The organism is Endozoicomonas sp. ALB032 (assembly GCF_049310125.1).
GTDB lineage: Bacteria > Pseudomonadota > Gammaproteobacteria > Pseudomonadales > Endozoicomonadaceae > Endozoicomonas_A.
In genome coordinates this window covers 2020001-2250686 of sequence record NZ_JBLYNW010000001.1, presented here as the reverse complement: position 1 = coordinate 2250686, position 230686 = coordinate 2020001, and the positions used below count along the sequence as shown (strand labels likewise).

Here is a 230686-nt window from a genome sequence, read left to right as displayed (position 1 = left end):
ACGGCAATGGAGGATTCTGTGCTAATGGTCATACGCAGTTGTTTGCCGATGTTTAAATTAATTGTTATTGGGCGGTTGTGTTCCGTGAAAAATAGTTTTCGTTGCCCGCGTTCATATTCGAAGATGACACAACATAGTTTTCTTCGCTTGTGCCTTTTAATACGTTCATGGTTGCTTATCGGATGTTTTGCACTGAGCTGGAGCGCATCCGCTGCCACTGAGAAAACACTGCTGGTTTATGGCGACAGTCTCAGTGCGGCTTACGGTATTGAAATTAATCAAGGCTGGGTTTATTTATTACAGCAAAAAATGCAACAAACCAACCCCGACTGGAAAGTGGTCAATGTCAGTATCAGTGGTGAGACAACAGCAGGAGGCTTGAGTCGGATAAAAACGACACTGGATAAATATAAGCCTGACCTCGTGCTATTGGAATTAGGGGCAAACGACGGACTGCGGGGTACTTCTCTAAAGAGTACGAAACAGAATCTTGAAAAAATGATTAAAATGGCTCAGGCCAAGAAAGTCAGAACCGTCCTTTTTGAGATGCAGATCCCTCCCAATTATGGTCCGCTCTATACCCGTAAATTTACAAATATTTTTCAGGAACTGGGCAAAACCTATAACCTGACTGTTGTGCCTTTCTTTCTGGCAGGAGTAGCGGGTAATAGTGACTTGAATCAGCCCGATGGAATTCACCCAACTGCCGAAGCACAGCCAAAACTGCTCGAAAATGTCTGGACTAGTCTCCAGCCACTCCTGGAGTAAAATTAAATCGCCCGATCTTCTGCCAGCAGGCCTGGGAAAAAGCTGACGCCGGCAAACTCCGATCCTGGACGAGCTCTTCATATCACCGGGTTGGGCGGGACTTAACTTTATTTGAACAAATTTACGGGCTGACAGTTCAAATTTTTAGTCTATGCTCACATTCGTTTTTTTATTAAAGACGGATTCAGACGTGTGTCGTTATTTTATTCATCAATCGAGATGGCTTCTTTCATTGGTTTTGTTATTTAGCCTGCAAGTGCTGGCTGCACCCTGTAAAAATTGCGGCAAAGAGAGCGAGCCCGGTAAGGAAGGGCAAATGTTGTGCCAAACCTGTGACTCCGGAAAACTTACTGCTCCTCCTCCCAGTCCGTCATCCCCCGCTAATGAAGCTTTGCAGGGCTCGGCTGCTATAAAGAACGCCATTGAGCCAACGACCGATGAGATACCTGCGCCCCCGTCATCACCCTTCAGGATTTTGTTGGTGAATGATGAAAATGAAGATGTGTTGAATGCCCGGATTCAACTCAGCGACGAGACTTTCGATGCTTTTGATCACAAAGATGACAATGCATATACAACACTTTCCAAATTGCTTGCTCGGTATATGACAAAGATTGCCGGGAAAATGAATCTGAATGAACTGGAAATGACTTTCCAGGAAGAGCATCACAATCGTAAGAAAAAGGAGGGGCTGGATTATCAACACCGGCATGATTGTCTGGTATTTTTCATCCGTCAATTTCATAAGCAAATAAGGGGGCGGTTTAAGGAAGAGCAAACGGGGATGATGCAAAAACTGCATCAGGCAGCGCTTGGTGCAGGAGCTGCAGAAACAGAAAAGAGGCCAATCCATGAAAAGGCAAGAGCTTTGACTCGTGAGAGCGCCACGAAAATAGAACCACCTGAATGGCCTGACCTGTCAGGTATGGGAATGACTCTCCTGCTCAGTACTGAATTTCAGAACGAGCAACTGATGATGGATCTTACTTCTGTTTTTCAGGCTATTCAGGAAGGAAATATGATACAGCTGATTATTACTCTAATGGTGGCAGCAGATGGGGGTAATCAGGCTGCCGCAGGCATACCTACCTGGTTGATGCTTGGTGCTATTATTCCCGACCCTGCTATGAACGGTGATACAGAGTCTGCGGACATGCACCTGTTAATCGGAACCCAGCAGCCACTGCATGTTAATCAACAAAATTTAATGAACGTACTCATAGCTACAATAGAGATAGTGGGTCAAAACGAGCAAAATGCTGATTTATCTTTACACTTTTTTCAGAGCCTTCAAATGAATATTCAAGATAACGAAGATCCTCTATCATCAATCCCCAATATCGAGAATTCGATTAATCCTAATCTTCCCGTTAGCGGATTTGCCACCAAGCAAGGCCTTTAGAAGAGTCCCTCACATCATCGGGTCGGACGGGACTCAACTTTATTTGAACAAATTTTCGGGCTGGCAGTTCAAAATTTTAGTCTATGCTCACATTCGTTTCTTTATTAAGGAAGGGTTTAGATGTGCATCATTATTTTATTCATCAATTGAGATGGCTTCTTTCATTTATTTTGTTATTTAGCATACAAGTGTCGGCTAACCCCTGTAAAAATTGTGGCGAAGAGAGCGAGCCCGGTAAGGATGGGCAAATGTTTTGCCAAACCTGTGATTCCGGAAAACTTACTTATCCAGCCCTCAGTCGGTCATCCCACACTAATAAACGTTTGAAACGCTCCGCAGCTAAAAAGAGCGCCACCATGACAACGAACGATGAGATACCTGCCCCCTCATGTTTAGATCCGTTACCCTTCAGGATCTTGTTAGCGAAAGATGAAAATGAAGACGTGTTGGTGGCTCGAGTTCAAGTCACTGATAAGACTATGGACGCTTTTGAGCGGAAAGATGGCAAAGCATATACTAAGGCTCTTGCCAAGTTGCTCGCTATGATTATGGACAAGATTGCCAGAAACATGAAGGTGGATCAACTGGACATGAGTTTCGAGGATGAGCATCACGGTCATAAGAGAAAGGAGCAGTGGGATCATCGACACTGGCATAAGTCCCTGGCATATTTTATCTATCAATGTGAAAAGCAAATGAAGCGTCGGGGTGAGGAAGAGCAAACAGGGATGATGCAAAAGCTGCATCAGGCAGCGCTTGGTGCAGGAGCTGCAGAGACAGAAAAGAGACCAATCCATGAAAAGGCAAGAGCTTTGACTCGTGAGAGCGTCATGAAAATAGAACCACCTCAATGGCCTGACCTGTCAGCTATGGGAATGACTCTCTTGCTTAGTACTGAGTTTCAGAACGACCAACTGATGATGGATCTCAGTTCTGTTTTTCAGGCTATTCAGGAAGGAAATATGATACAGCTGATTATTACTCAAAACGTGGCAGCAGATGAGGGCAATCAGGCTGCCGCAGTCATACCTACCTGGTTGATGCTTGGCGCTATTATTCCCGACCCTGCTATGAACGTTGATACAGAGTCTGCGGATATGCACCTGTTAATCGGAACCCAGCAGCCACTGCTTGTTAATCAACAAAATTTAATGAACGTACTCGTAGCCACAATAGAGATAGCGGGTCAAAACGAGCAAAATGCTGATTTATCTTTACACTTTTTTCAGAGCCCTCAAATCAATATTCAGGTTAACGAAGATCCTCTATCATCAATCCCCAACATCGAGAATTCGATTAATCCTAATCTTCCCGTTAGCGGATTTACCACCAAGTAAAGCCTTTTGACGTCGGAATAAGACAATAACGGCAATCATCAGACACTTAGGAGTCAGAAGACGTTTGTTCTGCTGACTCTTCTCTACGCTGACAGCGATTAAACCGTCTGCCAGACTGACGCGCAACCTCTGGTCAGTTACAGAGTCTTCAAAGCAATTTTTTTTTCGCCGTTCGCCGGTAATGGTTTCTGCGGAAGTTTCCTGCTTTTTCAAATTGGAAATCGGGTTCACCTCCAAGCTCATTTCATATTGGAGGAGACTTTTTGGCTGGCAGTGCAAAATTTTAATCTAAGCTCAAGTTCGGTCTTTCATTAAGAGCGAATTGAGATATGCATTATTATTTTATTCATCAATCGAGATGGCTTTCTTTATTCGTTTTGTTATCCAGCCTGCAAGTGCTGGCTACACCCTGTAAAAATTGCGGCAAAGAAATTGAGCACGGGAAGGACGAACAAATGTTCTGTCGAACCTGTGATTCCGGCAAGTCTGCTTCTCCGCCTCTTGATCCGTCATCCTCCGCTGATCAAAGTTTGAAAAGCTCTGCAGCTAAAAACGCCACCGGAGCAACGAACTCCGAGAAACCTTTTCCCGAGTTTTTACCTTTCAGGATCTTGTCGTTTGACGCGGATGAAAATGATGATGTGCTTGTTGTTGAAGCTCAATTGAGTGGCTTGGCTATCGATGCTTTTGAGCGAGGAAATGGCGATGCATTGGCTGAGTATATTGCTCAAAGTCAGATAAATCTTGCTGGTCATATGAAGGTGGATCATCTGAAAATCAAGTTTGTGGAGGGGACTCGACTGCAACAAATATCGAAGATGGTGGAGCAAAAGCAAAAGCAGTTGGAGCTCGCGCAAAAAATTCACCAGGCAGTGCTCAGTGCAGGAGCTGCTGAAGGAACAAAAATAGTAAAGATGCCAATCCATGAAAGGGTAGAAAATCTGACTAGTGAAAGAGCCGCGAAAATAGACCCATCTCAATGGCCGGACCTGTCAGATATGGGAATGGTCCACCTGCTCACTGCTGAGTTTCAGAATTCCCCACTGATGATGGATCTTACTTCTGTTTTTCAAGCTATTCAGCAAGGAAACATGATACAGCTGATCATTACTCGAATGGCGGTAGCAGATGAGGGCAATAAGACTGCCGAAGGCACAGTTACGCCTCTGATATTCGCCGCTATTATTCCAAACCCTTTTATGGCAGGTCAAACAAAGTCTGCAGATATGCATCTGTTATTGGGAAGCCCGCCACTGCATGTTAATCAAGATAATTTAATGAACGCACTCACAGCCGTTATGAATGTAGTCAGTGAACACGAGCACAATGCTGATTTATCTTTACACTTTTTTCTTAGCCCTCAAATCAACATTCAGGATAACGGAGATCCACTGTCATCAATCCCCAATATTGAGAATTCTATTAATCCTAATTTTCCTGTTAGCGGATTTGCCACTAAGTAAGGCCTTTTGACGTCGGAATAAGACAATAACTGCCATCATCACACATTTAGGAGTCAGAAGACGTTTGTTCTGATGACTCTGTTCTATACTGACGGGATGGTTGGGCGGGACTGGCCTTTCTTTAAGCGATTTTCTGGCTGGAAAGGCGAAATTTTAGTCTATGCTCACATTCGTTTCTTATTAAGGACTGATTGGGATATGCATCCTTATTTTATTCATCAATCGAGATGGCTCTTTTTATCTGTTTTATTATTTAGCCTGCAAGTGCTGGCTACCCCCTGCAGGAATTGCGGCAAAGAAAGTGAGCCCGGTAAGGATGGGCAAATGTTCTGCCAAACCTGTGATTCCTGGAAGTCTGCTTTTCCACCACCTGATCCGTCATCCTCCGCTGATGAAGGTCTGAAAAGCTCTGCAGCTCAAAATACCAGCGGAGCAACGAACTCTGAGATACCTGCTCCCGAGTTATATCCGGTAAACTATAATTTCCTGTTCTTAGAGAAGGACGACAATGATGAGTTAATTGCCCGAGTTCAAATCGGTAGCATGCTTGTTTATGCCGCTGAGCGGGAAGATAGCGATTTGCATGCCACATTAGCTGAGCTAATTGCTCTGGATCTCATAAATCTTTACGATCTCATTAAGTTGGATATTCTGAAATTTGAGCGGGAAGATGACGATTACGATGTGTATGCCACATTGGCAGATCTAATTGCTCTGAATCTCATAGATCTTTACGATCTCATTAAGTTGGATGTTCTGAAAGTTGAGCGGGAAGAGGGAGGCTCCCCAACGTTATTGGATAAGCGGGAGGATAGGGACCGTCTGCAAAACCTGTTGGGAATAGTGGAGCAAGCACAAAAGCTATTGGAGGTAGCGGGGCAAGGGCAAAAGCAATTGGGGAGGTTAAAGCTGAGGCAAACGCAGTTGAAGTTCTTGTTAAAACTGCATCAGGCGTTGCTTAGTGAAGATACTGTTTCAGTGAGACTAATAAAGACACCAATCCATGAAAAGGCAGAATCTCTGAGTCGTAAAATAGCTGCGGAAATAGACCCATCTCAATGGCCGGACTTGTCAGATATGGGAATGGCTCACCTGCTCAGTGCTGAGTTTCAGAATTCACCACTGACGATCGATCTTACTTCTGTTTTTAACGCTATTCAGCAAGGAAATATGGTACAGCTGATCGTTACTCAAACGACGGTAGCAGATGAAGGCAATCAGGCTGAAGCAGGCACAGTGATGCCCGTGATGCCCGTGATGCCCGTGATGCATGGCGCTATTATTCCAAACCCTTTTATGAACGCTCAAACAGTGCCTATAAATATGCATCTGTTATTGGGAACCCTGCCACTGCATGTTAATCAAGATAATTTAATAAACACACTTACAGCCATTATGAAGATACTCGCTGAAAACGAGCACAATTTATCCTTACACTTTTTTCTGCCCCCCCAAGCGTATATTCAGGATAACGAAGATCTTCTATTATCAATCCCCGATATCGAACATTCGATTAATCGTAATCTTCCCGATAGCGCATTGTCGCCGAAGCTGTAACAAGACTATCAGTGCAATCATCACAGACTCAGGAGTCAGAAGACGTTTGTTCTGATGACTCTGTTCTATGCTGACGGGATGGTTGGGCGGGACTGGCCTTTCTGCAAGTTGCAACGTAGTCAGAGTGCCTGAACAATAATTCAGAAAATATGATTTCGTATGGTTGAATACTTAGTCTATGCTCACATTCGTTTCTTATTAAGGGCTGATTGAGATATGCATCCTTATTTTATTCATCAATCGAGATGGCTCTTTTTATCTGTTTTATTATTTAGCCTGCAAGTGCTGGCTACCCCCTGCAGGAATTGCGGCAAAGAGAGTGAACCCGGTAAGGATGGGCAAATGTTCTGCCGAACCTGTGATTCCGGGAAACTTACTTCTCCACCTCCCAGTCCGTTATCCACTATTGATAAAGGTTTGAAAAGATCCGCAGCCAGAATGAATGCCACTGAGGCGACGAACGATGAGTTATCTGCTCACTCAGAGTCAGATTCGTCACCCTTCGGGATCTGGGTAATGAGTGATGAAAATGAAGATCTGTTGAATGTTCAAGTTGAAGTCAGTGACAGGACTGTAGATGCTTTTGAGCGAAAAGATGGCAATGCATATGCCAAGTCACTTGCTAAAGTACTTGCTCAGAATATGGCAAAGATTGCCAGAAACCTGAAGGTGAATCAGCTGGACATCAGTTTCAAGGAGGAGCATCACTGTCATCAGAAAAAGGAGAGGCGAGATCATCAACATCTGCATAAGTCCCTGGCATTTTTTATACGTCACTTTCAAAAGCAGTTAGAGGTGCAGGATAATCAAGAACTGCATAACTCCCTGGCATTTTTTATACGTGACTTCAAGCAGATGGAGGTGCGGGATCAGCTGCAAGAGCAGCAGGAGATGATGCAAAAACTGCATCAGGCAGCGCTTGGTTCAGGCGCTATAGAGAAAGAAAAGATGCCAATCCATGAAAAGGCAATAGCTTTGACTCGCGAAAGAGCCACGAAAATAGACCCATCTCAATGGCCAGACCTGTCAGATGCGGGAATGACTCTCCTGCTCAGTATTAAGTATCAGAATGACCTGCTGATGATGGATCTTACTTCTGTTTTTCGGGCTATCCAGGAAGGAAATATGATACAGCTTATCGTTACTCAAAGGGTGGCAGCAGATGAGGGTAATCAGGCTGCCGCAGGCACAACCAGGCTGTTCATGCTTGGCGCAATTATGCCAGCTCCTGCTACAGACGATGATACAGTGTCTATGGATATGCACGTGTTAATCGGGACCCAGCAGCCACTGCATGTTAATCAACAAAATTTAATGAACATACTCATAGCCGCTAAGGAGGTGGCTGGTGAATACGAGCACGGTGCCGATTTATCTTTATACTTTTTTCTAAGCCCTCAAATCAATATTCAGATTAACGAAGATCCTCTATCATCAATCCCCGATATCGAACATTCGATTAATCGTAATCTTCCTGATAGCGCATTGTCACCGAAGCTGTGAGAGGACAATAAGTGCAATCATCACAGACTCAGGAATCAGAAGACGTTTGTTCTGATGACGTGATTTGACCACATCATGAATTAACCTTCGCTCCCGGAAGAGCCCCTCAAATCATCGGGCCGGACGGGACGAGCCTTTCTTTAAGAAATTTTCCGGCTGTGAAGGAAAATTTTTAGTCTAAGCTCAGATTCGTTTTTCTATTAAAGGCGGATTGAGATATGCATCATGATTTTATTCATCAATCGCGATGGCTCTTTTTATCTGTTTTGTTATTTAGCCTGCAAGTGTCGGCTACCCACTGTAAGCTTTGCAGCAAAGAGAGCGAGCCCGGTAAAGATGGGCAAATGTTCTGCCAAACCTGTGATTCCGGAAAGTCTGCTTCTCCACCCCATGATCCGCCATCCTTCTCTGATGAAGGTTTGAAAAGCTCTGCCGCCGAAAAGAAGGCCACCGAAGCAACAAACGATGAGATACCTGCTCAGGACAAGACGAACATTTTAGAGTTCAGGGAGCTGTGGAAAGAGTTGATGGACTCGTGGGCTCCGCTGCAAGCACAGCCGGAGATGATGCAAAGGCTGCATCAGGCAGAACTTAGTGCAGGAGCTACAGAGACAGAAAGGATGCCAATCCATGAAAAGGTAAGAGCTTTGATCCGTAAGAGACACTCGAAAGAAAACCGATTTAAATCGTCGAACATGTCATATATGAAAAAGGTTTATCTGCTCAGTGTCGGGTTTCAGAATTCACAACTGGCGATGGATCCTGCTTCTGTTTTTCAGGTTATTCAGAGAGGAGATATGATACAACTGAGCATTTCTGCTCAAATGGTGGCAGCAGATGCGGGCAATCAGGTTGCCGCAGCCGCCACAACCAGGCTGCTGGAGATTCATGGAGCTATTATTCCAGACCCTGCTACGGAGGGTGATGCAGAGTCTACAGATATGCACCTGTTCATCGGAACCCAGCAGCCGCTGCGTGTAAATCAACAAAACCTAATGAGCGTACTCACAGCCACCATGGAGGTAGTTGCTGAAAACTCGCACAATAATGATGCATCTCTACACTTTCATTTGATCCCACAAACGTCTATTCCACCCGACGAAGATCCTCTACTGCCATCCTCCAATATCGAAGATTGGATCAATCGTAATCTTCCCGATAGCGGATCTGCCACTGATCAGTTGTGACGCTGGAATAAGACAATAACTGCAACCATCACAGACTCAGGAGTCAGAAGATGTTTGTTCTGATGACGCGATTTGACCACATCATAAATTGACCTCAGATCCCGGAAGCGCCCTCATATCATCGGGTTAGGCAGGACTAGCCTTTCTTTAAGAAGCTTTCTGACTGGAAAGGAAAAACTTTAGTCTAAGCTCAGATTCGTTTTTCTATTAAAGGCAGATTGAGATATGCATCATAATTTTATTCATCTATCGCAATGGCTCTTTTTATCTGTTTTGTTGTTTAGCCTGCAAGTGTCGGCTACCCCCTGTAAGAATTGCGGCAAAGAGAGCGAGCCCGGTGAAGATGGGCAAATGTTCTGTCAAAACTGTGATTCCGGAAAGTCTGCGTCTGCGCCTTCTGGTCCGTCATCCTCCGCTGATGAAGATTTAAAAAGCTCTGCAGCCGGAAAGAACGCCACCGGAGCAACGAACGATGAGATACCTGATTCCCCTGATTTGAATACGTCGAGGTATAGCGTCTTGTTATTGAAGGAAGGAAATGTGTTGATGAGTCAAGTTAAAATCAGTGAAGCGGCTGTGGCTGCTGCCGAGGGGGAAGGAGGCAATGCATTTGCCAGGGAATTTGCCAAGACAATTGCTGAGAATCTGTTAACCATTGCTCGCAGCACCAATACCGATCATATGATAGTTGATACCGTGGAGATGCGTGATCAAATGCAAGAGCGAATGGTGTTGCGGGATCAGCAGAAAAATAAGATGACGATTTTTCCAAGACTACATCAGGCACAGCTTTGTGCAGGAGCTGAAGAGACAAAAAGGATACCAATCCATGAGAGGGCAGAGGCTTTGACTCATCAGAGAGCGGGGAAAATAGCGCTATCTCAATGGCCAATCCCGTCAGATACGGGAATGATTCACCTGCTCAGTGCAGGGTTTCAGAATTCCCGACTGATGATGGATCTTACTTCTGTTTTTAAGGCTATTCAGGAATGAGATATGGTACAGCTGATCATTACTCGAACAGTGACAGATGAGAGCAACCAGGCTGCCGCAGGCACAGCCAGACCTACGATGCTTGGATCTATTATTCCAGCCCCCACTATGAACGATCATACAGAGTCTTCGGATATGCACCTGTTAATGGGGCCCCGGCCAGTGCGTGTTAGTCAACATAATTTAATGAACGTACTCATAGCTATTATGAAAGTGCTTGATGAAAACGAGCACAATGCTCATTTATCCTTGCACTTTTTTCTGATCCCTCAAACGTATATTCAGGATAACGAAGATCCTCTGACATCAATCTCCGATATCGAAAGTTCGATTAATCCTAATCTTCCTGTTGCCGGATTTGCCAATGATAAGCCACTGTGACGCTGGAATAAGACAATCAGTGTCAACATCACAGACTCAGAAGTCAGAAGACGTTTGTTCTGCTGATTCTGACAGTGCGGTTTGACCGCATCATAAACTGATCTCTGATCCCGGGCGAGCTGTCATATTATCGGTTTGGGCTGAGCTTGCCTTTCTTTAAGACATTCCCTGGCTTGCAGTGCAAAATTTTAGTCTATGCTCAAATTCGTTTTTTTATTAAAGGCGAATTAGTGTATGCATCATTATTTTATTCATCAATCGAGATGGCTTTCTTTATTTGTTTTGTTACTTAGCGCGCAGGTGCTGGCTGCACCTTTTACCTGTGAGAGGTGCGGCAAAGAGTTTTTCTGCCGAACCTGTGATTCCGGGAACTCTACTTCTACACCTTCTGGTCCGTCATCCTGTGCTTATAAAGATATGAAAAGCTCTGCAGCTAAAAACACCAGCGGAGCAACGAACTCTGAGAGACCTGATCTCGAAGAGTTTTATCTGCCAGCCTACAGATTCTCGTCGGTAGAGAAAGGTGAAAATGGTGATTCGTTGATTGTTCAAGTTAAAGTCCGAGAGAGTGTTATTGATGCTATCGAGCGGGCAGCAGTAGAGAAAGAAGGCGATGCATGTACCAAGTCATTGGCTGAGCTAATTGCTTCTAAGCTTGTAGCTATTGGCAATCACAGCAAGATAGATCATGTGAATTTTAAGTTGGATGAGGGGGATCAGGAACGTCTGCCAAAGCTATTTGAGATGGTGGGGCAAAAGCAAAAGCAGATCGAGTTCTCGAAAAAAATGTTTATGGCAGCGCATGGTTCAGAAGTCGAACGGACAATAATGCGAAGGAGTACAATCCATAAAAGATTAGAGGCTCTGACTCGTGAAAGAGCCGCGAATATAGACCCATCTCAATGGCCAAACCTGTCGTATATGGGAATGACTCACCTGCTCACTGCTGAGTTTCAGAACGCCTCACTGATGTTCGATCTTACTGCTGTTTTTCAAGCTATTCAGGAAGGAAATATGATACAGCTGATCATTACTCAAACGCTTGCAGCAGATGAGGGCAATCAGGCTGCCGCTGGCACAGTCACGCCGGTGATGCTTGCAGCTCTTATTGAAGGCCCCACTCAGCGCCGTGATCAAGCAGAGTCTCCGAATGTTCATCTGGTATGGGGAACCCCGCCAATGATTTATAATGATATGAACTTGCCCCCGCCACTGCGTTTTAATCAACATGATTTAATGGATGCACTCACAGCCATTATGAGTGTGGTCAGTGAATACGAGCAAAATGCTGATTTATCTTTACACTTTTTTACGACGCCTCAAACGTATATTCAGAATAACGAAGATCCTCTATTATCAATCCCCAATATCGAACATTCGATTAATCGTAATCTTCCCGATAGCGCATTTTCAGCGAAGATGTAATAAGACTAAGTACCTGGCCAGTTGGTTTCGCATATTCTGGCGAGTGGATTTTTTCATCCTTCAAGGCGCAACGACGGGCGCGTAGCCGTAGCTACGCAACCAGAGTTGGAACGCAGAAGGATGGAAAAAGCCGCCGTCCAGAATATGTGAAACCAACTGGTTAGGTACTTACTAAATGCAATCCTCACAGACTCAGGAGTCAGGAGACGTTTGTTCTGCTGAGTCTGACAGTGCGGTTTGACCGCATACTAACCTCTGATCCTGGGCGAGCTGTCGTATTATCGGTTCGGGCTGAGCTTGCCTTTCTTTATGAAATGCCCTGGCTTGCAGTGCAAAATTTTAGTCTATGCTCATATTCGTTTTTTTATTAAGGGCGCATTGGTATATGCATCTTTATTTTATTCATCAATCGAGATGGCTTTCTTTATTTGTTTTGTTACTTAGCGTGCAAGTGCTGGCTTCCCCCTGTACCTGTGAGAGGTGCGGCAAAGAGCTTTTCTGCCGAACCTGTGATTCCGGGAACTCTACTTCACCTTCTGGTCCGTCATCCTCTGCTGATGAAGATATGAAAAGCTCTGCAGCTAAAAACACCACCGGAGCAACGAACTCTGAGATACCTGATCCCGAGGCGTTTGATCCGATACCCTATAGATTCTCGGCGGTAGAGAAGGGTGAAAATGGTGATTCGTTGATTGTCCAGGTTAAAGTCCAAAGTAGGGTTATTGATGCTATCCAGCGTGCAGAAACACAAGAAGATGGCGATGCATCTTCCAAGGGATTGGCTGAGCTAATTGCTTCTAATCTTGTAGATATGAGCAATATCAGAGGGATAGATCATGTCAATTTTAAGTTAGATGAGGGGGATCAGGAACGTCTGCCAAAGCTATTTGAGATGGTGGAGCAAAAGCAAAAGCAGATGGAGTTCCTGGAAAAAATGTATCTGGCAGCGTGCAGTGCGGGAGCCGGACAGACACTAATGTTAAAGACGCCAATCCATTTTAGGGTAGAGGCTCTGTCTCGTGAAAGAGCGGCGAAAATAGACCCATCTCAATGGCCAGACCTGTCATATATGGGAATGACTCACCTGCTCACTGCTGAGTTTCAGAACGCCTCACTGATGATCGATCTTACTGCTGTTTTTCAAGCTATTCAGGAAGGAAATATGATACAGCTGATCATTACTCAAACGGTTGCAGCAGATGAGGGCAATCAGGCTGCCGCTGGCACAGTCACGCCGGTGATGCTTGCAGCTATTATTCCAGAAGCCTTCAATCGTTACAGCAGCTGTTCAGAGTCCACGAATATTCATCTGGTATGGGGAACCCCAGCAATGCTTTTTAATGATATACACCTGCCTCTGCCACTGCATTTTAATAATCAACATAGTAATTTAATGAATGCACTCACAGCCATTATGAATGTGGTCAGTGAATACGAGCAAAATGCTGATTTATCTTTACACTTTTTTGTGGCTCCTCAAACGTATATTCAGAATAACGAAGATCCTCTATTATCAATCCTCAATATCGAACATTCGATTAATCGTAATCTTCCCGATAGTGCATTTTCAGCGAAGATGTAACAAGACTATAAATGCAATCATCACAGACTCAGGCGTCAGAAGACGTTTGTTCTGCTGATTCTGACAGTGCGGTTTGACCGCATCATAAACTGACCTCTGATCCTGGGCGAGCTGTCATATTATCGGTTTGGTCTGAGCTTGCCTTTCTTTAAGAAATTCCCTGGCTTGCAGTGCAAAATTTTAGTCTATGCTCATATTCGTTTTTTTATTAAGGGCGAATTGAGATATGCATCATTATTTTATTCATCAATCGAGATGGCTTTCTTTATTTGTTTTGTTACTTAGCGTGCAAGTGCTGGCTGCACCCGGTACCTGTAAGAGGTGCGGCAAAGAGGTGTTCTGCCGAACCTGTGATTCCGGGAACTCTACTTCTCCACCTTCTGGTCCGTCATCCTCTGCTGATGAGGACATGAAAAGCTCTGCAGCTAAAACCACCGGAGCAACGAACTCTGAGACACCTAATTCCGTGGAGTTATATCTGAAACCCTATAGATTCTTGTCGGTAAAGAGGGAAAATGATGACACGTTGATAGTTCAATTTAAAATCAGAGACTGGGCTATTGATGATATCGAAAGGGCGGAAACAGAAGAAGATGGCGATGCATGTGCCATGGCATTTGCTGAGCAAATGGCTTCTAATCTTGTAGATATGCGCAATATCATCAAAGGGATAAATCATGTCAATTTTGAGTTGGAGGAGGGGGATCAGGAACGTCTGCCAAAGCTATTTAAGATGGTGGAGCAAAAGCAAAAGCAGATCGAGTTCTTGCAAAAAATGTATCTGGCAGCGCTTGGTGCAGAAGACGAACGAGCAATAACGTTTAGAAGGTGGACAATCCATGAAAGAGTAGATGCTCTGACTCGTGAAAGAGCCGCGAATATAGACCCATCTCAATGGCCGGACCTGTCGTATATGGGAATGACTCACCTGCTCACTGCTGAGTTTCAGAACGCCTCACTGATGTTCGACCTTACTGCTGTTTTTCAGGCTATTCAGGAGGGAAATATGATACAGCTGATCATTACCCGAATGGCGGCTGCAGATGAGGGCAATCAGGCTGCCGCTGGCACAGTCACGCCCGTGATGCTTGCAGCTCTTATTGAAGACCCCACTCAGCGCCGTGATCAAGCAGAGTCTCCGAATGTTCATCTGGTATGGGGAGCCCTGCCAATGATTTATCATGATGAGAACCTGCCCCCGCCACTGCGTTTTAATCAACATGATTTAATGGATGCACTCACAGCGATTATGAATGTGGCCAGTGAATACGAGCAAAATGCTGATTTATCTTTACACTTTTTTGTGGCTCCTCAAACGTATATTCAGAATAACGAAGATCCTCTATCATCAATCCCCGATATCGAACATTCGATTAATCGTAATCTTCCCGATAGTGCATTTTCAGCGAAGATGTAACAAGACTAAGTACCTGGCCAGTTGGTTTCGCATATTCTTGCGAGTGGATTTTTTCATCCTTCAAGGCGCAACGGCGGGCGCGTAGCCATAGCTACGCAACCAGAGTTGGAACGCAGAAGGATGGAAAAAGCCGCCGTCCAGAATATGTGAAACCAACTGGTTAGGTACTTATAAATGCAATCATCACAGACTCAGGCGTCAGAAGACGTTTGTTCTGCTGATTCTGACAGTGCGGTTTGACCGCATCATAAACTGACCTCTGATCCTGGGCGAGCTGTCATATTATCGGTTTGGTCTGAGCTTGCCTTTCTTTAAGAAATGCCCTGGCTTGCAGTGCAAAATTTTAGTCTATGCTCATATTCGTTTTTTTATTAAGGGCGAATTGGGATATGCATCATTATTTTATTCATCAATCGAGATGGCTTTCTTTATTTGTTTTGTTACTTAGCGCGCAAGTGCTGGCTTCCCCCTGTACCTGTAAGAGGTGCGGCAAAGAGCTTTTCTGCCGAACCTGTGATTCCGGGAACTCTACTTCTCCTCCTTCCGGTCCGTCATCCTCTGCTGATGAAGATATAAAAAGCTCTGCAGCTAAAAACACCACCGGAGCAACGAACTCTGAGATACCTGATCCCGAGGCGTTTGATCCGATACCCTATAGATTCTCGTCAGTAGAGAAGGGTGAAAATGGTGATTCGTTGATTGTCAAGGTTAAAGTCCGAGGCAGGGTTATTGATGCTATCCAGCGTGCAGAAACAGAAGAAGATGGCGATGCATCTACCAAGGGATTGGCTGAGCTAATTGCTTCTAATCTTGTAGATATGAGCAATCTCAGAGAGATAGATCATGTCAATTTTACGTTGGATGAGGGGGATCAGGAACGTCTGCCAAAGCTATTTGAAATGGTGGAGCAGAAGCAAAAGCAGATGAAGTTCCTGGAAAAAATGTATCTGGCAGCGCGTAGTGCGGGAGCCGGACAGACAGTAATGTTAAAGACGCCAATCCATGTCAGGGTAGAAGCATTGTCTCGTGAAAGAGCGGCGAAAATAGACCCATCTCAATGGCCGGACCTGTCATATATGGGAATGACTCACCTACTCACTGCTGAGTTTCAGAACGCCTCACTGATGTTCGATCTTACTGCTGTTTTTCAAGCTATTCAGGAAGGAAATATGATACAGCTGATCGTTACTCGAATGGCGGTGGCCGATGCGGGTAATCAGGCTGCCGCTGGCACAGTCACGCCGGTGATGCTTGCAGCTATTATTCCAGAAGCCTTCAATCCTTGCAGCAGCTGTTCAGAGTCTACCAATGTTCATCTGGTATGGGGAACCCCAGCAATGCTTTTTAATGATCTACACCTGCCTCTGCCACTGCATTTTAATAATCAACACAGTAATTTAACGAATGCACTCACAGCCATTATGAATGTAGTCAGTGAAAACGAGCACAATGCAGATTTATCTTTACACTTTTTTATGAGCCCTCAATCGTATATTCAGAATGACGGAGATCGCCCTGTATCGTGTGAAATCTATCACAACCCTTCGCTTTATCTTGGTCTTCCCGTCAGTGAAGTTGCCGTTGATAGTGGAATAAAACAATAAGCGCAATCATCACAGGTTCGGGAGCCAGAAGACGTTTGTTCTGCTGATTCCTTTGAATGGTAAACTATGACTTTCGGTGCCATTCTGACCTCTCTTCTTAAAGAGGTTTGACTTTCTGTCGAATCTTTCCTGTTTCGATAGCTTCCAGAAAAGCGTCTCCCAATCTGTCACTTTCTTTAATGACTTTTTGCCAGTACTTAACCCTTTCATCAAAAGAAAAGGTTTTAAAATCGGTTCTGTCCGGAATTTTGCCATAGGGAAGTTTGCTGACAAAGGATTCAGAAGGGTACACCAAAACCAGCTTGTCACAGTGTTCAATGGCCGGTTTTCGCCACCTCAGGCTTTTATCAAACCAGCCAGGCACGATTCGTTGATAGAAGTGAGGGTAAAGAATCAGGCCCTCTCCCTTCGGAAATGCCATGTCAAAATGGTAGTCTGTGATGCCGCCATCCCGATACACACCTTTCGGGGCACCGGCAATATTCCGCACCCCTTCCATCGCCAGAGGAATTGATCCGGAAGCCATAATGACATCCAGCATATTCTCTTCGGATAAAGAAACCCTCTCTGTTGGCAGGTTGTCCATTTTGTAGAACGGAGCATTGGCATCAGGATGATGGAAAAGCGTTCTGGTAAAAAAAGCCCCCAGTGTTTTGCGGCTGAATGTATTGCCGATTGCTGCAAGGCTGAGTCCCGAGAGCTGTTTCAGGTTCACATCGCTTTTGATAAGCCCCCGGCTCTTGGCTGCAATCAGGTTAAATCTTATGACCCCATTGGCAAGAATCTCGTTTGCTCCATTCTCACCCAACATGTCCCGGGCCAGAACCCGGCACTTTCGGCTGACCTCCGCAGCATCTGGCTCTATTGAATACTCTGTCAGCAAGTAACCCTGTTCAAGCCGGTGGTGAGCTTCGAGGGCATTTTCCTGAGCATAACAACTGAGGCGCCACGCTCCCGCAGACGTGCCTAAGAGGTTCAGGGGCTGCTGTCTGTCTTTAAAATATTCACCGATCAGACACTTGTCCAGACCTGTTAACACGAACCATTTGGGGCCGCCTGAAGCCCCCAGCATGATATCAATACCGGACTGGGGAAGACCTTCATCTCGTATTTTTTCCAGAGCTGTGGAACCGGCCCTGATTTCAAAGACATCAGTCATTACTGAACGTGCTCTAACAACGCTTGCCGGATATCTTCAGGAATGGAAGTCGCTTTTCCGGCTGCAAAATCATAATGAATCACCACCGCCTTGCCACGTGCCGCCAGAACGTTGTTCTGCCAGGCTTCATGATGGATATGCATGGATGAATTACCCACCTTTTCAAGACAGGTTCTGATCTCGACGTCAGCCCCGTACTTTAGCTCTGCAGTATAATCCACTTCAATTCTGGCAATAATCAGTCGCCAGCTTTCTGTATCGAGACCGGGAGTAAACAGACGACAAATCGGCTCTCTGGCCTGTTCAAACCAGACGGGCAGAACCGTGTTATTGATATGCCCGAGGGCATCTGTCTCACAAAACCGGGGAGCAAGGGTATGCAGGTACATCAGTGTTCTTCTTTATAATTGGAAACCTGGCTATGAATAGACTGCAATGGCTTCCTGCTGTCAGTATTATTGTTTAAACAGTTTTCTATGATGCCTGCATGAGAAAAAGATGCAAATAATCGTTCTGGAGCTATTCAGGGTAGACGATGGCAGGAGCCCATTTCAGCCATTCAGCTTGCGGTTCATCCGCCAGCTCGAACGAAGTTTCAGGAGCAACCCTGTGTCCCTGCTCCGGCGTCGCAAAGGCAACGCCACCCGCCAGAACCGCTTCGAGGGATTCCGTTCGAAGCCTGGCACCACTGAACAAACCAAAATTGAAATCCACGCCACTGGCATTCCAGAATCGGCTTTTATGGGTTACCAGCGGCGCGTAGCGATCTTCGATGTTGAGAAAAATAATGACTTTGTTGGCAGGGTTACCCAACTTGAATCCGGTAACCACGCCTACCGGAATCTCCCGGTAATAAACGGGATTACCCGGTTTAATGGAACCCAGCTGAGCACTGACCAAGCGAATACGCAGACCACCAGAACGAGGCTGATCATCAGGCGCTCTTGGGTCTGCAACAAAAACATCACGCTTGGCAGCAGCCTGGGAGCGTGCTGGCGACACGTCGATATAAAGACCTGTCAACAAGGTTTCCAGGTGAGCTGTGTTGGTGAGACCCAGTTTAGGTTTAACCAGCCAGAACCTGGAACCTTTGCGAGCCAGCCAATCAGCGCCTCCATTGAGTAAGACGCTGGCTTTTATGGCTTTTTTGGCATCATCCAGATTAAGTTCTGTCACCTTTCCCATCTCCAGACCCTTGTACTTCAGTCGTGTACCTACCTGAAGGCCATCCGCCGATTCAAATTGAATATGTATCACCTTGCCGGTTTCACTTGCCCGGTTAATATCGTCATACAAAACAAACCTGGTTTTATTGGCAACTTTGGCTGCATCAGGGTTTGGGGTTTTAAATGCAATGCCTCCTGAAATCATAGAGTTGAGTGTTCCTGTCCTGACTTTGAATCCCTGCAACCCACCTTCCAGAGTTACACCGCTGATATTCCAGAAAAGCGTGCTTTTATTCACGAGATGTTGATATTTGGGCTTGATCAATATTTTGATCACCACTTCCTGTTTTCCCAGCGTGTAGGACTCCACTTCACCAACAGGCATTTTTCTGTAGAGGACAGGGCTACCCTGATTCAGACCTTCAAGTGAGTCAGCCCTGAGCTCAAGGTGTAAGCCCGGAGAAGATGGTGAAGCCGGAGGCTTGGTGGCCAGACCCATAAAATCTGTTTCCGGTTCGGCATTTTTCATATCAACCTGACTGACATCCATAGCGATATAGCGGCCAGCCAATAAGGTCTCCAGGCCGGTGATGCCTTTGAGGTTTATTTGTGGTGCCACCATCCAGAAACGGGCACCTTTTACCAGAATGTTCCTGGCTTCAGGACGAATAACGGCCTCTGCAATAATGGCTGAGTAATCCTCATTAAACGACGTATTCTTGATAACGCCCACTTCCATACCATGAAACAGTATTTTTGATTTTTCCTGGCCAAGAGCGACATCCAGAGGGAACTTAATAGAAATACGAATTCCCGCTTCCGCTGCGTCATAATCGTCGTACAAAGGAAAGCGGGTGCCATCGGATGCTTTCGGTTCTTTTTCCTCCCATTCCGGAGTGTAAAGAGCGACCCCGCCCTGGATAATGGAAATCAACGACTGGGTTCTGACCTTCAGGTGCGTCAGACCTCCGGAAATATCCACCCCTCCCGCATTCCAGAAACGGGTATTTTTTCTTACCAGATGAGTGAACATCGGTTTGATGTAAACATGGACATCGACTCTTTCGTTATCCGGGGAGAGAGCGTAACGAGTCACTTCGCCAACCTTCAGACGGCGATAATAGACCGGACTTCCCTCCTGCACAGAGGACAACTCCTCAGCCTGAAGTACCAGGCTCAGCCCACCTTCTTCTATGCCCGGCGTGGGTGGTGAATTCAGCGCCAGGAAGGATAGCTGCCTTTCCCCCTTCTCGGAGGGCTTAAAAGCGATGTAGTTGCCAGAGACCAGAGTATCCAGACCGGACACGCCCGCTACAGAAAGTTGGGGCTGAACCAGCCAGAACTGACTGTTATCTCTGAGATATTTCTGCATCTGCCGATCCATTTCCAGCTCGACATCGACACCTTCAAGGTCTTTCGTCATGGTCATTCGAGCAACTTTACCTACCGCCAAACCGTTGTACCTGACTTCTGTTTTGCCTACTTGCATGCCTTTGGCACTGTCAAAATGAACGTGAACTTCCAGACCGTGTTGATAAAGTGTTCTCCAGATCAGAAAGGCAACTATCATCAGAGCAATCAGGGGCAGCAGCCAGATAGCCGGAACACGACGACGCTCTTTCAGATCAGCGTTCACAGCGATCTTTTCATCGCTCATTGTTGATCTCCTTTCAGACTGAACGGCCTTGACCGGTCCCAAAGCAATCTGGGGTCAAAACTCATTGCCGCGCACATGGTCAACACCACCACTGCAGCAAACGCAAAAGCCGCAGGACCCGCCGTGACAGTGCCCAGGTGCCCGAACTGCACCAGTGCGACGAGAAGGGAAATAATAAAAATATCCAGCATGGACCAGCGGCCAATCCAGATAATCAATCGATACAAGGCAGTCTGACGACCCGGGTTGATCCTTCTTGTATGCACACAAACCAGCAGCCATACCATGCCCAAAAGTTTCATCAAAGGGACCAGGATACTCGCTGTAAAAACCAGCAGCGCAATGGGTGCCATACCATGATGTATCAGTTCCATAACCCCCGACATGATCGTATCCGGCCTGCTGCGCCCAAAACGACTTACGATCATTATCGGCAGCATGTTTGCAGGTATGTAGAGCAGCGCGGCGGTGAGGGTTAGAGCCCAACAACGGGACAGGCTGTCTTTTTTTCTGGATCGCACTTTACTGCCACAACGGGGACACCGGACATCTTCTGCCTGACAAACCCTGTGGCAATCCAGACAGAGTTTTATCCCACAATCAGCACCGCTGGACATCGGGCCAGGTTGCTCCGAATCCGATGCAGTCATTCATCCTCTCCCAGCATTGTCCAGATCTCATGCTCGTTCAGGTTCTGGGCAATAATCAGTTCGCAGAGCATCAGTCCGGCAAAGCAATATAACCCTGTACCTATCTGCACGCTGGCCATATCTGCCAGTTTGATGACCGCGACCAGCGCACCCAGAAAATAGATTTCCGTCATGCCCCACTCTTGCAGGCGGGTATAAAGTCTCAGCAAACTTCTGGATATTCTGCGCCCCCGGCTAGTGATGGCAGATACAATGATTTTAAGCAGAATCAAAAGGCGAAACAGAGGAATCAGTATGGCAGACAGGAGCACCAGCAAAGCTATAGCACCATAATCCCCTTGATAGAGAGCAGCAACACCTCCGCAAATCGTGCTTTGCTGCTCATTTCCCAGAATATCCATGGATAGAACAGGGTAATAATTGGCCGGTATAAACAGAATTAAGCCAGTCACAACCAGAGCCAGACAACTCTGGATACCTGCAGGGCGGTGAGACTCCAGCACACAGCCGCATCGGGGGCATACAGCCTGCTGCCGACAGGCCGGGTCATGATTGAAGACCGGGGTATTTATCATCAGATCACAGTCAGGACAAAGCCTGATGCCTGAATCAAAACTCGTCTCTTTTTTAACCATATAGGTATATCTGGGGAAGAAACTGAACAAATTCTGCCATATAATCTGCCAGTGAATTTTAGCTGTTCTGATTGCCTTGTCTCTATATCGGCAGCACGAACCAGTACTACGCCCCAGAGCTCCCTGAGAGGCGTTAATAACAGATACACAATGATTCAAGAGGTCCAGGTATGCTTCCCGTTGAGCGTCGAGAGCACATTTTGTCTTATGTTGAAGAGAAAGGCTGTGCCAACATCGAAGAGATGGCGGAGAAATTCGATGTTTCCCAGATGACTATTCGTCGCGACATACGAACCCTGGAGCAGGAAGACAAATTGCGCGTCACCTATGGCGGTGCGGTATCTAAAAGCTTCCTTATGGAGGATATCCCCTACGAAAAGAAGAACGCCGTCAACATTGAAGAGAAAAAGTCCATTGCTCACGAGGCCCTCAATCTGGTTAAGGAAGGACAGATCATTCTGCTGGATGCTGGCACAAGTACCATGGCCCTGGCCAAGCTGTTGATGCGCATGAAGGTCACCATTATTACGCCCGACCTGAAAATTGCTCTGCAATTGTCAGACTCTTCAACCGCCAAGGTCTACACGACGGGGGGACTGGTCAGTGCCATTACCAAGGCTCACTGTGACACAACGGCCCTGTCCTTCCTGGACAGCATTAATGCTGACGTTGCCTTTCTGGCAACCAACAGCTGGAGTCTGCAACACGGTATGACTACTGCGTCTACCGACCATTACTTTATTCGTCGCAAGATGCTGGAACGTGCAGCCCGCAGTGTACTGCTGGCAGACTCCAGCAAGTTTGGCGCTTCCAGCATGAAAACCATCTGTCAGCTGAATGAGCTGGATACCATTATCACAGACAGCCGTTTCGATGATGAGAGCCTGGCGGCCATCAGCGAGGCAGGTGGTAATATCATCCGCTCCTGACTGCACGACAATGCAATTATACTTTGAATAGGATGGCATGTTCTTCCTGATTGCATGGACTAAACTCACAGCTATCAATCAGACTGAGTCCAGCCAGACGTTGCTGTGAGTGATGAAACCCCTTATCTGTATTCCAATGGGTGACCCGGCCGGAATTGGCCCGGAAATCCTGATAAAGGCACTTTTAACCAATGACTTCTCCAATACCTGTCGATTGCTGGTCGTCGGCTACGTGGAGATTCTTCAGCAAGCCATTTCGATCAGCGCTTCGCCTCTTACTATCAACTCTGTTGAGGCCTGTTCGGATATTGATCCACGGACAGGTATTCTCAATGTCCTTGAGCCACCTGCCCCTCCTCAAAGTGTCGAGCCGGGCAGAGTTTCCCCAGCCGCAGGAAAGATGGCCTACGACTGTATTCAACTGGCAACACAACTGGCTCTGGAGAGGCAGGCCCAGGCTCTGGTAACGCCCCCTGTTAATAAGATGTCCCTGGACGCGGCTAATATCAGACAGGCAGGACACACCGAGATTCTTGCCGAGCTGACAAACAGCAAGAACCCACTCACTTTATTTGAGGTTGCGGGCTTGAAAGTCTTTTTTCTTTCACGACATCTGTCTCTCAAGCTGGCCTGTGACTACGTCACCCGACATCACCTGATTCAATGTGCTCAAAAAGCGGTTGATGCCATGAAATCTCTGGGTATTGAGACCCCCCATCTGGCTATAGCCGGGTTAAATCCTCATTGTGGAGATAACGGACTGTTTGGACATGAAGAGCAGGAAGAAATCAGGCCTGCTGTTCTTGAACTACAGCAGCTTGGGTTGAACGTGTCCGGTCCCCTGCCTGCTGACTCGGTGTTTTATCAGGCTCTGAATGGAAAGTTTGATGCTGTCATCTCGCTCTATCATGATCAGGGACACATTGCGACCAAAATGGTGGACTTCCATAAAACCATTTCAATCACCTGCGGCTTACCCTTCCTGAGAACTTCAGTAGATCATGGCACTGCCTACGACATTGCCGGGAAAGGCGTTGCTTCTGCCATCAGTATGGCCGAGGCCATCGCAGTGGCAATCCGTTATCTGACAAAGGTTTCACCAGTGGGAACAACCTGAATAGCGGTCGAACTACCAAAATCAACCTGCCCGGTGACCACAACAGGGGCGCTTGTCTCTGCATTTTCAGGTAAAGAAATAATCAAACGTCCATTGCCTGATTGCTGAATATCCACATCCAGCGTCTGTGCAGTGGTGGCATCATTAACAATCTTCAACGGCCCTTCTATGAACAAATCGGGACGCTCGATACTGGAGCCTTGCAGGATATTGCCTTTCAGAACAGGTGCATCATCCACGTCTCTGCCATGATCATAAACAATGATCTGCTCTACTCCCGAGATATCACTGACTGTGCATTGCCATCGGTATCCGGATTCAAAACCAGTCCCTCAATCAGAAGCACGCTTTTGCCAGAAGGATTGCGAATTTCAATAGCGGTTTCATCTTCAGGCAAGGCCTGAATGATCTGGTTAGGCTCAATGGTTTCGCTGCTGGTCACAATCTGTCTGGAATAGGCTATTTCACAGGTCAGAGCCATCACCGCCGATATGGCCGTTGCCAGGCGTTTTTTGCAGACACTTAGCCCCGAAAATACCTCACCCTTCCTGTCTTGATTCATCCGGTCTGATTCCATTCATGGGTAAAGGACCAGAGAAATATCGACCTCCTGACCTGTCAATTGACCAAAGTCCGGTTTTTTTCTCTTCAGCCCTGAAGTATTCCCAGCCGTCTGCCGATAGTGGATTCAGCCGGATTTCAAATTTGAAAAAATCGCAGTCATCTACTGCAAGGAAGAAAGGATGAACAAGAGCCTGTTCAGGAAGAAGACTCTCGCTGCAGTGATTGCTGCAACAATTCCATTTGCCGCCACCCAGTCCAGCGCAGTGACAGAAATCACCAGTGATGGAGATAGTTATGCCGCCAGCGGGCTATTCGGTGCAGTGACACGCAATGTTAATGCTGAAGCAACCGACACCTATGCATTCATTCTGGATGCTGACAACGGTACTTTCTACGTCCAGGGCTCGTTACTTCAGCCAGTCAATATCAATCTCGATAACCCGAATGGCGAAGCCATTCTGCTCTATCGCCAGGCTAATACCAGCTACGCCGTGAATATGCCTTCGCTCAGCGGCCTGTATGGTAAAGGTACAGCCCACGGTATCCTGTTGAGTAACGGCGAAGCCAGCGTCATTCAAATCAATGTTGGAGAAACCAATCTGGGCGGCACTATTCAGGTAGAAGACGGAGATGCTTTCAGAATTGAAGAAGAGCTGTCGGGCATCGTCACCATAACCGGGACACTGCAAGGTAACACAGCCATCACAGCAGCCGAAGGTGGGAAGCTCGGAACAAATGCTACGATCTTAGTTAATGGCGGTGTACTGAAAACAAACGGAGATACTTCTATTGACTTCAGCGATGCCGGTGGAGCCCTTGTCATGGGGGTCGTTGACGGTACGGTAGAGGGCAAAGTGCTGGGTTATACCGGCTCCGGTGATATTCTGACGATAGGTGGTAACTCGACATTTGGTGGCGATATTGAGGATATTGAATCCATCTTGGTCGTAAGGTCAGATTCACACGTCGTCAGTTTCCGAGGTGATATCAAGAAGAATTCCGGCGCAACACACGTCAAAATCTCTGGTATTGCCAGCTTTGACAAACCCGGAGCACAGACCATTGATGGTGATCTGACTGTTTATTCAACAGGGGTCATTACAACAGAGCTGGGTACCGGCTCCGACGCCAATGCAGCTCTGATTGTCACCGGTACTGCCAATATTAACCCAGGTTCAACGCTGAAAATTGTTCCTACCCTGGAAGTCGTAGAAGCTGGTAACACCGTAGAAGATGCAAAAATTATTGAAGCCAACACCAGCCTGAATGCTTCCGATCTGACGATTGAGCACTCTGTGTTGATTGATACTACCGAGGTCACACAGAACGGCAATGCTCTGACCACAGATCTGACACCAAGAACCCTCGAAGCACTGAAGAATCTGATTGCACAGGAAGGTGCCGGAGCCACCACTGAAGAAGCTCTGGCGGCTACGATGACAGTGATTACCCGGGACTCCACCAACTCCACGAGTTTCAATAACTTTTACCAGACCGTTTCCAATATTACTGATGTAAAAAAACTGGCTGAGTTCGCCAGAGAGAGTAAATTCAACAACTCTGACGCCGTCCAGATGACCAACGTAACGGCAGAAACCAAGGTTAAGACCAACGTTCTGGCCCACGTCAGGGCGGTTCAGGAAGATGACCTGTCTGACAGCGGACTGTCATACGGTGGCAGTTACACCAATCAGGGTTTCTGGTTGCAGGTTCTTGGCTCGGACGTCACTCAGGATGATCGCAGAAACGATGGTGGAGACAGACTTTTCGGTTTCGATGCCGATCTGAGTGGTCTGACACTGGGCGCAGAAACCACCATCAACGATGACTACCTGGTAGGAGCTGCATTCACTGTAGCCAATGCCGAAATAGACAAACACGATTCTAATGACAACTCTACCATCAAGAACTACCAGGTCAGCCTCTACGGCTCCTGGGAGCAAGATAACTGGTTCCTGGATGGCGTCATTAACATCGGTCGCAGTAACAACGAGCGTAGCCGTTATATCGATGGCTTTGTCGATGCGCCGATTACTTCGGACTATATCAGTCATCAGTACGGCCTGACCACCATGCTGGGCATGAACCAGAGCTTTGGTGAGATGAAGATAGTGCCAATGGTCGGTTTCAACTACACCATGGTCAAAAGTAAAGCCTTTAAGGAAGATGACAAGTATGCGACCGGTTTTGCCCTGAATGTGGACAGCCAGAAATATCAAAAGGTCGAGCTGGGTGCTGGCGTTGAAATCAGTCAGGCTTTCAAAGTCGACCAGGGTGAACTCGAACCTTCTCTGAAAATGATGGCCTGGCATGACTTTAAGGGTGATGTCGTAGAAACCACCACACGTTACGTGCTCGGTGGACCCGAGTTCACCTCAAAAGGGGCCGACGCTGTCAAGAACAGCTATCAGGCTTCAGCCAGTGTGACCTACCGTCGCAACGATAACATGAGCTTCGTTGTGGGTTATGAACTGAACCAGAGTTCAGATTACAAAGCTCAGAACTACTACCTGAGAATGAAGTACGACTTCTAACTTTGACGCTTTCGAGAGGACTCTGTTTCAGGGTGTTGTACTCTCGTTTTCCCTCTCTCCCTCCCTCCCGGTATTAAAGCCTTCAACCCACTCATTTATCTGGTACTATTCGCCCGGAAAAGCAGGTACTCTCGTTTTACATACCCTGCAAGATCCCACATTGACCAACACTATTTACCGGAATCGCACCGATATGGCTTCTCTCAGACACCTCCTGGTAACGGCTTTTATCCTTTTCTTGTCACTTTCTGCCCATGCTGCTTCCAGCACTGAACTCAATGCTACCGTCCATGAAGCGTTGAAAAATCTTTATGCACAGAGCAGTGCTGCAAAATCTCTGGGCAGCAGAGCGAAAGGAATCCTGGTCTTCCCCAAGGTACTGAAAGGCGGGCTGGTTGTGGGTGGTGAATACGGTGAAGGCGCACTTTTAAAGAATGGAGCAATACAGGACTATTACAATACCGTATCGGCCTCTATCGGTTTCCAGCTGGGCGCACAGGCTCGCTCCCAGATTGTCATGTTCATGACCAGCGAGGCTCTGAACAACTTCGTGAACAGCGAAGGTTGGGAAGCGGGTATCGATGGAAGTATTGCTATTGCTGAGTTTGGTGCCGGAGAAGGTATAGACACTAAAACCGCTAGAGCTCCCATCATTGGCTTTATCAGCAATAACAAGGGATTGATGTATAACCTGACTCTGGAAGGTTCCAAAATCACAAAAATTGAAAAGTAAAACCCTCGTCAGGTACTTCGGTGATTTCAACTCTACCCCGCTGATATTCGGTGATGTAAAGTCTTTTGCTACCTTTGCCACCGAAAACAACATCGGTGGGGCATGAGCCTCTGGTCACAATGGTTCGATGAATCTCGCCATCGGGAGTGACAGTGGCCACATGCCCCTGACCAAACATGGCCACATAAAGGTTACCCTCTTTGTCAAAAGAGATTCCATCGGGCCCCACAACCCGGCATGGGCCGGCAGTATCGGTGACCGACACAAACTGTTCACGGCTGCTAACCTCCAGTCTGTCTGTAAACGGATAACGATAGATATTCCCTGTTGCCGACTCACTGAGATAGAGCTTCCCATCAGGAGCAAAGGCAATACCATTGGCGAAACGAAACCCGTCATCAAGGCAATCCACCTGTTTACTGACGGGATCAATGCGAAACAATTTTCCCTGCATTGGCCCCTCCCAGACTTCCGGATCAGGCCCTTCCCGAGTGATCAGGTCAGCGACGCGGATACCAGAATCTGTCAGGTAAATGGCCCCTTCAGGCCCCAGAGTCATATCATTGGGCCAAAGAAAGGGGTTCTCACCGTCTCCGTAAAGTCTCTCCGCCAGTGAGCCATCGGGGTTGAGCCTGAGCAGAGATGGCTCACGGGTCTCGGCAACCCAGATACTGCCATCATGGTTGTCCTGTAAAATACCATTGGGCCTGTCGACCTGCGCAAAAACATGGCGGTGCTTTCCTGAGGCTGAAACCCGGGTCAGACGACCTCTCTCCTCACCGACTTCTGAAACAACTAAACTTCCGTCGTTTAATATCAAAGCGGACACTGGATACTCCAGCCCATCAACAAAAATCATACTGCCCCTCTTGAGTGTGACCGAAAAAACGCTACCTCTGACGGTCTAATGAAAAAATAGCTGCCATCGCAGGTGAATGTTCATTTGGAGAGACAGTTTAGATACAGATGACGACCAACTGTTTAGAACAATAAGAAACAAAATATAGGGAGAATTAGCTATAAAGGGTATTATTTAGTCACTAATATAATTAATAAAAACACTTAAAGAGCAATAACTTATTAACTGATAGCATCCAGATAACTTTGAAAATGCAGCGCTATCAGACTCTGCTGCCATTTTCAGACTTCAGCCTGAGCTGTATTTTCGGCTCATGGCTGTTTGATTTGACTCGGGGGAAATGCGACTACTATGAGTCGTCCGGCCAGGGCCGTCATTCATCTTGACGCTCTAAAGCATAACTATCGATTGGCTAAATCACTGGCGGGCGGGGGCAATGTTCTGGCCGTTGTAAAAGCCGACGCTTATGGCCATGGTGCTATCAGATGTGCCCACTCCCTGTCAGAGGAAGCCGACGGGTTTGCAGTGGCCTGTATTGAAGAAGCCCTGGAGCTCAGGGCAGCCGGTATCAGAAACCGTCTGCTTATTCTCGAAGGATTCTTTGAACATTCCGAACTCACCAATATTGCCTCAGAAAATATTGACATTGTCGTACAAAGTCCGGAACAGGTAAAACAGCTTGAACAAACCCCACTGGAGAAGCCTGTCAGGGTCTGGCTGAAAATGGACTCCGGCATGCACAGAGTGGGTATTCTTCCCGGCGATTATCGCGATGCCTGGGCAAGGCTTGAGCAACTGCCCTGGATCGACGAGATTCTCATGATGACTCACCTTGCCTGTGCCGACGAAACTGACAATGGCTACACCCTGCAGCAGCTTGAAGTCTTTGAGCAACATACCCTTGGATTGCCGGGTAAAAGAAGCATTGCCAATTCGGCCGGTCTCATTCATTGTGCCGCTGCCAGGGCAGACTGGAGCCGCCCCGGTCTTATGCTTTACGGAGCCTCTCCTTTTGATCAGGCTCATAACATTGAATCCAGGCTCAAGCCTGTCATGGAGCTCCACTCAGCCATTATCAATATCAAGGAAATCCCTGCTGGCAGCCCGGTAGGCTATTCCGGTACCGCAGTGACCAACAAGACGACGCGTTTAGGCGTCATCGCCATGGGTTATGCCGATGGCTATCCCCTGGCTCCCAATGGTACGCCGGTACTCGTCAATGGTCAGCCAGTACCACTGACAGGTCGGGTCTCCATGGATATGTTAACGGTTGATTTGTCAGAAATAGGTGATGTGAACGTGGGAGATCCTGCTTTACTCTGGGGTAAAGACTTGTCGGTGAATGAAGTAGCACGACATGCGGGCACAATTCCCTATCAGCTGTTGTGTAATATAAACCGGTTTCCCATTTCGTACTCTCAGCAAGTTACCTGCAAAGAGAGAGTATGAATCCACCTGAAAAATTGTCCGATTGCCGGGAACGCTTTAATAACCAGCGCATCTGTCAAATCCTTTACATTGCAGAACCGTTTCAGCACTTGTATATTCTCTGCACGTGCCATACTCTTCTCAGTCCGTGACTGAAGCCTTCTTATGACGGTCAGGAGCCACGGGGAAAAAGGCGTCCCGGTGTACATCGACACCTGGAGCAATGCGGTAATTTATACCATGCCCAAAACTACCTGAATCAGACGATTGCTGAAATGAGAAGTCGAAAAGAAGTCGTCCGGCAACTGGACAGGATCGATCGTAATATTCTTCGCACACTCCAGGAAAACGGTCGAATTTCCTATGTGGATCTGGCAGATCGGGTGGGCTTGAGTACCACACCCTGCATGGAAAGGGTCAAACGCCTTGAGCGGGAAGGCATCATTCAGGGCTATAGTGCCCGGTTAAAACCCCAGTACCTTCAAGCAGGCTTGCTGGTGTATGTTGAAATCAGCCTCTATACCAAATCGGCCGATATCTTTGACGAGTTTCGACGGGCAGTTGTCGCTCTTCCAAACGTGCTGGAATGCCACCTGGTTTCCGGTAACTTTGACTACCTGATCAAGGCCCGTATTTCAGAAATGGCTTCTTACCGGGAGTTGCTGGGCGACATATTACTGAAGCTTCCGGGAGTGAGGGAATCCAAAAGCTACATTGTCATGGAAGAACTGAAAGAAACACTGAATCTCCCAATTCCTGACTAATCAGTAATCCCTGATAAAATAATTCAGGGCGACTGCATCCTGCTCTTCAATATCATGAAGCTGGAATCCAGCGGCAAAGTCCCTGCTGTGATCGCCCTGTTTATTACCAGACTGACACCAGACGCATTTGGCCACCAGTGTTACGTGGTGCGCTGTGTCATTAAGACCAGGCAGTACCATGGTAATATTCCTGACGTCTTCCAACCGAATGGGTTGATCCGTAGTAATACTGAACCCTCCTCTGGATACATCTTCCAGAACCCCCAGCAGTTGACCACTGTCATTGTCCACGACCTGGGCGGGCTCAGCCAGAACCTTGCGTGGATAGCGCCGCTTCTCAAGTACAGTATCCGTCATAACAACTCCTCTCTTTCATAAAGCGAAATTTCAAGATACCGACTTTTTAGCAAGATGACAAAATTCTGCTGCATTTGGCAACCCAATTCTGTTATAAGTTACCTTAAGTACTCTGCCATACGAAATCGAATATGTCTGGCTTATTGGGCAGGTGCTCTGCAAGGCGAAACGACGGGAACATAGCAAGCTATTTGACCAGAGTTGCAACGCAGTCAGAGTGCCTGAACAATAAGTCAGAAAATACGATTTCGTATGGTTGAGTACTTATATCCATCTGCCGGGACGCTGTGTATCAGACCGACTCAGATGGACCAGTAGAGTCAATCTATCAATTTTAATAAGCTCCAGATGGGGAATATTGCTGACATCTTATTACCCAGGGAGCCCTATATGGTCCGCCCCGTTTTACAAGAGCCTGTTTCGTTAATTTGCAAACAAAGATAACTGCAATTTTACAAGGCTCGCAGAATTCGGGAATTTGAAAGTTTAAATACGGCTTGATATGTTGCTATCCAATACGCCTGCTCTGACTTTGACCTTAGCGATTGTATTAGAGGTCTTTGCAACGTCCTGGTTGCCCAGAACCCATCAATTTACCGCCCCCATACCGACAACAGCGGTATTGATAGCCTATGGCCTGGCATTTTACCTGTTGTCGATTACGGTTCAAACCATGTCACTGGGTGTGGTTTATGCGATCTGGTGTGGTGCAGGTATTGTCTTGGTCGCAGCTTTGTCATGGCTGATATATGGGCAAAAGCTGGATATTTATGCATTGATTGGTATTGGCTTTATTCTAACCGGAACCGTTATCATTAATCTCTTCTCATCTTCTTTGAGTCATTAATCTTTCATCTGGGTGTCAAAATCTTGTAACCTGCCTGAAGTAGCTTGAATAAGCGCCTAACCAGGTACTTATTTATTTCAGTCAGGTGAATTCATGCTACCCCCACTAAGAGCCCTGGTGGCCTTTGAAGCAGTGGCCAGGCTTGGCTCTATTGGTGCCGCAGCGCGGGAATTGTGTGTAACACAAGCCGCAGTGAGCCAACAGCTCAAGAGTCTGGAAGCATTTCTTGATACCACATTGTTTGAACGAACCAGGAGAGGCGTCAAGCTCACCTCTTCGGCACTGCAATATCAACCCATAGTCTCTGGCTCTCTGGCTCATTTAAAGTTGCAGACTCAGCTTCTTTTTGGTGAGCCAAAAGCGGATGTGTTGAGGCTGAGAGCCAATCAAACATTTTGCCACAACTGGTTACTCCCCCGATTAGACAGCTTTTATCAGAAATACCCTTTCATTCGCCTCGATATCCAACTCGTGGACTGGCCTTCCACAACTCCTTGTCAAAATGTTGATATAGAGCTTACTAACGGCAAAGTAGATAGCGAAGAAACGCATGCAGAAAAACTGTTTCAGGAACACTGGCAGTTGGTATGCAGTCCGCAATTCAAACGAGATTATCAACAATCATTAAAAGATGAAGACTTCTCTCAATTACCTGCGGTACAGGTTAAGGGCTATCAGGAGAACTGGCTGCAGTGGCTGAGCCACAATCAAATTGAGACCACCTTACCCAGAGTGCAATTGGAAATCAGCAACTCACTCCATGCTCTGGAAGCAGTAAAGCACGGCGTTGGGGTTATGTTAGTTCGCTCACTGGCAGCATCCGAGTTACTAAACAAAAACGAAATTGTGCTGGCACATCAAGCGTCAATGCCTGCGGAGTCTGGCCACTATATGATTACTAACAATAATCGCAACGCAAAGGTGAATTTCTTCTGTGACTGGCTGCACCATCAGATTAAAAGGGATGGCCTTATCTAAAGATTTTCTTATGAGCACCCATAAAAAAAATGAGGTGCTTTTCAACATAATTGTCATATATCCCGTTTAAATTATCGACAATTATTAAAAGTGCCAGGGTTAAGCCATGCGTACCTTCTCTCAACATTTTTCGAACCGGTTAAAGGTGCTGTTTTTTACTGCACCTTTACTGATACCGCTCGTAACGTTCTGGTTGGTGCCATTTGGTTACTCCGTCTATATCAGCTTTACCGATTGGGACTACATTTCGCCAGAATACAATTTCGTTGGTCTGGAGAATTACCAGTATATCGTAGAGGACTTTGAGTTCACTCAAGCTTTACTCAATACCTTTTGGTTCTCGCTCGCTGTGGTCATTCCTACCGTTGTGCTTGGTCTTGTGTTTGCTTTGCTGTTACACCGCAATTTTGTCGGCAGTCAGTTTTATCGAGCGGTGATCTTTTCTCCGTGGATTACCCCGACGGTTGCTGTCTCCATCGTCTGGTCCTGGGTCTTTGAGTCTAAATCGGGTCTTGCGAATCAACTGTTAATGTCTATGGGCTTTGACAAAATCCCGTGGCTGGAACAAGGAGATACCGCTATGGTGGCCGTGGTCATCGTGACTATCTGGCAAGCTATTGGCTGGACAATGCTGTTTTACATCAGCGCCTTAAATAAGATTCCCGAATCTTTATATGAAGCCTCTTTAATTGACGGATGCAGTCGTCTGACCCGTTTTCTGAGGATAACACTACCACTGGTTTCACCGACCACATTTTTTCTGGTGGTGGTCAATATCATCACGGCTGTGCAGGCATTCGATCAGTTTCAGATTCTGACTCAGGGTGGCCCCGGCGGGGAAACACGGACCTTGTTGTATCTTTTCTATCAACAGGCATTTGAGCGGTATGAAATGGGCCCGGCAGCAGCAACCTCGCTGGTCATTTTAGCGATCACAGGTTTGCTTGCCCTGATCAATACCTGCATCGGTAAGCGCTGGGTTTACTACTAAGGACAGGGTTATGACGACACAAGCTATTGATAGTTCAATCACGTTAGGTCAGATAAAAGCCGTTAGCCGTAAGAGAATTGCCATTAAAGAACGTTTAGTGGCAAGACAGGCTTTTCTTGCGCTGGCTAAGCATATTTTTCTGATGGCCTGCGGAACCATGATGATGTTTCCATTCTTATGGATGATATCGGGCTCTTTGAAGTCGAATGATGAAATTTTTTCCAGCCCACTTAATTTAATCCCGGAGACATTCCGTTGGGAAACATTTGTTGAAACATTCCACAGTGCGCCATTTGGTTTGTACATCTTTAACAGTTTTAGTGTGGCGTTATTGACAACTCTGCTGGTGATCATCAACTCAGCCATGTTTGCCTATGCACTGACTCAACTGAGATTCCGCTCCAAAACTGTGCTCTACTTCGTTGTGATGGGTTGCTACATGTTGCCCGGTGCGGTGACCTATATTCCCTCCTACATCACGCTGGCCAGACTGGGTTTGCTCGACTCTCACACTGGATTGGTTATCTCTAATGCGGCCTCTGTTTTTGGTGTTTTCTACCTTCGTCAGGTGTTTATAAAAATACACCCTTCACTGATCGAAGCGGCACGCATTGACGGAGCTGGAGAATTCAGGATTTTGTGGGCCATTATGCTTCCCCAGTGTCGGGCTGCGGTTGCCACATTGTTCCTTATTACGTTCATCACTAACTACAACAGTTACATGTGGCCAAGCCTGGTGATTACTTCACAAGAGTTGAACCTGATCGCAACGGGTATTCGCCAATATTTTATCGCTGAAGGTAACTACGGCTTGAATTGGTCGCAGATTATGGCTGCGAGCACAATTGCTGTGTTGCCTTTATTGATTCTATTCGTCGTGTGTCAAAAGACGATTCTTTCAGGCATCGCCGATAACGGCGTAAAAGAGTAAACGGACATGAAACTGAACAGTCTCGCACTTATGCTTACCGGCGCAGTGAGTGCGTCTTTATTCTCAGGCAGTGTACTGGCAAAAACCGAAGTGGACTTCTGGTATTCAGGCGGTACAAAGCCTCAGAAAATGATGACTGAACTTATTACAGAGTTCAACGCGAGTCAGGATGAATATGTGATTAAACCTGCTCTGCAGGGAAATTACACCGAGACTTACCAGAAACTTCAGGCAGGTTTAGCGTCAAAAACTGCGCCAGAGTTAGTACTTTTGGACCCGGTTTACGCTGATGCCATGCGACAGCGTGGTTTAAGCCGTGACTTGAATACTTACATGGATGCACAATTCAACTTTGATGACTTTGTCACTGCCTTTAGAGACCAGGTAACGGCAGAAGATGGGCAAGTATTTGGTTTACCCGCTTACGGCACCACACAGGTTTTCTATTACAACAAACAAGTGTTGGCAGAGAATGGCTTTAAAGAAGAGGATTTAAACACCTGGCAAGGTGTTGCAAAAGTTGCAGAAAAAGTGACTAAGCGTGACGAGAAAGGCAACACAGTGTTTTACGGCTGGGAACCAATGTGGGGCGCTGATAATTTGATCGATGCCGCTTTTTCTAACGGCGCCCGTGTGATCAGTAATGATGGCAAGAAGGTGCTGATCGATTCACAGGAGTGGGTTGAGGTTTGGGATAGTTTCCGCACGTGGATTCATGATGATGAAATCATGCGTATTCACTACGGTGGTCAGGGCTGGGAATACTGGTATAAGACCATTGACGACGTGATGAAAGACCAAGCGCTGGGCTATACCGGTTCTTCAGGTGATCAGGGTGATCTGGATTTCACTAAATTGGCAGCGACCACTCAGCCTGGTTGGGGGTCGCATCCTCCGGCTCCTCAGGCAGGAGCACTTATTTACGTGATGCCTGAAGGAACCGATGAAAAAGCGGCTCAAGGGGCGTTTGAATTTATGCAGTTTTACACAAGTGCCGAAAAAACCGCCGCCTGGTCAATGTTCACAGGCTACATCCCGGTTCGCATGAGTGCAGCGGATGTCGCTGAGTACAAGTTGTTTACAGAGAAGAATCCACAAGCTCTGATTCCGTTGAAGCAAGCCAGCTCAGCAAGCCCTGACTTTCTTGATCCAACCAACGGCAAGATTATGGATGCGCTGAGAGTGGCTGCTGACCAAATTCAAATCCAAAACGTTCCTGCTGAGAAAGCACTTAAACAGGCAGCAAAAAAAGCGCAGCGGGCGTTAGATAGAGTGAACCGCTCTTAATGCCTTTCGAGCCCGTTTCAAACGGGCTCTCATTTCTAAAGAAACGGATTAATCACCGGACGCTATGACTGAATTTCAGGGTGAGCTGACCTTTGGCCGAACTCGTCTGCCATTTAAGGTACCGAACGGAACCTTATCGGTAAATATCACCGGTTCAACGGTTACTAAAAGGTTTTTGTATGCCGCTGTCTACGATGCAAAGGACCAATATCGTGGCAAAATACTGTTTGAAAAACCTGACAAGTCATTGTGTGTCAAACCTGAACACTCCGGGTTTGGTGCGATTGATGGCGATGTTATGGAAGGGGAATGGTATCTCGATCTGTACAATCTGGATGCTGAGTTTAAACCCAAGCGTGCCATAGAATATCGTATCCGGGTTGACTTCAATCAGGAGCAAAAACATGAAGACCTTCTCACCGAAGATGTTGTCGGGACTGACCACAATATCCACTTTGATTACAGCAGACTGATTAAATCTGAATCACGCTGGTATCGTGGTGATCTTCATGCTCACACCAGACTTTCTGATGGTCATAACAGTCTCTCTGCGGCAAAGCAGATTGTGGAGTCTCAAGAGCTCGATTTCTTTTTCTTTACCGAACACAACATTTGCCAGCCAAGACTGCCTGTCTCAGACTCATGTCTTTTCTTGCCCGGCATCGAGGTGACCACTGACCTGGGACACTTTAATGTTCACGGGCCGCAATCCATATTGGATCTCAGAAGTGTCGAGCTTAGCAACCAAAAGGTTATCGAAACAGGTCTGCAACTCGCCCGCGAGGGCCAGAGCTCAATCAGCATTAATCACCCGATGATGAAACCATGGCATTGGCAATATTCGCCGCTTTTACTTGTGAAGATCTCAACCTTTGAAGTCTGTTGCGATCCCACCTGGCCAACATCGCCGCAAGCCACAGAGTCTGCACTGCGGGTGCTCAATGAAATGTGGAATTGCGGTCATCGGGTGGCTGCCATAGGTGGAAGTGACTCACATCTCGAGCCACATGAGCGCAACCCCAAAGCGACGGAGCCGTCGATATATGGCGACCCTTCTACCTTTGTCTTCAGCCAGGGTTTGAGTGGTGAGGGCATCTTGTCCGGTTTGCGCAACGGTCAGGTCTACATAGAGCGACGATGCGGCCTTTCGTTTGATATCAACAACCATCAACTCTTGCCGGGGGCTGACAGCTCGGGCGAGCCTCTGAGCTACCGAATAGCTGTACAAGATACTCAGTTGAGTTATCTCGCTGAGTGCATTGTCGATGGCGAATTGGTTGCCAACGTCATGCTGGGTACAGAGCCGAAAACGATTAAGGTCGATTCCGATTATCACTGGTGTCGAGTTGATATTCGCAGAGCCCGGACCCGGGAATTCGAAGGCTGTATCAACGCTGTTTATAACGGTACCAAACCTACTTTTAAAACCCCGAAAGTGCATAGTTGGGGAGAGCTGATAGAGCGATTAAATAGTGATGAAGTATAGAGCACTATTGTTTGATAAAGATGGCACACTATTGGAATTCCACAATATGTGGCTAAAGGTTTCATGCAGCGCCTGTCATCGAGTAAAAAAATATAGCGACGAGAGACAAGGTCATCAAAATGTCACTGAGACCGGGTTACTCTCGGCGATTGGCGTTGAGGGAGACAAAGTCGACAATCATGGCCTGCTCGCTTCTAACCCTGTTGAAGACACCGCTGCTGCATGGTTTGAAATGCTCAACCCTCAGGTAACACTGACAGAATTCACCAGAGTGACGAAAAGCGCTTTTAATCAGGAGGTTGCAGAAAATCCTGAATGGATCGAAGCCTTACCCGGAGTGGCAGACAGGCTCACTTCTCTCAGGCAACAAGGGATGATTTTAGGCATTGCAACAGCGGACACCAAAGATTCGACACTCTATACGCTGGAACAATCAGGCCTGAAGGAGTTGTTTGATTATATTGGCTACAGTGACGGGGATATAGAACCCAAACCAGGTCCCGCGCTTCTCCATGCGTTTTGTCAGCAATGTGGAGTTGAACCCCACGAGGTCATCATGTTCGGAGATACGGTGTCGGATATGGAATTCGCTACCAATGCCGGGGCAAAGAAAATTGGTGTCCTGACAGGGACTGCTTCAGCGAGCGAGTTGGAACCTGTGGCGGATCTTGTTATTCCATCGGTGGCTCAGTTTGACCCATACGCACTTAATGAATTGACTTGAGGATGAGAAATGGCTGAAGTCACACTGAAAGGGGTAGAAAAAACCTATCCGAATGGTTTTAAAGCGGTACATGGTGTCGACCTCAACATTCGTGAAGGTGAGTTCATGGTGTTTGTGGGCCCCTCTGGCTGCGCAAAATCAACCACGCTGAGAATGATTGCGGGCCTGGAAGATATCTCTGAGGGCGATGTGTACATTGGTGATAGGCGAGTGAATGATTTGCCTCCAAAAGATCGCGGTATCTCGATGGTTTTCCAAAACTACGCTCTTTATCCTCACATGACCGTGTATGAAAATATGGCCTTTGGGTTGAAGCAGCAAAAGCTGGCAAAAGCCGAAATAGAAAAGCGTATTGCAGAAGCGGCAAAGACACTCGAAATTGAGCATCTACTGCAAAATAAACCCGGTGAAATGTCCGGTGGACAGAGACAGCGCGTTGCACTGGGCCGTGCCATGGTCCGCAAGCCGGTTGTTTTTCTCTTCGATGAACCGCTTTCAAATCTGGATGCCAAACTCAGAGTCTCAACCCGGGTCAGTATTGCTCGGCTGCATAATAATCTTAAAGCGGAAGGGCAAAATGCAACCATGATTTATGTTACCCATGATCAGGTGGAAGCCATGACACTGGGCGACAGAATCTGTGTACTTAACCAGGGCCAGATCATGCAGGTCGATACGCCAATGAACCTCTATCAATACCCTGCTAATAAGTTTGTTGCCGGCTTTATTGGTTCTCCGGCGATGAATATCATTAAGGTGCTTATTGATGAAGTCGATGACGTAATGAGTGTGGTTACAGAGAGTGGGCATCGCTGGGAGTTGCCGCAACATAAGCAGAACCTGGCCAGACAGAGAGCAGGTAAGTGGGTCTGGTTTGGTATTCGCCCTGAGCATATTCAGTTAGCCAACGATGCTACAAACACCTCAGACGTCAACACCCAACGCCACAAAATTGATGTAGTGGAGTCAATGGGTAATGAGCTTTACCTCTATTTTCAGTTGGGAGGTGACAAGATGATATCAAGGATACCCTTCGACGCAGACAAAGTGTTAGCCAATGGTGACTCTGCGTTGTTGAAATTCACAGTCTCTCAATGCCACTTGTTCGATTCGGATACTGAAGAAGCTTTAGGCTAGGGATATCTCATAAATATGAGCAGGTTCCGCCCAATCACCTTACATGATTGAGTCGACCAAAAATAAGCTTCGGAAGAAGCAAACCGGAACCTGCCATGGCAAAACATACACAAGAAACTCTTCGTTTTCACTCTGTTAATGGTAAAACTGTCAGAGTTGATTTTAACGGAGGGGAGTTGTCTTCTGATTTTGGCACACTGCTGCTTCGTGAAATAGCCATCCGTAGTGAGCTAATCCCCAGGCTCGTCAAGGCAATCCAGGAAAAACGACATCAATCCTATATTGACCATTCCATACAGGATCTTCTGACACAAAGAGTGCTGCAAATGGCCTGCGGTTATCAGGATGCCAACAACAGCAACCATTTGCGTAAAGACCCCATGTTCAAGTTGGCTGTCGGTCGTAGCCCTCTGAATACCGCGACCGAGCCCCTCATTTATCGCCGCATACCCCCCTGCATGAGCAGGCATCCATATCTTATTTCTGGCGTTATCCCTTGCGATCTTTTGTCCGATCACTGCATCGAAATTTGCAGGGCTGGCGCAAGCACTCTCACCAGTAAAGTAACCGTGAAACCATTTTTCAACGTCATACAGCAAACTGTCAGACACGAACCTTCAAAAACATGGAACTGCGTTTTTGCGATAGCGGAGTCAATCAATTCAGGAGTCAGGCGAGGTCCATTTCGGGTCTTAATCAAGAACTCTCATGCACGCCGATATAAAGGCTCGATTTTATAAACACTACTCGATGCTTATGTACGACATTACTCTAATAATAATCGGTATCATCACCTATTCAAGAGGTCTGCAGCGTCTGATATCCGAACGATTGCTCGTATTGACACACAACCTGTTTCTGTAGCATATAAACGACGATTGCAACCATTTTACAATTACATAAGGAAATGAAAGTGAATACTCTACAGGCCCTGCTAGACGAATTTACCGAAGCAACCCGCAACAACCGCGATAAGGGCACGCAGTTTGAAAAGCTGATTGCGAACTATCTGATGACTGACCCGCAATACGCTGACCGGCTTTCGGATGTCTGGTTATGGGGAGAGTGGCCGTATCGCTGGGGAAGTGATGACGGTATTGATCTGGTCGCCCGTGAGCGTGGTACGGGGGAATACTGGGCGATTCAGTGCAAATTCTTCGATCCGGCAAACACGCTTGACAAGGGCGGCATTGACACATTCCTGGCCGCATCAGGAAAGCAATTCAGCACCACGGATGGCGCATTCAGTTTTACAACACGACTGATCGTATCCACCACCGAGAAGTGGTCATCCAAGGCAAATAAAACCCTCGAAGCGCAAACCGTCCCTGTAAGCCGCCTGTTCTTCAAAGACCTGGCCGACAGCCCAATCGACTGGAGTCAGTTCAGCCTCAGCAATATCAAGGACATCAAGCTCAAGAAAAAGCACGAACCCCGTGAGCACCAGCGTGAAGCCATCGACGCAGTAAAGAAAGGCTTTGAACAGCACAGCCGGGGTAAAATGATCATGGCGTGCGGTACGGGTAAAACCTTCACCGCCCTGCGCCTGATGGAAGAAGTTACGCCAGAGAAAGGCCGAATACTCTTTCTGGCTCCGTCCATCTCGCTGGTAGCGCAGTCATTGCGGGAATGGACCGCCCAGGGTGTCAGCCCAATCAATGCCTTCGTCGTCTGTTCTGACTCAAAGGTGGGTAAAGATGAAGAAGACATCAGCCTGCATGACCTGGCCTACCCCGCCACCACCGATGCAAAGAAACTGGCCGCCGCAGCAAAAGTGGTCAGTAAAGACCGGCGCACCATTGTTTTCTCCACCTATCAGTCTATTCAGGTGGTCAGCGAAGCCCAAAACAGGGTCTTGGCGACTTTGACCTGATTATCTGCGATGAGGCGCATCGTACTACCGGCCTTACCCTGAAAGGTCAAGACTACTCCGAGTTCGTCAAAGTTCACCAGAATCATATCGTCAAGGCGGACAAGCGGGTTTATATGACCGCTACGCCTCGAATATACGCCGACAAATCGAAAAGCAAGGCCAACGAAGCTGATGCCGTGCTGTTCTCAATGGATGATGAAGACCTCTACGGCCCGGAACTTTATCGCCTCGGGTTCGGCAAAGCCGTTGAGAAAGACCTGCTGACCGAATACAAGGTGCTGATCGTCGCCGTTGAAGAAGAGAAGATGGCGAATCTGGTCAACAACTACAACGCCTTCAAAGTCGCCGACGACAAAGCCATTGATATGAAGTTGGCCACCAAAATCATCGGCAGCTGGAAAGGTCTCTCGAAGCAGGGGTTGGTGATGGTGGACGAAGCAGGTGAGCAGGAAGACCTGACGGAAGACACTGCTCCCATGCGTCGGGCAGTGGCGTTCTCCCGCTCGATCAAAGATTCAAAGCAGACCACCGACATCTTCGCAAAGCTGGTCGAGACTTACCAGAACTCCTACCGCAACGTCGACAACTCAATGGTCAATTGCGAACTCGACCATGTGGATGGCAGCATGAACGCCCATGTGCGGCAGGAAAAACTCGGCTGGCTGAAAGATGACATATCAGAAAGTAACTGTCGTATTCTTTCCAACGCCCGATGCCTGTCCGAAGGTATTGATGTACCTTCGCTCGACTCAGTTATCTTTTTCGATACCCGTGAATCTATCGTCGATATTGTGCAATCCGTTGGTCGAGTCATGCGGAAAGACCCTGCTAGCAAAAAGAAGTATGGCTACATCATTCTGCCGGTCTGTATGCCGTCTGAGCGGGTCAAGGATTACAACAGCTTCATCGACAGCGACCCGCAGTTCAAGGGCATCTGGAAGGTTATCAAGGCACTGCGTGCCCATGATGAATCGCTGGTGGACGAAGCTGAGTTTCGTAAGAAAATACAGGTCATTGTTGGTGAGCCGGGTAGCGGCTCTGATGGCGACGACGGGAGTGATGGCACCCTTGACCTGCCGCTGGACATTCCGAACCTGCCCTTCGACGAAGTCAACGAAGCCGTTTATGCCGCCATTCCGAAAAAGCTGGGCGACCGGGAATACTGGAGCGAGTGGGCGAAAGACATCGGCAAAACCGCAGAGAGTCTGATTGCCCGTATTAAGGCGCTGATCAAAACCGACAAATCACTGGCAAGTGAGTTCGACACCTTCCTGCAAGGTTTGAAAGACACCCTGAACCCTGCCGTTACCGCTGATGAAGCCATTGAGATGCTGGCGCAGCACGTTCTGACGCTGCCAGTCTTCCAGGCACTGTTTACGGATAACGAATTCCCCGAACAGAATGTGGTCGCTCATGCATTACAAAAAGTGGTCGATCGACTCGACGAATCTGCCGTTGCCAGCGAAACCGAAGATCTTAAAAAGTTCTACGACAATGTTCGTGAGCGGATCAGCCTGGCCAAGAGTGACAAGTCCAAGCAGGACATTATTCGCAACCTGTACGACACCTTCTTCCATAATGCGTTTCCGCGCATGGCGGAGCGGCTCGGGATTGTCTACACGCCCATTGAGGTGGTGGACTTTATTCTGAACAGCGTTCAGGCAGCGCTGGGCAAGCATTTTGGCAGCAAACTGGGCGATAAAGGTATTCATATCCTCGACCCGTTCAGTGGCACCGGCACCTTTATTGTGCGGCTGATTCAGTCCGGGCTGATCAGTAACGATGACCTGCCCCACAAGTTTAGTAGGGAGCTGCACGCTAACGAAATAGTGCTGTTGGCTTACTATATTGCCACGGTGAATATTGAAACTGCTTTCCACGGGCAGACCGGGAATTATCTTCCGTTTAATGGCATGGTGCTGACTGACACTTTCCAGATGACTGAAGATGATGACCTGGTGGATCAGATAGTGTTGCCTGAAAATAATGCACGGGCCACGAATCAGTTGGCACATCCGATTCGGGTGATTGTGGGGAATCCACCGTATTCGGCAGGTCAGAACAGCGCAAATGACAATAACCAGAACCTCAAGTACCCAACCTTGGATGCAAAGATTCGCACCACCTATGCGGAAAGGTCTACAGCGACCAACAAAAATAGTCTATATGACTCTTACATTCGTGCGATTCGTTGGGCGTCCGATCGACTGGGTGAAAATGGCATTGTTGCATTTGTGACGAACGGTTCATTTATCGACGGTAACGCCGCTGATGGTATTCGTAAGTGCCTGACGGACGAGTTCAGTCATCTTTATATTTTTAACCTGCGTGGCAATCAGCGTACGTCTGGTGAAGAATCCCGCCGAGAAGGTGGCAAAATTTTTGGTTCTGGGTCACACACGCCTGTAACTATCTCGATTATGGTGAAAGACCCAAGGCGTAATGGTGCCTGCGAACTCAATTATCACGATATTGGTGACTACCTGAGCCGTGAAGAAAAGCTCTCTGTGATTGAACAATTTGCCAGCATCAAAAATATGGAATGGCAGAACATCAAGCCAAATGATGCTGGTGATTGGGTTAATCAGCGTGATGAGGTATTCGATGGTTTTACTAAACTTGGTGACAAGTCTAGCGATGGTGAACAGGGTATTTTCGACACATACTCCAGAGGTGTTGCTACTGCCCGCGACGCCTGGGCTTATAACATGTGTAGGGATGCTCTCGAATCAAATATGCGGCGCATGATTGATGCTTTCAACGAGGATAGTGCTGGATATGCAGAGATGTGTCAGGGCAAAACAAAAAATAACCTGCCTGATATTGATAAATTCATTGATCTTGACCCCAAAAAGATTAGCTGGAACAGATCATTAAAAAATGACGCTAAACGAGGAAAACAATACAAGTTTAATGCTGTGTCGATAACTAAAGGTATGTATCGGCCTTTCGAAAAACAGTGGCTATATTTCAATCGTCAGTTCAATGATATGGTCTATCTGCAGCCAAGGTTTTTCCCGACGCCGTCTCATAAAAATATTGTTATATCTGCTACGGGAACAGGAGCAAATAAACCATTCTCGGCGATAGCATCAAACCTTATTCCATGCTTGGACTGCATTGAAAAAGGGCAAGCATTCCCCCTGTACTGGTACGAAAAAGCGGACCAGGATAATAATAGTGCTCCTCAGAGCGATATGCTTTCTGATGGCCAATCAACTAGCGTCGATGAACACGGCTACATCCGCCACGATGCCATCAGCGACTGGGCGCTCGATAGCTTCCGTGACCACTATGGCGATGACACCATCACCAAAGAAGACATCTTCTGGTACGTCTACGGCATCCTGCACTCTGCCGAATACAAGCAACGCTTCGCCGCCGACCTGAAAAAAATGCTGCCACGTATACCCTTTGCAGCAGATTTCCGGGCATTCAGCAATGCAGGACGCAAGCTGGGTGAATGGCATCTTAACTACGAAACAGTGGAGCCGTTTCCACTAGATGAACATGGCGGCAAAGCCCAAAACCTGCTGATGGAAGACGACGATTACCGGGTATCAAAAATGGTGTTCGGGAAAAAGGGCAAAGAGAAAGACAAGTCCGTCATCGTCTATAACGCCAACATCATTCTCGAAGGTATCCCGCTGGAAGCCTACGAATACGTGGTCAACGGTAAACCGGCGATTGAATGGGCAATGGAGCGGTACCAGGTTACCGTCGATAAGAAAAGCCATATCCAGAATGACCCGAACCAGTGGTCTGAAGACCCTCGCTACATCGTCGATCTGGTAAAACGGATTGTCCGTGTCAGCGTCGAGACCGTGAGAATCGTCAAGGCTCTGCCACCACTGAACGAGTCCACGGCATAGCCTCAAACGCTTTCGTCATGCACTCTCAGGTCGGCATAGCCGCGATGGGTCAACTCATTGAGCAGATGCTGGTACTCCTCCACAGTTGCCGGTGTCAGCTCATCCATCAATGCCGGGCTGGCTGCCCCATGCTCCCCCTGCTGCTGATAACTGGAGATACGCCCCCGGTTATCGGCCACGTCATCAGGAAACAGGGCAATCACATCACCCTCCGGGAATTTTCTGAATACTACTTTAGTCATGATTTGAACCGGCATTGTTAATGATCAGGAATCCTGCCAAACAATGTAGACCAGTTTCAGCCATTGGGGGTGGGGGTGTTGCCATGCAGTTTTAGAGGCCACCCACAATGTGGATGGTGCATCCTGCGAGTCAAGAGTGTGCCACTACACACTCAACCCGATAATATCGGACACTTTGGCATGGTGTCCGTGCTACCATGTAATCCATGATCGCTTCTTTTAAAGACAAGGCTACAGCAGATATTTTTAACGGTAAGGCTTCCCGCCTGGCTCGCAAAGTCTGTCCCCAGTCGCTTTGGCGAATCGCTGCAAGAAAGCTCGATCAGCTGGATTCTGTGCTAATCCTGGATGAACTCAAGGTTCCACCGGGTAACTGTCTTGAGGCCTTGACCCGAGACCGGAAAGGGCAACACAGTATCAGGATTAATGACCAGTATCGAATCTGCTTCCGGTGGGGCAACAATGGTCCGGAAAATGTTGAAGTCACCGATTACCACTAGGAGCAACGGATGACCAGAGTGCCTGAAAGCCGACCACCTACCCATCCCGGCGAAATGTTGCTGGAAGAGTTCCTGATGCCTATGAATATTTCACAAAGGGAGTTAGCGGACGCCATTCACGTGCCTTATCAGCGAGTGAATGAATTGGTCAATAAAAAGCGTGGGATCACACCCAGTACAGCGTTGAGGCTAGCCCGTTTTTTCGGAATGTCACCAGACTTCTGGTTGAGTCTGCAGGTTCGCTGGGATTTATATAACGTTCAAACTGCAGAAAAAAGCGACCTTGAAAAAATACAGGTATTCCAGCAGAAAACGGCCTGACTCGATTTTCTGAAGTCAACTCCCTCAGCCAAAACAAGCAGAATTTTGCTCTCATGGAATCTCAATGACACCAATCACTGGTGGCAGCGCAAAAGCCTGAAGAATAGCTAAGGATATTGACTATGTGCTGGTTCAGGCTCACCCCCTCCTGCTTTGCACCTTCTGCAAGGTTGCGATGAAGGTTTTTTGCCAGTCGCAGTGTTACTCTGCCACTGAAGTCGTCTGTAAGCTCATCAAGGAGAAAGCATTACCTTACTCTTTTCGGCAAAGATCTCTGCGGTAATTTCTATAGTGTCAATCGCCAGGGCGTAGGCCTCTTCGGCAGTATCAGCCTACTCAGCAACATCTGGTAGCTCTTTGACCCGAGCTTCAAAAAATACCTCACCATCGAAATTAGCCCGACGGACGGTAATGTTATAGCTGTGAGGATTCATATCCTGTCTCCGTTAAAGTACGTTCAAGCTATTGTTGTTTTAAGGTTGACAATACACCTGCTGACGTATTGTAATCGTTGAAGGGCTAAAAGCCCTGATCATCGCTGTTTTGGGCAGTCATCCTGACCCTTGGCTACAAAAAAAATAACTATAAGCAAAACAGAGCATTATCGGCTCTGACACATACGGAGATCCCGTTATGTTCAGACAGATAAAAGAGGCCCGGCTTAATGACATTCATCTGAAATACGATGAAGCCTCAGGTCTCAGAGCAATCATTGCAATCCATAACACCCGAAGAGGACCAGCCCTCGGCGGTTGTCGTATAATTCCCTACACCTCAACTGAAGATGCAGTTACCGATGCTATCCGTCTTGCCAAAGGTATGAGCTATAAGGCGGCGCTTGCCGGACTGGATCTCGGTGGCGGCAAATCCGTCATCATGGAGCCGACAGCCCCCTACAATCGGGAACAACTGTTCAGAGCTTTTGGCCAGTTTATTGAAGAACTGGGAGGCCGCTATATTACTGCAATGGATAGCGGCTCAAGAGTATCTGATATGGATGCCATCGCCTCTCAAACTCAACACGTTTCTTGTACCTCTTCGAGTGGTAATCCCGCACCTTCCACCGCCCTCGGTGTTTACAAGGGCATTCTGGCTACCCTGAAAGCTCATCCGGAATTTGGTTCTTCACTAAAAGGTATCAGAGTCGCTGTTCAGGGACTTGGTAATGTCGGCTTTGCCCTTTGCCAGTTACTGCATCAGGGTGGCGCCAAACTGATTGTCACTGATATCAATGAACAGAAACTTCAGCAGTGCATTGATGAGTTGGGGGCAACCGCCGTCAGTACTGAAGAAATCTATTCGGTTCCCTGTGACATTTTCAGTCCTTGCGGTCTGGGAGGCATTCTCAATAAAGACACCATCAGTCAATTGCAATGCACTGCTGTAGCAGGCTCTGCAAACAATCAACTGCTGACTCCCGAATGTGGCCAGTTGCTGTTTGACAGAGGCATTCTCTATGCGCCGGACTACCTGATCAATGCCGGTGGACTGATCTTCGTAGCAATGACACACCAGGGTAAACCACAGAGCGAAATAAATGATCGCATCAACGCCATAGAAGAGACTTTGTTGCAGGTCTTTCGCTATGAACAGCAGCGGAAGACTCCCAGCAGTGTGATTGCCGATCATATGGCAGAAGCTCTGCTATTCAAATAGCAATCCTGACAACTAATTGCCTGACTGACTTCTCACAGTCATTACTTGTCACAACTATGGGTATGCGCATTTCTTTTTATCCCGGTGGTCAAACAGAGTCCCGTAGTAAAAAACACAGGAGCGCACCTTATGAAAACCAACGATGCCTGTCAGATTCCGTTCTATCAGTACCTCAGTGAGGAGGGAGAAGTCCTCCAACCTTTGCCAGAATGGACTGAAGATAAAGACACCCTGATTCAATATTACCGCACCATGGTCATAGCCAGAGCAGGTGATGCCAAAGCCGTTGCCCTGCAGAGAACCGGTCAGATGGGGACCTACCCATCCTGTCTGGGACAGGAGGCTATCAGCACTGTTTTTGGTTCACTGATGGAGAAAAAAGACGTCCTGATTCCTTACTATCGAGACCTTCCCGGATTGATGTTACGAGGGGTTCCCCTCTCCGATATCATGCTCTATTGGGGTGGAGATGAGCGCGGCAGTTCCGGTCCGGCCTGGGGTCATGACTTTCCGAACTGCGTTCCTATTGCTACCCAGGCAGATCATGCTGCCGGGGTGGCCACCGCGATCAAAATTCGACACGAACCTCAGGTGGCGGTGGTGTCACTGGGCGATGGCGCTACTTCCAAAGGTGACTTTACTGAAGCCCTGAACCTTGCCGGGGTCTGGCAGTTGCCCCTGGTATTTATCATCAATAACAACCAGTGGGCTATTTCTGTTCCTCGTAACATTCAGTCCGGAGCCCCGACACTGGCTCAAAAAGGCGTTGCTGCCGGGCTGCCTTGCGCACAAGTTGATGGTAACGATGTTGTGGCGCTGCACGAAGTCATCAATGAAGCCATGATGCGCGCCAGAGGCGGCAAAGGCGCTACAGTGATTGAAGCCATCAGCTATCGCCTGAGCGATCACACTACGGCAGACGACGCCAGTCGCTATCGTAACAGTGAAGAGCTGCAGGATGCCTGGAACAAAGAGCCGGTAAAACGACTCAGAAACTTCCTGCATCACCGTGGCCTGTGGAATGAGCAGAAAGAGCAGGCGCTGAAACAGGAAGCTGCCGCCCTGGTTGAGAAAGAAGTCAAAACCTATCTGGAAACGCCACTTCCTTCTATCAGCGACCTCTTCGATCACACCTATGCAAATATGCCCCCGCAACTGGAACAGCAAAAACAAGCCGCTATGTTTAAAGCCGACGGAGGAACTCATTGATGAATAGTTCAGTATCTGAAAACCTGATCCGATCGACTGTCGACAGCAGCACAAATAAAATCACCATGGTGGAAGCCATCAATCTGGCTTTGGACCACGCCATGAAACAAGACCCTGAGGTGGTACTGCTGGGTGAAGACATCGGTGTTAATGGCGGTGTTTTCCGCGCGACTCAGGGTCTGAGAGAAAAGTATGGCCTGAAAAGGGTCATGGATACGCCCCTGGCTGAAGCCCTGATCGCCGGTATCAGTGTTGGTATGGCCACTCAGGGTCTGAAGCCTGTTGCGGAAATCCAGTTCATGGGGTTCATCTTCCCGGCCATGGAACAGTTGATATGTCATGCTGCCCGAATGCGAAACCGTACCCGTGGACGCCTCAGCTGCCCAATGGTTGTCAGAGCGCCTTTCGGGGGTGGTATCCGCGCTCCCGAGCATCATTCTGAAAGTACAGAAGCTCTTTTTGCCCATATTCCCGGCATCAGAGTGGTCATTCCATCATCGCCCGTCAGAGCCTACGGACTGCTGCGCTCTGCGATTAATGATCCTGATCCGGTCCTGTTTCTGGAGCCCAAACGCATCTATCGCGCGGTCAAGCAGGACGTTTCTGAAGAGACTCCACTGCTCCCACTCGACAAGTGCTTTACGCTCAAGCAAGGCTCCGACCTGACTCTGATCAGCTGGGGAGCTTCCATCACTGAAACCCTTCAGGCCGCCAAAACTCTGGAACAACACGGCGTTTCCGTGGAAGTGATTGATGTCGCCACAATTAAGCCCCTTGATATGGAGACGATCCTGACTTCGGTTCGCAAAACAGGCCGTTGTGTGATTATTCACGAAGCCTGCCGAAGCTTTGGCGTAGGTGCTGAAATAGCTGCCGGGCTGGCCTCGGAAGCGCTCATGGATCTGAAAGCACCGATCGAACGGGTGACAGGATATGACACGACCATGCCCTATTATCGGATGGAAAATCATTACCTTCCCCAACCTGATGACATCATCAAGGCATCCCTGAAAACACTGGTGTATCAATGATATCCGCAGAGCCTTCAGCAAAAGGGCTTTCAGTAACAAGGACAAGAATATGAAATTTTTCAACCTGCCCGACCTGGGTGAAGGCATTCCCGAAGCCGATATTATTGAATGGCATATCAAGGAAGGTGAGTCCGTCGCAGAAGACCAGATCATTGTCTCAGTCGAAACCGCCAAGGCTATTGTCGACGTTCCTTCACCCATCAGCGGTGTTGTCGCAAAACTCTGTGGCAAACCCGGCGACACCATTATGACCGGAGCGCCTTTGCTGGAGTTTGTCAGTGATCAGGAAGATGCCGGCACGGTGGTCGGCGAGTTAGCAACAGACTCTCATGATGACAGCACCGATGACCATTTTTTTATCGGTACACCACCTGACTCCGGAAAAGCCCCTGCCGCTGCAAACAAAGCTGACATCAGTGAGCTGGCCGCCAAACTGGGTGTCTCCATCGATCAGCAAAGCGTTGGCAGAAACTCCATTCGTCAAAGCTATCCCCTGGAAAACCCTGAGCCTCTCAAAGGCGTCAGAAAACACATGGCTCGAACCATGACGCAGTCTCATGCCGAAGTAGTACCTGTCACTCTGTTTGATGATGTGGATATTGAACACTGGCCAAAAGGTACAGACATTAGCGTTCGGCTGATTCAGGCCGTTACCTCAGCCTGCAAGGAAGAACCGGCACTCAATGCCTGGTTTGATGAAACGCTGATGAGTCGTGAAGTCTTTACTTCCGTTCACCTGGGACTGGCTGTTGACAGTGAAGAAGGTCTGTTTGTGCCTGTTATCAGAGACGCAGAAAAACTGGATGCCACTGCGTTGAGAGACAGCATTAACAATTTTAGAAAAGCGGTTGAGGAACGCAGCCTTCCGCCATCAGAAATGCAGGGTGCCACCATAACTCTCAGCAACTTTGGTGTTTTTGCGGGTCAGTTCGCTACCCCTGTTGTTGTGCCGCCCATGGTGTGCATCATTGGTGTTGGCCGACTGAGAGCCCGGGTGGTCAGCGAAGACGGCCAGATCCAGAATCACCGGATTCTTCCTGTCTCTCTGACCTTTGATCATCGCGCAGTTACTGGTGGAGAAGCCACTCGCTTCTTGCATTGTATCCTTCAGAAGTTGTCCGAATAATTTTATATCGGCTTTTACCAATGGGTAGAAGCCGATTATCATGAAAGTTGGATCTGTCAGTTAAACAGAGTCGAGAGATAATCCAGGGGCGCATAGAACTTTTTCCACTGAGTCCAGCCGGTCTCTGAAAGGCCTTGTTCCAGTGGATAACCATAAACAGCGTAGTTTGAAAGACTATTGATAACAGCGAAAGTCAACGCAGGCACCAAAGTGACACCGGCTTTGATAAACGGATTGTTTGAGGTTATCTTCGAACTGCCAAACATAAGCAAGGCTCCCGCTCCGCCCAGGACTGTGGCTCCAGCTATGGCTCCGGCTCCGACTCCGGTTCCCACTCCGACTCCGACTGTGGCTCCAACTCCGGCTCCGGCTCCAACCAAGGCTCCGGCTATGATTCCGACACCGGCTCCGGCTAAGACTCCGGATCTGGCTCCGGCTTCCAATCTGACTGAGGCTAAACCTGAGGCTACGACTCCGGCTCCGACTCCGGCTACAACTCCGACTCCGGCTCCGGGTCCGGCTCCAGCCTGTGCCTGTAAATCAATTGTTAGCAGTGAAATAATTCCCGAGAGGGTGCCGACAATCGCTGCGCTGACAACAGAAGCAAGAGTCGCTTTTGCTGGACTCAAGCCCTTATGAATCATGGATTCATAGACGACAGCCCCTGCCATAATTCCGTTAGTCATGGACAATATTGTGTATTCCCCTGTCGCATACCATTCGGTTGCAATATCCCTTAAGCTCATTTTTCTAAGAATTAACGCCGTAATAGCGCTGGCTCCAGTTCTTGATACCGCTTCGGACGCAAGGTAGGTCAAAACTGCTACAGATATGAGCTCCTTTGTTTTCGTATTGGCGATATAAGCTGCCATTCCTGCACCGGCAAAATACAGGGGTTTCCACCAGCGCTGTTCCAGGGGCCAGGGAGACGCTTGCCCGACCAGCGCGACTTCGGCGGTAGTCACCACGGGCGCCAGTTGCAAACAGAAATCCGTTTTCAACTTCTCCAGCTCCTTTGTATCCAATGCAGCCAGATCATATTCGCCTGAAGTCCCGGAGACTATTTCCGCTGTTTTACAGACACCCCACCATATACCCAGGTTGAGCAGGGTAGACAAAGAGACTCCGGCAATGCTTTGCGTTAACTCGAGTCCATTTTCAACCAATGCGGTGTCATTAAAAGGCTTAAGAAAATCAAAATCATTTTGTGAGGGAGGGCTGGCCTTTGCCATCGAATAAAGCAAACACAAAAGTAACGGAAGCAGGTTGAATGACTTTTTCATGATGATTTTCCAGATACAGTGACTGAACTGGAAATATAGATTCTAAACGGAGCTATGAATGACAATATCCTTAACTACAAGGTGCAGTGCAAATAAAGCAGCTATCTAATGCTTCCAATAGGCTGCGCCTTCGGCACAGCAAATGAAGCAGGTGTTAGCTGCCAGAGTTTACCGCTGATTCAGTGGCTGACAGTTGAGTCTGTCAGTTAAACAGAGTCGAGAGATAATCCAGAGGCGCATAAAACTTTTTCCACAGATTCCGGTCGGTCTCTGTAAGGCCTTGTTCCAGTGGATAACCATAAACAGCGTAGTTTGAAAGACTATTGATAACAGCGAAAGTCAACGCAGGCACCAGAGTGACACCGGCTATGATAAACGGGTTGTTTGAGGTTATCTTCGAACTGCCGAACATAAGCAAGGTTCCGACTCCGCCCAGGGCTGAGGCTCCGACTCCAGCTCCGATTCCGGCTCCAGCCCCGACTCCGACTACGGCTCCAACTACAGCTCCTGCCAGGGTTCCGGATAAAGCTCCGGTTGCAGCTCCTACGACTAAGGGTTCAGCTACGGCGAGGACTCCGAGTTCGGCTACGGCTATGGCTCCGAGTACGGCTAAGGCTGTGGATCTGGTTTCGGCTGCAACTCTTTTTTCGGCTTCGGCTCTGGTTTCGGCTGCGGCTCTGGTTTCGGCTTCGGCTGCGGCCTTTGCCAGTCCGTCCACATTCATTACAAACTCTGAAATAACTACAATCCCTATGCTGACAAGAGAAGCAAGTAGCGCTGTTTTTGGACTGAAGCCTTTATGAATCATGGCTTCACAAACGGCATACCCTGCCATAACCCCATTAATCAGAGACAATACTGCGTATTCCCCAGCCGCATACCGTTCAGCTGTAATATTCCTTACGCTCATTTTTCTTAGAATTAACACCGACACAGCGCTGGCTCCGGTTCTTGATGCCGCTTCTGATGCAAGGTAGGTCAAGACTGCGAAAGGTACGAGTTCCCTCGCTTTCGTCATGGAGGCATAAGCCGTCACTCCTGCACCGGCAAAATACTGGGGTTTCCACCAGCGCTGCTCCAGCGGCCAGGGAGACACATGCCCGGCCAGCGCCACTTCGGCAGTCGTCACCACGGGCGCCAGTTGCAAACAAAAATCCGTTTTCAACTTCTCCAGCTCCTCTGTATCCAATGCAGCCAGATCATATTTGCCTGAAGGCCCGGAAACTATTTGCGCTGTTTTACAGACACCCCACCATATACCCAGGTTGAGTAGGGTAGACAAAGAGATTCCGGTAATGCTTTGCTTTAACTCGAGCCCGTTTTCAACCAGTGCGGTGCCATTAAAATGCTTAAGAAAATCAAAATCATTTTTTGCGGGGAGGCTGGCGGCCTTTGCCATCGAATAAAGCAAACACAAAAGTAACGGAAACAGGTTGAATGACTTTTTCATGACGATTTCCAGATACAGTGACTGAACTGGAAATATAGATTCTAAACGGAGCTATGAATGACAATATCCTCAACTACAAGGAGCGGAGCAAATCAAGCAGCTATCAAATGCTTCCAATAAGCTGCGCCTTCGGCACAGCCACTGAAACCTGGCTGCCAGAGTTCACCGCTGATTCAGTTACTGACAGTTGGGTCTTCATTTAAACAGAGTCGAGAGATAATCCAGAGGCGCATAGAACTTTTTCCACTGAGTCCAGGCGGTCTCTGAAAGGCTTTGTTCCAGTGGATAGCCATAAACAGCGTAGTTTGAAAGGCTATTGATAACAGCGAAAGTCAACGCAGGTACCAAAGTGACACCGGCTTTGATACACAGGTTGTCTGTCTTCAAACTGGCCAACGAAACCAAGGTTCCTGCTCCGATGAATGCGGCTGTGGATCCGACTACCACTTTGAAGATTCCGACTACGTCTCCGAGTCCGGCTGAGGCTCCGGCCAAGGCTCCGGATAATCCGACAAGAACTCCCAATCCTGCTCCTGATTGGGCTGATCCGACTCCTAATCGGACTATGACTGCGGCTTTGACTCCGGCTATAAATCCGGTCTTTGTCGGTTCGTCCACATCCGCTGTTAACCCTGAACTAATTCCCGAGAGGGCTCCCACAATCGCTGCGCTGACAACAGCAGCAAGATTCGCTTTTGCTGGCCTGATGCCTTTATGGATCAAGGCTTCATAAGTGACAGTACCAACCATAACCCCATTAATCGCAGACAATATTGCGTATTCAGCAGTCACATACCTTTTAGTTGTAATCTCTCTTACGAACCTCGTTTTTCTTAGAATTGACACCGAAATAGCGCTGGCTCCGGTTCTTAATAGCGCTTCTGAAGCAAGGTAAGTCAAGATTTCGGCAGGTATGTGCTGCCTCGTTTCCGTCATAGAGACATAAATGTCCATTCCTGCACCGGCCAAATAAAGGAGTTTCCACCAGTGTAGTTCCAGGGGCCAGGAAGACACATGCCCGGCCAGTGCCACTTCGGCGGTCGTTATCACGGGTGCCAGTTGCCAACAGAAATCCGTTTTCAACTCTTCCAGCTCCTTTGTATCCGATGCCGCCAGATCATAGGTGTCTGAAAGACCGGTGACTATTCCCGCTGTTTTACAGACAGCCCACCATATGCCCAGGTTGAGCAGGGTAGACACAGAGACTCCGGCAATGCTTTCCGTTAACTCAAGCCCATTTGCCACCAGTGCGGTGTCATTAAGAGGCTTAAGAAAATCAAAATCATTTTGTGAAGGAGGGCTGGCCTGTGTCGTCGAATAAAACAAACACAAAAGTAACGGAAACAGGTTGAATGACTTTTTCATGATAATTTCCAGATACAGTGACTGAACTGGAAATATAGATTCTAAACGGAGCTATGAATGACAAAATCCTCAACTACAGGGAGCGGTGCAAATAAAGCAGCTATCAAATGCTTCCAATAAGCTGCGCCTTCGGCAAAGCCACTGAAACAGCTGGCTGCCAGAGTTCACTGCTGATTCAGTGGCTGACAGTCAGGTCTGTCATTTAAACAGAGTCGAGAGATAATCCAGGGGCGCATAGAACTTTTTCCACTGAGTCCATTCGGTCTCTGAAAAGCCTTGTTCCAATGGATAGCCATAAACAGCGTAGTTTGAAAGACTATTGATAACAGCGAAAGCCAACGCAGGCAGCAAAGTGACACCGGCTTTGATAAAGGGGTTGTTTGAGGTTGTCTTCGAACTGCCCAACATAAACCAGACTCCGGATCCGCCCAGCATTGTGGCTACGGCTCCGACTAGCACTACGCCTTCGGATTCGGGTTTGGCTTCACATAGGAATCGGATTCCGGCTGTGGATCCGACTAAAGCTCCGGCAAAAGCCAGGGCTTCGGATAGAGATCGAGCTCCGGATTGAGCTCCGGATTGAGCTCCGGATTGAGCTTCGATTATGATTGCTGGTATGGCTCCGGCAAAGACTGCGGCTGTGACTACGGCTAAGTATGCGAATTGCTTTCTGTTTCGGGCTTGGCCTCGGGCTGCGGCTGTGTAAATGGCTTCGTCTGCGGCTCCGACTCCGGTCTTTGTCTGTCCGTCCACATCAATTATTGAACCTGAAACAATTCGCGAGAGGGTACTTACAATCGCTGCGCTGACAATAGAAGCAAGTATCCCTTTTGTTGGACTGAAGCCTTTATGGATCATAGCTTCGAAGGAGACACTGCCCACAACAACCATACTAAGCGCATATAATACTGCGTATTCCCAAGCCACATACCATTCAATTGTAATATCCCTTACGCTCGTTTTTCTTAGCATTAGCACCGACATAGTGCTGACTATAGTTCTTGTTAACGCTTCTGACGCAAGGTAGGACAAGACTGCGACAGATACGAACTCCCTTGGGTGGGCAATAGCAACACAAGCTGCCATTCCTGCACCGGCAAAATACAGAGGTTTCCACCAGCGCTCCATGGGCCAGGAAGACACATGCCCGGCCAGCGCCACTTCGGCGGTCGTTATCATGGGAGCCAGTTGCCAACAGAAATCCGTTTTCAACTCTTCCAGCTCCTTTGTATCCGATGCCGCCAGATCATATGTACTTGAAAGCCCGGAGACTATTCCAGCTGTTTTACAGACACCCCACCATATACCCAGGTTCAGCAAGGTAGACAAAGAGAGCCCGGCAATGCTTTCCGTTAACTCAAGCCCATTTGCCACCAGTGCGGTGTCATTAAGAGGCTCAAGAAAATCAAAATCATTTTGTGAAGGAGGGCTGGCCTGTGTCGTCGAATAAAACAAACACAAAAGTAACGGAAACAGGTTGAATGACTTTTTCATGATAATTTCCAGATACAGTGACTGAACTGGAAATATAGATTCTAAACGGAGCTATGAATGAAAAAATCCTTAACTACAAGGTGCGGTGCAAATAAGGCAGCTATCAAATGCTTCCAATAAGCTGCGCCTTCGGCAAAGCCACTGAAGCAGGCTTTAGCTGCCAGAGTTCACCGCTGATTCAGTGGCTGACAGTTGGGTCTGTCATTTAAACAGAGTCGAAAGATAATCCAGGGGCGCATAGAACTTTTTCCACTGAGTCCAGCCGGTCTCTGAAAAGCCTTGTTCCAGTGGATCGCCATAAACAGCGTAGTTTGAAAGACTATTGATAACAGCAAAAGCCAACGCAGGCACCAAAGTGGCACCGGCTTTGATAAAGGGGTTGTTTGAGGTTGTCATCAAACTGTCCAACATAAACAAGACTCCGGATCCGCCCAGCATTGTCGCTACGGCTCCTAATAGCACTGCGCCTTCGGATTCGGCTTTGGCTTCACCTCCGACCCCGATTACGGCTGTGGATCCGACTAAAGCTCCGGCAAAAGCCAGGGGTCGGGATAGAGATCGAGCTCCGGATTGAGCTCTGGATTGAGCTTCGATTATGATTACTGGTATGGCTCCGGCTAAGACTGCTGCTGTGACTACGTCTAAGTATGCGAATTGCTTTCTGACTCGGGCTCGGCCTCGGGCTGAGGCTGTGTAAATGGCTTCGTCTGCGGCTCCGACTCCGGTCTTTGTCTGTCCGTCCACATCAATTATTGGACCTGAAACAATTCGCGAGAGGGTACCTACAATCGCTGCGCTGACAATAGAAGCAAGTATCCCTTTTGTTGGACTGAAGCCTTTATGGATCATAGCTTCGAAGGCGACACTGCCCACAACAACCATACTAAGCGCATATAATACTGCGTATTCCCAAGCCACATACCATTCAGTTGTAATATCCCTTACGCTCGTTTTTCTTAGCATTAACACCCACATAGTGCTGGCTATAGTTCTTGTTAACGCTTCTGACGCAAGGTAGGACAAGACTGCGACAGATACGAACTCCCTTGGGTGGGCAATAGCAACACAAGCTGCCATTCCTGCACCGGCAAAATACAGAGGTTTCCACCAGCGCTCCATGGGCCAGGGAGTCACATGTCCGGCCAGCGCCACTTCGGCGGTTGTCATCACGGGAGCCAGTTGCAAACAGAAATCCGTTTGCAACTTCTCCAGTTCATTTGTATCCGATGCCGCCAGATCATATGTACTTGAAAGCCCGGAGACTATTCCAGCTGTTTTACAGACACCCCACCATATACCCAGGTTCAGCAAGGTAGACAAAGAGAGCCCTGCAATGCTTTCCGTTAACTCAAACCCATTTGCCACCAGTGCGGTGTCATTAAGAGGCTCAAGAAAATCAAAATCATTTTTTGAGTAGGGGCTGGCCTGTGCCGTCGAACAAAACAAACACAAAAGTAAAGGAAACAGGTTGAATAACATTTTCATGATGATTTCCAGATACAGTGACTGAACTGGAAATATAGATTCTAAACGGAGCTATGAATGAAAAAATCCTTAACTACAAGGTGCGGTGCAAATAAGGCAGCTATCAAATGCTTCCAATAAGCTGCGCCTTCAGCAAAGCCACTGAAGCAGGCTTTAGCTGCCAGAGTTCACCGCTGATTCAGTGGCTGACAGTTGGGTCTGTCATTTAAACAGAGTCGAAAGATAATCCAGGGGCGCATAGAACTTTTTCCACTGAGTCCAGCCGGTCTCTGAAAAGCCTTGTTCCAGTGGATCGCCATAAACAGCGTAGTTTGAAAGACTATTGATAACAGCAAAAGCCAGCGCAGGCGCCAAAGTGACACTGGCTTTGATAAAGGGGTTGTTTGAGGTTATCTTTGAACTGCCCAACATAAGCAAGGCTACCGCTCCGCTCAGGGCTGAGGCTCCAGTTATGGCTCCGGCTCCGACTCCGGCTCCCACTTTGATTCTGGGTCCGGCTCCGGCCCCAACTAAGGCTCCGGCTCCGGCTCCGGCCCCGGTTCCAACTAAGGCTCCAGCTATTACTCCGACACTGGTTCCGGCGTTTCCGACTAAGGCTACGGCTCCGGCTTCCGCTCCAACTGAGGCTAAGCCTAATTCTACGACTCCGGCTCCGGCTCCGACTACGACTCCCATTACGACTCCCATTATGACTTTGGCTACGACTCCAGCCTGTGTCGGTTCACCCAAATCAATTGTTAGCATTGAAATAATTCCCGAGAGGGTACCCGTAATCGCTGCGCTGACAACAGAAGCAAAAGTCGCTTTTGCTGGACTCAAGCCTTTATGAATCATCGATTCATAGACGACAGCCCCTACAATAATCCCGTTAATCAAAGACAACATTGCGTACTCCCCAGTCGCATACCGTTCAGCTGCAATATCCCTTACGCTCATTTTTCTTAGAATTAACGCCGAAATAGCACTGGCTCCAGTTCTTGATACCGCTTCGGACGCCAGGTAGGTCAAAACTGCGACAGGTATCAGCTCCCTCGTTTTCTTATTGGCGGCATAAGCTGCCATTACTGCACCGGCAAAATACAGGGGTTTCCACCAGCACTGCTCCAGGGGCCAGGGAGACACATGCCCGGCCAGCGCCACTTCGGTGATAGTTATCGCAGGAGCCAGTTGCAGACAGAAATCCGTTTGCAACTTCTCCAGCTCCTTTGTATCCGTTTCAGCCAGATTATGTGTGCTTGAAAGCCCGGAGACTATTCCCACTGTTTTACAGACACCCCACCAGATACCCATGTTGAGCAGGGTAGACAAAGACAGTCCAGCAATGCTTTCTCTTAACTCAAACCCGTTTGCCACCAGTGCGGTGTCATTAAAAGGCTCAAGAAAATCAAAATCATTTTTTGTGGGGGGGCTGGCTTTTGCCGTCGAATAAAGCAAACACAAAAGTAATGGAAACAGGTTGAATGACTTTTTCACGATAATTTCCCAGATACAGTGACTGAACTGGAAATATAGATTCTAAACGGAGCTATGAATGACAATATCCTTAACTACGAGTTGCGGTGCAAATGAAGCAGCTATCAAATGCTTCCAACAAGCTGCGCCTTCGTCACAGCCACTGAAGCAGCCACTCGCTGCCAAAGCTCACCGCTGATTCAGTGGCTGTCAGTTGAGTCTGTCAGTTAAACAGAGTCGAGAGATAATCCAGGGGTGCATTGAACTTTTTCCACTGAGTCCAGATGGTCTCTGAAAGGCTTTGTTCCAGTGGATAGCCATAAACAGCGTAGTTTGAAAGACTATTGATAACAGCCAAAGTCAACGCAGGTGCCAAAGTGATACCGGTTATGATACATACGTTGTCTGAGGTTGTCTTCGAACTGGCCAACATAAGCAAGGTTCCGACTCCGAACAGGGCTGCGGCTGTGGATCCTACTCCCAATGTGATTCCGAATCCGTCTACGATTCCATTTCCGATTCCGATTCCGATTCCGATTCCAGCTCCGGCTAAGGCTCCGGACAGGGCTACGACAAAAGCTCCAAATCCTGCTCCAAATCCTGCTTCTGATCCGACTCCTGATCCGACTCTTGGTCCGATTTCTGCTGCGGTCAGGGCTCCGGTTACGCCTCCAAGCCCGACTCCGACTGCGGCTACAACTCCGGCTCCAACTACGGATCCGGATACAACTCCGGCTAAGATTCCAGACAGAGTTCCGGGTCCGGCTCCGGCTCCGATTCCGGTTCCGAATCCGGCTCCAGATACAGATCCGGCTGTGGCTCCTGCCAGGCTTCCAGCCAGGGCTCCGGCTACGACCCCAATTCCAACTCCAGCTCCGACTCCGGCCTTTGTCTGTTCTTCCACATCTGCTATTAACTCTGAACCAATTCCCGAGAGGACTCCCACAATCGCTGCGCTGACAACAGCAGCAAGACTTGCTCTTGCTGGCCTGAAGCCTTTATGGATCAGGGCTTCATAAGTGACAGCACCAACCATAACCCCATTAATTGAAGACAATATCGCGTATTCCCCAGCCACATACCTTTTAGTTGTAATATCTCTTACGAACCTCATGTGTCTTAGAATTTGCACCGAAATAGCGCTGGCTACGGTTCTTGATAACGCTTCTGAAGCAAGGTAAGTCAAGACTCTGACAGGTATGTGCCGCCTCGTTTTCGTCATAGAGGCATAAATGTCCATTCCTGCACCGGCAAAATAAAGGAGTTTCCACCAATGCTGTTCCAGGGGCCAGGAAGACACATGCCCGGCCAGCGCCACTTCGGCGGTAGTTATCACAGGAGCCAGTTGCAAACAGAAATCCGTTTTCAACTCTTCCAGCTCCTTTGTATCCGATGCAGCCAGATTATAGGTGTCTGAAAGCCCGGTGACTATTCCCGCTGTTTCACAGACACCCCACCATATACCCAGGTTGAGCAGGGTAGACAAAGAGAGCCCGGCAACGCTTCCCGCTAACTCAAGCCCGTTTGCCACCAGTGTGGTGTCATTTAAAGGCTCAAGAAAATCAAAATCATTTTTTGAGGGGGGACTGGCCTCTGTCGTCGAATAAAACAAACACAAAAGTAACGGAAACAGGTTAAATAACTTTTTCATGGTGACTTCCGATATACGGTAACCGAACGGGAAATATAGACCCTGAACGGAGCTCTGGATGACAATTCCCTTAACGAAAAGCAGCGGTACAAATAAGGCAGCTATTAAATGCTTCCAATAGGCAGTGCCTTGGGCACAGCGACTGAAAAAGCCGTTAGCTGCCAGAGTTCACCGCTGATTCAGTGGCTGTCAGTTAAACAGAGTCGAGAGATAATCCGGGGGCGCATAGAACTTTTTCCACTGAGTCCAGCCAGTCTCTGAAAGGCTTTGTTCCAGCGGATAGCCATAAATAGCGTAGTTTGAAAGACTATTGATAACAGCGAAAGCCAGCGCAGGCACCAGAGTGACACCGGCTTTGATAAACGGGCTGTTTGAGGTTATCTTCGAACTGCCCAAAACAAGCAAGACTACGACTCCGCCCAGGGCTGCGCCTGCAACTTCGACTCCGGCTCCGGCTCCGATGCTCGCTCCGACTCCGATGTTGGCTCCGACTTCGACTCCGACTCCGACTCCAGCCAAGGCTCCAGCCAAGGCTCCGGCTATAACTCCGACTGCGGCTCCGGCTATGACTCCGTCTCCGACTCCGAGGGTCACGGCTGCTGCTTTCGTTGCGACCGAGGCCAAGCCTGAGACAATGAATCCGGCTCCGGCTCCGGCTACGGCTCCGGCTGCGGCTGCGGCTGCGGCTCCAGCTTCAGCTTGTGTCTCTCCATCCAAATCAATTGTTAGCACTGAAATAATTCCCGAAAGGGTACCCACAATCGCTGCGCAGACAACAGAAGCAAGAGTCGCTTTTGCTGGATTCAAGCCTTTATGAATCATGGATTCATAGACGACAGCCCCTGACATAATCCCGTTAACCATAGACAATATTGTGTATTCCCCAGCCGCATACGATTCAGTTTCTATATCCCTTACGCTCATTTTTCTAAGAATTAACGCCGACATAGCACTGGCTCCAGTTCTTGATACCGCCTCGGACGCCAGGTAGGTCAAGACTGCGACAGGTATAAGCTCCCTTGTTTTCGTATTGGCGGTGTATGCTGTCATTCCTGCACCGGCAAAATACAGGGGTCTCCACCAGCGCTGCTCCAGGGGCCAGGGAGATACATGCCCGGCCAGCGCCACTTCGGTGATAGTTATCGCAGGAGCCAGTTGCAGACAGAAATCCGTTTGCAATTTCTCCCGCTCCTTTGTATTCGTTGCAGCCAGATTATGTGTGCCTGAAAGCCCGGAGACTATTCCCACTGTTTTACAGACACCCCACCATATACCCATGTTGAGCAGGGTAGACAAAGAGAGTCCAGTAATGCTTTCCCTTAACTCAAGCCCGTTTGCCACCAGTGCGCTGTCATTAAAAGGCTCAAGAAAATCAAAATCATTTTTTGAGGAGGGGGTGGCCTTTGCCATCGAATAAAGCAAACACAAAAGTAACGGAAACAGGTTGAATGACTTTTTCATAGTGATTTCCAGATACAGTGACTGAACTGGAAATATAGATTCTAAACGGAGCTATAAATGGCAATATCCTCAACTACAAGTTGCACTGCAAATAAAGCAGGTATCAAATGCTTCCAATAGGCAGTGCCTCGGGCACAGCGACTGAAACAGCCGTTAACTGCCAGAGTTCACTGCTGATTCAGTGGCTGACATTCAGGTCTGTCATTTAGACAGAGTCGAGAAATAATCCAGTGGCGCATAGAACTTTTTCCACTGAGTCCAGCTGTTCTCTGAAAAGCCTTGTTCCAGTGGATAGCCATAAACGGCGTAGTTTGAAAAACTGTTGATAACAGCAAAAGCCAACGCAGGCGACAAAGTGACACCGGCTTTGATGAAGGGGTTGTTTGAGGTTAATTTCGAACTACCCGACATAAGTAAGGCTCCGAATCCGCCCAGGGCTGAGGCTCCCAGTCCAACTGCAACACCGACTCCGATTCCGGCTGCGCCTCCAGCTACATCTTTGGCTCCAACTATGGCTCCGGATACAGCTCCGGCCAAGGCTCCGGCCAAGGCTCCGGATACGACTCCGATTGAAGCTCCGGGCACAAGTCCGTATAAAACTCCGATTTCGATTATGGTTACGGTTAATGCTGCGGCTCCGATTCCTGCTCCGGCTCCGACTCCGGCCTTTTTTTTGTCCGCATAAATTACTAACTTTGAAATAATTCCCGAAAGGGCACCCGCATTCGCAGCGCTGAAAACAGCAGCAATAGTTGCTTGTGGATGCCTGAAGCCTTTGCGGATCTTGCTCTCATAAATGCCCCCCCCTAGCATAACCCCGTTAATCATAGACAATGCTGAGTATTCGGCGACCACATACCATTCAGTTGTAATATCCTTTACGTTCATTGTTCTAAGAATTAACGCCGACATAGCACTGGCTCCAGTTCTTGATACCGCTTCGGACGCCAGATAGGTCAAGACTGCGACAGGTATAAGCCCCCTTGTTTTCGTATTGGCGATGTATGCTGTCATTCCTGCACCGGCAAAATACAGGGGTCTCCACCAGAGCTGCTCCAGGGGCCAGGGAGATACATGCCCGGCCAGCGCCACTTCGGCGGTAGTTATCACAGGAGCCAGTTGCAAACAGAAATCCGCTTTCAACTCCTCCAGCTCCTTTGTATCCGATGCAGCCAGATCATATTTGCCTGAAAGCCCGGAGACTATTCCCGCTGTTTTGCAGACACCCCACCATATACCCAGGTTGAGCAGCGTAGACAAAGAGACTCCGGCAATGCTTTCTGCTAACTCAAGCCCATTCGCCACCAGTGCGCTGTCATTAAAAGGCTCAAGAAAATCAAAATCATTTTTTGAGGGGGGGCCGGCCTGTGCCGTCGAATAAAACAAACACAAAAGTAACGGAAACAGGTTGAATAACTTTTTCATGGTGACTTCCCAGATACAGTAACTGAACGGGAAATATAGACCCTGAACGGAGCTATGGATGACAATTCCCTTAACGACAAGGTGCGCTACAAATAATGCAGCTATTAAATGCTACCAATAGGCTACGCCTTGGGCACAGCGACTGAAACAGCCGTTAGCTGCCAGAGTTCACCGCTGATTCAGTGGCTGACAGTCAGGTCTGTCATTTAAACAGAGTCGAGAAATAATCCAGGGGCGCATAGAACTTTTTCCACTGAGTCCAGCTGGTCTCTGAAATGCCTTGTTCCAGTGGATAGCCATAAACGGCGTAGTTTGAAAGACTGTTGATAACAGCGAAAGCCAACGCAGGCACCAAAGTGACACCGGCCTGGATAACCGGGTTGTTTGAGATTATCTGCGAGCGTACCAACGTAAGCAAGGTTCCGACTCCACCCAGGGCTGTGGCTACAACTCCGACTTCCATTCCGGGTTGGGATTCGGCTTTGACTTCGGCTCCGACTCCAACTCCGGCTAAGGATCCGACTAAAGCTCCGACTAAAGCTGCGGATCCGGATAGAGATGGAGCTCCGGTTTCATCTTCAATTATGTTAACGGCTGTGGCTCCGGCTGACACCACGGCTGTGACTGCGGCTAAGTATATGGTTTCGACTGCGACTCGGGCCAGGGCTCTGGTATTTGTCTGTCCGTCCACATCAATTATTGCCCCTGAAATAATTCTCGAGAGGGTACCTAAAATCGCTGCGCTGACAGCAGTAGCAAGAATCCGTTTTGTTGCATTGAAGCCTTTATGGACCAAAGCTTCGTAGGCGACACTGCCTGCAATAACCAAACTAAGCGCAGATAATACGTATTCCCTGGCCACATACCATTCAGTTGTAATATCCCTTACGCTCATTTTTCTTAGAATTAACACCGCCATAGTGCTGGCTATAGTTCTTGATACCGCTTCTGACGCAAGGTAGGTCAAGACTGAGACAGGCACTAACTCCCTTGTTTGGGCAATAGCGTCATAAGCTGCCAATCCTGCACCGGCATAATATAGAGGTTTCCACCGGCGCTTCGTGGGCCAGGGAGACACATGCCCGGCCAGCGCCACTTCGGCGATAGTCATCACGGACGCCAGCTGCAGACAGAAATCCGTTTGCGAACTCTCCAGCTCCTTTGTATCCGTTTCAGTCAGATTATGTGTCCTTGTAAGCCCTGTGACCATTCCCGCTGTTTTACAGACACCCCACCAGATACCCAGGTTCATCAGGGTAGACAAAGAGAGCCCGGCAATGCTTTTCGTTAACTCAAGCCCGCTTGCAAACAGTGCGTTGTCATTAAAAGGCTCAAGAAAATCAAAATCATTTTTTGAGGGGAGGCTGGCCTGTGCCGCCGAATAAAACAAACACAAAAGTAACGGAAAAGGGTTGAATAACTTTTTCATGATAATTTCCCGGAAAAACTGACTGAACAGGAAATATAGCCCCTCGGCGAAGCTATGAATGAAATTTCCTTAGCTACAAAGTGCGGTGCAAATAAGGCAGCTATCAGCCCCTGATTCAGAAGTATTTGGCTGCAAATCTTTTACATTAACTTAGTCGTATAATTTTAATTTATGCAAAGATGGCAAAACTGTCACAAACCCCAAAAGCTCAGTGCATTTTTTTTGAGTGCAGAAAAAAAATCGCTATTTTCTGCACTAAACCCGACGACAGCTATTGCAGATTGATTAAAAACTCCACATTATAAAATCTAATGGGTTGGACTTTTCCTGCCATTGTGTTTGAGTCAACGAACAGGAGACTGACCGGGAATAAAAAAATTCTTGATCAGGCTTCCAGGTTTTAGTTGAGCTTTCCATGATGTCAGCCAATGGACGGCTGCCAGCCCGGGCCACTTTCTATACTGACTCTCTTCAATCATAAGAGTGGCCAATGTACTGATCTTGAGACAGTCGTGAATAAAGGGGGCGCCCCCCCGATACGGCTGTCGAATCCGAACATCAGACAGGGCAGGGCACAATATGGATATATTTAACCACTACCAGGAGCGATTCCAGTCCACGCAGCAGGAAGAGCTTACCATTCAGGAATATCTCGACCTCTGTAAAGATGATCCCGGGGTCTATGCCAATGCAGCAGAAAGAATGCTGATGGCCATTGGCGAACCGGAGATGACAGACACCTCCCGGGATTCTCGCCTGAGTCGTATTTTTTCCAACAAACTGATCAAACGTTACCCCGCCTTTGAAGAGTTCTATGGTATGGAAGAAGCCATTGAACAGATTGTTTCTTACTTCAAGCACGCTGCCCAGGGACTGGAAGAAAAGAAACAGATCCTTTATTTGCTGGGTCCGGTGGGTGGCGGTAAATCTTCTCTAGCGGAAAAACTGAAAGCCCTGATGCAAAAGCAACCTTTCTACGCCATTAAGGGGTCGCCGGTTTTTGAATCACCACTGAATCTGTTCAATGCCGATGAAGATGGTGACATTCTGACTCAGGAATACGGCATTCCCAGACGTTATCTGGGCGGCATCATGTCACCCTGGGCAGTGAAGCGTCTTAACGAGTTTGGTGGTGACATCACCAAGTTCAAGATTGTAAAACTCTGCCCCAGCATTCTTAACCAGGTGGCCATCGCCAAGACCGAACCCGGTGATGAAAACAACCAGGACATTTCCAGTCTGGTGGGTAAAGTGGATATCCGTCAGCTGGAAGAATACTCTCAGGATGATCCGGATGCTTACAGCTTCTCCGGAGCACTCTGCCGCGCCAACCAGGGTCTGATGGAATTTGTGGAGATGTTCAAGGCTCCTATCAAAGTTCTCCACCCATTGTTGACTGCCACTCAAGAGGGTAATTACAACAGTACCGAAGGGATGGGCGCGATTCCTTTCAATGGTGTGATCCTGGCTCACTCCAACGAATCAGAATGGCAAACCTTCAAGAACAATAAAACCAACGAAGCCTTTATTGACCGGGTTAATATTGTCAAAGTGCCCTACTGCACAAGGGTGAAAGAAGAGATTCTGATTTATGAGAAACTGCTCTCCAGCAGCTCTCTGAGAGAAGCGCCCTGCGCACCCGATACCCTGAAGATGCTGGCCCAGTTCTCGGTTCTGTCTCGAGTTAAAGAACCTGAAAACTCCAACGTTTACTCGAAGATGCGAGTCTACGACGGTGAAAACCTGAAAGACACCGACCCTAATGCCAAGCCGCTGCAGGAGTACAAAGATGCTGCAGGAGTGGATGAAGGTATGGAAGGGCTTTCAACCCGTTTTGCTTTCAAGATTCTTTCCAAGGTCTTCAACTTCGATCCCACCGAAGTGGCGGCAAACCCGGTTCATATGCTGTACGTATTGGAGCAGCAAATAGAACAGCAGCAATTCCCGAAAGAAATCCATGAACGCTACCTGCGTTATGTGAAGGAATTTCTGGCGCCGAAGTACATTGAGTTTCTGGGCAAGGAAATCCAGACTGCTTACCTCGAATCATACTCTGAGTACGGACAGAATATCTTCGACCGTTACATCACCTACGCTGACTTCTGGATTCAGGATCAGGAATACCGTGATCCGGAAACCGGAGACATACTCGACCGGGCTTCAATCAATGAAGAGCTGGAGAAGATTGAGAAGGCCGCCAGTATCGCCAATCCGAAAGACTTCCGTAATGAAGTGGTGAACTTTGTACTCAGAGCCAGGGCCAACAATCAGGGTAAAAACCCAAGCTGGTCCAGCTACGAGAAAATGCGCACCGTGATTGAGAAGAAAATGTTCTCCAATACTGAAGACCTTCTGCCGGTCATTTCATTCAATGCCAAAAGCAGCAATGAAGACCAGCGCAAACACAACGAGTTTGTGAAGCGCATGGTCGAGAGAGGCTATACCGAGAAACAGGTGAGACTGCTGGCTGAATGGTACATCAGGGTCAGAAAGTCACAGTAAGAGCTGAGGCCTGCGACAGCGTCGCAGGCCCTTTTTAAGTACCTAACCGGGTACTTAATGGAATTATTCTTTGATCATTTACAGGTCCGACCAACGACCATGGGCAGGTGAAAAAAGTGATCAAAAAATAATTTCGAGACCGCTTCGAAAGTGACTGACGAACGTCAGAAAATAGCTTTCGGAGCCAAAATACACAAAAACGGTGGAAAGATGTCACCCTATTCCGATAACTACTAAAACCATGAGCAAAAAAAGCGGTAAGCGAAAAAAATCATGGCAAGCAGGGATTGGAATAACAAGGTTTTGAACAGGCAGTTCAAAACTGGCGACATGGAAATCATGAAATGTTCTGTGTCATAACAGACAGGGAGCGTGCTGATGAGCATTATTATTGATCGACGTCTGAACGGGAAAAACAAGAGTACTGTCAATCGACAGCGTTTTCTGGACAGATACCGAAAGCACATTAAAAAAGCGGTTTCTGAAGCGGTTAACAAACGCTCCATTACGGATGTGGAATCTGGGAGTCAGGTTACCATTCCTACTAAAGATCTCTCTGAACCCCACTTTCAGCATGGTCAGGGTGGCCGCTACAAACAGGTTCATCCCGGTAATAAAGAGTTTGTTTCCGGCGACAGAATCAAACGACCATCCGGTGGTTCCGGGCAGGGTTCAGGCCGGGGCAAAGCCGGTAACTCCGGCGAAGGCATGGACGAGTTCAGTTTCCAGATCAACCATGAAGAATTTCTGAATCACATGTTTGATGATCTTGAGCTGCCAAACCTGGTTCGAAAGCAGCTTCAGGATGCCACTGAATTCAAAATGAAGCACGCCGGTTACACCAGCGAAGGCTCTCCTGATCGATTGAACATTGTTCGCTCCCTGAGATCAGCACACGCTCGAAGAATTGCCCTCGGTGGCGGTGCCCGAAAGGAAGTAAGGGCATTAAGACGGCAGCTTCGTGAGCTGGAAGTCAGTCCGGAGGAAACCGATTCTCAACTTGTAGAAGAACTTCGCGAGAAGATTAAAGAGCTCAATGGCAAGTTGAAAAAGCTGCCCTTTATTGATGACTTTGATCTCAAGTACAACAACCTGATTAAAGTTCCCAGCCCCAGTAACAAGGCCGTAATGTTCTGTGTCATGGATGTCTCCGGTTCCATGACACAGGAAATCAAAGACATGGCCAAGCGCTTTTTCATCCTGCTTTATTTGTTCCTGCAACGTAATTACAAACAGATCGAAGTGGTCTTCATTCGGCACCACACTGCCGCAAAAGAAGTTGATGAGGATGATTTCTTTTATTCCAGAGAAACCGGCGGAACCATTGTCTCCAGTGCTCTGGAAATGACCAGTGACATCATCAACAAACGTTACAGCCCGGTGGACTGGAACATTTACGTCGCCCAGGCTTCCGATGGTGATAACTGGGAAGGAGATTCCAGCGTCTGTTCGAAAATTCTGACCGAGCAGATCATGTCGAAGGTTCAATACTTTTCCTACGTCGAAATCACCGACCGGGCTCACCAGAACCTGTGGCGTGAATACGAAAGCATAGCTGAACAGTTCGCCGATCAGTTTGCCATGCAACAGATCAAAACACCGAATGACATTTATCCGGTGTTCCGTCGTCTGTTTGAGAAAAAAGAAACCGTATAAGTGAGGCATCCGCCATGAGTGAGGTTACAGATATTAAAGAGAGAGAACCCATCTCCACGGGTTCAGAATGGACCTTTGATCTCATTCAGGAATACGACCGTGAGTTGGCGCGGCTGGCAGACAAGTTCCGGCTCGACACTTACCCGAACCAGATTGAGGTCATCAGTGCCGAACAGATGATGGATGCCTACTCTTCTACAGGCATGCCATTAATGTACAGTCACTGGAGCTTTGGCAAACAGTTTCTCCATACCCAACAGAATTATCAGCGCGGCCGCATGGGGCTGGCTTATGAAATTGTGATCAACTCCAACCCCTGCATTGCTTATCTCATGGAAGAAAACACCATGACCATGCAGGCTCTGGTACTGGCCCATGCCAGTTATGGTCATAACTCATTCTTCAAAGGTAACTATCTGTTCCAGACCTGGACCGATGCCGAATCCATTATTGACTACCTGATGTTTGCCAAGCGTTATGTTGCTGAGTGCGAAGAAAAATATGGCGTTGAAGCGGTTGAAGATGTTCTGGACGCTGCCCATGCCCTGATGAACCAGGGTGTTAATCGCTACAAGCGCCCGAGACCACTTTCAGCAGAACAGGAAAAAGAGCGCCAGCAGGAAAGAGCAGAGTATATTCAGAGAACCCTGAACGACATCTGGAGCACTATTCCAAAGACGGAAGACAAAGAAGAGAAAAAAGTTGAACGCTTTCCTAAAGACCCGGAAGAGAACATTCTCTACTTTCTGGAAAAAAATGCGCCACTGCTGGAAACCTGGCAGCGTGAACTGCTGCGAATAGTCAGGAAAGTATCCCAATACTATTACCCTCAACGTCAAACCCAGGTGATGAACGAAGGCTGGGCCTGCTTCTGGCACTACCATCTTCTCCATGAGCTTTATGATGAAGGAAAAGTCACCGATGGCTTTATGCTGGAATTTCTGCACTCTCACTCAAGTGTCGTATACCAGCCTCCCTTTGACAGCCCGCACTACAGCGGCATCAACCCCTACACACTGGGCTTCAGCATGTTTCAGGATATTCGCAGAATCTGTGAAAATCCTACCGATGAAGACAGACACTGGTTCCCGGACATTGCCGACAGTGACTGGCTGGAAACCGTGCATTTTGCGATGAAAAACTTCAAGGATGAAAGCTTTATTCTGCAATTCCTGTCTCCCAAGGTGATGAGAGAACTCAGACTCTTCTCGGTTCTGGATGACGAAAGCAAGTCCTACCTGGAAGTCGATGCGATTCATAACAGCACCGGATACAAAGAAGTAAGGGAGTCGCTGGCTGCTCAATACAATCTTGGCAACCGGGAGCCCAATATCCAGGTCTTTGATGTGGATGTGCGTGGCGATCGAACCCTGACTCTCAGACATTACCAGCACCAGGGACGTCCACTGGATAAAAGTACAGAGGAATTACTCAGGCACGTACACCGGCTCTGGCAATTTGATGTCAAACTGGAGTCGGTGACCATTGATAACAAGGTAAGCAAAAGCTATCAGTGCCCGGATAAAAAAGATTCCGGGAAGTCTCACTAAAAAGATCTGATTGAAAGACGAGGGTCTTTTTATATTGAAAACTAATAAGAATTAAAAAGCCATCCGAGAGTCTCCCGGACTTAAGCCTCCGTCCGGGTCACCCCGCAGCAAGGGTTGCTATTGCAACCTCACGACTGCATGGATGCAGGAGCAGTAGCTGCTTGGGACGGCCTTAAGTCCGGCAGGCTTCTGGCCCCACATATCCTATCCACTTAAAACCGAATCCCCGCTGCCACGACAGAAAGAACCAGCCCTTCCGTTCAATGCAAAAAATACTGACTACGGTGATAACCAGAAGCTTGATGCCTATTAACGATATTTTCAAAGAGTCAGATGCACGGCTGAATGGCTGTTTTTTAAAAACAAGCAATACCCACTCAAAGCAATTCAATTCATTTGCATGTCTTGATGACTCATAACCGTTTATGTATTGCACAAAATTATTCCTACCATCACATAAAGCGTTATTAAATCTATTTAAATAGTCCATAAAAGCACATTAAATGCTTCCATCAATTTAAAGCTTCCTGTATAAATAGTTACCTCCGTCATTGATAACCATTAATACCCGGTCGAATTAGTCTGAATTGGGAGTTCCTGAATGAACGTTTTTGAAGAAATTCATCACCGCCTGAGCAGTAAAACTCGTATCCGCTCTTTGTTTAAAGATGTTCATGTCGAAGATCTTGAGCGTATCATCTCCAGAATGCAGGACGTAATGCAGGAGAAAGTTGAAGCCCGCAATAAGATTGACGAAGAGCGTCAAGCCAAACTCGAAAACATTGAAGCCGTTAAGCAGATCATGGCCGAACGCGGCATTTCAATGGAAGACTTGGACCATCTGGAAATAGCGACTCAAAAACGTCGTCGTAATGTACAAAGGTTTACTTTTGAGTACCAGACAGAAGCCGGCGACACTGTCCAATGGGATGGCTCTACCACAGGGCGCTTGCCGCGTGACTTCCAAAGCTACCTGGACCGCACCGGCAAAAAACGTCTGGAATGCGTCGTTGGCGAAGAGTAAGTCTACCTTCGTCAGTATTTCGGGTTCATGCCCGGTCTGCAACTTCTTGAATAGAGACACCAATGGATCAAAGTATCATTCTTTGAAAAACCTCCCCCTCTGACTCGAAGTAATCAGTTGGGGATCCCATTACAGAGTGCTCAGGTGGGACCACTCTCATCAACACTCTGACCAACAGCCCGCAGTGCACCCCACAGCAGGTGTTCAAGAGACAGATACAAACTAGTAAAGAAAATACAAATACGCAAGCCCGGTCTTTGCAGGATGGTTAAAATCCACCACCCTGCCAGCTCCCGGGGATTAGCGTTTCAGAGTAAAGATAGTCAGGATCAGTCTGTAGTACAACAGACTGTTCGCGAATGATGAAACCATGAAAAGATTATTCATTTTTTGATGGTAGTCCTAAAAGCAGAAAAGGTGCCACCGGCCCTTTTCTGCTTTCATGAGTGTTCCAACTCAAGGCATTTTTCCGGAAAGTGGCAAATAAAGCGGCTGCCTTTTCCTGGGTGACTGCTGATCGTGAGTTTGCCTCCGTGTCTCAGCATGACGTGCTTGACGATAGCCAGGCCAAGCCCCGTTCCCCCGGTATTCTGGCTACGACTTTTATCAATCCGGTAAAAGCGCTCAGTCAACCTCGGAATATGCATTGGATCAATACCGACACCATTGTCTTCTACCATCATATGTCCGCCTTCCCCGTCCTGCCACCAGCGCACAAGTATTTTGCCACCCTCGGGTGTATAGCGCACGGCATTAAAGACCAGATTCGAGAAGGCACTGCGCAACTCATTACTGCTGCCTGCCAAAAAGACATCTTCAGGACAATCCAGAGAAATCTGATGCTGGCTTTCACCACTGAGCGCACATCCGTCTTCAACGATACTGCTGAGCAGGGTTTTAACATGAACCCCATTCTCGTCTGCCTGAGCTTCAGCCGACTCCAGTTTGGACAGCAACAGCAGGTCTGCCACCAGATTCTGCATTCTCAGCGACTGCTCCTGCATCCTGTTCAGTGCTTTTTCCCAAACAGGGGGCAGACCTGAATCCGGGCCCAGACTGTCCAGCATGGTTTCGATGTATCCAGACACAACCGTCAGTGGTGTTCTCAGTTCATGGGAGACATTGGCAACAAAGTCTTTTCTCATGACTTCCAGCTGATTCAAGCGCGTGACATCTCTAACGGTCATGAGACGATTGCCTTTGCCATAAACCGTTATATTAAATTGCAGTTGATGATCAGGGTTGATTGGCGAGGGGATCTCAAGAGCTTTTTGATAACCACCCTGCTCAAAGTAGTCGACAAACCTTGGATCACGTAGCAGATTGGTAATCAACTGCCCCTGATCGTCAGGCGTCTTAAGCCCTATCAAAGTTCCAGCGGCGGGATTCCACCATTCCAGGTTGCTCTGATTATCTATCATTACAACACCGTCGTTCAGCGCAGCAGTTGATTCCTGAACACGTTCAATCACTCCGGCCAGCTTTTGCCGGGAACGACTGTGCTGTTTTTGCAATCGATAGATACCATCAAAAATTTGCCCCCAGAACCCTTTACTCTCAGGAGGCTCTTTGCTCCTGGCCTTGGGGTCATTCAGCCAGTCCAGCAGCTTGAAAAGCTGACGGAAGCTCCAGACAAAATAACCTCCCATGACCACACAGAGTCCTAAAAAAGGCTCTCCAAACAACCAGCCCAGGGAAAACCCGACAATCACGTAGGCGATCATGCGGCTCAGCAAATGGGTTTTTGAAATTGTTGTCATATTACTCCCGGCCAGATAACTGCTGAGCACTGAGCATAAAAGGTTTACACCCTCGTTGAGAAACGATATCCAGTACCACGAACCGTTTGCACAAAGGCTTCGTAGTTATCACCTAAGGCCTTACGCAAGCGTCGAATGTGTACATCAACGGTTCGCTCTTCCACATAAACGTTGCCACCCCAGACCTGATCCAGTAACTGCCCACGGGTATAGGCACGCTCCTGGTGCGTCAGGAAAAACTGCAGCAAACGGTACTCGGTAGGTCCTATTTCAGCAGGTGAGCCATCAATAGAGACTCTGTGGCTGACAGGGTCCAGCTCCAATCCCTTGATGACAATGGGAGACTGGTTATCAAATCCGCCTGTACGACGGAGAACCGCTTTTAAACGAGCAGCCAGCTCGCGGGGAGAAAAAGGCTTGGTGATGTAGTCATCGGCACCGGTTTCAAGTCCCTGGATTTTGTGGTCTTCTTCACCTTTGGCCGTCAACATAACAATGGGTATTTCAGAGGTCAGCTCATTGCGCTTCAGACGACGGGCCAGTTCAATTCCAGAGACATCTGGTAACATCCAGTCCAGCAAGATCAGATCGGGTTTGTTATCCACAATCAGAGAGTGCGCTTCTCTGGCATCTGCTGCCTCAAGACAGTCATACCCTGCCATTTCCAGAGCAACGGTCACCATTTCGCGAATCGGTGCTTCGTCATCTACGATCAGAATGGTCTTTCCTGGCATTAATCTCTACCTGTTATCTGTCGATTCGATTTCGGCGGTGACGTTCTGGCATCTATCAGCTGAAGCTCATTAGGGCTATATCAGGATGGTAGTGTCTCAGGACAGCACCTTTCCTATCGCTCAGGCTGCTTCTCACTACTTTGATCAACCGCACTATACACCGGACATTACACCTTTGAAATGTTACAGGCAGATGACACACTAAAGGCTGATATTGCAGCTTAAAAATAAAAAGATCCCTCAGGGTTTACAGGGTAAGGCTTTTCGCCATTTATCCCCACAGCCACCATAAGTAGCAATACTTACCGGGCTCTAAGCCGGATTGAAGATCAAAGATAACTCAACACGAAACCTGCAAATACAATGGCTCCGGCCCAGTGGTTACTAAGAAACGCCCTGAAGCAGGCTTCACGCTCACGACGACGGGTTAACCATTGCTGGTAAACGAAAAGGGCTGCGACAGCCAACAATGAGAGATAATAGAGAGCACCTAACTCCAGTTGATGGCCTGCCATGGCCAGTGTCATCAGGGTAAGTACCTGCAGGCAACCAACAATCAGGTTATCCATCTCGCCAAATAGAATGGCTGTGGACTTGATACCTACTTTCAGATCATCGTCACGATCCACCATGGCGTATTGAGTATCGTAAGCCACTGTCCAGAAGAGATTGGCCAGAAACATCAGCCAGACGATGTTTCCCAACGAGCCACTCTGAGCCGCAAAAGCCATGGGTATCGACCAGCCAAAAGCAGCCCCCAAAACCACCTGAGGCAGATGAGTGTGTCTTTTGGCAAAAGGGTAAGCCGAGGCCAGCAATAATCCGGCAAAAGAGAGCTGGACGGTAAGAGTATTGGTAAAGAGTACAAGAATGAAAGACAAAAGTACCATACCGGAGAAATAGATCAGCGCTTCTTTTTCCTGAATTTTACCCGTTACCAGCGGTCGATGCTGTGTTCTCTTAACATGGCCGTCCACTTTCCTGTCAGCAAAGTCATTAATAACGCAGCCTGCACTGCGCATCAAAACCACGCCGACCGAAAAAATCACCAGATTCTTCAGACTCGGTACACCTTCTGCCGCCACCCAGAGTGCCCACATAGTAGGCCAGAACAACAGATAAATACCAATAGGCCGGTCCAGCCGGGCCAGCCGTAAGAAATCTTTTAAACGGGGAAATCGTTGCAGAACTACTTCAGTGCCTGCCAATACCGCCATTGGTTTTCTGAATTGCATCATAATATTTAGCTGCTTATCTGCATCTTTATTATCATCGCTGAGATTCTTATTGCTCATCGCCCTGAATCATGACCCGCATCGCCAGTTTATCAGGTCAGGCCAGGTTCTCAATCAGGCCATGACCAGACCGACTGCGGAAATCTCTATATTTCACGAGGTAAGTGCTTCGACAAACAATCATTCTTGTAGAGCTTCAGGGTTCAGGATGCTTCGACATGACTCTGGAGTGCTTCTCTGTCTGTTCAGACAGGTCCGGCAAAAAGATTTCACAAACAGATATAGACTTTTCGTGCAAATAAAATAACGACCGCCTTCCCCAGGCTGTTTCATCAGAGTATTTTTCAACCAGATGAGGATTAAACTGACGAGCCGGCAGTTCCGCTACCTCAAATGGTCCCCGACGCATACCGGGATGATTAAATAAAAACTCCCCCAGGGGCTTAGTGCCCAGTTGCAGCAGCTCTCTGTTCGTGCCAATAAGACTGCTGTGAGGCAATACACTTCGTGCAAACACTCTGGGTCGGCCACCACAGATCAGCAGAACCTCCCTGATAGAAGCCATTTTGCTGCAATGTCTGTTTTCGAATGATCCTGCCAACTCACCAGACGTGGACGTAGCCTTTGACTGTTCATAGTTATTGAGAAACTTTAGCTCCGAACAGGTCGGCATAAAGGTCCCGTGACGAATAACCTGAACCCTGAAGTCGCCGTCAAACTCATGTTTCAAACGCTGAGTCAGGGAACCTCTGTCCAGCAGCCAGTCTCTCCAGGGCTCTGGAATCTGCTGTTTCAAATAATGTCTCGGCTTCCAGGATAAGCCTGAAAAATCAATAAAAGGCACCATCACTCCTGCTGCACAAATCCAATTTTCCAGAACTGCCCCGGGAGGAAACAAGGCAGCTCACCTTGACACTCCCCGCCTTGTCAGGCGAGGCTTCTGACTTCATAAGCTACAGCCAGCCTATAACGACCGGACTTACGCAGAAGCCTCCATCAGCAGCAACCGGGTGCCCCTCGGTTATTTATTGGTCTTTTGTTTGATTTGCCGCTGCCTTAACGGGTCACTCAGGTATGGGTTCATCTGGTTCTTCAAGGGCGGTTGGGCAGTTGGCTCTGCCTTAATTTTTTGTTAACAGTGCTTGGTTTTCATCATCGTGAGTTTCTGCATAGAGACAGACCGACAGTGAATTTAGCCAACTATGCACAAACACGCAAGCATAAGGCTCTTCACCAGCGCGGCCCGACCTACGCGGCCCGACCTACGCGGCCCGACCTTCCCGACTTATATCTCCCTCCGCCCGATTGAGGGTGTCGCAAAACTCCAACAACTCGTTCCCACGCTGGAACCCACAGGGCCTAAAAGCATGGCAACCAGAGTTTTTGCGACACCCTCCAAGGCGGGGAGTGTCACGGTTTCCTCAATTTCTTTCTGCCTGACTTTAATGGACACGACCGAATTCTTTTCTATGCTTCCTGCCAATGGTATAAATCATCCCCAAGGGATGATCGAAAACTATAAATCAGGATCCGCGCATGGCTGTCGTAAAACGTACGCCCCAAAAGACCGGTCGTATAAGAACCGAGAGAGTTCGGCTGATTTTGAAAGCTGCCGAACAGGAGTTTGCCCGGCATGGATTCGGGGGAGCCACAATCCAGCGTATAGCTGACCTGGCCGATTTACCAAAACCGACTGTCTTGTATTACTTCAGTAACAAGCAGGAAATTTATGACGAAGTTCTTAACAATATTTTGTATCTCTGGAATGACAAACTGAACAGCTTTCATCCGAAAGATGACCCTGCAGAGTCACTTGAACGGTATATCCGCTCAAAAATAGAAGTCTCCAGAAGATACCCCACAGCCAGCCGAATTTTTGCCAGTGAAATCATTCATGGCTGCCAGCAGCTGTCTCCGTCCATGAAGGACTCTACCCAGCAGTGGTTTAAAAACAAAACAGAGATTTTTCAGCACTGGATGGATGAGGGTAAAATGGCCCGGGTAGAGCCCATGCACCTGATTTTTATGATCTGGGGATCGACTCAGCATTACGCTGATTATGAAAAACAGATCTGCCTTATCATGAACAAAAAGAAACTGCCTGCCTCAACCTACGATCAAGCCGCTGACACTATCTGCGACATTGTTCTTCGTGGTTGCGGTCTGAAGGTTTGAGAAACGATAAAAATCTTGTAGAGTCACAAGGTAAAAATGAACCGGGCAGATTAACACGCAAGTCACTGCCATAAACTGCTGTATTGGCGGTCTATGGTATACGGCAGCTTGTTGCACTATCCAGACCGTCCTGCTCATAACAAGAGGCAGATGATGAGAGTCTGGATAAAACATCCCCTGGCTATTTTCACCGCAAACAGTCAGGACGCCGGTAACGGCGTGGTGATTGATGAAAGCTCCGGCAAGATCACAGAGCTGGTTCCCTCGGGACAGTCTCCGAAAGTCTCCTGTGATCAAAGCTATGACGCTTCCGGACAGGTTCTCCTTCCCGGTCTGATCAATACTCATCACCATCTTTATCAGACCCTGACCCGCGCCTTCCCTCCGGCACTGAATAAAAAACTCTTTCCCTGGCTGCAAACGCTTTATCCTGTCTGGGCCAGACTGAAGCCAGAGATGCTGTTTAACGCCACTCAGCTGGGACTGACAGAACTGCAGCAGTCCGGTTGTACAACAGTGGCAGATCATCACTACCTATTCCCGGAAGCACTCACAGAAGCCATTGATATTCAGGTGAAGGCCGCTGACAGTATTGGCAGCAGGGTTATACTGACTCGGGGTTCCATGAGCCTTGGAGAGAAGGATGGAGGCCTTCCTCCCCAGTCTACCGTGCAAACAGAAGCTGAGATACTCGACGACTCCGAACGTCTGATTCATCGTTATCATGAGTCAGACGAGGGGGCAAAGGTTCAGATTGCCCTGGCACCCTGCTCACCTTTTTCAGTCAGCACAGAGTTGATGAAAGAGACCGCTGGGCTGGCCCGTAAACACAATGTTCGATTACATACCCATCTGGCTGAAACCCATGATGAAGACAACTTCTGCATCGAGCGGTTCGGTTTACGGCCACTGGATTACCTGGAATCTGTGGATTGGCTGGCTGACGATGTCTGGCTGGCCCATGGTATTCATTTCAATGACGATGAAATCAAAAGAATGGGACAGGCGGGCATGGGCGTCTGTCACTGCCCTACCTCGAATATGCTGCTGGCATCGGGCATCTGCCGCACCAAAGAACTGGCGTCTGCAGGCGTGCACGTCGGACTGGGTGTGGATGGCTCCGCTTCAAACGACGGCTCCAATATGATGCAGGAAGTCCGTCAGGCTTTGCTGATCAATCGTCTGCGTTACGCCGCAGACGAAGTCACTCATCTCGATGCTCTGTACTGGGCAACAAAAGGCTCAGCCAAAGTGCTTGGCAGGGGCGATATTGGAGAACTGGCAGAAGGAAAGCAAGCCGACCTTGCTCTTTTCAGCCTGGATGAGTTGCGTTTCAGTGGCAGCCATGACCCACTGGCAGCACTGGTTCTTTGTGGAGGCCATAAAGCAGCTGCCGTTATGTGTGCAGGAAAGTGGCTGATTAAAGATGAAACACTACTTCATCTTGATCAAGAGGCCATCATGGCTGCACACCAGCTTTCTGCCAGAAAGCTGGTGTCTTGAGAGGCTGTCGTAAATCTCTGGTTCCAATGCTCCAGAGATTTATGACGGGGAACGAGTTGTAGGGTATGACGAAAATAATCAGGAAGTGGTTTCTTCTTTGATGGCTCCCGAAGATGCATTAATATTTTTCACCACTTTTCTCTGATCGCTGGATTCAGGCCCGGAATCTTCAGGCAAAACCAGTGTCAGCAAAATAGCGGTCAGACCTCCGGTGGTAATCGCCGAGCTGAAAATGTTTTTGACCAGTTCCGGCATCTGGCTCAGCACCCCGGGCACAATAGTGACGCCCAGCCCCATACCCATGGACACAGCAATGATCATTACCTGTCGACGATCAAGTGATCCTGAAGCCAGGATGCGAATACCTGAAGCGGCCACCGTGCCAAACATAACCAATGTAGCCCCACCCAGCACAGGCTTGGGAACCAGCATCAGGATGGCCCCGAGTATCGGGAAAAGTCCCATCACTAAAAACAAACCGGCAATGATATAGCCAACAAACCGGCTGGCGACACCGGTCATTTGAATCACACCATTGTTCTGGCTAAACGTCGTCGTTGGAAAGCTGTTCAGGCAAGCTGCGGTCAGAGAGTTCACGCCATCAGCCAAAATACCGCCACGAATACGCTCAACGTATCCATCACCCTCAATAGGTTCACCCGAAAGTTTTGCTGTCGCAGTCAGGTCACCGGTAGATTCAATGGTCGTTATGACATAAATGAGAGCAATCGGAATAAATAGCTCCCAATCGAAGGTCATTCCATATTTAAAAGGCACCGGAGCAGTAAATAAAACCGAGTCCGACAATCCCTGCAGAGTCATTTTACCGGTATAAAGTGTTATCAGGCTGCCCACCAGCAAGCCAAGGAAGATCGCCGAGAGACGCACCATGGGACGAGAACTGCGATTAAAAAAGATCACAGTCGCTAACACGGTGATGCTCACTGCAAGGTTGCTCAGCGCACCAAAATCAGGCGCATTGAAGCCACCGGCCATATCGGTCACAGCTACCTTAATCAGGCTGAGACCAATCAGTGAAATAACAATTCCGGTAATGGTTGGCGTAATAATCTTGCGCAGCTTATGGAAAAAGCGGCTCAGGACAATCTCGATAAATGCCCCGAAAAAACAAAGACCCGTCATCAGTGCAATAATCTCTTCACTGCTGCCTCCCCGACTCTTAACCACAAAACCGGCAGCAATAAGGGAGCTCAAAAACGCAAAACTGGTTCCCTGAATACTCAACAAACCAGACCCCAGGGGACCAAACCGTCTGGCCTGGATAAAGGTACCTATCCCTGAGGCGATCAGCGCCATACTGATCAGGTAAGGAATATGCTCTCCCAAACCCAACACCCCACCGATGACCAGGGTCGGTGTCACAACCCCCACAAAGCTGGCTATCATATGCTGCAGGGCACTGAAAAAAGCTCGAAATAATGGTGGTTTGTCGTTTAATTGGTGGATGAGGTCGGGATTATGAGTCTGGCTATTCATGCATACTCCTGCCGTCTATTTTTTTTATACAGAGTGAGTATTGCAATTCCTTGACCAATTATTCAATTTTTTTTGGGGTACTATACCAGCGCAACCAGCCTGCCAGGTGCTAGCCTTTCCCACCTGGGCCTGCGACAAGCAGAAATCAATCACTTGACTTTGCATCATCAAGCTTTCGTTTCCGGTGTTGTCTTTTGTGATTCGACAGAGCTTGAGGGTTTGGCAGGAGCTTCTGGCACTCAGGGCAAGTTTGCACTCTGGTGTGATCTTTTCTTTTGTGAACCGACAAGACTTTCGCGTTTGGCAGGATCTTCTGGCACTCAGGGCAGGTTTGTTCTCCGCTGTGATATAGACTTTTGTGAACCGACAGGGCTTGGGCGTTTGCCAGGGTCTTCTGGCACTCAGGGCAGGTTTGCTTTCCGGTGTGATCTTTTCTTTTGTGAACCCACAGGGCTTGAGCGTTTGGCAGAGTCTCCAGGCACTCAGGGCAGGTTTGCTCTCCAGTGTGATCTTTTTTTTTGTGAAACGCCAGGGCTTGAGCGTTTGGCAGGGGCTTCTTGCATTCAGGGCAGGTTTTCTCTCCAGTGTGATATTGACTTTTGTGAGCCGACAGGGCCTTACCGTTTGCAAAAGTCTTCTGACACTCAGGGCAGGTTTGCTTTCCCGTGTGATGTTTTCTTTTGTGAACCGCCAGGGCATAAGCGTTTGGAAGGGGCTTCTGGCACTCAGGGCAGGTTTTCTCTCCGGTGTGATCTCTTCTTCTGTGAGACGCCAGGGTATAAGCGTTTGGAAGGGGCTTCTGGCACTCAGGGCAGGTTTTCTCTCCGGTGTGATCTCTTCTTCTGTGAGACGACAGGGCTTGAGCGTTTGCCAGGATCTTCTGGCACTCAGGGCAGGTTTGTTCTCCGGTGTGATATTTTCTTTTGTGATGCGACAGGGCTTGAGCGTTTGGCAGGGTATTCTGGCATTCAGGGCAGGTTTGTTCTCCGGTGTGATATTTTCTTTTGTGATCCGACAGGGCTTGAGCATTTGGCAAGGACTTCTGGCACTCAAGGCAGCTTCGCTCTCCGGTGTGATATTGACTTTTGTGAGTGCGCAATGAGGCTTGAGAGCTAAATGATTTCTCACAGCCAAGGTGATCACATCGGTATTTTTTGGAGCCTGCCTTCCTTTGTTTTTCCGCAGGTGGTGGATTTAATTTTAATGATGAACCAGTTCTGCTGTCAGCTTCTGAGACAACTGTCGATGCTTCAGCAGGATGGCTAACCGGGCCAGATTCCTGATCGCCTGTTTGCAAATAGACATCGCAAGCGAAAGAGTCATCTGAGATTGAACGACACCGGGTACTTGTGGAAGGAGCAAAGATACAGACTCCCTGTTGAATACAACAGGGCTGTTCATGGCAATTTTCGTCAAGACTATGTCGGGAGTCTGTGGGCTGCCCCGAATTTTCATCATTATGGTCATTGTCGTATAGATAATGCGGTTTTTCTGAATGTCTATTGAATGACTGACCATGATCCTCTGACCCCATTGCCCAGGAATTGTTACCGCCGCCCGCCCCGTCCATCAAAGTGATAATCTGAAGTTTGTTTCGCCGACAGGGTTTGTCATCGGGCAGCATGCCTGACCCCGAATATCCGTTTGTGCTGAGCATATGTGATGGCTGTTTTTGCATCAGCCTCCAACCAGTCATTGGCATTGCAGTTGATATGCCCGGCTCAGTTTTTATAGAAAAACTCTGGCTTGTCGAAGCCCCATTCTGATCAACCTCAACGATAAAACCATAAGTCTGTGGCTCAACCGGGGAGACGAAAGGCAAAAAGACCAATACGTGCGAGAGTAGACTTTTAATGGTTCTATCCTTTTTTTCCGGGGATAGGAGCAGTGAGGATAGACGATAGGAACTTTGGGAGCTTTTCAATGTTGGCAAGCTCTATTGCCTCCCATGTCTTTTTGTCATCGGTTAACCGCCGCTGGTGATAGACAGATAGACGTGATCATTGCACTTCAGATCATACCCAAACGTGTGCAGTGCCCTTCCCTCCTGAGCCTGTGACAAGCAGAAATCAATCACTTGACTTTGCATCTTCAAGCTTTCGTTTCCGGTGTAGCCTTCTGTGATTCGACAGAGCCTGATTGTTTGGCAGTAGCGCCTGGCACTCAGGGCAGGCTTGTTCTCCGGTGTGATATTTTCTTTTGTGTGCCAACAGGGCTTGGGCGTGTGGCAGGGTCTTCTCGCACTCAGGGCAGTTTTGCTCTCCGGTGTGTTCTTTTCTTTTGTGAAGCGCCAAGGCTTGAGCGTTTGGCAGGGGCTTCTGGCATTCAGGGCAGATTTGCCCTCCGCTGTGATATCGGCTTTTGTGATTCGACAGGGCTAGAGCGTTTGGCAGGGGCTTCTGGCATTCAGGGCAGGTTTGCTCTCCGCTGTGATATCGGCTTTTGTGATTCGACAGGGCTAGAGCGTTTGGCAGGGTCTTCTGGCACTCAGGGCAGGTTTTCTCTCCGGTGTGATATTGACTTTTGTGAACCGACAGGGCTTGAGCGTGTGGCAAGGTCGTCTGGCACTCAGGGCAGGTTCGTTCTCCGGTGTGATCTTTTCTTTTATGAACCCACAGAGCTTGAGTGTTTGGCAGGGTCTTCTGGCATTCAGGGCAAGTTTTCTCTCCGCTGTGATATTGACTTTTGTGAACCGACAAGGCTAGAGCATTTGCCAGGGTCTTCTGGCACTCAGGGCAGGTTTTCTCTCCGGTGTGATCTTTTCTTTTGTGAACCGTCAGGGCTTGAGCGTTTGGCAGGGGCTTCTGGCAATAAGGGCAGGTTCGTTCTCCGGTGTGATATTGGCTTTTGTGATTGTACAACGAGGTTTGAGAGCTAAGTGATTTTTCACAGCCGGGGTGATCACATCGGTATTTTTTGGAGCCTGCCTTCCTTTGTTTTTTCGCAGGTGGTGGTTTTAATTTTAATGAGGCACCGGTTGTGCTGTCAGCTCCTGAGACAACTGTCGGTGCTTCAGCAGGATGGCTTACCGGGCCAGATTCCTGATCGCCTGCTTGCAAATAGACATCGCAAGCGAAAGAGTCATCTGTGGTTGAACGACACCGGGTACTTGTGGCAGGAGCGTAGATACAGACTCTCTGTTGATTACAACAGGGCTGTTCATGGCAATTCTTGTCAAAGCTATGTCGGGAGTCAGTGGGCCGACCCGAATTTCCATCATTATTGTCGTTGTCGTATAAATAGTGTGATTTTTCTGAATGTCTATTGAATGACTGACCATGATCCTCTGACTCTGTTGTCCGGGAGTAGTTACCCCCGCCCGTTCCTTTCATCAAAGTGATGATCATGTGTGATGGTTCGTTTTGCATCAGCCTCCCATCGGTCATTGGCATTGCAGATAATAGGCCCGGCTCAGTTTTTATAGAAAAACTCTGGCTTGTCGAAGCCTCATTCTGATCAACCTCAACGATAAAACCATAAGTCTGTGGCTCAACCGGGCAGACGAAAGGCAAAAAGGCAAATACGTGCGAGAGTAGACTTTTAATGGTTCTATCCTTTTTTTCCGGGGATAGGAGCACTGAGGATAGACGATAGGAACATTGGGAGTTTTTCAATGTTGGCAGGCTCTATTGCCTTCCATGTCTTTTTGTCATCGGTTAACCGCCGCTGGTGATAGACAGATAGACCTGCGCATTGCACTTCAGATCATACCCAAACGTGTGCAGTGCCCTTCGTTCCTGACCCTGAGACAAGCAGAAATCAATCACTTGACTTTGCATCTTCAAGCTTTCGTTTCCGGTGTTGCCTTCTGTGATTCGACAGAGCCTTAATGTTTGGCAGTAGCGCCTGGCACTCAGGGCAGGTTTGTTCTCCGGTGTGATATTTTCTTTTGTGATCCGACAGGGCTTGAGCGTGTGGCAGAGTCTTCTGGCACTCAGGGCAGGTTTGTTCTCCGGTGTGTTCTTTTCTTTTGTGAACCCACAGGGCTTGAGTGTTTGGTAGGGTCTTCTGGCATTCAGGGCAGGTTTTCTCTCCGCTGTGCTCTTTGCTTTTGTGAACCGACAGGACCTGACTGTTTGCGAAGGTCGTCTGGCACCCAGGGCAGGTTTGCTTTCCGGTGTGTTCTTTTCTTTTGTGAACCCACAGGGCTTGAGTGTTTGGCAGGGTCTTCTGGCATTCAGGGCAGGTTTTCTCTCCGGTGTGATATTGACTTTTGTGAGCCGACAGGGCATGACTGTTTGCCAAGGTCTTCTGGCACTCAGGGCAGTTTTGCTCTCCGGTGTGTTCTTTTCTTTTATGAACCGCCAGGGCTTGAGCGTTTGGCAGAGTCTTCTGGCACTCAGGGCAGGTTTTCTCTCCAGTGTGATATTGATTTTTGTGATTCAACAGGGCCTGTTTGTTTGCCAAGGTTTTCTGACACTCGGGGCAGGTTTGCTCACCGGTGTGTTTTTTTCTTTTGTGAACCGCCAGGGCTTGAGCGTTTGGCAGGGGCTTCTGGCACTCACGGCAGGTTTGTTCTCCTGTGTGGTATTTTCTTTTATGATCCCAAAGGGCTTGAGTGTTTGGCAGGGTCTTCTGGCATTCAGGGCAGGTTTTCTCTCCAGTGTGATACTGACTTTTGTGAGTCGAAAGGGCCTGACTGTTTGCCAAGGTCTTCTGGCACTCAGGGCAGGTTTGCTCTCCGTTGTGTTCTTTTCTTTTGTGAGTCGCCAGGGCTTGAGCGTTTGGCAGAGGCTTCTGGCACTCAGGGCAGTTTTGCTCTCCGGTGTGTTCTTTTCTTTTGTGAACCGCCAGGGCTTGAGCGTTTGGCAGGGTCTTCTGGCACCCAGGGCAGGTTTGCTTTCCGGTGTGTTCTTTTCTTTTGTGAACCCACAGGGCTTGAGTGTTTGGCAGGGTCTTCTGGCATTCAGGGCAGGTTTTCTCTCCTGTGTGATATTGACTTTTGTGAGCCGACAGGGCATGACTGTTTGCCAAGGTCTTCTGGCACTCAGGGCAGTTGTGCTCTCCGGTGTGTTCTTTTCTTTTATGAACCGCCAGAGCTTGAGCGTTTGGCAGAGTCTTCTGGCACTCAGGGCAGGTTTTCTCTCCAGTGTGATATTGATTTTTGTGATTCAACAGGGCCTGTTTGTTTGCCAAGGTTTTCTGACACTCGGGGCAGGTTTGCTCACCGGTGTGTTTTTTTCTTTTGTGAACCATCAGGGCTTGAGCGTTTGGCAGGGGCTTTTGGCAATCAGGGCAGGTTCGTTCTCCTGTGTGATATTGACTTTTGTGATTGCACAACGAGTTTTGAGAGCTAAGTGATTTTTCACAGCCGGGGTGATCACATCGGTATTTTTTGGAGCCTGCCTTCCTTTGTTTTTTCGCAGGTGGTGGTTTTAATTTTAATGACGCACAGGTTGTGCTGTCAGCTCCTGAGACGACTGTCAAACTTTCAGCAGAATGGCTTTCCGAGCCAGATTCCTGATCGCCTGTTTGCAAATAGACATCGCAAGCGAAAGAGTCATCTGAGGTTGAACGACACCGGGTACTTTTGGAAGGAGCGTAGATACAGACTCTCTGTTGATTACAACAGGGCTGTTCATGGCAATTCTTGTCAAAGCTATGTCGTGAGTCAGTGGGCCGACCCGAATTTTCATCATTATGGTCGTTGTCGTATAAATAATGTGATTTTTCTGAATGTCTATTGAACGACTGACCATGATCCTCTGACTCTGTTATCCGTGAATAGTTACCACCGCCCGTTCCGTACATCAAAGTGATGATCATGTGTGATGGTTCGTTTTGCATCAGCCTCCCATCGGTCATTGGCATTGCAGTTAATAGGCCCGGCTCAGTTTTTATAGAAAAACTCTGGCTTGTCGAAGCCTCATTCTGATCAGCCTCAACGATAAAACCATAAGTCTGTGGCTCAACCGGGCAGACGAAAGGCAAAAAGGCCAATACGTGCGAGAGTAGACTTTTAATGGTTCTATCCTTTTTTCCGGGGATAGGAGCAGTGAGGATAGACGATAGGAACTTTGGGAGTTTTACAATGTTGGCAAGTTCTATTGCCTTCCATGTCTTTTTGTCATCGGTTAACCGCCGCTGGTGGTAGACAGATAGACGTGAGCATTGCACTTCAGATCATACCCAAACGTGTACAGTGCCTTTCCCTCTTAACCCTGAGACAAGCAGAAATCAATCACTTGACTTTGCATCTTCAAGCTTTCGTTTCCGGTGTTGCCTTCTGTGATTCGACAGAGCCTGAATGTTTGGCAGTAGCGCCTGGCACTCAGGGCAGGTTTGCTCTCCGGTGTGATCTTTTCTTTTGTGAACCGTCAGGGCTTTAGCGTTTGGCAAGGTCTTCTGGCATTCAGGGCAGGTTTTCTCTCCAGTGTGATATTGACTTTTGTGAGCCGACAGGGCTTTCGCGTTTGGCAGGGTCTTCTGGCACTCAGAGCAGGTTTGCTCTGCGGTGTGATCTTTTCTTTTGTGAATCGTCAGGGCTTTAGCGTTTGGCAAGGTCTTCTGGCACTCAGGGCAGGTTTGCTCTCCGCTGTGATATCGAGTTTTGTGATCCGACAAAGCTTTTGCGTTTGGCAGGGTCTTCTGGCACTCAAGGCAGGTTTGCTCTCCGCTGTGTTCTTTTCTTCTATGATTCGACAGGGCTTGGGCGTGTGGCAGGGTCGTCTGGCACTCAGGGCAGGTTTGCTCTCCGGTGTGATATTTTCTTTTGTGATCCGACAGGGCTTGAGCGTTTGGCAGGGTCTTCTGGCATTCAGGGCAGGTTTGCTCTCCTCTGTGATATCGACTTTTGTGCTCCGACAGAGCTTGAACGTTTGGCAGGGTCTTCTGGCATCCAAGGCAGGTTTGCTCTCCGCTGTGTTCTTTTCTTCTATGATTCGACAGGGCTTGGGCGTGTGGCAGGGTCGTCTGGCACTCAGGGCAGGTTTGCTCTCCGGTGTGTTCTTTTCTTTTGTGAACCGAAAGGGCTAGAGTGTTTGCCAGAGTCTTCTGGCACTCACGGCAGGTTTGTTCTCCGGTGTGGTATTTTCTTTTATGATCCCACAGGGCTTGAGTGTTTGGCAGGGTCTTCTGGCACTCAGGGCAGTTTTGCTCTCCGGTGTGTTCTTTTCTTTTGTGAACCGCCAGGGCTTGAGCGTTTGGCAGGGTCTTCTGGCACCCAGGGCAGGTTTGCTTTCCAGTGTGTTCTTTTCTTTTGTGAACCCACAGGGCTTGAGTGTTTGGCAGGGTCTTCTGGCATTCAGGGCAGGTTTTCTCTCCGGTGTGATATTGACTTTTGTGAGCCGACAGGGCATGACTGTTTGCCAAGGTCTTCTGGCACTCAGGGCAGTTTTGCTCTCCGGTGTGTTCTTTTCTTTTATGAACCGCCAGGGCTTGAACGTTTGGCAGTGCCTTCTGGCAATCAGGGCAGGTTCGTTCTCCGGTGTGATATTGGCTTTTGTGATTGCACAACGAATTTTGAGAGCTAAGTGATTTTTCACAGCCGGGGTGATCACATCGGTATTTTTTGGAGCCTGCCTTCTTTTGTTTTTTCGCAGGTGGTGGATTTAGTTTTAATGACGCACCGGTTGTGCTGTCAGCTCCTGAGACAACTATCGAACCTTCAGCAGGATGGCTTATCGGGCCAGATTCCTGATCGCCTGTTTGCAAATAGACCTCGCAAGCGAAAGAGTCATCTGAGGTTGAACGACACCGGGTACTTTTGGAAGGAGCGTAGATACAGACTCTCTGTTGATTACAACAGGGCTGTTCATGGCAATTCTTGTCAAAGCTATGTCGTGAGTCAGTGGGCCGACCCGAATTTTCATCATTATGGTCGTTGTCGTATAAATAATGTGATTTTTCTGAATGTCTATTGAACGACTGACCATGATCCTCTGACTCTGTTATCCGTGAATAGTTACCACTGCCCGTTCCGTACATCAAAGTGATGATCATGTGTGATGGTTCGTTTTGCATCAGCCTCCCATCGGTCATTGGCATTGCAGATAATAGGCCCGGCTCATTTTTTATAGAAAAACTCTGGCTTGTCGAAGCCTCATTCTGATCAACCTCAACGATAAAACCATAAGTCTGTGGCTCAACCGGGCAGACGAAAGGCAAAAAGGCCAATACGTGCGAGAGTAGACTTTTAATGGTTCTATCCTTTTTTCCGGGGATAGGAGCAGTGAGGATAGACGATAGGAACTTTGGGAGTTTTACAATGTTGGCAAGCTCTATGGCCTTCCATGTCTTTTTGTCATCGGTTAACCGCCGCTGGTGGTAGACAGATAGACGTGATCATTGCACTTCAGATCATACCCAAACGTGTACAGTGCCTTTCCCTCTTAACCCTGAGACAAGCAGAAATCAATCACTTGACTTTGCATCTTCAAGCTTTCGTTTCCGGTGTAGCCTTCTGTGATTCGACAGAGCCTGATTGTTTGGCAGTAGCGCCTGGCACTCAGGGCAGGTTTGTTCTCCGGTGCGATATTTTCTTCTGTGAGCCGAAAGGGCTTTCGCGTTTGGCAGAGTCTTCTGGCACTCAAGGCAAGTTTGTTCTCCGGTGTGATATTGACTTTTGTGAACCGACAGGGCTTGAGCGTTTGGCAGGGTCTTCTGGCACTCAGGGCAGGTTTGCTTTCCGGTGTGATCTTTTCTTTTGTGATTCGACAGGGCTAGAGTATTTGGCAAGGTCTCCTGACATTCAGGGCAGGTTCGCTCTCCGGTGTGTTCTTTTCTTTTGTGATTCGACAGGGCTTGGACATTTGGCAGGGGCTTCTGGCACTCAGGGCAGGTTTGCTCTCCGGTGTGTTCTTTCCTTTTGTGAACCGACAGCGCTTTCGCATTTCGCAGGATCTTCTGGCACTCAGGGCAGGTTGGCTCTCCGGTGTGATATTGACTTTTGTGAGCCGACAGGGCTTGAGCGTTTGGCAGGGGCTTCTGGCACTCAGAGCAGGTTTGCTCTCCGGTGTGATCTTTTCTTTTGTGAACTGACAGGGCCTGAAGGTTTGCAAAGGTCTTCTGGCACTCAGGACAGGTTTGCTCTCCCGTGTGATATCGACTTTTGTGAACTGACAGGGCTTTCGCGTTTGGCAAAGTCTTCTGGCACTCAGGGCAGGTTTTCTCTCCGCTGTGATCTTTTCTTTTGTGAGCCGCCAGGGCTTGAGCGTTTGGCAGGGTCTTCTGGCACCCAGGGCAGGTTTGCTTTCCGGTGTGATCTTTTCTTTTGTGATCCCACAGGGCTTGAGTGTTTGGCAGGGTCTTCTGGCATTCAGGGCAGGTTTTCTCTCCGCTGTGATATTGACTTTTGTGAGCCGACAGGGCCTGACTGTTTGCCAAGGTCTTCTGGCACTCAGGGCAGTTTTGCTCTCCGGTGTGTTCTCTTCTTTTGTGAACCGCCAGGGCTTGAGCGTTTGACAGGGTCTTCTGGCACCCAGGGCAGGTTTGCTTTCCGGTGTGCTCTTTTCTTTTGTGAACCCACAGGGCTTGAGTGTTTGGCAGGGTCTTCTGGCATTCAGGGCAGGTTTTCTCTCCGCTGTGATATCGACTTTTGTGATACGACAGGGCTTGAGCGCTTGCCAGGGTCTTCTGGCACTCAGGGCAGTTTTGCTCTCCGGTGTGTTCTTTTCTTTTGTGAACCGCCAGGGCTTGAGCGTTTGCCAGGGTCTTCTGGCACTCAGGGCAGGTTTTCTCTCCGGTGTGATCTTTTCTTTTGTGAACCGTCAGGGCATAAGCGTTTGGCAGGGACTTCTGGCAATCAGTGCAGGTTCGTTCTCCGGTGTGATATTGACTTTTGTGATTGCACAACGAGTTTTGAGAGCTAAGTGATTTTTCACAGCCGGGGTGATCACATCGGTATTTTTTGGAGCCTGCGTTCCTTTGTTTTTTCGCAGGTGGTGGTTTTAATTTTAATGACACACCGGTTGTGCTGTCAGCTTCTGAGACAACTGTCGGTGCTTCAGCAGGATGGCTTACCGGGCCAGATTCCTGATCGCCTGCTTGCAAATAGACCTCGCAAGCGAAAGAGTCATCTGTGGTTGAACGACACCGGGTACTTTTGGAAGGAGCGTAGATACAGACTCTCTGTTGATTACAACAGGGCTGTTCATGGCAATTCTTGTCAAAGCTATGTCGTGAGTCAGTGGGCCGACCCGAATTTTCATCATTATGGTCGTTGTCGTATAAATAATGTGATTTTTCTGAATGTCTATTGAACGACTGACCATGATCCTCTGACTCTGTTATCCGTGAATAGTTACCGCCGCCCGTTCCGTACATCAAAGTGATGATCATGTGTGATGGTTCGTTTTGCATCAGCCTCCCATCGGTCATTGGCATTGCAGTTAATAGGCCCGGCTCAGTTTTTATAGAAAAACTCTGGCTTGTCGAAGCCTCATTCTGATCAGCCTCAACGATAAAACCATAAGTCTGTGGCTCAACCGGGCAGACGAAAGGCAAAAAGGCCAATACGTGCGAGAGTAGACTTTTAATGGTTCTATCCTTTTTTCCGGGGATAGGAGCAGTGAGGATAGACGATAGGAACTTTGGGAGTTTTACAATGTTGGCAAGCTCTATGGCCTTCCATGTCTTTTTGTCATCGGTTAACCGCCTCTGGTGATAGACAGATAGACGTGAGCATTGCACTTCAGATCATACCCAAACGTGTACAGTGCCTTTCCCTCTTAACCCTGAGACAAGCAGAAATCAATCACTTGACTTTGCATCTTCAAGCTTTCGTTTCCGGTGTTGCCTTCTGTGATTCGACAGAGCCTGAATGTTTGGCAGTAGCGCCTGGCACTCAGGGCAGGTTTGCTCTCCGGTGTGATATTTTCTTTTGTGATCCGACAGGGCTTGAGCGTTTGGCAGGGTCTTCTGGCATTCAGGGCAGGTTTGCTCTCCTCTGTGATATCGACTTTTGTGCTCCGACAGAGCTTGAACGTTTGGCAGGGTCTTCTGGCATCCAAGGCAGGTTTGCTCTCCGCTGTGTTCTTTTCTTCTATGATTCGACAGGGCTTGGGCGTGTGGCAGGGTCGTCTGGCACTCAGGGCAGGTTTGCTCTCCGGTGTGATCTTTTCTTTTGTGAACCGAAAGGGCTTGATTGTTTGGCAGAGTCTTCTGACACTCATGGCAGGTTTGCTCTCCTCTGTGATATCGACTTTTGTGCTCCGACAGAGCTTGATGGTTTGGCAGGAGCTTCTGGCACCTAGAGCAAGTTTGCCCTACGGTGTGATATTTTCTTTTGTGAGTCGACAGGGCTTGAGCGTGTGGCAGTCTCGTCTGGCATTCAGGGCAGGTTTGCTCTCCGCTGTGTTCTTTTCTTTTGTGACTCGAGAGGGCTAGAGTGTTTGCCAGAGTCTTCTGGCACTCAGGGCAAGTTCGCTCTCCGCTGTGATCTTTTCTTCTGTGAATCAACAGAGCTTGAGCGTTTGGCAGGGGCTTCTGGCACTCACGGCAGATTTGTTCTCCGGTGTGGTATTTTCTTTTATGATCCCACAGGGCTTGAGTGTTTGGCAGGGCCTTCTGGCATTCAGGGCAGGTTTTCTCTCCAGTGTGATACTGACTTTTGTGAGTCGAAAGAGCCTGACTATTTGCCAAGATCTTCTGGCACTCAGGGCAGGTTTGTTTTCCGGTGTGGTACTTTCTTTTATGATCCCACAGGGCTTGAGTGTTTGGTAGGGTCTTCTGGCATTCAGGGCAGGTTTTCTCTCCGCTGTGATATTGACTTTTGTGAGCCGACAGGGCCTGACTGTTTGCCAAGGTCTTCTGGCACTCAGGGCAGTTTTGCTCTCCGGTGTGCTCTCTTCTTTTGTGAACCGCCAGGGCTTGAGCGTTTGGCAGGGTCTTCTGGCACCCAGGGCAGGTTTGCTTTCCGGTGTGTTCTTTTCTTTTGTGAACCCACAGGGCTTGAGTGTTTGGCAGGGTCTTCTGGCATTCAGGGCAGGTTTTCTCTCCGGTGTGATATTGACTTTTGTGAGCCGACAGGGCAAGACTGTTTGCCAAGGTCTTCTGGCACTCAGGGCAGTTTTGCTCTCCGGTGTGTTCTTTTCTTTTATGAACCGACAGGGCTTGAGCGTTTGGCAGAGTCTTCTGGCACTCAGGGCAGGTTTTCTCTCCGGTGTGATCTTTTCTTTTGTGAACCATCAGGGCTTGAGCGTTTGGCAGGGGCTTTTGGCAATCAGGGCAGGTTCGTTCTCCGGTGTGATATTGGCTTTTGTGATTGCACAACGAATTTTGAGAGCTAAGTGATTTTTCACAGCCGGGGTGATCACATCGGTATTTTTTGGAGCCTGCCTTCCTTTGTTTTTTCGCAGGTGGTGGTTTTAATTTTAATGACGCACAGGTTGTGCTGTCAGCTCCTGAGACGACTGTCAAACTTTCAGCAGAATGGCTTTCCGAGCCAGATTCCTGATCGCCTGTTTGCAAATAGACATCGCAAGCGAAAGAGTCATCTGAGGTTGAACGACACCGGATACTTTTGGAAGGAGCGTAGATACAGACTCTCTGTTGATTACAACAGGGCTGTTCATGGCAATTCTTGTCAAAGCTATGTCGTGAGTCAGTGGGCCGACCCGAATTTTCATCATTATGGTCGTTGTCGTATAAATAATGTGATTTTTCTGAATGTCTATTGAACGACTGACCATGATCCTCTGACTCTGTTATCCGTGAATAGTTACCGCCGCCCGTTCCGTACATCAAAGTGATGATCATGTGTGATGGTTCGTTTTGCATCAGCCTCCCATCAGTCATTGGCATTGCAGTTAATAAGCCCGGCTCAGTTTTTATAGAAAAACTCTGGCTTGTTGAAGCCTCATTCTGATCAACCTCAACGATAAAACCATAAGTCTGTGGCTCAACCGGGCAGACGAAAGGCAAAAAGACCAATACGTGCGAGAGTAGACTTTTAATGGTTCTATCCTTTTTTTCCGGGGATAGGAGCACTGAGGATAGACGATAGGAAGGTTGGGAGTTTTTCAATGTTGGCAAGTTCTATTGCCTTTCATGTCTTTTTGTCATCGGTTAACCGCCGCTGGTGGTAGACAGATAGACGTGATCATTGCACTTCAGATCATACCCAAACGTGTGCAGTGCCTTTCTCCCTTAACCCTGAGACAAGCAGAAATCAATCACTTGACTTTGCATCTTCAAGTTTTCGTTTCCGGTGTTGTCTTTTGTGATTTACCAGAGCTTGAACGTTTGGCAGGATCTTCTGGCAATCAGAGCAGGTTTGCTCCCCAGTGTGTTCTTTTCTTTTGTGATTCGACAGGACTTGAGCGTTTGGCAGAGTCTTCTGGCACTCAGGGCAGATTTGCTCTCCGCTGTGATATCGACTTTTGTGCTCCGACAGAGCTTGATAGTTTGGCAGGAGCTTCTGGCACTCAGGGCAGGTTTGTTCTCCGGTGTGGTATTTTCTTTTATGACCCCACAGGGCTTGAGTGTTTGGCAGGGTCTTCTGGCAATCAGAGCAGGTTTGCTCCCCGGTGTGTTCTTTTCTTTTGTGAGTCGACAGGGCTTGAGCGTTTGGCAGGGTCTTCTGGCACTCAGGGCAGGTTTGTTCTCCGCTGTGATATCGACTTTTGTGAGTCGACAGGGCTTGAACGTTTGACAGGGTCTTCTGGCACTCCGGGCAGTTTTGCTCTCCGCTGTGTTCTTTTCTTTTGTGAGTCGACAGGGCTTGAGTGTTTGGCAAGGTCTTCTGGCAATCAGAGCAGGTTTGCTCCCCGGTGTGTTCTTTTCTTTTGTGATTCGCCAGGGCTTGAGCATTTGGCAGGGTCTTCTGGCACACAGGGCAGGTTTGCTCTCCGGTGTGATAATGACTTTTGTGAGCCGACAGAGCTTGAGCGTTTGACAGGGTCTTCTGGCACTCAGGGCAGATTTGCTCTCCGGTGTGCTCTTTTCTTCTATGATGCAACAGGGCTTGAGCGTGTGGCAGGGTCGTCTGGCATTCAGGGCAGGTTTGCTCTCCGCTGTGATGTTTGCTTCTGTGATTTGACAGGCCTTGAGCGCTTGCCAGGGTCTTCTGGCACTCAGGGCAGGTTTGCTCTCCGGTGTGCTCTTTTCTTTTGTGATTCGACAGGGCCTGAGGGTTTTTCAGAGTCTTCTGGCACTCAGGGCAGGTTTTCTCTCCGGTGTGATCTTTTCTTTTGTGAACCCACAGGGCTTGAGCGCTTGCCAGGGTCTTCTGGCACTCAGGGCAGGTTTGCTCTCTGGTGTGATATTTTCTTCTGTGAGCCGAAAGGGCTTTCGCGTTTGGCAGAGTCTTCTGGCACTCAAGGCAGGTTTGTTCTCCGGTGTGATATTGACTTTTGTGAACCGACAGGGCTCGAGCATGTGCCAAGTTCTTCTGGCACTCAGGGCAGGTTTGCTCTCCGCTGTGATATCGGCTTTTGTGATACGACAGGGCTTGAGCGCTTGGAAGGGTCTTCTGGCACTCAGGGCAGGTTTGTTCCCCGGTGTGATATTTTCTTCTATGATCCGAAAGGGTTTGAGCGTTTGGCAGGGTCGTCTGGCACTTGAGGCAGGTTCGTTCTCCGGTGTGATATTGGCTTTTGTGATTGCACAACGAGTTTTGTGAGCTAAGTGATTTTTCACAGCCGGGGTGATCACATCGGTATTTTTTGAAGCCTGCCTTCTTTTGTTTTTTCGCAGGTGGTGGATTTAATTTTAATGATGAACCGGTTGTGCTGTCAGCTCCTGAGACAACTGTCGGTGCTTCAGCAGGATGGCTTACCGGGCCAGATTCCTGATCGCCTGTTTGCAAATAGACATCGCAAGCGAAAGAGTCATCTGAGGTTGAACGACACCGGGTACTTTTAGAAGGAGCGTAGATACAGACTCTCTGTTGATTACAACAGGGCTGTTCATGGCAATTCTTGTCAAAGCTATGTAGGGAGTCAGTGGGCCGACCCGAATTTTCATCATTATGGTCGTTGTCGTATAAATAATGTGATTTTTCTCTATGTCTATTGAATGACTGGCCATGATCCTCTGACTCTGTTACCCGGGAATAGTTACCGCCGCCCGTTCCGTACATCAAAGTGATGATCATGTGTGAAGGTTCGTTTTGCATCAGCCTCCCATCAGTCATTGGCATTGCAGATAATAGGCCCGGCTCAGTTTTTACAGAAAAACTCTGGCTTGTCGAAGCCTGATTCTGATCAACCTCAACGATATAACGATAAGTCTGTGGCACAACCGGGCAGACGAAAGGCAAAAAGACCAATACGTACGAGAGTAGACTGTTAATGGTTCTATCCTTTGTTCTCTGGGGATAGGAGCAGTGAGGATAGACGATAGAAGTTTGGGGGCTTTACAATGTTGGCAAGCTCTATTGCCCTCCATGTCTTTTTTTCATCGGTTAACCGCCGCTGGTGGTAGACAGATAGACGTGAGCATTGCACTTCAGATCATACCCAAAAGTGTACAGTGCCTTTCCCTCCTGAGCCTGTGACAAGCAGAAATCAATCACTTGACTTTGCATCTTCAAGCTTTCGTTTCCGGTGTTGTCTTCTGTGATTCGACAGAGCCTGATTGTTTGGCAGTAGCGCCTGGCACTCAGGGCAGGTTTGCTCTCCGCTGTGTTCTTTTCTTTTGTGAGTCGACAGGGCTTGAGCGCTTGCCAGGGTCTTCTGGCACTCAGGGCAGGTTTGCTCTCCGCTGTGTTCTTTTCTTTTGTGAGTCGACAGGGCTTGAGCGTGTGGCAGGGTCTTCCGGCACTCAGGGCAGGTTTGCTCTCCGCTGTGTTCTTTTCTTTTGTGAGTCGACAGGGCTTGAGCGTGTGGCAGGGTCTTCCGGCACTCAGGGCAGGTTTGCTCGCCACTGTGATATTGACTTTTGTGATTTACCAGAGCTTGAGAGTTTGGCAGTAGCTTCTGGCACTCAGGGCAAGTTTGCTCTCCTGTGTGTTCTTTTCTTTTGTGAGCCGAAAGGGCTTGAGGGTTTGGCAGAGTCTTCTGACACTCATGGCAGGTTTGCTCTCCTCTGTGATATCGACTTTTGTGCTCCGACAGAGCTTGAACGTTTGGCAGGGTCTTCTGGCACTCAAGGCAGGTTTGCTCTCCGCTGTGATCTTTTCTTTTGTGAGCCAACAGGACTTTCGCGTTTGGCAGGGGCTTCTGGCAATCAGGGCAGGTTTGCTCTCCGGTGTGATCTTTTCTTCTGTGAGCCGAAAGGGCTTTCGCGTTTGGCAGAGTCTTCTGGCACTCAAGGCAAGTTTGTTCTCCGGTGTGATATTGACTTTTGTGAACCGACAGGGCTTGAGCGTTTGGCAGGGTCTTCTGGCACTCAGGGCAGGTTTGCTTTCCGGTGTGATCTTTTCTTTTGTGATTCGACAGGGCTAGACTATTTGGCAAGGTCTCCTGGCATTCAGGGCAGGTTTGCTCTCCAGTGTGTGCTTTTCTTTTGTGATTCGACAGGGCTTTCGCGTTTGGCAGAGTCTTCTGGCACTCAGGGCAGGTTTGCTTTCCGGTGTGCTCTTTTCTTTTGTGATTCGACAGGGCTTGAGGGTTTGGCAGGTGCTTCTGGCACTCAGGGCAGGCTTTCTCTCCGGTGTGATCTTTTCTTCTGTGAGCCGAAAGGGCTTTCGCGTTTGGCAGAGTCTTCTGGCACTCAAGGCAGGTTTGTTCTCCGGTGTGATATTGACTTTTGTGAACCGACAGGGCTCGAGCATGTGCCAAGGTCTTCTGGCACTCAGGGCAGGTTTGCTCTCCGCTGTGATATCGGCTTTTGTGATTAGACAGGGCTTGAGCGCTTGCCAGGGTCTTCTGGCACTCAGGGCAGGTTTGCTCTCCGCTGTGATATCGGCTTTTGTGATTAAACAGGGCTTGAGCGCTTGCCAGGGTCGTCTGGCACTCAGGGCAGGTTTGCTCTCCGGTGTGATATCGACTTTTGTGATTCGACAGGGCTTGAGCGCTTGCCAGGGTCTTCTGGCACTCAGGACAGATTTTCTCTCCGGTGTGTTCTTTTCTTTTGTGAACCGCCAGGGCTTGAGCGTTTGGCAGGGGCTTCTGGCACTCAGGGCAGGTTTGCTTTCCGGTGTGATATCGAGTTTTGTGATCCGACAGGGCTTTTGCGTTTGCCAGGGTCTTCTGGCACTCAGGGCAGGTTTTCTCTCCGGTGTGATCTTTTCTTTTGTGAACCGTCAGGGCATAAGCGTTTGGCAGGGACTTCTGGCAATCAGTGCAGGTTCGTTCTCCGGTGTGATATTGACTTTTGTGATTGCACAACGAGTTTTGAGAGCTAAGTGATTTTTCACAGCCGGGGTGATCACATCGGTATTTTTTGGAGCCTGCGTTCCTTTGTTTTTTCGCAGGTGGTGGTTTTAATTTTAATGACGCACCGGTTGTGCTGTCAGCTTCTGAGACAACTGTCGGTGCTTCAGCAGGATGGCTTACCGGGCCAGATTCCTGATCGCCTGCTTGCAAATAGACATCGCAAGCGAAAGAGTCATCTGTGGTTGAACGACACCGGGTACTTTTGGAAGGAACGTAGATACAGACTCTCTGTTGATTACAACAGGGCTGTTCATGGCAATTCTTGTCAAAGCTATGTCGGGAGTCAGTGGGCCGACCCGAATTTTCATCATTATGGTCGTTGTCGTATAAATAATGTGATTTTTCTGAATGTCTATTGAATGACTGACCATGATCCTCTGACTCTGTTACCCGGGAATAGTTATTGCCGCCCGTTCCGTACATCAAAGTGATGATCATGTGTGATGGTTCGTTTTGCATCAGCGTTCCATCAGTCATTGGCAATGCAGATAATAGGCCCGGCTCAGTTTTTATAGAAAAACTCTGGCTTGTTGAAGCCTCATTCTGATCAACCTCAACGATAAAACCATAAGTCTGTGGCTCAACCGGGCAGACGAAAGGCAAAAAGACCAATACGTGCGAGAGTAGACTTTTAATGGTTCTATCCTTTTTTTCAGGGGATAGGAGCAGTGAGGATAGACGATAGGAAGTTTGGGAGTTTTTCAATGTTGGCAAGCTCTATTGCCTTCCATGTCTTTTTGTCATCGGTTAACCGCCTCTGGTGATAGACAGATAGACCTGCGCATTGCACTTCAGATCATACCCAAACGTGTGCAGTGCCCTTCCCTCCTGAGCCTGTGACAAGCAGAAATCAATCACTTGACTTTGCATCTTCAAGCTTTCGTTTCCGGTGTTGTCTTTTGTGATTTACCAGAGCTTGAACGTTTGGCAGGATCTTCTGGCAATCAGAGCAGGTTTGCTCCCTGGTGTGTTCTTTTCTTTTGTGAGTCGACAGGAGTTGAGCGTTCGGCAGAGTCTTCTGGCACTCAGGGCAGGTTTGCTCTCCGCTGTGCTTTTTTCTTTTGTGAACCGACAGGGCTAGAGCGTGTGGCAGGGTCTTCTGGCACTCAGGGCAGGTTTTCTCTCCGGTGTGATATCGACTTTTGTGAACCGACAGGGCTCGAGCGTGTGGCAGGGTCTTCTGGCACTCAGGGCAGGTTTGCTCTCCACTGTGATATCGACTTTTGTGAACCGACAGGGCTCGAGCGTGTGGCAGGGTCTTCTGGCACTCAGGGCAGGTTTGCTCTCCACTGTGATATCGACTTTTGTGCTTCGACAGAGCTTGATGGTTTCGCAGGAGCTTCTGGCACTCAGAGCAAGTTTGCCCTCTGGTGTGATCTTTTCTTTTGTGTACCAACAGGGCCTGAGCGTTTGGCAGGGTCTTCTGGCACTCAGGGCAGGTTTGCTCTCCGCTGTGATATCGGCTTTTGTGAGTCGACAGGGCATAGGCGTGTGGCAGGGTCGTCTGGCATTCAGGGCAGGTTTGCTCTCCGCTGTGATATCGGCTTTTGTGAGTCGACAGGGCTTGAGCGCTTGCCAGGGTTTTCTGGCACTCAGGGCAGGTTTGCTCTCCGGTGTGTTCTCTTCTTTTGTGATTCGACAGGGCTAGAGTGTTTGGCAGGGTTTCCTGGCACTCAGGGCAAGTTTGCTCTCCGCTGTGATCTTTTCTTCTGTGAATCAACAGAGCTTGAGCGTTTGGCAGGGGCTTCTGGCACTCAGAGCAGGTTTGTTCTCCGGTGTGGTATTTTCTTTTATGATCCCACAGGGCTTGAGTGTTTGGCAGGGTCTTCTGGCATTCAGGGCAGGTTTTCTCTCCGGTGTGATATCGACTTTTGTGAGCCGACAGGGCCTGACTGTTTGCCAAGGTCTTCTGGCACTCAGGACAGGTTCGTTCTCCGGTGTGTTCTTTTCTTTTGTGAACCATCAGGGCTTTCACGTTTGGCAAGGGCTTCTGGCACTCAGGGCAGGTTTGCTCTCCGCTGTGATATCGACTTTTGTGAGTCGACAGGGCTGTCGAGTTTGACAGGGTCTTCTGGCATTCAGGGCAGGTTTGCCTTCCGGTGTGTTCCTTTCTTTTGTGAAACGACAGGACCTGAGCGTTTGGCAGGGTCTTCTGGCACTCAGGACAGGTTTTCTCTCCGGTGTGATCTTTTCTTTTGTGAACCGACAGGGCTTGAGCGTTTGGCAGGGTCTTCTGGCACTCAGGACAGGTTTTCTCTCCGGTGTGATCTTTTCTTTTGTGAACCGACAGGGCTTGAGAGTTTGGCAGGGTCTTCTGGCACTCAGGACAGGTTCGTTCTCCGGTGTGATATTGACTTTTGTGATTGTACAATGAGGTTTGAGAGCCAAGTGATTTTTCACAGCCTGGGTAATCACATCGGTATTTTTTGGGGCCTGCTTTCCTTTGTTTTTTCGCAGGTGGTGGATTTAATTTTAATGACGCACCGGTTGTGCTGTTAGCTCCTGAGACGACTGTCAAACTTTCAGCAGAATGGCTTTCCGAGCCAGATTCCTGATCGCCTGTTTGCAAATAGACATCGCAAGTGAAAGAGTCATCTGAGGCTGAACGACACCGGGTACTTGTGGAAGGAGCGAAGATACAGACTCTTTGTTGATTACAACAGGGCTGTTCATGGCAATTTTTGTCAAGGCTATGTCGGGATTCGTTGGGCCGACCTGAATTTTCATCATTATGGTCATTGTCGTATAAATAATTTGATTTTTCTGAATGTCTATTGAATGACCGATCATGATCCTCTGACTCTGTTGTTCGGGTATAGTCAGTGCCGCCCGTTCCGTACATCAAAGTGATGATCTGAAGTTTGTTTCGCCGACAAGGTTTGTCATCGGGTAGCATACCTGAACCAGAATATCCGTTTGTGCTGACCATGTGTGATGGTTCGTTTTGTATCAGCCTCCCATCAGTCATTGGCATTGCAGTTAATAGGCCCGGCTCAGTTTTTATAGAAAAACTCTGGTTTGTCAAAGCCTGATTCTGATCAACCTGAATGATAAAACGATAAGTCTGTGACACAACCGGGCAGACGAAAGGCAAAAAGACCAACACGTATGAGAGTAGACTGTTAATGGTTCTATCCTTTGTTTTCCGGGGATAGGAGCAGTGAGGATAGACGATAGAAGTTTGGGAGCTTTTCAATCTTGGCAAGCTCTATTGCCCTCCATGTCTTTTTGTCATCGTTTAAGCCCCGCAGGTGATAGACAGATAGACGTGAGCATTGCACTTCAGATCATACTCAAACGTGTGCAGTGCCTTTCCCTCCTGGCCCTGAGACAAGCAGAAATCAATCACTTGACTTTGCATCTTCAAGCTTTCGCTTCCGGTGTTGTCTTTTGTGATTTGACAGAGCGCCGGAGTTTGGCAGGATTTTTTGGCACTCAAGGCAGGTTTGCTCTCCTCTGTGAAATTGACTTTTGTGGCCCGACAGGGCTTGAGCGCTTGGCAGAGACTTCTGGCACTCGGGACAAGTTTGCACCCCGGTGTGATATTGATTTTTGTGAACCCACAGGGCTTGAGCGCTTGCCAGGGTCTTCTGGCACTCAGGGCAGGTTTGCTCTCCGGTGTGTTCTTTTCTTTTGTGATTCGACAGGGCTTGAGCGCTTGCCAAGGTTTTCTGGCACTCAGGGCAAGTTTGCTCTCCGGTGTGATATTGACTCTTGTGAGACGACAGAGCTTGAGCGTTTGGCAGGGTCTTCTGGCACCTAGGGCAGGTTTGCTCCCCGGTGTGATCTTTTCTTCTATGATTCGACAGGGCTTGAGCGCTTGCCAGGGTCTTCTGGCACTCAGGGCAGGTTTGCTCTCCGGTGTGTTCTTTTCTTTTGTGATTCGACAGGGCTAGAGTGTTTGGCAGGGTCTCCTGGCACTCAGGGCAGGTTTGTTCTCCGGTGTGTTCTTTTCTTTTGTGAGTTGACAGAGCTTGAGCGCTTGGCAGGGTCTTCTGGCATTCAGGGCAGGTTTGCTCTCCGGTGTGATATTGACTCATGTGAGCCGACAGGGCTTGAGCGTTTGGCAGGGGCTTCTGGCACTCAGGGCAGGTTTGCTCTCCGCTGTGATCTTTTCTTTTGTGAACCGTCAGGGCATAAGCGTTTGGCAGGGGCTTCTGGCAATCAGGGCAGGTTCGTTCTCCGGTGTGATATTGACTTTTGTGATTGTTCAACGAGGCTTGAGAGCTAAATGATTTTTCACAGCCGGGGTGATCACATCGGTATTGTTTGAAGCCTGCCTTCTTTTGTTTTTTCGCAGGTGGTGGTTTTAATTTTAATGACGCACCGGTTGTGCTGTCAGCTCCTGAGACAACTATCGGTGCTTCAGCAGTATGGCTTACCGGGCCAGATTCCTGATCGCCTGTTTGCAAATAGACACCGCAAGCGAAAGAGTCATCTGAGGTTGAACGACACCGGTTACTTTTGGAAGGAGCATAGATACAGACTCTCTGTTGATTACAACAGGGCTGTTCATGGCAATTCTTGTCAAAGCTATGTCGGGAGTCAGTGGGCCGACCCGAATTTTCATCATTATTGTCGTTGTCGTATAAATAGTGTGATTTTTCTGAATGTCTATTGAATGACTGACCATGATCCTCTGACTCTGTTGTCTGGGAGTAGTTACCCCCGCCCGTTCCTTTCATCAAAGTGATGATCATGTGTGATGGTTCGTTTTGCATCAGCCTATCATCAGCCATTGGCATTGCAGTGAATAGGCCTGGCTCAGTTTTTATAGAAAAACTCTGGCTTGTCGAAGCCTGATTCTGATCAACCTCAACGATAAAACGATAAGTCTGTGGCATAACCGGGCAGACGAAAGGCAAAAAGACCAATACGTGCGAGAGTAGACTGTTAATGGTTCTATCCTTTTTTTCCGGGGATAGGAGCAATGAGGATAGACGATAGAAGTTTGGGAGCTTTTCAATGTTGGCAAGCTCTAGTGCCTTCCATGTCTTTTTGTCGTTGGTTAACCACCGCTGGTGATAGACAGGTAGACCTGCGCATTGCACTTCAGATCATACCCAAACGTGTGCAGTGCCCTTCCCTCCTGAGACTGTGACAAGCAGAAATCAATCACTTGACTTTGCTCCATCAAGCTTTCGTTTCCGGTGTTGCCTTTTGTGATTCGACAGGGCTAGAGCGTTTGGCAGGGTCTTCTGGCACTCAGGGCAGGTTTGCTCTCCAGTGTGATCTTTTCTCCTGTGACCCGAAAGGGCTTTCGCGTTTGGCAGAGTCTTCTGACACTCAAGGCAGGTTTGTTCTCCGGTGTGATATTGACTTTTGTGAACCGACAGGGAATTGGCATTTGACAGGGTCTTCTGGCACTCAGGGCAAGTTTGCTCTCCGGTGTGTTCTTTTCTTTTGTGCTCCGACAGAGCTTGAGGGTCTGGCAGGAGCCTCTGGCACTCAGGGCAAGTTTGCCCTCCGATGTGTTCTTTTCTTTTGTGAGCCGACAGAACTTTCGCGTTTGGCAGGGTCTTCTGGCAGTCAAGGCAGGTTTGTTCTCCGGTGTGATATAGACTTCTGTGAACCGTTAGGGCTTGAGCGTTTGGCAGGGTCTTCTGGCACCCAGGGCAGGTTTGCTTTCCGGTGTGATCTTTTCTTTTGTGAACCCACAGGGCTTGAGCGTTCGGCAGAGTCTCCAGGCATTCAGGGCAGGTTTGCTTTCCGGTGTGATCTTTTTTTTTGTGAGCCCACAGGGCTTGAGCGTTTGGCAGAGGCCTCTGGCATTCAGTGCAGGTTTTCTCTCCGCTGTGATATTGACTTTTGTGATTCGACAGGGCTTGAGCGTTTGGCAGGGTCTTCTGGCACTCAGGGCAGGTTTGCTCTCCGGTGTGATCTTTTCTTTTGTGAGCCCTCAGGGCATAAGCGTTTGGCAGGGGCTTCTGGCACTCAGGACAGGTTCGTTCTCCGGTGTGATATTGACTTTTGTGATTGTACAATGAGGTTTGAGAGCCAAGTGATTTTTCACAGCCGGGGCGCTCACATCGGTATTTTTTGGAGTCTGCCTCCCTTTGTTTTTTCGCAGGTGGTGGATTTAATTTTAATGAAGCACCGGTGGTGCTGTCAGCTCCTGAGACAACTGTCGGACCTTCAGCAAGATGGCTGACCGGACCGGATTCCTGATCGCCTTTTTGCAAATAGACATCGCAAGCGAAAGAGTCATCTGAGGTTGAACGACACCGGGTAATCGTGGAAGGAGCCAAGATACAGACTCCTTGTTGATTACAACAGGGCTGTTCATGACAATTTTTGTCAAAGCTATGCCGGGAGTCAGTGGGCTGACCCGAATTTTCATCATTATGGTCGTTGTCGTATAAATAATGTAATTTTTCTGAATGTCTATTGAATGACTGACCATGATCCTCTGACCCTGTTGTCCCGGAATAGTTACCGCTGCCCGTTCCGTACATCAAAGTGATCATCTGAAGTTTATTTCGCCTGGAAGGCTTGTCATCGGGTAGCATGCCTAACCCCGAATATCCGTTTGTGCTGATCATGTGTGATGGTTCGTTTTGCATCAGCCTTCCATCAGTCATTGGCATTGCAGTTAATAGGCCCGGCTCAGTTTTTATAGAAAAACTCTGGCTTGTCAAAGCCTCATTCTGATCAACCTCAACGATAAAACGATAAGTCTGTGGCTCACCCGGGCAGACGAAAGGCAAAAAGACCAATACGTGCGAGAGGAGACTTTTAATGGTTCAATCCTTTTTTTACCGGGGATAGGAGCAGTGAGGATAGACGATAGGAAGTTTGGGAGTTTTTCAATGTTGGCAAGCTCTATTGCCTTTCATGTCTTTATGTCGTCGGTTAACCGCCGCTGCTGATAGACAGATAGATAGACCTGAGCATTGTACTTCAGATCATGCCCAAACGTGTGCAGTGCTCTTCCCTCCTGAGACTGTGACAAGCAGAAATCAATCACTTGACTCTGTACCATCAAGCTTTCGTTTCCGGTGTAGCCTTCTGTGATTCAATAGGGCTTGAGCGTGTGGCAGGGTCTTCAGGCACTCAGGGCAGGTTTTCTCTCCGGTGTGATATTGACTTTTGTGAACCGACAGGGCATGAGCGTGTGCCAGGGTCGTCTGGCACTCAGGGCAGGTTTGCCCCCCGCTGTGATCTTTTCTTTTGTGAACCGACAGGGCTTGAGCGTGTGCCAGGGTCGTCTGGCACTCAGGGCAGGTTTTCTCTCCTGTGTGATATTGACTTTTGTGAACCGACAGAGCATGAGCGTGTGCCAGGGTCGTCTGGCACTCAGGGCAGGTTTGTTCTCCGGTGTGATATCGACTTTTGTGATCCGACAGGGCTTGAGCGTGTAACAGGCTCGTCTGGCACTCAGGGCAGGTTTGCTCGCCAGTGTGATATCGACTTTTGTGAGCCGACAGGGCATTCGCATTTGGCAGGGTCTTCTGGCACACAGGGCAGGTTTTCTCTCCGGTGTGATCTTTTCTTTTGTGAAACGCCAGGGCTTGAGCGTTTCGCTGGGGCTTCTGGCACTCAGGACAGGTTTTCTCTCCGGTGTGATATTGACTTTTGTGAGTCAACAGGGATTGAATGTTTGCAAAGGTCTTCTGGCACTCAGGGCAGGTTTGCTGTCCGGTGTGATCTTTTCTTTTGTGGACCACTAGGGCTTGAGCGTTTGGCAGGGGTTTCTGGCACTCTGGACAGGTTCGTTTTCCGGTGTGATATTGACTTTTGTGATTGTACAACGAGGTTCGAGAGCCAAGTGATTTTTCACAGCCGGGGTAATCACATCGGTATTTTTTGGAGCCTGCCTTCCTTTGTTTTTTCGCAGGTGGTGGATTTAATTTTAATAATGAACCGGTTGTGCTGTCAGCTCCTGAGACAACTGTCAGACCTTCAGCAGGATGGCTTACCGGGCCAGATTCCTGATCGCCTGTTCGCAAATAGACATCTGTTGTGCAAGTGAAAGAGTCATCTGAGGCTGAACGACATCGGGTAATTGCGGAAGGAGCGAAGATACAGACTCCTTGTTGATTACAACAGGGCTGTTCATGGCAATTTTTGTCAAGGCTATGCCGGGAGTCGGTGGGCCGACCCGAATTTTCATCATTGTGGTCGTTGTCGTATAGATAATGCGGTTTTTCTGAATGTCTATTGAATGACTGACCATGATCCTCTGGCCCCGTTTTCTGGGAATAGTTACCGCCGCCCGTTCCGTACATCAAAGTGATGATCTGAAGTTTGTTTCGCCGACAGGGTTTGTCATCGGGTAGCATACCTGACCCCGAATATCCGTTTGTGCTGATCATGAGTGATGGTTCGTTTTGCATCAGCCTCCCATCAGTCATTGGCATTGCAGTTAATAGGCCCGGCTCAGTTTCTATAGAAAAACTCTGGCTTGTCGAAGCCTCATTCTGATCAACCTCAACGATAAAACCATAAGTCTGTGGATCAACCGGGCAGACGAAAGGCAAAAAGACCAATACGTATGAGAGTAGACTTTTAATGTTTCTATCCTTTTTTTCCGGGGATAGGAGCAGTGAGGATAGACGATAGGAAGTTTGGAAGCTTTTCAATGTTGGCAAGCTCTATTGCCTTCCTGTCTTTTTGTCATCGGTTAACCGCCGCTGGTGATAGACGATAGACGTGAGTATTGCACTTCAAATCATGCCCAAACGTTTGCAGTGCCTTTACCTCCTGACCCTGAAACAAGCAGAAATCAATCACTTGGCTTTGCATCATCAAGCTTTCGTTTCCGGTGTTGCCTTCTGTGATTCGATAGGGCTTGAGCGTGTGGCACTGTCGTCTGGCACTCTGGGCAGGTTTTCTCTCCGGTGTGATATTGGCTCTTGTGAACCGACAGGGCTTGAACGTGTGGCAGGGTCTTCTGGCACTCAGGGCAGGTTTTCTCTCCGGTGTGATATTGACTTTTGTGAACCGACAGGGCTTGAGCATATGGCAGGGTCGTTTGGCACTCAGGGCAGGTTTTCTCTCCGGTGTGATATTGGCTTTTGTGAACCGACAGGGCTTGAACGTGTGGCAGGGTTTTCTGGCACTCAGGGCAGGTTTGCTTTCCGGTGTGATCTTTTCTTTTGTGAACCCACAGGGCTTGAACGTTTGCCAAGGTCTTCTGGCACTCAGGGCAGGTTTGCTTTCCGGCGTGAGCATTTCTTTTGTGAATCGCAAGGGCTTGAGCGTTTGGCAGAGTCTCCAGGCACTCAGGGCAGGTTTGCTTTCCGGTGTGATCTTTTCTTTTGTGATTCGCCAGGGCTTGAGCGTTTGGCAGGGGCTTCTGGCACTCAGGGCAGGTTTTCTCTCCGGTGTGATCTTTTCTTCTGTGAGCCGAAAGGGCTTTTGCGTTTGGCAAGGTCTTCTGGCACTCAGAGCAGGTTTGCTCTCCGGTGTGATATTGACTTTTGTGAACCGACAGGGCATTCGCATTTGACAGAGTCTTCTGGCACTCAGGGCAGGTTTGCTCTCCGGCGTGACCTTTTCTTTTGTGAACCGCCAGGGCATGAGCGTTTGGCAGGGGTTTTTGGCACTCAGGACAGGTTTTCTCTCCGGTGTGATACAGACTTTTGTGAACAGACAGGGTTTGAGCGTTTGGCAAGGTCTTATGGCACTCTGGACAGATTTGCACTCCGGTGTGATCTTTTCTTTTGTGAGCCGACAGGGCTTGTGCGCTTGGTAGAGACTTCTGGCACGAAGGGCAGCTTTGCTTTCCAGTGTGATATTGCCTTTTGTGAGTGTTCAATGAGGCTTGAGAACCAAGTGATTTTTCACAGCCGGGTTGATCACATAGGTATTTTTTGGCACCCGCCTTCCTTTGTTTCTTCGCAGATGGTGGATTAAATTTTAATGATGAATCGATTGTGCTTTCAGCTCCTGAGACAACTGTCGGACCTTCAGCAGGATGGCTCACCGGGCCAGATTCCTGATCGCCTGTTTGCAAATAGACATCTGTTGTGCAATCGAAAGAGTCATCTGAGTTTAAACGACATCGGGTACTTGTTGAAGGAGCGAAGATACAGACTCTTTGTTGATTACAACAAGGCTGCTCATGGCAATTTTTGTCAAAGCTATGTCGGGAGTCTGTGGGTCGGCCCGAACTTTCATCATTATGGTTGTTATCGTATAGATAGTGCGATTTTTCTGAATGTCTATTGACTGACTGACCATGATCCTCTGACCCCGTTTTCCGCGAATAGTTACCGCCGCCTGTTCCGTACATCAAAGTGATGATCTGAAGTTTGTTTCGCCTTGAGGGTTTGTCATCCGGTAGCATGCCCGGCCCCGAATATCCGTTTGTACTGATCATGTGTGATGGTTCGTTTTGCATCAACCTCCCATCAATCATTGGCATTGCAGTTAATAGGCCCGGCTCAGTTTTTATAGAAAAACTCTGGCCTGTCGAAGCCCCATTCTGATTAACCTCAACGACTAAACGGTAAGTCTGCGACTCAAACAGGCAGACGAAAGGTACAAAGAGCAATACGGGCGAGAGTAGACTTTTAATGGTTCTATCCTCTGATTTCTATGGATAGGAGCAGTGAGGATAGACGAGAAGAAGTTTGGCAGTTTTTCAGTGCTTGCAAGCTCTATAGGAGTTACAAAGCGTAGATAGATAACCAACTGGCTTATCGAATTAGCGCAAAACCCCGTACTTTGAGAGGGTGTCGCAAAACTCCAACAGCGCGTCGCAAAACTCCAACAGCGCGTTCCCATGCTCTGAGTTCGTCATTCCCGCGAAGGCGGGAATCCAGCGCCAACGGTGGATCTCTGCCTTCTCGGGGATGACAAGGCCAGGGGAGCACCGGGCAGTATGGTTCTGGTGGTGAGTCAGTGTGGATTCCCGCCTTCGCGGGAATGACGGGGGTGAAGGCGGGAACCAGAGTTTTGCGAAACCAGAGTTTTGCGACACCCTCTTCACGGCGGGGAGGATGTCAAAAAATAAGGTTTAAGTACTGCTTGGTGAAGAAAATTTCTTCCCATGTCTTTTTGTTATCAGTCAACCCGCGATGGACGTGAACATTGCACTTAAGATCATGCTCAAACGTGCTCAGTGCCCTTGCGTCCTGAGCCTGTGACAAGTCGAAATCATTCACTTGACTTTGCATCATCAAGTTTTCGTTTTCGGTGTTGTCTTTTGTGATTCGACAGGGCTTGGACGTTTGGCAGGTGCTTCTGGCACTCAGGGCAGGTTTGCTCTCCGGTGTGTTCTTTCCTTTTGTGAACCGACAGCGCTTTCGCATTTCGCAGGATCTTCTGGCACTCAGGGCAGGTTCGCTCTCCGGTGTGATATTGACTTTTGTGAGCTGACAGGGCTTGAGCGTTTGGCAGGGGCTTCTGGCACTCAGAGCAGGTTTGCTCTCCGGTGTGATCTTTTCTTTTGTGAACTGACAGGGCCTGAAGGTTTGCAAAGGTCTTCTGGCACTCAGGACAGGTTTGCTCTCCCGTGTGATATCGACTTTTGTGAACTGACAGGGCTTTTGCGTTTGGCAAGGTCTTCTGGCACTCAGGGCAGGTTTTCTCTCCGCTGTGATCTTTTCTTTTGTGATCCGAAAGGGCTGGACCGTTTGGCAGGGTCTTCTGGCACTCAGGGCAAGTTTGCTCTCCGGTGTGTTCTTTTCTTTTGTGAGCCGAAAGGGCTGGACCGTTTGGCAGGGTCTTCTGGCACTCATGGCAAGTTTGCTCTCCGGTGTGTTCTTTTCTTTTGTGAGCCGACAGGGCTTGAGCGCTTGGCAGGGTCTTCTGACACTCAGGGCAGGTTCGCTCTACCGTGTGATAATTTCTTTTATGATCCGACAGGGCTTGAGCGTTTGGCAGGGTCTTCTGGCACTCAGGGCAGTTTTGCTCTCCAGTGTGTTCTTTTCTTTTGTGAACCGACAGCACTTTCGCGTTTCGCAGGATTTTCTGGCACCGAGGGCAGCTTTGCTTTCCAGTGTGATATTGCCTTTTGTGAGTGTTCAATGAGGCTTGAGAGCCAAGTGATTTTTCACAGCCGGGTTGATCACATGGGTATTTTTTGAAGCCTGCCTTCTTTTGTTTTTTCGCAGGTGGTGGATTTAGTTTTAATGACGCACCGGTTGTGCTGTCAGCTCCTGAGACAACTATCGAACCTTCAGCAGGATGGCTTATCGGGCCAGATTCCTGATCGCCTGTTTGCAAATAGACATCGCAAGCGAAAGAGTCATCTGAGGTTGAACGACACCGGGTACTTTTGGAAGGAGCGTAGATACAGACTCTCTGTTGATTACAACAGGGCTGTTCATGGCAATTCTTGTCAAAGCTATGTCGTGAGTCAGTGGGCCGACCCAAATTTTCATCATTATGGTCGTTGTCGTATAAATAATGTGATTTTTCTCTATGTCTATTGAATGACTGACCATGATCCTCTGACTCTGTTGTCCGGGAATAGTTACCGCCGCCCGTTCCGTATATCAAAGTGATGATCTGAAGTTTGTTTCTCCTGGAGGGTTTGTCATCGGGTAGCATGCCTGACCCTGAATATCCTTTTGTGCTGACCATATGTGATGGTTCGTTTTGCATCAGCCTCCCATCAGTCATTGGCGTTGCAGTTAATAGGCCCGGCTCAGTTTTTATAGAAAAACTCTGGCCTGTCAAAGCCCCATTCTGATCAACCTCTACGATAAAACCACAAGTCTGCGGCTCAACCGGGCAGACGAAAGGCAAAAAGACCAATACATGCGATAGTAGACTTTTAATGGCTCTACCCTTTGTTTTCCGGGGATAGGAGCAGTGAGGATAGACGATACCCCCGCAGGTGATAGACAGATAGACGTGAGCATTGCACTTCAGATCATACCCCAAACTGTGCAGTGCCTTTCCCTCCTCGGCCTGTGACAAGCAGAAATCAATCACTTGACTTTGCATCATCAAGCTTTCGTTTACGGTGTTGCCTTTTGTGATTCGACAGGGCTTGGGCGTTTAGCAAGGTCTTTTGGCACTCAGGACAGGTTCTTTCTCCGGTGTGATATTGACTTTTGTGAACAGAGAGCGTTTGAGCGTTTGGTAGGGTCTTCTGGCACTCAGGGCAGGTTTGCTCTCCGGTGTGTTCTTTTCTTTTGTGAATCCACAGGGCTTGAGCGTTTGACAGGGTCTTCTGGCACTTAGGGCAGGTTTGCTCTCCGCTGTGATATTGACTTTTGTGAGCCGACAGGGCTTGAAGGTTTGCAAAGGTCCTCTGGCACTCAAGACAGGTTTGCTCTCCGGTGTGATCTTTTCTTTTGTGAGTCGACAGGGCTTGTGCGTCCGGCAGGATCTTCTGGCACTCAGGGCAGGTTTGTTCTCCGGTGTGATATTTTCTTTTGTGATCCCACAGGGCTTGCGCGTTTGGCACGGTCTTCTCGCAATCAGGGCAGGTTTTCTCTCCGGTGTGATATTGAGTTTTGTGAGTCGACAGGGCCTTTTTGTTTGGCAAGGTTTTCTGGCACTCGGGGCAGGTTTGCGCTCCGGAGTGATCTTTTCTTTTGTGAACTGCCAGAGCATGAGCGTTTGGCAGGGGCTTCTGGCACTTGAGACAGGTTCGTTCTCCGGTGTGATATTGACTTTTGTGATTGTAAAACGAGGTTTGAGAGCTAAGTGATTTTTCACAGCCGAGGTGATCACATCGGTATTTTTTGGCGCCTGCCTTCTTTTGTTTTTTCACAGGAGGTGGATTTAATTTTAATGATGAACCGGTTGTGCTTTCAGCTTCTGAGATAACTGTCGAACTTTCAGCAGGATGGTGTACCGGGCCAGATTCCTGACCGCCTGTTTGCAAATAGACATCTGTTGTGTAAGCGAAAGAGTCATCTGAGGCTGAAGGACACCGGGTACTTGTGGAAGGAGCGAAGATACAGACTCTTTGTTGATTACAACAGGGCTGTTCATGGCAATTTTTGTCAAGGCTATGTCGGGAGTCAGTGGGTCGGCCCGAACTTTCATCATTATGGTCGTTGTCGTAGAGATAATGCGACTTTTCTGAATGTCTATTGAATGACTGACCATGATCCTCTGACGCTGTTGTCTGGGAATAGTTACCGCCGCCCGTTCCATACATCAAAGTGATGATCTGAAGTTTGTTTCGCCGACAGGATTTGCCATCGGGTAGCATGCCTGACCCTGAATATCCGTTTGTGCTGGTCATGTGTGATGCTTCGTTTTGCATCAGCCTCCAGTCGGTCATTGGCATTACAGTTAATATGCCCGGCTCAGTTTTTATAGAAAAACTCTGGCTTATCGAAGCTCCATTCTGATTAACCTCAACGATAAAACGGCAAGTCTGAGGCTCAAACGGGCAGACGAAAGGCACAAAGAGCAATATGTGCGAGAGTAGACTTTTAATGGTTCTATCCTTTGTTTTCCAGGGATAGGAGCAGTGAGGATAGACGATAGAAAGTTTGGAAGGTTTTCAATATTGGCAAGCTCTAAAGACTTAAATCTTCAGCGCAATAAAATCAATCACTTGACTTTGCTTCACCAAGCTTTCGTTTCCGGTGTTTCCTTTTGTGATTCGACAGGGCTAGGGCGTTTGGCAGGGGCTTCTGGCACTCAGGGCAGGTTTGCTCACCGGTGTGATATTGCCTTTTGTGATTCGAAAGGGCTAGAGCGTTTGGCAGGGGCTTCTGGCACTTGAGACAGGTTCGTTCTCCGGTGTGATATTGGCTTTTGTGAGCCGACAGGGCCTGACTGTTTGCCAAGGTCTTCTGGCACTCAGGGCAGGTTTGCTCTCCGGTGTGTTCTTTTCTTTTGTGATTCCACAGGGCTAGAGCATTTGACAGGGTCTTCTGGCACTCAGGGCAGGTTTGCTCTCCGCTGTGTTCTTTTCTTTTGTGATTCCACAGGGCTAGAGCGTTTGACAGGGTCTTCTGGCACTCAGGGCAGGTTTGCTCTCCGCTGTGATATTTACTTTTGTGATTCGACAGGTCTTGAGCGCTTGGTAGGATCTTCTGGCACTCAGGGCAGGTTTGCTCTCCGGTGTGTTCTTTTCTTTTGTGATTCGACAGGGCATGAATGTTTCGCAGGGTTTTCTGGCACTCAGGGCAGGTTTGCTCTCCTCTGTGATAATGACTTTTGTGATCCGACAGGGCGTGAGCGTTTGGCAGGGTCGTCTGGCACTCAGGGCAGTGTTGCTCTCCAGTGTGTTCTTTTCTTTTGTGAGTCCACAGGGCTTGAGCGTTTGACAGGGTCTTCTGGCACTCAGGGCAGGTTTGCTCTCCACTGTGATATTGACTTTTGTGAGCCGACAGGGCTTGCGCGTGTGGCAGGGGTTTCTGGCACTCAGGGCAGGTTTGTTCTCCGGTGTGACATTTTCTTTTGTGATCCGACAGGGCTTGCGCGTGTGGCAGTGTCGTCTGGCACTCAGGGCAGGTTTGTTCTCCGGTGTGACATTTTCTTTTGTGATCCGACAGGGCTTGCGCGTGTGGCAGTGTCGTCTGGCACTCAGGGCAGGTTTGCTCTCCGGTGTGATATCGACTTTTGTGAACCGACAGGGCTTGCGCGTTTGGCACGGGCTTCTGGCAGTCAGGGCAGGTTTGCTCTCCGGTATGGCATTTTCTTTTGTGATCCGACAGGGCTCGAGCGTTTGCCAGGCTCTTCCGGCACTCGGGGCAGGTTTGCTCTCCGGTGTGATATTTTCTTTTGTGAACCGACAGGGCATAAGCGTTTGGCAGGGGCTTCTGGCACTCAGGACAGGTTCGTTCTCCGGTGTGATATTGACTTTTGTGATTGTACAATGAGTTTTGAGAGCTAAGTAATTTTTCACAGCCGGGGTGATGACATCGGTATTTGTTGGAGCCTGCCTTCCTTTGTTTTTTCGCAGGTGGTGGATTTAATTTTAATGATGCACCGGTTGTGCTGTCATCTTCTGAGACAACTTTTGTACCTTCAGCAGGATGGCTTACCGGGCCAGATTCCCGGTCGCCTGTTTGCCAATAGACATCGCAAGCGAAAGAGTCATCTGAGGTTGAACGACACCGGGTACTTGTGGAAGGAGCGAGGATACAGACTCCTTGTTGATTACAACAGGGCTGTTCATGGCAATTCTTGTCAAGGCTATGTCGGGAGTCGGTGGGCTGACCCGAACTTTCATCATTGTTGTCGTTGTCGTATAAATAATGTGATTTTTCTGAATGTCTATTGAACGACTGACCATGATCCTCTGACTCTGTTATCCGTGAATAGTTACCACCGCCCGTTCCGTACATCAAAGTGATGATCATGTGTGATGGTTCGTTTTGCATCAGCCTCCCATCAGTCATTGGCATTGCAGTTAATAGGCCCGGCTCAGTTTTTATAGACAAACTCTGGCTTGTCGAAGCCTCATTCTGACCAACCTCAACGATAAAACCATAAGTCTGCGGCTCAACCGGGCAGACGAAAGGCAAAAAGACCAATACGTGCGAGAGTAGACTTTTAATGGCTCTATCCTTTGTTTTCCCGGGATAGGAGCAGTGAGGATAGACGATACCCCCGCAGGTGATAGACAGATGGACGTGAGCATTGCACTTCAGATCATGCCCAAACGTGTGCAGTGCTTTCCCTCCTGAGCCTGTAACAAGCAGAAGTCAATCACTTGACTTTACATCACCAAGCTTTCGTTTTCGGTGTTGCCTTCTGTGATCCGACAGGGCTTTCGTGTTTGACAGGGTCTTCTGGCACTCAGGGCAAGTTTGCTCTCCGGTGTGATGTCGAGTTTTGTGAGCCGACAGAGCTTGAGCATTTGGCAGGGTCGTCTGGCACTCTGGGCAGGTTTGCTCTCCGGTGTGATATTTTCTTTTGTGAGCCCACAGGGCTTGGTTGTTCGGCAGGGTCTTCTGGCACTCAGGGCAGGTTTGCTCTCCTGTGTGATATTTTCTTTTGTGAGCCAACAGGACTTGAGTGCTTGGCAGAGTCTGCTGGCATTCAGGGCAGGCTTGCTCTCCGGAGTGATATTGACTTTTGTGAGCCGACAGGGACTGAGCGTTTGCCAGGGTTCTCTGGCACTCAGGGCAGGTTTGCTTTCCCGTGTGATATTTTCTTTTATGATACGACAGGTCTATCGCGTTCGGCAGGGTCGTCTGGCAATCAGGGCAGTTTTGCTCTTCGCTGTGATCTTTTCTTTTGTGAGCCCACAGGGCTAAAGTGTTCGGCAGGTTCTTCTGGCACTCAGGGCAGGTTTGCTCTCCCGTGTGATGTTTTCTTTTATGATACGACAGGGCTTTCGCGTTCGGCAGGGGCTTCTGGCACTCAGGGCAGGTTTGCTCTCCCGTGTGATAGTTTCTTTTGTGGTCTGACAGGGCTTGAGCGTTTGACAGGGGCTTCTGGCACTCAGGGCAGGTTTGCTCTCCGCTGTGTTTTTTTCTTTTGTGATCCGACAGGGCTTGAGCGTTTGGCACGATCTTCTTGCACTCAGGGCAGGTTTGCTTTCCTGTGTGATCTTTTCTTTTGTGTGCCGACAGGCATTGAGCGCTTGGTAGGGGCTTCTGGCACTCAGGGCAGGTTTGCTCTCCCGTGTGATATTTTCTTTTATGATCCGACAGGGCTTTCGCATTTGGCACGCTCTTCTGGCAATCAGGGCAAGTTTGCTCTCCGGTGTGATCTTTTCTTTTGTGAACCGTCAGGGCATAAGCGTTTGGCAAGGGCTTCCGGCACTCGAGGCAGGTTCGTTCTCCGGTGTGATATTGACTTTTGTGATTGTACATTGAGGCTTGAGAGCTAAATGATTTTTCACAGCCGGGGTGATCACATCGGTATTTTTTGGAGTCCGCCTTCTTTTGTTTTTTCGCAGTAGGTGGATTTAGTTTTAATGATGAACCGGTCGTGCTGTCAGCTCCTGAGACAACTCTCGGTGCTTTGGCAGGATAGCTTACCGGGCCAGATTCCTGATCGCCTGTCTGCAGATAGACATCTGTTATGCAAGCGAAAGAGTCATCTGAAGTTGAACGACACTGGGTACTTGTGGAAGGAGCGAAGATACAAACCCCTTGTTGATTGCAACAGGGCTGTTCATGGCAATTTTTGTCAAGGCTATGTCGGGAGTCATTGGGCCGACCCGAATTTTCATCATTATGGTCTTTGTCGTAGAGATAATGCGATTTTTCTGAATGTCTATTGAATGACCGACCATGATCCTCTGGCCCCGTTGTCCGGGAATAGTTACCGCCGCCCGTTCCGTACATCAAAGTGATGATCTGAAGTTTGTTTCGCCGACAGGGTTTGTCATCGATTGGTATGCCTGACCGGGAATATTCGTTTGTGCTGCTAATCTGTGGTGGTTCGTTTTGCCTCGGCCTCCAATCGGTCATTAGCATTGCAGGTAATATGCCCGACTCAGTTTTTATAGAAAAACTCTGGCTTGTCGAGGCCCTGTTCTGATCAACCTCAACGATAGAACCATAAGTCTGCGGCTCAACCGGGCAGACGAAAGACACAAAGACCAATACGTACGAGAGTAGACTTTTAATAATTCTATCCTTTGTTTTCTTGGGATAGGAGCAGTGAGGATAGACGATAGTGAGCATTGCACTTCAGATCATGCCCAAACGTGTGCAGTGCCTTTCCCTCCTGGGCCTGTGACAAGCAGAAATCAATGACTTGACTCTACATCATCGAGCTTTCGTTTCCGGTGTTTTCTTCTGTGATTCGACAGGGCTTTCGCGTTTGGCAGGGTCTTCCGGCACTCTGGGCAGGTTCGCTCTCCGCTGTGTTCTTTTCTTTTGTGATCCCACAGGGCTTGAGCGTTTGGCAGGGCCTTCTGGCACTCTGGGCAGGTTTGCTCTCCGGTGTGATATTGACTTTTGTGAGTCGACAAGGCTTTCGCGTTTGGAAGGGACTTCTGGCAATCAGGGCAGGTTTGCTCTCCGCTGTGTTCTTTTCTTCTGTGAGCCGAGAGGGCTGTAGGGTTTGGCAGGGTCTTCTGGCACTCTGGGCAGGTTTGCTCTCCGCAGTGATAACGAATTTTGTGAGCCGATAGGGCTTGAGTGCTTGGTAGGGCCTTCTGACACTCAGGGCAGGTTTGTTCTCCTGTGTGATATTTTCTTCTGTGATTCGACAGGGCTTTCGCGTTTGGCAGGGTCTTCCGGCACTCTGGGCAGGTTTGCTCTCCGCTGTGTTCTTTTCTTTTGTGATCCCATAGGGCTTGAGCGTTTAGCAGGGTCTTCTGGCACTCTGGGCAGGTTTGCTCTCCGGTGTGATATTGACTTTTGTGAGTCGACAGGGCTTTCGCGTTTGGAAGGGACTTCTGGCAATCAGGGCAGGTTTGCTCTCCGCTGTGTTCTTTTCTTCTGTGAGCCGAGAGAGCTGGAGGGTTTGGCAGGGTCTTCTGGCACTCAGGGCAGGTTCGCTCTCCGCAGTGATAACGAATTTTGTGAGCCGATAGGGCTTGAGTGCTTGGTAGGGCCTTCTGACACTCAGGGCAGGTTTGTTCTCCGGTGTGATATTTTTTTTTGTGAGTCGACAGGGCTTGAGCGTTTCGCAGGGGCTCCTTGCAATCAGGACAGACTTGCTCTCCGGTGTGCTCTTTTCTTTTGTGATACGCCAGGGTTTGATAGTTCGGCAGGGTTTTCTGGCACTCTGGGCAGGTTTGTTCTCCGGTGTGATATTTTTTTTTGTGAGCCCACAGGGCTTTCGCGTTTGGCAGGGGCTTCTGGCACTCTGGGCAGGTTTTCTCTCTAGCGTGATATCGACTTTTATGAACCGACAGGGCTTGAGCGTGTGGCAGGGTCTTCAGGCACTCTGGGCAGGTTCGCTCTCCGGTGTGATATCGTTTTTTGTGATCTGACAGGGCTTGATTATGTGACAGGGTCGTCTGGCACTCAGGACAGGTTTGCTCTCCTCTGTGATATCGACTTTTGTGAGCCGACAAGGCATTCGCATTTGGCAGGATCTTCTGGCACTCAGGGCAGGTTTGCTCTCCGGTGTGTTCTTTTCTTTTGTGAGTCCACTGGGCTTCAGCGTTTGGCAGGGTCTTCTGGCACTCAGGGCAGGTTTGCTCTCCGGTGTGATATCGACTTTTGTGAGCCGACAGGGCATTCGCATTTGGCAGGGTCTTCTGGCACTCAGGGCAGGTTTGCTTTCCGGTGTGAGCATTTCTTTTGTGAAACGCCAGGGCATTAGCGTTTGGCAAGGGCTTCCGGCACTCGAGGCAGGTTCGTTCTCCGGTGTGATATTGACTTTTGTGATTGTACATTGAGGCTTGAGAGCTAAATGATTTTTCACAGCCGGGGTGATCACATCGGTATTTTTTGGAGTCCGCCTTCTTTTGTTTTTTCGCAGTAGGTGGATTTAGTTTTAATGATGAACCGGTCGTGCTGTCAGCTCCTGAGACAACTCTCGGTGCTTTGGCAGGATAGCTTACCGGGCCAGATTCCTGATCGCCTGTCTGCAGATAGACATCTGTTATGCAAGCGAAAGAGTCATCTGAAGTTGAACGACACTGGGTACTTGTGGAAGGAGCGAAGATACAAAACCCTTGTTGATTGCAACAGGGCTGTTCATGGCAATTTTTGTCAAGGCTATGTCGGGAGTCAGTGGGCCGACCCGAATTTTCATCATTATGGTCGATGTCGTATGGATAATGTGATTTTTCTGAATGTCTATTGAATGACCGACCATGATCCTCTGGCCCCGTTGTCCGGGAATAGTTACCGCCGCCCGTTCCGTACATCAAAGTGATGATCTGAAGTTGGTTTCGCCGACAGGGTTTGTCATCGGGTAGCATGCCTGATCCTGAATATCCGTTTGTGCTGGTCATGTGTGATGGTTCATTTTTTATCAACCTCCAGTCGGTCACTGATATTGCAGTTAATAGGCCCGGCTCAGTTTTTATAGACAAACTCTGGCTTGTCGAAGCCCCATTCTGACCAACCTCAACGATAAAACCATAAGTCTGCGGCTCAACCGGGCAGACGAAAGGCAAAAAGACCAATACGTGCGAGAGTAGACTTTTAATGGCTCTATCCTTTGTTTTCCCGGGATAGGAGCAGTGAGGATAGACGATAGGAAGTTAGGGCGTTTTTCAATGTTGGCAAGCTCTATGGGAATTAAAAAAGCGCAAAAAAAAATCTAATGTCGTATAAATTATTTTTTCCAACAGGGTTTAAGAGCTGTGAACATTGCCTTTCCCTCCCGGGCAGAAATCAATCACTTGACTTTGCATCATCAAGCTTTCGTTTCCGGTGTTGCCTTTTGTGACTCGACAGGGCTTTCAAGCTTGGCAGGGTCTTCCGGCACTCTGGGCAGGTTTGCTCTCCGCTGTGTTCTTTTCTTTTGTGAACCGCCAGGGCTCGAGCGTTTGGCAGGGGCTTCTGGCACTCAGGGCAGGTTTGCTCTCCGCTGTGATATTGACTTTTGTGAACCGAAAGGACATGCGCGTTTGACAGGGTCTTCTGGCACTCTGGGCAGGTTTGCTCTCCGCTGTGTTCTTTTCTTTTGTGATACGACAGGGCTAGAGCGTATGGCAGGCTCTTCTGGCACTCAGAGCAGGTTTGTTCTCCGCTGTGATAATGACTTTTGTGAGCCGAAAGGACTTTCGCGTTTGGCACTGTCTTCTGGCACTCTGGGCAGGTTCGCTCTCCTGTGTGATATTGACTTTTGTGATTCGACAGGGCTTGCGCGTTTGGCATGGTCTTCTGGCACTCTTGGCAGGTTCGCTCTCCGCTATGTTCTTTTCTTTTGTGATCCGACAGGGCTTTCATGTTTACTAGGGTCTTCTGACACTCTGGGCAGGTTCGCTCTCCGGTGTGATCTTTTCTTTTGTGATTCGACAGGGCTTGAATGTTTGGCAGAATCTTCTGGCACTCAGGGCAGGCTTGCTCTCCGCTATGTTCTTTTTTTTTGTGATCCGACAGGGCTTGAGCGTTTGGCAGGGGCTTCTGGCACTCAGGGCAGGTTTGCTCTCCGGTGTGATCTTTTCTTTTGTGAATCGCCAGGGCTCGAGCGTTTGGCAGGGGCTTCTGGCACTCAAGACAGGTTTGTTCTCCGGTGTGATATTGACTTTTGTGAGTGCTCAATGAGCCTTGGGAGCTAAATGATTTTTCACAGCCGGGGTGATTACATCGGTATTTTTTGGAGTCCGTCTTCTTTTGTTTTTTCGCAGGAGATGGATTTAGTTTTAATGATGAACCGGTCGTGCTGTCAGCTCCTGAGACAACTCTCGGTGCTTTGGCAGGATGGCTTACCGGGTCAGATTCCTGATCTCCTGTCTGCAAATAGACATCTGTTGTGCTAGCGAAAGAGTCATCTGAGATTGAACGACAGTGGGTACTTTTGTAAGGAGCGAAGATACAGACTCCTTGTTGATTACAACAGGGCTGTTCATGGCAATTTTTGTCAAGGCTATGTCGCGAGTCGGTGGGCTGACCCGAATTTTCATCATTGTTGTCGTTGTCGTATAAATAATGTGATTTTTCTGAATGTCTATTGAATGACTGTCCATGATCCTCTGACCCCGTTGTCCGGGAATAGTTACCGCCGCCCGTTCCGTACATCAAGGTGATGATCTGAAGTTGGTTTCGCCGACTGGGTTTGTCATCGGGTAGCATGCCTGACCCTGAATATCCGTCTGTGCTGGTCATGTGTGATGGTTCGTTTTGCATTAGCCTCCAATCGGTCATTGGCATTGCAGTTAATAGGTCCGGCTCAGTTTTTATAGAAAAACTCTGGCTTGTCGAAGCCTCATTCTGATCAACCTCAACGATAAAACAATAAGTCTGTGGCTCAACCGGGCAGACGAAAGGCAAAAAGACCAATATGTGGGAGAGTAGGCTGTTAATGGTTCTATCCTTTGTTTTCCAGGGATAGGAGCAGTGAGGATAGACGAGAAGATGAGGGGCACGAAACTAAAACATAGTGGTTCCTGGATTCTCTCACCTATGACAAAGGTTATGGAATTTTACTGAAACGCCGATGTTTTATATCTGATGACTGTCGTAAAGCCCGGTTTGATAAAAGCGATGAACTCAGCGACGATCACAGAGCTGAAGCCATAATCTACACAGATTGAAAGTGAACAGGCTTGCTCACCAGAAATGAGCAAGCCAGAGAAGCTTAAACGCCAAAGAACACAAACTTGAGGACAAAGAGCACAGCCAATACCCAGACACTGATACTGACATCGCTGGAACGTCCGGCCAGAACTTTAATCACCGGATAAGCGATGAATCCCAGAGCAATACCATTAGCAATAGAGAAGCTCAGTGGCATCATGATAGCGGTCATCATGACCGGTCCGGCTTCAGTCAGATCGTTCCAGTCGATATTAGCAAGGCTGCCCACCATCAGAACGGCAACATAAATCAGCGCTCCCGCAGTTGCATAAGCAGGTACCATCCCGGCCAGGGGAGAGAAGAAAGCACAGAGCAAAAACAGCAGACCAATGGTAACCGCTGTCAGACCGGTGCGACCTCCTGCGGCCACACCTGAAGCACTTTCAACATAGGAAGTGACCGTCGGTGTACCCACCAGTGCACCCGCCCATGAAGCTGTACCGTCAGTGATCATGGCTCTGTTCATGTTGTGCATTTTACCGTCTTTGTCGGCCAGACCCGCCTTGTCGCCCACAGCAATCAGGGTACCTGTCGTATCAAACAGATTGACGAACATGAAAGCAATAATGACACCCAGCATTTCAGGGTTGAGAGCACCCATAATGTCCAGTCCACCGACGATAGGCATCATGCTGGGTGGTGCTGAAGCCACGCCACTAAAGGCAACATCACCGGCCAACAAGGCAATAGAGGTGACAACGGCAATAGCGATCAGCACAGCGGCTTTGAGGCCACGGAATGCCAGACCCAGAATAAGAAACAGACTGAGACAGGCCATCATTGGGCCAAACTGAGTGATGTCCCCCAACGTCACTATGGTGCCGGGGCTGGCCACCACAATGCCGGCATTTTTAAGACCAATCAGTGCCAGGAAGAGGCCAATACCGCTGGTGATTCCGACTCTGAGACCGACAGGAATGCTGTCTACAATCCATGCCCTGACTTTGAAAAGGCTCAACAACATAAAGCCTATGCCGCCCCAAAATACAGCACCCATGGCTTCTTGCCAGGTGTAACCCATTCCCAGCACCACCGCGTAGGCAAAAAAAGCGTTCAAACCCATACCCGGAGCCAGTCCTACAGGCCAATTAGCGAAAAGACCGATGGCAATGGTACTCAGGCCCGCGACCAGACAGGTGGCAGTGAACAGGGCACCCTTATCCATCCCGGCATCACTGAGCATTCCCGGTATGACAAACACCACATAACACATGGTAACAAAGGTCGTCAGACCTGCCATCATTTCAGTTTTTACTGTCGTGTTTTTGGCACTGAGTTTGAAGAGACGATCGAGCAATGATGCACCCTTATCCCCACCCACAGCGGGCGACATTTCAGCGTTATCCATTCCAGACTCCATATAATTGTTGTTCTTATCGATGCAATGATCCAAGCAACTGATCAAAACTGATAATACTGAATTTACCCCGGGTCAATAAAAAACGATCCAAAGGTATACGAGGCTTTTTTGATAGCATTATTCGTTCCAGGACAGCTGAGTCTGCTGCCTGCCTCTTTAATACCAGCCTGTTTTTAATACCAGCATTTTGCTGATTTCGCTTGCTATTTTCCCGACCAAATAGTCAAATTACAAGTCGCAGATATGAGCTAAGAAAAATATTCTACGTAAATCAAAAACAAAAAAACGACCATGCAGAATATTTTTCCCTATAGAGAATTAGAATAAAGGAGTCAGTCGTCGTGATTCGATTTCTGCTCAACGAGACTCTGGTTGAACTTAGAGACACTCCCTCCGATACCACCGTACTGGACTACCTCCGGGGTAATCACAGCCACAATCCGGATAGAAAAACCGGCACCAAGGAGGGCTGTTGTTCAGGCGACTGCGGTGCCTGCACTGTGGTGGTTGCGGAGCCGGAGAACGACCGTCTGAACTATCAGACCATCAACGCCTGTATTGCTTTGCTACCGGCACTTAACGGCAAGCAACTGATCACCGTTGAAGATCTTGCTGAAGGGGAAAAACTGCACCCTGTTCAACAGGCCATGGTGGATCACCACGGCTCTCAATGCGGTTTCTGTACGCCCGGCATTATCATGTCCCTGTTTGCCTTCCATCATGAAGCCCCCGAAAACAGACCTGACATTCCTGAAGCTCTGGGTGGCAACCTTTGCCGTTGTACCGGCTACCAATCTATCGTTGATGCTGCTGATGAAATCGCCAGCCTGACATCTTCTGACCGCTTCAAGCATCAGGAACAGGAGACAGTTCAGAAACTCAACGCACTGAAAGCCCGGCTCGATGACACCGCCAATGGTGTCTTCATGCCGAACTCCGAGCAGGCACTGGCTGATTATCTGTTACAACATCCACAAGCCAGATTACTGGCCGGTGGCACAGACCTTGGGCTGGAAGTGACTCAACAGATGAAGGATTTACCGTCGCTGGTCACTCTGGCCTCGGTCAATGAGTTAAAAGAGATCACCTGTACTGACCGGGAAATGATCATTGGCTCTGCGGCCAGCTTCCGTCAGCTGGAACCTCTGCTGGCCAGACACTTTCCTGAGTTTGCAGAAATGCTTTCACGTCTGGGCTCACAACAGATTCGAAATGTGGGCACTCTGGGCGGCAATATCGGTAATGCCTCGCCCATAGGCGACACGCCTCCTGTGTTACTGGCACTGGATGCACAGGTTGAGCTGCGTATAGGCAACACCATCAGATCCCTGCCTCTGGAAGATTTTTTCCTGGGCTACAAAAAGACCCTGCTCGAAGAAAGTGAATTTATTGCCCGCATTCGCATTCCGCTCAAGCCGCATCAACTCAGAGTTTACAAGCTGAGCAAACGTTATGGTGATGATATATCTGCCGTTCTGGCCGCCATCAATCTGGAATTGAACGACAACGGAATCATTACCCGTGCCAGAGTCGCATTTGGAGGTATGGCAGCTATACCCAAACGGGCTTTGGCCTGCGAAAAAGCCCTGACAGGAAAAGAGGCCAGCGCCACTACTCTGCAAGAGGCGCAGAAAGCCATTCGTTCAGAATTCACACCACTGTCCGATGTCAGGGGCAGCAGCGACTATCGATTGCAGGCAGCATGCAACCTGCTGGAAAGATACTTTCTGGAAATGTCCGGACAAACTGCGAGGATCATTGCTCATGCGTAAGTTACCGGATATCAGCAAAACCCGGTCTTCCCCGAAGACAGCCAAACACGACAGTGCCCATCTGCATGTCAGCGGCAGAGCCACCTATATCGATGATCGACCCGAAATGGCCGGTCAGTTACACGCCGGATTTGGCCTGTCTACCCAGGCCCATGCTGAAATCATCAGCATGGATCTGGAGGCAGTCAAAAACAGTCCCGGTGTGGTCATGGTCGTCACCGCTGACGACATTCCCGGACACAAAGACATTGGCCCGGTTTACCCTGGTGATATGTTGCTGGCTGATGGCAAGGTCGACTATATCGGTCAGCCGGTCTTTGCGGTAGCGGCCACGTCTCACCTGGCCGCCAAAAAAGCGGCCAGAAAAGCAAACATTGAATACAAGGCGTTAGAGCCTGTGCTGGGCATCGATCAGGCCATGCAGGAAGAATCCTTTCTCAGACCTGAGCATGTGATGCGTAAAGGCGACGCCCATCGTGCCATTGCCGAAGCACCCAGACGACTCGAAGGTGCCATGAGCAACGGCGCCCAGGAACACTTTTATCTGGAAGGACAGATTGCCAGCGTCGTCCCTCTGGAAGACAACCAATACCATATTTACACCTCCAGCCAGCACCCTTCTGAAGTGCAGAAGCTGGTAGCAGAAGTTCTGGGCATTCCTTTGCACAAAGTCGTGGCGGATGTTCGACGCATGGGGGGAGGCTTTGGTGGCAAAGAAACCCAGGCTGCTGGTCCGGCCTGTATTGCAGCACTTCTGGCCAGTAAAACAGGACAACCCGTAAAATTCCGGGTCGACCGCTCACAGGACATGATGTCCACCGGCAAGCGCCACCCTTTCAGACACCGTTATCGCGCAGGCTTTGACAGTAAAGGAGTTATCAAGGGGATAGATATAGAGGTCGCAGGTGATGGCGGTTATTCCCCTGACCTCACAGACGCTATTGTCGACAGGGCCATGTTTCATTCCGACAATGCTTACTACCTCGATAATGCCATAGTCACTGGTCACCGCTGCAAAACCAACATTGCTTCCAACACCGCATTCAGAGGCTTCGGCGGGCCTCAGGGCATGTTGGTAATAGAGCGGGCAATGGACGACATTGCTCGTGCTACCGGTCTTGACCCACTGGATGTTCGCCTTAATAACCTGTACGGCATTGGCGAACGAAATGTCACTCATTACCACCAGACCTTTGAACACAATGTTCTGCCGGAGCTGATGGCAAAACTGGAAGAGAGTTCTGAATACCGAAAGCGCAGGCAGGAGATTACAGCGTTCAACCGGAACAGCCCGGTATTAAAGAAAGGCTTGTCCATGACCCCGCTGAAGTTTGGTATCTCTTTCACGGCCAAACATCTCAATCAGGCTGGCGCTCTGGTCCATGTCTACACAGACGGCAGTATTCAGGTAAATCATGGCGGTACCGAGATGGGACAGGGGCTTTACGTTAAAGTGGCCCAGGTGGTTGCTCATGAATTTGGGGTTGGCCTGGATCAGGTACAAGTGACCTCCACCCGAACCGACAAGGTACCCAACACCTCTCCGACGGCGGCTTCCAGCGGCAGTGACCTGAACGGCAAGGCCGCACAGGATGCCTGTCAGAAAATTCGTGATCGCCTGATAACATTCGCTGCCGAACATTATCAGGAACAACCTGAGGCTATTCAGTTCGCTGATGGTCATGTCCACATGAAAGAGCGGACCATTCCTTTTGTTGAACTGATTCAGGCCGCTTACTTCAACCGGGTTTCACTCTCCAGCTCAGGCTTTTACAGCACTCCCGAGATTCACTATGACCGGGAAACAGCCAGTGGCCGCCCTTTTTATTATTTTGCCTGCGGTGCTTCAGTCTCTGAAGTGGTAGTGGATACCCTGACCGGTGAATACCGGGTGGAGCGGGTTGATATATTGCACGACGTTGGCAGATCACTGAACCCCGCCATTGACCGTGGCCAAATTGAAGGCGGGTTTATCCAGGGTATGGGCTGGATGACCACTGAAGAAGTGGTCTGGGATGAGCAGGGAAGATTGCTCAGTAACAACCCGGCGACTTACAAGATTCCTACGATTGAAGATCTACCGGCTATCTTTAACGTTGAGTTGTTCGAGCAGGATAATCCGGAGCATACGATTTATCATTCCAAGGCCACCGGCGAACCTCCCCTGATGCTCAGCTTCTCGGTGTGGTCGGCAATACGTGATGCCGTTTCGAGCCTTTCAGACTACACCGTCAGCCCGGACATTGATGTTCCCGCGACTCCGGAAAGAGTGCTGAAAGCCATCTCGAAAATTAAAGAGCGGCCCCACACAGAACCTCTAAAAAAAGAGGAGGCCGCCTATGGAGTGGATTGACGCGCTGTCAAAGCTCAAGCGTTCTGGTCTGCCTGGCGTTCTGGTGACCGTCCTGGGATCAGCCGGTTCTGCGCCCAGAAAATCAGGCAGTAAAATGCTGGTCACAGAAGAAAAAAGCTTTGACACTGTGGGTGGCGGGCATCTTGAGTTTCTGCTGATTGAGAGAGCCAGGGAGCTGATGGCTTCAGATCAGCATGAGCCTGTTATGGAGCACTTCCCACTGGGTCCCCGGTTAGGTCAGTGCTGCGGTGGCAGTGTCAGCGTGATGCTGGAGCCCATTGCAGGCTGTCACTTCCATATCGCTCTGTTTGGGGCCGGGCATATTGGCAAAGCGCTTATTCATGTTCTTACGCCTCTGAATTGCCGTATTACCTGGATTGATAATCGGGCAGAACTTTTCCCCCGGAATACCCCTGAAAATGTCACCTGTATTCTCAGTGAACAGCCTGATGAAGAAGTGGCAGATCTGCCCGAAAACGCCTTTATTCTGGTGGTCACCCACAATCACCAGCTGGATTATGCGATTGCTGAACAGGCATTAAAACGATCAGACACCGGCTGGTTGGGCGTCATAGGCTCCGAGACTAAAGCCAGCAGATTCCGTAAGCGTCTTGAGCATAAGGGCTTCAACCCGAAACGGATTGAGCAGATGAGATGTCCGGTCGGACTCAATGAAGTGGGAGGCAGAGAGCCCGCAGAGATCGCCATTGCCATTGCCGCAGAGATACTGGCTGTCAGAAATGGTTCTCGTGACAGCCTTGTCCGAAAAAGGGAGGGTATTCCCTGGCAGACACTCAAGGCATTAATAAACGACCACCACCAAGCCTGAAGGCTTGGAAGTGGGTTTATACCGCGCTTGAACCAGCCCCCCCAGAGGTCTGAGATTGGCTATCTGCACTAGCGGAAACACCTGCACGAGATGCCTCTCTATCTTCCTTTTTGGTCGTCATTCCCTCGCCCCGAGCCATAAAAACCCGTTGCTTGCTGACAAGAGCTTTAATAAATTCCATCTGTTTTTCTATCTGCCTTTCACCACCCCGATTGATATTTGCCTAAAATCTGTTGTCAAAGAAAAAAGGTCCGCCTCGATCAGACAAATCATGGCATCAGCATCCCGAGTGAGCTCTGTAGCGAGAAAACCATTGCCCTGACCTAGGCAGCTTCCAGGACATGCCTCATTGAACAACACCCCGCAGAACCCGTACTTGTACAGCTGCGAATGGTACTCAAAAACAATGGCCTCATCTTCAACAGTTGCCCCAAGCAAACACGATACCTATGACATCCTCACTTTCCTTTTTTAAGAGGCCAACAAGGTGTTCCAGAGTGAGCTTGCCCATCAACTCCATGTATGCGGGGCGTACCGTTTTATTAGGCCTGCGCAGGATGCCAGTCTCTAAACAGTCAGAAGATAAGATTGTCAGAGATATCAACACTGACTTATGAATCCGAGTCAGGAAAGCTATGTATTACCGTCTACAAGCCCTTGCTGACGGCAAAATGAGCATGGGCAAAGCAATTGAAAAAATGCTCGATGTCATGGATTCCTTGTCTTCGGGGGAAGAGGGTGATTCAGCTTCTTTCTGAGGGAATGCGCAAAAACCCCGAACTACCGGCAGCAGGGCGGTCAGATCAGAGTCCGCTTGTTCACCGACTCATCCTCAATCCTGATTTTGACACAACAATGCACTTGCATTACCATAATAAGTGATAGTTAACAATCTAAGGTTTCATCATGAAAAATGTGTCCGTAGATCGATCCACCCTGACGGATCGTTATCAGACGACTATTCCGGCCTCGGTCAGAAAGGCGTTGGAATTGAACAAGCAGGAAAAGCTTCAGTATGAGATTCGCTCCGATGGCAGCGTCCTACTTTCTAAGTGCCAGAGTGACAAAGAAGACCCTGTAATAGCAGGTTTCTTGGATTTTCTTGAGCGGGACATGAAAAATCATCCCCGAACACTGAAGCCGGTTTCCCCGGAGCTTGCCCAGAAGCTCACTGATCTGGTTGGGGAGATCGATATTGATCTCGATGAGCCTCTTGGTGGGGATTGATCGGCAATGCCTTCCAACCGTAATGATTTTCATGGCTGGACGATTCTGGCCCACCCAATGTTTGTCGCTCAACTCAAGAGCTTGGCTGTTGAAGTCAAAAAACTGAAACAACAACATCCTGATTCTTTTCAAAAGAAAAACGCCACAAAACGACTGGCGGCAATAAACCAGTTGGCGTTTGAACAGGTTCCGAGCAATCCCTCTGATCCAATATACCGTCAAGGTTTGACGCTTGGAAAAGCCAGAAAGCATTGGTTTCGAGCTAAGTTTTTTCAACAGTACCGGCTGTTTTTCCGCTACGACGAGGCAGCCAGAATCATCATATATGCTTGGGTAAATGACGAAAAAACCAAACGTGCCTACGGTAGCAAGACCGATGCATATTCGGTGTTTAGGAAACTGGTGAGTGCGGGAACGCCCCCTGACAGTTGGCAGGATCTAATGAATGAATCTCAAGGCATTGAGGATCTGGATGAATTTTTCAAAAACCTCTAGCAGGCACAATCCCACACAACCACTATGAGCCTGTTGCCCCGTACTGATACTCCCATGGCATTACCGGACAGCACAGTTTTCTCTGCCTGTTGGTAAAGGAAAATTGAGTCTGGTCAGTTTATACCGGGCTTGAACCAGCCGCCCCAGAGGTCTGAGATTGGCTATCTGCACTAGCGGAAACACCTGCACGAGATGCCTCTCTATCTTCCTTTTTGGTCGTCATGCCCTCGCCCCGAGCCATAAAAATCCGTTGCTTGCTGACAAGAGCTTTAATAAGTTCCACCTGTTTTTCTATAAAGTCATGCTGCAATTTACTGAAATTGCTCTCAGCTGCGAGGTATTTTTTTTGAGCTTCAAATGTCATCTGAAGCTTGGAATTCTCAGACAAACTATTTGCTAACTCATCCAACTGCCGGGCATGCCCAGCTAAATCCTGAACTACCGGGTTGGCCTTTGCGCTGTCCAGTAATGCCTGTACGCGTTTGAACGCTTCCTTTTCGGCGTCCAGATCAAGAGCTGTTCGCAGAAATTTCAGCTTAACATCCCTACCTTCGGTCATTTTCTCTTCTAAACTGTAAAGCTTTACTTCAAGAGCCTGAATGTCTGAGGCCTGTTTTTGCAGTACCTTCTCATAAAACTGGATATCCGTCGGCATCGTCAATTCAACACAATCATTCAATGTACGTTCGAAAAAATTACGCACATTTGCATCATTTATAAAAATCTTCAAAGGTGCCAGTCGACGACAATTATTCAACGCATTCAATCGCTCAAGCCGTGCTTCCAGCATTTGCTCCTTTAACTCGGAACACTCCTTCTCGAGGCGTTTTACTGTTTCTGTCAGATTATCTTCAGGTGTCTTCTGGTAGATTTCAGAAGCAGCCTTAAGCCTGCCGTAAAAGCCTCCGGCTGCGCCAATAGCAATATAGAGTGCCAAGGTTTTTTTCAGGCCCAGGTATTTGAAAGAAAGCAAAGGAAGAACAGGAAGACGCCGTGAGGTAAAGGGTATTGGGTTCAAAATCGCCTTACTCAGAGCGGATACACAACCATCCATGCTGCCAACAATGGAGGCCAGAGGGTGATGCATTGCATCTGCGGCGGTTACGCTGTGCTCTTCCAACGCTTTTTTAAACTGACTCAGGTTACCTTCTGTTAAGGGAATCTGCTTGGCAACTTCAGGTGTAGCGAGAGTTGCAATCTGTTTAGACAGATCATCCTGCTTTTGAGCAGGATCATTCGCTGAAGCCTCAATGTTAGCGAAATCAGTGAAACTCGGCGGCGGTGAAGGGATGGGGTTTATATTCATAAGAAACTCCTGTTCATTGATTGACTGACTTCCGTTGTCAGATGGTTGCCTTCTCTTAATTTGGACATTCAACTCAGGAAATGGTTCCCCTGACCCTTTAAAAGGTCAGCACAGAATGAGTAAGAAAATATGATTTTGTACGAACAGGTACTTATACTTTATGCCAATCTTGCTTTCTAACTCCAGTGATGGAGCGTGTCGCAAAACTTCAACAGCTCGTTCTCACGCTCTGAAGTCGTCATTCCCGCGAAGGCGGGAATCCAGCGCCAACGGTGGGTCTCTGCCTTCTCGGGGATGACAAGGCCAGGGGGACACCGGGCAGTATGGTTCTGGTGGAGAGTCAGTGTGGATTCCCGCCTTCGCGGGAATGAAGCCGGCAATGACGGGAGTCAACGCGTTCCCACGCCGGAGAGAGTTTTGCGACAGCCTCAGAGCGTGGGAACGAGTTGTAAGTTCGATTGGTATTATCTGTTTCCCAATACGGTTATTAGAATGGAAAGAGTGGATCGTCTGCTGGTAGACAACGGCCTTGCTGCCTCCCGCACCCAGGCACAGAAGTTTATTGCTGAAGGAAAGGTGCAAGTGTTGCATTCCTGCAAATGGCAAACCGTAAAAAAGCCCAGCGAGAAACTGACCGGAGAGGCAGAGCTGAAAGTCACTCTGGATGAGTCGGATAGATTTGTTTCCCGTGGCGGACTCAAGCTGGCAAGTGCTCTGGAGAAAGCCGGTCTGGATATTACGGGAATGACCGTGATTGATGTGGGTCAGTCAACGGGCGGTTTTACTGATTGTGCCCTGCAGTCAGGCGCGACGAAAGTAGTCGGTATTGAAGTAGGGCATGAGCAACTGGTAGAGAAACTGCGGCAGGATCAGCGGGTAGTTTGTCTGGAAGGTATTAATGCCCGTGAGCTTGGCCCGGAGCTGTTAGAGCATACTGAAAACGGAGCCGGGTTTGATCTGGCGGTGATGGATGTTTCTTTTATTTCCCAGACCAAAATTATACCTTCGCTGGCACCGCTGATTAAAAAGGGAGGTTTTCTGGTCAGCCTGGTCAAACCGCAATTTGAAGTGGGAAAAGCAGGTCTTGGCAAAGGAGGCATTGTTCGGGATGAGCGTCTCTATCCTGAAGTAGAATCATCCATTCGAAGTTGTCTCGAAGAGCAGGGTCTGAAAACCACCGATTATTTTGACAGTCCGATCAAAGGGGGTGATGGAAACCGGGAGTTTCTTGTTATTGCCAGAAAATATCAGGCGACAGACTCTAAGGAACTGTCTTGACATAACTTCCACACTTACGATGATGTTATCCAGTAAAAAAAACCCTTGCCACGGAGAAAAGAAAAATCTTTTCCTCTTGACCTGACAGGGACCTGCCAAGGTTAGTATTCCTGACCGAAACGCCAGCGTTTCTGCCTGTCATGTTTACAAAAAATACCCTACGATGTTTCATACTCAGACTTTATAGGATACCAACACTGAGTCAGCTTCCAGCAAAGTAAAAGGCAGGTATCGGCGAAAAAGCAAACTTCTGAGGGATTACCCGGTGATCTCTTGTGAGTAAGGCAACCATCTCATGTTTCGTCATCGGGGATGGTTGAAATTACCAGTTTATACGCTTTTTGCTGAACTATTCTGCTTTGGACACTCCAGAATCGTTGAATGATGTTTGGTTAGTCCTGTAATTGAATAATTAATAGATCAAAGGAGTGATAATGATGTTGTCTAATAATATTTCTTCCCGCCCAACGATGCAGGTTTTTTCAGATGCCGCCTCGGCATATTCTGTTGAAACGCAGGCCAAAGGCATAAAATTTGGCGATACATTCAGAAGAGTCTCCTCGGTGTTTTCTGAAAGTGTTTTAAAAGAGGCCAATCGGGTAATAGATGACGACAAAAGTTATTTCAATTCGGCTTTTGTCAAACATCTGCTGAATGAAAGAATGGTAGGAAAAGTTATAAAATCAAGCACAATATTTGACCATCTGAAATTTGGGTTAAATCATGAAAATCCCGTTTTCATGGCCGAATTATGCTATAAAAAGCGAATTCAGTTTGATAAAAATAGTCATTTGATTAAAGAGTCTTTCCGAAAGGACTGCTTGGCTACTTCATCGGATGAAATCCGGGCTCTATGCTCAGAGGCATTGGAAAAAATGGCCGATGAATTTCAATGGCGGGATCGTTCGGTAGAAGTTTCTAATCTTGTCCTGATTCGTTACCCATTAATTCCCTCAAGGGGAATTAAAGATTTGCCCTGGCATAAGGATCCCGGCAAAAAAAGCATGGTCGTCCAATTGAATGACAATACCAACGCAACTGGAACGGGTGTAAAGTATTCAGGAGGCGGGCTTGATATTGGCAAAAATTCATCGCGTATTAATTCAGCAGAAATATTCCTTGATAAAGGCACTGAGGAGTCATTTTCATATGATGGCCGAAATAACGGGGTTGTATTTTCCAATGAACATTCCCTGATTCATCGGGCTGGGGATATCGTATACCTCAGCGAAAATGATGATGATCTGGAAGAAAAACGCATCATAGTGGTAGTAGTTAATGATTAATACCAATCGTGTTTTCTAACTCCCGTGATGAACATACAGAATGGAAAAAGCGGATCGTCTGCTGGTAGACAACGGCCTTGCTGCCTCCCGCACCCAGGCACAGAAGTTTATTGCTGAAGGAAAGGTGCAAGTGTTACATGCCCGCAACTGGCAGACTGTCTATTCTGAAGTAGAATCATCCATTCGAAGCTGTCTCGAAGAGCAGGGTCTGAAAACCACCGATTATTTTGACAGTCCGATCAAAGGGGGTGATGGAAACCGGGAGTTTCTCATTATTGCCAGAAAGGCGTCATCAGCCTGAACAGTTAACGCTTGCGAGCGATCATCAATCCGTCGCTTACCGGCAGTAATACCATATCAACCCTGTCATCCTGTTGAATAAAGCGGTTGCATTCGTCAATGGCTCTGGTTTCTGCATCCTGAGGATTCACCACCGAGCCACCCCAGAGACTGTTGTCCACTAACACCAGTCCGCCAGACTTCAGTAGCTCAACACCACGCCGGTAGTAATCCAGATAATTTTCTTTATCGGCATCGATAAACACCCAGTCGAACAAACCCTCCTGACCTTGCATTTGAGCCAGGCTGTCCAGAGCAGGCTGAATTTTCAGGGTTATTTTCTCCGACACCCCCGCTTTCTGCCAGTACTCTCTGGCAATGTTCGTCCATTCCTCAGAAACATCCAGGCAAGTCAGGTGTCCATCTTCTGGCATGGCCAATACGGTTGCCAAAGCACTGTAGCCAGTGAATGTGCCGATCTCTATTCCCTTTCTTGCACCACTCATCTTCACCAGCATTTGCATGAAAGCCCCCTGCTCCGGCGAGACCTGCATGTACCCTTCGGAAAAGTCTGCCATCCGCGCTCGCAGCTCACTCAGTACAGGATGATCGCGCATGCCTGCATGGGTGAGATAAGTGGCGATTGCAGGTGTTATGGTCAGAGTTGTTCTGGACATGACATTGCTCCTCAATTCAATCAGTTAGCAGGTATGGAAAGGGGTCGCATGTAATCATGGATGAAGAATAGAAAAATTTAAATGATAGAAATGAATTTTACCCACTATGAATGATCAGAAATCAACCAAAAAGTAGCACCCACAAATGCGTGGGCTGAATTTTAATCAAAAAATTTTGACTGTTGCCTGCTGAACCGGATTATTTATGAGTTTTCGGGCAGGCTCTATTTACCATACGGCTACTGTAAAGTTTTTATATTTGCAATCGCTAAACTCAAAGGAGTTTCATAATACTCCTGGTAATGACTTAATATATCTTCAACAGTATGAAAATAAATACCACTACCTCCCATTTTACCTACACAAACATTATCTCCAATATGAATGAATGTATGAACAAGTTTGTTATTGTTTAAAATTGCAAGAGCAATGAAATGATCCTCTATGTCTGAGTTTTCTAAAGCTGTAAGTTGAAGGTAAAGTTCGTCATGGTATGATTGTGAATTAACCTCCATTAAGTTAACAAACTGAAAGCAGGTTGTTGGCGTTTTTTCACCTTTATAAAAATCGCTAAAAGTTTTATTTCCTGGTAAACGATTTCCAAACTCTGGGGGGAAATCATCAAAAATATTTTGTAAGCCTTGACTTATACATTTTATGAATCGTTCCTGCCATGAATTTGAAGGCTTGTAGTTGCGATTGCCATCATCTGTTTTAATGTTAAAAGATATAACCTTTCCCAGCGTATTGTCACCAATTTTCTGTGCTAAATCATTATCCCTTTCATTCCCGTTGATGCAGTTAAAAAGGTCATATTCTATTTCAAATGGAAGGTACTTTAATACTGTTCTCTTCTCCAAACCGTCTTGAAGCAAACCAGTAAAAGTCTTGTCTCTTTTTTTAGATCTATCAATTTTTATACATACTAACGCCTCTTCAGTTTCGACGAACATCTGATGACACCTTGCCTCAGTTTTTTGTAAAGCTGAAGCGTTTTGTTCAAGACAGCCATAGGGTTGAGCAAAAATTTTAGAGGTAACCGCCAGAAGTAATAGAGCTGCAAGTTTAGTAATCATTTCAATATTCAGTTTTAAATGCTATGTGCTGGATCGATAGTATAGGCATGACGAATGCCTTCTGTTCGCTCCATAGCTTCGGCCCCATCCGGAGTGTTCTCGACGCAGTGTTGAAGCAGGTGTTGAGCCTGTAGAAAAAACTCAACGCACTGACAGAGCAGATAATTGACATCCTCCCCGCCCTAAAGAGGGTGTCGCAAAAGCCCAACAACTCGTTCCCACGCTGTGAGGGTGTCGCAAAACTTCAACAGCTCGTTCTCACGCTCTGAAGTCGTCATTCCCGCGAAGGCGGGAATCCAGCGCCAACGGTGGACCTCTGCCTTCTCGGGGATGACAAGGCCAGGGGGACACCGGGCAGTATGGTTCTGGTGGAGAGTCAGTGTGGATTCCCGCCTTCGCGGGAATGACGAGAATGAAGCTGGCAATGACGGGAGTCAACTCGTTCCCACGCTGGAGAGAGTTTTGCAACACGCTCTTAATGGCCTGGAAGAGGCAATGGGCCATCTTGCAGGATAACGAAGCACCTTACGAAATGAAAAGACATTGGCCCTCACAGCAGGAGGGTAATCTTTTTAGGTGATTATCTCCAAACAGTAACGCCTCACTGAATGTTTATTTATCGTAGAGCCTGTTTAATTCTTTCATGAGTTCGTCAGAACTTTGCTGCTTATCAGAGTGAACCATTCTCGCCATATTTCTATAGTCTTTAGCCCGATCTGTTGTCAGCTTGTAACCAATTTTTTCAGCAAAACTTTCAATTGTGTGCATTCCGTATTCTTTTTCAAAAACAAATGCACCATAAAGTGCTTTTATCTTTTGTGCCTGTTCAGTCTCTTCCCTGAGTATACATATTCTCAGTGCTGTGTTGACCAGGGCCGAGTTGATAATTTCATGGCGGAAAACAATATGTGTAAAGGCCATGATATCGCGGTATACGGGATCGGACATATTCTCAAACTCAGTCAGCGCGTTTTGCAGCAGCCCCGTCAGCATATCAAGGACAAAATTTTGAGCAGCTTCGTCAGGCATTACCAGACTCAATAGGATATCGATCCGGTTAGTCTCCCATTTCAAATCCATCTGCTGCAGAACTTTCTGGAAAGTAGTAACCCCTAGTTGTGCCCTGTGCTCAGTTTTGAATTTTAGTGCAGACTCAAGTTCACCTCTGAGAACACAGATCTCCAGGGCCATATTCGCCAGCTCAATATTACCCAAGTGATGACCAAGAATAAGATCGGTAAATTCCTTGATTCCGCTGTACTTGGTCCTGCTCATATTAACGGCCTGCGGCAGCGCGTTTTGCAGAAAATGCGTCAGGATATCCTGGGCAATGGTTTGAGTGGCTGCATCAGGCGTTACCAGATCCAATAGAATATCGGTTTTTCCTTTTTGTAGACAAATCCCCTCTTCCAATTCTTGGACTATTTGCCTCAGAACTGTCTGGAAATGGCTAGCCTCAAGTTGTGCCCGGTATTTTGCTTTGAATTCTTGTGCTGACACAAGATCATCTCTGAGAACACAGATATACAGGGCAATATTCGCCAGCTCATTGTTAACGATGTCATGGTTGAAAAAAAGCCGGGTAAATTCCACGGTATTGCGGTGCATGTAAAGACTTGTAGTAGCCTTGGCACTTGCTAGAGCTTTTTGCAGTACACCATCCAATACCGTTCGGGCAACCGCCTGAGTGGCCGGTTCGGACGATGAAAGTTCAAATAAGCTCCTGGCCTGTTGGACATTGAGGGTTTTTGCGGCACTTTCCAGGCCCACTTTCAGAATATCTGCGGTCAGAATAGCGCCATGGTCATTGACCAGACGTTGTGCAAGAGAGAAGTTCCCGTCGCGAATTGCTGCCTCCAGTTTCGCTTGGGTGGCAGAGGTAATTTTCCGAACTCCAATGCACTTATCACATTGACGCTGATCAGAATGAAATGCATGCCCGTAGCTATCTACAACGATTTTCTTATCGAATTCCACCTGACAGATGACGCATACGCTTTTATCGTCATTGCTTATGTCGGCCGTGTCAGACGATAAAGTCGTAGCCTTCCATGATGTACCGCTGATAGCCTGCATAATAATTCTCCTTAAATATTTACACTTTCCAGATCAGACAACAATGGGAGCGAAAAGTTTCAGAAACTGCCTGTTAAAGTGTCGTTACAGACTTTTTTGACGTGAAAGCGGTGTTGAGCCTGTAGAAAAAACTCAAAGCAATGACAGAGCAGATAAATAATATTCACTCCCTTGAATGGCGAAAGTGAGATTTTATACCAGACTGTTCGGTTTGCCTCTGAACAAATACTTTCAGGTTGTCAATTGATAATGTGCTGGATCCATAGTACTGGCATGACATCCTCCCCACCCTAAAGAAGGTGTCGCAAAACTCCAACAGCTCATTCCCATGCTCTGAGGTCGTCATTCCCGCGAAGGAGGCTGTCGCAAAACTCTAACAACTCGTTCCCACGCTCTGAGGTTGTCGCGAAAGCCCAACAACTCGCTCCCATGCTCTGAGAGTGTCGCAAGACTCCAACAGCTCGTTCCCATGCTCTGAGGTCGTCATTCCCGCGAAGGCGGGAATCCAGCGCCAACGGTGGATCTCTGCCTTCTCGGGGATGACAAGGCCAGGGGGTCACCGGGCAGTACGGTTCTGGAGGTGAGTCAGTGTGGATTCCCGCCTTCGCGGGAATGACGAGAATGAAGTCGGGGATGACAAGGCCAGGGGGTCACCGGGCAGTATGGTTCTGGAGGTGAGTCAGTGTGGATTCCCGCCTTCGCGGGAATGACGAGAATGAAGTCGGGAATGACGAGAATGAAGTCGGGAATGACGGGAGTCAACTCGTTCTCACGCTGGAATCCAAAGAGCCTAAAAGCATGGGAACCAGAGTTTTGCGACACACTCGAATGGCGAACTGAGATTTTATACCAGACTGTTCGGCTTGCCTCTGAATAAAAACTTTCAGGTTGTCAATTGACAACCTGAATAGTCATCACTAAGTTTTTGAATTTTACCCATTATGAAATCCTATGAATTTATCCTTCGTTTCAGCATCAAAGAGTGCGCTCAGGACGTTGATGATATTATCGAAGCGCTGGGCGAGGCGGGTTGCAATGACATGTTGATTGGTATTGGTCAGGCAGGGCGAATGGCCATGATGTTCGACCGGGATGGCACCAGTGCTGCTGATGCCGTTGGCAGCGCAATACGGGACGTGAAAGCAGTGATTCCTGATATCAGGCTTCTTGAAGCTTCACCGGACCTCGTTGGGCTGACGGACACAGCGGAGCTACTGGGTTTCTCAAGACAGAATATGCGAAAACTGATGACCAGTAATCCAGAGAGTTTTCCGGCCCCGGTTCACGAGGGCAAACAGGCACTCTGGCCTCTTGAAACCTTGCTGACCTGGCTGAGAGAAAATAAACAGTACGAGATTGATGATTCGTTGCTGGAGTTGGCAAAGGCCAATCGGCATCTTAACCTGGCCTCAGCCACCAGAAGTTCAGACCCTGATCAGCTGAAAGCTTTTGGCCGCTTGCTGGCAGGTGATTGACGAACTTCCCAAACGAGGGGCGCCGCCATAGATAGTTTAATGAATCTACGATTTCCCCAATGGCCACCATCTGCGCTGACCATTAATAGGGTTCAAACGGGCTCAGCGATATTAATCTATTGAGCACCGGTCTCGTTGCAGGGATGATGTTCATGCCAGTGGCGGGCAATCTGCTCACGGGTGCATAGCCATACTTTTTCCTTCGACTGCACATAATCAAGGAAACGCATCAGTGCAGCCGCACGACCCGGTCTGCCTACCAAACGACAATGCAACCCTACTGACATCATCTTTGGATGATCGGCTCCCTCATCATAGAGCACATCAAACGCATCTTTCAGATAACTGAAAAACTGATCGCCAGAATTAAAACCCTGAGCGGTCGCAAAACGCATATCATTGCAGTCCAGTGTATAAGGCACGACTAACTGCGGCTGATCAAATCGGGTATCCCAATAAGGCAGATCGTCTGCATAACTGTCTGCGTGGTAGAGAAAACTTCCCTCTTCTGCCACCAGCTGCTCTGTTTGGGGGCTGCAGCGGCCTGTGTACCAACCGGAAGGTCTCTGACCGGTCATTTCTGTATGAATTTGAATGGCCTTATGCATGTGCTCACGCTCTTCATCAGGATCGTGAAACTGGTAATCAATCCAGCGATAGCCGTGACTGGCTATCTCCCAGTCAGCCTTCAGCATGGCCTCAACCGCCTGGGGGTTCCGCTGCATGGCCATGGCTACGGCATACACCGTCACAGGAATATTTCTCTGGGTGAAGATACGGTGCAGCCGCCAGAAACCGGCCCTGGCCCCATAATCGTAGATAGATTCCATACTGATATGGCGCATCCCCTCATACGACTGGGCACCAATAATTTCGGAAAGGAAAGCTTCTGAACCCCTGTCACCATGAAGTACAGAGTTTTCACCACCTTCCTCGTAATTTATGACAAACTGAACGGCAATCCGCGACTGTCCCGGCCATTGCGGATGAGGTGGGGTATTTCCATACCCTGTTAAGTCTCTGGGGTAGTGGTTATCACTGAGATTCATGGCAAACTCCGACTTATTTTTTTTGTTTAAATCAATATATTGATTGACCTGTAGTATCTATGGCATAAACTCCCAAAGTCTGACCATTTGGTCAACATTTTGCTTATAATTTACAAGATCCATTTTGCCAGAACACAGAAAAATATGCCCTTTTAGCTGGGGACAATAATACTCCAAAAAAAAACCAACAAAAATCAGGATATGCGATGAATACAATGACTGATGGCTCAACAACCACTGACGGCTCTGACAAAGCCCTGCTATGGCGACAGACAAAAGTCGATCTGGCCGCCCGTGCCCTGGGTGGAGATGTACTGTCTGCAAGCGATGACTTCTTTGCTGAAAAAGACAACCTTTTGCTGGACTCCGAGCCGGTCTTTCTTCCGGAAAAGTACACGGCTTACGGCAAATGGATGGACGGCTGGGAGTCCCGCCGACGCCGCAGCGGCGATCATGACTGGGTCATCGTGAGACTTGCGACCCCGGGAATGGTGGAAGGGGTAGAAGTTGATACCCGCCACTTCAAAGGCAATGCACCAGGCGCCGTTCAGCTGGAATACATCGCCAGCGAATCTGACCCCAGTGAACAAAGCCAATGGCAGCCTATGACTGCAAGAATGGCGGTTGATGCCGACCACCGAAATCTGATCCGTCTGGACCAACCTGTCGAAGCCACTCATATTCGTCTGACCATTTTCCCCGATGGCGGTGTTGCCCGCCTGAGAGTTTATGGAAAAATCCTCTTTAACACTCAACACCTTCTTCCCAACGAACCCGTTGATCTATCGGCTCTGATGAATGGAGCCCGCCCTGTCAGCTGTTCAGACGCTTTCTTCAGTCCGATGCAAAACCTGCTTCGTCCGGGTCGCGGTGCCGATATGCATGATGGCTGGGAAACCCGCAGAAGACGCAATGGCGGTCACGACTGGATGATCATCAGGCTGGCGACACCCGGTAAAATTGGTCGGGTTGAGATTGATACCCTGCACTTCAAAGGAAACTATCCTGACAGAGGAAGCCTGGAAGGCTGTTATTTTGAGGGAGATGTGCCTGATGACACGGCACAATGGCGCCCGATCCTGAGCGAACAGAAACTTCATGCTCACCGTAATCACTCTTTTGTAGAGAATCTGGAAAATACTCAGGAAATATACACCCATGTTCGCCTGAATATTTTCCCCGATGGTGGCGTATCAAGATTGAGAGTTGTCGGTCAGCCGGAGCCCACAAAATGACATTGAACGAACTGAATACCCTGAGCGAAGAGCAGGCATCAGAAACTTTTCGTCAGTGTTGTGCCAGCGGTCAGTGGGTTGAGTCCATGGTAGCAGCAAGACCCTTTGCTAATATTGAAAGCCTGCTGATTGCTGCTAATGCCGTTTGGTCTCACTGCCAGAAGCCCGACTACCTGGAAGCGTTTGATGCCCACCCGAAAATCGGTGACATCAACAGCCTGAAAGAAAAATACAGGAATACTCAAACCATGGCAGGCCATGAGCAGTCCGGCGTCGATGAGGCCAATGAAAAAACCCTGCAGGCACTGGCTGAAGGCAACGAACAGTACGAACGGCAGTTTGGCTATATCTTCATTGTCTGCGCTACCGGCAAAAGTGCCAGCGAGATGCTGACGCTGCTGCAGGAACGTTTGAGTAACGAGCCAGAGGAAGAACTCTCCATTGCAGCGGCTGAACAGCATAAAATAACCAGTATTCGCCTGTGCAAAATGCTCAAGAACACCTCTTTGGCCAAAGAAGGAGTAATTTAATGACCGGGATCAGTACTCATATCCTCGACACAGCTCGTGGCCATCCTGCCGACCAGGTTCCTGTCACTCTATACAAACAGGCTGAAGACAGCTGGGTAGAGGTTGGACGGGGCAAAACAAACGCCGACGGAAGAGTAAACAGTCTGACTACGGACGAAGTAAACCTTCCGGAAGGCATTTATAAGCTGGACTTTGCGATTCAGGATTACTTTAACCGGCTGGAACAAAAATGCTTTTATCCGGAAGTCCCGGTCATTTTTGAAGTCAGCGACGATCGCCACCACCATGTGCCATTGCTGATATCTCCCTTTGGGTATTCGACTTACAGAGGTAGCTGATTTCCATTGTTCATAAGGTCTGTAAGTCAAACATGAACAGCGTTGCAAAGCGCTTAGCGAAAAGCCCTTAGCCCCAAAAAGCCCTGAGCTAACAGAAAATAAATATAAAGAGGCATTCCATGCCAACCACGTTAACCACCCGGGCTCTCCCTGTAGAGCCCTTGTCTGCCGAAGCTTTCAAACCCTTCGGCGATGTGATCGAAGCCTGTGGTGACGCCATGATCATCAATCAGGGCCGCTGTCGTAAGTTTAACGATCTCACCCGAATTGAAACCGATGCCGTGGGGGAAGTGGCTATTCATATTTACCACACGCAAGCCATCAAACAGCCCTACCAACTGGATTTGCTGGAACGCCACCCTCTGGGCAGCCAGACCTTTATGCCCCTGGAGCAGCAGCCGTTTTTGATTGTTGTTGCTCCTGATAACCACTCGGAGCCGGACTTTAATCATATTCGCTGTTTCATCACTGATGGTTCCCAGGGCATTAATTACCATCCGGGCACCTGGCATCATCCGCTACTCTCTGCCGGTGACGGAATCTCCTATCTGGTGATTGACCGGGCCGGGCCAGGACACAACTGTGACGAAGTTTTAATCCCTGCCCACCTTTCCCTGACCGTGGGAGCACCCTTATGACGAGCACTGCAACTACCCCTGTTTTCTGGCGTGCTTCTGTACTCCACTTTCTGGACGATCCCGATAAGGGAGAACAAAGCTGGGAATACTTTGACGACGGTGGACTATTGGTTGAGTCGGGTTGTATCAAAGCCTGCGGCCCTGCCAAGAACTTATTGCAAGAACTGCCGGAAGGCTGTGAAATCAGAGACCTTTCAGGCAGGCTGATCATACCGGGATTTATCGATACTCATGTGCACTATCCCCAGCTGGAAGTCATGGCAGGTTGCGGAGTGCAACTGCTGGACTGGCTGGAACAGTATACTTTTCCTGCTGAAGCCCGCTTTTCAGATCCTGAATATGCCCGGGACATTGCAGAGTTGTTTCTGGATCAGTGCCTGAACAGTGGAACGACTACTGCACTGGTTTTTGGCACAGTCTCTCCACAATCGGTTGATGCTTTCTTTGAAGCTGCGCAAAAGCGCAAGATGCGTATGATTGCCGGCAAGGTCATGATGGATCGCAATGCGCCAGACTACCTGCTCGACACCCCGGAAAGCAGCTATGAAGAGTCAAAGCAACTGATTGATCGCTGGCACAACAAGGGTCGATTGTCTTATGCCGTCACTCCCCGCTTTGCTCCAACCTCTTCTTCCGAGCAGCTCACCCTGGCTGGAAGACTGCTCAGAGAACATAACGGTCTCTACCTGCATACCCACCTGTCTGAAAACCCCAAAGAAATAGAGTGGGTTCAGGAACTGTTTCCTGACAGTAAAAATTATCTGGATGTTTATGACCAGCATGGTCTGCTGGGTCCCCGCTCGATCTTTGCCCACTCCATCCATCTGTGCGACGAGAGTTGGGAGCGAATGGCTGAAAGTGATTCATCCATTGCCTGCTGTCCGGGTTCCAACCTGTTCCTGGGCAGCGGTTTATTCCGTTTTTCTAATGCTAAAAACAAAAATATTCGTGTCGGGCTGGGCACAGACGTGGGTGGTGGCACCAGTCTTTGTCTGTTGAACACGATGAAAGACGCTTATCAGGTATCTCAGTTGGGTGAGAATACGATATCTCCTCTTCAAGCTTTCTACCTGGCCACTCTGGGTGGGGCCAGAGCCCTGCATCTCGATGACCGCATTGGCAGTTTCCGGGTCGGCAACGAGGCAGACTTTCTGGTGCTTAATCCCGAAGCCACACCTTTGTTGAAATTCAGAACAGAGAAAACACAAACACTTGAAGAGTTGCTGGGTGTACTGATGGTAATGGGTGACGACCGGGTCATTGAAAAAGCCATTATCATGGGCCAGGAAACTCGAGGAAGAAGCTGAGTATGGAATCCTATATACAAGACTGGTTGAACCTGATTTTTCGATGGTTGCACGTCACAGCAGGTATTGCCTGGATTGGTGCCTCCTTTTACTTCAACTGGCTGGAAGGCCGGTTGGAAAAAGCTCCTCAGGCAAAACAGAAAAAAGGTATTAAAGGGGAATTATGGGCTGTGCACGGTGGTGGCTTCTATGAAGTAAACAAATACCATCTGGCACCGGAGAAAATGCCGGAAACCCTGCACTGGTTCAAATGGGAAGCTTATGTTACCTGGCTCAGTGGCTTTGGCCTGCTGGCCATCATCTACTACTGGGGAGCAGAAAGTTATCTGCTGTCGTCAGACTCTTCACTGTCCCCGGCCTCAGCTATTGCGGTCAGCCTATTCAGCCTGTTCGTGAGCTGGCTGGCTTATGACTTTCTTTGCCGAACGCCATTGTTTAAAAATGAAAGACTGTTCAGCGCGGTACTCTTTGGGCTGATTGTTTTTGCAGCCTGGGGATATGCGCAACTGTTCAGCGACAGAGCAGCTTATATCCACGTTGGTGCCCTGATCGGAACCCTGATGGTGGGTAATGTCTTCCGGATTATCATCCCATCCCAGAGGAAGCTGGTTGACGCAGCACAAAGAAGTGATAACAGCTTTGATCCGGCCATTGCCCAACATGCACTGCTTCGCTCCAGGCACAACAACTACTTCACCCTGCCGCTGTTGTTTATCATGATCAGCGGCCATTACCCAATGACTTATGGGCATGACTGGAACTGGGCGATTCTTGCTGCCCTGTCGCTGGCTGCGATTCTGATCCGACACTTCTTTAACCGTCGTAACCAGGGTGCTGTATTAACCTGGCTCTGGCCTGCCGCTGCCGTTGTCATGTTGAGTCTGGCGTTTGTTATACGACCACAAATGGCTCCAATATCCGAGGTTGCAAAAGCACCCGCTTTTGACAAACAGGAAATTGTCGAGATTGTCACCAGCCGCTGTTCTACCTGTCATGGGGCCAAGCCAACTGACCCTCTCTTCCAGACAGCGCCAGGTGGCCTGATCTTTGACGATTATGAATCCATCGCCAGCAAAGCGGACAAAATCTACAGTCAGTCCGTTCAGACACAGATCATGCCACTGGCAAACCGTACAGAGATGACGGAAGAAGAACGCCAGCTTCTGGGGCAGTGGTATCAGCAGCTGAAATCTGAATAGGAGAACAAGGTCACAGTTTTCATCACCCCGGGCTCTGTCAAAAACAGAGCCCGGGGTGTTATTGTTATTCCAATGCTTTTTCCTTGCCCTTTTTTTCACCCCCGAGCAGCTTTCATTGTATAAGATTGAGACAGTCGTCACTGACTTTTAAATGGCCATTAATGGAGACAGACATGAAGAAATGGCAGTGTGTTGTTTGCGGTTTTATCTATGACGAAGAACAGGGCTGGCCTGATGAGGGGGTTGAGCCGGGTACTCGCTGGGAGGATGTTCCTGAAGACTGGCACTGTCCTGACTGTGGTGTCGGCAAAGAAGACTTTGAAATGGTCAAAATTGGCTAATTTGGTCGAAATAATCCGATTCCCGTGTTTTTCACGAGAAAGCCTATTGCTCTAACCTTTACAGTGTTTTAGTCTGTTCATGACTGCTTATCCATCGGAAGAAAGAAAAACAAGAAGGAGTGCATGACACCATGCGTAAACCAGAACTCGTTAACGCCATTGCCGATCAGGCAGATCTGACAAAAGAACAAGCCAATCAGGCACTCAACGCCATGATTGAAGTCATAACCTCCGCTCTGAAACAAGAAGACACTGTCAGCCTTGTAGGCTTTGGTACATTCCTGCAGCGCAGCAGAGCCGCACGCACAGGTAAAAACCCGCAAACAGGAGAGCCGATTCAGATTGCTGCCAGCAATACGGTCGCCTTCAAACCAGGTAAATCATTGAAAGACGCAGTTAACGGCTGATACCGGCTGAGCCCAATAATACCCGAGGTTGCTCTGCTTACAGAACAACCTCATTTATTGAAACCTTTCTTTTTCCAGACAGCCAGAGCCTCTCTGAGTATCTTCCCAGCAGCCAGAAACTGAGCGCCAGCAATGCAAAAAACAGTGCTGTATTTATCTCTTCCCAAGCGTACTCAAAGAACCGGGTATACAGATTCAGCAACAAAAAGGAGATTCCGCTGATTCTCAGAATAGAGTCATCTCTGCAAAAACCGATAAACATCGCCAAACCTGACGCTGCCGCCATGGCCAGTCGCCATAACCAAAGCTGCATTTCTGATGCCTCAAGGGCTTTAAGCCCGTAGTTGTAATTACTCGTCATGGACAAAATCCACAAGCACACGAAAAGCATCATTAAGGAAATAAACTGAGTCACATCAAAAAAGGCTCTGGTTCGTTTAAAAAAGGGCAGGCCATAGCCCAACAGAAGAACCACCAAACTGAAGAAAAGAAATCGCAAGGGATAGCTCATCCCGAAAAACGGCTGATAGTAACCACCAGCCCAGTAAGTCGTTTCAGCAAAAAACCAGAAAGCCAATGCTCCTAGACACAAAACCCAGAGCAACAGCGATTCCAGCAGTAACGCCAGCACCAGATAGATCACGGCACCAAGAAGTAATAGCAGCGAATAGTGGCCACTTCCTGTATAAACGGCCCGACCCAGGTAGTAAATGGAAGCCGCTGTGGATGCAGCGCCCAGAAAAAAAACAAGCTCCTGACTAAAGACACGGCCTGTCTGACGGGACTTGAACCAACCGCCAAACAGATAAAAACCAACTGACAACGCAGCAAAAAACAAACTTCGGGTGCCGTCCTGAAGAGTCAATAAACGCTCCAGCCATGCCATCAGAGCCTCATCCATAACCACCGCTAACAGGGATAGCACCATGGAAGACAATGCAGCCCAAAAAGCGTATTGAGCCAACATACGCCACTGAAAGGAGTGCACGTCCAGAGAGTCCAGCAGGGCTTCCTTTTTAACTTCATCCAGAAGACCATCCCGGTACCAGTTCTCCAGTGTTGCTTGCAGAAATCGGTGCTGTTTTTCATTCACTTTCATGATGTCCTCCTAAGATGTCTTCAGGAACCAGAGCCTGTCTTTTCACAGATCATAGTGAGTAGCCTCTATCAGTCCGGGTTTACATCAAAAGCCCGCCAGACCTTCATCGTCGTTCAAATGCTTATAGCGTACATTCCGAACCCCTATTTTTCGACCGGGGTGTTGACACTTTCGCTTTAAATCCCTAACATTCGCCGCACTTGTTGACCAGCCTACTGCTGATCACAGGGCCCAGGTGGCGGAATTGGTAGACGCGCTAGCTTCAGGTGCTAGTGTCCGAAAGGGCGTGGAAGTTCGAGTCTTCTCCTGGGCACCAATCATTAACAATGATTGGGCAGGACGCAAAGTCCATACAATTTAAGTGACAGGCCCAGGTGGCGGAATTGGTAGACGCGCTAGCTTCAGGTGCTAGTGTCCGAAAGGGCGTGGAAGTTCGAGTCTTCTCCTGGGCACCAATCCTCAAGATCTTGTCGTGTGATTCATGGCAAGAAAACCGGTAAAATTCCCGGCTCTCTCATCTCTCTTCCTTTTTATTCTCTCGCATCACTTACTTGCTGGTTTTTCCGGATATGAGCCTTCTTCACTTCCAGTATTTTGTGGCCGGATACTAATCCTTCATGGTCAGGCAAGCATTTGGTTTTCAGATCGTGGAAGTACCATCTTTCTGTAAACAGTTCTGATGTATACCCGCACTACGCCAGTAAATCAGCGGCTGTCGTAGACAAGCCGCTGGATTTTGGTATTAGATGACGTGGTTATTTTTTGAGATGATTCACGATGATGGCGAGTGTTTCTTCAATCTTGTCAAAGCGCTTATCGTGCTCGTCGAAGCGTCCATCAATCCTGTCAAAGCGCTTATCGTGTTCGTCGAGTCGTTTATCAATCCTGTCAAAGCGCTTATCGTGTTCGTCAAAGCGCCTATCGTGTTCGTCGAGTCGTTTATCAATCTTGTCAAAACGCCTATCGTGTTCTTCAAAACGTTCATCGACTCTCTTGAAACCTGCAAGTGTCGCTTGTGTCAATGCCGAAAGATCAGATTTAACCCTGATAACCTCAGATTTGACCCCTGCAATATCCAACTTTAAGTCTGCAATGTCATGCTGGTTAGTCATTGTAATGCTCTGTGTGTCTGCGCAAACCTTCACCAGACTGTGCATGTTAGCGTCCATCTGTCTATGTTGCTCCTCAAGTCTTTCAACTCTTGCCTCAAGGCTCATACATTTACCTTTACAGTTTATTGTGTGAGCGATGAGCATAGTAGACAATCGAGGCCGTCACGAAGGCACTTGGCAAAACTATAGACCACCTGCTCACAGGCATCGGCTGACGCCTACAGCAGGTTGGCATTCATTGCTGTTAAAAAATGTGCCTCGTCAGCAAAATAAGAAACCTGTTTCTCTGGTGGTGCATATGATTCGCAACAGCAGCACTCGCCAGGACCGGGTGCTCGACCTGTGTGGAGGCTCAGGCACTACCCTGATTGCCTGCGAAAAACTCAAGAGACAAGCCCGGCTCATGGAACTGGACCCAAGATACTGCGATGTGATTATCAAGCGGTGGCAGGAATTCACCGGGCAAGTGGCCAAGCATGAGAATGGACAGGAGTTCAAAGCATGACATGGAAGCAGCGCATCACAGGCCAGGGTACCGAGGATCCCCAGAAGCTATTAGTGAACCCAGACAACTGGCGAGTCCACCCGCAGTCCCAGCAAAGAGCAATGAAAGGCGCACTCGATGAGTTGGGATGGATTCAGCAAATCATCGTTAATCAGCGAACGGGCCGTTTGATAGATGGCCACCTGCGTGTAGAGCTGGCCAAAAAACACAAAGCCAAAGAAGTGCCGGTCATTTACGTCGACCTCACAGAGGAAGAAGAGAAACTGGCCCTTGCCACCCTGGACCCTATCAGCGCTCTGGCAGACAGCAACGCAGAAATGCTCGAAGCCTTGCTGAGCCAGGTTGAAACAGACAACGATGGACTGCTGGAACTGCTGGCAGAACTTGAGCCGGATTATCCACAAGACACAGAAACAGTCGTAGCAGAAGAACCCGAAGAAGAAATACTCAGCGCACCTAAGGTCACGCAATCAGGTGACATTTGGCAGATCGATGAACATCGGCTCATGTGTGGCAGCAGCACAGATCCACAAAGCGTTGATCTATTGATGGACGGCCGCACGACTCTGTTTTACCAGCCCGCCCTATGGCAACCAGAGAGACTACACCACAGATGGTATCAGCGACTGGGACAAATTAATGACCGGCGTCTTTGGAGGAAGCACCCTCGGCAGTGCTCTGCACAAAAGCGGCCAGGTGTTAGTTAACCTTGGATTGATACACCACAAAAATGAGTGGTTGCCTTACTGGAAGGACTGGCTAGAGTGGATGAGTATCGGTGGCTGGCGAAGGTTTGGTTTATACGTTTGGGATCAGGGACCCGGTATGCCGGGTGACTGGGCAGGCAGATTTGCCCCTGCCTTTGAGTTGATCTTTCACTTCAACAAGCAGAAGCGAAAACCCAACAAGATTGTACCCTGCGAAGGTGCCGGTGAAGTCAGCCATGATAGAAATGCCGGCGGAATTCGACAAGTCGATGGTGATGTCGGTGGCTGGACCCATGCTGGCCAACCCATCCAAGACTTTAAAATACCGGACAGCGTTATCCGAATCATGCGTCAGAAAGGCAGTATCGGCGATGGCATCGATCATCCGGCGGTCTTTCCAGTCGCACTGCCTCAGCACTTTATCGAAGCCTTCACAGACGAGGATGATATTTGCTATGAACCATTCTCAGGATCAGGGACCAGTCTGATCGCCGCTGAGCAAGCTGGCCGAAAAATGTATGCAATGGAACTGGCACCTGAATACTGCGATGTGGCACTGGAACGTTTCAGGCGAAAGTATCCGGATGTAGAAATCATCCACAGTCAAAGCGGTCAATCGCTGGATGATTTGATTAAGAGCCGGAATTAAAAACTTCTAAAGACCGAGCAGCACAGGCATGGAAAAGAAAGCATTCACAATAGTCACCAGTCAGGCAGTCAAAGATTTTATGTTTTGAAAGTGTTAATAGATAACTTATCTGTATGGATTTATACAGTAAAAATAACCACACACATAACCTCAGGGATTAGAAATGTTAAACAAAAAAATAAACACGGGGAACTAAATGGATAGACAATGATCTAAAACTATAAGTTATTTGAAAAACAGAGAGAGGAGAAAGGATATGAACGGAATTACACCACCCAACACACCACCCAACACACCACCCGCCGGCCCTAATAGTCCATCATCGCCTTATCAAGAGGCGACCGGTGATTGCCCTATTTGTTTCGAAGCTTTTGACGGAAGGGAAGTCAGGGTTCTCGAAGAATGCCGCCATATGTTTCACGAAGACTGCCTGAGTAAATGGCTGTCGGAAAATACAACCTGTCCTTATTGCAGACACAGTCTCGGGGAAAGGGAAGCACAACCATTGCTTGACAGGCCACCAGTACTTGGTTTGATCCAAAGCGCAACGTTTTCTCCAGATTGCCGGGAAGTCATCTACGAGAGAGCTATTGATCACTGGGCTCGGTTACATAGGTAGGAGCCGTTGTGAAAAGGCAGAACCTGATCGAAAGGCAGTTAAAACAACAATATAAATCATCAAGAATCTAAAGGAGATAAAATAGTAAGAAAGGTTAACGCATAAGGAAGTTAACGATGAGGCCAAGGAAATGGACAAAAAACGCTTAAAAACCAGTGAGTTAAAACGAAAGTCGTTAGAACTCCGTACACTTGGCCTTTCCTACCAGCAAATCGGCGATCAATTAAGTGTCTCCAAGACGGCTGCTTACAAGGCAGTGAAGAATGCTCTGCAAGAGATTCAGGAAGAAACCCGGCAGCTGGCCAAGCTCAATAAGACCCTCGATCTGCAACGTCTGGACTGGATTATCAGAGAGGCCATGAAGCTGGCTCTCAAGGGTGATCTGCAGGCCATGGACAGAATCATGAAAGCCATAGACCAGCGAGCCAAGATCTACGGCTTTGAGGCACCCCAGAAGATAGCTCACACAACACCCGATGGCGAAGAGATACAGCAAGGCGTTGTTGTTGTTCCGACCCCCATGGCACTGGATGACTGGATCAAGCATTACCATCAGGACGAGCAGGAACAAGAGTGATCACCTGGTCGCCTCAGCCCGGTCCGCAAACGGCACTGCTCACCTGTCCCATCGAAGACATCTTATACGGCGGTGCTCGTGGTGGAGGCAAGACCGATGGTTTTCTGGGCAAGTGGCTGATGCGAAGCCAGCACTATGGCGGCAAAAGCAAAGGACTCTTTGTGCGACGCAGCATGCCAGAGCTGGATGAAGTGATAGGCCGCAGTCAGGAGATATTCACACCACTGGGAGCCACCTGGAAAGCCCAGAAAAGCACCTGGATCATGGCCAACGGAGCCATGCTCAGACTCAGAAGCCTGGAGCGGGATGCCGATGCAGGCAAATACCAGGGACACAGCTACACCGATATCTACATAGACGAGGGCGGTAACTTCCCGGACCCAGCGCCCATCGACAAGCTGAACGCCACACTGCGTAACCCTTACGGTATCCCTTCCAGCTTCAATGTCAGTGCCAACCCGGGCGGACCCGGCCATGAGTGGATCAAGAAACGTTACATCGATCCTGCTCCGTTGGGTATGCGACCAGTGACGGATGAAAGCAGCGGCGAGAAGCGCATTTATATCCCCAGTCGTCTGGAAGACAACCAGCTACTGATGCAGAACGACCCAAAGTATATCGCCAGAATTCGCAAGTCAGGACCCTCCTGGCTGGTTCAGGCATGGCTCAAAGGAGACTGGAACGCTACACCCGAAGGCGGCCTGCTCAAGGCACAATGGTTCAAGCGGTACAACGTTCAGCCCTCGGAATTTTTGCGTGTTATTCAAAGCTGGGATACCGCTTATAAACCAGAACAGGTGAACGATCCCAGTGTCTGCACCACCTGGGGCGAAACACGACAGGGATGGTACCTGTTGGATGTCTTCAGAGAACGTATGGAGTACCCGGCACTGAAACGGGCAGCAGCGAGCTTATACGAAGCCTGGCGGCCACAAGGCGTACTGATAGAGGACAAGGGCAGCGGCCAAAGTCTGATTCAGGAGCTGAAAGCTGGCGTGGATATGAACCAGAGCAAGGTGCGTATTCCGGTGATTGCCATAGATCCCAAGGGAATCAACAAAGTGGATCGAGTTATCGCCGTATCAAGCCTGTTTGAAGCAGGCATGGTTTTTTTGCCAGAAGTGGCTCCCTGGTTATTGGACTATGAGATCGAGCTGACCATCTTCCCTCTGGCACCTCACGACGATCAGGTGGACAGCACCAGCCAGTTTCTCAAGTGGGCCCATGAGAATCAGGCCAGCTTTGACTTTGCCGCCAGTGGTAAGAAGCGGGTGGGAGCAGAAGCTCTGGGCGACAATAGAATCGACTCCGATAAAGGTTACGGCAGTGTGCGAGGCAACAACGACTTCAGAGGATACTGATGACATTTGATGAATTGATAGAGGCCACAGATCTGGACTCGGCACTCATGATAAGGGACATGAACTTCAAAGCCTGGTACTGCACCATTGGGAAGTTTAGAGATCAGTGCGAAGCTCTGGAGGCTCTGGGTTTTCTGGAACGTGGTGAGAACATTAAAGGGATGCCCTATCCGAAGTGGCGGAAGATTCAGCAGCTCAGCGGATGACAGCATTAAGCGGACGCGGGCAGAGCTGATTTTATTTAGAGCAAGCCGCCTGTTTAAGTCGAGCCGCCAAAAAAGGCGGCGTCGGGTGGGCGAAACGAACGAACTGGGAGTATTTGTTAGGCGATTCCTAGCACTCTGCGGACTGCTGAATCAAGTTCTTCACCTGATGGCAAATTTGCACCACTGATGAATCTATTGGAAAATTCTTCAAGTTTGAACCTTATTTCACGCTCAATGATTATTTTCCGCTGCTTACCATGTTCGACAGGTTCTGATAGAGAGTATGTATGAACAGTTAGAACATCTTTAGATTTACCAGATACTAGAGGAATATCCGCTCCAATAACATCTTCAAACTTTGAATATACAATTTCTGGCAAAATGAAATACAGCCCAGATGTTACCAATTCGGATCGAGAATATATCAATCCTTTGCGTATTAGCTGAGGAATAAGCCGTTTGTGCACATTAGCCCAGTTCATTCCATGTCCTGACTTTGGAATAATGTCTGTTGAACTTGATAAGTTTTTATATGCATACCAGTTGTCACGGTAATTCCCTGTTATATCGATGCTCTGAACTTCAATGCCAACATACTCAACAAGTACACCATTTTGTATCTTCGCTAAGACCCAATCCATCGAAAGACTCGTGCCAAGTTTAACTTCTTTCCCGGATGTTTGCCCTAACGCCACTACACATTCAAAAATTTCATTGCGATGTGGAATAAACTCTTCATATGTTAAAAACTGTACATTTTTCCCAAATGCATCTTCAGCTACTTTTCTGAGTGATGCATAGCGGTTTTCATATAAACGGTTAGGGCAAATCACACAATCCCCATAGGGAGATGTTACGCTACACGTCCCGTACGTAACGGTTTGGTCATGATTTGTTTTCGTGCATGCCTTTTCAATGAATGGACAAGCACCAAGATTCCATAAACTTCTACATTCCGCACTCAAGTCATCAGGCGAATAACCAAAAGCTTCAACAATATCTTTATTCGGTCTTCGTAACATCAGTCAGTAACCTATCATTTTCCTTACTTCCTCTCCAATCGCTTTTGCCATTAAAGGAGGAACTGCATTGCCAACTTGCTCATACTGCTGGGTAATACTTCCTGTGAATTCATAATGGTCAGGAAATGACTGAATTCGTGCAGCCTCTCTCACGGAAAGAACTCTATCTTGTTCAGGATGAAAAAAACTACCCCAATGTGGGTCGCACTTTGTTAAAACTGTTGAACATAAAGCTTCTGGGTGAAGCCTTCCATAACGCTTTGTATGGTCACTACGCCTAGCACGCTTAAGGCCAGATGGTAACAATTCGAAGGGGATATCTCTCCAACTTCCTCCTTGAGGAATGTGCTTTAGCCTTTCTAGGTTGATTTTTCCTAGATTATTACAACTATGGTTTTTAACCGTGCTAGCACCATTTCTTAACTTTTTTTGAAAATCACTGGCTGGTGCAGTTCTATATTCTACTGCATCGTTCTTTTTACCACTTTCGATAGCAGGCAAGTCTGAGATTGCATCCCATACTGTCGTACGCTTCTTGAGACTGGCTGCAAACAACGGTGGAACCTTGATACAAAGTTCTTTTGCACCAGCAAAATTTGCTATTGCCTCCGCATTATATTCAGGCTCAGGAAAGTCAATAATGGCTTTGTTTTTTCTTATTGCGATAAATACTGTACGAAATCGCATTTGAGGGACACCGTAGTGTCCAGCAAATAAAATTCGGTGTTTAACTGTATAACCAAGCGAATTCAACTCTTTGTAGATTTGCTCTACGACAGTCCCCTTGCCGAGTTGAACTATGCCCGGGACATTTTCTATAAGAATAGCTTTAGGGAGTAATGCTGCAGCAACTCGTAAAAAGTCTTTGAACAAGTGGTTCCGTTCATCATCCAAAGTTCTTATTGGAGCATTTACAGAAAAACCTTGGCAAGGGGGGCCTCCTGCAAGTAAGTCGAGCTCTCCAGAAGATATCCCTAATTTTTTTTTCAAGTTGAGTTCGCAGACTGACCTGACATCACCAACGACAACACTTGCACTTGGATTGTTTGTTTGATAAGTCTCTGCGTACTGCTCAACGAGTTCGTTTGCCAGTAAAGTCTTGAAGCCCGCCATTTCAAGGCCACACGTGAGGCCTCCAGCACCAGAAAAGAGGTCAACTGAAATCACAAATTTATGAACCTATGGATGAAATCCTATGAGTCTATCACGAAATCCATATTTGATCTTGAGGGTTTCTGTGAACTATCGGAAACGCCTAACATGGGGATATGCAGCACACGCAGTATAATATCATTAACAACCGTACCAAGAAAGATACTTTCATCGCAGGGAAAGCTACTCCCGGAGAAATCGCAAAGGCCGACCATGGCATCCGCATGGCCAAAGCCTGCCTACTCAGGGACATCCTTATCGGTTGGAAATAATGTCCAGTTCAGCCTCACCGCCGACGGCGTCGTCAGGTTGAGTGCCGCAGGCCCGGAACTAACTGGAACAATGTGTTAAGCATCGTATTTCCTGAAATCTCGAAGCCTATTTGCTAAATCTTTGATTTCATTTGGCTCTGTTAATTTAAAAATTTCACAGACAGACTGTATTGCAAGACCCATACAATTTGCCAACGTAACCAAACTGTCATTGAGTCCATTTATTTCTGGCTCATTTTTTAGTGCTAGTATTTTTTTATTCTTTACATCTAAAACCAAATGTTCTTCAAGTGATGCCACCTTTGAATGTAAAGTAGTGCTTGTGCATGAATATAAAGTCTCATAAAAATCCAATAAACCAGCATGTTTAGCACAATCATATACACTCAGTGATTTAAGGTTATTCTCTTTAATATTGCTTTCAATTTCTGATTTTAATTTTTTGAAACGTTCTAACTCTTCATCATATTGCTTGTTTCGTGTTTTGTAATTTATAAGTTTTCCAAAAACTTTCTTTCTATCAATTTCACTGGCTTCTAAAATCTTGATATGGAAATCTCTATTTCTTGATATTGCAACAAGAGGGAATAGGGGTTCCAGAAAACATCGTATTGATACTTCTACTTGATAATTCATTCCTTTGAAAGCAACTAATAATGCAGCTTGATAAGATTGAAGTACTCTAGCAAATAATGAAGCAGAAATAATTTCTTTTGCAGAGGTGTTGTTAATAGATATTTCATACTGTAACTTTTGAGCCACCTGATTAAAGTCAGTACATAATTCAAGTTCCTCTGAACACTTTTCCCAGAGTAACTTTTTGAAGAATTCATCTACTTCAGCTAAAAATCCAATTTTATTAAATTTGTTCATTACTACCTCGTAGATTCCTGACGCCTTGGTTCAGGTGCGCTGTTACTTTATTGACCATGTTGATGAAAATTTTTCATTGTAAATTGAAGAATATATGACCTCTAATGAAAAGTTATTAAGTGAGTCTTCAAGGGTCTTGAAGATAAATTCAGACTCTTTATGCTTATTAGTAGATATAAGCCACTTAGTTTCATTTTCTGGTATTACAAAGCCCTTTGAAATCAAATTAAAACTAAAACTATTGATTGCCATTTGTGAAAATAAGTTTTTGTATGATGAATCATTGAACTCGTATTCTTTTCCATCTCTTATGATTTTTAGACTATTTATGATTAAGGGCCCTGTACCAGAATTCTTAAAATTTAGTCCAATTGTATCGCCTTGTCTTGAAATCATATAGTTGACTTGAAGTCTTGGTCGAACTGACAGTCGGTTGTGCTTTCGAGTTACAAAACCCTGCCATATGGCAACAAACAATGCAATTAGAGCAATAAATGCTGATGATATTGCAACGATCAAATCACTACCAAGCTTATAAAGACAGCTAACTTCTTGTTCCATTTAAATATATCTCAACTTGCCTCAAATGATGCAGTTATCTCAAGCACTTAACATGAGGATATAAAGCACACGCAGTATAATATGATAAACGTACCAAGAAGGATACTATCATGGCAGGGAAGCCCTCTCTCGGAGAAATCGCAAAGGCCGACCATGGCATCCGTATGGCCAAGGCTTATACGTCACTGTTACTGTCAAACCCTGACACTGTCTTACAACAACGAGGCCGTGACCTAAAGCTATACGAAGAGATCCTGCGTGATGACCAGGTCAAGTCCTGTTTCCAGCAAAGACGTCTGGCTGTCACACAGTCAGAGTGGGATGTAGAGCCTGCCAGTGAGAGCCCTGAAGATTTAGCAGCCGCAGAGTTTATCAAAGAGCAACTTACTCAGCTGGTGTTCGATGATATTACCGACAAGATGCTGTACGGCGTTTTCTATGGCCTCTCGGTAGCAGAATGTCTCTGGCAAACAGATGGTCATCAGATCACCTTGGACACGGTCAAGATCAGGGACAGGTCCCGTTTCAAGTTCGATGTCCAAAACCGCCTGAGACTGATCAACGTACAGAACCCCAACGGCAAGCTGATGCCAGAGAATAAGTTCTGGGTCTTTTCAGCCGGTGCTGACCACAGCGATAACCCTTACGGCCTCGGTCTGGCTCATGCGCTCTACTGGCCCACCTTCTTCAAGCGCAACGGTATCAAGTTCTGGCTGATCTTTCTGGAGAAGTTCGGCATGCCCACTGCAGCGGCCAAGCTGCCACCCGGACAGGCACAAGATCCCATCGAACGAGACAAAGCATTGGCTGCTTTGGACGCAATACAAACCGACAGCGGCATAGTGGTACCTGACAATATTGTTATTGAGCTGATCGAGGCGGCTCGATCCGGGACCGCAGACTATGACGTGCTCTGTCAGCGTATGGACAAAGCCATCAGCAAAGTCATCCTCAGCCAAACCATGACCACTGACGACGGCAGCAGTCGCAGCCAGGCTGAAGTCCATCAGGGAGTGGCTCGCTCGGTTATCAAGAGTGATGCAGACCTGGTGTGTGAGAGCCTGAACCAGCAAGTCATCAAATGGCTGACTGAATGGAACTTTCCTAACGCCAATGCGCCCAGAGTCTGGAGAAATACCGAGCCTGAAGAAGATCTGATGCAACGGGCAGAACGGGACAACAAGATCAGTACGCTGGGCTACGAGCCTTCCGAAGAATACATTACAGAAGTGTACGGTCCCGGCTGGAAGAAAAAAGAAAGTAGTCCTCTGCCACCCGTGGGGAAAGGCTCACCGGAGCTGCCTGCGGAGTTTTCGGAGATTAGTAGTCTGACTCAGAAACGAGCAGCACATCGGGCCGATATGCAGACCATTGTGGATGCGGCTGAATATTTGGGAAGTCATTATAAGGAGATATATGGCAAGCGGGTGGAGCAGTTGCTGCAATATATGGAGGAAACCGGGGATGTAGAGACGTTCAGGGAAAAGCTAACCCAGATGATGGAAGAGCCGCCTGCTAATGAGGCGGTAGAGCAGGTGAGGAATGCTTCGTTTTTTGGGAGGTTGATGGGGGTATTCAAAAATCGACATGAAGAGAGTGCATAAAACAAAATGCTTTCTGACTCATATTGCTGTCATAAGCAGATCGAACTCTGTACTAAAAAAAAAGAAGACCTGAGCGATAGAACGAATATCTGCATATTTAGAGGATACCTTCATGGAAATTGGTTCAATCTCAACAAACCGATACAATACAGCAGCTACAGGTGTTGCAAAAAACCCTCTTTCAGCATCTCAGACTCCTTCAGGTAATAAAGAAGTTCAAGTTCAGATCAGTCAGCAAGCAAGGGATTTGAGTAAGATCAGTACAAAACAGGCATACACATTAAATCCTAAAGAGATCGAGTATTATAAAAACAACCCAAGAGAAGCTGCTGTTGACGCAAAACAATTTGCCTATGGTATTAATTTTCTCCTTGTTCCAGCACCAACCAGCCCAAGAATCGCTGACCATAAGTACCTGGATGGAACACCGGTCACTGACACTAGCTACAGACCAAAATTCGAAGCTGAGGCTGATTTCTTCAGGCAACAGAGAATCGAATTGTATGAAAAAGAAAGGGCTGAAGGCACCTCATCTATTGAGATCATGAAAAAAATATTCGATCTGTATGCTAACCTGCCAGAGAGCTTCAAACTGAAGATAGGGTATATTTGAGATGGGACATTAAAAGGTGAGAATGCTGGTTCTCACCTCAAAAAATCCAGGATCAATTGTTACTTGTCCAGTTCACGATAATGTTATTTGTCATACCAAAAGGTACTGGCGAAATGTTACCGCTACCAGGCACACCGAAAGCAAAATAGTACTCTGCGTTTGCAGAGCGTCCCCGGAAAGCCTCACTACCAGCTGATTGATAGCCAGATACGTTTAAACAACCACCGATAGTATCGCAGAGATATACAATCAGCCCTGCCGGTTTATTGGCAATGTTCCAGTTCCACTGAACAAGAGTCACTGTGGCATTGGTTGGAATGGAAGTTGTAGATCCCATCAAAGAGGAAATATAGTACTACCCTCTAAGATACATAGTCGGTCCAGTCACAGAGTCAGCCCATGCTCCAGTAATAGTGGAGGCGTTAAAAGGCTGTGCCATCAGACCAAGGGCAGGAGCAGCATTAGCATCACCAAGCAATTCAAACTTATGCTTTTTCATTGGGATGGATTCTGAAGCATTAGAAGTGATGGAGAACGTCAGAGAAGAAAAAATCAGAATCAACAAAGCAAAAAAGTTGCGATTAAGCAATTTCATTGGTCTCATTCCTTTGAGATTTTAGGTAGGAATAAAAAAAGGTAACGGAATATTCCTGACTGATCAAGAAAAGCCACAGCAAAGAAGCTCCTACTACCAGAGGAGCTTTTTATGGCCACAGAGATTTTTAACTTTTTTGAACTCACGACTTCTTTTGACCTCAAGCCCGAAGATGCTATCCGCCACTTCCAAAGCAAAGGATTAACCACCAGCTTCAGCTGGATGGACATGATCGGCGAAGAAAACGACGCAGCACTGACAGTGGCCAAGATGATGGACAACGATCTGCTGTCCACGGTTGAGAAGCATCTGGACAAGGCCATCGACGACGGTCTTACCCTGAACGAATTCAAACGACAGATGATCCCCAGACTGCAGAAAGCTGGCTGGTGGGGCAAAAAGGATGTGGTCGACCCGCTCACCGGCAAAGTCATCAAAGCGCAGCTGGGCAGTGCCTCCCGTCTGGAGAACATCTTCAGAACCAATCTCCAAAGCGCCTATGCGGTAGGTCAGTGGCAGAGCATCGATGCCAACAAGGAAACCGCTCCCTACCTGATGTACGACGCAGTAGAAGATCATCGCACCCGACCAGAACATCAACAGTGGAACGGCACTGCTCGACCCGTGGATGACCCTTTCTGGCAGACTCACTACCCGCCCAATGGCTGGAATTGTCGCTGTGGCGTCATTCAAATGACCCGTGATGAGATGAAACAGCAGGGCATTAGTCTCTCACCCAAACCCAAGATCAAGAAGCGGTTATGGACAAACTCCAGAACAGGCAAAGTACGCAACGTCCCTGCTGATCTTGATCCCGGCTGGGATCACAACCCCGGCAAGCGCAGACTTGATCATCTGAAACAGGTCAAGCAAGAAAAAAATCGGTCAGCTGACCATCGCCCAACAACAAGCCAACAAAGTCAGTGACCAGGCTATCAAAAAAGCCCAGCAAGCCTACATGACCCAGCTGGCAGCAAACCAGGCTCTGAAAAAGCTGGGCCAGTCAGAAATCGATGGTGCTTTTGAACGGCAGAAGAAGAAAACACTGGAGAGAGCTGCTCAGCACCAGCTGGATACTGCCATCAGTGAGAATACACCCTATCTGGCCAATGCTATCAAGCAGCTGAACAAGCAGAAAGGCAGTGCCGGACTCAGCTCCACAGAGCTATTAGCCAAAGCAAAAACGAAAGCCACCAGCATCGAGCAATCCGTACTCCTGAATCAGTACAAAAAAGCCAAGGTCAGTGACAAGCAGCCCAGTGCCAAAGCTCAGGCAGCCTACGACAACCTCCCGGGAGAAGCTCAGTTAGCCATTGACGATGCCATCGAATTAAAGACAGGCCAATATCAGGCAAAGGCAACTCTGAAAGACATTAAAGACAACCCAAAGGGACAGACACTCAAGCACCAGATACTGCAAAAGCTCGAGAAGTCAGGTGAGGCAGAAAATCTGACTCCGGTGAAACTGCTCCAGCTGGTGGAAGAACAATACAAACTTGAGCAAGCGAAGAAAGAAGTCGCTGCCAAGTTATCTGGCTACAAGAAAAAAGTGCTGGAAGGCAAGCTGCCAACACCCGGACAGCAAGCTGCTTTCAACAGCCTGGATGATGCAGCGAAAGATACGTTTCTGGCCAAAGTGGATGTGGCCAAGAAAGCTGCTGCCAGTGAGCCAGTAGTCACAGTACCGAAAAAGACAAAGCAAACCACCTCAAATCCGGTCGAGAAAACAGACCCAGCACCCACCACTGTGGAGCCACAGGCAAAAGCGCCGGAGTGGTCAAACCTTACCAAGATCGGCAACCAGAAAGGCTCCAATCCAGGAGGCATCTACCAGGACACAACGACGGGCAAGAAGTACTACGTCAAAGAACCCGCCAGTGAAGATATGGCTCGCAATGAAGTATTGGCAGCCAAGCTGTATGAAGCTGCAGGTGTGGATGTGCCAACCCTGCATCTGATGAAAGAAGGCAAGACAGTACGCATTGCCTCCGAGATCATAGAAGACCTGCAGCAGGATGGCAGTCAGCTTGCCAACGGGAACATTCAGGGAATCAACGACAACTTTATGGTGGATGCCCGGTTAGCCAACTGGGATGTGGCCGGTCTTGGTTATGACAACCTGCTCATCAAAGGCAGCAAGGCCATTCACATCGATGTGGGTGGAGCCCTTCGCTATCGAGCCCAGGGTGGTCTGAAAGGGCAAGCATTCGGCAAAGAAGTACTGGAAATTGAGAGCCTCAGAGATCCGGGCATGAACCCACAGTCTGCAGCGGTCTTTGCCAATGTCACCAAAGACGACATGGTGGCAGGTGCCAGGAGAGTACTCAGCCTCAGCAGTCAACAAATAGAAGAAATGGTAGAAGCCTACGGACCGACCACGAGACGAGAGCGAACCAAACTGGTCAACACTCTGCTGGCCAGACAAAAATATATCGCCAAGCAATTCCCGCAAGCCGTTCAGAAAAAACAGGCTCAGCCAGCAACCAGCACTCCGATCACTCGACTGGAACATGAGCAGATCAAAAACAGTCGATCCAACGGTTATGCCATAGCCACTGACAAAGACGATATTGAAGACCACAACGTCCTTCTGTATCACAAGCAAAGCCCGGAAGGTAAACAGCAAACAGGTGCCTACTTCAAGCTCATGCCTGCTGCTATGAGAAAGCTGGAGAGAACACTCAGCCAGACTCAAGACGGCAAGCAGTTTGATGACCTTCATGGCTTAATCATCAAAGCGGTTAAGTCAGTCGCCCACAGAGCAGACAACGACATGGCACTGGAACCTCATGTTTTTGGATATATTGATGCTGCTATTGAACGATACGAGGAGATTCAAAAAATACTCACAGAAGACGTCGCTAAAAAACTACGCCCTAATAAAGATCTGACGGACTTCAACAAGAAGACAGAACCCTTCATTAGTCGACTGTCGCAGGTTCGAAACCATCAGGTTTCTGGCGAGATACCGAGCTGGGACAAAACTCTTGGCTTCTATAAGAAGTTCACTATTAAACCAGCCAAGTCCGGCGCAAAGACTAAAGGCCTGCAATGGCAAAAGAAGAACACTGAGTATGGCCTTTCAAGCTTCGACAGAGGTCACCAGAGACATGGGAAATCAAAGGAGTTAGTGGGTACCAGCCATTACGAAACTAAAGTGAATGGTGCCACCATACGCTTTTGGCCCCAGGGAGAATATGACGTGCGCTTTGCCCTGCAGGGCAGAGTGGAAATTGAGGTACCCGGCAATAAGCAGGACGATGCACTCAAGATCTTTGATGCCATCAATGAACTGGGCATAGACAGCCAGCGGACTTCTGCACTGGATATTGAGGAACTCTATCTTGATAAGCTGTCCTACATCCACAAGCAGGATAAGAAACTGTCCAACCTGACCAAGGGAATGGATGACCAGCAGGAACGCATAGATCTGAAGCTCAGTTCACTCAGCGAAACATTAGAGTTGGATCTAAAGAACAGCCCTTCCTATCAATCCATGGGGCAACATCAGGCATTCGGTCATGGTCGCAGAGTTCACTATCGACCTGAGGTTCTGGAAGACAAAGCCTTTAAAGGTTTTGAAAAGGACTATCGAATATTCCATGAGAATACTGCTGAGAAAAACATCGTTGAAACCCTGAAGAACGTCCTCAGCTCAGGCGGTCAGATGGCATCTACCACCGATAAAATCCGTAGAGGCATAAAGCTGGGTGGAATGTCGTACTCCGAAGACCTGTACTCTGGTGGTGCCAACTACTTCTTTACCAGGATTCGAAAAAAGAATACCGCATACGAGAAAGAGGGATTCGTCTGGAAATCAAAACAGGCAGCCAGAGTGGATGCCATATCCTACAGTCACGATGCCTACGGTCGAACTGCTGATCATTACGTTCAACAGCACAGAAAAACAGATATCAGGCAACTCAAAGCCATATCAAAAGAACCAATTAATTTGGTAAGTTTTTGAATTATAAGGCTGTGGTAGTATCTTCAGGTGCTAGTGTCCGAAAGGGCGTGGAAGTTCGAGTCTTCTCCTGGGCACCAATCCTCAAGATCTTGTCGTGTGATTCATGGCAAGAAAACCGGTAAATTCCCGGCTCTCTCATCTCTCTTCCTTTTTATTCTCTCTCATCCTTTACTTGCTGGTTTTTCCGGATTTGAGCCTTCTTCACTTCCAGTATTTTGTGGCCGGATACTAATCCTTCATGGTCAGGCAAGCATTTGGCTTTCAGATCGTGGAAGTACTATCTTTCTGTAAACAGTTCTGATGTATACCTGCACTACGCCAGTAAATCAGCGGCTGTCGTAGACAAGCCGCTGGATTTTGCTATTAAATGACGTGGTTATTTTTTGAGATGATTCACGATGATGGCAAGTGTTTCTTCAATCTTGTCAAAGCGCTTATCGTGCTCGTCGAAGCGTTCATCAATCCTGTCAAAGCGCTTATCGTGTTCGTCAAAGCGCTTATCGTGTGCGTCGAGTCGTTTATCAATCTTGTCAAAACGCTTATCTTGTTCGTCAAAACGCTTATCTTGTTCGTCAAAACGCTTATCTTGTTCGTCAAAACGCTTATCTTGTTCGTCAAAACGTTCATCAACTCTCTTAAAGCCTGCAAGTGTTGCTTGTGTCAGTGCCGAAAGATCAGATTTAACCCTGATAACCTCAGATTTGACCCCTGCAATATCCAACTTTAAGTCTGCAATGTCATGCTGGTTAGTCATAGCAATGCTCTGTGTGTCTGCGCAAACCTTCACCAGACTGTGCATGTTAGCGTCCATCTGTCTATGTTGCTCCTCAAGTCTTTCAACTCTTGCCTCAAGGCTCATACATTTACCTTTACAGTTTGTTGTGTGAGCGATGAGCTTAGTAGACAATCGAGAGTGTCACAAAGGCACTTGGCAAAATTATTGACCGCCTGTTCACAGGCATCGGTTGATGCCCAGAGCAGGGTGGCATTCATTGCTGTTAAAAGATTTTTGACCCGCCCAGTGTGACCTGCATTATTTTGACATCCTCCACGACTGATTCAAAGAAATCAGTGGTGAAGGATGTCAAACACTACAATGTCTGACTATGCAGACCAGGCTCCTTACCCACCACCTTGGTGCACAGTTGTATTTCATTGGCAGACAAAAAGTTGCCTCTTTGCTTTATAAAGCGAGTACGGATCAGTGCAGACCTGCTTAAGAAATGACATTATTTACAGGCAATCCCTAATGAAGAGCTGCAGGCTTTTTATAAAACGCCATGTTATTCATTCCGAACCTCATTCGGTATTATCAACATGATAGATTTACTGCAAAACACTACAAGCCAAGCCATGACCACCACCTCAGATTTTTACCAGAAAAATGCGCTGCAATTTTATAGTTCAACTGTTGGCGTTGATGCTCGGGAACTTTATAAGTTTTTCCTACCATTGATACCCAATGGAGGGCATATCCTTGACGCTGGTTGTGGTTCAGGCCGGGATGCCAGAGCTTTTCTTAACCGGGGCTACAAAGTCACTGCATTTGATGCCAGCGCCAATCTTGCAGCAATGGCCTCTCAACTAACGGGTCTGACAGTTCAGACTTGCCTGTTTAATGAGTTTCAAACAAAACGACAGTTTGATGGAATCTGGGCTTGTGCCTCCCTGCTTCATGTTCCTTACTCAGATCTGGCTGCAACCATTAACCATCTGGCTGGTTTTCTGGTCCCGGGCGGCTATTTTTACTGTTCCTTTAAATACGGGCAGGGTGAGGCATTACGGGATGGACGTCATTTTACGTATATGGATGACGCTCTATTACAAAACATGCTGAGCTCAACTGAGCTATGGATTCACAACAGCTGGACCACCCGTGACCTAAGGCCAGAAAGAGCCACTGAGCAATGGCTAAATGTAATTTTAGGCCTAAATGATTAAAAGATTCTCGATCCACGAGGTTCGGGCTTTTTCCAACTATGCAGAAGTTGAAATTTAGCCTGATCGTAGCTGTGCTGGAGGAATGCTTTACGTAATGCTTCTGTTTTGCCTGTTTGTTGAATCAAAGTCTCTCTGATAGGCAGATGGCTGTTGATAAAATACTCATTTCTGGCATGAAGTCTGTACAGATAGTCAATATGTGGAAGCTGAGCAAACTTACCATCCTCCCCCCTGTTACAGCTCTGACAGGCAAGAACAAGGTTCCAGATACCATCAATAGTGGGTATGTACTCTCTGATTGACCATGGAAAAAAATGGTCTACATCAGCAAGGTCGGTCGCCCCTGATTGAATGGATATATGATCAAAACAGTAAAAACATCTTCCTTTCTGGTAGCCGTTCAAGCTGTCTCTGGAGCTGGTAATGTTTACCCTGCGGTCATTCAGATGAGTGAATAGTTGCTTGCTATGGTGGTCATGCTCAACACGCAGGAGATTTCTTGCAAGGCCTGACTGCCAGGCACTTTCTACCAATCGCCAACGAGCATCGGTTTCGGGTTTTATGCTGTTTATGGCTTCTGATGCCATGAGGGTGTAAAAATTTTCTGTAAGTCGGATGCCTTTGTTAGTCGTTTTACGCTCATCTATGAAAAAGCGTTTGTCGACTTCACGACGATTAACATTGTGAAAGGCGTCAATGACATTTTGAAAACCGAGTCTTACTGTTTGGGCACAGAGATAATCCTCATCAACCCTACCAAGATTGAAATCTGAACATGCTGACAGAAACTTACTGGATCTTGATGTCGTCTGTTTTGGTGCCTCTTTCAGATGCTCACAGATATGGCGAGAGAATGGGCCTGCCAGCTGTTCCAGAGAGATAAAATCATCGCTTGAGTTGGACAACTCATAAAGAGAACAGGCAAGGGCAAATTTGTAAGAAGCTACATTGTTGCCGAAAAGAATAATGCTGCGCCAGTAATTATCAAGCGAAGGTTCAACATCGTAAAATTGAGACACTGCACCCCCCCAGATCGTCCATAAATGTGTGGAAAGGCATTATTTAATACTTTTTGAAGTTATAATTTTATATGTAATTATATTTAATTATATGTAGATATTGCTACACAAGTACCAGGTAGCCTTCGGATCGATTTTTGATTAAAGAGGTAAAGGAAATCAGCAGTAGAAGGTGTTACTGATGAACTGAGCTCGATTTTGGCTCTCTTGAAATTTTTGGAAGATTCCCGTTGGTGAGTTTTACAGTGTGCTTTGCTGAGTTCTCGCAAAAGACAAATGTCGTTCACTCTGATAGATGCTGACTATGCTATCCGGCCTTTTTCGTAGGTATGTGATCGCGATTCATCCCAATATTTTAAAAAGAATGTTAATCACCGTAGAAACCTGAAACTGCCACTGACAGAGCCGCGCTATCGCTTTTCTTCAGTAGCTAATCGTCTTAAGCCTCCAATGAAGATGCAGTTGTAATGGCGACCTGCTTTCAAAAGAGGCCAATGTCACAGGTTTTCAGGGTGTCTGGTCGCTTTGGGTTCTATCATCAGCTTCATAAAGGGCTGACAGGACTCAGGTTAGATAACAGGCATTGTTCAGATACTTTGCCCTGATATTATTCAGCACCTGATCACCGGTTAGTGTTTTGCCCTCTGACTCATCTTTAGCACCGAAAGACAATAGCTTCAGCAGTGCGATAGCTTCTTGCCTGCGCTCTCTATTCTCAAAGGATTCAATGATGTAAACCTTGCCATTTGGTTTCAAGACGATTCGCTCTTTCAAGTCCGGGTTAGCCGCTTTCTTTTTACGAAGCTGAACGGTTCAATTCTCATCACTTTGCCTCTTGTCTGTGGCCTATTGGTCCATATATATCTTTTACTATCGGGATGTGACTATTTACTCTTGCACGGCTTTAAGCTTTCATCGATTAAAAACCATCGGGCCTACTCTAGAAAGACTTGGCTTTCTAACCTGGAATCTTCAATGGAACTTAATACCTGGCTGACTTTTCTGGCCGCAACCATCATTATCAGCTTAACGCCGGGAGCCGGTGCGGTTAATACCATGGCCAACGCCATTCGCTCAGGGCTGATCCGGACCCTGCCATCCATCATGGGACTCCAGGTCGCTCTGATTATATTTCTGATTGTCGTCGCTGCCGGTCTTGGGGCCATCCTTGCAGCCTCAGAGACACTGTTTACCCTGATCAAGTGGACAGGCGCTCTTTACCTGATTTTCCTGGGCATCATGAAATGGCGTGAAGCACCCAATGAGTTTTCGGTCGAAAGCCAAATCCGCACCAGCAAGAAAAAATCCTTTGCCAGTGCCATTCTGGTGAATCTGACTAACCCCAAGGCCATTGTTTTTCAGGCGGCTTTCCTGCCGCAGTTTATTGATCCTGCTCTGACACTCTGGCCCCAATACCTGATTATGGGAATCACTATGATCCTGGTTGATAGCCTGGTCATGCTGGGTTACGCCAGCTTCGCCCTAAAGCTGATGCCATTTCTGAAAAAATACGGGAAGCTGCAAAACCGACTGTTTGGCTCAATGTTTATAACCTGCGGCGGGCTTCTGGCTGCCAGTCAGCGATAACTGTTCCAACGCACTATGGTCAATGTCTCACAAAAGGAAGGGGAAACCTCCGGTTTCGGAAAATACCTAGCCATGGATAATAGGAATCGTCAGCAGGGAACAGGACGTTCGTAAAGTCAGGAAGACTTTAGCTGACAAGGATTACTTCAGGCAGGACGCCTCGGGATACTCAGGAAGACTTGAATACCGCAGGAAGCGGACAAAGCAGGAAGCTTTGAAGTCAGCATTCAGATGGGAAGTAAATTGAGGCAGGACGCCTGAAGTGGTCAGGAAAGACCAGGATAGCAGGATGCTCGTTTCAGAGCAGGAAGAGGTTTCACAAGGATCGTACAAAAAGCAGACCGCAGGGTCTGTTTTTTGTACCCGGTGTTATTGACAAAGAACCTGCTCATACATATTATGCACCTCGTTCTTTGCCGGTATAGCTCAGTTGGTAGAGCAACTGACTTGTAATCAGTGGGTCCCGAGTTCGACTCTTGGTGCCGGCACCATATATAGCAAAGCCCGTAGCGTTAGTGAACACTACGGGCTTTTTGCTTTCTGAGCTTTTGCGCCTGCTAATGCGCCCTCTTTCCGTCGGAATAGGTCAACACTAGATTAGGGGAAGGTTATCCAGTGCCTTCTATCACATATACCCAACCCACTCTATACGTCTTAAAATGCCTTAACTGCTCAAACACACCCTGATACACTTCATTAAAAACAACCGGAGGATAGCTATTTTTTTGAAGCAGCATGATCAGCTGAACCCCCAGAACTGATTTGAGATTATTCAGGTTGCTCCAGTCTGGAAAGCGAACCTGCATCCAGCCCGATCTCAACACTAGATGCCAGCACCAAACACCAAGAAGTCGACGTACATACAGTTCATTTTTTATCAAACTTTGCCACTCCCATTCTCTTTATTATCACTTGTACAATGATCCCACTATTCAAGCTTTTCGCTCATATTCAGGCTTATTTTCGTGGCGATTCATTGCAGTTTGGGAGGTCTTGACGTGACAGGATCTGAGAGATGAACAAAAAAGAACTATCCGAACGTGATATATGTACCAAATACATCACCCCAGCCATCGAAAAGGCCGGATGGGATATCCAAACTCAAGTAAGAGAGGAAGTAACCTTTACCGCAGGCCGCATCATCGTTCGCGGTAAGCTCCATGCCCGAGGTAAAAAACGTCGGGCAGACTACATCCTCTATCATCAGAAAAACCAACCCATAGCGGTCATCGAGGCCAAAGATAACAAGCACAGCATGGGCTCCGGAATGCAGCAAGCCCTGAGCTATGCAGAAGCACTTGATATTCCCTTTGTGTTCTCCAGTAATGGAGATGGCTTCAAATTTTACGACCGCACGGGTAATGCAGATCAAACCCAAACAGAGTTGTCCCTTAATGAATTCCCTTCGCCTGGTGAGCTATGGAGTCGCTACTGCCAGGCAAAAGAATTAGACGAGCCAGCTCAAAAAACCGTCAATTACCCTTATTTCGATGATGGTTCCGGGCGCACTCCGCGCTACTACCAGGCAAACGCTATTAACCGCACTATTGAAGCCATTGCCAAAGGCCAGAATCGAGTTCTACTGGTCATGGCAACTGGAACCGGGAAGACCTATACCGCTTTCCAGATCATCTGGCGGCTCTGGAAATCTGAAAAGAAGAAGCGCATTCTGTTTCTTGCCGACCGCAATATTCTTGTGGACCAAACCAAGTCCAACGACTTCAAACCCTTTGGCCCAGCGATGACCAAAATTGAAAAGCGCCAGGTCAACAAAGCGTTTGAGATATATCTGTCGCTCTATCAGGCCGTTTCAGGCAATGAAGAAGAAAAAAACATCTATAAACAGTTTGATCCTGATTTCTTTGACCTGATTGTCATAGACGAATGCCATCGTGGTAGCGCCCGTGAAGACTCTGCATGGCGAGAAATTCTGGAATACTTTTCCTCTGCAACACACGTTGGTTTAACCGCCACCCCAAAAGAGACGAAGGAAGTCTCCAATATCCATTACTTTGGTGAACCTGTTTATACCTATTCTCTAAAACAAGGGATTGAAGATGGCTTCCTGGCACCATACAAAGTCATCCGATTTGATTTCGATATTGATCTTGAAGGCTGGCGACCACAAAAAGGACAGATCGATAAGTATGGCAACCTGATTGAAGACCGCATATTCAACCAGCGGGATATGGACAGAAACATTGTCTTTGACGAGCGAACCCAACTGGTAGCGCTGAAGGTTACTGAGTATTTGCAGAAAACCGATGAGTTTCAGAAGACCATCGTTTTCTGTGACGACATCGATCATGCTGAACGCATGCGGGAAGCACTGGTGAATTTGAACCCGGATCGGGTGAAAGAGAACCGCAAGTATGTGATGCGGATTACCGGTGATAACGAAGAAGGCAAGGATGAGCTGGATAACTTCATTGACCCCGAATCCACTTATCCGGTCATCACCACGACAAGCAAGTTGATGACGACCGGTGTGGATGCCAAAACATGCAAGCTGATTGTTCTCGATCAGAGCATCCAATCCATGACTGAATTCAAGCAAATCATTGGTCGTGGCACCCGTATTGATGAAGATCACGGCAAACACTGGTTCACTATCATGGACTTTAAAAAAGCCACTGAACGTTTTGCCGACAAAGACTTCGATGGCGAGCCGGTACAGATATTCAAGCCTAAGCCAGGTGAGCCCATTATCCCGCCAGAGGATGAACCTGAAAATCCCGAAGGAGAAGGTGGCGGAGGAGGAATAGAGGAAGATCCGCCGATCATCACTGATCCACCCAGCGAAATAACACCGGAACCTGAGCCAGAACCCATACCACCCGGAGGGAGCGATGAAGGCGACCCTGAACCACCGCCGGAGCCACCCCGCATCAAGTACCATGTCAAAGGGCAGGCGTTTAAAGTCACCAAATATCGAGTTCAGCATCTGGATGCCAGCGGCAAACTGGTCACCGAATCCATGCACGATTACACCAAACAGTGTGTCGTAAAGCAGTATGCCAGCATGGATGATTTCCTCCGCAAGTGGTCCGCTGCCGACAAGAAAAAAGCCATAATTGATGAACTGACAGAACTGGGTGTTTTCTGGCAGGAGTTACAAGATAATGTCGGCGAGAAACTGGGAACAGAATTGGACCCGTTTGACTTGATCTGTCACATTGCATTTGACCGGCCAGCCCTCACTCGACGGGAGCGTGCCAATAATGTGAAGAAGCGAAACTATTTCAGCCAATACGAAGGGGTAGCTCGTCAGGTGCTGGAAACATTACTCGACAAATACGCCGATGTCGGCATCGAGCCAGTGGAAGATATGACTATTCTGACGGATCAGGCATTTAGCCAGATAGGTGCGCCCATAGAATTAGTAAGAGCGTTTGGTGGCAAGTCTCAGTACCAGAAGGCGTTTAAAGAACTGGAAGAGCAACTGTATTATTTGGATAGGTAGTACCTTGACACAATGACAAATGTTAAACATCCATCGTTTAAAGCATTCCTTGATTCACTGCTTACCAGCGACGATATTGTCAGCAAACTACGATCCCAGCCTGCTGACAGCTTTACCGTGAGTCGAAGTGGCATACTATTGCCGACTTACTACAGCATTACCCTGACTTACTGGAAGCCCTTAATGGCTACGCTTTCAAGGGTTGGGATAGCTCTATCGCCTTCTCCGACAGTCAGCTCAAAGCCTGTTATTTGATTGATGAAGACTACATCAATGAAGGACGGGCGTTCGTTTTATTTAACCTGATTGCAACAAGCTGGTTTCACCTGTCCGAAGTTAGCCATCAGGCCGTTTACTGGGAAATTTCTGAAGACCAATGAGTATCACGAGTACGATCAAATCCATTCAGGATCTTATGCGCCAGGACGTAGGGGTAGACGGTGATGCCCAGCGTATTGGTCAGCTGGTCTGGTTGCTTTTTCTGAAAATCTTTGACGACCGGGAGCACGAGTGGGAGCTGTTCAAAGAACACTATGAATCACCTATTCCGGAAGAATTGCGCTGGCGGAACTGGGCCGCAGACCCTGCAGGCATTACCGGTGACAAGCTTAAAAAGTTTATCGACAATGAGCTGTTTCCGGAATTACAAACCCTTCAACCAAAGGGTGATGATCAACGAGCCTTCGTGATTCGCAGTGTATTTGAAGATGCCTACAACTACATGAAGTCAGGCCAGCTGATCCGACAGGTCATTAATAAAATTCAGGAAAGCATCGACTTTAACAAGGCACAGGAACGTCACGCCTTTGGGGATATCTATGAACAAATCCTCAAAGATCTGCAAAGTGCCGGTAACGCAGGGGAATTCTACACCCCCCGTGCCGTTACCGAGTTTATGGTGAGCCAGATCGATCCAAAACTGAATGAAAAAGTCATGGACCCCGCTTGTGGAACTGGCGGCTTTTTGACCTGCACGATTGAGCATAAGCGTAAGCATTACGTTAAAGTGCCCGCCGATGAACAGAAGCTACAGTGCAGCATATACGGTGTAGAGAAAAAGCCTCTTCCTCACCTGCTCGCTACCACCAATATGATACTGCACGGCATTGAAGTGCCCAGCCAGATACGTCACGACAACACCCTTTCCCGCCCATTAACTGACTGGAAAAAAGATGAACGGGTAGACGTGATTGTGGCCAATCCGCCTTTTGGGGGCACAGAAGAAGAAGGGATAGAAAAAAACTTCCCGGCCAATATCCGAACCAGAGAAACGGCTGATTTGTTCATGGCGTTATTTATTCGCCTGCTCAAAGAGAATGGTCGTGCTGCTGTGGTCTTGCCGGATGGCTTCCTGTTTGGCGAAGGCACCAAATCGAAGCTGAAAGAAAAGCTGCTGGAAGAGTGCAACCTGCACACCATTGTCCGTTTACCCAATGGTGTGTTTAATCCCTACACCGGCATTAAAACCAACCTGCTGTTTTTTACCAAGGGGCAACCAACAGAAACCATCTGGTTTTACCAACACCCTTATCCGGAAGGTTACAAGAACTACAGCAAAACCCGGCCCATGCGGGTGGAAGAGTTCAAAGCTGAGCAAGTATGGTGGGGCAACGAAGCGGATGGTTTTGCCAGCCGGGAACAGAGTGAGTTTGCCTGGAAAATAGACTTCAAAACCATCAAAGCTGAAGCCGAAAAAAAGGCACAGCCACACAGAGATAAAGAAGCCGACTACAAGCAACAGGCCAACCGGCTGGAATCCAGCGTTAAGCAGCTAAAAGAAGATCTGAAAACCGTCTCTGTTGTCAGCAAAAAAGCAGCCCTGAACGAACAGATCAGGCAGCAAACCCAGGAAGCCAAAACACTCAAGGCAAAAGCCGACACGGAAAAGAAAGCAGCCGATGCCATCTACTGGCCAATCTACAACCTCGATATCGACAACCCTCATATCGGCGAACAAGTCAGTCATGACCCGGATGAGCTGTTGAGCCAGTACGCTGCTCAGCAGAAGGAAATGGCAGAAACCCGCCGTCAGCTGAAAGAAATTTTGGCACAAGCCCTAACTGGTAACACTGAGAAGGGAGTCAAATGATGTTAAACGCCGTTAGCGAAAACTTTGACCTCTGGGGCAGTGCTCACACAACCAAAAGTGCGTCCGGCCGAGGCAGTAGCAGCAAGCTGGATTTGCATGGCATTAAGAAATTGCGGGAGCTGATTCTGGAGCTGGCGGTTCGGGGAAAGCTTGTGCCGCAGAACTCGAACGATGAACCGGCTTCGGTTTTGTTGGAGCGGATTGCGGCTGAGAAAGCACAGTTACTCAAAACAAAGAAGATTAAAAAACAGAAGCCTGTTCCACCTATTACCGATAAGGAAAAACCTTTTGTACTGCCGGAAGGATGGGTTTGGGTTAGGTTTGGCGATGTGACGTTTAACCGCGATGCCGAACGGGTGCCGTTATCTGTTAGTCAACGCAGAAGCCGCCAAGGAAAGTATGATTATTACGGTGCTTCCGGGGTGATTGATTCAATTGATGGCTACTTGTTTGATAAGCCGCTTTTGCTAATTGGGGAGGATGGTGCAAACCTAATCAATCGATCAACTCCCATTGCATTTATGGCTTATGGTAAGTATTGGGTAAACAACCATGCCCATGTACTGGACGGTATAACAGAAGAATTTTTGATATATCTTGGACTTTTTATCAATGCTATTTCACTGGAATCTTATGTTACTGGTACTGCTCAACCCAAGATGAATCAAGCAAAGATGAATACAATTCTTTTTGCTTTTCCCCCAGAAGCGGAGTTCATTCGTATAACAGCAAAAGTCAACGAACTAATGACTTTATGCGACCAACTGGAACAACAACAAACCAACAGCATCACCGCCCACCAAACCTTGGTGGAAGAACTGCTAGCCACCTTAACCAACAGCACTACTGCCGATGAAGTGGCTGAAAACTGGGCCAGAATTGCCGAGAATTTCGACACCCTGTTCACCACCGACCACAGCGTTGACCAGCTTAAACAAACCGTTCTGCAACTGGCGGTAATGGGCAGGCTGGTGCCGCAGAATCCGGAAGATGAACCGGCTTCAGTACTGTTGGAAAAAATTGCGGCTGAGAAAGCGCAGTTAGTGAAAGACAAGAAGATTAAGAAGCAGAAACCGTTGCCAGTGATTACCGATGAAGAAAAGCCCTTTAATCTGCCCGCTGGTTGGGTGTTTGCTCAGCTTGAGGATATCGTGGATATTCAAAGTGGTATCACCAAGGGTCGCAAGCTAGCTGGAAGAAACCTGATTTCTGTTCCGTATTTGCGAGTTGCTAATGTGCAGCGTAGTGCGCTTGATCTAACTGTGATAAAGGAAGTTGAAATTCCAATCGAGGAAAAGGAAAAATACGAAGTTATCCCCAGAGACTTGCTCATTACTGAAGGTGGTGATTGGGACAAAGTAGGTCGTACATCGGTTTGGTCTGGAGAGCTACCTTATGTCGCTCATCAGAACCATGTCTTCAAAGCCCGAATCTTCCTCAAGGAACAGAGCGAAGACTGGATTGAAATGTATCTTAATGCTCCGTTCGCAAGGGCTTATTTTGCAGGTTCCAGTAAACAAACTACCAACCTAGCATCCATCAACAAAACACAACTCAGAGGGTGTTTAGTTGCAATACCACCTGCGAAAGAGAAAAGTCGCATCGTTTCAAAAGTTAATGAGTTGATGGGGTTTTGCAACACCCTAAAATCCCAAATCCACCAAACTCAAACCACCCAGTTACAACTGGCCAATGCAATGGTCGAACAAGCAGTCGCCTGACAGTGAGGCAAGGAACTCAGTATGGCAATACAACAAGGCATCTGGAAAATGGGCAAAACCTGCCCACTGCTCCATTGGATAACGAAAACCAGCTTGAAGAGCAGGTATTTCAAGATATATCCATTCTGAACCCCGACTGCTTGCTGATCGTTCGTCAGGGTGCTCAAACGGGCTTGGGATATAAGGGATTAAAGTCACTTGATATTGATATTTTATGTTGGTGCAGGATCTAGCAGGTCACTATCTTAGGGTAGACATTAAGCTCAAAAAAGATTCATTTCTAGCGGCAGAACTCACCTTGAACAGCCAAAATAAAGCTTCGCGAAAAGTATCAAGGCTGAACAAGATGAGTATCGCAAATAATAGACTAGTTGAAAAAAACTGCTGACGTGTTTCGACCGGTCTGAACTCCTCAGCATGGCGGAGCAGCTTGGTTTTACTATACGACAGCGAGATATCCGCCCCTTGGACTTTATCCTTTCACTGATTGCTGCCCTCGCTGGTGATGGAAGCTGCGATACTCAAGCCGATCTCCACCGAAAATTTAATGAGTTGACGGGGCTGAATGTCTCCTATCGTTCCTGGGCAAATCAAGCTAAAAAAGACGCGATGCCTGCTCTTGTCCTCTGGCTATGGTTGCAGTGTCTGGAAATCTTTTCGCGCAAAGTCATGGCGTTTGATGAGGACAGTCCATTTTCAGAGTTTGAGCACATTCTGATTCATGACGGCTCATCGCAAGCTGTCTACGATGCCCTAAAGGAAACATTTCCCGGCAGGTTCTCAACGGTCAGTCCTGCTGCTGTCGAACTTCATACGACAATGGATCTTCTTACCAACAATCTGGTGCGCGTGCAGCTCACTGAAGATACCCGTTCAGAAAGAGACTGTCTGCCACCACTGCCAACCTCCATGGCCAATATCCTGATGCTGATCGATGCCGGTTATTTTGAGTTGGAACGCTTTGCTGCCATTGATGATCGGGAGGGGTCTTTTATCTGCAAGGCACCTCAGAGTATCAACCCGACGATACTCAGCGCAGTACGGGAGGATGGCAAAAATCTCAATCGCTACAAAGGGAAAAAACTTAAGGAGGTGTTGTCTGGCTTCCCTAAAGATCAATGCCTCGACCTGGATGTAGAATGGCCAGGATTCAAAGCCTGGCCATATCGTTTGGTTGTCCGCTGGAATGACAGGAAACTGAAATGGGTATTCGTTGTAAGCAACCTTAACCGGGTTGAGTTCACCCTGAGTGAAGTACTTCAGGCCTATCGTCTACGATGGCAAATAGAGCTTATCTTCAAAGAGATCAAGTCCTATTCAGGGTGGCATCGTTTTAACACTAAATCAGCGACACTGGTGTTTAGCCTGATTCTGATGTCCTTCGTGGTTGTGACGTTGAAAAGGTATCTTGCCCATGCTGCTCAGGCGAACCTCTACGAAAGTGGAGCCATTGAAGAAATCTCGACGCATAAGGCGATGAAAAGTGGAACCCGGCTGTTTGGTAATGTCATTTTATCCCTGATGAATGCAGGAAAGTCTCTGCTCTCACATACAAGGAAGCTGCTGGACTTCTGGGCAGATAATGCGAGACGTGAACACCCTGCACGAGATGGTTGTTCGGGGCGTACAAGATTAGGACTTTGTGCTGTGGGTGGGGCTTAATGTCTACCCTAAGAGGTCACTATAGTATCCTGTTAGTGAATAACACGCTGGCAGGTTGCCAAATAAAAAATCAGGCATAAATACTGAGGTTCAATGGTTTACGAACGTCCCTGGAAAACTTTCCAGCAACAACTGGATTTGTTGGTCTCCCGTAATCTGGTGGTTTCAGACAAAACTGCTGCACTTAATCATCTCCAGCGCATTGGTTATTACCGGCTGAGTGCCTACCTCTATCCATTCCGGGTCTTTCGCATTCAGCCAAATTTCCAAGTGGTTAAAGAAAACGAGTTTGTTGCAAACACACACTTTTCTGATGCCGTGAATCTCTATATTTTTGATAAGAACTTACGGCAATTGATGCTGGATGCACTTGAACGGATTGAAGTGGCTTTGAGGGTCGATATCGCTTATTTGCTCGGTGAGCGAGATACCTACGCTTACAAGAATATTGACCAGTTTCATCCGACGTTTGCAGGAAAAAATAAGCGACATGCTAACTGGCTGAAAAAATATGAAAATCTGCTGAAACGATCAAAGGAAGATTTCGTTAAGCATTATCGTCACAATCATGGTGCAGACTTACCCATTTGGGTTGCTATAGAGGTCTGGGACTTCGGGGCCATGTCGCAGCTGTTTTCGATGATGAAAGTGCCTGATCAAAGGAAAATTTCCTCAAAGTATGGGGTGACAGACTTCAAGGTATTTTCCAGTTGGTTACGCTCGTTGAACTACCTTCGTAATCTCTGCGCTCACCACAGCCGCCTTTGGAATCGCAATGTGATTGATCAGCCGAAATTACCCGCTCCGGGTGAGATTAGCTGGTGTGACCATTACCTTGGAAAGAATGAACTGATATCCAAACCCTTTCTGCTGATCAACATTGTTGCTCACCTGTTGAGTATTATTTGCCCTGCCACGAAATGGCACGACAGACTTATACAGCAGTTGGATGAATTCCCTGAAATCAAGTCCGACAGGAAGGTGTCAATAAACGATATCGGGCTACAGGATGGGTGGAAAGGACTTATAGGAAGGTAAAAATAAGAACCCCCGCGTAGGTTGCAAGCAACGAAGAGGCGGGGGCCGTGTTACCCGAAATACTAGCTCATCAGGTGGGTAAGTCAACTTAAAATCATTCAAAATGTTAAGTTTCTTTCAATACTCATTCAAAAATACCAGATGTTGTACGTCAGCCCAATTACCACCAAAAGCAAGAGTTTTATTGGGTTGAAGGTGTGAAGCCCTGCCGGTATCTCTGGTGCTAATTGCCCCGTCACACCTCCGTTGGGACGTTGTAGCATTACAGCCTGCAACAGAGCGTGCAAATATTATAGACAAAGGATGGTTGAACCGGCTTGTGTCAAGTTAAGTGTACTTTCCGGACAGACCACAGCACGACGCTAAGTCACTGATCTATCGTGTCCAATTAACTTATTTCTGCTCAATTGGACTTAGTGTAAAACAAAGCCTAGCCTTTACTTTACTCAAAATAAGAAGTAGAGGAGTGAAGTGGTCTAATGATATCCTGATGACAGCCACGAGTATTTACACAATTTGAATTACAATGTCGCAGTAAATTCAATGGATTCAGACAAGGGCCCCAGTAAATAACCGAGCAGCGTGCGTTTGCCTGCCAGAATATTTAGTTCAACGGTCATGCCGGGAATCAACTGATTATTTTCACCAAACCCTGAGCTTTCCGTCTCAATCATCGCTTTATAGTAATGCTTGGCCGTGACACTATCTAAATAGGTGTCAGCACTCACCTCCAGAACCTTGCCCCTTAGAGAACCATAAGTCGTGTAATCGTAAGCAGAAACCCGAACATTTACCGACTGACCGGGCCAGACTCTGGCTCTGTCATGTGGGGCCACCATGGCTTCGACCATCAGGGGAACGCCATCCGGGACTATCTCCGCCAATATCGAACCCGGTGAGACGACCTCGCCGATAGTATTGACATGCAGGGTATGCAAGGTACCCGTAACCGGTGCTGCCACTTTTTTACGGATCTCCCGTTCACTGGAAGAACGAATCTGTGCCTGAATCTGGGTAATTTCTAATCGGACCTTGTTGTAATTGTGCTGTGCCTCTTCACGAAAATCCGTCATCAGCTTGGTTTTCTTTAAGCGCAGCTCAGACAGGTTGGCATTAATGACCGGAATCTGCTTCGTTGACTGGTTGATTCTGGTCTCGATTTTCAGCAACACCATCTTTTTTTCCAGTTGATTATGAATCGAACCAGCACCCTCTCTGAGAAGCGTCGTCAATATATCTAACTGCTTCTGAGCGACTGCCCGCTCGTTTTTCATATCCTTGATGACCTGGTCAAGCTCAGATAGCTGGGCTTCCTCTTTGCTGATCTGTTGCCGAACAATGGAGATTTGTTCGCTGAGCTTTCTGGCACGTTTTTTATACAACTCGTGTTCGTTAAGGTAGTGCTCGTTATTTCGAGCCGTTTTTTTACTGGCAGTGATCAGTTCTTTACCCGTCATTTCCGCATACAATCGTTGCGCTTTTGCGGTCAGCCCTATGAGTCTCTGGTTCAAAATGCTGATATTTTCGGTCAGAGAAGGATTCATCACCGAAAACAACACCATGTCTTTATGAATCCGTTGCCCTTCTGTCACGTGCAATTCGGTGAGAATACCGCCTTCGAGATGCTCAACTACACGGTTATTGCTGAAAGTAGTCACCCGACCATGACTTTTGACAACCACGTCTATTTCGACAATAGCTGACCAAACCAGAAAACACAGGACAATAAAAGTGATGGTGAAAATAACGGAATAGCGGGAAATCGAACGAAACCGCATTCGGGTTAACAGCGGCTTCATCATTATTCGCTCTCCAACACCCTGATAACCACCTGGTTTCTTTGCTCTGTACCGGATTCGTCAAGTCTGATCTTGATAAATTCAGCGGACATACCTGCATCAAGAAGAATTTTTCGAACTTGAGAGATTCGATTGAAGGCAATTTCGTAAGAAACCGTTTTTGCCAGACTTCTGCTATTGAGCAAACTGATAACATGGATCGTTTTACCCTGAAAATCATCCATGTTTGCCTGAACCCAGTCTTGCAGCTCTTTGTTTGCGGCTTCAGAAAGCCGTGAATTGAAATCCTCGTACTTTATACGAATGAGTTTACTTTTTATCTCTGTGGATACCTGGCTCTCTAAATTAACACTCAGGGCTTCAGAAACGATTTCTTTCTCAATATCCGCTTCCACCGAAGCCTGCTGACCCGCTTCCTGCCCTTCGGTTGAACCGGCTGCCGCGTGTTCAGCTTCAATTGATGATTGCGCAATATCAAACCCCACCTGAACACTCAGCGCAGAAACGACCATAACCAACACAACAACCAGGAAAACAAAGACCAGCAGAGTGGTCGACAGAGCATCCACAAATCCGGGCCATGGGTTGCTTTCAACTTTTTTAGCCATGGTGCTCCAGTAGCAGGTGTGCGGGAAGGATATTGTCTGACTATCTATCGCCTGTCTGATCTGTTTCTTAATAACCGTCAACCCAAAGCTGAATGTAAAAAGGAACCATCCTTTGCAGTTTTCGTGTTGTGAGCCGAATAAGACTCTGAGACGTGTAGAGTCATTTTGAAAACGCGGGTAAGCAGCAAAAAAAAACAGGACAGGCAGGATCAAATTTTATGAAACTAAAAAGTCTGCTTGGAGTGAGTTCATTACTGTTTCTCTCCCCGGTGAGTGCTTTATCGTTACCTGAAGCGGTTAACAAAGCACTGGCGATTAACCCGACCCTGAAGTCTCTGGAGTCTACGGTTGAGGTTGGAAAGGCACAACTGGACAAGAGTTATGCCGACTACCACCCGAAGATTACCCTTCAGTTAGAAAGTGGCAAGAGCAACAATTCAGACAGTAACTGGCAGCAAAAACGCAAATCATCCGTAACACTTAATCAGGTTGTATACGACTTTGGCCGGATTTCCAACCAGATCAGCGCCAGAAAATACAAGCTGAATTCCTACCAACAGGATCTTGATAACGGGCGTGAGCAGCTCGTGCTGCTCACCTCAAACACCTTTCTGGAGATACTGAAACTCGAGGAGGTGATCGGCTATATCAAGGAGAATATAGCCTTTTACGATCGTTTTCTGGGCATCCTTGAAACTCGAAATCAGACAGGCGCGTCCAGCAAATCTGATGTTCAGCGTCTGACCAGTCTGAGCCAGAATGCCCAGCTTGAGTTGATCCAGTATCAGACGGACCTGACGTTTGCCCGTAAAACCTTTAAAAGCCTGACGAACATTGAGCCAGAAAACCTGACAATTCCTTCACTGGATGGACTGGTTATCAAGCAAACCCCGAAGGAACTGGTCGAATTTGCAACAACCCGGAGTTATCAGATCCAGTCTCTCAAAAAAAACATTGAGTTCGCCAAAGAAAATCGAGACAAAGCCCGTTCCGATCTTTATCCCAAATTTAACCTGAAAATTGAAACCAACAGGGAAAATTCTCTGGATACCAACGGGAAATGGTCAACCACACAGGCTGCCGGTATCACAATGAGTTATGACATCTGGGACGGCTTCAAGGCCCGAAGCAATGTTGATGAAAACAATGCCAAAGTGATGCGGGCTAATCATCAGTTACGAGAGGCTACACTGGCACTGGAAAAAGAGGCAGAGGAAGCTTACAGCGCGATGTTGAAGTTAAAAGATGAGAAGGCCGTCAATAAAGAAGCACTGGAAACCAACCGTGAAATTGTCGATCTCTATTACAAAGAATTTGAATTGGGTGAAAAGACCCTGCTGGACATCACCACAGCCCAGGGGGATTACCACAACAGCAGAGTCCAGAGTGCCGTGTTCCGGTTTGAGTATTACAAAAGCACGCTGAGAATCCGTTATTACCTGAACGATGTCATCAATACTGTACGAAGTCTGGCAGACGAATCGGAATGATGCTTCAGAAGAAAAGCGAGAAAACAACGGGCAACACGGACAAAACAGGATAATAAGGACATGTCTGAGCTGCATATTGCCGACCCGAAAAGAATAGTGAGCTTCATAAGGCGAATGCAGTTTGTCGTCGTAGCCAGTCTGATTCTGGTGTATTTTTCCAGGGATTTTTTTATCACGGCACTTATGTCGAACCTGCCCCTGAACGGTACGATTTTATCGGTGTTCATAATCGGTTCGGTGCTCTGTTTCCTTTATGTGTTTCAACTCAAAGATGATGTTCTGGTGGTTGCCAAACTGGATGAGATCCTGTTTCAAAGCAAAGACGATCTGGACAATAAGAACGACCAAAGAGATAACAACAAGCAAGAGCAGAATGAACCCGTACCCTTGAAGATGCACCTGATGGGGCCAACCGTCACCCTGCTCAAAAACAACGTGGCATCTCTGGGTGTTATCCGACTCTCGGCCCCTGCAACACGGGCCCTGATAGACTCCCTGCAAGACAGTATGAGTGAAAAGTCCGCCTTCATTCGCTACTTCACCGATCTTCTGGTTTTTATCGGGCTACTTGGAACTTTCCTCGGTCTGACCATCACCATTGGCTCCATCGGGGGCATCCTGTCTGATCTGGCGGGTGGGCTAGATGGTGGAGATATTATGGAAACCCTGATCAAGCTGATCAGGGGTCTGGAAGGACCTCTTGGCGGAATGAGCACCGCCTTCGGTTCTTCCCTTATGGGACTGAGCACTTCGTTGGTATTGGGTATTTTTCTGCTCAGTCTCGACAAGGCTGGCCATTACTTCACCTCTGCCATGGAAAACTGGCTGGCTGAGCACACAGTTGAGAGAAATTCTAATGGTGGAGCGGCTGCAACCACCGCCACTCCAGTCCTGGGAAACGGGCAACTGGAGCAGATTACCACCCAGCTCGGCACCATCGCCAATACTCTGAAGAAAATCAGCATTCAGTCTGCAAATGACAGACAGTGGCAAAGCCTGATCGCTTTACTCAAAAATAACCACCTTGAGCTGAAGACTGAGACCTCTCAGCTGTCTGAATCCTTACTGCGAGCAGAACAACATATTGAAACTTCTGCCGAGCTTCAATCGAATCAGTTAGCCCAGACGCAATTGCAACTACAGGAATCAGAAAAACTACGACAGTTGTTCACGACTCAGACCGATGCCAGCACAGAAGCACTGGGGGCCGTCCAGGAGAGCAAGCATCGGCTGGTTCAGATTGTCAACGCCCTGCTGGATGAGCAGAGAGCGCTGGGGCGTAGTCATGTGAAAACCACTGAGCAGGTCTCCGAGCTAAAAGCGTTCATCTCGCAGAAAACAGACGCCTCTGCTACCGAACTTAAAGGCGTCTCTCAGCAGTTACAGGCACTTTCCGATAAGGTTCAGGAAGATAATCAGGACAGCCAAATCAGACAATCACGAATGGAAAAGATGTTCATCTCCATGTCCAGAGCAATTAAGGATGTAAGAGCCAGAATTAAAGGCAAATGAGCAATGAGAGCTCATCGGCATATCATTGCTCTGGTCTGGAGTCTGGCCGCTTCGGCTGACGAGAGTCCGGATTTTATTTTCCCGGTGGCTTGTCGATATGGTGTTGATTGCTTTATCCAGAACTATGTTGATCATGACCCCACTGCTGGCTTCAGCGACTACCAGTGCCGTCAGCAAACCTATGACGGCCACTCTGGTACCGACATCAGGCTGGTCAACCTGCCTCAAATGGATAAGGGCGTTCCTGTGCTGGCAGCAGCCAATGGCAAGGTTGTCGCGACACGAGATGGCATTACAGATACTTATCTGGACCCGGCAAGACGTGAGGAAATAAAACAGATCGGTCTGGGTAATGCCGTTGTTATCCAGCATCGGGACGGCTGGCGCACAATTTATGGCCACCTGAAAAAAGACAGTCTGACCATCAAAAAAGGTGACCGGGTTATCCAGGGACAGCCACTGGGTGAAATCGGCCTGTCCGGATTAACCGAATTTCCCCATGTTCATTTTCAGGTGACACATCACAATAAGACGATCGACCCGTTCATAGGAAAACCGGACAGAGGCAAATGTGGGGATACCCTCAACAGTCAGTGGCTCGGGATCGCAGGCAACAAGGTAGCCTACTTCCCGGGTCGGCTGTTGGATCATGGTTTCAGTCATACCCCCCCGGACAACTACCAGGCGATTGAAACCGGAAATTTTAATGACGGTTCGGGTGACAAAAACCCGCGCCTGTTTTTTTGGGTTCGATTCATCGGGCTGTCAATGGGTGATCAGGTAACATTGAGTTTCGTTGCACCCAATGGCGAACTGATCAGGCAGCATACCTTCCCGAAGCTGAAATCAGGCAAGGCACAGCAATTTTATTACATCGGCATTAATAATCCGGCTATCCAACCGGGTCAAGCGGGTCGCTGGCAGGGAAAAGTCAGACTGAAACGCACCTCGCTCCCTCCCATTAAAAGGGCTTTTGATTATGCAGTCGGTGCTGATGATGTTGCTGACCGCTGATAATTCAGCTCTTTCAGCACTCGACTGCGACTGTCGTCACCGATAATACGACCTTCGGATATCACGATAATCCGGTCCACCAATTGCAGCAGGTTTTGCCGGTGCGTGATAAGAATCAGTGTCTGGTCGTCCTTCAGGATGCCCGGAAGACGCTGACAGAATAGTGTTTCGTTATAATTGTCATAGGCACTGGTTGGTTCATCAAGGATCAGTAAACGACTCTGACGCACTAGCGCACGAGCCAGGCAAAGCGCCTGTCGTTGACCACCGGAGAGATTCTCGCCCCGTTCCATGATTTCATGGGCGTAGCCCCGGGAGCACTTCTGAACAAATCCATCCAGACAAGCCCCATGACAGGCTTCGTCCAGCTTTTTAGTAGATGCTGCACGCTGTCCGAGCATCAGGTTACTTTTCAGTGTTCCGGCGAACACACTAGGCTTCTGCGGTGCCACAGCATAATGGCTGCGGTAATGATCCAGGTTAAGATGCTGCAGATTGCGACCGTCAATCATAACATTACCTTCAGTCGGCTCTACCAGTCCCTGAATCATGCGGATGAGCGTACTCTTCCCTGAGCCGGAAGCGCCCAGTATCGCGACTCGTTCCCCCGGCTCGATCTTCAGACTGATATTTTTCAAAATCTCTGGTTCTGTGGCTTTATATCGATAGGACACTTTATCGAATTCAATCAGTCCTTTCAGGGTTGGAACATTGAGTTTATCGTTGAGGTCATCCTCTCCTGCCAGACCTAACAGTTCGTTAATCTCTTTTAGCGCCTTGATGGAGAAGCTCAGGCGATTCACTGCCATGGCCAGACTCATCAATGGCGCAACAGCCCTGCTTCCAAGAATAATGCAGGCAAACAGGGAGCCAGAAGAAAGGTTACCGCTATGTATCTGGAATACACCCACAATAAGCATACCGATGACCACACTCTGGCTGGCACTTGCCACCAGCGTGTTTAGCAAAACATTAGACTGTTTACTGGCCTGCGATGCCCAGGCAGAAAGGGTTACCAGACTTCGCCAGCGCGCCTGAGTCTTGCGTGTTGCACCGAGTGTTTTAATCGCTTCCAGCTCTGAGCTGACTTCATAGAGAAAAGCACTTTTGGCATTATTGGCCCGGGTCAGCTGACTGGCACGATGTCGTGTACTTCGATAACTGTATATCGCAATCGGTATCAGACAGGCCGCAATGCCAAGAGGAATGAGTGCCATGACGCCACTGATCAATCCTATTACCAGTGTAAACAGAATAAAAAATGGCGCATCCAGTAGTGATAACACTATCGTTCCGGACAGAAATTCCTTAACCCGGGCAAAATTTTCCACGGCATGGGTAATGCGACCCGCAGAGTCCGGCAGTTCACTTTGTTTCAACTGAAGAAGACGCCCCATGATGAACTGTTCGCTGCGTTTTTCAATAATCCGGCAGGCGTCATCGACAAAATAAGTGCGAAGCCAGCGCAAGACAAAATCAAAGATAACCACTACCAGCATACCCATCCCCAGAACCAGGAGCGTATCTGTAGCAAAGGTTGGGATGAGTTTATCGAACACCATGTTGGTGAATAACGGTAGCGCCAGAGTCAGCAGATTGACCATCACGGTCGCCAGCAATACCTGGGCGTAGTGAGGTCGGAGTTCGTTCATCTGTGTGCGAAACCAGGAAGGCATCAATAGCTTGCTGGCAGTGGCTTTTTCCTTGTGTTCACTGAAACAGAAAATCGTGCCGGTATAAACCGATGACAATCGCGACAAAGACAGCCATAACCCCAGAGGGTACTTTCGTGACGCCACAAAATACTCACCGTTGCGAATTTCGGTGATAGTCATGAATTTTTTTTTCTTTAACTGAATGATGCAGGGTAAGTCATCTTCTGTAATATCAATGAGTTCGCTGTGTTTTTTCCTCATGTCCAGGCCACAGTAGGCGGCGGCCTGTTTAAGACGCCAATGATCAAACTCCTGACCTTCCCGTGTGAGCGCCTCTAAATCCTCACTGACAACATCGGCACCCATATAATGGCAAACGCTGAGGAAACAATCTTTGAGGTGAAATTTAAGCATACGAGGCGCTCTTTTATTTATCCTGGCGCCCTCTGAACCTACTGGCCTGAATCCATCAGAGGAAGTTGACTGTTATGGTATTGCCACTGTTGTCATGGTAAATGTGCTGACTGGCATCACTGGTATCACTGCTGGTCGAATCATTCACAGTAATACCATCACTGCTATCAACATCAATGGTCAGGCTGTTACTTCCGGAAAGTGCACCGACATCATCCATTGAGATAGTGATGGTATCGGCACTTCCTCCGTTGAAATCAATTTTTTCAAAATTATCGATAAGGCTGGTGTAATTACCCAGATCCCAACTGCCACCGTTATTAAGACTGAGCGTGTCGCTGTCAGCTCCACCATCTACCTGTGTGGCGCTGTTTTGCAGGGCTGCCAGATCAATATTGAGAGTGTCGTCACCAGCTCCGCCAATAAGCTGATCAGCAGCAAAGCCCGTTAGGGTGTCGTTACCCGCATTACCTTCCAGTACGTTAGCTATCGTGCTGGAGGCGGTGAGATTATCTCCACTGCTGGAGCCCAGCACCTTCTCGATACTGGTCAGGGTGTCGTTACTGCCGCCACCGTCGGTGGCCACGCCAGTGTCCAGGTTAACCGTGACGCCGCTGGATTCACTGCTGTAATCAACAGTATCCTCATCGTCCCCGCCGTTCAGTATGTCGGCCCCGGCACCACCCTCCAGAATATCGTTGCCGGAACCGGCAATGAGAGTATCGCTTCCGTTTCCACCCCGGAGTGTGTCATTACCGCTACCACTGTTCAGAATATTGTTGGCGCTGTCACCAATCAGGGTATCGTTGCCGTGGTCGGTAGTGACATTCTCAAAACCCTTGACCTTGTCATTACCGGTAGAGGCTCCGCCACCATAACTTTTGTTGACTGTGATGTAACCATCAGCATCTGCAGTGGCAGAGAGGTCGACAGTAATATCATCCGGTGTGTCACCAGGTCCGGTGACGTTACCCACCATATCCAGCGTATCGCCCGCCGCAGTATTAGCTCCGCCATCTAATTTATCGTTTCCGAAGCCACCGTGGATGATGTCATCGCCAGCGCCACCCGTAATGGTGTCATCGTCCTGATTACCGTTAATGTTGTCGTCGCCGTCTCCCCCGTTAATGGTGTCAGCACCCGCACCACCGAAAATAGTATCTCCTCCATCTCCCCCGTTGATGGTGTTGGCTGACGCATCACCATACAGCTGGTCGCCTAATGCATTGTCGGAGCCAGTAATGTTTTCGATATCTGTCAACGTATCGATGCCACCGCTACCATCTGTGGCATTTCCTCCTGTTAAATTAACAAAAACTGCACCTGAATCCTGACTGTAATCAACAGTATCAATGTCATCACCGCCATCAAGCATATCAGCACCGGCACCACCGCGAAGCGTGTCATCACCGGCACCACCATCAAGGTCGTTGCTGGCAGTGTTACCGATGAGCAAATCGTCCCCGCTACCGCCAATAATATTTTCGATCTCACGAAGGGTGTCCGTGCCCGCAGAAGTGGTGGCTGTACCGTCGTTGCCGGTTTCGGCCAGAGTGACAATGACACCGCCAGTATCCGCCGAGTAATCCACGGTATCAGTATCTGTCCCGCCATCCAGAATATCGTTGCCACCGCTGCCATAGAATATATCGTTGCCACCAGCACCACTGAGACTATTGCTGTTGCTGTCACCGGTCATGGTATCGATAAAAGCAGTACCAACGACATTTTCCACATTACGGACAGTATCGGTATTACCACCCTTGGCTACTGAGCCATCAGATGCGCCAGCCAGAGTGACGGTCACACCACTGCTGTTAGTACTGTAGTTGATAGTATCCGTGCCGCTGCCACCATCCAGAATGTCGGTACCATTACTTGAGTGGATCGTGTCATTCTGATCACCGGCGTTAATGGTATTGTCCTCATCATCACCCGTGATGGTATCGGCGCCATCTGTGGCAATAATATTTTCGATGTTGCGAAGAGTGTCTGTATCAGTGCCATCATTGACGGTACCGTTAGCGCTGCCATTGAGCACAACCGTGATACCGGAATTAGCATGACGACTGTAATCCGCAGTATCAGAACCTGTGCCACCATCGAGAGTGTCTGTCCCGGTGCCTGCTTCCAGAATATCGTCGCCAGCCATACCATTGAGGGTATTATTGCCACTGTCTCCGATCAGGGTATCGGCGTTACCGGAGCCAGTGGCATTTTCAATATTTTTGAGCGTGTCAGTATCACTACCATGAACAGAAGTGCCGTTGGCAGAACCGTTAAGAGTGATGGTTAAACCACTACCAGAGTTGTTGAAGTGGGATGTGTTGTAATCCACCGTGTCACTGTCGCCACCACCATCAAGAGTATCGTTACCATCACTGCCATAAATGGTGTCTGCGCCGGTACCCGCATTGATCGAATTGCTGACACTGCTGCCGGTCAGTGCGTCGTTTTGACTACTGCCAATAATATTTTCAATATTCTTCAGGGTATCGGTGCCCTGATCAACGCTACTGCCTGTCTCACTGGTCAGATTAGCGGTCACGCCGCTGGTAGCGCCACTGTAATCAACCGTATCACCCAGACTGCTGTGAGTTCCTCCCTCCAGCACATCATTACCGGCACCACCGATCAGTATGTCGTCCCCCGAGCTGCCATCGAGGGTATTATCGCCACTGTCACCTGTCAGCGTATCGTCGGAGAAACTGCCGGTAATATTTTCGATCTCGTAAAGGTTATCGGTGCCATTGCCGGTGGCTATGCCAGTGCTCAGATTGACATTAACCGCACCACCGTCAGCGTAGCTGACCGTATCATTACCGGTACCCCCATATATGTCATCGTCACCGGCGTTGCCTTGCAGCGTGTCTGCACCACTGTCACCATAGAGAGTATCGTTGCCAAAACCACCTTTCAGAAGATCAGCATCCCCCCCTCCACGCAGAATATTGGCCAAAGCATTGCCGGTAATATCATCGGCCTGACCACCTCCGGTAACGTCTTCAATCCCGGTGATACTGCTATCGGATGAGCCATAACCATCCTGAGTGGCGCTTCCATTTCCTAGGTTAAGGTTAATGGTGTGGGTTGCCATGCTCAGGTCAAGCAGGTCATTATTACCACTGCCACCGTCAATAGTGTCATCGCCCAGACCACCATTGATGGTGTCATTATCAGCACCACCTTGCAGCGTATCATCACCGGCACCACCCTCAATCGTGTCCTGACCCACATTGCCTTGCAATACATTGGTGTCGCCGTTACCGGTGAGAATGTCGTCACCACTGCCTCCGACCACACTTTCAATACCGGACAGGGTGTCTGTCACCGCGCTGACGGTTGCCGTCTGTAAAACACTGGACAGATCTACGGTGACTGCCGAGCTTTCACTGGCATAGTCAACGGTATCATTGTCTCCGACCTCTTCACCGCCATCCAGCGTATCGGCACCGGCACCGCCCGTCAGATAATCATTGCCGTCACCGCCTTCCAGATGATCCGCACCATCACCACCGGACAAGGTATCATTATCGCTATTACCCACCAGGTGATTGGCGTTGGCGTCCCCTGTCAGGTCGTCAGAATGGGCACCACCACGGATATTTTCAATATTTACGAGAGTATCGCTGAAACCCTGGCCATCTTCGGCATTGGTGCCAACCAGGTCGCTGAGATCAGCGGTAACATCACCGATAGCGTCGCTGTAATCGGCCCAGTCCGCTGTGCCGACACCACCGTCGAGACTGTCATTACCAGCTCCGCCAACCAGGGTGTCATCACCGGAATCCCCGTTCAGCGTGTCGCCTCCCGCTCCTCCTCGCAGGGTATCGTCATTATCACCGCCGTTAAGGGTATCAATGCCATCCCCTCCTTCAAGCACATCATCACCAGCGTCACCGTTGAGCTGATCAGCACCGGCCTCTCCACGCAGCGTGTCATTGTTGTCACCACCGTGGAGGGTATCGTCATCGGCGCCACCTTCGAGGGTATCGTCGTCATTCCCCCCCTCCAGAGTATCATTGCCGACACCGCCAAAGAGCTGATCCTGACCGGCATCGCCACGCAACGTATCATTGCCTGCCTCGCCATAGAGGGTGTCATTTTCCGTACCCCCTTCAAGGGTATCTGCTCCGGCACCACCATACAGCGTGTCCTGACCGGCATCTCCGTAGAGCAGGTCATCGTTGTCATGGCCCTCCAGCCTGTCATTGCCGCTACCGCCATGGAACTGATCGACTCCAGTGCTTCCGGTCAGCACATTATCATCGGCACTACCCGTGACGACGCCACCGTTAGCGCCAAGCGTAACATTCTCAATATTGGTAATACTGGAGTCGCTGGTACCATAGCCATCGTTGGTTGCCGTACCGGCCTGAAGATCAATATTGACCGCTTGTGTTGCCCCGGTTAATAACAGGGTATCGGTTCCTGCCCCACCGTTGATGGAGTCATCACCGCCGCCCCCATCAAGAGTGTCATCACCGTCTTCACCCCAGAGCGTGTCATTCTCGGTTCCACCTGAAAGAGTATCCTGACCTGTGCCACCCTTGAGGAAATCTTCACCCTGACCCCCTGTCAGGATGTCGTTATCGGCATTACCCTCGATATCATCGTTATCCGCATCACCGTCAATGGTATCGTTGCCATCACCGCCAACCAGCTCATCATCGCCACTGCCACCTGAGAGGCTGTCATCGCCGCCGCCCCCTTCAAACCGGTGGCTGTCAGCATTGCCGGTCATGCTGTCGTTGTTGGAAGTACCGATAATAGTTTCAATATTAAGCAGCGTGTCCTGACCACCTTCACCGTCATTACTGACCTGGTTACTGCCCAGGTTCATATCAACAGTGATTGCCGACTTGCCGCTGTAATCGGCGGTATCACCATTGCTGGAATGACTGCCTCCATCCAAGGTATCGTCACCGGTTCCACCATAAAGAGTGTCATCCCCGGCATCGCCATTCAGAGTGTCATTGCCAGCATCGCCGAAGAGGGTATCGTTGTCATCGCCACCACTGACAGTGTCACCATCAGCGTCCCCATGAAGTGTGTCCGCACCGGCACCACCATCAATTATGTCCGCACCATCACCACCATTGACTGTATCTGCTGCACCACCGGCATTAATGGTATCAATACCAGCATTACCATTGAGGGTATTGGCATTGTTATCACCGGTCAGGGTATCGCCATAAGCACTGCCGCTGATGTTCTCTATACCTTCCAGATTGTCGGTATCGGTACCATCGTTAGCTGTTCCGTTACCGTTGGCAGTCAGCGTAGCCGTGACTGCGCTGCCATGGGTACTGTAATCAGCGGTATCACCGTTACTGCTGTGGTTTCCGCCCCTCAGGGTATCGGCACCGGCCTTGCCATAAAGAATGTCATCACCGTCCTGACCATCCAGAATATTGACTTCTGCGGTACCTGTCAGGATGTCATCACCGGAACCACCCAGCACAGATTCAAAATTGGCAATGGTGTCAGTATCGGCCCCGTCCACCACCGAAGACGAACCCAGGTCAACCGTCAGGCCTGTGGTATTGTCAGAATAATCCAGGGTATCGTTATCGCTGGCGCTTTCACCGCCATCGAGAGTGTCACTGCCACTGCCTCCGCTGATGGTGTCATCGCCTTCATCGCCGTTGAGGGTATCGTTTCCGCCCCTGCCTTCCAGTTTGTCATTACCTATTCCACCGTCATAACGGTTGTCTCCACTATCACCGATGATATGGTCATCACCCGCACCCAGCACCAGGTCTTCAATGCTGGTCAGGGTATCAACATTGCCACCACCGAGATCGACCTGAAAACTATTTCCGCCTCCTGAGCGGTCAATAGTCAGTGCTCCGGCGAAGGCGCTGTAATCCACCCGGTCATTACCCAGCCCACCATCAAGTGTGTCAGCACCAAGGCCCCCTTCAAGAATGTCGTCACCGTCCTGACCCAGCAACACGTCATCGCCATCACCACCGGTCAGAGTATCGGCGCCATCGCCACCTTCCAGTTGGTTCGCCTGAGTATCACCCTCTATGGTGTCAGCGTTGGCAGAGCCAATAACATTCTCAATGCCTGTGAGTACGTCATTGGCACCATCGCCATCGTCAGTAGCTACTCCATTAAGCAGGTTCACATTGACAGCACTACCGGCATCGCTGTAATCGGCAGTATCAGTGCCAGCGTCGCCGAAAAACGTATCAACCCCTCCAGCACCATAAAACGTATCGTTGCCGTTACCGCCGGTGAGTTGGTTACTTTCAGCATCCCCCCGAATCGAATCATCATAAGCAGTGCCAACTACTCTTTCGATATCGATCACTGCATCACGGTTGCCGTAGCCATCATCGGTGGCTTCTTCATTGGCCAGGTCAATGGTCAGGGCTCCGGAGGCGCCGCTGTAATCGGCAGTATCATTCAGGCTGTTATCGGCTGTCTCATCGCCGCCACGCAGGGTATCTGCGCCGTCTCCACCGATCAAGGTATCCGCACCGTCACCGCCATGAAGAGTGTTGGCAAGGTCATTACCGGTTAACGTGTCATCATTACTGCTGCCGGTGAGGTTTTCGATACCCGCCAGAGTATCGATGTCACTGGTGGCGGCATCAGTGGCTGTACCGCTGCCGGCACCGCCACTGGTCAGTGTTACCGTGACAGCACTGCCATGCCCTGTGTAATCTGCCGTATCTCCGGCACCCTGACCACCATCAAGGGTGTCGTTGCCAGCACCGCCTCGCAGGGTATCATCACCCGCATCACCTATGAGCTGATCAGCACCGCCACTGCCACTGAGGGTATCGTTACCGGCATTGCCACGAATCGTATTGTCGGCATTATCACCGGTCAGCGTGTCGTCGTTACTGCCGCCAGAAAGGTTTTCAATATTAGAGAGGGTGTCCTGGCCACTTTGGCCATCGTTGTTTTGTGACTGATCAAGAAGGTTGATGGTGACAGACTGAGTCTGAGCACTGTAATCTGCGGTATCAGTCCCGGCATCACCCTGCAGATTGTCATTACCTGAACCACCGATCAGCGTATCGTCGCCATTACCGCCTCTGAGGGTGTCGTCAAGATCTCCCCCATCGAGGGTATCATTACCCTCCTGCCCTTCCAGAGTATCGGCGCCTCCCAGTCCATTCAGGGTGTCGTTATCATCTCCCCCCCAGAGAACATTACTGATGCTGTCGCCGGTCAGCGAATCGGCATGGTCACCGCCCATCAGGTTTTCAATGGACTGGAGAGTATCCTGACCGCCCAGAGTATCATTGATCGGAGCGCCAGCAGAAAGATCAATCGTCAGGCTGGATACAGCGTCCCGATAATCCGCCGTGTCACTGCCAAGATTACCGGTAAGGGTGTCGTTGCCAGAGCCGCCAGACAGAGTATCATCGCCTGCCCCGCCATCAAGCGTATTGTTGGCAGAATCACCGGTCAGAGTGTCGTTACCGGAGCCACTGACGATATTCTCAACATCAACAAGACTGTCCCGATCACCATGACCATCATTATTATTGGTATCGTCTGCCAGATTAATCAGGACGTTATTGGTCTGGTAGCTGTAGTCGGCGGTATCCGTGCCACCACCGCCTCTGAGGGTATCATTGCCAGCTTCACCTACCAGCCAGTCATCACCATCGCCACCATCCAGTTCATTAACTTCGCTGCTTCCGGTAATGGTATCGTTATTGTCAGTTCCGACGATATTTTCAATATCAACCAGGGTATCAACATCTGAATTGCCGCCACTGAATACGGCAGACCCCGAACCTGAGCCACCATCAAGATCAACCGTCAGCTCAACACCTGATACCGAGCTGTAATACACCGTATCAATACCCAAGCCACCATCGATGGTATCGCTGCCTGCACCTTCGTAGAAGGTATCTGCGCCGTCATCACCAAACAGCTGGTCATTACCGGCATTGCCAGTAATACTGTCATCACCCGCTCCACCTTCTATGCGGTTGACGTCGCCATCGCCGATAAGAGTGTCATTGTGATCACCGGACAAGATATTTTCGATATCATTAAACGTGTCTGTGAGGATACCCTGCTCTTTGGCTCGGTTTGCGGAGAGGTCCACTTCAACGGCTGCGGTGGCATCAGTGTAATCCACTGTGTCAGTACCCAAACCGCCATCCAGTAAGTCGGTTCCTGCACCACCCCGCAAGATGTCATCCTTATTACCACCGTAGAGCTGGTCATCACCATCGGCCCCACTGAGGGTATCGGTGCCGTCGTTGCCGTAAAATTCATTGTTATGACTATCGCCTGTGGCGACATCATTTCCTGCACCAAGCTGGATAATCTCGATATTGCTCAGGGTATCACTGCCTCCCAGACCATCATCGTTAATAGCCTGGTTGGCCAGATCAATAACAACGGCCTGGGCATTGGTATTTGCGGAATAATCAACGGTGTCGGTATCATCACCGCCATCAAGTGTGTCATCGCCCGCAGCACCGGTCAGCGTATCGTTCCCCGAACCACCGGATAGCTGGTTATCTGCGCTACTCCCTGTAAGGGTATCCGCCGCATCAGAACCAATGATGTTCTCAATATTACGAAGCGTATCGGTGTCAGATCCCGACACAGCCGAGCCGTCCCCTCCCAGAACCAGTGTTGCCTGAACTGACTGACCTGAACCCAGCAAGCTGTAATCCACAGTATCAATATCATCGCCGCCATCGATAATGTCGCTGCCACCCCCCTCAATAAACACGTCATTGCCGGTTCCGCCTTCGAGAGAATCGGCACCATCGCCACCGGTCAAAGTATCATTGCCGACATTCCCCCTGAGGGTATTGGCATCCGCTGTCCCGGTCAGTGTATCGTCACCGCTGCCAGTAATGACCGCTTCAAAATTGCTGATGGTATCGGTATTGTTGGAGTCGGCGTTAACCGTGGAGTTGTTCAGGTCTACGGTCAGGTTATTGGTGTGGTCAGTGTAATCCAGAGTGTCAAAATCAGCGCCACCATCCAGATCATCGTTTCCGGCACCTCCGCTGATCGTGTCATTGTCATCCTCGCCACGAATGGTGTCGCTACCGTCACCGCCGAAAATAGTGTCGTTCTGGTTACCACCATAGAGCGTATCGTCTGCACCTTCACCATAGAGGATGTCGATGCCGTCCAGCCCCTCCAGAACATTAGCTGCACTGTCTCCGGTCAGTGTGTCATCGTGGTTGCTGCCCTTGATATCCTCAATGCCATTCAGAGTGTCATTACCATTGGCGCCCGATGCATTGCCTGTGGTCAGGTTAACGGTGACACCAGCCGAGGCATCATCATAATCTGCCCGGTCAGTCGTACCAGCATCATCGCCACCAATCAATACATCATCACCCAGGCCGCCCCTGAGAACATCGCTTCCTTCACGACCTTCCAGCCGATTATTCTGGTTATCACCCGCCAGGTTATCGCCGAGCGTACCACCAATAAGGTTCTCAATACTGTCCAGAGTATCCTGACCACCATCGCCATCGTCGGAGACCTGCTTATTTAACAGACTGGCAGTGACGCTGCCGGTGACTCCGCTGTAATCAGCGGTATCGCTCCCGTTGCCCCCTTTCAGCGCGTCGTTACCGCTATCACCACGCAGGGTATCGTCGTTATTGCCGCCTTCGAGAGTATCCGCCCCGCCTCCGCCAGACAGGATGTCGCTGCCATCCAGCCCGCTCAGAGTATTATTCTGGTTATCTCCCGTCAGTGTGTCGTTATTCAGGCTGCCTGTAACATTCTCAATGCTGTCCAGGGTATCGCTGGAAGAATCACCGTCGTCAGAAGTCTGGTTCGAGGCTGCGGAAAGATCAACCGTCACTCCGGACTGGGCATCACTGTAATCTGCCGTATCGGTACCTATACCACCTATGAGATTGTCAGTGCCAGCCCCACCACTGAGGGTGTCGTTATCCGCCCCCCCTTCCAGAACATCGTTGCCACCCATACCCTTCAGCGTGTCGTCACCGGCACCCCCTTCAAGCTTGTTGGCCTCAGCGTCACCGGTCAGGGAGTCTCCGTTGTTACTACCGATCAGGTTCTCAATATCAATCAAATCATCAGAACTGCCATCACCATCATCACTAGCTTGCGAGTTGGACAGGTCAGCTACCACGGCACCAGCAGCACCAATGTAATCCACCGTATCCACATCAGAACCGCCGCTGCCTACCAGCCGATCCTGACCGCCACCGCCTACCAGAATGTCATCGCCGCCGCCCCCGGTCAGCACATTGTCTGCGGCATCCCCCGTGAGCGTATCGTCGGCACTGCCACCGGTGACATTCTCTATATCCACCAGAGTGTCCTGAGCACCACTACCGTCATCGTTCAGGGACTGGTTCTGAAGATTGATGGTCACCGCCGTATTTCGGGCGCTGTAATCTGCCGTATCCCCTGCCGATTCACCACCACTACCACCATCGAGAGTATCCGCACCATCGCCACCGACCAAGGTGTCATCACCACTTTCACCATAGAGCCGATCAACGCCACCGTTGCCAGTCAGGGTATCGTTGTCCTGACCGCCATGAAGATCATTGGCGTTGTTATCGCCGGTTAAGGTATCGGCCTGATTACTGCCTCGCAGATTTTCAATGCTAATCAGTGTGTCCGTGGCGTCGCCACTCACTGACGCCTGAGGAGTGCCGGAAGACAGGTTGGCATTGACCGAACCAATAGCCGCTCTGAAGTCCGCCGTGTCCGTTTCGGTGCCACCATCAAGGGTATCGCTGCCGAGGCCACCAATGAGAACGTCATTGCCACTGCCCCCCTGAAGGTGGTCATCACCGCTATTGCCGTCGATGGTATCGCTACCACCGCTGCCTGCTATGAGGTTGTCGTGAATATCGCCGGTCAGGGTATCACCCAGCCCGCTGCCTGTGATGTTTTCAATATCGACAAGGGTGTCAGTATCGGCAGTTCCATCGGTGGCAGTACCGCTGTCAAGATCAACCGTTACTGCACGACTATGACTGCTGTAGTCAACCGTATCACCGTTGGTTTCCCCGTTAGCACCGCCATTGAGAGTATCACTGCCACTGCCGCCTTGCAGGGTGTCATCACCCTCGTTACCGAATAGCTGGTCGGCACCGTCATTGCCGCTCAGGGTATCGTTACCATCATTGCCCTGCAGGATATTGACACCGCCGTCACCCGTCAGCGTATCGTAGTGATCACTGCCGTTAATATTCTCAATACTGGTCAGGGTATCGGTGTCGCTGCCAATGGTGACCGTATCGACACTACCGGAAATATCCGCCACCACACTGGCGGACATCAGACTGTAATCAACAGTGTCATTACCGCTACCGCCGTCGAGGCTGTCACTGCCGAGGCCGCCATCAAGGGTATCGTCGCCACCACCGCCTTCCAGAGTGTCATCGCCCGCATCACCAAAGAGCGTGTCGGCATCATTTTCCCCCTGAAGGGTATCGTCGCCATCGCCACCACGCAGCGTATCGTCACCACTGCCCCCCTGAAGCAGGTTGACCTGGCTGTCACCGGTAATACTGTCAGCACTGGCACTGCCGACAATATTCTCGATGCTGTCCAGGGTATCCGTAGCTCCTGAACCGTCGGTGGCATTGGGCGCGGCATCAGCAAGGTTCACAGTAATACCGCTGGCATCATTGCTGTATACGGCGGTATCAATGCCAGCGCCGCCTCGCAACTGGTCGGCACCTGTGCCGCCTTCAAGGCGGTCTGCATCGTCACCGCCTTCCAGGATATCGTCACCCTCATTACCGACCAGGGTATCCTCGCCCGCTTCTCCCCTGAGGGTGTCAGCATCCAATCCCCCGTCCAGTGTGTCGTTGTCGGCACCACCGGCCAGTATGTCCTCTCCCTGCCCCCCCATCAGGGTGTCATCACCACCATTGCCCAGCAGAGTATTGGCATTGTTATCACCGGTCAGCGTGTCGGCAAACTGGCTGCCGGTGATATTTTCAATACTGATCAGGGTATCAGTGGCATCGCCATCAACAATGGCCGTATCGTTTGCGCCTGACAGGTCTGCTGTAACAACCCCCAATGCATCGGTGTAATCCGCTGTATCGCCGTCGCTACCCTCAGTTCCGCCATCCAGTGTATCTGCTCCGGCACCACCGGCCAGAGTATCATCGCCAAGGCCGCCAGCCAGGGTATTAGCATTGGCATCACCGGTCAGGGTGTCCTTAAAGTCACTGCCGGTGACATTTTCAATATTAGTGACGCTATCAGTAGCACCACTGCCATCGGTGGCTTGGTCAACAGAGAGATCGACTACCACACCCATACCGTCGCTGTTGGTGTCCTGATCAGAAGCGTAACTGAGCGTGTCCACACCCGTGCCACCGTCGATGGTGTCAACTCCCTCTCCTCCTACCAGCGTATCGGAGCCGTCACCGCCCTCAAGGGAATCATCACCCTGTCCGCCTTTCAGACTGTCGTCACCGTCGCCACCCTGCAGCCTGTTGGCAGCCGTGTCACCTGTCAGCACATCATTACCGTCGCTGCCGGTAACATTCTCTATCCCGATCAGGTCATCCTGACCACCACCATCACCGTCATCCGTCGCCTTGCCGATAGACAAATCGACAGTGACTGCACTGGCCGCCAGAGAGTAGTCGGCGGTATCGCCCACCGCCGTGTTGCCCCCACCTTCCAGACGGTCATTGCCTGCCCGTCCTGTCAGGGTGTCATCCCCTGCTCCCCCATAAAGATCATTGACGTTAGCGTCGCCGATGATCACATCGTCGTGGCTGCTACCCCGAATATTATCGATATCGTGGAAGGTATCCTGGCCACCATCACCATCGTCTGTCGCTGTACCGTCCGTCAGGCTCGCGGTTACAGCGGCTGCCGCATCGGTATAATCAACAGTGTTCTCACTGGCACCGTCACTGCCGCCACGGAAGATATCATTGCCGCCCCCACCCACGAGGCTGTCACTGCCCAGACCACCAGACAGCTCATTATCATCGTTATTTCCGGTCAGGCTATCGTCATGGTCGCTGCCAATAACTTTTTCAATGCCACTCAATGTATCCGAGGAACCAAAGCCATCAGACGCAGTGCCAAGGTTCAGGTTCACGGTGACAGCCTGATTACTGGTACCGTAGTCCACCGTGTCAATACCATCACCGCCGACCAGCTCATCGTCATCACGGCCACCCACCAGCAGGTCGTCACCGTCCCCGCCGGTCAAGACATTGGCATCATCATCACCTCTCAGGGTGTCATTGTTGGAGCCGCCGGTAACATTTTCGATGTCGTTCAGGATATCGGTAATGAACCCGCCTTCAGTCACCTTGTTACTCGCCTGTGACAGGTCAACCGTAACAATGCTGGTGTTGTCACTGTAATCCGCCGTGTCACTGCCCGCTCCGCCATTGAGGGTATCTGCACCGGCCCCACCCACCAGGATATCGTTGTCATTACCACCATTGAGGGTGTCATCACCGCCATTACCGAGCAATGTATCTGTACCGGCATTACCACTAAGCACGTTGTCTAATGCGTCACCGGTCAGACTGTCATCGCTGCTGGTACCGGTTAAATTTTCAATGTTCTGCAGAACGTCCTGGCCGCCCTCGCTATCAGTGGCCTGGCCATCAACCAGACTGGCCGTGACACCACTACTGCCATCACTGAAGACAACCGTGTCGCCGGCTACACCATGACTGCCACCATCCAGAATGTCGTTACCCGCACCGCCAGTCAGAGCGTCGTCACCGGCTCCGCCAGAGAGTTCGTTGCCCTGGGAGGAGCTGTCAGTTCCGGTCAGGGTATCGTCACTGCTGCCCCCGATCAGGTTCTCGATATTGCTGTAGGTTTCACTACCACCGCTACCGTCGTTACCGAGGCCAGTCCGAAGGTTAGCGGTGACGCCAACGGAGACTCCGGCATAAGTGACCGTATCCACGTCCGCACCACCATCGAAATTATCCGCCCCGATACCACCAGAAAGCGTGTCATTGCCGTCATCGCCCTTTAGCGTGTCGGCACCTGCACCGCCACTGAGAATGTCATCGCCACCATTGCCGGACAGAACATTGTCACTGCTGTTTCCGGTCAGCGTATCGCCATAACTGCTGCTACCTGTTATGTTTTCGATGTTGCGGAGGGTATCGGTTTCCGTTCCACCGGCATCCGTTGCCTGGCCATCACCAGCATCTGCAAGCGTTGCGATAACCGAACGACCGTAGTCGTCATAGGTCACGGTATCAGCGCCGCTTTCTCCATCAAGAACGTCATTACCGGCACCACCGAAGAGCAGGTCGTCACCATCCCCCCCGCTCAGGGTATTGGCATCTGAAGAGCCCCGGATATCGTCATTGTGATCACTGCCAGTGACATTTTCGATGGCGATCAGGGTATCGGTACCGCTATCCCCATCATCCAGAGCCTGGCCAGCAGCCAGATCTACACTGATGCTATTGGCTGCATTGCTGTAATTCGCTTGGTCAGCCGTTCCACTGCCGCCATCAAGAACGTCATCACCGCCACCACCGGCAAGGATATCATCGCCTCCTTCACCTTTAAGCTCATTGTCCCCGGCATCACCACTGATATTATCCTGAGCATTACTGCCCGTTATATTCTCAATGCCATACAACTGATCGCTGCCACCGTCGCCATCATCGCTGGCTGAATTGGCAGCGAGATCAACACTGACCCCTGCCGCTGCCAGTGAATAGCTGACGGTATCTGTGTCCTGACTGCCAGGATTAACTCCCGCAGCTTCTGTCTCTCCATAGAAAGTGTCATTACCGGCACCACCACGGAGCAGGTCGTCACCGGCATTGCCGCTAAGCAGGTTGTTATCGCTATTGCCCACCAGCCTGTCGTTGTTGCTGCCGCCAGTAACATTCTCAATATCAATCAGGGTATCCGTGCTAGCATCAATGCCGTTGGTATTGGTTAATGAGCCATCCAGAGCAACAGTAACAATGCCGGTGCTTGCAGAATAGTCAGCGGTATCACTCCCGGTGCCACCATCCAGTGTGTCGCTGCCTCCCCTGCCAGTGAGCACATCGTCCCCGGCACCGCCGGACAGCTGGTTATCGGAACTGTCCCCCAGCAGGCGGTCATCACTGCTGCCGCCAGTGATATTTTCAATACCTACCAATGTGTCACTGCCACTGAGCGTGCTGCTGGCAATACCGGTATCCAGATCCGCATTCAGATCGGTTGAGTCAGCACTGTAATCGGCTGTATCACCATTGGCTGTCTGGATGCCACCATTGAGAGTGTCATTGCCACTGCCGCCGGTCAGCCGGTCGTCACCATCCCCTCCCAGCAGGGTGTCTTCGCCCCCGCCGCCATTGAGGACATCATCACCGGCATTGCCAGTCAGCGTATTAGCATCACTGTTGCCGGTTAGCTGGTCATCACCGGAACCGCCTATGACATTTTCTATGCCTGAAATAGTGTCCTGGCTGCCAGTACCATCATCAGCCACCACCCCGCTGGCCAGATCAACCTGAAGGCCAATGGCAGCGGCACTGTAATCAACTGTATCGCCATGGGTTTCATTGTCATCCCCACCGATCAGCTGATCTGCTCCGGAGCCACCAATCAGTCTGTCATCACCATCACCGCCGTCGAGTATATCTGCGCCTGCTCCGCCAGACAGTTGATCCTCGCCAGCATTGCCCCGGAGCACATTACTTTCATTACTCGTACCGGCGCTAATAACATCATCACCAGAGCCTCCCAGCACATTCTCAATACTGGTCAGGGTATCAGTGTTATTGAAACCATCATTGCTGGCCGTATCATTTTCCAGGTCAACAACAATATTTCCGGTGACTGTCGTATAGTCAGCCGTATCGCTCTCCGAACCACTGCCACCATCGAAGATATCGCTACCATTTCCGCCCACGAAGGTATCGTTACCATCGCCACCCTGCAGGTGGTTATTCAGCTCATCGCCGATCAGAACATCATTTCCTGCAGAGCCTGTGACATTTTCAATGTTTTTCAGGGCATCGGTTCCGCCGTCACCGTCGATAGCAGCATTGGCACCAATGCCGTATGAAGCCGTGTGATCTGTGCCGGAAAGGTTCACTATCACCGCTGACGAAGCTTCACTGTAATCGACCCAGTCACCCGTCTGGCCATTAATACCACCATCCAGCGTATCATTACCCCCCCGGCCCATCAGCGTGTCGTCACCACTGCCGCCACTGAGGGTATTTTCAGTTGAAGTTCCTTTCAAAAAATCGTTTCCGGAACCACCGGAAAGGTTCTCAATGGAAATCAACGTGTCCTGTCCCGACGCTGTTACAACGGGGTTCAGGGTGTCATCCAGGTCTACGGTAACGCCGCTGGTCTCGTTGCCATAACTGACGGTATCACTCCCGGCACCACCATCCAGCCTGTTGGTACCCCCACCACCTCCCAGAGTATCATCCCCGTCCAGACCGAATATTTCATTATCCCCGGTATCACCGAGCAGTGTGTCGCCCTGCCCCGTCAGATTGGTACCTTCAATATTTTCAATAGATTGAATAGTATCTGTGCCACCTAGGCCATCATCGGAAATTCGGCCATCGCCGAGGTCAACACTGACGGCACTGGAAAGAGCAGCAAAACTGACCGTATCAACGCCATCACCTCCTCGAAGATCATCGTTTCCGGAACCACCATCCAGGACATCGTTCCCGTCACCGCCTTCAAGAATGTCATTACCGGCGCCCCCGATTAGCGTGTCATCATCAGCACCGCCCTGAAGGGTATCCCGACCATTCCCTCCATCAAGCCTGTCAATGCCGCGACCACTGCTCAGCACATTATCGAGATCATTCCCCGTGAGAGTGTCATTACCATGGTCCGTGGTGATGTTCTCAAACCCAGTGATGGTATCAACACCAGTGAACAGGCCACTCCCATAACTCTTGTTGACCGTAACGGAACCGGTTCCATCCGGTGAGGTACTCAGGTCAATCGTGATATCATCCGGTGTATCGAAAAGGCTGGTTACCGTCCCCACCATATCCAGCGTATCAATGCCTTCACCACCATTGAGGGTATCGTTACCAAAACCACCATGGATGATGTCATCATTGGCACCGCCATCAATAAGGTCGTCACCCTGATTACCGTTTATGTAGTCGTTACCGCTACCACCATTTATGGTGTCCGTTCCGTCACCACCAGAGACAGTGTCGTTGCCATCCATTCCGTTGAGAACGTTTGCCCCAAAATCACCAAAAATCTGGTCATCCCCGGAACTACCGGTAATGTTCTCAATATTGGTCAGGGTGTCTGTATCACCATTGCCGTCGGTGGCGGTCGACCCTGCCAGATCAACCGTGACAGAACCGGTTTCATCACTGTAATCCACCGTATCCGAACCTGCGCCACCGTCCAGGCTGTCTGCGCCGGCGCCACCTTTCAGGATATCGGTACCCGCACCGCCCGATAGATTGTCATCATCAGCCCCACCGTCCAGTACGTCACTTCCGGCACCGCCGAAGAGAGTATCTGTGCCGACACCACCTACCAGAAAGTCATCGCCACTCAAACCGCTAATAACATCATCGCCGGCAAGGCCGCCAAGCGTATTATCACCACTGTTGTCGGCGTCAATGTATTCGCTACCGGTGATGGTATCGTCATGGATTGTGCCGATGACATTCTCAAAATTACTAATGGCATCAGAAGTGCCATAGCCGTCATCAGTCACCGACCCGGAGCCCAGGTCTATTTTGACACCGCTTTCAGGCCCTATCGTATTGGCACCATATTCATAGCTGAACTGAATAGTGTCAGAACCCGCCCCGCCATCGAGCTGATCATCACCCATACCGCCGGAAACAAAATCATCACCACCTGCCGCATCAACAATGTCATCACCAACGCCTGCGTGAATGATGTCATCATTGTCGCCTGTTGTTATATTGTCGCTGGTTGGGCTGGTATCCAGTACCAGGGGGGAAAGTTCCGATGAGGAAAGAGTGAGTTCACCCGGATCGGAGGCATCTCGGCGGATAACAGGGATGACGTATTCATTTTCTGAACCGTCTTTGAGAACCAGTTTAAAGGAAAGATCCACCACCTGACTGTCAGTTTCAGTAGGGTAGGTCAGAATAAAATTGGTCAGACTCGGCAGCAGCCAGCTTCCGTCACCCTCAGTCGCGCCACCGGCAACTCCCCAGCCATCGGGCATATTTTCAACATAAATAGCTGCAATATCATTAATATTTGCATCATTCTGCAGAACCAGATTCTTACTGTTTAATGAGTCAGTAAAAAGTAAGGGATCTTCACCGTAAATTTCCAGGCCACTGTTGTAATTGAGCTGAACATCAGAGTCTCCGTCCAGGCTGCTACCAAAGCGCTCAATCTCAAGATGCTGCTCAGGATCGCTTTGGCTGGTCGAAGAGTTGTTGCCGCCACCACCAATAATGAGCTGACCTGCAGAACTTGAACCGACATTGGTCACCGAAACCGAGAATGTAAGATTACTGGTACCTTCCGTTGTTGAAGCAGCTTCTGTTGGAGTAACTTCTTCAACCGGAGGCGAAGAAGACGAGCTGGTGCTGGTTGCCTGCGCCGTGTCGGTAAAATCATCATCCCGGGGTTCTACCTCTTCTACAGGTTTTTTCTTAAACGCCTCATCATTCTTTTTTATTTCCTTGCTGGCTTTTGATTGAGTCTTTGAATCAGTCGTTTCACTGTATGATGTTTCTTCCGTTTCCTTGCCTGATGGCGTTTCTTCCTCTTCAGATTCACTCTCCTGTCCCTTCAGAGTAGAAACAGGTACATCTTCCGATTCAACAAAACTGGATTTGGAAATGAATTCATCACCACTGATAACTGAGCCATCGGCGAATTTAAATTGAAGTGTTTGCTCTGTTGCAGCCATCACCCCCGCAAGTAACAAGGTGATTTCAACACCATCTGGGAAGACAAGAACAAAGTCAGGCCCCCTGACTTCCAGTTTTACGTCGTCGGAATTAAAGTCTAAAAGATACTGGGTATCAGCTGACACTGATTTGACAACTGATTTTGATGGTTTATCAAATCGAACTTTTTCAAGATTTGTGTCGACGTCTGAATTTAATTCGGAATCACTAGAGGTCTGCGACTGCTGCTCACTACTGGCACTGCTATCATCAGCCATGATTACACCCTTGTGTAATGATGTTAAAAATTATAAATCTTGATAAATATTTATCGTCACAAACAAACAAGCGATCTATCTAAAATACAACCCCTATTAAGTAGGTATAGATAGCTAACTTTATTAATTCAAAAAATAAAAGACAGTCTATTTAACCAATACTTTGAACAGTTTTTTTGACGACTTAAGTACCTGGCCAGTTGGTTTCGCATATTCTGGCGAGTGGATTTTTTCATCCTTCAAGGCGCAACGACGGGCGCGTAGCCATAGCTACGCAACCAGAGTTGGAACGCAGAAGGATGGAAAAAGCCGCCGTCCAGAATATGCGAAACCAACTGGTTAGGTACTTAACATTGATGTGCCGATGCTTGTGACAAGGGTTCGGATGTCATCGCAAATCTGCCGTCTCTCCGAGCTGCCTGAAAGCGCCCTGATCACCAATCCCCAGGCACCACTGAGTTAAAAATCGTCCGAATCATTGACTCTCTGATGTTGCCATTTAAGAGCAGGTGCAGTGGTCTAAAAAAACGACATGGAAGAAGCTGCACTATTGTGCATGCAATTCTCTGATCTGAAGAATTCAGTATGATACTCTCGTTCCTTTTTATTAACCGAGGTGATAAAAGAGTTAAACAAAACGCCTATGGTCCAATCAGATTTATAGCCAATACTGGAAGCCATTTTAATAGGAGTATTTCTGGTGTTTAACCTATACCCAAATGTTAACAAGTCCTTCTCATAGGCTGCATCGAAACAATAATGCCATAAGAAAGAATTGACCGGATAAGGAGTTTTTCCACTCTTCAGGTCATTCCAGGCACTATCGCAAAACGTCTTACCCTTCTCATCCAGACTGGCAATGGAAAAATCCTTACTAATACCTAACTCTGCTGCGGTATAGTCAAATCCTGCAATAGCAAGAAAACTGTGCGTATTTCGGGGAGGGTGAAATCCAATATAGTTGTTGATTTCTTGTACTCTTGTAATCAACGGCTTAACTTTCGCAGTGCAGGTAATAAAATCACCAGTTCCGTTTCTGCCATCTGGCAAAGGGTAGCCCATAGGGAAACATGACGCCCGGTTCAAATATTGGCTTATTGCCTGATCCAGCCCTAAACCCAAAAAACTTTCTGACTTAAGCTTGTAAGTATTGTCGTTTATCTTAACGGTGAAATCCTCATCCTTATCTACCTCATAAGCAATCTGTGTAGAAGCACCGCCCAGGTCAAGAACACCTACTGTGTCTCCCTGTAATTTTATGCGCGAGTTGTCATAATTCAGCGCCAGCCAGGCATAGAGTCCCTCTTTTCTGCCTGTTATTGTCGCCACTTCAATAGTGGCTGAAGGAAAGTTTTCTTTTAACCATTTTTCAATTCTATCATTCAGAGCTGCTCTTTTCTGAGGTCTGATTACCCGCATTCCGGCGGTTGAATAAAAGTAAATATTATTAATATTTTCTTTGCTGACTGAATCGAATAGCCGATCAAGATAGCCACTCACACTATCTACACTTTCTTCATGAACGCCTCCTTTTATTTTGCTTGGCGTTTTGTTCTTGATAACAGGAATTCCGTTGGCAGGGTCTGAGGAATGTTCATAGATATAGAGTCTTGAACCGGTACTGCCCGCATTGACTACTGCAGTTTTCTTTTCCGGATCAGAACCATAAACTGCCGTTACCACTGAGCACAAAATTGCAAAAATACTCGCTAACTTACCTGACGACATTACAGTCACACCCTGTTTTTCGGGGTCGAAACACCCGCCACTGAAACCTGATAAAGCGCTCGTTTTTCTGATCAATATTGACCCAGTGATAGTAGCAGAAGTTTGGGAGGATGAAGGTTTTGTATTTTAATTTTTTGCCTCGTCAGCAACAATGCTTCGGACAGTTTTAACCCATTGATATCAATCGGTTGGGCTCTCATGGCAATTTAAGGCAACTCGCTGGGACACCAGAATTGCCATTAAATTCGAGCCCTTGTGGCACAAGCCCCAGTACATCCATGTTAAGTCCTCAAAAAGCTGTGCAAAGTATTTTTTAACAGAAACTGGTCGATAGTTAATAAGGTTTGAAATAAAAAAATTATCAATAAATTAGAACGCATATATAAATGAACAATAAATCACCTTCATGGGGAGAACCTGCCCCCTGGTTCCACGCTCACACAACCAACAACCCTCAATTTGCTTTTTCCAGTCTCGGCGGACGTTTTGTCGGACTGGTCTTTCTCGGAGACTGCTCCGCAAAACCGGTCATCAAGTTTCTGGAAGCAGTCAGTCAATCAAACTTAATGACTCGTGACGACAAAAGCGTCCGTTTCGCAGTCACCCTGAATCAAAGAGACCTGCACAACCCCCAGGCACTGAAAGCATTCCCAAATCAACGTATTTTTTACGATGAAGGAGGAACTGTTTGCAGGCAATATGGAGCCATGGACAAACGCTCAGAACAGCAAGAAATTTTCTATCCTTATTGGTTAATTCTGGACCCAACGCTTCGTGTCTATGCCAAAGGCAATCTTGACGAGCCTGATATTTTTATAACAACTATGCAGAAGCTGCCTGACCCAGTGTATCACTCATCTCCAGATATAGAACCCTGGGCTCCGGTTTTGCTGGTGCCCAGGGTGCTGGAAAGCGACTTTTGCGAAACCCTTGTTCGTTATTATCAGAAAGGGCAGCCGGAGCCTTCGGGCTTTATGCGAACCGTTGGCGGCAAGACACTGGAACTTCAGGATAACCATGTCAAACGTCGAACCGACCTCAGTATTGACGATAAAAACCTGCAGGCAGCGTTGAAACATCGAATAAGAACCCGCCTCACTCCCGAAATAGCCAAAGCTTTTCAGTTTCAGGCCACACGCATTGAGCGCTATATTGTTGCCTGCTACGACAGCAGCAATGCGGGCTTCTTCAAAGAACACCGGGATAACACTACGAAGGGCACCGCACACCGGCGATTCGCTATCAGCATCAACCTGAATAGTAACGAATACGAAGGGGGAGAATTGTGGTTTCCAGAATACGGCAACCGTCGCTATAAGCCCCCCACAGGTGGTGCCATTGTCTTTTCCTGTTCTCTTATGCATGCAGCAACACCGGTAACCAGTGGCACCCGCTATGTCACCCTGCCATTTCTTTACGATGATGCGGCAGCCAGAATACGTGAAGAAAATAATCGCTACCTGGGCGACGGTGTTGAGCCTTATCAGTCAAACTAATCTCTGCCGGTGCTACCATGGTTTGGCAGCGAGCTTACCTGCTACGCCCAACTCGCTCAAACTGGCATATAACTCGCTGAACTTCATGCAAAAGTTCTCTACAGTCTCAATCTCTGGCAATCTTATCCGCGCCAATAACTTTCACTTCAATATCTTTCGCTTCGATATTTTGCACCTCAACATCTCGTTCATAAATGTTGAAGGATGTTAAGGAGTGTTTGAAAAGACAGCCAGCTATTAAGCCAAGAATGCAACCATCACAAGGGCGCCCCAAAAAGGCACCAACAGTGAAGCCAAAGGCTGCCATGTAACATTGCGGTTTTTTGCTTTCAAGTCGGTATATGTGTCTTACCGTTTGTTGTGAAGCCGGTTGACTCTGTTGAGTCGGTTGAGTCGATTTGATCTCGATTGGTGCCATAGTTATCTCCGAGTTTGAAGGGTTCATCAATACAACATATAGAGTCAGATGACATTTCCTCTTAAATGTTCCAGAAAAAAACTAACATGGAGGATAGTATTGCTAACATTTCAGACTATTCATGAACTCAACCCACCCAACACTTGGTTTCGTCCGGAAAAGAAACATCCTCTCGTGCTGAATGAATTGAGATCTGATTTTGGCTCGTCTGGCTTGCGGCTGATAGGCACCCCGGGATCACCCGAGGATGTAAACAGAATCTGAAAGAGTGTCACGCACTGTAAAAGTGATCTAATATATTTCAATAGATTCTAATAGGTACAAAATTATGAGGATCGTACGAACTAATCAGCATGGTCAGGTTACCATTCCCGCAGATATTCGAGCCAAGCTGGGCATTAATCAGGAAACTGAAATAAGCGTTAATCTCAATGATCATGGAGAAATCATTCTGACACCCGCCAAAAACCAGAAAGTGGATATTCGTAATTTACACAATAAATATTCAATGGATATGAGCCGGGAAGAATTCAATCAACTTATAGACGATAGCCGGTCGGATATCTGATATGTCGGTAGTCTATTTAGACTCATGCGTCGTTATAGATGTGCTTGATACAAAAGCACCTCACTACGAGTGGGCTGTATCAGCACTGGAACAATACGCGGAGCTATCTATATCCCCAATAGCCTTTTCTGAAATATGTGCGCCTCTACGTACAGTTGAAGAGGCTTTGTCTTTACTTAAGGATCTTAATCTTACTCTCAGGGCTCCATGCCATAGAACTTTATTTCTGGCATCAAAAAAGCACCTTGAATATCGTCGCAGGAGCGGTAAGAAAAGTGGCGTATTGTCTGATTTTTTTATTGGTGCACAGGCAGCCGTTGAAAAAGGACGATTGATCACAAGAAATAAAGGGCGTTTCTCAACCTACTTCCCCATGTTGGATATTTTGTGCCCCTGAATTAATACAAAAAGCCCTTCTGCTTCAGATCAACTTCTGTTGAACCCTGCCTCTGCCATCAATAAGACTGACTTCTGCCAGGGTCCCATTAATCAGGGTCAGATTAGGTGGTAGATGCCCGATATCAACATCGTAGATAATAGGTATCTCAAGACCTTCCAGGACATAACTTAGTGCCTGATGATAAGTCAGGGATTGACCATGATGCTCATCAGGTGGATTTCGACCCATCAACAGCCCATTCAGAAGGTTAAAGATACCTCTGTACTTCAGACCCAACAACGCTCTGATCAGAGCAGTGGGAGAAAACTCTGCATTCTCCAGAAACAGTATAATTCCGTCCTCAGGGTATCTCTGCTGGAAAGCTTTTAAATCCAGATAGTTTGACCCTAAGAGATGACACAGGGTATCCAGACAGCCTCCCAACAAACGACCGGAAAACTCTACAACCTGCTGGTTCCCGCCCATAGATTTCCAGCACGTGGACTCAGTCAGGTTGAATAATGCATTGGGGTTTTCAGCGTAGGATGCTCCCCAGATTTGATACTTTTCTGATGAATATTGAGTGAATGCTTCAGTAGTTCCCAGATAAGCCAGAGTGTTGGTCGTTAAAGGCTCCTGCTGCGAACGATGGAGTTGCATCAGATTAGTACAATGAGCCGTCGCCCAACCGCATTGACTGGTGATTACAGACGTCAGCGTACTAATATCAGAGAAGCCCACCAGCCATTTGGGTTTTGCTTTGGCTATCTGGTCAAAGTCCAGCACTGAAAGCAGATCCATGGCAATCTCTCCTCCCCAGGGCGGCATAACTGCATCAATAGCGTCGTCCAGCAGAAAATCAGTTAGTTCCCTTGCCCTTTTCTTCAGTGGCGCACTGACATAATGCTGGTTCGACCTGAGACACTGACCTTCAACCACAATGAAGCCCTGAGCGCGCAGATCATCAAGGCATCGATCAAGACGAGGGTGACAGGGTTCTGAAACACCCGAAGAAAATGCTGTGATTGCGATTCGACTGCCGGGTCTCAAAGGTGCAGGGTACTTCATTATCCGATTTCATCTTTTATCAGTTCTTTACGACTAAGCCATGAGCGTTTAGGCTTTTTTTCATTTTACTTTCCTGCTATTCACTGTCGCAACAAGGCAAAACATGATATCACCGCACGATCCTTTTCTTCAGCAACAAGGCCTGCTGATGGCCAGCAGTTACTTTACCCTGACGGGTCAGTTGCTTTTCGGACTGCCTCTGAAAGACCCCGAACTGGGTTTAAAGCTGTATGAACACTCGTCAGTGTTGTTGTCTCATGGCACACAAAGTGATCCGATTTTCTGTTATGGCAACCTGAGTGCCCAGTCTCTCTTTGAAATGGACTGGAACATCCTGACTCAAATGCCCTCCAGGCACTCTGCAGGGCAGCCCAACAGGGAAGAGCGGGCCAGATTGCTCAAAGAAGTCAGTGAACGCGGCTACATCAAAAACTATTCAGGTATCCGGGTTTCCAGTACCGGACGACGGTTTTTGATTGAGCAGGCGCTGGTCTGGAATCTCTACGATGAGGAAGATGAATACCGGGGTCAGGCTGCTGCATTCAGTGACTGGACTTTTCTTTGAGATCTCCCCGTATCTTCAAGGGCGACAGGTATAGATAGCCATTCAACTGAGCTATTCTGAACAATAGACGATCAAAGGATAATTTTTATGAAAGGACTCATTTTCAGCGGCCTCTGCTTGTTGTCCTTGCCCGCCTTTTCAGAAAACGACTTGCCTCTGCCATCACCGCCCGCTTCCGCAGAAGCTCATGATTATAAAAAGCAGAGCATCGAACAGTTGATCGACAGCGGAGACGATGACGAGCTAGTGAGACTTTCCGGTCAAATCATCAAGAAGCTTAGATGTTCAATTTACCTGTTTCGAGATAAAACCGGAGAAATCCAGATTCAGATTAAGAATGACGACATACCCAAAAAGGGTCTGCTCTTCCGCTCCCCTACCATCATCAAAGGTGAGGTCACGAAAGACCCAAACAAACCCATTGTGGTGGAAGCCGACAAGATTCTTTATGTTTTCTAAAGACTAATCCGCCCCCGTACATTCCAGATCTCCGATCATTACTGAGTGCGGTCACCGACCACCAGGAAGTCGGAGTTGAGCAGTAAATCTCCGGCACCCTCCAGCGTTATATTTTGGATAGACAAAATATGACCAATATTTATTTTTCAGGCATTTTTTCCGGGTAAATTTAGTTTTTTATGGCAGTATTTAGTTTTTACCGCTACTAAAAATCTAACATAATCTGTAATTATGTAGACTTAATCTACGCCGTCGACATGGATGCACGACGAATCGTGTCTAACTCCACTCTTGCGTAGGGTTTAGGGTCTGGGCGACCCCGTCGAGCTGTAACCTGTCTCGACCGTAATTATCAAGGTTCAAACTCGCACTGTAATCCCTATCATGCAGAGTTTTACATTTTGGACACCGCCACTCACGATCAGACAGAGTAAGATTGTCATTTACGTAGTCGCAAGTATGAACCGCACACTTCTTCGAGCTGGGAAAGAACCGATCTGCAATCACAACCTGGCATCCTCTCAGCTCTGCCTTGTATTCAACAAGTTCTCTCAGCTTACCGAAACCTGCGTCACTGATTGCTCTTGCCAGTTTGCGGTTTTTTACCATGCCTTTGACATTCAGATTTTCGAGGGTGATTATTTTGAATCTTGACGTCAGATAATCACTTACCTCATGTAGTACGGCTGATCGCTGGTTACTTATCCGGTAATGCAGTTTGGCAACCGCTCGCTTGGCTTTCACATAGCGGTTGCTTCCCTTTGTTTTGCGGCTTAACGCCCTCTGTTTCCTGTTAAGGCGTTTCAGAGAGCCTTTCAGTTTCTGATTAGCAGTAAAGGCTTTGCCATTCGAACAAATAGCTAAACCTTTGATGCCAAAATCAACGCCTACAGACTCATGGCTTTGTGCTTTTGGGTGGTAATCCTGAGTGTCTACCAAAATAGAAGCGAAATACTTTCCGGCTCGCTTACTGATCGTCACCTGACAAGGTGTTCCGGTGAATCTCAGTTCCTGGCGCATCTTGATGCGGGTTTTCAGTTTCTCAATGCGAAGTGTTCTGCCATCAACATCGAACTTGGGTTTTTCTCTGAGAGAAAAACTGTCGTGTAGTCCTCGCTTCTTGAATCTTGGATAACCTGCTTTTTCTCCTTTCTTCACCCGACGGAAGAAGTGAGTAAACGCGTCATGAAGATCGTCGATTGTATTCCTGGTGACACGTTGGCTGACTTCGGCATACCAGGGAAACTCAAGCCTGAGTTCTTGGTATTTTTCATTCGCAGCCTTCTTTGACCATTTAACGCCTTCTTGATTGAAATGTGCCAACAGTTGATTGAACGCATGACGACGAGAACCACAAGCCCTATCAAGATAATCGGCTTGTTGTTTTGTCGGTCTGAGTTCAATCTTGTGAGCTAACAACATCTTGCAAAGTCTCAAGCATTTTTTCGTATAACCTGAGTTCGCCAACCTTTTGCAGAACAGCAGGCTTCCAGTAACTCTTGCTGCCTGTCTAAGTCTGGCTTTTGGTCGTGACCGGATACTCTGCAATAGCAAAGCGTTGGCGCAGCTTCGTTACAGTAGCCATCAATTCAGACACGTCGTAGTAACAAGTTCTAACTTTGGTCTTTCTGGCAGGAAGCAGCTCACCTGCACTTTCCGATTTTCAAAGTGTTATTGGGTCTGTACCATGTAAACGAGCTGCCCCACCTAATCTTCACTAATCACTTATCCATGCTTGAGATCTTATAAGATAGTTTTAGATTATAATAGATTTCTGCGAACTGTTTTTAACCCTCACAGATATGGAGCAGTTCCGGGAATGCATAAATTGCAGGTCGGCGGCCAGATCCTTCCCTGAGCGTCACAATGGGACCATCCGGCACATGCAACTGGCGCAAAAGACCGTGCAGAGTAGGCTTACTGATACCAGACCGTTTAGCAAAATCGTTCACTTGAAAGATAGGTCTGTCAAAGAGTGTATCTATCAGTTGCATAGTGAACTTTGAGCCTGTCGTTTGTTGAACACTGACTTTAGTCTTCTCATATAACGACATGATCGTTTTTACTTTCTGAACGTTCTCTTTAGCCTGAATCAGTATGGCTTTGAGAAAAAATTCAATCCATCCTGTCCAGTCGCCTTCCTGGTAAATCCTCTTCAGCCGTTCGTAATATTCATCCCGGTGTGCTTCCAGATAACCTGAAAGATAAAACATAGGACTGGAGAGTCTCTGTTTACTGTATAAAAACAGCGGTATAACCAAACGACCAATACGACCATTGCCATCCTTGAATGGGTGTATCAGTTCAAATTGAGCATGAACAATGGCGGTCTGAGCCAATACATCAAAATCATTCTCGCCCAGATAATGATTCCAGGCTTCAAGATGATCCATCAGCTTTATGGGGTCCGGGGGAACAAAGGTTGCGGTCTCCAGGGTACATCCAGCTCGACCAATCCAATTCTGATCCTTTCGAAAAGCACCCGGTGCTTTGCCTTGCCCTCTTACACTGTCCAGTAGTAGCTGATGTAACTGTAACAAGAGGCTTAAAGAGATGGTTCGCCCTTCAGCCAGGTACTCCTGAGCCAGCATCAATGCTTTTCGATAGTTCAGTATTTCCTGAATGTCTGTATTTTTTCTCTCGTCAAATTGAGCACCTGCTTCATGCTCAAGCACCTCTTCAACCGTGGCCTGGGTCCCTTCAATCCTCGATGATAACACCGCTTCCTGATTCATCAAGGGCGATAGCATGACCGCAGGATTAATGATTCCCTGCAGCAAACCACTGTATTCAGCAAGTGCCGCATTAGCTTCACCAACCAGCGTGATGAGACGGCTGAAATCAAGACCTTGAAGGGGAAGCGTATCAGGTATATACGGGGTCATGCCAAAACCTTGTGTATTAAAAAAAAGAATATTTAATATATAAATCCTTTTGTGTCTGTCGTATCCAACACAAAATTTTTTATTAAAAATTGCAATATTTAATACACAATAACGGTAGCGTACTGAACCTGATACACAAATCAGATTTTGTATTAAATTAATTGATTTTTAATACAAAAAATACAAATCACTCGGCCACTTTATCTTTCCTAACAGATTAAGAGTGTCAACCAGCAAAATCCGCGAAGTTTCCAGACGGGGCTTCCATTACATTATCCAAACCTGCCTTCCAGTAGCATGCTCCTCCTGGGAATATTGCTCTGGCAGGCAGGTTTGGCTTATTCAGACTCCTAAAGACCAATTAATAACCGAGCATTCCAGATCTTCGACCAGTCCTGAGTTCGATCACCCACCACCAGAAAATCGGAATTCAGCAGACTCTCTTTGAAGTTGTAGGAAAAGCGCTTGCCGTGAGGGTCCAGCAGTAAGCCTCCGGCACCTTCCAGTATCGCCTGAGCTGCTGCGGTATCCCACTCGGATGTCGGCCCCAGCCTTGGGTAGATGTCTGCCAGCCCCTCTGCGACACGGCAACTCTTGAGGGCACTGCCGACAGGCCTTACCTCCAGATTGGGATAGAGCGCTCTGAGTTTTTCAATAAATACAGCAGCTCTTTCGGTGCCATAACTGCGACTGCCCAGTGCCACAGTTTCCTTTCCTGGCTGAAAACTTCTTGGAGTAATACTGACCGCAGGCTGGTCCTCAGTTTGCTTGAAAGCCCCCAGGTCACTGCCACCCCAATAAATAGTATTCTCATCAGGGACGTGAACCACACCCAATACCGGGTAGCTTCGACCATCTTCTGACTTTTCCATCAAGGCGATATTCACAGTGAACTGGCCATTTCCATTGATAAACTCCTGGGTGCCATCCAGGGGGTCCACCAGCCAATAGCGTTCCCACTGGCAGCGTTCGGTAAAAGCGGTATGCTCCGACTCTTCTGATAAAATCGGGTATTGAACGTCCAGAGCCTTCAGGCCCCGCTCAATCACTTCGTTGGCTTTGAGATCTGCCACAGTAACCGGCGTTTTGTCAGATTTATGCTGAACACCCAGATCTTGCTGATGGTAAAGGGTCAGGATGGCCTCTCCGGCCTCTCGGGCAATCTGCTTTACGGACTCAATCAGCTTGTTGTCAAACATCAGGATTCTCCAGCCATCCGGCCTGAATTTTCTCTCTGACCAGAAACAGGGCAGCCAACGCCCTTGCTTCGGAAAAGTCCGGCCTTTCGTTCAGTTCCAGCAAGCGGTCAAAGGACCACTCAACCACTTCCAGGGGCTCTGGCTCATCCCCTTCGAGCTTTTCTTCATAAAGATCCCAGGCCACCATTGAGTGTATTCTGCTTTTCATGTAGTTGGGTGACTGGGTAAATGAACTCAGGTACTTCCATTGCCGGGCTCCATAACCGACTTCTTCCTTTAGCTCGCGGTTACCGCCTTGTTGCAGACTTTCTTCCGGCTCAACCAACCCCTTGGGCAGAGTCAACTGATAGTCTTCGGTACCACCGGCATACTCGCGGATCATCAGAAAACGATGATTATCCAGCAGCGGCACCACCATGACCGCCTGATGCCCTGTTCCAAAAGAACCCAATCGTTCATAGGTTCTTTCAACACCATTGGAGAATTTGAGATCCAGTTCTTCTATTCTGAACAGACGAGTGCGTGCAATTTCACGACACGCTTTGATGACCGGTTTTTCTGACATGATTCCCTGCCTCTTGTTCAGCCGTTATTATATGTGTCTAAGCCATTGCTTACATACGTCGATGGACACTTAATTCACTTAGCCTTGCGCCAATAATACAGCAAGATTGCCGTTCAGGGTCTGGATACGCCATTATGACAACAGAAGAATATCGAGGTGATTATGATTAACTGGAATACCATAGATACGGTTCTCCTCGATATGGATGGCACACTGTTGGATCTCCATTTTGATAACTACTTCTGGATGGAATATGTGCCTCATAAATATGCCGAAAAACACAGCATTACTCTGCAGCAGTCGAAAGAAGAGTTGCATCCGAGGGTAGCCCAGACATACGGCAAGTTGGAATGGTACTGCCTGGATTACTGGGCCAGAGAGCTGGACCTGGATATCATCGCTCTGAAGCAGGAGCTGGTTCATTTGATCAGCTTCAGACCCGGTGCCGACCGTTTCCTGCAAAATATCCGCGACCGGGGCAAGAAAGTGATTATGATCACCAATGCCCATCGGGACAGCCTGTCACTGAAGCTGGAAAGACTCTCCATGGCCCACTACTTTGACAAATTGATCAGCTCCCATGATTACGGCTACCCGAAGGAAACCCAGGCATTCTGGCACAACCTTGAAGCCGATATAGGAACGGACAAGGAACGAGCCCTGTTCATTGATGACAGCCTGCCGGTCCTGGATTCTGCCAAAACCTATGGCATCGCCCATTTACTGGCTATCCGTTACCCAGACAGCAAACAGGGTGCTAAAGATACTGGTGAATATCAGGCTGTTGAAGATTTTCACGAGCTTATTCATCTTTGATTAGGCTTTGAAAACCAGTTTAATGACTTTTGAGAGTAATGAATGGCCAAGCAAAGTAGTGTTCACAACAAACAGTCGGACAAAGTACGCCTGGACAAGTGGCTCTGGGCTGCCCGCTTTTACAAGACCCGAAATATCGCCAAAGAAGCTATTGAAGGTGGCAAGGTGCACCTGAATGGCCAGCGCTGCAAACCCGGTAAAGAGCCCAAAGTAGGTGACCAGCTGAAACTGCGTACCGGTTGGGATGAAAGAGTAGTGATTGTTCGGGAACTCTCTGACAAACGTCAGAAAGCCGAGTTGGCACAACAACTCTACAAAGAGACTGCGGCCAGCATCCAGTCTCGTGAGGTGGCAGCAGAACAACGCAAGGCAATGCGCGGTGCCATGGCGCCGAGGCCGGATCGCCGTCCGGATAAAAAACAGAGAAGGGATATTCTCAGGCAGAAATCCAACCTGGCCGATTAATGTCAGATCAGATAAACAACACCTTTTTCCACCTTTGAGAGAACCAGGGTCAGTTTGTCACCAAGGCATGGGCCTGCCACACACTCTCCTGACTCAATGAGAAACAGAGCCCCATGAGTAGCGCACTGGATCAGTCGCTTTTCGCTGTCCAGAAAGCGGTCTTGCTGCCATTCCAGATTAATACCGAGGTGTGGGCAACTGTTTTCGTAGACGAAGACCTCTTCATCTCGACGGACAACGAAAATAGAGCCTTTTTCGGTTTCGAAACCTTTACTTCCCGGGTTTTCAAGATCATCAACAGCGCAGAGTTCCAACAAGTTTCCAGTTCCTGAGTTTGATGGCTGCTCAGAAAATAGATTCTTCAAACAGCCATGAGCCGACAATGGCGCTCACTGCGCATCATCAAGGGAGATACGAAGCCTGAAAGAGCAGTATCGGCCCATAATAATCGAGCTGATTTAAAACTCATAGCGCACTCTGGCTGAAAAACTGTCGGTGGTGTAGTGCTGACTCCAGTTATGGTCATATCCTGCTCTGAGTGTCCAGTGATGACCACTTTTGACGGCAAAAGCAAGACCTGCAGTGAGACGATAGGGGTCCCTGTCCTGCCCAGTCACTTTGAGAGTTGAGCCGTCAGCCAGGTAGGTCGCTTTGAATTCGCTTCCGGATGAAATAAAGTCGTAATAGCCCATCAGTGTCAGCTCAGGTTTAAAGACGGTCTGACGTCCCCAAATGGCTCCGTTAAACTTGAATCCAGCACCCAGCTCAGCTGTGAGGTAGTCATCATTTTCAATTTTTCGCTCGAACCCGGAGTTTCCCTTTTCAGAATAATCCTGGATCCGAAGCTGACCATAACTGAACAAAGCCCGAGGCACCAGACTCCAGCTACCCAGCTGCCAGGCGGTGCTACCAGTGACTCTGAGGCCCCACTGGTCAGCCTTGAAGTCGCCTTTCACTCTTTGGCCATTAACTGTTTTTTTACTGTCGTTGGAACCACTTCCCACAGATGCCATGGCGTTCATGGACAGTCTTCGGTAATTCCAGCTGCCATAGAGCGAGGTCAGATAACTTTGTTGACGGGTACTGGCGCCATCATCCATATCAATAGAGGCTTTGGATAAGGTCATGGCAAACCCGAATCTGATATTACCTTCCAGCTCACCGTCCACTCCCAGCGTCATGCCTCCCACCTGATTCTTGAAGCCCATTTCCTGAGCAACAGCCTCCTGTTCACCCTCGGTATAAAGAAGCTGACCCCAGGCTGCACCATCGACAAACTGGTCGCCATAACTAAAACCACGACGAATGCCTTGATTACGACTGAAAATGATATTGTGAACGTTATTGGTCAGAGTCAGCCCTGTTTTTTGAACTGCGGCCGAAGCCTCCGGTTGAATTTCATTAGCCTGGGCAGAAGCCACTACCGTGGCTAAAGCCGCAACGGGTAAAAAATAATTGCGCGAAATTTTCACAATCCTTGTGCCTTCCTTGTTCTCAGTGCTGATTCAAGTCATTAATGTAGGCAGGAGGTTGCCTGTTCTCGGTCAACCTCCGGACTTTTTCTGATATCTGCTATTGTCATCGGATCATTCAGACAATGTCTTAGTAAGAATCACCGAAGCCCATTCCATGCAGTGGTTATATTCTTCCGCTTTCTACATCTTTCAAAAAATCCACGAGCGCTTGCCGGTAATTTTCCGGATCATCCCACATAGAGCAATGACTGCCGTTATCACAGAGCACCAGCCTGCTGTGAGGCAGAATGGAAGCCATCTGCTTCTGATCGTCCGGCGCCGTAGTGTCGTAGCGTCCAGCCAGTACCAGTGTTGCAACACGGATCCCGGCCAGATCATTCCAACGATCCCAGCCCAGCAGATTGCCGGTAAAAACAAACTCATTATTACCCTGCATAGTGTTGTAAACACTCAGATTCCTGTGATCAAAGGCCCTGTTCAGGGCTTCAGGCCAGCTCGGCAATCTGCAAATGTACTTGCGATAGAGATGTTCCATCAAAAGAGAAGGGTGCTCTTCATTGTCCAGATCGTTCGCTGCTTCGAATGGTTGTATTTGATCGACCACTTCCGGTGGCAACTGCTCCCGAAGGTGCTTGGTATGAGCCATATAGGAATGAATACTGCCGGTGATGCTGCCGAGAATCAGTCCTTTCAGATATTTTTGGTACCTAAGTGCATATTCAATTGCCCACAAGCCACCACAGCCGTGGCCAAAGAGGTAAAAATCCTCCAGGCCCAACGCCGTCCGAACCTGTTCGATCTCATCAATGAATCGTTCCAATTGCCAAAGTGATCCATCTTCAGGCTGATCTGAGCACCATGAACCCAGTTGATCATAAAAAATGACCTCCACTCCTTGAGGAGCAAGAAAATCTTCCAGACATTCCAGGTACTCATGGGAACACCCCGGCCCACCGTGCAGTGTCAGTAACCTTAATGGCCCAGAGCCCACCCGCTGAGTCCAGACCCGATAACCGTTATCCAGTGTCACCCACTGAACTCCCGGTGCGTTGTGCTTCTCTTGTTTGGTCATCATGCCAGTACACTGTTTAGACTTCGCAACGGATTCAGTGTAGGCAGTTTCTGTGGAAAAAGAGGCAATGCACTCATTTACCTACTACTATTTCCGAGCCATCGTTTAGCTAAATTATTTATCTTTCAACGGTTTGTCGATTTTATTGAAGACTCATGCCCTGATCCTGGTTCTCACCTTGCTGGCTTGCTCAAACCAAACCAGTGCATCCACAGCCTGCCAGAAAACTTTTGGGCCTGCTGGAGGCAATATATTGCTATCAGGAATAAGTGTTTCATCGGGAGACAACCTGTAGATCACAATCCCTTACAGCAGCCATCGTATTACTTTGCTAAATGACTCACAGGGGGTCGGTCCCAAACCAACTCAGCAGAGCATCTGAAAGAGAAACGGCTCAGTCGCTTTTCCCGTTAAAGTTCCCAATAGGCAGAAAGAGTCTGACAACAGGGAGACTCAACGGGGTTCTGTGGAAAACTCTCTATGGAAGCTGTGGATAAATACAGTTGTCAGCAGCGATCAGTTTAAATAGATAAATTCCATAGTCGTCCAGAGGCCTTTATTTATGTGATGTTTTTTTTGTCGCTTTCTTTAAGCTCACGGGAAAAAACCTGTGCATAAAAAGTGTATAACAGATTGTGCACCCTTCTTGAGCAAGTTCATCTCCTTTGCTGACTCGAAAAAGGCTGGCCTTTTTTTCAGAGTTCCGAGACACTTGAGTGACGACTTCTGTCTGCACCGGCGAACAGACATAGGCCATGGCAAACCCATTACCGCAGTAAGAAAGCATTAAATCCGACAGCCCCCAGACCCGAATGGAATCATGAACCCCGGAAAAATATTCAAATGATTATCGAGGCGTTCACATGGGCCTTCTCAAGGGCAGTAAAAGGCGCACGTCAGGCAGGACTTGTGCAGGAGGTTGCTGCGATTGCAGGGAAGTACCAGCGAAACAAAAAAGCCTGGCAACCCCATCTGGAGCAAACCCGCGCTGCCATCAATGCCGCCATAAAGGAAGCAGATCCTGCTGAACCCATTCTGATTCTGGGCTCAGGACTGGGCCTTGATCTTCCACTGCAAACACTCAACGATCATCCAACCGGTGCCCTATTGTTCGACGCCGTAAAGCCGCCGCAGCTTGCTGCCAAGCTGAAACAGTATCCAAATATTAAATTTGAACTAAGAGATGTCACCGGCCTTCTCGAGGAACTCTGTAGCAACTTCAGCAGCAAGAAGATAAGCCTGCCCACTTCTGCACCGCTGCCGCTCAAGGGTTTCAGCCTGGCAATTAGTGTGAATATGCTTTCACAGATTCCGTTATCATTCTCCAACAGCCCACCGGAAGGCGACGCGGAAATACGCATGATGACGGCTATCCAGAAAGCCCACATCATGACTTTAAAAGCGATGGGCTTTACCATTCTCTTAATTTCTGATTACGAACGCCACGAGTACAAAGACGATGGCATTGAGGTTATCACGACCGTTGCGTGCCCCCTTTGGCCCGGTAAACCTGTAAATGAATGGGACTGGCATATTACACCATCAGGCGAAAGCAGAAATGGTCAGACCACAATCCTTAAGGTGGGTGTCTGGAAAATCCCTGCTGAGTTAGCGATGGCCTTGAATGAATCAACGACTCAAGGCAGCCAGTCTTCTTCCATAATCTGATCAAATGTCCATGGGCAAATCTCAGGAAAGCTGTGTTCATCAAGCTGCTGATGCTTCATCACATATCGATTCATTTCTTTAATCGCAAGCAGTTTTCCGTCTGGGTAGGCTTCATCCATACTGATGTTCAACATACCCTTGAGATGAGGTCGCTTCTTCAGGAGCTTCCTAATTGCAATTCTTGTTCGGTCTATAGTTGCCATCCAATCTCTGCAGTTATAAGGCTCAGGCAGCACAGGATTCAGAACTCGAATCTGATACTCATATTTCAGTAAATGGAGCAGGAGTGTCGTCAAACGAGATTCCAAGGTATCCAACTCACTGCTCATATCATGGATTTCCCCAATCAGGTTATCTACATCAAGCTGGTCAAATTGACGGTTGGTCAGATACTCTTTCTGCTGCTCAACCCAGCGATAAAAATCGCTCTCATACAGGTTTTTCACGAATAGCCTCCTATCCGGCTCAAACTCAGAGGTATAGTCTACATTTTCTTCTCATCAGGTATTACTGCATCAAACGGCAACCAATCTTCTTCCATAATCTGATCAAATGTCCATGGGCAAATCTCAGGAAAGCTATGTTCATTCAGTTGCTGATGGGGCTGAACATAGTCATTCATTGCCTTGATAGCCAAGACCTTTCCATCAACATAAGCTTCATCGAAAAGGCTTTTCACCTCACTCTGAAGATGAGGCCGTCTCTTTATAAGCTTGTTAATTGCCAGCCTTGTTCTATTAATTGTTCCTTTCCAATCTCTGCAGTTATAAGGCTCGGACAGCACAGGATTCAAAACTCGAATCTGATAATCATATTTCAGTAAATGGAGCAGGAGTGTCGTCAAACGAGATTCCAGGGTATCCAACTCACTGCTCATATCATCGATTTCCCCAATCAGGTTATCTATATCAAGTTGGTCAAATTGACGATTGGTCAGATACTCTTTCTGTTGCTCAACCCAGCGATAATAATCAGTCTCGTATAGATTTTTCATGAATTGTCTCCTGTCCGGCTTAGGCCCGAGAGTATAGTTTATGTTTTCTTTTTGTCAGGAATCACCACATCAAACGGCAGCCCCTTTCTCAGGACAATCTGGCTGAAATAGAGATTAATAGCCTGGGAGGTCGTTAGTCCCAGTTTACGAAGCACTTGTTCCGCTTCTTCCTTTAACGCTTCGTCGATACGCGCTCTGACGGTGGTTTCTTTAGCCATAGTGGTATCTCCCGTGACATATTTCTGACTGGAATTCATGATTTCCTGTATGGTACATGAAACAGACGACCAACGGATGCGTTGTTCCTGCTACGCTTTTCCCGATAAGTGTTAAACTATCTAGATTGTTTGGCTGCCTGCACATTCGTTGTGAGCACTTTTACCTCACCTAGGGCACTTGCCAGTTTTTTTGTCGAAGCAACTCGATAACCTATTCCGGAGGAATCAATTTAATGGGCCGACGCCATAAAACCCACGCTGTTCAGGTTGGACACATTACCATCGGTGGCGATGCGCCTGTGGTCGTCCAATCCATGACGGATACGGATACTGCTGATGTCGAGCGTACGGTTGAGCAAATAAAGCTTCTGGCGGACGCTGGCTCTGAGATTGTCCGGGTGACGGTCAATACCGAAGAAGCGGCTGCTGCAGTTCCGGCCATCTATGAGAAGCTGGCCCAACAGGGCTACAACGTCCCTATTGTCGGCGACTTTCACTACAATGGTCATATTTTGCTGACCAAGTACGATGATACCGCCCGCCTGCTGCACAAATATCGCATTAATCCGGGCAATGTTGGCTTTGGCAACAAGAAAGACGATCGCTTCAACGCCATGATTGACGTAGCCATAAAGTACGACAAACCGATTCGTATCGGGGTGAACTGGGGCAGTCTGGATAAAGAGCTGTCGACTCGTTTAATGGATGAAAACGCACGTTCTGAAAACCCTAAATCCTCTCAGGAAGTTCTGCACGAAGCTCTGGTACTCTCCGCGTTGACCAGTGCCGATGCAGCCGTAGCAAGAGGGCTGGGGGCCAACAAAATTGTTATCTCCTGCAAGGTCTCCCGGGTACAGGACCTGATCAGTGTCTACGAAATGCTCTCAGAGCGTTGTGAATATGCACTCCACCTGGGTCTGACCGAAGCGGGTATGGGCAGCAAGGGGATTGTTTCGTCCAGTGTTGCCATGGGCGTATTGCTTCAGCAGGGCATTGGCAACACCATTCGTACCTCCCTGACTCCAGAGCCCAATGGCAGCCGTGATCGAGAGGTGATTGTTTCCCAACAGATATTACAGGCACTGGATGTCCGTAGCTTTTCTCCTGAGGTGACCGCCTGCCCCGGCTGCGGTCGAACCACCAGTACTTTCTTCAGGGTTCTGACGGATGAAGTCGACGCCTTTCTGCGTACCAAAATGGTGACCTGGCGTCACAAATTTGTGGGTGTGGAAGAAATGAAAGTAGCGGTTATGGGTTGTGTTGTTAACGGTCCCGGTGAGAGTAAACATGCCAACATCGGCATCAGTCTGCCCGGAACCGGTGAAGCACCTTCGGCACCTGTGTTTATCGACGGTCAAAAAGTAACTACGCTCAAGGGTGACAATATCACTGAAGAGTACAAGGAAATGATTGAAGAGTACGTCCACAAAACTTACTCACCCAGGGAATCACTAATTGCCACCCAGTAATCGCTCAATCAAATTCCTTAGAAGCCCGCTCAGCGGGCTTTTTTATGCTCCGGTACTTGATTACTCTGCTTCTTTTGGCTCAGGTTTTTCCTGATCAACCATCTCCGGTGTTTCCAGACTGATCCGTCCGAGGCCACCGCTGCGGAATTCATTCAGGAGAATCTCAGAGACCTTATGAAGATCAGCTATACCGCCTCTTCTCATGCAGTTTCTGCGGGCAGCAATCACATCCATCAGTTCGATATCACTGGAAGGCAACTCATTGATCTGAAAACGCTGCCTGAGAGCTTCCGGGTATGCTTTCAGAAAATATTCAGCGGCAAACAGGGCGATGTCTTCGTATTCCAGAACCGCATCTTTAATCGCTCCGGAAATGGCCAGTCGATATCCACAGGCTTCCGGCTCCAGCTTGGGCCAGAGGAATCCGGGCGTATCCAAAAGCATCATGCCATTAGGTAACTTGATGCGCTGCTGCTGCTTGGTAACTGCGGGGACATTTCCGGTTTTGGCAATAATACGGTTGGCAAGCGTGTTGATCATGGTGGACTTGCCGACATTGGGAATCCCCAGGATCATGGCTCTCATGCCTTTGATATCGAGTTTGCGTTCTACCATGCTCTCGGACAGCTTCAGAACACCACGCACTTTTTCCGGCTGACTTTGGGTCAGGGCAATGGCCTTAACCCCTTCTTCCTTTTCCATCTCCCTGATCCACCGCTCTGTGACAGCAGGATCAGCCAGATCACTCTTGTTCAAGACCTTAATGTAGGGCGTTTTACCACGCAGAGAAGGCACCAGAGGGTTTCCGCTACTGAAAGGAAGACGGGCATCCAGAACTTCGATGATCAGATCGACTTCCGGAACCACTTTCTTGATCTCCTTTCGAGCCTTGTGCATATGCCCGGGAAACCAGTTAATTGCCATAACAACACCTTTGTATACTGAAGGCCGGTATTCTATATGCTCCGGAGCAATCTAGTAACCCAGGCTTTTATCTATTGCTGGCGGCATTTCTCCCTGCTCAATAAGCGCTACGTCTGCAACAATCTGTTCCATCGCCCGCTCAATCGGAGTAGGAGCTGCAACATGAGGCGTAACAATAACCCGTCTGTTCTGCCAAAGGGGATGCTTGTTGTCCAGTGGCTCAACTTCAAACACATCCAGCACGGCGCCCCTCATGCGGCCTGTTTCCAGAAGATTTTGCAAAGCCTCTATCTCGATAACATCGCCCCGTCCTCCATTAATAAGAACACTGTCTTCAGGCAGCTTTTCCAAAGCCTTCTGATTCAACAACTTTTGGGTAGAAGGTGTTGAGGGCAAGAGATTGACCAGCACTCTGGAGTGTTTCAGAAGGTAGTCCAATCCTGCATCGCCTGATACAGCATTAACACCGTCGACCTGCTTTTCAGTTCGACTCCAGCCAATGACCGGGAATCCTGAATCGCTGACTGCCTTTGCCACTGCTTTACCAATAACACCAAGACCGAGAATGCCTACCGTCCATTCTGACTTTTTGCTTATTTTATGGGGCTGCCAATGACTATCTGGCTGTTGCTGCCTGTAATAATCAAAATCTCGATAGAAATGCAGCAGACCATATATCACATAATCCGACATGTATTCCTCCATGCCGACTCCTCTTAACTTGAAGACTGGAAGATCAGCAGGAAGGCTCTCAAGATTTACCAGTCCATCAACACCGACACCTTGGTTAAATACTGCTTTTAATTGGGTCTGTTGTTGAAAGAATTCGGCCGGAGGTTGCCAGATCACTGCATAATCCGCCAGCCAGTCGTGACACGCTTCTTCAACCCAATGACGTACGTCTGCATCAGGAAAAGCGTTCCTGACGGCTGAAGTCCAAAGTTCACTATTTTTCTTGTTATACACAATGATTTTCATCAACCTTAACTCCTTGGTAGATCATGAACTAATAATTAAAAATAACGCCCTGAGTCGCGACCAGAAAAAGCCTGACCACTGGGATGGATAATGCGGCCTTATTAACAGATATTGATTAAGAACAGTTAATGTCCTGCACTGCAATAATTTGAATACAGCTTTTCTATCATTGTGATAGTCTTTGCCAATTTCCAATTTCATCTGCTTGCCTCTAACTTTTATTTTATACAACAAGAGGACAATTCCATGAATGTATCCAAACAGTTAGAAAATAAACAAGATAGTTTCGATGTTTCAGTTAAGCAATCCAAAAAGCAAAACGATTGCAATTTCAACGATGACTATTACGGAGACAGAGTCTGTCTTGCACCTTCTAACCAAAAGAAATAACAATTTGCAGATTCGAGCATTAATAAATTCTTGATAGAATGCTGCAACTCTACAAATTCGTTCTGGATGATCCTGTCAATTGCGAGTTCGGTTACCAAAATACAAAAACCCCAGCTGATCTCTCAACTGGGGTTTTGCTTTATTCAATGCCTGGCGATAATCAACTCTCACATGTGGAAGCCCCACACTACCAGAGGCTGTCGCAAAACTCTAACAACTCGTTCCCACGCTCTGCGTGGGAATGCATACCTCCCCTGAAAAGCGGACTCTGCAGCGCGAGATGGCTATGGGTTCTCACGCTGGAGCATGGGAACCAGAGTTTTGCGACAGCCTCACCATCGGTGGGGGCCGCCCAGGTGGGGGCCGCCCAGGTGGGGCCGCCCAGGTGGGGCCGCCCAGGCATGTGTCGTTTCACTTCTGTTCTGCCACACTCCTTTGCCCACAAAACAAAAACCCCGGTCAATCTCTCAACCGGGGTTTTGCTTTATTCAATGCCTGGCGATGACCTACTCTCACATGGGGAAGCCCCACACTACCATCGGCGATGTGTCGTTTCACTTCCGAGTTCGGGATGGGATCGGGTGGTTCCAACACTCTATGGTCACCAGGCAAAACTGGTCGAGCCGTTGGCTCTCGAGCTGGAAGCTTTAAGCTGGAGGCTTGAAGCTGTTTCTCGAAAACCAAGGCTCTGGAATCCAAATATCTTTTAAGCTGTGTGTCTATTCTTGCTCAACACTCTCGTTCACTGTGTACGGCTTCAAGCTTCCAGCTTCCAGCTTTTGCTGGCAGCTTCGCTGCGCAAATCGCTTTGGCGTTATATGGTCAAGCCTCTCGAGTCATTAGTACGGGTTAGCTCAACGCCTCACAACGCTTACACACCCCGCCTATCAACGTCATAGTCTTTAACGTCTCTTATGGGCCTTACGGCCAGGGAAGTCTCATCTTGAAGGGGGCTTCCCGCTTAGATGCTTTCAGCGGTTATCCCGTCCGAACTTAGCTACCGGGCAATGCGTCTGGCGACACAACCCGAACACCAGTGGTTCGTCCACTCCGGTCCTCTCGTACTAGGAGCAGCTCTTCTCAAACTTCCAACGTCCACGGCAGATAGGGACCGAACTGTCTCACGACGTTCTAAACCCAGCTCGCGTACCACTTTAAATGGCGAACAGCCATACCCTTGGGACCGGCTTCAGCCCCAGGATGTGATGAGCCGACATCGAGGTGCCAAACACCGCCGTCGATGTGAACTCTTGGGCGGTATCAGCCTGTTATCCCCGGAGTACCTTTTATCCGTTGAGCGATGGCCCTTCCATTCAGAACCACCGGATCACTATGACCTACTTTCGTACCTGCTCGAGATGTACCTCTCGCAGTCAAGCTGGCTTGTACCATTACACTAACCGCACGATGTCCGACCGTGCTTAGCCAACCTTCGTGCTCCTCCGTTACTCTTTGGGAGGAGACCGCCCCAGTCAAACTACCCACCACACAATGTCCCCGATCCTGCTAAAGGACCTGGGTTAGAACCTCAATATTGCCAGGGTGGTATTTCAAGGTTGGCTCCATGCAGACTGGCGTCCACACTTCAAAGCCTCCCACCTATCCTACACAAGCAACATCAAGATCCACTGTGAAGCTGTAGTAAAGGTTCACGGGGTCTTTCCGTCTAGCCGCGGATACACTGCATCTTAACAGCGATTTCAATTTCACTGAGTCCTGGGTGGAGACAGCGTGGCCATCGTTACGCCATTCGTGCAGGTCGGAACTTACCCGACAAGGAATTTCGCTACCTTAGGACCGTTATAGTTACGGCCGCCGTTTACCGGGGCTTCGATCAACCGCTTCTCTTGCGATAACAGCATCAATTAACCTTCCGGCACCGGGCAGGCGTCACACCGTATACGTCCACTTACGTGTTAGCACAGTGCTGTGTTTTTAATAAACAGTCGCAGCCACCTGGTATCTTCGACCAGCCTCAGCTTACGGGGCAAGCCCGATCACCAAAGCCGGCGCACCTTCTCCCGAAGTTACGGTGCCATTTTGCCTAGTTCCTTCACCCAGGTTCTCTCAAGCGCCTTGGTATTCTCTACCTGACCACCTGTGTCGGTTTCGGGTACGGTCCCTTTTGACCTGATGCTTAGAAGGTTTTCCTGGAAGCCTGGCATCAACCACTTCCCCACCTTGGTGGGTTCGTCATCAGTTCTCGGCTTTGTGAACCCGGATTTGCCTGAGTCCACAGCCTACGACCTTAAACAGGGACAACCATCGCCCTGCCGGCCTAGCCTTCTCCGTCACTCCATCGCAGTCAAAAGGGGTACAGGAATATTAACCTGTTTCCCATCGATTACGTCTTTCGACCTCACCTTAGGGGCCGACTCACCCTGCGCCGATTAGCGTTGCGCAGGAACCCTTGGTCTTCCGGCGAGGGAGCCTCTCACTCCCTTTATCGTTACTCATGTCAGCATTCGCACTTCTGATACCTCCAGCCCACCTTCCGGTGAACCTTCAACGGCTTACAGAACGCTCCTCTACCGGTTCAGTTGTCAGTTTGCAGTTGTCGGTTGTCAGTTTGAACTGAGTTATTTAAAACTCTTGTGCAAACTAACCAACATCTTACTGACTTGATTGTATTCGGTTTTGAGGTCTTGCCATTGCTGATCGTCAATGTAATTGAGATCAAGGCAGTACCTTAACCAAACTCTCATTTCGTCAGATGATCCGATAGCCATCAATATGAACCTTCGAAACTCTGCTTTTGAGATGATCAGTTTCCCATGTCCTTCAGCAATATTTGCACAGATTCCTTTACTGGCTCTGCGCATCTGATCAGCAAGTCCATGCATTTGTTCAATTCTCGGAAATTCCAGCGAGAGCTTGTGAACTTTCAAAGAAAGCTTATAGGCCCGTTGAAATACTTCTAAATCTTCAAATCG

General features: G+C 48.4%; 180 protein-coding genes, 3 tRNA genes, 2 rRNA genes and 3 pseudogenes (2 of these 188 cut by a window edge). 96 read left to right on the top strand and 92 right to left on the bottom strand.

Translation table 11 applies throughout. The features are described from left to right. Positions 1–32: the start of an ABC transporter ATP-binding protein gene (locus tag ACO6VG_RS08060; protein WP_422136456.1), read on the bottom strand. It extends 712 nt beyond the left edge of the window; 32 of the gene's 744 nt are visible here — the first part of the coding sequence; its start codon is at positions 30–32; its stop codon lies beyond the left edge, outside the window. Positions 33–171: 139 nt separating this feature from the next. Between ACO6VG_RS08060 and ACO6VG_RS08055 the strand changes: the two genes are divergently transcribed. The 14 genes from ACO6VG_RS08055 to ACO6VG_RS07990 all read left to right on the top strand — a co-directional run bounded on the left by ACO6VG_RS08055 (position 172) and on the right by ACO6VG_RS07990 (position 16619). Next, positions 172–768 carry an arylesterase gene (locus ACO6VG_RS08055; protein ID WP_422136455.1) on the top strand — a complete coding sequence of 199 codons (597 nt, stop codon included), beginning with the start codon at positions 172–174 and terminating at the stop codon, positions 766–768. Positions 769–1084: 316 nt separating this feature from the next. After that, positions 1085–2170 (top strand): hypothetical protein, encoded by a 1086-nt coding sequence (locus ACO6VG_RS08050; protein ID WP_422473435.1) that lies wholly within the window; start codon positions 1085–1087, stop codon positions 2168–2170. Between the two features lie 356 nt (positions 2171–2526). Continuing rightward, on the top strand, positions 2527–3507 hold the full coding sequence (locus tag ACO6VG_RS08045) for a hypothetical protein (protein WP_422473433.1): 981 nt from the start codon (positions 2527–2529) through the stop codon (positions 3505–3507). 329 nt (positions 3508–3836) lie between these two features. Then, a complete protein-coding gene (locus ACO6VG_RS08040; protein ID WP_422136452.1) occupies positions 3837–4970 on the top strand; it encodes a hypothetical protein in 1134 nt (377 codons plus the stop codon). A 72-nt stretch (positions 4971–5042) separates the two neighbouring features. Then, the gene (locus ACO6VG_RS08035; protein ID WP_422473431.1) at positions 5043–6527 is read left to right on the top strand and encodes a hypothetical protein; all 1485 of its coding nucleotides are present in this window, start codon (positions 5043–5045) and stop codon (positions 6525–6527) included. 342 nt (positions 6528–6869) lie between these two features. Further along, positions 6870–8030 (top strand): hypothetical protein, encoded by a 1161-nt coding sequence (locus tag ACO6VG_RS08030; protein WP_422473429.1) that lies wholly within the window; start codon positions 6870–6872, stop codon positions 8028–8030. 225 nt (positions 8031–8255) lie between these two features. Then, positions 8256–8453 carry a hypothetical protein gene (locus ACO6VG_RS08025; protein WP_422442098.1) on the top strand — a complete coding sequence of 66 codons (198 nt, stop codon included), beginning with the start codon at positions 8256–8258 and terminating at the stop codon, positions 8451–8453. Continuing rightward, entirely contained in the window at positions 8450–9217 is a 768-nt protein-coding gene (locus tag ACO6VG_RS08020) for a hypothetical protein (protein ID WP_422442096.1), read from the top strand. The genes ACO6VG_RS08025 and ACO6VG_RS08020 overlap by 4 nt, the downstream gene beginning before the upstream one ends. A gap of 225 nt (positions 9218–9442) precedes the next feature. Continuing rightward, positions 9443–10210, top strand: a complete 768-nt coding sequence (locus ACO6VG_RS08015) for a hypothetical protein (protein WP_422473427.1) — start codon at positions 9443–9445, stop codon at positions 10208–10210. A 3-nt stretch (positions 10211–10213) separates the two neighbouring features. Further along, a complete protein-coding gene (locus ACO6VG_RS08010; protein WP_422473425.1) occupies positions 10214–10591 on the top strand; it encodes a hypothetical protein in 378 nt (125 codons plus the stop codon). Positions 10592–10825: 234 nt separating this feature from the next. Further along, the gene (locus ACO6VG_RS08005; protein WP_422136447.1) at positions 10826–12016 is read left to right on the top strand and encodes a hypothetical protein; all 1191 of its coding nucleotides are present in this window, start codon (positions 10826–10828) and stop codon (positions 12014–12016) included. 565 nt (positions 12017–12581) lie between these two features. Further along, entirely contained in the window at positions 12582–13598 is a 1017-nt protein-coding gene (locus tag ACO6VG_RS08000; protein WP_422136446.1) for a hypothetical protein, read from the top strand. Positions 13599–14007: 409 nt separating this feature from the next. Continuing rightward, on the top strand, positions 14008–15015 hold the full coding sequence (locus ACO6VG_RS07995) for a hypothetical protein (protein WP_422473423.1): 1008 nt from the start codon (positions 14008–14010) through the stop codon (positions 15013–15015). 389 nt (positions 15016–15404) lie between these two features. After that, positions 15405–16619: a hypothetical protein gene (locus ACO6VG_RS07990; RefSeq protein ID WP_422136444.1), complete on the top strand. Its 1215-nt coding sequence runs from the start codon at positions 15405–15407 to the stop codon at positions 16617–16619. 97 nt (positions 16620–16716) lie between these two features. On the opposite strand, the gene ACO6VG_RS07985 is transcribed toward ACO6VG_RS07990, so the two are convergent. The 5 genes from ACO6VG_RS07985 to ACO6VG_RS07965 all read right to left on the bottom strand — a co-directional run bounded on the left by ACO6VG_RS07985 (position 16717) and on the right by ACO6VG_RS07965 (position 21886). After that, complete coding sequence (locus ACO6VG_RS07985; protein WP_422139614.1) at positions 16717–17778, bottom strand: patatin-like phospholipase family protein; 1062 nt, start codon at positions 17776–17778, stop codon at positions 16717–16719. Next, complete coding sequence (locus tag ACO6VG_RS07980) at positions 17778–18167, bottom strand: acyl-CoA thioesterase (RefSeq protein ID WP_422139613.1); 390 nt, start codon at positions 18165–18167, stop codon at positions 17778–17780. Before ACO6VG_RS07980 ends, ACO6VG_RS07985 begins: the two co-directional genes overlap by 1 nt. Before the next feature lie 130 nt (positions 18168–18297). Continuing rightward, the gene (locus ACO6VG_RS07975) at positions 18298–20601 is read right to left on the bottom strand and encodes an MlaD family protein (protein ID WP_422473421.1); all 2304 of its coding nucleotides are present in this window, start codon (positions 20599–20601) and stop codon (positions 18298–18300) included. Continuing rightward, positions 20598–21251, bottom strand: a complete 654-nt coding sequence (locus tag ACO6VG_RS07970) for a paraquat-inducible protein A (protein WP_422136440.1) — start codon at positions 21249–21251, stop codon at positions 20598–20600. The genes ACO6VG_RS07975 and ACO6VG_RS07970 overlap by 4 nt, the downstream gene beginning before the upstream one ends. Next, the gene (locus ACO6VG_RS07965) at positions 21248–21886 is read right to left on the bottom strand and encodes a paraquat-inducible protein A (protein ID WP_422136439.1); all 639 of its coding nucleotides are present in this window, start codon (positions 21884–21886) and stop codon (positions 21248–21250) included. The genes ACO6VG_RS07970 and ACO6VG_RS07965 overlap by 4 nt, the downstream gene beginning before the upstream one ends. Before the next feature lie 170 nt (positions 21887–22056). Between ACO6VG_RS07965 and ACO6VG_RS07960 the strand changes: the two genes are divergently transcribed. Both ACO6VG_RS07960 and pdxA read left to right on the top strand, forming a co-directional pair. After that, on the top strand, positions 22057–22815 hold the full coding sequence (locus ACO6VG_RS07960) for a DeoR/GlpR family DNA-binding transcription regulator (protein WP_422136438.1): 759 nt from the start codon (positions 22057–22059) through the stop codon (positions 22813–22815). A 112-nt stretch (positions 22816–22927) separates the two neighbouring features. Continuing rightward, positions 22928–23932: a 4-hydroxythreonine-4-phosphate dehydrogenase PdxA gene (gene pdxA, locus ACO6VG_RS07955; protein ID WP_422136437.1), complete on the top strand. Its 1005-nt coding sequence runs from the start codon at positions 22928–22930 to the stop codon at positions 23930–23932. On the opposite strand, the gene ACO6VG_RS07950 is transcribed toward pdxA, so the two are convergent. Together ACO6VG_RS07950 and ACO6VG_RS07945 are read right to left on the bottom strand one after the other, a co-directional pair. After that, positions 23896–24171, bottom strand: coding sequence for a hypothetical protein (locus ACO6VG_RS07950; protein WP_422473419.1), 276 nt, complete (start codon positions 24169–24171; stop codon positions 23896–23898). The two genes, pdxA and ACO6VG_RS07950, sit on opposite strands and share 37 nt — an antisense overlap. A 32-nt stretch (positions 24172–24203) precedes the next feature. Next, positions 24204–24494, bottom strand: coding sequence for a hypothetical protein (locus tag ACO6VG_RS07945; RefSeq protein ID WP_422473417.1), 291 nt, complete (start codon positions 24492–24494; stop codon positions 24204–24206). Between the two features lie 181 nt (positions 24495–24675). Here ACO6VG_RS07945 and ACO6VG_RS07940 point away from each other — a divergent pair, with 181 nt between their 5' ends. Both ACO6VG_RS07940 and ACO6VG_RS07935 read left to right on the top strand, forming a co-directional pair. Further along, positions 24676–27030 (top strand): autotransporter domain-containing protein, encoded by a 2355-nt coding sequence (locus ACO6VG_RS07940; RefSeq protein ID WP_422473415.1) that lies wholly within the window; start codon positions 24676–24678, stop codon positions 27028–27030. Between the two features lie 160 nt (positions 27031–27190). Further along, a complete protein-coding gene (locus ACO6VG_RS07935; protein WP_422136433.1) occupies positions 27191–27763 on the top strand; it encodes a BPSL1445 family SYLF domain-containing lipoprotein in 573 nt (190 codons plus the stop codon). Here ACO6VG_RS07935 and ACO6VG_RS07930 read toward each other — a convergent pair. Further along, positions 27744–28622: an SMP-30/gluconolactonase/LRE family protein gene (locus ACO6VG_RS07930; protein ID WP_422136432.1), complete on the bottom strand. Its 879-nt coding sequence runs from the start codon at positions 28620–28622 to the stop codon at positions 27744–27746. The genes ACO6VG_RS07935 and ACO6VG_RS07930 overlap by 20 nt on opposite strands. 351 nt (positions 28623–28973) lie before the next feature. On the opposite strand from ACO6VG_RS07930, the gene alr reads away from it, so the two are divergent. Both alr and ACO6VG_RS07920 read left to right on the top strand, forming a co-directional pair. Further along, positions 28974–30071 (top strand): alanine racemase, encoded by a 1098-nt coding sequence (alr, locus tag ACO6VG_RS07925; protein ID WP_422136431.1) that lies wholly within the window; start codon positions 28974–28976, stop codon positions 30069–30071. 254 nt (positions 30072–30325) lie between these two features. Then, complete coding sequence (locus ACO6VG_RS07920; RefSeq protein WP_422136430.1) at positions 30326–30814, top strand: winged helix-turn-helix transcriptional regulator; 489 nt, start codon at positions 30326–30328, stop codon at positions 30812–30814. Here ACO6VG_RS07920 and ACO6VG_RS07915 read toward each other — a convergent pair whose 3' ends face one another. Beyond that, positions 30815–31171 carry a PilZ domain-containing protein gene (locus tag ACO6VG_RS07915; RefSeq protein WP_422473413.1) on the bottom strand — a complete coding sequence of 119 codons (357 nt, stop codon included), beginning with the start codon at positions 31169–31171 and terminating at the stop codon, positions 30815–30817. Between the two features lie 502 nt (positions 31172–31673). On the opposite strand from ACO6VG_RS07915, the gene ACO6VG_RS07910 reads away from it, so the two are divergent. The 11 genes from ACO6VG_RS07910 (at position 31674) to ACO6VG_RS07860 (ending at position 45297) form a co-directional block, all read left to right on the top strand. Next, positions 31674–32018, top strand: a complete 345-nt coding sequence (locus ACO6VG_RS07910) for a DMT family transporter (protein ID WP_422136428.1) — start codon at positions 31674–31676, stop codon at positions 32016–32018. Positions 32019–32111: 93 nt separating this feature from the next. After that, positions 32112–32996 (top strand): LysR substrate-binding domain-containing protein, encoded by an 885-nt coding sequence (locus tag ACO6VG_RS07905; protein ID WP_422411588.1) that lies wholly within the window; start codon positions 32112–32114, stop codon positions 32994–32996. A 106-nt stretch (positions 32997–33102) separates the two neighbouring features. Then, a complete protein-coding gene (locus ACO6VG_RS07900) occupies positions 33103–33987 on the top strand; it encodes a carbohydrate ABC transporter permease (RefSeq protein ID WP_422136426.1) in 885 nt (294 codons plus the stop codon). A gap of 10 nt (positions 33988–33997) precedes the next feature. After that, positions 33998–34918, top strand: a complete 921-nt coding sequence (locus tag ACO6VG_RS07895; protein ID WP_422136425.1) for a carbohydrate ABC transporter permease — start codon at positions 33998–34000, stop codon at positions 34916–34918. 6 nt (positions 34919–34924) lie between these two features. Further along, a complete protein-coding gene (locus ACO6VG_RS07890) occupies positions 34925–36205 on the top strand; it encodes an extracellular solute-binding protein (protein ID WP_422136424.1) in 1281 nt (426 codons plus the stop codon). 64 nt (positions 36206–36269) lie between these two features. After that, on the top strand, positions 36270–37691 hold the full coding sequence (locus ACO6VG_RS07885; RefSeq protein ID WP_422473410.1) for a CehA/McbA family metallohydrolase: 1422 nt from the start codon (positions 36270–36272) through the stop codon (positions 37689–37691). Next, positions 37681–38415 (top strand): HAD family hydrolase, encoded by a 735-nt coding sequence (locus ACO6VG_RS07880; protein ID WP_422137061.1) that lies wholly within the window; start codon positions 37681–37683, stop codon positions 38413–38415. Before ACO6VG_RS07885 ends, ACO6VG_RS07880 begins: the two co-directional genes overlap by 11 nt. A 9-nt stretch (positions 38416–38424) precedes the next feature. After that, complete coding sequence (locus ACO6VG_RS07875) at positions 38425–39552, top strand: ABC transporter ATP-binding protein (RefSeq protein WP_422473408.1); 1128 nt, start codon at positions 38425–38427, stop codon at positions 39550–39552. A gap of 95 nt (positions 39553–39647) precedes the next feature. Further along, positions 39648–40292: a transposase gene (locus tag ACO6VG_RS07870; protein WP_422136421.1), complete on the top strand. Its 645-nt coding sequence runs from the start codon at positions 39648–39650 to the stop codon at positions 40290–40292. Between the two features lie 173 nt (positions 40293–40465). After that, the gene (locus ACO6VG_RS07865; RefSeq protein WP_422473406.1) at positions 40466–41425 is read left to right on the top strand and encodes a DEAD/DEAH box helicase family protein; all 960 of its coding nucleotides are present in this window, start codon (positions 40466–40468) and stop codon (positions 41423–41425) included. Between the two features lie 113 nt (positions 41426–41538). Continuing rightward, positions 41539–45297 (top strand): type ISP restriction/modification enzyme, encoded by a 3759-nt coding sequence (locus tag ACO6VG_RS07860; protein WP_422473404.1) that lies wholly within the window; start codon positions 41539–41541, stop codon positions 45295–45297. A 2-nt stretch (positions 45298–45299) separates the two neighbouring features. Here ACO6VG_RS07860 and ACO6VG_RS07855 read toward each other — a convergent pair whose 3' ends face one another. Then, the gene (locus ACO6VG_RS07855) at positions 45300–45539 is read right to left on the bottom strand and encodes a hypothetical protein (RefSeq protein WP_422473402.1); all 240 of its coding nucleotides are present in this window, start codon (positions 45537–45539) and stop codon (positions 45300–45302) included. A gap of 206 nt (positions 45540–45745) precedes the next feature. On the opposite strand from ACO6VG_RS07855, the gene ACO6VG_RS07850 reads away from it, so the two are divergent. Then, the gene (locus ACO6VG_RS07850) at positions 45746–46039 is read left to right on the top strand and encodes a type II toxin-antitoxin system RelE/ParE family toxin (RefSeq protein ID WP_422139598.1); all 294 of its coding nucleotides are present in this window, start codon (positions 45746–45748) and stop codon (positions 46037–46039) included. Between the two features lie 9 nt (positions 46040–46048). After that, positions 46049–46360, top strand: coding sequence for a HigA family addiction module antitoxin (locus tag ACO6VG_RS07845; RefSeq protein WP_422136416.1), 312 nt, complete (start codon positions 46049–46051; stop codon positions 46358–46360). A 61-nt stretch (positions 46361–46421) separates the two neighbouring features. Here the strand turns inward: ACO6VG_RS07845 and ACO6VG_RS07840 are convergent. Next, positions 46422–46568, bottom strand: a pseudogene (locus ACO6VG_RS07840) (toxin-antitoxin system HicB family antitoxin); the annotation flags it as partial. A gap of 425 nt (positions 46569–46993) precedes the next feature. On the opposite strand from ACO6VG_RS07840, the gene ACO6VG_RS07835 reads away from it, so the two are divergent. From ACO6VG_RS07835 to ACO6VG_RS07820, 4 genes are all read left to right on the top strand, one after another. Beyond that, entirely contained in the window at positions 46994–48016 is a 1023-nt protein-coding gene (locus tag ACO6VG_RS07835) for a Leu/Phe/Val dehydrogenase (RefSeq protein WP_422139596.1), read from the top strand. Between the two features lie 129 nt (positions 48017–48145). Next, positions 48146–49225: a pyruvate dehydrogenase (acetyl-transferring) E1 component subunit alpha gene (gene pdhA / locus ACO6VG_RS07830; protein ID WP_422411215.1), complete on the top strand. Its 1080-nt coding sequence runs from the start codon at positions 48146–48148 to the stop codon at positions 49223–49225. Next, a complete protein-coding gene (locus ACO6VG_RS07825; RefSeq protein ID WP_422411217.1) occupies positions 49225–50256 on the top strand; it encodes an alpha-ketoacid dehydrogenase subunit beta in 1032 nt (343 codons plus the stop codon). Before pdhA ends, ACO6VG_RS07825 begins: the two co-directional genes overlap by 1 nt. 49 nt (positions 50257–50305) lie before the next feature. Next, on the top strand, positions 50306–51382 hold the full coding sequence (locus ACO6VG_RS07820) for a dihydrolipoamide acetyltransferase family protein (protein WP_422411219.1): 1077 nt from the start codon (positions 50306–50308) through the stop codon (positions 51380–51382). A gap of 56 nt (positions 51383–51438) precedes the next feature. Here ACO6VG_RS07820 and ACO6VG_RS07815 read toward each other — a convergent pair whose 3' ends face one another. From ACO6VG_RS07815 to ACO6VG_RS07770, 10 genes are all read right to left on the bottom strand, one after another. Then, positions 51439–52665, bottom strand: a complete 1227-nt coding sequence (locus ACO6VG_RS07815; protein WP_422139593.1) for a hypothetical protein — start codon at positions 52663–52665, stop codon at positions 51439–51441. A gap of 202 nt (positions 52666–52867) precedes the next feature. Further along, a complete protein-coding gene (locus tag ACO6VG_RS07810) occupies positions 52868–54115 on the bottom strand; it encodes a hypothetical protein (protein WP_422473400.1) in 1248 nt (415 codons plus the stop codon). 195 nt (positions 54116–54310) lie between these two features. Next, on the bottom strand, positions 54311–55480 hold the full coding sequence (locus ACO6VG_RS07805; RefSeq protein ID WP_422473398.1) for a hypothetical protein: 1170 nt from the start codon (positions 55478–55480) through the stop codon (positions 54311–54313). 198 nt (positions 55481–55678) lie between these two features. After that, entirely contained in the window at positions 55679–56974 is a 1296-nt protein-coding gene (locus ACO6VG_RS07800; protein ID WP_422473396.1) for a hypothetical protein, read from the bottom strand. A 201-nt stretch (positions 56975–57175) separates the two neighbouring features. Beyond that, positions 57176–58459, bottom strand: coding sequence for a hypothetical protein (locus ACO6VG_RS07795; protein WP_422473394.1), 1284 nt, complete (start codon positions 58457–58459; stop codon positions 57176–57178). 201 nt (positions 58460–58660) lie between these two features. Further along, positions 58661–59932, bottom strand: a complete 1272-nt coding sequence (locus ACO6VG_RS07790; protein WP_422473392.1) for a hypothetical protein — start codon at positions 59930–59932, stop codon at positions 58661–58663. A gap of 202 nt (positions 59933–60134) precedes the next feature. Further along, the gene (locus ACO6VG_RS07785) at positions 60135–61562 is read right to left on the bottom strand and encodes a hypothetical protein (RefSeq protein ID WP_422473390.1); all 1428 of its coding nucleotides are present in this window, start codon (positions 61560–61562) and stop codon (positions 60135–60137) included. Positions 61563–61751: 189 nt separating this feature from the next. Beyond that, positions 61752–63023: a hypothetical protein gene (locus tag ACO6VG_RS07780; RefSeq protein ID WP_422473388.1), complete on the bottom strand. Its 1272-nt coding sequence runs from the start codon at positions 63021–63023 to the stop codon at positions 61752–61754. A 201-nt stretch (positions 63024–63224) separates the two neighbouring features. Continuing rightward, positions 63225–64448, bottom strand: a complete 1224-nt coding sequence (locus ACO6VG_RS07775; protein ID WP_422473386.1) for a hypothetical protein — start codon at positions 64446–64448, stop codon at positions 63225–63227. A gap of 202 nt (positions 64449–64650) precedes the next feature. Next, entirely contained in the window at positions 64651–65877 is a 1227-nt protein-coding gene (locus ACO6VG_RS07770; RefSeq protein ID WP_422473384.1) for a hypothetical protein, read from the bottom strand. 579 nt (positions 65878–66456) lie between these two features. Here ACO6VG_RS07770 and ACO6VG_RS07765 point away from each other — a divergent pair. The 4 genes from ACO6VG_RS07765 (at position 66457) to ACO6VG_RS07750 (ending at position 72609) form a co-directional block, all read left to right on the top strand. Further along, on the top strand, positions 66457–68379 hold the full coding sequence (locus ACO6VG_RS07765) for a PrkA family serine protein kinase (RefSeq protein ID WP_422136402.1): 1923 nt from the start codon (positions 66457–66459) through the stop codon (positions 68377–68379). A 378-nt stretch (positions 68380–68757) separates the two neighbouring features. Continuing rightward, positions 68758–70035: a YeaH/YhbH family protein gene (locus ACO6VG_RS07760; RefSeq protein WP_422139582.1), complete on the top strand. Its 1278-nt coding sequence runs from the start codon at positions 68758–68760 to the stop codon at positions 70033–70035. A 14-nt stretch (positions 70036–70049) separates the two neighbouring features. Further along, a complete protein-coding gene (locus tag ACO6VG_RS07755) occupies positions 70050–71585 on the top strand; it encodes a SpoVR family protein (protein ID WP_422136400.1) in 1536 nt (511 codons plus the stop codon). A gap of 601 nt (positions 71586–72186) precedes the next feature. After that, a complete protein-coding gene (locus ACO6VG_RS07750) occupies positions 72187–72609 on the top strand; it encodes a hypothetical protein (protein ID WP_422136399.1) in 423 nt (140 codons plus the stop codon). A gap of 440 nt (positions 72610–73049) precedes the next feature. Here the strand turns inward: ACO6VG_RS07750 and phoR are convergent, their stop codons facing one another. The 4 genes from phoR to ACO6VG_RS07730 all read right to left on the bottom strand — a co-directional run bounded on the left by phoR (position 73050) and on the right by ACO6VG_RS07730 (position 77185). Beyond that, a complete protein-coding gene (phoR, locus tag ACO6VG_RS07745; RefSeq protein ID WP_422139581.1) occupies positions 73050–74369 on the bottom strand; it encodes a phosphate regulon sensor histidine kinase PhoR in 1320 nt (439 codons plus the stop codon). Positions 74370–74413: 44 nt separating this feature from the next. Next, positions 74414–75103 carry a phosphate regulon transcriptional regulator PhoB gene (phoB, locus tag ACO6VG_RS07740; protein WP_422136397.1) on the bottom strand — a complete coding sequence of 230 codons (690 nt, stop codon included), beginning with the start codon at positions 75101–75103 and terminating at the stop codon, positions 74414–74416. Between the two features lie 329 nt (positions 75104–75432). Next, positions 75433–76320, bottom strand: a complete 888-nt coding sequence (gene ubiA, locus ACO6VG_RS07735; protein WP_422137059.1) for a 4-hydroxybenzoate octaprenyltransferase — start codon at positions 76318–76320, stop codon at positions 75433–75435. Positions 76321–76534: 214 nt separating this feature from the next. After that, on the bottom strand, positions 76535–77185 hold the full coding sequence (locus ACO6VG_RS07730) for a chorismate--pyruvate lyase family protein (RefSeq protein ID WP_422136396.1): 651 nt from the start codon (positions 77183–77185) through the stop codon (positions 76535–76537). Between the two features lie 689 nt (positions 77186–77874). On the opposite strand from ACO6VG_RS07730, the gene ACO6VG_RS07725 reads away from it, so the two are divergent. Continuing rightward, on the top strand, positions 77875–78513 hold the full coding sequence (locus ACO6VG_RS07725; RefSeq protein WP_422136395.1) for a TetR/AcrR family transcriptional regulator: 639 nt from the start codon (positions 77875–77877) through the stop codon (positions 78511–78513). A 150-nt stretch (positions 78514–78663) separates the two neighbouring features. Next, on the top strand, positions 78664–80016 hold the full coding sequence (locus tag ACO6VG_RS07720; protein WP_422137058.1) for an 8-oxoguanine deaminase: 1353 nt from the start codon (positions 78664–78666) through the stop codon (positions 80014–80016). Positions 80017–80094: 78 nt separating this feature from the next. Here ACO6VG_RS07720 and ACO6VG_RS07715 read toward each other — a convergent pair whose 3' ends face one another. The 23 genes and pseudogenes from ACO6VG_RS07715 to ACO6VG_RS07605 all read right to left on the bottom strand — a co-directional run bounded on the left by ACO6VG_RS07715 (position 80095) and on the right by ACO6VG_RS07605 (position 123152). Continuing rightward, positions 80095–81513 carry a uracil-xanthine permease family protein gene (locus ACO6VG_RS07715; protein WP_422136394.1) on the bottom strand — a complete coding sequence of 473 codons (1419 nt, stop codon included), beginning with the start codon at positions 81511–81513 and terminating at the stop codon, positions 80095–80097. 145 nt (positions 81514–81658) lie between these two features. Next, positions 81659–83191, bottom strand: coding sequence for a C2H2-type zinc finger protein (locus ACO6VG_RS07710; protein WP_422473382.1), 1533 nt, complete (start codon positions 83189–83191; stop codon positions 81659–81661). 258 nt (positions 83192–83449) lie between these two features. After that, positions 83450–83551, bottom strand: a pseudogene (locus ACO6VG_RS07705) (transposase); the annotation flags it as partial. 31 nt (positions 83552–83582) lie between these two features. After that, complete coding sequence (locus ACO6VG_RS07700) at positions 83583–84881, bottom strand: C2H2-type zinc finger protein (protein WP_422139578.1); 1299 nt, start codon at positions 84879–84881, stop codon at positions 83583–83585. A 391-nt stretch (positions 84882–85272) separates the two neighbouring features. Beyond that, the gene (locus ACO6VG_RS07695) at positions 85273–87630 is read right to left on the bottom strand and encodes a C2H2-type zinc finger protein (RefSeq protein ID WP_422139577.1); all 2358 of its coding nucleotides are present in this window, start codon (positions 87628–87630) and stop codon (positions 85273–85275) included. A 60-nt stretch (positions 87631–87690) separates the two neighbouring features. Further along, positions 87691–89475, bottom strand: a complete 1785-nt coding sequence (locus ACO6VG_RS07690) for a C2H2-type zinc finger protein (RefSeq protein ID WP_422473380.1) — start codon at positions 89473–89475, stop codon at positions 87691–87693. A gap of 390 nt (positions 89476–89865) precedes the next feature. After that, positions 89866–92142 carry a C2H2-type zinc finger protein gene (locus ACO6VG_RS07685; RefSeq protein WP_422139575.1) on the bottom strand — a complete coding sequence of 759 codons (2277 nt, stop codon included), beginning with the start codon at positions 92140–92142 and terminating at the stop codon, positions 89866–89868. Positions 92143–92202: 60 nt separating this feature from the next. Beyond that, entirely contained in the window at positions 92203–94230 is a 2028-nt protein-coding gene (locus ACO6VG_RS07680; RefSeq protein WP_422473377.1) for a C2H2-type zinc finger protein, read from the bottom strand. A gap of 391 nt (positions 94231–94621) precedes the next feature. Next, positions 94622–96568, bottom strand: coding sequence for a C2H2-type zinc finger protein (locus ACO6VG_RS07675; protein ID WP_422473375.1), 1947 nt, complete (start codon positions 96566–96568; stop codon positions 94622–94624). Positions 96569–96959: 391 nt separating this feature from the next. Then, positions 96960–99230, bottom strand: coding sequence for a C2H2-type zinc finger protein (locus ACO6VG_RS07670; RefSeq protein WP_422473373.1), 2271 nt, complete (start codon positions 99228–99230; stop codon positions 96960–96962). A 391-nt stretch (positions 99231–99621) separates the two neighbouring features. Continuing rightward, the gene (locus tag ACO6VG_RS07665) at positions 99622–101739 is read right to left on the bottom strand and encodes a C2H2-type zinc finger protein (protein WP_422139571.1); all 2118 of its coding nucleotides are present in this window, start codon (positions 101737–101739) and stop codon (positions 99622–99624) included. Between the two features lie 373 nt (positions 101740–102112). Next, positions 102113–103492, bottom strand: coding sequence for a C2H2-type zinc finger protein (locus ACO6VG_RS07660; protein WP_422140063.1), 1380 nt, complete (start codon positions 103490–103492; stop codon positions 102113–102115). 390 nt (positions 103493–103882) lie between these two features. Then, positions 103883–105334, bottom strand: coding sequence for a C2H2-type zinc finger protein (locus ACO6VG_RS07655; RefSeq protein ID WP_422136382.1), 1452 nt, complete (start codon positions 105332–105334; stop codon positions 103883–103885). Positions 105335–105730: 396 nt separating this feature from the next. Beyond that, positions 105731–107107, bottom strand: coding sequence for a C2H2-type zinc finger protein (locus ACO6VG_RS07650; RefSeq protein ID WP_422473371.1), 1377 nt, complete (start codon positions 107105–107107; stop codon positions 105731–105733). A 389-nt stretch (positions 107108–107496) separates the two neighbouring features. Next, positions 107497–109116 carry a C2H2-type zinc finger protein gene (locus tag ACO6VG_RS07645; RefSeq protein ID WP_422139569.1) on the bottom strand — a complete coding sequence of 540 codons (1620 nt, stop codon included), beginning with the start codon at positions 109114–109116 and terminating at the stop codon, positions 107497–107499. A gap of 758 nt (positions 109117–109874) precedes the next feature. Continuing rightward, a complete protein-coding gene (locus ACO6VG_RS07640) occupies positions 109875–111326 on the bottom strand; it encodes a C2H2-type zinc finger protein (RefSeq protein ID WP_422473369.1) in 1452 nt (483 codons plus the stop codon). A gap of 325 nt (positions 111327–111651) precedes the next feature. After that, positions 111652–112947 carry a C2H2-type zinc finger protein gene (locus ACO6VG_RS07635; RefSeq protein WP_422413081.1) on the bottom strand — a complete coding sequence of 432 codons (1296 nt, stop codon included), beginning with the start codon at positions 112945–112947 and terminating at the stop codon, positions 111652–111654. Positions 112948–113236: 289 nt separating this feature from the next. Beyond that, entirely contained in the window at positions 113237–115021 is a 1785-nt protein-coding gene (locus tag ACO6VG_RS07630) for a C2H2-type zinc finger protein (protein ID WP_422473367.1), read from the bottom strand. A 222-nt stretch (positions 115022–115243) separates the two neighbouring features. After that, positions 115244–115315: pseudogene (locus ACO6VG_RS07625) on the bottom strand (transposase); the annotation flags it as partial. A 30-nt stretch (positions 115316–115345) separates the two neighbouring features. Continuing rightward, positions 115346–117064, bottom strand: a complete 1719-nt coding sequence (locus ACO6VG_RS07620; protein WP_422136376.1) for a C2H2-type zinc finger protein — start codon at positions 117062–117064, stop codon at positions 115346–115348. Between the two features lie 281 nt (positions 117065–117345). Further along, positions 117346–119511 (bottom strand): C2H2-type zinc finger protein, encoded by a 2166-nt coding sequence (locus ACO6VG_RS07615; protein ID WP_422136375.1) that lies wholly within the window; start codon positions 119509–119511, stop codon positions 117346–117348. Positions 119512–119896: 385 nt separating this feature from the next. Then, a complete protein-coding gene (locus tag ACO6VG_RS07610) occupies positions 119897–121354 on the bottom strand; it encodes a C2H2-type zinc finger protein (protein ID WP_422136374.1) in 1458 nt (485 codons plus the stop codon). A gap of 451 nt (positions 121355–121805) precedes the next feature. Continuing rightward, complete coding sequence (locus ACO6VG_RS07605) at positions 121806–123152, bottom strand: NCS2 family permease (RefSeq protein ID WP_422136373.1); 1347 nt, start codon at positions 123150–123152, stop codon at positions 121806–121808. A gap of 353 nt (positions 123153–123505) precedes the next feature. Here ACO6VG_RS07605 and xdhA point away from each other — a divergent pair, with 353 nt between their 5' ends. The 6 genes from xdhA (at position 123506) to ACO6VG_RS07575 (ending at position 129840) form a co-directional block, all read left to right on the top strand. Further along, positions 123506–124936, top strand: a complete 1431-nt coding sequence (xdhA, locus tag ACO6VG_RS07600; protein ID WP_422473365.1) for a xanthine dehydrogenase small subunit — start codon at positions 123506–123508, stop codon at positions 124934–124936. Next, positions 124929–127289, top strand: coding sequence for a xanthine dehydrogenase molybdopterin binding subunit (gene xdhB, locus ACO6VG_RS07595; RefSeq protein ID WP_422410823.1), 2361 nt, complete (start codon positions 124929–124931; stop codon positions 127287–127289). Before xdhA ends, xdhB begins: the two co-directional genes overlap by 8 nt. Beyond that, positions 127276–128118: a xanthine dehydrogenase accessory protein XdhC gene (xdhC, locus tag ACO6VG_RS07590; protein WP_422410825.1), complete on the top strand. Its 843-nt coding sequence runs from the start codon at positions 127276–127278 to the stop codon at positions 128116–128118. Before xdhB ends, xdhC begins: the two co-directional genes overlap by 14 nt. Positions 128119–128753: 635 nt before the next feature. Beyond that, positions 128754–128876 carry a hypothetical protein gene (locus ACO6VG_RS07585; RefSeq protein WP_422136369.1) on the top strand — a complete coding sequence of 41 codons (123 nt, stop codon included), beginning with the start codon at positions 128754–128756 and terminating at the stop codon, positions 128874–128876. 148 nt (positions 128877–129024) lie between these two features. Then, on the top strand, positions 129025–129345 hold the full coding sequence (locus ACO6VG_RS07580; RefSeq protein WP_422136368.1) for a type II toxin-antitoxin system PrlF family antitoxin: 321 nt from the start codon (positions 129025–129027) through the stop codon (positions 129343–129345). A 6-nt stretch (positions 129346–129351) separates the two neighbouring features. Beyond that, positions 129352–129840 carry a type II toxin-antitoxin system YhaV family toxin gene (locus ACO6VG_RS07575; protein WP_422136367.1) on the top strand — a complete coding sequence of 163 codons (489 nt, stop codon included), beginning with the start codon at positions 129352–129354 and terminating at the stop codon, positions 129838–129840. 118 nt (positions 129841–129958) lie between these two features. Here the strand turns inward: ACO6VG_RS07575 and ACO6VG_RS07570 are convergent, their stop codons facing one another. Together ACO6VG_RS07570 and ACO6VG_RS07565 are read right to left on the bottom strand one after the other, a co-directional pair. Continuing rightward, entirely contained in the window at positions 129959–131146 is a 1188-nt protein-coding gene (locus tag ACO6VG_RS07570) for a hypothetical protein (protein ID WP_422473363.1), read from the bottom strand. A gap of 222 nt (positions 131147–131368) precedes the next feature. Next, positions 131369–131539, bottom strand: a complete 171-nt coding sequence (locus ACO6VG_RS07565; RefSeq protein ID WP_422136365.1) for a hypothetical protein — start codon at positions 131537–131539, stop codon at positions 131369–131371. A 99-nt stretch (positions 131540–131638) separates the two neighbouring features. On the opposite strand from ACO6VG_RS07565, the gene ACO6VG_RS07560 reads away from it, so the two are divergent. The 3 genes from ACO6VG_RS07560 (at position 131639) to ACO6VG_RS07550 (ending at position 134011) form a co-directional block, all read left to right on the top strand. Then, positions 131639–132424, top strand: coding sequence for a TlyA family RNA methyltransferase (locus ACO6VG_RS07560; protein WP_422473361.1), 786 nt, complete (start codon positions 131639–131641; stop codon positions 132422–132424). 434 nt (positions 132425–132858) lie between these two features. Continuing rightward, positions 132859–133710, top strand: a complete 852-nt coding sequence (locus ACO6VG_RS07555; RefSeq protein WP_422136363.1) for a hypothetical protein — start codon at positions 132859–132861, stop codon at positions 133708–133710. A gap of 40 nt (positions 133711–133750) precedes the next feature. Beyond that, positions 133751–134011, top strand: coding sequence for a hypothetical protein (locus ACO6VG_RS07550; RefSeq protein ID WP_422473359.1), 261 nt, complete (start codon positions 133751–133753; stop codon positions 134009–134011). Positions 134012–134015: 4 nt separating this feature from the next. On the opposite strand, the gene ACO6VG_RS07545 is transcribed toward ACO6VG_RS07550, so the two are convergent. The 6 genes from ACO6VG_RS07545 to ACO6VG_RS07520 form a co-directional block, all read right to left on the bottom strand. Further along, entirely contained in the window at positions 134016–134666 is a 651-nt protein-coding gene (locus tag ACO6VG_RS07545) for an O-methyltransferase (protein WP_422136361.1), read from the bottom strand. Positions 134667–134905: 239 nt separating this feature from the next. Beyond that, positions 134906–135742, bottom strand: a complete 837-nt coding sequence (locus tag ACO6VG_RS07540; RefSeq protein ID WP_422473357.1) for a hypothetical protein — start codon at positions 135740–135742, stop codon at positions 134906–134908. Positions 135743–136000: 258 nt separating this feature from the next. Then, positions 136001–136180 carry a hypothetical protein gene (locus tag ACO6VG_RS07535; protein ID WP_422139556.1) on the bottom strand — a complete coding sequence of 60 codons (180 nt, stop codon included), beginning with the start codon at positions 136178–136180 and terminating at the stop codon, positions 136001–136003. A gap of 174 nt (positions 136181–136354) precedes the next feature. Further along, a complete protein-coding gene (locus ACO6VG_RS07530; protein WP_422139555.1) occupies positions 136355–137818 on the bottom strand; it encodes a hypothetical protein in 1464 nt (487 codons plus the stop codon). 320 nt (positions 137819–138138) lie between these two features. Continuing rightward, complete coding sequence (locus tag ACO6VG_RS07525; protein ID WP_422473355.1) at positions 138139–138378, bottom strand: hypothetical protein; 240 nt, start codon at positions 138376–138378, stop codon at positions 138139–138141. Positions 138379–138403: 25 nt separating this feature from the next. Continuing rightward, positions 138404–138580 carry a hypothetical protein gene (locus tag ACO6VG_RS07520; protein ID WP_422473353.1) on the bottom strand — a complete coding sequence of 59 codons (177 nt, stop codon included), beginning with the start codon at positions 138578–138580 and terminating at the stop codon, positions 138404–138406. Positions 138581–138759: 179 nt separating this feature from the next. Here ACO6VG_RS07520 and ACO6VG_RS07515 point away from each other — a divergent pair, with 179 nt between their 5' ends. Then, the gene (locus tag ACO6VG_RS07515) at positions 138760–139293 is read left to right on the top strand and encodes a helix-turn-helix transcriptional regulator (RefSeq protein WP_422410844.1); all 534 of its coding nucleotides are present in this window, start codon (positions 138760–138762) and stop codon (positions 139291–139293) included. Positions 139294–139409: 116 nt separating this feature from the next. Here the strand turns inward: ACO6VG_RS07515 and puuE are convergent, their stop codons facing one another. Beyond that, on the bottom strand, positions 139410–140342 hold the full coding sequence (gene puuE / locus ACO6VG_RS07510) for an allantoinase PuuE (protein WP_422136354.1): 933 nt from the start codon (positions 140340–140342) through the stop codon (positions 139410–139412). Positions 140343–140548: 206 nt separating this feature from the next. Here puuE and alc point away from each other — a divergent pair, with 206 nt between their 5' ends. The 8 genes from alc to ACO6VG_RS07470 all read left to right on the top strand — a co-directional run bounded on the left by alc (position 140549) and on the right by ACO6VG_RS07470 (position 146337). Further along, positions 140549–141577 carry an allantoicase gene (gene alc, locus ACO6VG_RS07505; RefSeq protein ID WP_422473351.1) on the top strand — a complete coding sequence of 343 codons (1029 nt, stop codon included), beginning with the start codon at positions 140549–140551 and terminating at the stop codon, positions 141575–141577. Next, positions 141574–142107 carry a 2-oxo-4-hydroxy-4-carboxy-5-ureidoimidazoline decarboxylase gene (gene uraD / locus ACO6VG_RS07500; RefSeq protein ID WP_422473349.1) on the top strand — a complete coding sequence of 178 codons (534 nt, stop codon included), beginning with the start codon at positions 141574–141576 and terminating at the stop codon, positions 142105–142107. Before alc ends, uraD begins: the two co-directional genes overlap by 4 nt. Continuing rightward, positions 142107–142445, top strand: a complete 339-nt coding sequence (uraH, locus tag ACO6VG_RS07495) for a hydroxyisourate hydrolase (RefSeq protein ID WP_422473347.1) — start codon at positions 142107–142109, stop codon at positions 142443–142445. The genes uraD and uraH overlap by 1 nt, the downstream gene beginning before the upstream one ends. A 119-nt stretch (positions 142446–142564) precedes the next feature. After that, positions 142565–143083: an ureidoglycolate lyase gene (locus ACO6VG_RS07490; RefSeq protein WP_422473346.1), complete on the top strand. Its 519-nt coding sequence runs from the start codon at positions 142565–142567 to the stop codon at positions 143081–143083. Beyond that, positions 143080–144390 carry a guanine deaminase gene (gene guaD / locus ACO6VG_RS07485; RefSeq protein ID WP_422139550.1) on the top strand — a complete coding sequence of 437 codons (1311 nt, stop codon included), beginning with the start codon at positions 143080–143082 and terminating at the stop codon, positions 144388–144390. The genes ACO6VG_RS07490 and guaD overlap by 4 nt, the downstream gene beginning before the upstream one ends. 2 nt (positions 144391–144392) lie before the next feature. Next, positions 144393–145589 (top strand): urate hydroxylase PuuD, encoded by a 1197-nt coding sequence (locus ACO6VG_RS07480; protein WP_422473343.1) that lies wholly within the window; start codon positions 144393–144395, stop codon positions 145587–145589. 173 nt (positions 145590–145762) lie between these two features. Continuing rightward, positions 145763–145930, top strand: a complete 168-nt coding sequence (locus ACO6VG_RS07475; protein WP_422136347.1) for a rubredoxin — start codon at positions 145763–145765, stop codon at positions 145928–145930. A 131-nt stretch (positions 145931–146061) separates the two neighbouring features. After that, positions 146062–146337: an HU family DNA-binding protein gene (locus ACO6VG_RS07470; protein WP_422136346.1), complete on the top strand. Its 276-nt coding sequence runs from the start codon at positions 146062–146064 to the stop codon at positions 146335–146337. A 37-nt stretch (positions 146338–146374) separates the two neighbouring features. On the opposite strand, the gene ACO6VG_RS07465 is transcribed toward ACO6VG_RS07470, so the two are convergent. After that, entirely contained in the window at positions 146375–147436 is a 1062-nt protein-coding gene (locus tag ACO6VG_RS07465) for a hypothetical protein (RefSeq protein WP_422136345.1), read from the bottom strand. 229 nt (positions 147437–147665) lie between these two features. Between ACO6VG_RS07465 and ACO6VG_RS07460 the strand changes: the two genes are divergently transcribed. Next, positions 147666–147752 (top strand) — tRNA-Leu (locus tag ACO6VG_RS07460). A 52-nt stretch (positions 147753–147804) separates the two neighbouring features. Continuing rightward, positions 147805–147891, top strand: a tRNA-Leu gene (locus ACO6VG_RS07455). 300 nt (positions 147892–148191) lie between these two features. Here the strand turns inward: ACO6VG_RS07455 and ACO6VG_RS07450 are convergent. Continuing rightward, the gene (locus tag ACO6VG_RS07450) at positions 148192–148653 is read right to left on the bottom strand and encodes a hypothetical protein (RefSeq protein WP_422139549.1); all 462 of its coding nucleotides are present in this window, start codon (positions 148651–148653) and stop codon (positions 148192–148194) included. A 31-nt stretch (positions 148654–148684) separates the two neighbouring features. Here ACO6VG_RS07450 and ACO6VG_RS07445 point away from each other — a divergent pair, with 31 nt between their 5' ends. The 7 genes from ACO6VG_RS07445 (at position 148685) to ACO6VG_RS07415 (ending at position 153172) form a co-directional block, all read left to right on the top strand. Further along, positions 148685–149053, top strand: a complete 369-nt coding sequence (locus ACO6VG_RS07445) for a DNA methyltransferase (RefSeq protein ID WP_422473340.1) — start codon at positions 148685–148687, stop codon at positions 149051–149053. Next, complete coding sequence (locus ACO6VG_RS07440; protein ID WP_422473338.1) at positions 149050–149760, top strand: ParB N-terminal domain-containing protein; 711 nt, start codon at positions 149050–149052, stop codon at positions 149758–149760. Before ACO6VG_RS07445 ends, ACO6VG_RS07440 begins: the two co-directional genes overlap by 4 nt. Further along, complete coding sequence (locus tag ACO6VG_RS07435) at positions 149672–150409, top strand: DNA-methyltransferase (protein WP_422476265.1); 738 nt, start codon at positions 149672–149674, stop codon at positions 150407–150409. Before ACO6VG_RS07440 ends, ACO6VG_RS07435 begins: the two co-directional genes overlap by 89 nt. 256 nt (positions 150410–150665) lie before the next feature. After that, positions 150666–151028: an RING finger domain-containing protein gene (locus tag ACO6VG_RS07430; protein WP_422473336.1), complete on the top strand. Its 363-nt coding sequence runs from the start codon at positions 150666–150668 to the stop codon at positions 151026–151028. A gap of 130 nt (positions 151029–151158) precedes the next feature. Beyond that, positions 151159–151605 (top strand): hypothetical protein, encoded by a 447-nt coding sequence (locus ACO6VG_RS07425; protein ID WP_422473334.1) that lies wholly within the window; start codon positions 151159–151161, stop codon positions 151603–151605. Beyond that, the gene (gene terL / locus ACO6VG_RS07420) at positions 151602–152966 is read left to right on the top strand and encodes a phage terminase large subunit (RefSeq protein ID WP_422473332.1); all 1365 of its coding nucleotides are present in this window, start codon (positions 151602–151604) and stop codon (positions 152964–152966) included. The genes ACO6VG_RS07425 and terL overlap by 4 nt, the downstream gene beginning before the upstream one ends. Next, positions 152966–153172, top strand: a complete 207-nt coding sequence (locus tag ACO6VG_RS07415; protein ID WP_422136337.1) for a hypothetical protein — start codon at positions 152966–152968, stop codon at positions 153170–153172. Before terL ends, ACO6VG_RS07415 begins: the two co-directional genes overlap by 1 nt. A 116-nt stretch (positions 153173–153288) precedes the next feature. Here ACO6VG_RS07415 and ACO6VG_RS07410 read toward each other — a convergent pair whose 3' ends face one another. Together ACO6VG_RS07410 and ACO6VG_RS07405 are read right to left on the bottom strand one after the other, a co-directional pair. Then, positions 153289–154194, bottom strand: coding sequence for a restriction endonuclease (locus ACO6VG_RS07410; RefSeq protein ID WP_422473329.1), 906 nt, complete (start codon positions 154192–154194; stop codon positions 153289–153291). A gap of 3 nt (positions 154195–154197) precedes the next feature. Next, entirely contained in the window at positions 154198–155361 is a 1164-nt protein-coding gene (locus ACO6VG_RS07405) for a DNA cytosine methyltransferase (protein WP_422473327.1), read from the bottom strand. Positions 155362–155462: 101 nt separating this feature from the next. Between ACO6VG_RS07405 and ACO6VG_RS07400 the strand changes: the two genes are divergently transcribed. Beyond that, the gene (locus ACO6VG_RS07400) at positions 155463–155618 is read left to right on the top strand and encodes a hypothetical protein (RefSeq protein WP_422473325.1); all 156 of its coding nucleotides are present in this window, start codon (positions 155463–155465) and stop codon (positions 155616–155618) included. Positions 155619–155693: 75 nt separating this feature from the next. On the opposite strand, the gene ACO6VG_RS07395 is transcribed toward ACO6VG_RS07400, so the two are convergent. Together ACO6VG_RS07395 and ACO6VG_RS07390 are read right to left on the bottom strand one after the other, a co-directional pair. Continuing rightward, entirely contained in the window at positions 155694–156491 is a 798-nt protein-coding gene (locus ACO6VG_RS07395) for a DUF5677 domain-containing protein (protein ID WP_422473323.1), read from the bottom strand. A gap of 42 nt (positions 156492–156533) precedes the next feature. Beyond that, complete coding sequence (locus tag ACO6VG_RS07390; protein WP_422473321.1) at positions 156534–157052, bottom strand: hypothetical protein; 519 nt, start codon at positions 157050–157052, stop codon at positions 156534–156536. A 110-nt stretch (positions 157053–157162) separates the two neighbouring features. On the opposite strand from ACO6VG_RS07390, the gene ACO6VG_RS07385 reads away from it, so the two are divergent. Then, complete coding sequence (locus tag ACO6VG_RS07385) at positions 157163–158656, top strand: DUF935 domain-containing protein (protein ID WP_422473319.1); 1494 nt, start codon at positions 157163–157165, stop codon at positions 158654–158656. A 112-nt stretch (positions 158657–158768) separates the two neighbouring features. After that, the gene (locus tag ACO6VG_RS07380) at positions 158769–159269 is read left to right on the top strand and encodes a hypothetical protein (protein ID WP_422136333.1); all 501 of its coding nucleotides are present in this window, start codon (positions 158769–158771) and stop codon (positions 159267–159269) included. 52 nt (positions 159270–159321) lie between these two features. On the opposite strand, the gene ACO6VG_RS07375 is transcribed toward ACO6VG_RS07380, so the two are convergent. Together ACO6VG_RS07375 and ACO6VG_RS07370 are read right to left on the bottom strand one after the other, a co-directional pair. Then, complete coding sequence (locus ACO6VG_RS07375) at positions 159322–159606, bottom strand: flagellar protein FlhE (RefSeq protein ID WP_422136332.1); 285 nt, start codon at positions 159604–159606, stop codon at positions 159322–159324. Between the two features lie 18 nt (positions 159607–159624). Then, on the bottom strand, positions 159625–159864 hold the full coding sequence (locus ACO6VG_RS07370) for a hypothetical protein (protein ID WP_422136331.1): 240 nt from the start codon (positions 159862–159864) through the stop codon (positions 159625–159627). Positions 159865–159975: 111 nt separating this feature from the next. Between ACO6VG_RS07370 and ACO6VG_RS07365 the strand changes: the two genes are divergently transcribed. After that, positions 159976–160791: a phage minor head protein gene (locus tag ACO6VG_RS07365; RefSeq protein ID WP_422473316.1), complete on the top strand. Its 816-nt coding sequence runs from the start codon at positions 159976–159978 to the stop codon at positions 160789–160791. Positions 160792–160822: 31 nt separating this feature from the next. Next, a complete protein-coding gene (locus tag ACO6VG_RS07360; protein WP_422473314.1) occupies positions 160823–163831 on the top strand; it encodes a hypothetical protein in 3009 nt (1002 codons plus the stop codon). A 376-nt stretch (positions 163832–164207) separates the two neighbouring features. On the opposite strand, the gene ACO6VG_RS07355 is transcribed toward ACO6VG_RS07360, so the two are convergent. Next, the gene (locus tag ACO6VG_RS07355) at positions 164208–164690 is read right to left on the bottom strand and encodes a hypothetical protein (protein ID WP_422473312.1); all 483 of its coding nucleotides are present in this window, start codon (positions 164688–164690) and stop codon (positions 164208–164210) included. A gap of 458 nt (positions 164691–165148) precedes the next feature. On the opposite strand from ACO6VG_RS07355, the gene ACO6VG_RS07350 reads away from it, so the two are divergent. Continuing rightward, entirely contained in the window at positions 165149–165772 is a 624-nt protein-coding gene (locus ACO6VG_RS07350) for a class I SAM-dependent methyltransferase (protein WP_422473310.1), read from the top strand. Here ACO6VG_RS07350 and ACO6VG_RS07345 read toward each other — a convergent pair. Together ACO6VG_RS07345 and ACO6VG_RS07340 are read right to left on the bottom strand one after the other, a co-directional pair. After that, positions 165769–166791, bottom strand: coding sequence for an HNH endonuclease domain-containing protein (locus tag ACO6VG_RS07345; RefSeq protein ID WP_422473308.1), 1023 nt, complete (start codon positions 166789–166791; stop codon positions 165769–165771). The genes ACO6VG_RS07350 and ACO6VG_RS07345 overlap by 4 nt on opposite strands. Before the next feature lie 564 nt (positions 166792–167355). Next, positions 167356–167547, bottom strand: coding sequence for a hypothetical protein (locus ACO6VG_RS07340; protein ID WP_422473306.1), 192 nt, complete (start codon positions 167545–167547; stop codon positions 167356–167358). A gap of 219 nt (positions 167548–167766) precedes the next feature. Between ACO6VG_RS07340 and rhtB the strand changes: the two genes are divergently transcribed. Together rhtB and ACO6VG_RS07330 are read left to right on the top strand one after the other, a co-directional pair. After that, on the top strand, positions 167767–168378 hold the full coding sequence (gene rhtB, locus ACO6VG_RS07335) for a homoserine/homoserine lactone efflux protein (RefSeq protein WP_422136325.1): 612 nt from the start codon (positions 167767–167769) through the stop codon (positions 168376–168378). 415 nt (positions 168379–168793) lie between these two features. Continuing rightward, positions 168794–168869: transfer RNA gene (locus tag ACO6VG_RS07330), tRNA-Thr, on the top strand. Positions 168870–168986: 117 nt separating this feature from the next. Here the strand turns inward: ACO6VG_RS07330 and ACO6VG_RS07325 are convergent. Beyond that, complete coding sequence (locus ACO6VG_RS07325) at positions 168987–169184, bottom strand: type I restriction enzyme endonuclease domain-containing protein (protein ID WP_422137057.1); 198 nt, start codon at positions 169182–169184, stop codon at positions 168987–168989. 209 nt (positions 169185–169393) lie between these two features. Here ACO6VG_RS07325 and hsdR point away from each other — a divergent pair, with 209 nt between their 5' ends. The 6 genes from hsdR to ACO6VG_RS07295 all read left to right on the top strand — a co-directional run bounded on the left by hsdR (position 169394) and on the right by ACO6VG_RS07295 (position 178351). Continuing rightward, the gene (hsdR, locus tag ACO6VG_RS07320) at positions 169394–171841 is read left to right on the top strand and encodes an EcoAI/FtnUII family type I restriction enzme subunit R (protein WP_422473304.1); all 2448 of its coding nucleotides are present in this window, start codon (positions 169394–169396) and stop codon (positions 171839–171841) included. Between the two features lie 376 nt (positions 171842–172217). Then, positions 172218–173930, top strand: coding sequence for an N-6 DNA methylase (locus ACO6VG_RS07315; protein WP_422473302.1), 1713 nt, complete (start codon positions 172218–172220; stop codon positions 173928–173930). Continuing rightward, positions 173930–175651: a restriction endonuclease subunit S gene (locus ACO6VG_RS07310; RefSeq protein ID WP_422442062.1), complete on the top strand. Its 1722-nt coding sequence runs from the start codon at positions 173930–173932 to the stop codon at positions 175649–175651. Before ACO6VG_RS07315 ends, ACO6VG_RS07310 begins: the two co-directional genes overlap by 1 nt. Positions 175652–175653: 2 nt before the next feature. Then, complete coding sequence (locus ACO6VG_RS07305; RefSeq protein WP_422136315.1) at positions 175654–175884, top strand: hypothetical protein; 231 nt, start codon at positions 175654–175656, stop codon at positions 175882–175884. 148 nt (positions 175885–176032) lie between these two features. Further along, on the top strand, positions 176033–177313 hold the full coding sequence (locus ACO6VG_RS07300) for an IS4 family transposase (RefSeq protein ID WP_422476263.1): 1281 nt from the start codon (positions 176033–176035) through the stop codon (positions 177311–177313). 93 nt (positions 177314–177406) lie between these two features. Beyond that, positions 177407–178351: an Abi family protein gene (locus ACO6VG_RS07295; RefSeq protein WP_422136314.1), complete on the top strand. Its 945-nt coding sequence runs from the start codon at positions 177407–177409 to the stop codon at positions 178349–178351. A 521-nt stretch (positions 178352–178872) separates the two neighbouring features. Here the strand turns inward: ACO6VG_RS07295 and ACO6VG_RS07290 are convergent. After that, positions 178873–180153, bottom strand: a complete 1281-nt coding sequence (locus ACO6VG_RS07290; RefSeq protein WP_422473300.1) for an HlyD family type I secretion periplasmic adaptor subunit — start codon at positions 180151–180153, stop codon at positions 178873–178875. Further along, on the bottom strand, positions 180153–180758 hold the full coding sequence (locus ACO6VG_RS07285; RefSeq protein ID WP_422136312.1) for a hypothetical protein: 606 nt from the start codon (positions 180756–180758) through the stop codon (positions 180153–180155). The genes ACO6VG_RS07290 and ACO6VG_RS07285 overlap by 1 nt, the downstream gene beginning before the upstream one ends. A gap of 218 nt (positions 180759–180976) precedes the next feature. Here ACO6VG_RS07285 and ACO6VG_RS07280 point away from each other — a divergent pair, with 218 nt between their 5' ends. Genes ACO6VG_RS07280 through ACO6VG_RS07270 form a run of 3 tightly spaced genes read left to right on the top strand, consistent with a single transcriptional unit; the run spans position 180977 to position 184774 of the window. Then, positions 180977–182248 (top strand): TolC family protein, encoded by a 1272-nt coding sequence (locus tag ACO6VG_RS07280; RefSeq protein ID WP_422139528.1) that lies wholly within the window; start codon positions 180977–180979, stop codon positions 182246–182248. Between the two features lie 60 nt (positions 182249–182308). After that, positions 182309–183760, top strand: a complete 1452-nt coding sequence (locus tag ACO6VG_RS07275) for a hypothetical protein (protein ID WP_422136310.1) — start codon at positions 182309–182311, stop codon at positions 183758–183760. A gap of 3 nt (positions 183761–183763) precedes the next feature. Then, positions 183764–184774 carry a M23 family metallopeptidase gene (locus ACO6VG_RS07270; RefSeq protein WP_422139526.1) on the top strand — a complete coding sequence of 337 codons (1011 nt, stop codon included), beginning with the start codon at positions 183764–183766 and terminating at the stop codon, positions 184772–184774. Here ACO6VG_RS07270 and ACO6VG_RS07265 read toward each other — a convergent pair. The 3 genes from ACO6VG_RS07265 to ACO6VG_RS07255 all read right to left on the bottom strand — a co-directional run bounded on the left by ACO6VG_RS07265 (position 184738) and on the right by ACO6VG_RS07255 (position 207682). Next, entirely contained in the window at positions 184738–186843 is a 2106-nt protein-coding gene (locus ACO6VG_RS07265; protein WP_422139525.1) for a peptidase domain-containing ABC transporter, read from the bottom strand. The two genes, ACO6VG_RS07270 and ACO6VG_RS07265, sit on opposite strands and share 37 nt — an antisense overlap. 55 nt (positions 186844–186898) lie before the next feature. Continuing rightward, positions 186899–205954 carry a hypothetical protein gene (locus ACO6VG_RS07260; RefSeq protein WP_422473297.1) on the bottom strand — a complete coding sequence of 6352 codons (19056 nt, stop codon included), beginning with the start codon at positions 205952–205954 and terminating at the stop codon, positions 186899–186901. Between the two features lie 519 nt (positions 205955–206473). Beyond that, a complete protein-coding gene (locus ACO6VG_RS07255; protein ID WP_422136306.1) occupies positions 206474–207682 on the bottom strand; it encodes a hypothetical protein in 1209 nt (402 codons plus the stop codon). A 386-nt stretch (positions 207683–208068) separates the two neighbouring features. Between ACO6VG_RS07255 and ACO6VG_RS07250 the strand changes: the two genes are divergently transcribed. Continuing rightward, the gene (locus ACO6VG_RS07250) at positions 208069–209178 is read left to right on the top strand and encodes a 2OG-Fe(II) oxygenase (protein WP_422473294.1); all 1110 of its coding nucleotides are present in this window, start codon (positions 208069–208071) and stop codon (positions 209176–209178) included. A gap of 106 nt (positions 209179–209284) precedes the next feature. Here the strand turns inward: ACO6VG_RS07250 and ACO6VG_RS07245 are convergent, their stop codons facing one another. Continuing rightward, positions 209285–209596, bottom strand: a complete 312-nt coding sequence (locus ACO6VG_RS07245) for a hypothetical protein (RefSeq protein ID WP_422136304.1) — start codon at positions 209594–209596, stop codon at positions 209285–209287. A 328-nt stretch (positions 209597–209924) separates the two neighbouring features. On the opposite strand from ACO6VG_RS07245, the gene ACO6VG_RS07240 reads away from it, so the two are divergent. After that, the gene (locus ACO6VG_RS07240) at positions 209925–210164 is read left to right on the top strand and encodes an AbrB/MazE/SpoVT family DNA-binding domain-containing protein (protein ID WP_422136303.1); all 240 of its coding nucleotides are present in this window, start codon (positions 209925–209927) and stop codon (positions 210162–210164) included. A gap of 1 nt (position 210165) precedes the next feature. Next, on the top strand, positions 210166–210561 hold the full coding sequence (locus tag ACO6VG_RS07235; RefSeq protein WP_422473292.1) for a type II toxin-antitoxin system VapC family toxin: 396 nt from the start codon (positions 210166–210168) through the stop codon (positions 210559–210561). Between the two features lie 24 nt (positions 210562–210585). Here the strand turns inward: ACO6VG_RS07235 and ACO6VG_RS07230 are convergent, their stop codons facing one another. Then, a complete protein-coding gene (locus ACO6VG_RS07230) occupies positions 210586–211611 on the bottom strand; it encodes a S66 family peptidase (RefSeq protein ID WP_422136301.1) in 1026 nt (341 codons plus the stop codon). Between the two features lie 103 nt (positions 211612–211714). Between ACO6VG_RS07230 and ACO6VG_RS07225 the strand changes: the two genes are divergently transcribed. Both ACO6VG_RS07225 and ACO6VG_RS07220 read left to right on the top strand, forming a co-directional pair. Beyond that, a complete protein-coding gene (locus tag ACO6VG_RS07225; protein ID WP_422136300.1) occupies positions 211715–212176 on the top strand; it encodes an MEKHLA domain-containing protein in 462 nt (153 codons plus the stop codon). 87 nt (positions 212177–212263) lie between these two features. After that, complete coding sequence (locus ACO6VG_RS07220; protein WP_422473289.1) at positions 212264–212635, top strand: NirD/YgiW/YdeI family stress tolerance protein; 372 nt, start codon at positions 212264–212266, stop codon at positions 212633–212635. A 279-nt stretch (positions 212636–212914) separates the two neighbouring features. Here ACO6VG_RS07220 and ACO6VG_RS07215 read toward each other — a convergent pair whose 3' ends face one another. The 5 genes from ACO6VG_RS07215 to nudE form a co-directional block, all read right to left on the bottom strand. Then, positions 212915–214057: an RNA-guided endonuclease InsQ/TnpB family protein gene (locus ACO6VG_RS07215; RefSeq protein WP_422473287.1), complete on the bottom strand. Its 1143-nt coding sequence runs from the start codon at positions 214055–214057 to the stop codon at positions 212915–212917. Positions 214058–214068: 11 nt separating this feature from the next. Continuing rightward, on the bottom strand, positions 214069–214224 hold the full coding sequence (locus tag ACO6VG_RS07210; RefSeq protein ID WP_422476261.1) for a recombinase family protein: 156 nt from the start codon (positions 214222–214224) through the stop codon (positions 214069–214071). Between the two features lie 198 nt (positions 214225–214422). Beyond that, complete coding sequence (locus ACO6VG_RS07205) at positions 214423–215520, bottom strand: Fic family protein (protein ID WP_422136297.1); 1098 nt, start codon at positions 215518–215520, stop codon at positions 214423–214425. Between the two features lie 350 nt (positions 215521–215870). Then, complete coding sequence (gene cysQ / locus ACO6VG_RS07200) at positions 215871–216719, bottom strand: 3'(2'),5'-bisphosphate nucleotidase CysQ (RefSeq protein WP_422409721.1); 849 nt, start codon at positions 216717–216719, stop codon at positions 215871–215873. After that, positions 216712–217284, bottom strand: a complete 573-nt coding sequence (gene nudE, locus ACO6VG_RS07195; RefSeq protein ID WP_422136295.1) for an ADP compounds hydrolase NudE — start codon at positions 217282–217284, stop codon at positions 216712–216714. The genes cysQ and nudE overlap by 8 nt, the downstream gene beginning before the upstream one ends. A gap of 162 nt (positions 217285–217446) precedes the next feature. Between nudE and yrfG the strand changes: the two genes are divergently transcribed. Together yrfG and hslR are read left to right on the top strand one after the other, a co-directional pair. After that, positions 217447–218100, top strand: coding sequence for a GMP/IMP nucleotidase (yrfG, locus tag ACO6VG_RS07190; RefSeq protein ID WP_422136294.1), 654 nt, complete (start codon positions 217447–217449; stop codon positions 218098–218100). 42 nt (positions 218101–218142) lie between these two features. Then, positions 218143–218565 carry a ribosome-associated heat shock protein Hsp15 gene (gene hslR / locus ACO6VG_RS07185; RefSeq protein ID WP_422136293.1) on the top strand — a complete coding sequence of 141 codons (423 nt, stop codon included), beginning with the start codon at positions 218143–218145 and terminating at the stop codon, positions 218563–218565. Positions 218566–218567: 2 nt separating this feature from the next. On the opposite strand, the gene ACO6VG_RS07180 is transcribed toward hslR, so the two are convergent. The 3 genes from ACO6VG_RS07180 to ACO6VG_RS07170 form a co-directional block, all read right to left on the bottom strand. After that, positions 218568–218882, bottom strand: a complete 315-nt coding sequence (locus tag ACO6VG_RS07180; RefSeq protein WP_422473285.1) for a Rieske (2Fe-2S) protein — start codon at positions 218880–218882, stop codon at positions 218568–218570. A gap of 141 nt (positions 218883–219023) precedes the next feature. Next, entirely contained in the window at positions 219024–220037 is a 1014-nt protein-coding gene (locus ACO6VG_RS07175; RefSeq protein WP_422139517.1) for an autotransporter outer membrane beta-barrel domain-containing protein, read from the bottom strand. A gap of 166 nt (positions 220038–220203) precedes the next feature. Further along, a complete protein-coding gene (locus ACO6VG_RS07170; RefSeq protein WP_422136290.1) occupies positions 220204–221115 on the bottom strand; it encodes a proline iminopeptidase-family hydrolase in 912 nt (303 codons plus the stop codon). 840 nt (positions 221116–221955) lie between these two features. Between ACO6VG_RS07170 and ACO6VG_RS07165 the strand changes: the two genes are divergently transcribed. Further along, complete coding sequence (locus ACO6VG_RS07165; protein ID WP_422409717.1) at positions 221956–222780, top strand: hypothetical protein; 825 nt, start codon at positions 221956–221958, stop codon at positions 222778–222780. On the opposite strand, the gene ACO6VG_RS07160 is transcribed toward ACO6VG_RS07165, so the two are convergent. Genes ACO6VG_RS07160 through ACO6VG_RS07150 form a run of 3 tightly spaced genes read right to left on the bottom strand, consistent with a single transcriptional unit; the run spans position 222750 to position 223992 of the window. After that, positions 222750–223226: a DUF29 domain-containing protein gene (locus ACO6VG_RS07160; RefSeq protein ID WP_422136288.1), complete on the bottom strand. Its 477-nt coding sequence runs from the start codon at positions 223224–223226 to the stop codon at positions 222750–222752. The genes ACO6VG_RS07165 and ACO6VG_RS07160 overlap by 31 nt on opposite strands. A gap of 38 nt (positions 223227–223264) precedes the next feature. Then, positions 223265–223774 (bottom strand): DUF29 domain-containing protein, encoded by a 510-nt coding sequence (locus ACO6VG_RS07155; protein WP_422473282.1) that lies wholly within the window; start codon positions 223772–223774, stop codon positions 223265–223267. Positions 223775–223812: 38 nt separating this feature from the next. Beyond that, the gene (locus ACO6VG_RS07150) at positions 223813–223992 is read right to left on the bottom strand and encodes a type II toxin-antitoxin system RelB/DinJ family antitoxin (protein ID WP_422139515.1); all 180 of its coding nucleotides are present in this window, start codon (positions 223990–223992) and stop codon (positions 223813–223815) included. A gap of 233 nt (positions 223993–224225) precedes the next feature. Between ACO6VG_RS07150 and ispG the strand changes: the two genes are divergently transcribed. Continuing rightward, entirely contained in the window at positions 224226–225461 is a 1236-nt protein-coding gene (ispG, locus tag ACO6VG_RS07145; RefSeq protein ID WP_422139514.1) for a flavodoxin-dependent (E)-4-hydroxy-3-methylbut-2-enyl-diphosphate synthase, read from the top strand. Between the two features lie 60 nt (positions 225462–225521). Here the strand turns inward: ispG and ylqF are convergent, their stop codons facing one another. The 4 genes from ylqF to ACO6VG_RS07125 all read right to left on the bottom strand — a co-directional run. Then, complete coding sequence (gene ylqF, locus ACO6VG_RS07140) at positions 225522–226385, bottom strand: ribosome biogenesis GTPase YlqF (protein ID WP_422139513.1); 864 nt, start codon at positions 226383–226385, stop codon at positions 225522–225524. A gap of 51 nt (positions 226386–226436) precedes the next feature. After that, positions 226437–227363 carry a 2-hydroxyacid dehydrogenase gene (locus tag ACO6VG_RS07135; RefSeq protein WP_422473279.1) on the bottom strand — a complete coding sequence of 309 codons (927 nt, stop codon included), beginning with the start codon at positions 227361–227363 and terminating at the stop codon, positions 226437–226439. Between the two features lie 883 nt (positions 227364–228246). Further along, positions 228247–228362: ribosomal RNA gene (rrf, locus tag ACO6VG_RS07130) — 5S ribosomal RNA — on the bottom strand. Between the two features lie 209 nt (positions 228363–228571). Beyond that, positions 228572–230686 (bottom strand): 23S ribosomal RNA (locus tag ACO6VG_RS07125); it runs 1352 nt beyond the window's last position.

Excerpts from the sequence above, each read along its gene's own strand:
- ACO6VG_RS07220 (WP_422473289.1), top strand. The coding sequence starts at position 212,264 with ATGAAAGGACTCATTTTCAGCGGCCTCTGCTTGTTGTCCTTGCCCGCC.
- ACO6VG_RS07365 (WP_422473316.1), top strand. The coding sequence starts at position 159,976 with ATGGCCACAGAGATTTTTAACTTTTTTGAACTCACGACTTCTTTTGAC.
- ACO6VG_RS07715 (WP_422136394.1), bottom strand. The coding sequence starts at position 81,513 with ATGAATAGCCAGACTCATAATCCCGACCTCATCCACCAATTAAACGAC.
- pdhA (WP_422411215.1), top strand. The coding sequence starts at position 48,146 with ATGAAAACCAACGATGCCTGTCAGATTCCGTTCTATCAGTACCTCAGT.
- ACO6VG_RS07725 (WP_422136395.1), top strand. The coding sequence starts at position 77,875 with ATGGCTGTCGTAAAACGTACGCCCCAAAAGACCGGTCGTATAAGAACC.
- pdxA (WP_422136437.1), top strand. The coding sequence starts at position 22,928 with ATGAAACCCCTTATCTGTATTCCAATGGGTGACCCGGCCGGAATTGGC.
- ACO6VG_RS07290 (WP_422473300.1), bottom strand. The coding sequence starts at position 180,153 with ATGATGAAGCCGCTGTTAACCCGAATGCGGTTTCGTTCGATTTCCCGC.
- ACO6VG_RS07515 (WP_422410844.1), top strand. The coding sequence starts at position 138,760 with ATGAAATCCTATGAATTTATCCTTCGTTTCAGCATCAAAGAGTGCGCT.
- xdhC (WP_422410825.1), top strand. The coding sequence starts at position 127,276 with ATGGAGTGGATTGACGCGCTGTCAAAGCTCAAGCGTTCTGGTCTGCCT.
- rhtB (WP_422136325.1), top strand. The coding sequence starts at position 167,767 with ATGGAACTTAATACCTGGCTGACTTTTCTGGCCGCAACCATCATTATC.
- ACO6VG_RS07325 (WP_422137057.1), bottom strand. The coding sequence starts at position 169,184 with ATGCAGGTTCGCTTTCCAGACTGGAGCAACCTGAATAATCTCAAATCA.
- ACO6VG_RS07650 (WP_422473371.1), bottom strand. The coding sequence starts at position 107,107 with ATGCAAAACGAACCATCACTCATGATCAGCACAAACGGATATTCGGGG.
- ACO6VG_RS07775 (WP_422473386.1), bottom strand. The coding sequence starts at position 64,448 with ATGAAAAAGTTATTCAACCTGTTTCCGTTACTTTTGTGTTTGTTTTAT.
- ACO6VG_RS08010 (WP_422473425.1), top strand. The coding sequence starts at position 10,214 with ATGGTACAGCTGATCATTACTCGAACAGTGACAGATGAGAGCAACCAG.
- guaD (WP_422139550.1), top strand. The coding sequence starts at position 143,080 with ATGACGAGCACTGCAACTACCCCTGTTTTCTGGCGTGCTTCTGTACTC.
- ACO6VG_RS07810 (WP_422473400.1), bottom strand. The coding sequence starts at position 54,115 with ATGAAAAAGTCATTCAACCTGTTTCCGTTACTTTTGTGTTTGCTTTAT.
- ACO6VG_RS07895 (WP_422136425.1), top strand. The coding sequence starts at position 33,998 with ATGACGACACAAGCTATTGATAGTTCAATCACGTTAGGTCAGATAAAA.
- ACO6VG_RS07360 (WP_422473314.1), top strand. The coding sequence starts at position 160,823 with ATGACCCAGCTGGCAGCAAACCAGGCTCTGAAAAAGCTGGGCCAGTCA.
- ACO6VG_RS07255 (WP_422136306.1), bottom strand. The coding sequence starts at position 207,682 with ATGTCGTCAGGTAAGTTAGCGAGTATTTTTGCAATTTTGTGCTCAGTG.
- ACO6VG_RS07630 (WP_422473367.1), bottom strand. The coding sequence starts at position 115,021 with ATGCAAAACGAACCATCACACATGATCATCACTTTGATGTACGGAACG.
- ACO6VG_RS07315 (WP_422473302.1), top strand. The coding sequence starts at position 172,218 with ATGAGTATCACGAGTACGATCAAATCCATTCAGGATCTTATGCGCCAG.
- ACO6VG_RS07825 (WP_422411217.1), top strand. The coding sequence starts at position 49,225 with ATGAATAGTTCAGTATCTGAAAACCTGATCCGATCGACTGTCGACAGC.
- ACO6VG_RS07885 (WP_422473410.1), top strand. The coding sequence starts at position 36,270 with ATGACTGAATTTCAGGGTGAGCTGACCTTTGGCCGAACTCGTCTGCCA.
- ACO6VG_RS07985 (WP_422139614.1), bottom strand. The coding sequence starts at position 17,778 with ATGACTGATGTCTTTGAAATCAGGGCCGGTTCCACAGCTCTGGAAAAA.
- ACO6VG_RS07155 (WP_422473282.1), bottom strand. The coding sequence starts at position 223,774 with ATGAAAAATCTATACGAGACTGATTATTATCGCTGGGTTGAGCAACAG.
- ACO6VG_RS07815 (WP_422139593.1), bottom strand. The coding sequence starts at position 52,665 with ATGAAAAAGTCATTCAACCTGCTTCCGTTACTTTTGTGTTTGCTTTAT.
- ACO6VG_RS07850 (WP_422139598.1), top strand. The coding sequence starts at position 45,746 with ATGATCGCTTCTTTTAAAGACAAGGCTACAGCAGATATTTTTAACGGT.
- ACO6VG_RS07660 (WP_422140063.1), bottom strand. The coding sequence starts at position 103,492 with ATGCAAAACGAACCATCACACATGATCATCACTTTGATGAAAGGAACG.
- ACO6VG_RS07465 (WP_422136345.1), bottom strand. The coding sequence starts at position 147,436 with ATGAAAGTGAATGAAAAACAGCACCGATTTCTGCAAGCAACACTGGAG.
- ACO6VG_RS08025 (WP_422442098.1), top strand. The coding sequence starts at position 8,256 with ATGATTTTATTCATCAATCGCGATGGCTCTTTTTATCTGTTTTGTTAT.
- ACO6VG_RS07755 (WP_422136400.1), top strand. The coding sequence starts at position 70,050 with ATGAGTGAGGTTACAGATATTAAAGAGAGAGAACCCATCTCCACGGGT.
- ACO6VG_RS07570 (WP_422473363.1), bottom strand. The coding sequence starts at position 131,146 with ATGAATATAAACCCCATCCCTTCACCGCCGCCGAGTTTCACTGATTTC.
- ACO6VG_RS07960 (WP_422136438.1), top strand. The coding sequence starts at position 22,057 with ATGCTTCCCGTTGAGCGTCGAGAGCACATTTTGTCTTATGTTGAAGAG.
- ACO6VG_RS07265 (WP_422139525.1), bottom strand. The coding sequence starts at position 186,843 with ATGCTTAAATTTCACCTCAAAGATTGTTTCCTCAGCGTTTGCCATTAT.
- ACO6VG_RS07800 (WP_422473396.1), bottom strand. The coding sequence starts at position 56,974 with ATGAAAAAGTCATTCAACCTGTTTCCGTTACTTTTGTGTTTGTTTTAT.
- ACO6VG_RS08030 (WP_422473429.1), top strand. The coding sequence starts at position 6,870 with ATGTTCTGCCGAACCTGTGATTCCGGGAAACTTACTTCTCCACCTCCC.
- puuE (WP_422136354.1), bottom strand. The coding sequence starts at position 140,342 with ATGAATCTCAGTGATAACCACTACCCCAGAGACTTAACAGGGTATGGA.
- ACO6VG_RS07665 (WP_422139571.1), bottom strand. The coding sequence starts at position 101,739 with ATGACTGATGGGAGGCTGATACAAAACGAACCATCACACATGGTCAGC.
- ACO6VG_RS07645 (WP_422139569.1), bottom strand. The coding sequence starts at position 109,116 with ATGCAAAACGAACCATCACACATGATCAGTACAAACGGATATTCGGGG.
- ACO6VG_RS07575 (WP_422136367.1), top strand. The coding sequence starts at position 129,352 with ATGCCTTCCAACCGTAATGATTTTCATGGCTGGACGATTCTGGCCCAC.
- ACO6VG_RS07165 (WP_422409717.1), top strand. The coding sequence starts at position 221,956 with ATGATTATCGAGGCGTTCACATGGGCCTTCTCAAGGGCAGTAAAAGGC.
- ACO6VG_RS07560 (WP_422473361.1), top strand. The coding sequence starts at position 131,639 with ATGGAAAGAGTGGATCGTCTGCTGGTAGACAACGGCCTTGCTGCCTCC.
- ACO6VG_RS07285 (WP_422136312.1), bottom strand. The coding sequence starts at position 180,758 with ATGGCTAAAAAAGTTGAAAGCAACCCATGGCCCGGATTTGTGGATGCT.
- ACO6VG_RS07475 (WP_422136347.1), top strand. The coding sequence starts at position 145,763 with ATGAAGAAATGGCAGTGTGTTGTTTGCGGTTTTATCTATGACGAAGAA.
- uraH (WP_422473347.1), top strand. The coding sequence starts at position 142,107 with ATGACCGGGATCAGTACTCATATCCTCGACACAGCTCGTGGCCATCCT.
- ACO6VG_RS07795 (WP_422473394.1), bottom strand. The coding sequence starts at position 58,459 with ATGAAAATGTTATTCAACCTGTTTCCTTTACTTTTGTGTTTGTTTTGT.
- ACO6VG_RS07480 (WP_422473343.1), top strand. The coding sequence starts at position 144,393 with ATGGAATCCTATATACAAGACTGGTTGAACCTGATTTTTCGATGGTTG.
- ACO6VG_RS07805 (WP_422473398.1), bottom strand. The coding sequence starts at position 55,480 with ATGAAAAAGTCATTCAACCTGTTTCCGTTACTTTTGTGTTTGTTTTAT.
- ACO6VG_RS07280 (WP_422139528.1), top strand. The coding sequence starts at position 180,977 with ATGAAACTAAAAAGTCTGCTTGGAGTGAGTTCATTACTGTTTCTCTCC.
- ACO6VG_RS07940 (WP_422473415.1), top strand. The coding sequence starts at position 24,676 with ATGAACAAGAGCCTGTTCAGGAAGAAGACTCTCGCTGCAGTGATTGCT.
- ACO6VG_RS07240 (WP_422136303.1), top strand. The coding sequence starts at position 209,925 with ATGAGGATCGTACGAACTAATCAGCATGGTCAGGTTACCATTCCCGCA.
- ACO6VG_RS07375 (WP_422136332.1), bottom strand. The coding sequence starts at position 159,606 with ATGGGATCTACAACTTCCATTCCAACCAATGCCACAGTGACTCTTGTT.
- ACO6VG_RS07640 (WP_422473369.1), bottom strand. The coding sequence starts at position 111,326 with ATGCAAAACGAACCATCACATATGGTCAGCACAAAAGGATATTCAGGG.
- ACO6VG_RS07540 (WP_422473357.1), bottom strand. The coding sequence starts at position 135,742 with ATGATTACTAAACTTGCAGCTCTATTACTTCTGGCGGTTACCTCTAAA.
- ACO6VG_RS07700 (WP_422139578.1), bottom strand. The coding sequence starts at position 84,881 with ATGCAAAACGAACCATCACACATGATCATCACTTTGATGAAAGGAACG.
- ACO6VG_RS07275 (WP_422136310.1), top strand. The coding sequence starts at position 182,309 with ATGTCTGAGCTGCATATTGCCGACCCGAAAAGAATAGTGAGCTTCATA.
- ACO6VG_RS07580 (WP_422136368.1), top strand. The coding sequence starts at position 129,025 with ATGAAAAATGTGTCCGTAGATCGATCCACCCTGACGGATCGTTATCAG.
- ACO6VG_RS07350 (WP_422473310.1), top strand. The coding sequence starts at position 165,149 with ATGATAGATTTACTGCAAAACACTACAAGCCAAGCCATGACCACCACC.
- ACO6VG_RS07975 (WP_422473421.1), bottom strand. The coding sequence starts at position 20,601 with ATGAGCGATGAAAAGATCGCTGTGAACGCTGATCTGAAAGAGCGTCGT.
- ACO6VG_RS07380 (WP_422136333.1), top strand. The coding sequence starts at position 158,769 with ATGGAAATTGGTTCAATCTCAACAAACCGATACAATACAGCAGCTACA.
- ACO6VG_RS07390 (WP_422473321.1), bottom strand. The coding sequence starts at position 157,052 with ATGGAACAAGAAGTTAGCTGTCTTTATAAGCTTGGTAGTGATTTGATC.
- phoR (WP_422139581.1), bottom strand. The coding sequence starts at position 74,369 with ATGACAACAATTTCAAAAACCCATTTGCTGAGCCGCATGATCGCCTAC.
- phoB (WP_422136397.1), bottom strand. The coding sequence starts at position 75,103 with ATGCCAGGAAAGACCATTCTGATCGTAGATGACGAAGCACCGATTCGC.
- ylqF (WP_422139513.1), bottom strand. The coding sequence starts at position 226,385 with ATGGCAATTAACTGGTTTCCCGGGCATATGCACAAGGCTCGAAAGGAG.
- ACO6VG_RS07710 (WP_422473382.1), bottom strand. The coding sequence starts at position 83,191 with ATGCAAAAACAGCCATCACATATGCTCAGCACAAACGGATATTCGGGG.
- ACO6VG_RS07230 (WP_422136301.1), bottom strand. The coding sequence starts at position 211,611 with ATGAAGTACCCTGCACCTTTGAGACCCGGCAGTCGAATCGCAATCACA.
- ACO6VG_RS07585 (WP_422136369.1), top strand. The coding sequence starts at position 128,754 with ATGTATTACCGTCTACAAGCCCTTGCTGACGGCAAAATGAGCATGGGC.
- ACO6VG_RS07605 (WP_422136373.1), bottom strand. The coding sequence starts at position 123,152 with ATGGATAACGCTGAAATGTCGCCCGCTGTGGGTGGGGATAAGGGTGCA.
- ACO6VG_RS07680 (WP_422473377.1), bottom strand. The coding sequence starts at position 94,230 with ATGCAAAACGAACCATCACACATGATCATCACTTTGATGTACGGAACG.
- ACO6VG_RS07965 (WP_422136439.1), bottom strand. The coding sequence starts at position 21,886 with ATGGTTAAAAAAGAGACGAGTTTTGATTCAGGCATCAGGCTTTGTCCT.
- alc (WP_422473351.1), top strand. The coding sequence starts at position 140,549 with ATGAATACAATGACTGATGGCTCAACAACCACTGACGGCTCTGACAAA.
- ACO6VG_RS07780 (WP_422473388.1), bottom strand. The coding sequence starts at position 63,023 with ATGAAAAAGTCATTCAACCTGTTTCCGTTACTTTTGTGTTTGCTTTAT.
- ACO6VG_RS07750 (WP_422136399.1), top strand. The coding sequence starts at position 72,187 with ATGAACGTTTTTGAAGAAATTCATCACCGCCTGAGCAGTAAAACTCGT.
- ACO6VG_RS07855 (WP_422473402.1), bottom strand. The coding sequence starts at position 45,539 with ATGACTAAAGTAGTATTCAGAAAATTCCCGGAGGGTGATGTGATTGCC.
- ACO6VG_RS07655 (WP_422136382.1), bottom strand. The coding sequence starts at position 105,334 with ATGCAAAACGAACCATCACACATGATCAGCACAAACGGATATTCGGGG.
- ACO6VG_RS07670 (WP_422473373.1), bottom strand. The coding sequence starts at position 99,230 with ATGCAAAACGAACCATCACACATGATCATCACTTTGATGTACGGAACG.
- ACO6VG_RS07760 (WP_422139582.1), top strand. The coding sequence starts at position 68,758 with ATGAGCATTATTATTGATCGACGTCTGAACGGGAAAAACAAGAGTACT.
- ACO6VG_RS07905 (WP_422411588.1), top strand. The coding sequence starts at position 32,112 with ATGCTACCCCCACTAAGAGCCCTGGTGGCCTTTGAAGCAGTGGCCAGG.
- ACO6VG_RS08015 (WP_422473427.1), top strand. The coding sequence starts at position 9,443 with ATGCATCATAATTTTATTCATCTATCGCAATGGCTCTTTTTATCTGTT.
- ACO6VG_RS07310 (WP_422442062.1), top strand. The coding sequence starts at position 173,930 with ATGTTAAACGCCGTTAGCGAAAACTTTGACCTCTGGGGCAGTGCTCAC.
- ACO6VG_RS07765 (WP_422136402.1), top strand. The coding sequence starts at position 66,457 with ATGGATATATTTAACCACTACCAGGAGCGATTCCAGTCCACGCAGCAG.
- ACO6VG_RS07250 (WP_422473294.1), top strand. The coding sequence starts at position 208,069 with ATGAACAATAAATCACCTTCATGGGGAGAACCTGCCCCCTGGTTCCAC.
- ACO6VG_RS07820 (WP_422411219.1), top strand. The coding sequence starts at position 50,306 with ATGAAATTTTTCAACCTGCCCGACCTGGGTGAAGGCATTCCCGAAGCC.
- ACO6VG_RS07530 (WP_422139555.1), bottom strand. The coding sequence starts at position 137,818 with ATGCAGGCTATCAGCGGTACATCATGGAAGGCTACGACTTTATCGTCT.
- ACO6VG_RS07990 (WP_422136444.1), top strand. The coding sequence starts at position 15,405 with ATGCATCATTATTTTATTCATCAATCGAGATGGCTTTCTTTATTTGTT.
- ACO6VG_RS08045 (WP_422473433.1), top strand. The coding sequence starts at position 2,527 with ATGACAACGAACGATGAGATACCTGCCCCCTCATGTTTAGATCCGTTA.
- hsdR (WP_422473304.1), top strand. The coding sequence starts at position 169,394 with ATGAACAAAAAAGAACTATCCGAACGTGATATATGTACCAAATACATC.
- ACO6VG_RS07930 (WP_422136432.1), bottom strand. The coding sequence starts at position 28,622 with ATGATTTTTGTTGATGGGCTGGAGTATCCAGTGTCCGCTTTGATATTA.
- ACO6VG_RS07260 (WP_422473297.1), bottom strand. The coding sequence starts at position 205,954 with ATGGCTGATGATAGCAGTGCCAGTAGTGAGCAGCAGTCGCAGACCTCT.
- ACO6VG_RS07920 (WP_422136430.1), top strand. The coding sequence starts at position 30,326 with ATGAGAAGTCGAAAAGAAGTCGTCCGGCAACTGGACAGGATCGATCGT.
- ACO6VG_RS07470 (WP_422136346.1), top strand. The coding sequence starts at position 146,062 with ATGCGTAAACCAGAACTCGTTAACGCCATTGCCGATCAGGCAGATCTG.
- ACO6VG_RS07555 (WP_422136363.1), top strand. The coding sequence starts at position 132,859 with ATGATGTTGTCTAATAATATTTCTTCCCGCCCAACGATGCAGGTTTTT.
- ACO6VG_RS07215 (WP_422473287.1), bottom strand. The coding sequence starts at position 214,057 with ATGTTGTTAGCTCACAAGATTGAACTCAGACCGACAAAACAACAAGCC.
- ACO6VG_RS07860 (WP_422473404.1), top strand. The coding sequence starts at position 41,539 with ATGACCGCTACGCCTCGAATATACGCCGACAAATCGAAAAGCAAGGCC.
- ACO6VG_RS07445 (WP_422473340.1), top strand. The coding sequence starts at position 148,685 with ATGAGCATAGTAGACAATCGAGGCCGTCACGAAGGCACTTGGCAAAAC.
- ACO6VG_RS07690 (WP_422473380.1), bottom strand. The coding sequence starts at position 89,475 with ATGCAAAACGAACCATCACACATGATCATCACTTTGATGTACGGAACG.
- ispG (WP_422139514.1), top strand. The coding sequence starts at position 224,226 with ATGGGCCGACGCCATAAAACCCACGCTGTTCAGGTTGGACACATTACC.
- ACO6VG_RS07615 (WP_422136375.1), bottom strand. The coding sequence starts at position 119,511 with ATGACCAGCACAAACGGATATTCAGGATCAGGCATGCTACCCGATGAC.
- ACO6VG_RS07370 (WP_422136331.1), bottom strand. The coding sequence starts at position 159,864 with ATGAAATTGCTTAATCGCAACTTTTTTGCTTTGTTGATTCTGATTTTT.
- ACO6VG_RS08035 (WP_422473431.1), top strand. The coding sequence starts at position 5,043 with ATGACTCTGTTCTATACTGACGGGATGGTTGGGCGGGACTGGCCTTTC.
- alr (WP_422136431.1), top strand. The coding sequence starts at position 28,974 with ATGAGTCGTCCGGCCAGGGCCGTCATTCATCTTGACGCTCTAAAGCAT.
- ACO6VG_RS07770 (WP_422473384.1), bottom strand. The coding sequence starts at position 65,877 with ATGAAAAAGTTATTCAACCCTTTTCCGTTACTTTTGTGTTTGTTTTAT.
- cysQ (WP_422409721.1), bottom strand. The coding sequence starts at position 216,719 with ATGTTTGACAACAAGCTGATTGAGTCCGTAAAGCAGATTGCCCGAGAG.
- ACO6VG_RS07205 (WP_422136297.1), bottom strand. The coding sequence starts at position 215,520 with ATGACCCCGTATATACCTGATACGCTTCCCCTTCAAGGTCTTGATTTC.
- ACO6VG_RS07945 (WP_422473417.1), bottom strand. The coding sequence starts at position 24,494 with ATGAATCAAGACAGGAAGGGTGAGGTATTTTCGGGGCTAAGTGTCTGC.
- ACO6VG_RS07910 (WP_422136428.1), top strand. The coding sequence starts at position 31,674 with ATGTTGCTATCCAATACGCCTGCTCTGACTTTGACCTTAGCGATTGTA.
- ACO6VG_RS07425 (WP_422473334.1), top strand. The coding sequence starts at position 151,159 with ATGGACAAAAAACGCTTAAAAACCAGTGAGTTAAAACGAAAGTCGTTA.
- ACO6VG_RS07835 (WP_422139596.1), top strand. The coding sequence starts at position 46,994 with ATGTTCAGACAGATAAAAGAGGCCCGGCTTAATGACATTCATCTGAAA.
- ACO6VG_RS07545 (WP_422136361.1), bottom strand. The coding sequence starts at position 134,666 with ATGTCCAGAACAACTCTGACCATAACACCTGCAATCGCCACTTATCTC.
- ACO6VG_RS08050 (WP_422473435.1), top strand. The coding sequence starts at position 1,085 with ATGTTGTGCCAAACCTGTGACTCCGGAAAACTTACTGCTCCTCCTCCC.
- ACO6VG_RS07995 (WP_422473423.1), top strand. The coding sequence starts at position 14,008 with ATGAAAAGCTCTGCAGCTAAAACCACCGGAGCAACGAACTCTGAGACA.
- ACO6VG_RS07355 (WP_422473312.1), bottom strand. The coding sequence starts at position 164,690 with ATGAGCCTTGAGGCAAGAGTTGAAAGACTTGAGGAGCAACATAGACAG.
- ACO6VG_RS07225 (WP_422136300.1), top strand. The coding sequence starts at position 211,715 with ATGATATCACCGCACGATCCTTTTCTTCAGCAACAAGGCCTGCTGATG.
- ACO6VG_RS08040 (WP_422136452.1), top strand. The coding sequence starts at position 3,837 with ATGCATTATTATTTTATTCATCAATCGAGATGGCTTTCTTTATTCGTT.
- ACO6VG_RS07550 (WP_422473359.1), top strand. The coding sequence starts at position 133,751 with ATGGAAAAAGCGGATCGTCTGCTGGTAGACAACGGCCTTGCTGCCTCC.
- ACO6VG_RS07490 (WP_422473346.1), top strand. The coding sequence starts at position 142,565 with ATGCCAACCACGTTAACCACCCGGGCTCTCCCTGTAGAGCCCTTGTCT.
- ACO6VG_RS08000 (WP_422136446.1), top strand. The coding sequence starts at position 12,582 with ATGAAAAGCTCTGCAGCTAAAAACACCACCGGAGCAACGAACTCTGAG.
- ACO6VG_RS07635 (WP_422413081.1), bottom strand. The coding sequence starts at position 112,947 with ATGCAAAACGAAGCATCACACATGACCAGCACAAACGGATATTCAGGG.
- ubiA (WP_422137059.1), bottom strand. The coding sequence starts at position 76,320 with ATGGCGGTATTGGCAGGCACTGAAGTAGTTCTGCAACGATTTCCCCGT.
- ACO6VG_RS07970 (WP_422136440.1), bottom strand. The coding sequence starts at position 21,251 with ATGACTGCATCGGATTCGGAGCAACCTGGCCCGATGTCCAGCGGTGCT.
- ACO6VG_RS07785 (WP_422473390.1), bottom strand. The coding sequence starts at position 61,562 with ATGAAAAAGTTATTTAACCTGTTTCCGTTACTTTTGTGTTTGTTTTAT.
- ACO6VG_RS07675 (WP_422473375.1), bottom strand. The coding sequence starts at position 96,568 with ATGCAAAACGAACCTTCACACATGATCATCACTTTGATGTACGGAACG.
- ACO6VG_RS08005 (WP_422136447.1), top strand. The coding sequence starts at position 10,826 with ATGCATCATTATTTTATTCATCAATCGAGATGGCTTTCTTTATTTGTT.
- ACO6VG_RS07395 (WP_422473323.1), bottom strand. The coding sequence starts at position 156,491 with ATGAACAAATTTAATAAAATTGGATTTTTAGCTGAAGTAGATGAATTC.
- ACO6VG_RS07730 (WP_422136396.1), bottom strand. The coding sequence starts at position 77,185 with ATGGTGCCTTTTATTGATTTTTCAGGCTTATCCTGGAAGCCGAGACAT.
- ACO6VG_RS07410 (WP_422473329.1), bottom strand. The coding sequence starts at position 154,194 with ATGTTACGAAGACCGAATAAAGATATTGTTGAAGCTTTTGGTTATTCG.
- nudE (WP_422136295.1), bottom strand. The coding sequence starts at position 217,284 with ATGTCAGAAAAACCGGTCATCAAAGCGTGTCGTGAAATTGCACGCACT.
- ACO6VG_RS07170 (WP_422136290.1), bottom strand. The coding sequence starts at position 221,115 with ATGATGACCAAACAAGAGAAGCACAACGCACCGGGAGTTCAGTGGGTG.
- ACO6VG_RS07235 (WP_422473292.1), top strand. The coding sequence starts at position 210,166 with ATGTCGGTAGTCTATTTAGACTCATGCGTCGTTATAGATGTGCTTGAT.
- ACO6VG_RS07430 (WP_422473336.1), top strand. The coding sequence starts at position 150,666 with ATGAACGGAATTACACCACCCAACACACCACCCAACACACCACCCGCC.
- ACO6VG_RS07980 (WP_422139613.1), bottom strand. The coding sequence starts at position 18,167 with ATGTACCTGCATACCCTTGCTCCCCGGTTTTGTGAGACAGATGCCCTC.
- ACO6VG_RS07450 (WP_422139549.1), bottom strand. The coding sequence starts at position 148,653 with ATGAGCCTTGAGGCAAGAGTTGAAAGACTTGAGGAGCAACATAGACAG.
- ACO6VG_RS07610 (WP_422136374.1), bottom strand. The coding sequence starts at position 121,354 with ATGCAAAACGAACCATCACACATGACCAGCACAGACGGATATTCAGGG.
- ACO6VG_RS07415 (WP_422136337.1), top strand. The coding sequence starts at position 152,966 with ATGACATTTGATGAATTGATAGAGGCCACAGATCTGGACTCGGCACTC.
- ACO6VG_RS07620 (WP_422136376.1), bottom strand. The coding sequence starts at position 117,064 with ATGACCGATTGGAGGCCGAGGCAAAACGAACCACCACAGATTAGCAGC.
- ACO6VG_RS07385 (WP_422473319.1), top strand. The coding sequence starts at position 157,163 with ATGGCAGGGAAGCCCTCTCTCGGAGAAATCGCAAAGGCCGACCATGGC.
- ACO6VG_RS07915 (WP_422473413.1), bottom strand. The coding sequence starts at position 31,171 with ATGACGGATACTGTACTTGAGAAGCGGCGCTATCCACGCAAGGTTCTG.
- ACO6VG_RS07870 (WP_422136421.1), top strand. The coding sequence starts at position 39,648 with ATGGCAAAACATACACAAGAAACTCTTCGTTTTCACTCTGTTAATGGT.
- ACO6VG_RS07845 (WP_422136416.1), top strand. The coding sequence starts at position 46,049 with ATGACCAGAGTGCCTGAAAGCCGACCACCTACCCATCCCGGCGAAATG.
- hslR (WP_422136293.1), top strand. The coding sequence starts at position 218,143 with ATGGCCAAGCAAAGTAGTGTTCACAACAAACAGTCGGACAAAGTACGC.
- ACO6VG_RS07295 (WP_422136314.1), top strand. The coding sequence starts at position 177,407 with ATGGTTTACGAACGTCCCTGGAAAACTTTCCAGCAACAACTGGATTTG.
- ACO6VG_RS07270 (WP_422139526.1), top strand. The coding sequence starts at position 183,764 with ATGAGAGCTCATCGGCATATCATTGCTCTGGTCTGGAGTCTGGCCGCT.
- ACO6VG_RS07900 (WP_422136426.1), top strand. The coding sequence starts at position 33,103 with ATGCGTACCTTCTCTCAACATTTTTCGAACCGGTTAAAGGTGCTGTTT.
- ACO6VG_RS07400 (WP_422473325.1), top strand. The coding sequence starts at position 155,463 with ATGCAGCACACGCAGTATAATATCATTAACAACCGTACCAAGAAAGAT.
- ACO6VG_RS07150 (WP_422139515.1), bottom strand. The coding sequence starts at position 223,992 with ATGGCTAAAGAAACCACCGTCAGAGCGCGTATCGACGAAGCGTTAAAG.
- ACO6VG_RS07720 (WP_422137058.1), top strand. The coding sequence starts at position 78,664 with ATGATGAGAGTCTGGATAAAACATCCCCTGGCTATTTTCACCGCAAAC.
- ACO6VG_RS07890 (WP_422136424.1), top strand. The coding sequence starts at position 34,925 with ATGAAACTGAACAGTCTCGCACTTATGCTTACCGGCGCAGTGAGTGCG.
- ACO6VG_RS07880 (WP_422137061.1), top strand. The coding sequence starts at position 37,681 with ATGAAGTATAGAGCACTATTGTTTGATAAAGATGGCACACTATTGGAA.
- xdhB (WP_422410823.1), top strand. The coding sequence starts at position 124,929 with ATGCGTAAGTTACCGGATATCAGCAAAACCCGGTCTTCCCCGAAGACA.
- ACO6VG_RS07245 (WP_422136304.1), bottom strand. The coding sequence starts at position 209,596 with ATGGCACCAATCGAGATCAAATCGACTCAACCGACTCAACAGAGTCAA.
- ACO6VG_RS07440 (WP_422473338.1), top strand. The coding sequence starts at position 149,050 with ATGACATGGAAGCAGCGCATCACAGGCCAGGGTACCGAGGATCCCCAG.
- yrfG (WP_422136294.1), top strand. The coding sequence starts at position 217,447 with ATGATTAACTGGAATACCATAGATACGGTTCTCCTCGATATGGATGGC.
- ACO6VG_RS07875 (WP_422473408.1), top strand. The coding sequence starts at position 38,425 with ATGGCTGAAGTCACACTGAAAGGGGTAGAAAAAACCTATCCGAATGGT.
- ACO6VG_RS07135 (WP_422473279.1), bottom strand. The coding sequence starts at position 227,363 with ATGAAAATCATTGTGTATAACAAGAAAAATAGTGAACTTTGGACTTCA.
- uraD (WP_422473349.1), top strand. The coding sequence starts at position 141,574 with ATGACATTGAACGAACTGAATACCCTGAGCGAAGAGCAGGCATCAGAA.